Below are 230,686 nucleotides of genomic sequence, written 5' to 3'. Positions count from 1 at the left end.
ATTGCCGATAAATCCCCAAAATAAGTATCGTTATCTTCGTAGATCGCAGAACTGCCACCTAATCTTAATCCTTTGCCTTTAAAAATTTCAGTGTCTTCGTTATTATTGATAAAAAGGCAGAGCATGTCTTTTCCCGCCTTCATATGACAATCGTCAATGGCTTCATCACTGACCGGAATAAATTTGCTTTTAGCATTGGTAGTTCCACTTGATTTTGCAAACCAATGGATCTTTGATGGCCAGAATACGTTCTGTTCACCCTTACGAATTCTTCCTATAAAAGGCTCAATACTTTCATATTGACGAATCGGGACGGTCTTAGCAAAAGACCTGTAGCTTTTAATATCCTCAAAACCGTATTTTTTACCATACAGGGTGTGCTTTGCTTCCGATAATAACTCGTACAAAACCTCATTTTGCACCTCCACCGGATGGTTCAAAAACATATCAACCTGGTACTTTCTTTTTTTTAAAATCCAGGATACTACAGTGTTAAATAATGGAATCTGCATTGCTGTGAAAACACTTTTTTATCTTACCTTTAGCCCTTAAAAATACAATTTTTATTAGTCCAATTCAACAAGATTTAGAAAATTAGAAATTATGGGGAAGGTAGGTATTATCATGGGTAGCGATTCAGATCTGCCTGTCATGCAAGAAGCTATTGACATCTTAAAAAGCTTTGATATTAAAACTGAGGTTGATATTGTTTCTGCGCACCGTACACCGGAAAAATTGTTTGATTATGCTTCAAACGCCCATAACAGAGGAGTCAATGTAATTATTGCGGGTGCCGGTGGTGCTGCTCATCTGCCCGGAATGGTAGCATCCATGAGCCCTTTACCTGTGATAGGAGTTCCCGTTAAATCAAGAAACTCCATCGATGGATGGGATTCCGTCTTATCCATTTTACAGATGCCAGGAGGTGTACCCGTTGCTACGGTTGCCCTTGATGGTGCAAAAAATGCAGGAATTCTGGCTGCCCAGATTCTCGGTGCATCAAATCCAGAGGTTTTGAAAAGTATCATTGCATACAAAGAAAGTTTAAAAGAAAAAGTAATGAAGGCTGCCAAAGGAATCAAGCAGTAATTTTCAGAATATCTTTCCCGGTTTTTAAAATGAGTTCAAATCAGTAAGGCTGTACAGGCCAACTACAATCCGTTAACATGAATAATCCACTTCTTAAAGAATTTACAACAGCCTTTGGTTCAGCTCCATTTACATCCATTCAAAATGATCACTTTGTTCCCGCTTTTAAAAGCCACATTGCAGAGGCCAAACAAACTGTGGATGAAATTATTAATAATACGGAAGTTCCCAGTTTTGACAACACGCTTGTTCCCCTCGAGTTCTCAGGAAATCAGTTAAACAGGGTATCAAGTATTTTTTTCAACCTCAATGCTGCTGAAACCAATGAAGAGATTCAGAAAATTGCACAAGAAGTCTCCCCTTTATTAAGTGAGTTTGCCAACGACATCAGTTTAAATGAGAATCTGTTCAATAGGATCAAACAAGTATATGATAAGAAAGAAACCTTGGATTTGAATCCAGAACAGCAAATGCTTCTGGAGAAAAATTATAAAGCTTTTGTCAGAAATGGTGCCAACCTGAATGAGGAAGACAAAAAGAAGCTGCGGGAGATCGACAAGAAAAAATCGAAATTAGGACTAAAATTCGGTGAGAATGTATTGGCTGAGACCAATAAATTTGAACTTATCATAACCAGGGAAGAGGACCTGTCTGGCCTTCCTGATGGGGTTAGAGAGGCAGCCAAAATGAGAGCCAATGAAAAAAATAAAGAGGGATGGTTATTCACCCTGGATTATCCGAGTTATATCCCGTTTATGACCTATGCCGATAACAGAACGCTAAGAGAGCAGTTATCCATGGCATTCGGTTCGAGAGGATTCCAAAAAAATGAATATAATAATGAGAAAATAGTCAAAGAAATTGTGGCCCTGAGACATGATCGCGCCAGACTTTTGGGTTATGAATCTCATGCCCACTATGTTCTTGAAGAAAGAATGGCCGAAACTCCGAAGAAAGTAAATACGTTTCTTTCCGAATTACTTTCGAAGGCCAAACCTGCCGCAACCAAAGAATTTAAGCTCATCCAGGATTTAGCCCTTGAAGACGGTATAGAAAATCTGGAAAAATGGGATAGCGCCTATTATTCGGAAAAACTGAAAAAACTAAAATTCGATCTGGACGATGAAAAACTAAAGCCTTATTTTAAACTTGAAAATGTAATTGAAGGCGTTTTCAAGATCGCCAACAGGCTTTTTGACCTTAATTTTAAGCCCGTAAGCAATGTAGACACCTATCATAAAGAGGTGAAAACCTATCAGGTAAGCGATTCGAAAGGCGAATTTGTAGCTTTGTTCTATGCAGATTTCTTTCCCAGAAAAGGAAAAAGGAACGGCGCCTGGATGACAAGCTATAAACCTCAATGGAAAAAGGGCGATGACAATTCAAGGCCTCATATTTCAATTGTTTGTAATTTCACCAGGCCAACTGAAACAAAACCTTCTCTTTTGACTTTTAACGAAGTAACTACCCTGTTCCATGAATTTGGGCACGCTTTGCATGGTATGCTGGCCAATACTACCTATCCCAACCTGTCCGGAACAAGTGTATACTGGGATTTTGTGGAATTGCCAAGCCAGATTCTTGAAAACTGGTGTTTTGAAAAAGAAGCGCTGATCATGTTTGCAAGACATTATAAGACCGATGAACCTATTCCAATGGAGCTCGTAAAAAAAATCAAAGATTCTTCAAATTTCCTGGAAGGTATAGCTACACTGAGACAACTGAGTTTTGGGATGCTTGATATGGCTTATCATTCTAAAGATCCGGTTAGGATTAAGGATTTAAAGGAATTCGAGTTAGAGGCCTTCGGTTCCACTCAACTCTATCCTGATGTTAAGGAGAACTGCATGAGCACTGCGTTTTCTCATATTTTTCAGGGGGGTTACTCGGCTGGCTATTACAGTTATAAATGGGCCGAGGTACTGGATGCAGATGCTTTTGAAGCGTTTAAAGAAAAAGGGATTTTTGATAAATCAGTTGCTGCTAAATTCAAAGAAAATATTTTGAGTAAAGGAGGTACAGAAAAGCCCATGGTCCTGTACAAACGTTTCAGAGGCAAGGAACCTTCTCCTGATGCCCTTTTAAAACGTGCCGGACTTCTGAAGATTAAATAGCCTTTCTCTTAAGAATCTTACGACCTGGCTTTAAATGATTCTGTGAATCCTTTCTTATATAAGGTTAAATCGCTTATTTTTGCAAGCACAAAAAAACGAATTAAGTTTATGAAATCATTTGATGTTACTGTTATCGGTTCGGGACCAGGTGGATACGTTGCGGCTATACGATGCGCCCAATTAGGATTAAAAACTGCGCTTGTTGAAAAGTATAGTACTTTAGGCGGCACCTGCCTGAATGTAGGTTGTATTCCCAGTAAAGCCTTGCTGGATTCGTCACATCATTACGAAGATGCGGTAAAACACTTTGAAACACATGGAATTGAAATTCCAGGAGAAGTAAAAGTGAATCTTGAAAAAATGATTGCCCGAAAGGATGCCGTGGTATCTCAAACTACCGGAGGTATTGATTTTCTTATGAAAAAGAACAAAATTGAAGTCTTCCATGGTCTGGGAAGCTTCAAGGATGCAACACATATAAATGTGACTAAAGATGATGGAAGTATCGAAGAGATTAGCTCTAAGAATACCATTATTGCCACAGGAAGTAAGCCTTCAAACTTACCTTTCATTACTATAGACAAAGAAAGAGTCATCACCTCAACAGAGGCCCTTAAACTCAAAGAAATTCCAAAGCATCTGATCGTAATTGGAGGAGGTGTTATTGGACTTGAGCTGGGGCAAGTTTATAAAAGACTTGGGGCCGAAGTGACTGTGGTGGAATATATGGACAGAATCATTCCAACTATGGACGCAGGTCTTTCCAAGGAGTTGACCAAGGTTTTGAAGAAATCCAAATTCAAAATCAATGTATCTCACAAGGTAAAAGCTGTAAACCGTAAGGGTGATGAAATTTCAGTCCTGGCTGATGACAAAAAAGGAAATGAAGTGGAGATCAAGGGAGATTATTGTTTGGTCTCCGTCGGAAGGAGGCCGTTTACAGAAGGCCTTAATCTTGAAGCCGCCGGAGTCAATATCAATGAAAGAGGACAGGTAGAGGTAAATGACCACTTACAGACCAATGTGAAGAACATTTATGCTATTGGTGATGTTGTCCGAGGAGCCATGCTGGCACATAAGGCGGAGGAAGAGGGTACCATGGCTGCTGAAATTATTGCGGGCCAGAAACCACATATAGACTACAATTTGATTCCCGGTGTTGTTTACACCTGGCCGGAAGTGGCCTCAGTGGGTCAAACCGAAGAGCAGCTAAAGGAATCCGGGATAAAATACAAGACAGGAAGTTTTCCGATGCGTGCCTTGGGACGTTCAAGGGCAAGTATGGATATAGATGGACTTGTGAAGGTCCTGGCAGACGAGAAAACAGATGAAATCCTGGGAGTTCATATGGTTGGAGCCAGAGCGGCAGATATGATCGCTGAGGCCGTTGTTGCTATGGAATACAGAGCCTCCAGTGAGGATGTGGCAAGAATGAGTCATGCGCATCCAACCTTTACCGAGGCAATCAAAGAAGCGTGCCTTGCGGTTGAAAACAGGGCCCTGCACAGTTAAAATATAGTTTAGTCTAAACGGGTTTTCCCCTAAAGCAATTGCTTTAACCATGATTTAGAAAAATGCAATGAAAAAATTCTTATTCCTGCTGTTGCTGTTTCCAGCGTTGTCAGCGGCTCAAAACAAATACAGCCTTAGTGGAACCGTTAAGGATAAGAGCAGTGGTGAATCACTTTTTGGTGCTACAGTTTTTATTGAAGGCACCTCAATTGGAACCACAACAAACGAATACGGGTTTTACTCGATCTCGGCTCCAGAAGGTTCCCATACACTTATTATTTCTTATTTGGGATTTGATAACATAAAAAAAGATGTTCTGCTGGACAAAGATCAGAACCTGAATATTGAGCTTTCTGAAAGTTCCAGTCAACTAAACGAAGTTGTCTTACAGACCGAAGATTCTGAAGATATTAACCTGAGAAAGCCTCAAATGAGTGTCTCAAAACTCAAGGTGGGAACCATCAAACAAATGCCAGCGGTTTTGGGAGAGGTGGATATTATCAAATCACTACAACTTCTTCCCGGGGTAACCAATAATGGTGAGGGATCAAGTGGCTTTAACGTAAGAGGTGGTTCCGTGGATCAGAACCTGGTACTACTGGATGAAACCATCATCTACAACACATCCCATTTATTAGGGTTCTTTTCCATATTCAACTCCGATGCCATCAAGGATATTAAATTGTACAAGGGAAATATTCCTTCAAAGTTTGGCGGACGAGCCTCATCGGTTCTCGATGTAAGACAAAAGGATGGAAATAACAAAAATTTTGCACTGACCGGAGGTATTGGTACCGTCTCAACCAGATTGGCTGTTGAGGGCCCTATAGTAAAAGATCGCAGCTCTTTCCTTGTGGCAGGGAGAGGTTCATATGCGCATTTATTTCTCAAACTGGACGAGGATCTGAAGGACAACAGTGCTTATTTTTACGATCTTAATCTAAAGACCAATTTTGAGATCAATGAAAATAACCAGCTTTTTTTGTCCGGATATTTTGGCAGGGATGTTTTTGAATTCAATGAGAATTTTAAAAATTCTTACGGGAACTCCTCGGGAAACTTAAGATGGAACCATGTCTTTAATGACAAGATATTTTCCAATTTATCACTTAATTACAGCAAATATGACTACGATCTTGAGATTAGCGCATTTGAATTTGACTGGCTCTCGGAAATCGACAATATAAATCTAAAATACGCGCTAAGTTATTACCTCAATAATGACATAAAACTCGATTTCGGACTCAATGGCATTCATTATTTGTTCAATCCGGGAATCATCAGCCCAACAACGGAGACATCCGGGGTAAATTATCTAAAACTGGATCAGAAAAGGGCCTTTGAAGGGGGCCTGTATATTGGAGCAGAGCATCAGGTCTCTTCAAAATTATCCATCCAGTACGGCCTCCGTTATTCCAATTTTGCAAGAATGGGAGGACAGGCAATTGTTCAGTATGAAAATGATCAACCGGTGGTTTATGATGAGGAACTTGAGATCTACAAAAGAGGAACCCCCGCGGATGCCATTGATTATGACAAAGGTGAAGTTATCAGAGGTTTCGGCAATCTTGAACCCAGGCTTGCCTTTGCTTATGAACTGGGAGAGCATTCTTCCATTAAAGCAGGATATTCCAGAGTTGCTCAGTACATTCACCTTATTTCGAATACGACCTCTGTTACTCCTCTTGATGTCTGGGCACCCAGCGGGCCATATATTGAACCACAACTGTCGAATCAATATGCGGTTGGCTATTTTCGAAAATTGAAAAACAGCGGACTTTCTTTGGAGGTTGAAGCCTACTACAAGGACATTGCCAACAGAATTGACTATATAGATGGTTCGGACCTCATTGGTAACAATACCATTGAAACAGAAATTCTGAATGGAGAATCAAAGGCCTATGGGCTTGAATTCCTGATGAGGAAAACAAAAGGAGATTTTACGGGGTGGCTGGCATATACCTGGTCAAAGTCAGAACAGAGAACTCCTGGAGGAACAGCAGGAGGCCCAGGTATAAATGAAGGTGAATGGTATTATACACCTTATGACCGAACCCATGATATATCCATGACAGGGACCTACAGATTGAATAAAAAATGGAGGTTTAGCGCAAACCTGATCTATCAAACGGGCCGACCGGTCACCTACCCTAACGGTCAGTATGAATATGAGGGACAATCTATAGCGAGTTATTCGGATCGTAATTCAGACAGGCTTCCTGCTTATCACAGGTTAGATCTTTCGGCTATACTTGTTCCGGGAAAACCTGGAAAAAAATGGAAAGGGGAATGGGTATTCAGTATTTACAACGTATATAACAGAAGAAATGCAGCCTCAATTACTTTTTCTCAAAACAGGGAAACAGGAATCAATGAAGCAACGCGAATAGCGATTTTTGGGATCGTGCCATCAGTAACCTATAATTTTAAATTTTAAGAAAGATGAAAAATTATATCTACATACTCGTATTTTCTCTCAATTTCATCTTTTATTCCTGTACAGACGTAATTGACGTGGACGTACCTGATGCACCTCCACGCCTGGTTGTAGAGGCCTCAATGGACTGGATCAAAGGAACTGACGGAAACGAGCAAACGATCAAATTAAGCACCTCTACACCCTATTTTGAGAATCTTCAGGAATCACCGGTATCCGGTGCCTTGGTCAAAGTCGTAAATGATTCGGATCTGACAGAGTTTATTTTTACCGATCAAAATAACGGTACCTACACAACGAGTAATTTTGTTCCCACCATAGGCCAATCCTACACCCTTGAAATTCAGTACGACAATGAAATCTATCGCGCCACGGAAACCATGACAGCGGTAACCGATATTACCGAAGTATTTCAGTCAAGGGAAAATGGTTTCGACAAAAATGCTTTGGAGGTAAATATCGAGTGGAATGATCCTGCTGACATTGAAAATTTCTACTTGACGAAATTTAAACGAAGAGGAGATCTTTTGCAAACCTTGTTCGATTTAAAGGATGAATTTACCGATGGTAACAGAATGACCATCTTTTATGAAAAATTAAAGGATGACGACTCTGGTGAAACAGAATTCCAGCCGGGAGATGTAGTCGATATTTATCTGCATGGAATCTCAGAGCAGTATTATAATTATATAAAGTTACTCATTCAACAGTCAGGTGGGCCGGGAGGGCCTTTTAGTACCACTCCGGCTGAAATAAAAGGAAACTGTATCAATATAAGTAACCCTGACAATTATGCTTTTGGATACTTTCGACTTACTGAAGTAGATAAAAAAGTTTATATTTTTGAATGAGTTCGGCTATTATTAAGCGTATATTGTGCAAGTGAAAAGAATTTCGAAAATTTTTCCTCTCGAAAATTCGGGTGACTTTAAAAAAAAGGCGCTTCTGTGGGCTCAGAAATTTAATGAAGTTATTCTGCTCGAAGGAAATACCTCCTCGCAAATCACAATTCAACCTTACAGTGAATATGATGCCATTTTAGTGGTAGGTGCGAATTTAAGCTTATCCTCGAGTTTTGAAAATGCATTTGAAAAACTGAAGTCTTTCCAAAACGAGAATAAAGATTACCTTTTTGGTCACCTGAGTTATGATTTAAAAAATGACATTGAAGAACTTTCATCTTCTCATGAAGATCGGGTTGGGTTTAAAGACCTTTACTTTTTCCAGCCCTTGAGGCTCCTGATCTGGAAAAACAATGAGGTCGAATTTTTATATCTGGAGGAAGTTGGAGATAAAATTAATTCCGATTTTAAAGAAATTGAAAATTACTTGGTGGAATACGAATTACCAAGGGAAAGGCCTTTTATACACAGTAAGATCTCTAGAGAGTCCTATTACGAAAGCGTTGGAAATATTCTTGATCATATTCACAGAGGTGACATTTATGAAGTAAATTTTTGTCAGGAATTCTATGCCTCGCAAACGGATATCGAACCCGTATCCGTTTTCGAAAAATTAAACAGCATCTCTTTGGCGCCTTTTGCCTGTTTTGTAAAACAAGATGATAAGTATCTACTTTGCTCGTCACCTGAGCGATTCGTAAAAAAAACGGGGAATAAAATTATTGCTCAGCCCATCAAGGGAACAGCAAGAAGAACAAGTTCTCCGTCTGAAGACAAAAAACTGGCAAGAGAACTTTCTCAAGATCCTAAAGAACGGGCGGAGAATATAATGATTGTTGATTTGATCCGAAACGACCTTTCAAGAGGAGCTCAAAAAGGGAGTGTAAAAGTAGAAGAACTGTGCAAGGTATATTCATTCCAACAGGTTCACCAGTTGATATCAACCGTAACAGCATTAGCCGAAAATAATTTGCATCCGGTGGATATTATAAAGAATTTGTTCCCCATGGGCAGCATGACCGGTGCACCAAAAATATCTGCAATGAAGATCATTGAAGAGGAAGAAGCCTCAAAAAGAGGGCTTTATTCCGGAGCCGTTGGATTTTTCGATCCTCAGGGAAATTTTGACTTTAACGTGGTGATCCGAAGTATTCTTTACAATGCATCAAAAAGGTATGTCTCATTCAGTGTGGGAAGCGCCATTACCTCAAAGTCAGTTATTGAAAAAGAATTTGAGGAGTGTCTGCTAAAGGCAAAGGCATTAAGAGAAGCCTTAGGAGCCTAAAACGTTCCACTCCCCTCCTATCAGGTCAATCTATTTGTGATGGGCATTGGCCTTTATCATCTTCTTCCTGATTCTGTCAAGGCCCAGATTTCCAATACTTCCAATATGGGAATGAGATACTTTTTTCAAAGGTTGAAACTCACCTTTATTCACTTTTGCTCCAACAATTTTATACGCGTCTCTAAACGGAATACCTTCCTGGACCAGCTGATTCACTTCTTCAACCGTAAACAGATAATCATAAATCCTGTCATCCACCGCCTCTTTGTTCACCTGAATATTTTTCAATGAAAATGTAAACATCTCCAAACAGGATTTTAAGGTTTGTATTCCAGGTAATAGCCCCTCTTTAAGCAACTGAAGGTCACGGTGGTAACCACTTGGAAGATTATTAATGATCAGGGTAAGTTCATAAGGCAGGCTCTGAATCTTATTACATTTTCCTCTAATAAGTTCAAAAACATCAGGATTCTTTTTATGAGGCATGATACTCGATCCTGTTGTCAATTCATCCGGAAAAGAAACAAATCCAAAATTCTGACTCATGTATAAACAGATATCCATGGCAAATTTAGAAAGGGTTCCTGCCAGAGAACTCATTGCAAAAGCAACATTTCTTTCCGTTTTTCCCCTGCTCATCTGGGCCGCAACGGAATTTACCTTTAACTCACCAAACTCCATAGCCTCCGTGGTAAAGTCCCTGTCTATGGGAAAAGAGCTTCCATAACCGGCAGCCGATCCTAAAGGATTCTGATCAACAACTCTATACGCTGCATTGATCATATAGACATCATCTATAAGGCTCTCTGCATAGGCGGAAAACCACATTCCGAACGATGAAGGCATGGCTACCTGAAAATGGGTATAACCTGGTAAGAGAATCTCCTTGTACTTATCCGACAGCTCCAGTAAAAGTTCAAAAAACTCGTTCACCAAAGCTTTGATTTCTTTAATCTCATCCCTGAGGTACAAATGAACATCCACGAGAACCTGGTCATTTCGCGATCTGGCCGTATGAATTTTTTTGCCTGTGTCTCCGAGTTTCTGGGTGAGCAGGAACTCAACTTTTGAATGGACATCCTCAAAACTGTCTTCAATTTCAAATTCTCCTTTATTGATTTGATCGTGGATACGTTCAAGTTCCTTTTGCACCGATTCTATCTCGGCATCCGTCAACAAACCTATTTTATGCAACATTTTAGCATGAGCCAAAGAGCCTTTGACATCATATTTTGCCAAAACCAGATCCAGCTCCCGGTCGTTTCCAACGGTAAACAAATCAATCTTTTTATCGGTGCTAAATCCTTTATCCCAAAGTTTCATATTTTTTGTTTTTGGTTATTCGTTGATTATAATATTTGTTCCAACAACTTTATATACAGTTCAATTCCCTGATATATTTCTTCTTCGTATATAAATTCATCTGCCTTATGAGACCTCAAGGAATCGCCCGGCCCAAGCTTCAAAGAAGGGCATTTCAAATTTGCCTGATCGGATAAGGTAGGAGAACCATAAATCTGTTTTCCCATTTTTATTCCTGCCTGAACGATTTCGTGATTTTCAGGTATGGAAGATGAATTCAAATTGAGTGACCTTTCTTTTACTTCCACAGAAACATGGTCCTTCACAATACTCAGGACCTCTTCATTTGAATAATGGTCATTGACCCTGATATCGACAACAAAGTGACAGGTAGCAGGGACCACATTATGCTGGCTCCCCGCATTTATCTGAGTCACGGTCATTTTAGTATCCTTTAGGGTTTCTGAAATTTTGGGAAATGTATAGGATTCAAACCAGTTAATGGCTCGCATCGCTTTGTTGATGGCGTGATCTCCTCTAATATGGGCCGCATGCCCGGCTTCTCCGTGAGCATAACAATCTAAAACCAGAAGGCCTTTTTCTGCAATGGCAAGGTCCAGTAAAGTAGGTTCTCCTACAATAGCGAAATCGATTTCCGGGATTAAAGGAATCATGGATCTTATGCCATTTTCCCCTGAATTCTCCTCCTCGGCTGATGCCAGTAATACCAGATTATACTTTAGATCTTTTTTCTGATAGAAATATATGAATGCCGAAATCAACGATACCAAACAACCTCCCGCGTCATTGGAACCCAGGCCAAATAATTTTCCGTCCTCAATCGATGCCTTATAAGGATCTCTTGTATATCCCTTGTTTGGCTTTACCGTATCATGATGTGAATTTAAAAGGATCGATGGTTTTGAAGCGTCGAAACACTGATTCAGGGACCAGATATTATTACCATTCCTATTAAAAGAAATTGATTTTCGCTCCAAAAATCTCTCCAAGATCAATGCTGTTTTATCCTCTTCGCCGGACAAAGAAGGCGTATTGATCAGGTCGATCAATAATCCAACTGCCTCCTTTCCCAATTCATTTTTCATAACTTCAAAGTTGTATGCTTGATTTCTTTATTTCTAATTAAATCGGGCTTTCCTATTCTTACCTTATCAACTCCCTGCCCGAGGGCCTCGTAACAATTTTTGAGCTTAGGAAGCATTCCGTCAGCAATGACGCCATTCTCCACCAGCCTTGTATAGGACTGCCTGTTGATTTCCTCGATTATGGAATCCTCATCTTCGACATCTCTTAACACCCCTGACTTTTCAAAGCAATATATTAAATCTACCTTGAATATACCCGACATCGCCTTGGCAATTTCCGATGCAATGGTATCTGCATTTGTGTTGAGCAATTGCCCATTTTGATCATGCGTAATAGCTGAAAAAACCGGGCTCAACCCAGCATCCAAAAAAGAGGATATCATTGTGGCATCCACCTCATCGATATCACCGGCAAAACCAAAATCGATTTCTTTTACAATTCTTTTATGCGCCTTTATCACATTTGCGTCAGCACCGCTTAATCCAAGTGCATTACAATTAAAGGCCTGAAGTCTTGCGACAATATTTTTGTTTAACAAACCCGCATAGACCATGGTAACCACCTCCAGGTTCGCGGCATCGGTAATTCTTCTTCCACCTGTCATTTTAGGAGATAGGCCCAGGGAATCAGCCATTTCTGTGGCTTTTTTACCTCCGCCATGGACCAGAATTTTCATCCCTTCAAGATTTGAAAAGTCCCGAAGAAAAGACATCAGCTGATCAGGATCGTTTATCACATTTCCGCCGATTTTTACAATGGTTAATTCCTTTGCCATGCTGTTTTGTTTTCGAATTTAAGTGTTTTCCAAAATCTTCTTTAAAACAATCTGTGCCGCATACGTTCTGTTATCAGCTTGCTGAATAACCAGCGATTGTTCACTATCCAGTACACCATCAGTCACTACGACATTTCTCCTTACCGGTAAACAGTGCATGAACCTGGCCTTATTGGTCAATGCCATTTTTTCTTCATCAATAGTCCAGGAAGTATCCTTTGAGATAACTTGACCGTAATCTCTGAATGAACTCCAGTTCTTTGTATATATATAATCTGCCTCCTCAAAGGCTTTATTCTGATCGTATTCAACATTAGTTTCCCTAACAATTTCCGGGTCAAGTTCATAGCCTTCCGGATGCGTAATTACAAATTCCACGTCCTGCCTTTGCATCATTTCGATAAAAGAATTGGCAACCGCGTGAGGAAGGGCTTTAGGATGAGGAGCCCAGGATAAAACTACCTTAGGTTTTTTATTCTTTATCCTTGTTCTGTCCTCCTCAAGGGTTATGGCATCCGCCAAAGCCTGTAAAGGATGCCCTACCGAACTCTCCATATTAACAACGGGAACCGAAGCGTACTTCACAAAACCGTTCAACACCACTTCTGCCCGGTCAAGCTCTTTGTCTACCAGCCCGGCAAAAGCCCTTATGGCAATTATATCACAAAATTGAGATATAACCTGCGCTGCTTCTTTGACATGCTCTGATTTTCCCTGATCCATGACGATGCCATCACCATATTCAAGGGCCCAGCCTTCTTTATCAAAGTTCATAACCATACAATTCATACCCAATTGCTGCGCTGCCTTCTGAGTGCTTAATCTTGTTCTTAAACTGGGATTAAAGAACAACAGTCCAATTGTTTTATCAGATCCAAGCTGCTTGTATTTAAGAGGATACCGTTTTAGGTTTCTGGCTTCCTCAACCCAGTTTTCCAGTGAATCTATGTCCTTTATTGATAAGTAATTCATTTTATCTGGTTTAAAATTTTCGTGAACGGGATCTTCTCATTGAAGGCATTGATCATAAAATTATCGCCAATTCCATTGAGAATCCAGGTTTCTATATCATTATCTTTTAAAATTTCTGCCGCCTCTATCTTTGAGAGCATCCCTCCGGTTCCATGAGAGCTTTTTCCATCGGATATTTCATTTCTCAGAGAAGAGAGGTCCTCAACTTTTAAAATGGTTTTCTTGTTGTTTAGACCCATGCTTTCTTTGGTATAAATACCATCTGTATTGGTAGCTATTATAACCAGATCTGCCTTTATTAATGCTGCTGTCAAGGCCGCCAGTTTATCATTGTCTCCAAATTGGATCTCATCAGTAGCTACCGTATCATTTTCGTTAATTATGGGGATATAATTATTTTCCAATAATACATTTAGAGTATTTACAATATTCTCTCTGGATTTTTCCCTTTCAAAATCAGCGTATGACAAAAGGCACTGGGAAGTAAGCAAGCCAAGTTCACGGAAATTTTCCTGAAAAATCCTCATCAGGTGTGGCTGACCGATTGCTGCCAGGGCCTGTTTTACATTAATTTCCATACCGCTTGACTCCAACTTTACAAATTGCTTTGCCACGGCTATGGCACCAGAACTCACAATAATGAATTCATATCTGTCCTGCAATTCAGAAATCTGTCTGCCAATATCTTCAATTTTTCCTCTGGAGATCTGCGAAGTTTCCTTAGTCAGGGTATTTGTTCCAATCTTTAAAAGAACCCTTGTTTTACCTGATTTGCCCATTGCCGTATACATACCATTTATTGGTCACCAAATGCTGAAGGCCTATAGGGCCCCTTTGATGAAGTTTATCCGTACTTATTGCTAATTCTCCGCCTAAACCAAATTGAAACCCATCTGTAAACCTGGTGGAGGCATTATGATAAACAGCAGCAGCATCTACTGCCTCGAGAAAGAAATCAGCCTCATTTTTATTTTCAGTGACAATCGAAGCTGAATGTCCCCCTCCGTATTTGTTTATCATTCTTACTGCTTCCTGAGCTGAACTTACTTCTCCCAAAACTATCTTGTAATCAAGAAATTCCTCGTACCATATTAGCTCGTCAGTTATTGTTTTGACACCTTCAAAATCATTGAATCCTTTTCCACCCATAATTTCCACATCAAAGTCTTTTAATTTCCTGATCAGCTCTTTGACAAACCCATCATAATCAGGAAAATTTTTATCAATAAGCACCTTATCTAAAGCGTTACATGCTGAAATCTTAGCTGTTTTGGCATTAATGATTATTTCCAATGCTTTTTCAGTATCCGCTTCCTTGTCAACAAAGACAAAATTATTGCCCCTGCCACTGACGATAACAGGACAAGTGGCATTGTCTTTTACAAATTCAATCAAACGTTCTCCTCCTCTTGGAATGATTAGGTCAATCTTTTGATCAGGATTCTTTAAAAAAGTTCTTGTCTGTTTTCGATCATAATTTAAATAGGTCACCCAATCTTTACTTATACCATTTTTGTCAAGGGCTTTATGCCATAAATTCACAATCGCCAAATTTGAATTTAAAGCTTCCTTACCTCCTTTGAGAAGAATTTTATTACCTGATTTAAAAGCAATACCGCCAGCTTCAATGGTTACATCCGGTCTTGATTCATAAATGATCATCACTGTTCCAAAGGAGGCAGTTTTGTTGTAGACATCGAGTCCGCTCTCATGCTTAAAATGAAATCGTTCAACGCCTATCGGATCTTCCTGCTGCGCCAGTTGCTGTAAAGACAGTATCATCCCGTCTATTTTCTCTTGATCTACTTTTAAACGATCGTACATTGCCAGGTCATTCTGATCAAATCCGGACATGTCAAGAGCGTTAGCCTCAAGAATATCTTTTTGTTCTTTGCGAACAAGTTCTGCCATGGTGAACAAAACGCTGTTCCTTTGCTCTGTGGTTAATATCGATTCCATACTTCTGTCTTTAACTGGATTCATGATTCAGCATTTTTGTCAATACATTTTTCAGGGCCTCAATAAAAAGGTCAATTTCTTTCTTACCCACTGACAAAGGGGGCAAGATTCTCAGAAGATTAGGATCTGATGACCCGCCGGTAAATATACCTTCTTCATAAATCAGGGATTTCCTCAGTTCAGCTACGGGAAAATCAAAGGAAGCACCAAGCATAAGTCCTTTTCCCTTAACCGCTTTTACAGGGCCAATTTCCTTTATTCTCTCCAGAAAATACTTTGATATACTTTTGACATTATCCATTAAGCCCTCATCAGAAATTACTTCGAGAACGGCTAAACATGCCGCGCATGCCAAATGATTACCTCCAAACGTCGTTCCCAGTAAACCGTAAGAAGCCTTTATTTTATTAGAAATCAGAATTCCTCCAATCGGAAATCCATTTCCCATTCCTTTCGCCATACTGATAATATCCGGTTGTATTCCATGATGCTGAAATGAAAAGAATTTACCACTTCTTCCAAAACCAGATTGAATTTCATCCAAGATCAATACAGCGTGGTATTGTCTGCATAAACTCTCTAAAGCCTGAAAGAATTCTTTTGACCCTTGATTAAGCCCTCCAACTCCCTGAATCCCTTCAATGATAACCGCTGCTGTGTCACCCTTTTTCAATTCGGTTTCCAGGGCGCCCACATCGTTTAAAGGAAGAAAAACTACTTCCTGTTGTTTGTTTAAAGGAGCGTTGATCTTTATATTGTCCGTTGCCGCAACCGCAGCCGACGTCCTTCCATGAAATGCCTTATGAAAGGCGACGATCTTCTTTTTACCTGTTTCAAAAGAAGCCATTTTCAGCGCATTTTCATTTGCCTCTGCTCCAGAATTACAGAGAAATAAATTATAATCCGGACAACCGGATATTTCTCCCAGCTTTCCTGCCAGTTCTTCCTGCAAGGGATTCTTTATGGAGTTACTATAGAATCCCATTTTACTCAATTGCTCACTCAACCTTTTTACGTATTGTTCATGACTATGACCTATTGAGATCACCCCGTGCCCTCCGTAAAGATCCAGATAGCTTTTCCCGTTATCGTCAATCACATAACAGCCCCTGGCCCTGACTGGGGTTACGTTATAGAGTGGATATACATCAAATAATTCCATGTGGTATCGTTTAAATCTGGTTTATTTTTTCATAGGAGGTGACCAGCCCCTTGATGATAGAGGAACTCAGCCCCTGATGCTCCATCTCATTTAGTCCTTCTATGGTACAACCGCTTGGGGTGGTTACCTTGTCTATTTCCTGCTCAGGATGACTTTGAGAATCAATAAGCAGACTGGCAGCTCCAAGACAGGTTTGCATAGAAAGCTTTTGGGCTTCTTCACTGTGAAATCCTAGTTGAACGGCACCCTGAGTTGTAGCTCGGATCAATCGCATCCAAAATGCGATGCCGCTTGCACATATTACTGTAGCTGCCTGCATTAAACTTTCCTCAATGCACATGGTTTCTCCCAAGGCATTGAATATGCTTTTTGCCTTATGGACATTAGCCTGAGCCACCTCATTTGCGCTGATACAGGTCATCGATTGTCCTACTGAAATCGCTGTATTGGGCATACATCTGATAACCGGTACCCCCTGTGGTAACAAAGCCTCTATGTCACTGATTTTTCTTCCGGTAGCCACAGAAATGATGATGTGTTTTTTAGGGTCTATTAAATCTCGAATTTCTTTTAGAACCTCCATCAATTGAGTGGGTTGAACCGCCAGAATAATCACATCAGAATACTTTACGGCACGTCTGTTGTCAGTGGTTGTTTTTATCAGTGATACTTTATCAAAATGATTCAGTGAAGAAGTATTTCTTTTGGTCAGATACAGCGATTTGCATCCTATTTCCTTTTTTTGGCCAAGGATTCCAACTGCTATGGAATAACCTAGATTTCCTACTCCGATGATCGCTATTTTCATAGTTCTTTAGATTAAAAAAAGTTAGCTTTAAGTGACAGACCCAAATCTTCTTCAAGCCCGAACATGATATTCATATTTTGAATTGCCTGACCCGATGCGCCTTTAAGCAAATTATCAATAGCGCTGGTTATCAATATTTTATCCTTGTGCTTTTTTAAATGGATCAGGCACTTATTTGTGTTAACCACTTGCTTCAGAAATATTTCCGATGATGACACATGAGTAAAAGAGGCATCCTTATAATAGCTTTCGAAAAGGGAATTGGCCTCTTCTATACTTCCACTGAAATCCGTGTATGCCGTGGCAAAAATACCTCTGCTAAAGTTCCCTCTGTTAGGAATGAAAATCACCTCTTCTTCAAAGCCTTCCTGCAGTATTCCCAGAGTCTGATTGATCTCACCTAAATGTTGATGATCAAATGCCTTATAATGAGAAAAATTATTATCGCGCCAGGTAAAATGAGTTGTTTTGGACAAGGAAACTCCTGCCCCGGTAGCTCCTGTCACGGCATTTACATGAATGTCGTCATTCAACAAATTATTCGCTGCCAGAGGTAAAAGAGCAAGCTGAATGGCTGTAGCAAAACATCCGGGATTAGCCAGGCAGGAAGCTTCCTGAATCTCCTTATTAAAAACCTCTGGAAGTCCGTAGACAAACTTTTTCCCTTTAAATTGACTGTCACCTGTAAGCCTGAAATCATTACTCAGATCAATGATTTTTGTATGATCGGAAAAATCTTGATTTTCTAAAAACGCCTTGGAGTTCCCATGCCCCAGACATAAGAACAAAACGTTAATTTCAGGATTGATCTCCTGGCTGAACTTCATCTCGGTTTCACCGATAAGATCTGAGTGAATATGATATATTTTATTTCCGGAATTAGAGGTGCTGTAAACAAAATCCAGCTCCATCCCCGGATGATTCAGAATCAATCTGATCAGTTCTCCTGCCGTATATCCCGCACCTCCAATTATGCCTGCTTTGATCATCGTTTATGAATTGACATGATTAAATATTTTTCCCTGATTTGCCGTAATTTTGATAAATCCTTTGGCGTCATCAGCCGTCCATCCTTCATTTGTCTCTCCGTAACTGGCAAAAGAAGAATTCATTAGGTCATGATCAGAAGATATTCCATTCAAAGTAAACCTGTAAGGATGAAGGGTTACGAACACATCTCCGCTTACATTCTTTTGCGTATCCGTTAGAAAAGATTCAAAATTTCTCATCACCTCGTCCAAATACTGCCCTTCATGAAGTAGCATGCCATACCAGTTGCCCAATTGCTCTTTATGATGCTGTTGCCATTTTGTCAAAGTATGTTTTTCAAGTAAGTGATGTGCTTTGATGATCAGCAATGGTGCTGCAGCCTCAAAACCAACCCTTCCTTTAATACCTATTATTGTATCTCCCACATGAATATCTCTTCCGATGGCGTAGGCAGAAGCCAGTTTTTCCAAAGTCTCAATGGCTTCAATATGTCCATAAGATTGATCGTTGATCGCCACAAGTTCTCCTTTTTTAAAAGTCAGCTTCAGATCGGTCGGATCATTTTTTTTCAATTGGCTCGGATAGGCTTCTTCCGGTAGGCCAGAATGAGAGCTTAACGTTTCTTCTCCCCCTACGCTTGTACCCCACAATCCCCTGTTGATCGAATATTTTGCCTTCTCCCATGGCAGGTCAACTCCATTTTCCTTCAAAAATTCAATCTCTTCTTGCCTTGAAAGTTTATTGTCCCTTATCGGAGTAATAATTTCAATATCCGGAGCAAGTGTTTGAAAGATCATATCAAACCTGACCTGGTCATTTCCCGCACCTGTACTTCCATGAGCTATATAAGAAGCACCTATTTTTTTTGCGTAGTTGACTATTTCAATCGCCTGAATGATCCTTTCGGCACTAACGGAAAGCGGATAGGTATTATTCTTTAAAACGTTTCCATAAATGAGGTACTTGACAACTTTATCATAAAAAGTGCTCACGGCATCTATTGAAGTATAGGTTGAAGCCCCTAACTGAACCGCCTTTTCTCCAATGGAGGTGATCTCTTCTTTTTCAAATCCACCTGTATTAACACTGACCGCGTGTACTTCATAACCCTGAACCTTTGAAAGGTATTTTGCGCAATATGAGGTGTCTAACCCTCCACTATATGCTAAAACTAATTTCTTCATTATGTATAATTTTTTTATCCGGTAAATGACCTGGACCTAATATTTTATTAATCTGTTTTTTTATTCTTTTCTTTCTTTTTTAAGAACAGGCTTTGCTTGATCCTTTTCAACCTGCTTAAACTTTTAGAATTATAAGGATGCTCTTTTTTGACCTTTTTCTTTCCGTCATATAACATACCGGTGCAAAGACACATCTTTTGGTTGGTACGTTGTAAAACATCATAGTTTCTGCAAGTCTGACAGCCCTTCCAAAATTCAGGATCATCCGTTAATTCAGAAAACGTGACGGGTTTATAACCCAGGTCATAGTTTATCTTCATGACCGCTAATCCGGTTGTAATACCAAATATTTTCGAATCGGGAAATTTCTCCTGCGAGTATTTAAAAACTTTGGTCTTAATCTTTTTTGCCAGGCCCTGATTTCTAAAATCAGGATGTACAATTAATCCTGAATGAACTACGAAATTCTTTCCCCCAAAGGTTTCTATATAACAAAAACCGGCAAACTTTTCACCTTCAAGTGCAATGACAGCATTGCCGTTTTTTATTTTCTCTTCAATATACTCGGGCGTTCTTTTAGCAATACCAGTTCCTCTTTGATTTGCAGAGTTATCAATGGTTTTACTGATGATTTGAGCGTATTTTGTATGTTTCTGTGATGCAATTACAATTTCCATCCTGATGACTTAAATAAATTTCGAAAAAAATGAGCGATAAACAGAGATGGACTCACCTATCTCCTAATACAAGAATATACCCTTACGGGCGGCGATTAAGGGGAAATGGAAAAACAAAGTTCTTTAAAACTGATACTTTAAAGATGAATGTTGAAATAAAAAACCTGAAAAAATGCATTGTGTAATTATTGAAATGTGAACTGAAATTTTTAATACCATTAGATTGAACGCGGGCGGCGTGCGGGACGGCGGCGTTCAAATCGTGTAGAAGAATATGGTCTTTTCGTATTCACACTGCAATATTACAATTAAATTTCAAACAGAAAAAGAATTAATTCAATATTTTTCAATCAAATGAACGAATCTTTGACAATCAATCACTAATCAAGTTGTTTTTTAATTGTTTCCCTTACAAAATTGACTATTTCTTTAACTTCCGAAACATCCATATTCAGAATGGATGCGATCTCATGATAACTTAACTTTCCAAGAACATACAGATCCACAATATTCGAAGTATGCACCGGTAGCTTATAATATACTTTTCTCAAATTACTCCTGTCATGAAATTCGGGATGGCTTTCAACATTATCCAATCCTAAAAATGCTCTTACTCCCTCCTCCGCATCGTCATATGGAAGTTCATTTGATTTCAAATCGTCCTGATGATAGGAAATATCATCCAACTCTTCATTCATAATCAGATCATTTCCTCCATCCGTCGTAAAATTTTCTTCAAGCTGTTTTAATTCCTGCTCCAGAATATACTTGGTGCTTATTGCATCTTTATGCCATTCTTCCGTTTGAAATAATCCCTGATACCTGTCATTGAGCATCTGAAACATACTCAGTCGAAGTTCTTCGATATGATTCTCCATGTGCAGTCCTTTTTCATAGGTTTCCAAAACAACCTCATCAATGATTTCATTTGATTTGTACATGTTTCTTGGAAAGATCCCCAATATTTCGCCCACTCTAATCCGTTGCTTCGCATATGGATGTAAAAGATGAACAATGGTAAGGGTCTTTTTTTCGGGATTTCCTGATGAATTATTGTTTACTGAAGTCATAAGCCAAGGCATTTAGTAGTCCTCTTAAAGTTACAAAATATGTAGGAATTTAACTCTGATTTTAATCTAAAAAAATGATTCTGAGAAGCTTCAATTAATTTTAAATTAGATTCAAAATCAGAGGTAAAATAGGATTCTATTGACATCCAAAAAATATTAAAACCTGTAAATCAGTTATTTACCGCGCAAGTTTTTATCAGTTTTCAACAATTTTGCAATTTCAATCCAGGGCTTAATTATTTTTGAGTAAATACACCTTCATCATGCTGTCAAAAGGATTTGAATTTCAAATAGCCAACCATACCTTAAAAGGCCAATCTTATGAGGCGGATGATGCCAAAGGTGTAATAGTAATTGTTCATGGGATGGGTGAATACGGGAAACGATACGAAAGAACAGTGGTTCCATGGTTGATCAAAGAATCCTATACCGTCTTTTCATATGATCAATTTGGACATGGGACTTCTGAAGGTAAAAAAGGAGATAATCCCGGGTTCAGCTATTTGTTAGAAGCTTTGGATAAGGTTTTGGAAAAAGCTCAAAAAACATATCCTTCCCTTCCTGTCTTCCTGTACGGGCATAGCATGGGTGGTAACGTAGTGATCAATTACACCTTGCGAAAAAGGCATAACTTAAAAGGATCTATTGCAACCAGCCCTTTTTTACAACTGGCTTTTGATCCACCAAAATGGAAGCTGAGCTTTGGAAAAATAATGGACCGGATCTTTCCTTCACTCACCATGCCGAATGATCTGGAACTGGACGCACTTTCAAAAGACCCCAAAGAAATTGAGGCTTATGAAAAAGATCCATTGGTACATGACAAAGTCAGTACAAGATATTCACTTCGATTAATGGAAACGGGTTCATGGGCCATAGAAAATGCCACCGGTTTAACTGTACCTATGCTTATCGTCCATGGAACTTCTGATCGAATCACATCCTGCAAGGCATCTCAAACCTTTGCCTATAACTCAAATGGAAAGGCGGTATTTTACCCCATAAAAGGCGGATATCATGAACTTCACCACGACAAAGAGAAAAATCAGCTTTTTGAGAGAATAAGGGAATGGCTTAAAGAACAAACACAAACCTAATTAATTGCGCTATGAAAAAATTACAATTCTTTACCTTTTTTCTATTACCATGTCTACTGATTGGCCAAAACAGCATCCCAAAAAACCAATGGGATCTGAGTAAAAATTCAGGCTTAAAATCGAAACTAGATCTATGGATGGATGTGACAAACCTCCAAACATTGGATTTAATCTCAAATTCTATGGAACCCGATATTTTTCTGTTAGACCACAGAGAGATCCCAAAACCCGAAGAAATTGATACGTTCTCTTCCATGACTTTAAAAGAACAACTTTCCGTTCTTAATAAAACAACTCCTTTCAAGGTTTACCATAGTGCTACCCTGGAAAGATTCATAAGAGTATACCTTAAAGACCGACGTGAATATCTTAACCGACTTATCGAAAAATCTGCTTATTATTTTCCATTATTTGAACAATATCTTGACCGTTATGATCTTCCACTTGAACTCAAATACCTGGCAATTGTTGAATCAGCCTTGAATCCGGTTGCAGTTTCCGCATCAGGTGCCAAGGGGCTTTGGCAGTTCATGTATGGAACAGGGAACGAGTATGGACTGTATATTGATTCGTTTGTGGATGAACGCTTTGATCCGATAAAATCTACAAGGGCTGCCTGTTCTTATCTGAAGTCTCTTTACGACACCTTTGGTGACTGGGATCTTGCCCTCGCAGCCTATAATTCAGGGCCGGGTAATGTTAAAAAAGCAATAAAAAGGGCTGGTGGCACAAAGAATTATTGGGAATTAAGGCATTTTCTACCCAAAGAAACCAGTAGTTATGTTCCCGCATTTTATGCAACAATGTACCTCTTTACACATGCCGATTTTCACAATTTAAAACCCCAATCAAAAGAAACTGTATACCAACATACTGATACCGTTCAGATCAAGGGTTCTCTAAATTTTGAGATGATAAAAAAATTTGCAGGGATCCCTATCCAAACTTTAAGATCTTCTAATCCTTCTTACAAAAAAGACATTATCCCGGATATTCCGGGCCATACAATGTATCTCACCTTACCCGTCAAATACCTGCAACAATTTTTGGAGGCAGAAAAGGACATCTACTTAGCTCATTCAGGTGTTGAAATGAATCCAAAACCAGGGGAATCCATTGCCATAACCCAGATGAACAGTTATATCGTTCAGCCAGGCGACAATTTAAACCGTATTGCAATAAAACATAATATCAGTCTTGAAAAACTAAAAACCTGGAACGGACTCGATAGTAATTTTTTAATTTCCGGCCAGAGGCTTGTTGTTACAGATAAGAAAAAGAGTACAGAGCCGGGAGTGAATAAAAAGAAAAATATAAATAATACCAATTACCAGATTTATAGAGTAGGGTTTGGGGATACACTGTTTAAAATTTCCAGAAAATTTGGGAATATATCTATTTCAGAGCTTAGAACTTTGAATGGTCTGGAAAATGTAAATTATTTAAAACCAGGAACCGAATTAAAAATAAGAACCAAAGATGCAGCACCTCAAATTGATCATGGAAACAAATCTTAAGATTTTCCCAAATCCTTCATGATACCTGAAAAAAAATTGGTGAAATAAAATTTTGTCCTATTTTTACCGTTTTTATAGCGAGCCCACTGACAATAACAATGTTCTGATGAAAATGACGCGATTCTATCTTATTTTGACCTTTTGCTTTTTTACTGTTCCGTTCTTTGGACAGGAAACAGATGATTCTTTATCTTCTTCAAACCTGGAATCTGCAACTGATATGAAAGAGGATGTTGCAAGCAATATCAGAGAGCTCGATGCAACTGATTCAATTCATGGGTTATCAGAGCTGGCGGTTCTCAATGCAATTGACACGATAAAAATCGACACTACACTTATTGAAGGCAGGGTGGTGGCATTAATCGATCATGCCGAAGCTACAGATTTTGATAAAAAATGGCTTGAATCATGGAGAAACAACGTGATAGACAGCAGCCTGATCATCAAACCTGAGGACACGGCAGGAAAAGTAGTTATTGAAAATTTTACAACCGAACAATTAAAAGAAAGGATCGCCTACCTGGATAGCCAGACACCTTTTAATTTTGAATACAATCCGTCACTTGAAAAAATAATTAAACATTATTTAAAAAACAGGCAGGAAACCCTTGCCAATTTAATGGGTAAAGCCAAATATTATTTCCCCATGTTTGAAGAACATCTGGCGAAATACAATATCCCAATGGAATTAAAATATCTGGCAATCGTTGAATCTGCTTTAAGAGCGAATGCAACTTCAAGAGTTGGTGCCAAGGGATTGTGGCAATTTATGTACGGAACAGGAAGAGAGTACGATTTGAAGGTCAGTTCTTATGTAGATGAGCGATGTGACCCTATTAAAGCAACCGAAGCCGCATGTAAGTACCTGACAAAACTTCACGGTATTTTCAATGACTGGGATCTTGCACTTGCTGCTTACAACTCGGGCCCTGGAAATGTAAACAAGGCGATACGCAGGTCCGGAGGTCAAAAGAACTATTGGAACATTCGTCATTATTTACCAAGAGAAACCGCGGGTTATTTGCCGGCATTTTACGCTACCTATTATATTTTTGAATATGCAGAAGAACATCAGTTATATGCAAAAAATGAGGTCCTTCATACTTTTGAAACTGACACGGTGGTGGTAAAAAGGCAAATTACTTTTGACCAGGTGAACAAGGTACTTGGAACAGATATGGAACTGCTAACATTTCTTAACCCACAGTACAAGTTAAAAATAATTCCGGTTATAAAAGATCGTGATTACACGCTTACACTTCCTAAATTTGCAACGGGCAGTTTTGTCTCTAACGAGGCTGAGATTTATGCTTATGCGGAGCAGGAAGATGCAAAACGAGAAAAACCTTTACCCAAATATTTTGAAGCCAATGACCGAATAAGGTACCGCGTCAGAAGCGGAGATTACCTGGGTAAGATCGCAAACCGGTATGGGGTTTCAGTAAGCAGTATTAAGAGATGGAACGGTCTTAAAAGTGATAACCTTAGAGTTGGTCAACGTCTTACAATATATCCTAGGAGGCCTGTCGCTTCGGTAAATACTACTTCTTCGACAAAAAAGGTATCTTCTCAAAAGACCCCACCTAAGGGTGAATATTCAACCTATGTGGTACAAAAAGGAGATTCACTTTGGCTGATCTCTCAAAAATATCCGAAAGTTTCTGTCGCTCAATTGAAAGAATGGAACAATATTTGGAGTAGCAAAAGTCTGAAACCAGGAACCAAGCTCAAAATTTATTAAATCTTGTTTTGATTGCCGGTTCTCTCAAAAAAACCTGAAAATGTTAAAAAGAATTACCCTGTTTCTATTGATACTGGGCGTAATGATCTCCTGTGAGAAAAGTGACAAAGTTACTCTTGTCTCATCAACAGGCAGAATCAATCACGTTCTCATTGTCATGAACAATGAAGACTGGGATGGAAAAATTGGTGATGAACTAAAAAAGATCATTGGGCAGCCCGTCCTGGGATTACCTCAGGAAGAAAATCAGTTCTCCATCAATCAGGTAGATCCGGTTACTTTTAACAGTCTTTTCAAGAGAAACAGAAACATCTTGTTTGTAGGACTTGACAAGGAAGAAAATTTCTATACCAATCATGATGTTTATGCCAGTCCTCAGACAACTTTGACCATATTAGGGAAAGATAAGGAAGAACTAATCCAAAACATCCGATCTCATGAAGATGATATCATCGGTATATTCAAGAAAAACGATCTTGCTCTTTATCAAAAAAAAGTTACTAAAGATTTCCATAATCCTGAGGAAATAGAAACGCTGAATGCTTTGGGAATCAGAATGAAGATCCCCTTTGAATATAAACAGGTAGAGGACTCCGGGCAATTTCTTTGGTACAGAAATACCTTTGAAAGAGGATTGCTCAACATAATTGCCTATGAAATTCCTTTTATTGAGGAGTCGTTTTCTGAGGAATCACTTGTTTCCTTCAGGGATTCAATAGGTAAAAACTATATACCCGGCCAGTTTGAAAACACCTATATGAGAACTGAACCACAATTTAAACCCGTAACAGAAACCGTTGAATTCAACAATTTTAAATCACTTGAATCGAGGGGTCTCTGGTTTGTAGAAGGTGATTATATGGGAGGCCCATTTATCAGTTACACGATCGAAGACGAGGAAAATGACCGGCTTATTGTGGTAGAAGGGTTCAGCTATTCTCCTGGTTCGAAAAAAAGAGATGTGGTTTTTGAACTCGAGGCCATATTAAAAACCATTGAGCTTAAATAATCCGTAATCGGCCCTCCTCAATACTGTACTTATTGGTCAAGTAACAGATTGCTTGATGTAAACGTTTTAAGTGAACCATCAGAATCACTATAGATTAAAAAGACTTTCAAATCCTTGTGTTTATCAATAAAAACCAGGGTTTTCTCATATCCCATGGCCATAAAGGAAGTTGCGTATGCATCCACATCTGCGCAATCAATTTCTCCGATTACAGTGGCACTCAGGAGATTGCTTTTGGTTGGGAATCCTGTTTTGGTATCTATTGTATGTGCATACTTTTCCCCACTAATTGAATCAACCTTAAACTTTCTATAATTACCCGAGGTAGCAATGGATTCATTATCCAGGCTTACTATGGTCTGAAAGGACCTGGTACCATCAAAATTGGGTTTTTCAATGGCTACCCTCCATATCGTACCCCTGCTATTCACACCTCTGGCCCTAATCTCTCCGCCAATCTCAACGAGATAATTAGATATTTCCTTCCCTTCCAGAAATTTGCCTATTACATCTACTCCATAGCCTTTGGCATTTGCATTAAAATCCAAAAAAGTCTCTGGATGTTCTTTAACCACTTTTCCATTGAGAATCCTGACTTTCTCAAAGCCTACATATTGCATCAGACTGTCAATTGTTGACTGATTCATTTCCTTTATCTGTTTCCCCGGGCCAAATCCCCATGCATTTACCAAGGTGCCAACAGTAGGGTCAAAAAAGCCGTTTGTTTCCTTATAAATTATGGATGATTTTTCAAATACTTCCCTGAACATTTCATCGATGACTACTGAAGTATCCCCCCTGTTGATTTTGGAGATATCGGAATTTGGAATATAGGTGGATAATGATTTATTCACCCTGTGAATAATACTGTCAATTGATTTTTCAGAAATGAGTCCTTCCTGCCCTTCAAAGGTGATATGAAAAGTTGTTCCAAAGGCAATTCCCTCGAACTTCTGGTAGCTTGTCTGCTTCTGCTTATTGCAGGATACTGCAAACAAAATAAGAAGAAATAAAACCGTGTATTTCATATCAAAAATTATGGATTATTTAACAGTCAAAGATAAGTTTTATCTTAGTTTTGCGCTTAGCTTTTTTTTAGTAAAATATGTTAAACGAAGCAAAATATTTAATAGTTTTGTTTGTAAATTAAATTCTATTCAAATTATGAAAAAAATATTTATTGGAACCCTTTTTCTGTCGGTTCTGTTAACATCTTGTGTGTCGAACAAAAAGTACGCTGATCTGGAGACTCAGCACAATAAAACAAAACAGGACCTGGTTGATACCAAAGCCGAATTACAGGCCTGTCTGGTTGATAAGGATCACTTAATGGAAAAAAACAAATCTTTGGAAGCAGATAAAGCCCGATCTATCCAGCAAGTGGAGAATTTGACCGTTCTTACACAATCTTCTTCTGATAATATCAAAGAGGTTATTGCCCAATTAAGTGAGAAAGATAAATACATTAACGGCGTTAGAGATGCAATGACCAAAAAGGATTCAATAAACCTTGCACTTGCATTTCAGTTAAAGAAAGATTTAGCTAAAGGAATTCAGGATGAAGATATTCAGATTGAAGTGGAAAAAACTGTTGTCTATATTTCTATTGCTGATAAAATGTTGTTTAAAAGCGGAAGTTCAACCGTTTCTGACCGAGCCAAAGAGGTATTGGGTAAAGTGGCTACTGTAGTAAATAGTAAGCCTGAAATGGAAGTTCAGGTTGAAGGCTACACAGATAATGTGCCAATCAATACAGACTGTATGAAAGATAACTGGGATCTTAGTGTTGCCAGGGCAACTTCGGTTGTTAGAGTACTTCAGAATGATTTTTCTGTTGACTCAGGGCGTTTAATCGCGGCTGGTAGAAGTGAGTATGTTCCATTGGCATCCAATGATACTGCTGAAGGGAGATCTATAAACAGAAGAACGAGAATTGTAATTCTTCCAAAACTAGAAGAGTTCTTTGATATTCTAGAGCAAAAACCTGAATAGTTTTTAACTTATTAGAAATTAAAAGAAACCCACCAGCAGGTGGGTTTTTTTTGTTTTGAATACTAGGGGAGGGTTGTCAGCTAGATCAGGCGAACAAGATGAACCAAACAAGATGAAGAGAAAGAGCTTTTGGATACCCAGGAGAAAACTTCTTTGTTCCTGTTTCACCCGAATCCAGGGAACTGTAATCAATCATATGAAAACAAATTAAAGCTCTGAGTTCTTAAACTAAATTACTTCGAAAAATATCCTGGTTTAACTCTATTAAGTTTAGAAAAGTTCATGATATAATTCCAAATGGAAAACATTCAAACACAAAAAAATCCCGCCGGTCGGCGGGATTTTCATATCGTTTTAAAGGCCAAGGCTTAACCTCCAAAGTCGTCAAACCTGATATTCTCATCAGCCATTCCGAAGTCTTCACCCATTTTTTGAACCGCCTGGTTCATCATTGGTGGACCACAGAAATAAAGTTCAAGATCCTCTGGTGCCTCATGTTTTGATAAATACTGATCGATTACAGCCTGATGTACAAATCCTAAGAAACCGTCTCCTTCCTTATCGTCGATATCCTTCATTACCTTCCAGTCATCCTCTTCGGTTGGTTCAGAAAGGACAATATAGAATCTAAAGTTAGGGAATTCCTTTTCCAGATCTCTGAAGTGATCAATGTAGAACAGTTCTCTTTTCGACCTACCACCATACCAATAAGTTACTTTTCTTCCTGTCTGAAGCGTTTTGAACAAGTGATATAAGTGCGATCTCATTGGAGCCATACCAGCACCACCACCAACGTAAAGCATTTCAGCTTCTGATTCGTTGATAAAGAATTCACCGTATGGTCCCGATACAATTACTTTATCTCCTGGTTTCTTACTAAAGATATAAGAAGAAGCAACACCAGGATTCACATTCATCCAGCTATTCTTAGCCCTGTCCCATGGGGGAGTAGCAATACGAACATTTAACATGATATTTCTGCCTTCAGCAGGATACGAAGCCATGGAATAGGCTCTTTCAACATTCTCTCCGTTTTTCATTTTCAACGGCCAGAGGTCAAACTTATCCCACTCCAGTTTAAACTTCTCGGCATCATCCGGATGTTCCTTTGGATGTGCAGTAATATCAATATCCTTAAAATCTACTTCTGTTGAAGGAATTTCAATTTGAATATATCCTCCCGGTTTATAATCCATGTCCTCAGGAAGTTCTACAACGAATTCCTTGATAAAGGAAGCTACGTTATAGTTTGATACTACTTTAGCCTCAAATTTCTTAATTCCAAAAATCTCTTCCGGAATTTCAATTTCCATGTCTTCCTTCACTTTTACCTGACACCCTAATCTGGCACCAGCGGCTAATTCCTTTCTTGTAAAATTGGGAACTTCAGTGGGCAAAGCCTGTCCGCCACCTTTTAAAACATGACACTCACATTGAAGGCAGGTTCCCCCTCCTCCACATGCAGATGGTAAAAATATTTTTTGTTCACTTAAAGTCGTCAGCAAGGTACTCCCCGTTTCAACTTCAACCTCTTTTTGTCCGTTTATCAATAGTTTAACCTTACCAGAAGGAAGCAATTTAGCTTTGGCTACAAGCAAGACAGTTACTAAGATAAGTATTAACACTAATGAAAATACGATACTCGCTGCAATTGGACTCATTCTCTATATTATCTTAATGATTTATAATTTAATTCCTGAAAAACTCATGAAAGCGATAGCCATTAACCCTGTAATGATAAATGTAATTCCCAATCCTTTTAGAGGTTTCGGAACATTCGAATACATGATCTTTTCTCTAATAGAAGCTATCGACAAAATAGCTAAAAACCAACCAATCCCTGAACCAAAACCATATACAGCCGATTCAGTTACTGTAGTGAAATTCTTTTGCTGCATAAATAAAGATCCTCCCAAAATCGCACAGTTAACTGCGATCAGAGGAAGAAAAATCCCCAATGCACTATATAGGGCAGGTGCAAATCGTTCTACAATCATCTCTACCAATTGTACCATAGAAGCAATCACCGCAATGAACATGATAAAGCTCAAAAAGCTCAGATCAATTGATGCGTACTCAGGTCCAAGCCAAACCAAGGCCCCATCCCTTAAAATATAAGTGTCCAGCAAATAGTTAACAGGCACCGTTATGGTTAATACAAAAATTACGGCGGCTCCGAGACCAACTGCGGTTTTTACTGTTTTCGATACCGCCAGATAAGAGCACATACCGAAAAAATAAGCAAACACCATATTGTCGATGAAAATACTTCTTACAAATAAACTTCCTAATGCTTCCATATTATTTTGTTTCAGATTTAGCGTTGACTAATCCTTAATTTTATTCTTCAATTAATTTTCTATTTCTTGAACGTTGTAACCAGATCAAAACTCCTACCGTTACCAGGGCCATAGGAGACAACAACATAAAACCGTTATTTTCATACCCAAGTCCGTAAAGCCCGGTTGATTCTGCCACAGTCTTCGCTTTGTGACCCAGAACTTCATATCCCATTAACTTTCCTGATCCCAAAAGTTCTCTAAAGAAAGCAACGATGATCAGGATCACTCCATAACCCAATGCATTTCCAACTCCATCCAGAATAGACCTCCAGGCACCGTTTCCAAGGGCAAATGCTTCAAAACGTCCCATGATAATACAGTTGGTTATAATCAGTCCTACGAAAACAGATAACTGCTTGCTCACGTCATATGCATATGCCTTAAGCACCTGATCTACGAGGATCACCAAAAATGCAACGACCAATAATTGAACAATAATTCGAATTCTATTCGGGATCAGGTTCCTTAAAAGTGAAATGATCAGGTTACCAAAAACCATCACAAAAAGCACCGCGATCGACATTACGATAGCCGTCTTAAGCTGCACGGTAATTGCCAAAGCCGAACAAATACCTAAAACCTGAACCGTGATCGGGTTATCATCGTTTAGGGGATCAATTAATAACCTTCTGTTCTTAGCAGATAATAATCCTTCTTTATCTCCAGCCATAATTAATTATTTTTAAAATATGGTATATAATTTTTTAATCGTTCTTCAACCATGTTATTTACTCCATCAGTTGTAATGGTACCACCTGAAATCGCATCCACTCCATGCGGGTCAGCAGGGTCAGCACCTCCCTTCTGAGCTCTCACAGAAACGAAGTTGTCGGATTCATCAAAAATGGTTTTTCCAATATATTGGTCCTCATACCATGACTGATTGATCTCAGCTCCAAGCCCGGGAGTTTCACCGGCATGGTCAAAAGAAGCTCCAATGATTGTATTCTTATCACTATCAAGAGCCATATAACCCCAGATCTCTTTCCATAAACCAGCACCAAACAAAGGGATTACATAGTATTTCTTCCCTTCTTTTTCCGCGATGTAAATTGGATAAGCCTGATCTTCATGAGGCTTCTTGATCTCTTTCATCAAATCAATGCTAAATGCATTGATATCCTGATTTACCGTTCCATCCACATTTAAAGCCAGTTCCTCTTTTACGAACTCTTCAAATTTGGCTCCCGCCTCCGATCTGCCCACATTAACACCAATGGTTGAAAGTATGCTCTGCATTTTTTCAAGGCGAACATTTTCTGCCTGCAATGGTTTCAAAGAAGTTGCTGTAAAGGCTAAGGCCGCCGCAACAACAATCACCATGATAATGGCAAAAATAAATGTGTATAAATTGCTATTTCTATCCATAATTAAGCGCTAACTTTTTGTAATCTCTTTTTTCTTCTTTTTACGTTGCTCTCAACAACATAATGATCTATAGTCGGTGCGAAAACATTCAACAACAGAATCGCCATCATCATTCCTTCCGGCAAAGTAGGATTTACCACCCTGATCAGAATTGCAAAGATTCCTATTAAGAATCCATATATCCATTTACCTTTGGTTGTCTGAGCCGCTGAAACCGGATCAGTCGCCATAAATACCAGACCAAATGCAAATCCTCCGGCAATCAGATGTTGCCACCAAGGGAAATTCAACAACTCGTTCGTTTCACTTCCGATCGCATTGAATAAGAGTCCCATGAGCGATGCTCCTATTAAACAGGAAAGCATAATTCTCCAGCTCGCTATTCCTGCGAACAATAGCAATGCTGCACCAATAAGAATCATCAAAACGGAAGTTTCTCCAACAGATCCCGGAATATAACCCATAAACATATCGAAAGTACTGTATTGAACTTCTGTACCTGCAGCTAGAGAACCCAATACCGTTTCACCTGAAACTCCATCAGCAACCGAATCTGCAACCCAAACCGTATTACCCGACATAAAGGGAGCGTAGGAAAATAAGGCAAAAGCCCGAGCAACAAGAGCCGGGTTCAAAATATTCATTCCGGTTCCGCCAAAAGCTTCCTTTCCAACTATTACAGCAAATATTACAGAAATTGCAAGCATCCATAAAGGAAAGTCAATGGGCATTATCATCGGAATCAAAAGTCCCGTTACCAAATAGCCCTCATTTACGTCATGTCCTCTGAACACTGCATAGGCAAATTCTATACCCAAACCTACCCCGTAAGAAACAATAATCATCGGCAGGAATCGAATCGCACCAAAAATAAAATAGTCCATAAAAGCATGTCCGTCACCCATATTCATGTAACCAACATTCCACATCCCAAAGATCAAAGCTGGTAACAAGGCGATTACAACAGTAATCATGACACGTTTTAAATCAACCCCGTCCCTGATATGAGCCCCATGCTTTGTTGTATGATTCGGAACAAACAAAAAAGTATCTATCCCGTTAAATGCCGGAGCGTATTTTTCAAATTTCCCCCCTTTGTCAAAATGAGGTTTAAACTTGTCTAATTGTTTTCTAAAAAAATTCATTTAGCCTACTTCTTTTATCATTAAATCTAATCCTTCACGAATAATCTGCTGTGCTTCGATCTTTGAAGTGCTCACAAAATCGATCAACGCAAAATCTTCAGGGGCAACCTCATAAATACCGAGGTTTTCCATCTTTTCAATATCCTGAATCATGGTTGCCTTTAATAACTGCATTGGATATATATCCATTGGTAACACTCTTTCCATTTCTCCTGTCACTACAAATGCTCTTTCCTCACCATTTAAATTGGTATCAAGATCGTATTCTTTATTTGGAGACAACCAGGAAAAGAATGTTCTGCTCATACTGAATTTATGGTTTCCAATAAACGGAACCCAACCAAAGAATTCATAGTGATCACCTTCAGGGATCACACTGATCTGGTTATCATAAAAACCTATCGAATCATCAGGAGAAACTGCTATACCTGTCAACGGGTTTCCACTGATAATCCTGCTTTTTCCTGATTTCAGTTTTCCAGCAACCAAGTCAGCAATTTGAGCTCCCTGAGTGATCTCATAATACTGAGGCCCTTCAACCTGGCTTCCTGCCAATGCAATTGTTCTTTTGGCATCATATTTTCCTGAAAGGAACATACTTCCGATAGAAGCAATATCCTGAGGATCTACAACCCACACCCTGTCACCTGCATTTATAGGATCCAGCCTGGCTATTTGAACACCAACATTTCCTGCGGGGTGCTTGCCACTTACCTTGTTGACCACTGCATTATTTACCTGGCCCAAAAAGGAATCCGAAGCACCGACAGAGAGGTGAACCTTACCTTCTGTTAATTTACTTAAAGCATCAATACCTGCCTGAAACTCCTTTTCCTTACCATCCAGAATCACTTCATAGGAAGCTGCAAGAGGTGCAGTGGCATATGCTGAAATAAAGATGGACTTTGGTGTGTCATTAGGATCTGCAATAACATCATAAGGGCGTTGCCTGATCATTGGCCAGCAACCGCTTTCAAGCAGGGCTTCCTTGACCTGAGGAGCTGCCAGCTTCGTCGGTGTTTTTGATCCAAAATCTACAAATGTGTCTTTTTGATCTGCACTTATTTTTATCGACAACAACCTTCTTTTTGCTCCCCTTACGATTTCCTTTATCGTACCACTCACAGGAGATACAAATTTGATCTGATCATTGTTCTTTGCGTAAAAAACTGGATCACCAACTTTTACCTTATCGCCTTCTTTGACTGATAATTTAGGTTGTAAACCGTGAAAATCTGATGGATTGATAGCAAAAATTTTAGAGCGATTTGCCGTAGATACATCTTTTGCGGCTACTCCTTTGAGTTTAATGGATAAACCCTTTTTAAATTTAATGTCTGTAGACATACTTTGCTTAATTAAATTTATTTTCCAATCTTGCCCATTCGGCCTCTAAAAATGGAAAAATCAATTGTTTCTTAATCGAGTGCAAATTTAATAATTAATATTTTATAGATTAGCATTTAATAAACATTTATTTAGAATCGAAAATCTCGGATTTTTTTGTTCAACTTTCGTATCAAGATTGAATTTAATCTTTATACAACTCACTGAAAGACAAATGCCTGAATCAATACTTATTCGACTAGTGCTTTTTTTTACAACCGCCGGATTTATCAGTTTGCCGCAACTCCAGGCCCAGCGCAACAACATCATCCCTCCTCCGTCGCATATCAAAACGATTGAATTCAAGCCATTAGATCCTGATTCTTACGCTCCCGTGGTGAAGCTGGGAGAAAAGCTGAAACTGAGTTTTGACGATATCAACGCAGATCAAAGAATCTATTCCTACAAAATAGAACATTGTGATTACAACTGGCAGATCTCTAACCTGTCCTCTACTGAATATATGACGGGTTATGCATCAGACAGAATTCGAAATTATCAGAATTCTTTTAACACTCTGCAATATTATACTCATTACGAATTGGAAATTCCCAATGAGAACAACAGGATCAAATTAAGTGGTAATTATCTTGTTACTATTCTTGATGATTACGGTAATGTCCTTTTTACCCGAAGGTTCATCATGTACCAGCCAAAAGTAAATGTGGCCGTTACGGCCCATCGCAGCACGGATCCTTCAAAAATCAACGAAAAACACAGTATTCAGTTTGTAATAAACCATCCAAATCTTGTATTGAATGATCCTTCCCGAGAGATCAAAGTAGATGTTTACCAAAACAATGACTGGAATTCTGTTATCAAAGAGATAAAACCAAAAAATGTCCTGGGAACCAAACTATGGTACAATTATATAGATGGCATCTCCTACTGGGCAGGCAATGAATACCTTTATTTTGACACCAAAGAAATTCGAAATGCAACGAACAATATCTTTAAAACAAGACTTGACAACATCTTCAACACCTATCTCTATGCCACGGAATCCAGAGGCCATTTACCCTATTCCTTTTATCCTGACGTCAATGGAAATTTTGTTTTGAGGACCCTTGATGCAGAGGATGTATCTCTTGAAGGAGATTATTCATTGGTGCATTTTTCTCTTAAGTATGATCGAAATTTCGATCAGGATGACATCTACATTTATGGCAACTTCAATGACTGGCAGATCACACCTGAGAATAAAATGGAATTCAACGAGTCGTCAGGAATGTATGAAGCCACCATGATGATGAAACAGGGATTCTACAATTATACCTATGTTGCCGTAAATAGCGACTTCAGGATCAATCCTTACAAGGTAGAAGGATCCTACTATCAGACTGAAAATGAATATACGGTCATCGTTTACTACCGAAAATTTGGTGATCGTTACGATCAGGTAATTGGCCTGGGCTCCACTAATTCCAGAATACTGCAAAATTAAAACGCCTGTATTTATTTTTAGAAATCGTCCGATTCAGCCATCTGATTTATTAGCGGATGAGTTTTCGTTTTACTATTTTTTTTCGCACCTTTAGAGTATCGAATGATCATCAAGATTTATTGAAATAATTCCGTAATGAGAAAATTTATTAGTGTTATAGTTATCATTTTTATCATGGGTAATTCATATGCCCAGAACCTGGTCAGTTTACCCTTTGAAAAACCTGAAAATGTGGAATGGTCAGGTGGTGAAAAGAACTATTTTTCAGAAATATGGGGGACTCAGGTGAATACAAATGTTTCTGCTCCAAGTTTGGAGATCTACAGGCCAAACCCTGAAAACAGTACAGGAACTGCTGTCATTATTGCCCCCGGGGGAGGACTTTATGCCCTCAGCATAACAAGTGAAGGTACAGAAGTGGCTCAATGGCTGCAAAAAAAGGGAGTCACCGCTTTGGTCCTTAGATACAGACTTGTCCCTACCGCTGAAGATGGTGTTGCTGAAATATCCGAACTGGCCGAAAAGAACCCTTCAAAAATTGGAGAAGAAGTAGGAAAGGTCATTCCTTATTCTGTTTCAGATGGTCTTAAGGCGATTGAATATGCCCGGACAAATGCCAAAGAACTGGGAATTGATCCAAAAAAAATAGGCTTCATGGGCTTTTCAGCCGGAGGGGCTGTGACGATGGGAGTGGCTTATTCATACGTCAAATCAAATCGTCCTGATTTTCTGGTTCCTGTATACCCATGGACCGACGCAATGCCCGTACAAAAACCTCAGCCGGATTCTCCCCCAATGCTGATTATTTGCGCCTCCGATGACGGACTTGGGCTCGCGACCGGATCAATCGACCTCTACAATTCCTGGTATAAGGAAAAAATTACCGTGGGCCTTCATATGTACGCAAAAGGAGGTCATGGATTTGGAATGCGAAAAAACAATCTTCCTTCGGACAAATGGATCGAACGATTTTATGAATGGTCCGTATCCGAAGGGATAACCGTTCCTGTAAATTAAGACTATTTTATAAACTTTCACATCATCTAAAGAGTTAAATATGGCTTTATCAAAAGAAATCGCCAGACAGATCAGGGAAATGCATTTTGGAAGTAACTGGACTGGGTCTTCTCTAAAAGATCAGCTTCAGGATCTTGATTGGAAAAAAGCCACCATTTCTTTTGATTCTTTAAATTCAATTGCCTTATTGATTTTCCATTCCAACTACTACATCGATAAAACCCTTTATGCTCTCAAATACGGAAAACTGGAGGCTCATGATAAGTTTAGCTTTGACCTTCCAACTATTAATTCCGACAGGGAATGGCAAGACTTTTTGTCAAAAGTCTGGGGAGATGCAGAAGAATTCGCTGCTTACATTGAAAAAATGCCGGACGAAAAATTATGGGAAATCATGATCGAAGAAAAATACGGCACCTATTATCGTAATTTTTTAGGAATAATAGAACATTTCCACTATCATCTGGGTCAGATCACCCTTCTCAAAAAACTCATAAAAAATGAGTGACTAAAATGATCCTTTTGAACACCCTTTAAGCTGGCCTTCTCAATGACAAAATAGCCCTAAATCCCTATTCTCATATCATTGATGAAAATTTAACAAAATCCTTCTATAATTTCGAATAATCTTCTATTGGATCCGCTTTCAATTGAAAATTTGGATCATTTTCAAATCTTTATTTGCAAATTTTGAAACATGTTAAAGGGTTTTAACAGCTAATGATATTCGTCATGTTTTGAAGCCTTTCTTATCAATAATTTTGCCATGTAATTCAAATATGATTAACAAAAACCAAAAAAATGAAGATCAGTCACATAGAACACATCGGAATTGCAGTAAAAAGTATTGAAGAATCCAAAAAGTACTATGAAGAAGTATTAGGGCTTGAATGTTACGCCATTGAAGAGGTAACAGATCAAAAAGTAAAAACTGCATTTTTCAAAGTTGGAGATACAAAAATCGAACTTCTTGAAAGCACATCACCCGACGGGCCCATAGGTAAATTCATTGAAAAGAAAGGTGAGGGAATGCATCATATAGCCTTTGCTGTTCCTGATACGAATGAGGCGCTGAACGCTCTTTCAAAAAAAGAGGTTCAACTGGTTGATAAAACGGCAAGAGCAGGGGCTGAGGGATTAAATATTGGTTTTCTTCATCCTAGGTCAACTCATGGAGTATTGACAGAACTATGTTCCAAATAACAGATGTACAATCACTTTGAGTATTAGAATCAGAGACCAGCTAAAAAAAACACCATGGTTAATCAAACAAAAATTAACGAACTCATTGAAAAAAGAGTAAAGGCCAAACTAGGAGGTGGAGAAAAAAGAATCGAATCACAACATGCCAAGGGAAAATTGACCGCCCGTGAAAGAATTGACCTTTTACTTGACGACGACAGTTTTGAAGAATTTGACATGTTTGTCACCCATAGAACCAAATCCTTTGGACTTGACAAACAAAAGTTTTTATCTGACGGGGTTATCACAGGTCATGGAACCATAGACGGAAGAATCGTTTATGTATTTTCGCAGGATTTTACAGTTTTCGGCGGTTCATTGTCAGAAACCTATGCGCTTAAGATCTGTAAAATCATGGATATGGCCATGAAAATAGGAGCCCCTGTCATTGGATTAAACGACAGTGGAGGAGCCAGGATTCAGGAAGGAGTTCGATCTCTGGCAGGATATGCTGAGATATTCCAGCGAAACATTATGGCATCGGGCGTAATTCCCCAAATCTCTTCTATTTTAGGGCCATGTGCCGGTGGTGCGGTTTACTCACCTGCCCTTACAGACTTCACTATCATGACCGATCAAACAAGTTACATGTTTGTTACCGGCCCAAAAGTTGTTGAAACAGTAACTGGTGAGGTGGTTTCTACCGAAGAACTGGGTGGGGCACATATTCATTCCACCAAATCAGGAGTTTCTCACTTTCTCGCTGAAAATGATGAGGAAAACATTCTTCTTCTCAGAAAACTGATGAGTTATCTTCCATCTAACAACCTTGAGGACCCTCCAATTATAAAGTGTACAGATCCGATTGACCGACTTGAAGATGTTTTAAATGAATTTATCCCTGAAAACCCTAATCAGCCTTACGATATGGTCAACGTTATATCAACCATAACTGACAGGGGAGAATTTATGGAAGTTCACCGTAATTACGCGCGAAATATAGTTGTAGGTTTTGCAAGATTTAATGGTCGACCGGTAGGTATTGTTGCCAATCAGCCCAAGTACTATGCAGGTGTTCTCGATATTGAAGCCTCTCGAAAAGCAGCTCGGTTTGTGCGTTTTTGTGATGCCTTCAACATTCCGCTTGTAACACTGGTTGACGTTCCGGGGTTCCTGCCGGGTACAGGACAGGAATACGGTGGAATTATTCTTCACGGTGCAAAATTGCTGTTTGCCTATGGAGAGGCAACCGTTCCAAAAGTAACCATAACACTTCGTAAATCTTACGGTGGAGCGCATGACGTTATGAGCTGTAAGCAGCTTAGAGGTGACATAAACTACGCCTGGCCTACAGCAGAAATAGCGGTGATGGGTGCCAAAGGGGCCGTAGAGGTACTCGAAGGAAGAAACATCAATAAGATTGATGATGCCGAAGAAAAACGTGAATACATCTCTCAAAAAGAGGATGAATACACCAAAAAGTTTGCAAACCCTTATGAAGCAGCTAAATATGGTTTTATAGACGATGTGATAGAACCCAGAAACACGAGATTTAGAATAGTCAGAGCCCTGGAGTTACTGGCAAATAAAAAAGAGGTAAATCCTCCTAAAAAACATTCAAATCTACCCTTGTAATGATACTATCGATTCTATTAATGACAAAATTAAGTGAAGGCTATCTTATACTTTTCTCAGGACTGGTTATTGTCTTTTCAGCTTTATTGACTCTTTCTCTCTTTTTCAAATTCGGACTTCCGGTCATGTTATATATCTATAAAATTATAACCAAAGGACCCGATAAAAAGATCAAAGATATCCCAATTGCAAGTGATGACAAATTTACCGGTGAAGAAGCTGCCGTTATTGCTGCCGCTATTCATATGTATCTTAATGAACAACATGATTTTGAAAACCCCATACTCACAATAAAAAAGGCTGAAAAGTCTTATTCTCCCTGGAGTTCAAAAATATATGGGATCCATCATAAACTTTAACCACGGATCAAAATTGACTTAAACTCATAGAAAAATTAAAAAAATGAAATCATTCAAATTTAAAGTCCACGATAATAACTACAAGGTAAAACTTCTGTCACACGAAGGAAATACGATTGAACTTGAAGTAAACGGGACAAAATATGATGTCAAACTCAGGGAAGAGGTCAAAACAACAAAAACCCCGACCCTTGTGCGTTCGGCGTCAAAAAGACCTGTGGAACCTTTAAAAGTTAACCCTTCATCAAAACGAACTAAAATCGTTGCTCCTATTCCGGGAGTAATTATGGCGGTAGACGTCAAGGTGGGTGACACTGTTAAAGTTGGGGACCGACTTATTCAGCTGGAAGCTATGAAAATGGAAAACAATATCACTTCTGAAAAATCAGGAAAAATAATCGCCTTACATGTAAGTGTCGGTCAAAAAGTTCTGCAAAATGAAGTAATGATCGAACTGGAATAAAAAAAACACTATGAAAAGATTATTAACCATTTTTGGAGCCATTGCATTGTTGTTACTGTTGCAGTCAGTTATGAGTGTAGGCAGTTTTGCTGAACCTCTTGACTTTGCTTCGCTAGATACAATTACTCAAAATGCCGACAGCGACTACAACGATTCTGTATCAGGAGCGTTTAAAGGACTAAAACGGTTCTACAGCTTTACAGGATTTGCTAACGCAACCTCAGGAAATTTTATCATGATTCTAATTGGAATCATTTTTATTTACCTGGGAATTAAATATGATTATGAACCTCTTTTACTCATTCCGATTGGAGCCGGTGTAATTATTGGAAATGTTCCTTTTGTTGCAGGAAACCAGACTGGTATCTACGAAAGTGGTTCCGTGTTAAACTACTTGTATTTTGGAGTTGTCAAAGGAATTTATCCTCCATTGATCTTCCTTGGAATAGGAGCCATGACAGATTTTTCTTCCCTGATTGCCAACCCTAAACTTATGCTTTTGGGTGCCGCAGCTCAAATAGGCGTGTTTGCCACTTTTCTGGGTGCGCTTTACCTGGGTTTCAACTTGCCTGAAGCGGGTGCCATAGGAATTATTGGAGGAGCTGATGGTCCAACGGCGATCTTCCTTTCTTCAAAACTTGCCAATGGGGTAAATATCCTGGCAGATGGAACAACTGTAAAAAACCTGATTGGCCCCATTGCCATAGCGGCATATTCCTATATGGCCCTGGTGCCAGTGATTCAACCCCCTTTGATGCGATTGCTTATTTCAAAGAAAGACAGAAAGATAAAAATGAAACCCCCAAGGGCGGTTTCGCAAAAAGAAAAAATGATTTTTCCTGTTGTTGCTCTTTTATTGACCACATTTATTTCACCTAGTGCTTTGCCTCTGTTGGGAATGCTGTTCTTTGGTAATTTACTTAAAGAATCAGGCAGGACAGAAAGGCTTGCGGATACGGCAAGAACAAAATTAATTGACATCGTGACTATATTGCTTGGAGTTACTGTTGGGGCCTCAACGCAGGCGGATATTTTTATCACTAAGGATTCCCTGCTCATATTCGGGTTGGGAGCGGTTTCCTTTGTCATTGCAACCATGGGTGGCTTGCTTTTTGCGAAATTCATGAACAGGTTCTTAAAGGGCGACAACAAAATAAACCCTTTGATCGGGGCGGCAGGAGTATCCGCTGTGCCGGACAGTGCGCGAGTTGTTCACGCTGAAGCCTTGAAATCGGATCCGCATAATTATATTCTAATGCATGCCATGGCACCCAATGTATCAGGAGTGATCGGCTCCGCCATTGCAGCCGGTATTATCCTGAGCTTTTTATCATAACTAAAATGAACTAATTATTAAAAAAACGAATAAAAATAAATACGATGAAAATACCTAACATAATGACAGCGCATGAAGCTGTGCAGTTGATCAAATCCGGAGACAGAGTATTAATTCAGGGTGCAGCAGCCACTCCACAGATATTGGTTAAAGCTATGGTAGCCAGAGGAAAGGAGTTAAAAAATGTTGAAGTGGTTCATCTGCATACAGAAGGAGAGTGTGGATATACCGCACCTGAATTAAAAGAAAGCTTTCATACAAATGCTTTCTTTATAGGTGGGAACATACGAAAAATGATTGGTGTAACAGCAGATTATATTCCTATTTTCTTAAGTGATATTCCCAGTTTGTTTAGACAGGGATATATGAATCTGGATGTCGTTATGGTCAATGTTTCCAGACCAGACAAGCATGGGTTCTGTTCATTGGGGGTATCGGTTGATATTGTTGTTTCGGCAATTGAAATGGGTAAAACTGTAATTGCCCAGATCAACAAAAATATGCCAAGAACCTTTGGTGACGGAATCGTTCACCTCAATAATTTTGACGCCTGCGTTATGGTTGATGAAGAAATACAGGAAATGAAATTTGTCGACCCAACAGAAGCGGAAAAAAGAATTGGAAAAAATATTGCTGAGATTATTGATGACGGGTCGACACTTCAAATGGGAATCGGTGGTATTCCAAATGCCGTTCTTACTTATCTGGACAATCATAAAGACCTTGGGGTTCATACAGAAATGTTTTCTGAAGGAATTGTAGATCTTGTGGAAAAAGGTATCGTAACAGGAGCCAAGAAAAAGGTTAATCCATATAAAATTGTTTCAGGTTTTGCCATGGGTACCAGAAGGCTATATGACTTTATGGATGACAATGCAGAAATTGAAATGAGGGATATCGCCTATGTCAATGACACTGCCATAATACGACAAAACCCTAAAGTAACTGCGATCAATTCAGCCATAGAAATTGATATTACAGGGCAGGTATGCGCCGATTCTATTGGACTGAGAATGTTCTCTGGAGTTGGAGGCCAAATGGATTTTATGAGAGGTGCTGCCCTGTCACCAGGTGGTAAGCCAATTATCGCCATAACTTCAACGACCGGAAAAGGGGTCTCAAAAATCGTTTCCTCGTTAAAACCAGGTGCCGGAGTTGTGACAACAAGAGCACATGCCAGATTCGTTGCAACAGAGTATGGTGTGGCTGAACTTTTTGGTAAAAATTTAAGACAAAGAGCGGAAGCCTTAAGAGATGTGGCACACCCTGATCATCGTGAGGAATTGAACAAAGCCATTCATGAAAGATTTGGTGGCACGCTCGTCAGCATTTAATCATTATTTTTATAGTGCTAATTTATAAATCAATGTAGAAATTAAATATAGGTTATGAACAACGATAGCAAAGACAAGATGCTGTTTCAGGAATTCATTCCTCCAACAAAGCAAGACTGGATCGACAAGGCGAAAGTTGATCTGAAAGGAGCTGATTTTGACAAAAGGCTCGTTTGGAAAAATCTGAACGGAATCAACATTCAGCCTTTTTACAACCTGGATGATCAGAAAGTTTTACTGAACAATACAGGTGTCAATAGTGAAGAAGTAGTCAATTTCCGGCGAATCGATGCGAAAGATGAGAGAATTGCCAATCAATTAGCGATCAAGGCAATTGAAGAAGGAATGAACGGTCTTGTTTTTGAAATACATGGCACTGTTTCTCCTGCCAACCTTCTCAAAGACATTGCCCTTGACAAAGTAGCAGTTTCATTTGACATAACGGGTACAGCCGGATCATTTGTTGCTGCTTTTAAAAAGCATATCCAATCCCTTTCATTGGAAGCAGAAAAAATTAGGGGTTATATCAACTTGAACGTTTATGAAAACTACCTTTCAAAAGGCATTTTGGAGGAAGCGGTTTATGCTGAGATCGCTTCATTGATAGAAACTTTTGAAGAATACCCAAATGTTAAGGGTATTGCTCTTAATTGTACCATTTATCAGAATTCAGGTTCAAATCAGGTTCAGGAAATAGCTTATACGCTTAATTCCATTGTGTCCCTGATAGAAAAATTAACTGACAGAGGTATTACTGAAAAACAGATTTTTGACAATCTGTACGTGATTCTGGGGGTTAGTTCAGAGTACTTTATTGAGATTGCAAAATTCAGAGTTTTTAACAGTTTACTCGCAAACATTGCGTCAAAATATGGTGTTAAGGAGATAAAATCTGAGATTTCAGCAAGAACCTCAATATGGTCCAAGTCTGTTACCGATGCCAATACCAATATGTTGAGAAGCACTACAGAAGCCATGTCTGCCCTGCTGGGTAATGTCAATGGCATTGAATTGGATCCATATGATCATGAATTCAAAGCGAGCAATGACTTCTCGAGCAGAATAGCCGGGAATATTGCCACGATTCTTAAGGAAGAATCTTATTTTGGTAAAGTAGCTAACCCAGTGGATGGTTCCTATTATATTGAGGAAGTAAGTCTTAAGCTGGCTGAAAACGCACTGAATTTATTTAAATCCATAGAAGAAAAAGGCGGATTCATCGCAAATATCGAAAATGAAACCATTCAGAACCAGATTGCAGAAATCAGATTGAATAAAATCAAACTTCTGTCACAGCGAAGGGTTGCCATGGTAGGTGTGAACAAGTATCCAAATCTTATGGAAACCATTTCTGAAGAGACTTTAAGTTCTGAGCTAGTTGCGGCCGATTCCAAATTACTGATTCCGCAAAGAGCCGGTCTTCAAATTGAGAAGATCAGATACAATACGGAGCGATTTGTTTCTGAAAAAGGGTTTAGGCCTGTTGTTGAAATTGCGAGTTACGGACAATTGATCATGAGAAAAGCAAGAGCTGCTTTTGCTTTTGATTATATGGGAGTTTCTGGTTTTGATATTTTGGAAGAAAAAAGTTTTAAAGATCATCAGGACGCAGCTGCCAAAACCTCAGTTTCCAACTCTGACATTGTCGTAATATGTAGTTCAGATCCGGATTATGAATCAACGGGATTGGAATTTATCAAATCCTTCCGAGCCAAGAATCCAAATAAAATTTTACTTCTGGCCGGATATCCTAAAGATATTCAGGAATCAATGCTGGAAGAAGGATTAGACGGATTCATCCATATGAAGGCTGACATTTACAAGACACTTACAGAGATTCAGCAAAAGATTTCACGAACAATTAAACCTTTGGAGATATGAGACCAGATTTTTCTGATTTGACAATCAATACAGATATTGAAGTAAAAGAAAATGTTTCTGAAAAGGAAACTCCATGGATGACTCCGGAAGGAATTCCTGTGAAGAAAAATTTTAGTAAAAAAGACATAATCAACGCCGAGCATTTGAATTTTACTGCCGGGCTTCCTCCTTTTACAAGAGGCCCCTACAGTACGATGTATGTTTCAAGACCCTGGACCGTAAGGCAATATGCAGGGTTTTCAACTGCTGAAGAATCAAACGCGTTCTACAGGAGAAATCTTGCTGCGGGTCAAAAAGGGCTTTCCGTTGCTTTTGACCTGGCTACTCACAGGGGCTACGATTCCGATCATCCACGAGTGACGGGAGATGTTGGAAAAGCAGGTGTAGCTATTGATTCTGTCCTTGATATGGAAATTTTGTTCGACCAGATTCCTTTGGATAAAATGTCGGTTTCCATGACCATGAATGGGGCAGTTATCCCAATCATGGCGTTTTATATTGCAGCCGCTAAAAAACAAGGAGTAAGCCTTGACAAACTGAGCGGTACAATTCAAAACGATATACTGAAGGAGTTTATGGTGCGAAATACATATATCTATCCCCCTCTTCCATCAATGAAGATCATTGGTGATATTTTTGAGTATACCACCAAAAACATGCCTAAATTCAATTCAATTTCCATCAGTGGCTACCATATGCAAGAAGCGGGAGCCACCGCAGACATTGAACTAGCCTACACTTTGGCTGATGGCCTGGAGTATATAAGAACAGGATTGAAATCGGGTTTAAAAATCGATGAATTTGCACCAAGGTTGTCATTTTTCTGGGCGGTTGGTATGAATCATTTTATGGAAATTGCTAAAATGAGGGCGGCCAGAATGCTATGGGCGAAGATCATTAAGCAATTTAATCCTAAGAATCCTAAATCAATGGCATTGCGCACGCATAGCCAGACTTCAGGCTGGAGTTTGAGTGAGCAGGATCCCTTCAATAACGTGGCAAGAACATGTATTGAGGCAATGGCAGCAGGTCTAGGAGGAACACAATCCCTCCATACTAATGCGCTGGATGAGGCCATAGCCCTTCCCACTGATTTTTCGGCACGTATCGCACGAAACACACAGATCTTTATTCAGGAAGAAACTCAGATCACCAAATCAGTTGACCCATGGGCAGGTTCCTTTTATGTGGAATACCTGACGCAGGAAATTGCCAAAAAAGCCTGGAAACTCATTGAAGAGATTGAAGAACTTGGCGGAATGGCCAAAGCTATCGAAACCGGTGTCCCAAAAATGAGGATAGAGGAAGCTTCAGCCAGAAAACAGGCAAGACTGGATTCAGGTCAGGATATTCTTGTTGGTGTCAATAAATACCAGACTAAGGAAGCCTCAGATATTGAAATTCTGGAAGTTGATAATACGGCAGTAAGAGAATCGCAAATTGAAAGATTAAAGAAGTTAAGAGCTCAAAGAGATCAGGCAGTTGTAAGTAAAAAACTCAAAGCCATTGAAAAATGTGCTGAATCAGGTCAGGGCAACCTTTTGGAACTTGCCGTTGATGCTGCTGAGAATTTTGCCACCTTGGGTGAGATTTCAGATGCTATGGAGACTCATTTTGGCAGACATAAAGCTGATACCAAATTGATCAGCGGGGTCTACAGAAAAGAGGTAAGTGATGACAGTACCTTCGCGAAAGCTCAACAATTAGCCGATGAATTTGCTGAACTGGAAGGCCGACGGCCAAGGGTAATGATCGCAAAAATGGGTCAGGACGGACATGACAGAGGTGCAAAAGTTGTTGCCTCCAGTTTTGCCGATCTTGGCTTTGATGTGGATATGGGTCCCTTGTTCCAGACTCCTGAAGAAGTAGCACGCCAGGCCATTGAAAATGATGTTCATTTTGTAGGCGCTTCAAGTTTAGCCGCGGGTCATAAGACCTTGATTCCTCAATTAATTGAGGAACTGGATAAACTAGGCCGATCAGATATCATGGTTTTTGCGGGTGGGGTAATACCTGCGCAGGATTATGATTATTTGTTCGAAAGAAAAGTGGTTGCTGTTTTCGGACCCGGGACCGTTATTGCCGAATCTGCGATCAAGATCATGGAAATGTATCTTTCAAATGAATAGTCTTTTGTAAAAACGGAAGATAAAAAAGGGTCATGATCATGACCCTTTTTTATTGTACTTACAGCGTCTTTTTAAACTCCCCTATTACTATTTCTGCAGCTTTAACAGGTGAGACCTTTGATGAGATTATATCTTTTTCCAGTTTCGTCAAGGATTTTTTAACCTGATCCGAATTGTAAAACAGATTTTTCAATTCTTCATGGATATTGTTGTACATCCACTGGATCTGCTGTTCCTTTCGATTGGATTTAAAGTATCCGTTTTCTGTAACCAGCTTTTTAAATTCAAGTACTTTATCCCAAACTTCAGCTATCCCAATGTTCTTTAAGGCTGATGCCGTTGAAACCACCGGCGTCCAGCCCGATTCGGATTGTGGAAATATGTGAAGGGCATTCTCATATTGCCGTCTGGCCATCTGGCTTTTCTTCACATTATCACCGTCCGCCTTGTTGATAACGAGCATGTCTGCCATCTCCATAATACCTTTTTTAATACCTTGTAATTCATCTCCTGCACCCGAAAGCATAAGCAATAAAAAGAAATCGGTCATCCCATGAACGGCAGTTTCCGACTGCCCTACGCCAACAGTTTCTATAAGTATAACGTCATAACCTGCAGCCTCACACAAAAGCATGGTCTCTCCGGTTTTATTTGCCACTCCTCCCAAGGTGTCACCTGAGGCAGAAGGCCTGATATAGGCTTCTTCCATGTTTGCCAGTTCCTCCATCCTGGTTTTGTCTCCAAGTATACTTCCTTTGGAGCGTTGACTGCTTGGATCTATTGAAAGAATGGCAACTTTATGGCCCAGGGTTATCAAATACTTACCAAAGGACTCAATAAAAGTACTCTTACCTACTCCGGGGACTCCTGTTATTCCAATTCGGATGGAATTTCCTGAACTCGGCAAAATGGATTGAATGATGTCCTTAGCTAAGACCTTATCGCTGGCCAGATTACTTTCAACAATGGTAATCGCCCTTGATAAAAGTACCCGGTCTCCTTCTAATACTCCTCTGACGTATTCTTTTGCATCAAGTCTTTTCCTAGGTCTGTAGTTTCCCATAATTCTTTAATATCAAGCAGCTAAATGGTAAAATGATGCTTATATCTTTATCTTCTGTCACCAAAAATTCTGAGTAAAAACAGGAACAGATTAATAAAGTCAAGGTACAGGGAAAGCGCTCCCATAATGGCTGATTTCTCCATGCCTTCCTCATTTACAAAACCTCTGCTTCCAATTTGCTTTAATTTTTGGGTATCATAGGCCACTAATCCCACAAAAATGGCTACTCCCAGATAACTGATGATCCAGTACATCATTTCATTCTGTAAAAACAAGTTAACAATCGAGGCGATAATGATACCGATCAAGGCCATAAAGGCCATATTGCCTATGCTTGTTAGATCCCTTTTGGTAGTATAGCCATAGACACTCATGGCTGCAAATGTCCCTGCGGTAATGTAAAAGGTGGTTGCAATAGAGCTGGAGGTATAGGCCATAAAGATCACGGACATGGTCAATCCATTGAGAACCGAATAAACGAGGAATGCGCCGATGGCCATGTTCTGGCTCATCGAATTGATTGCTAGGCTCAGATAAACCACAAGGGCCAATTCACCAATGATCAATCCAAAAAATAAGAGACGAGAACCTACAATAGCGTTAAACAGCTGAGGGCTGCTGGCGGTGTAATAAGCTATTAACCCTGTTATAAATAGTGCGAGTGCCATCCAGTTATAAACCCTTGTTATAAATACAGCCTGATAACTTTTAATTCCCAGTTGATCCTTTGGCTTTGATATTTGATTTTCCATTCTTAACTTTAATTTTTTAACGATTTCAAAGATATTAAAAAGCCATTAGTAATATTGTATTCTTTTTCATATTTTGCCTCTATGACAAGGTCCTTAAATCACTCCGTTTTCACAAGATGTTACTTCTTGATTCTCTTTAGTTTCTGTATTGTTTCGGCAGATGCCCAGATCAGAAACGCGCCGCTGACAAAAATTGATGCGGAAAAGGCATACCAGAATTATCAGCAGTATTGTGCACTATGTCATGGAAAGGAACGGGAAGGGAACGCAGCTGACTTTGCTCCTTCTTTAAGGTCTAACTCACTGATGTCAACAATGCCCTTAAATTTTTTGGCCAGCTCCATTGGGTTTGGACGCCCGAATACTGCTATGGCGGCTTATTTAAGTGATTCTGGTGGCCCTTTGACCATGAAGGATATCTTCACTCTTGCCATTTGGCTCAAACACGAATCAGGTGCCCAGACAATTTCATTGCCTTTGAAACCCATTGATGGTGACCCGGTTACGGGATCTTCTGTTTACCAGCAAAATTGCACTGAATGTCATGGTGAAAAAGCAGAAGGAATTACTGCTCCGGCTTTGGCAAACCCGGCTTTTTTAGCTTTTGCCACTGATGAATATATTAAGTACGCCATCGTAAATGGAAGGGATGATACCGAGATGAGTCCTTTTAAAGAAACTCTTTCAGACAGGCAAATAAATGATTTGACGGCATATATACGAAGCCTGACTTCGGGATGGAGCCCGGAACCAAAAGAACTATCTCCATATCCCAAACCAGGAGAATATGTAACCAACCCGAATGGAAAACACCCTGATTTCAAACTAATAAAGAACAGATACGTTCCTATGGCTCAAGTGGCACAGGCCATAAAAGAAGGTAAAAGAATGGTCCTGCTGGATACCCGAACGACCTCAGAATGGCACAATGCACATATTCCCGGAGCCATCCCCATTCCTTATTATATAACCGAAGACAAGGTGGACGAAGGACTTCCAAATGATGAAACATGGATCATAGCCTATTGCGCATGTCCTCATGCTGCTTCCGATAAAATAATCAACATGCTCCGAAAAAAAGGTTTTAAAAATACGGCAGTAATCGACGAAGGATTTTTCAACTGGATCAACGCAGGCCATCCCATTATTGGCGGAAAACCGGAATAAGCCTTTAAAAATCTTTCTTCTTTAATTTGGCACGAATTCTCCATACCGGAAATAATACCCAGAGCATCATGATGCCCAAAGACAAAAAGAGTCCCAGATTTGTCCCAAAAAATTTCTTAAAAACAGCTCCCGTATAACCCAGTAAAGCTGATATATCGAGCTTTAGCAAGATCAATATTCTCGACAGGTCAATTGGGTTGAACATGGTTGTGAACAATGCAAAATTATCAAGTGGGTACTCATTGAAAATTACGAGTGAAATAAGAAAGATCCCGTCGTAAATAACAGCGAGGAAAAGCCACATCAAAATGGCATAACCAAATCCTTTGATCCTGTTCTCATTGGATAAGGCAATATTAAATGCCAGTGCAACGAAAATAAAATTAAGCAAAGATCCAACCACCAAAAGCAAACCAAACTCGAATATAGCCGTTGACCTGAAAAGTCCGTACAATAAAAAAGGAATACCCAGCCCAAGAATCAAACTCAGGGTCAAAGAAATTGAAATACCCAAATATTGACCAGTGAAAATAGTACTTCTTTTTATAGGTTGTGCCAGCAACAATTCAGTAAACTCTTTGGAATTATAGTAGTACATAACCCCAAAAATGGTCCCGATCAAAGGCGTTAAAACAATGATGATGTTCATAAGGGTAATTACCGCTTTATCAACATCATTGTTTAAAAATAATAAAACAAACCCAAGAGCCAGGTAAAAGGCAAAATATACGTAACTCCATCGGCTGCGCATCAGGTCATAGAAACTGTATTTTAATATCTTTATCATAGGTCCTTGGAAATCAGTTTGGCAATTGCGTGTTCAAGGTCTTTCTGGTTGGTTTTTTGTTTTAATTCACTGGAACTTCCTTTAAAATAGATTTCACCATCCAACAGAAATACAATCTCATCAGCAATTTCTTCAACAAAACTCATGATATGGGTTGTAATCAAAATCGTCCTTCCTTTTGATTTTTCTTCACGAATTATTTCCTTCAAATGAATAAGCGAAATTGGATCCAGTCCGGTGGTTGGTTCATCGAGAATGATCAGATCACTTTCAAACATAAAGGTTAGTAAAATGTTTACTTTTTGTTTTGTTCCCCCCGAGAGATTACCGAGCTTTTTATCCAGAAACGCTTCAAGGCCAAAACGTTTTATCAGATCTTTATCACTGGCCTCTTTCGGCCTTAAGTTCTTGACCATATTGATCAATTCCCTAACATTTAGATTTGACGGGAAATTTGCTATCTGAGGAAGGTAATTAATATCATTTCTGTATTTCCAGCCACCCAAAACAGACTGATCATCAATTTTAATTTCACCCTTGTCAGGAATTACCATTCCTAATACGCTTTTGATCAAAGTTGTTTTACCCGAACCATTGGGGCCAAGTACAGCAAAGATACCACCCTTGTCTATATGAAGGTCCAGGCCATCGAGAACGGTCAGTTTTCCAAATTTTTTATTCAAATTAGAGATTTCAATCATTGATCCGGTTCATTAAAGGGTTGTTGTCAATAAGGTTATCAGGCGTAAAAACCGGAGAAACTTTTTCAGAAAAATTGATCATATCCACAAACATGCTTCTCAAAAGAATAATGGTCTCCGGGGTATTGTGCACGATATAAGAAAACAGCTTTACCGGCCTGTAGGGGACATCTCCCACCCCGTTTCCGTCAAGATCATAACCCGCGTATTCGCTCCAGTAATTATTCTCGAACCTGTTTGTATTGATCTTGCTGTTATAACTGAGGTCAAGCGCATTGTTCAAGAAATTGTTTTTAGAAAAGACATTTTCGTAACAGGCTCCAATAACGGTAACGGCCCAACCATTTCTGGTAAATGTATTGTTGGTATAATTTATTCGCGTGGAACCATCCACACTAATACCAATGGTATTCTGTTCGAAAACGTTTCGCTCGATCTCGGCGTCGTAAATTTCCTTTAAGAGCAAGCCATATGAAGCCGTACCCCAATTGTGCTCAAAACGATTATCATGCATCTTTATAAATTTCGAAAACATAATGGCAACTCCTGCTCCATTATCTCTAAAAACATTTTCAAAATAGGCATTATCATTTGAAAACATAAAATGCAGCCCATAACGGAGGTTGCCGTAACTATTGTTCCCAAAAACCTCGCTATCCTTAACAAATTCAAAATAGATTCCGTCTCTAAGTCCGGTAAGCATATTATCGCTTACCTTCATTTTGGAACAATGCCATAAGTGAATTCCATTCCCGGAATTTGCCTGTGATACGGATTCGGAGCGAACAAAATTATTTTCAACTTTTCCACGTTTTGATTTTTCAATCAATATTCCGAAAAAAACATTGTCAAATTCATTGTGATCAATTACAAAATCTTCTGATTTCGACACTAAAATGGCAGCAAAATCTTTGGTGTAACTTTTGCCAACGTTAATGATCCGCAACCCTTTGACGGAAAAATTGTCAGCCGAAATGCTGAAAATAGTTTCCTTGAATTCTCCGTCCACCACGGGCATGTCAACACCTCTAATGTGAAGAGATTTCTTAATTTCAAGCCCATGCTCTTTATAAACACCGGACTGAACAATAATTTCATCTCCTTCTTCAGCCTTCTCAATCGCTTCTTTGATTGTGCTCACCTCACAGGATTTGCAAACCTCAATCTGATTTCCATAGGAAGAAAGAAAACAAAAAAATCCAGTAATTAAGATCAGACTTTTCCTCATTTATTCAGCGTCAAATTTATGGAGTAATTCTTCCCAGCTATAAACCTTTCCACCGCTTTCATTTTGAGTGGTCCGGGCTGCCTCCCTGGATGCAAAACCTGAAAGATTCGCTCCCATAGGACTTTTGATGGTTTCACTAATAAGATAGCTTGCTCCGCCGGCTTCAACCATGTTGCCCGGGTTTTGGAAATCCGCTACGAGGAGAATGCCGATACCTTCCTGTCCATTTTCTGCAATATCATTGACCATGCACTCTATGGCATCGAACTTGAACTGTTTCCCTTTTTTCGTTACATATTGAGAGGCGTGTTTTTGATCAACGATGGTCATTTTGCAAAACGAGCATGCATCGGTTCCATAGTGAATCTGCTCCGGTGCAATATCACAGGAAAAAAACAACCATAAAATTCCAGCAAAAGCAGTACAGAATACTTTTTTCATGATTTTTTTAGTTAATTAGGTCAATTCCTGACCAAGTTAAGAATTTTTGCTTTGGAACAATCCTACAACTTCAAAGCCTGTTTCACTTGTTCTCGCCGGCCTCGTTTTTCCCTGTAAAGAACGCTCCCAAAGTCATGAACATTCCTACAAGCATCATATACGCTCCCGCTCTTGGATAGGAATGAGCAACAAAATTGAGAATGTTCTTCGTCCCCAAAAGAGGTGGTTGAAATCCCATTGGACTACCATCCGGATTCTTAAAACTCATGATTGCCTTTGGGTCGAGATTATGCCCGTAGTCATATTCCCATAAATAGAAATCATAAATCCCGGCAGCTCCCAAAAGAAACATCAAAACGAACCAGGCCAAATACCATTTATAGTTTCCAAAAAAACCGATCAAAACCCCTAATACTACCATTGTTCCTATCACGATAGGAAAAATTGTAAATTCAGGAATTGTTTCCGGTATATATTTCATCCCCACATAATGATTCATCAAATTGATATTCTTGATATCAAATTCATGAACATCCGTAAACTTATTGATATGCATATTCATTCCCAAAGGAATTGGATACTGAGGCGCTTCCAAAGTAATATTCCAGAGAGGAAACACAAACAGGCCTAACAAAAGTAAGGGACCTACGATCATTAATAATTTGGATTTTTTCATTGTTCTTAGTTCTAAATAATGTTTATTCAGCGATATTTCCAGTTATGAAGCCTGCCAATTCGGATTCTTGATGAAGATTAAAACGAAAACGGGCAGTTCTCAATTACTCCTGCCCGCTTTCTACAATAATTAACTTAACCTCAATTTTTATATTATTCGATATCAACAGGATCTCCGTCTAAAGTAAACGAAATAGGTACATTTGACCCTTTTGGAGAAACTCTGATATAACCTTGCATTTCCTGATGTAAGGCAGAACAGAAATCCGTACAGTAAAATGGCCATACTCCTTCTTGTTTAGCTTCCCAAACAAATGACTCAGTCTGACCCGGCATAATCAACAACTCAGAGGTGTTGGCTCCGATCATTGAAATTCCATGAGGAACATCATAATCTTGTTCAAGATTTGTTACGTGAAAATATACCTTATCTCCTACCTGAATTCCTTCAATATTATCAGGAGCAAAGTGCGAACGGATCATGGTCATGTAAATATGAACCTCATTTCCGTTTCTGACCACCTTGGTCTCAGCTTCACTTTTAACGGCATGCTTATGTTCGTTTTCGTCAAGCCTAAAGAACTCTTTGGAATTCTTAGCCACAATATCGGCTGCAATACCTGCGGCATAGTGAGGTTCACCCACGGTTGGAAAATCAAGCAGAAGTTCCATTTTCTCTCCCGAAATATCATATAATTGGGCAGATTGTGTCACCTCAGGCCCCGTAGGAAGGTATCTGTCTTTTGTGATCTTGTTCATGGCAACAACATAATCACCAAAAGGTTTTCTCGAATTTCCTCCAGGAATCATCAGGTGTCCTACTGAATAGAAGGTTTTCTTTCTGTCAAGAACCTCCCATGTTCCTAATTTCCACTTTACAACCTCAGATGAAATAAAGAAGGTTGTATACGCATTTCCCTTACCGTCAAACTCAGTGTGAAGAGGACCTAATCCAGGGTTTTTTACGGCACCCGCCAAGGTAGATTCATAAGATAAAATAGGAATACCATATGCGTCTCCATCAAAATCTTTATTCTCAATAGCCTTGATCATTTTACTGAAAGAGTGCACGGTCAATTCAGCAGCAAGCTTACCACTCCCCACGATGTATTCACCCGAAGGATCAACGTCACAACCATGAGGAGATTTTGGAGTTGGCATAAAAAATATTGCTCCGGGAACCTCGGTTGGGTCAACAACAAGAACTTCTTTTTTCATGGTAGAAGTAGCTGTATGTGTTTTGTCATCATATACATTATGGGCATAATTGGCAGGAACTTTTTTACCACCACCATTGTTCACATATTCCTCAATTTTCTTCCAGTTAATCGCAGCAATAAAGTCTTTATCATTTTGAGAAGCGTTAACTTCCAGTAAGGAATTTGCTTCTTCCGTATTATAGGTAGAGAAGAAGAACCATCCGTGAGAATCACCACGACCCGGGTGAGAAAGATCATAATCAAAACCTGGCATCATGATCTGAAACTTCAGGTCCATTCTACCATCTTCAGGAGCTACTGAAATAAAGGAAAGTGCCCCTTTAAAGTTGCCTTTATATTCAGAAATCGGCATATCTCTTTGAGGAAAAGGTACCGAGAATCTCGTACCCGCCACAACGTATTCTGTATTTTCGGTAACAAAGGATGAACTGTGGTTCCCTGCTGAATTCGGCACCTCAATGATTTCGGTAGTTTCAAAAGTTGTCAAATCAATTTTAGCAATCCTTGGCGTATTATTCCCGTTGATAAATACCCATCTTCCGTCAAGCTCACCTGCTGTTTGCGATATGTCCGGATGGTGAGAATCATCCCAGGGAATAAAACCATGAGAAGTGTTTAGCATAGGTTTGGTCTCTTCATTGAACCCCCAAGCTTTTTCAGCATCTACTGAAAATACTGGAATTACTTTGAACAGGCGTCCTGAAGGAAGACCGTAAACAGATAATTGTCCACTGAATCCACCAGAAATAAATGCATAATAGTCATCGTGTTCTCCCGGTGCCACATAAACTTTCTCAGCCGCATTGGTAGAGAGTGCTCCCTGGCTGGAAGATTTTCCTGAATTTACATCACCGCATGACACTAACCATGTGGTTAATACTGTAAGCGTGATGAAGTATTTAAATATAGTTTTCATATTTGTAAATTAAGATTAAAGTCTGGTTAATTTTTTGTTCTGAAATATTCCAATAAAGCACGTGCCTCTTCCTCAGTTATATTCTGATTCGCCATTGGAGCCCCATTAGCTTCAGCCAGTAATTGCTTTGCTATTGGATCTTTGGCAATCATTTCTTCAGGATTTAAGGTCATGTTCATGATCCATTCCGGAGTTCTTCTCTGAGTTACACCTTTTAAAGCTGGCCCAACAAATTTCTTGCTTATTTTATGGCAGGCTGTGCATTTTGCCTTGAACACGGCTTCCCCTTCGGTTACCATAGCCTGGTCAATTTCGCCAAGCGTCACGCTGCTAATTGGGCCTATTCCTTTGTTTGACATCGGATCAGCATCAGTGACGGCTTCCGTTTTTTTCTCGTCTAATGATCCTGCGGGAGCATCTTTTTTAGGCTTCTCGCCTCCGCAACTAGCCAAGGCAAGAGCCGTGACTAATACAAATACTAGTTTCAATTTCATTTCTTAGTTTTAAAAATATTTATTCAGCTGGTACTAAAACGTCATCAACAACATGAATCCAGCCATTACTCACTTGAACAGTTTTCAATACTTCGGTCCCTCCAACAAAGATTTTACCATCTTTATTTTCAACAACCAGGTATTTTCCTGAAGCCATATACAATTTTCTTTCCTTCCTGGCCTCCTTTTTTAATTGATTGATCGGATAATTGGCGGGTGCTACATGATTTGTGAGAATGTAAGCAAGCTTTGCCTTGTTCTCCGGTTGCACCAATGATTCCACAGTTCCCTCCGGAAGCTTGTCAAAAGCTGAATTTAAAGGAGCAAAAATCGTAAGTGGCCCTACATTAACCACTGCATCTTCTACTCCTGCGGCCTCAATGGCTGCGACAAGTGTACTGAAATCATCCAGAGATTTGGCTACCTGAAGGGCATTAGCATCAGAATCTCCATCCTTAACGGCCGCCTGGCCGGAAAGAGCTTTTGTTTCGGTCACCGCATCGTCGCTTCCCTGTTGCTCAGTTGTTGCTTTCTTACATGAAGAAAAGGAAAACATTAATAAAAGTGCCAATAAAGTTATGTGAGTTTTCATTCTGTAAATAATTAAGTTAGTTTTCTTGTAAATTTGTCTTGGAGTCACAAAATTATGTAACAAACGTTACTAAAAAGATGATATTTATCATATAAAGGACTTATTTATCTTTTATATTTGTAGTATGCTTAGCAATCAGAGTCAATACGCTATCAGAGGAGTTGTTTTTTTAGCCATAAACGCCTCAGAAAAAAGGAAATACGGATCAAAAGAAATCGGTGAACACATCAATGTTCCCGTACCGTTTCTAGCAAAAATTTTCCAAAATCTTTCAAAGGAAGGACTGATTACCTCTTCCAAAGGCCCAAAGGGAGGGTTTTATTTGAAAAAAAATCAATTAAAAGGAAACCTGATGTCCATTATAGAATGCATAGACGGGCCAGACAATTTCAACTCGTGTTTAATTGGGCTCCCTCAATGCAGTGATTCCAATCCCTGTACGATTCACAATCTGGCAGCACCTTTAAGAAACGAAATGTTGAATGGTTTACGAAATAGGAGTATTGCTGATTTTGCAAATGATACAAAAAAAGGCAAGTCACATATTTTTTAAAATTATTCTTATCTTTGTACGGTCACTCAGGGCATTGAAAAGCTATGGTTCAACAAGTTACAAAAGGAATAAAAATTTCAATAACCTCAAATTTTGAAGGCAACCGCTATCAGAGTTCCAAGGTTTATTATGCCTTTAGTTATAGCATCACCATTGAAAACCAAAGTTCAGACACTGTTCAGCTTCTAAGTCGAAAATGGAATATTTTTGATTCTTTAAATAATACTGAAGTAGTTGAAGGCGAAGGTGTTGTAGGTAAAAAACCAATTTTAAAGCCAAAAGAATCTTATACTTATTCCTCGCATTGTTTTTTAGTTTCTCCTATTGGTTCGATGAACGGACATTACCGTATGATCAATTTCTCGACCTCAGAAAAGTTTAGAGTAAGTATACCAACTTTCCAGTTGATGCTTCCTGCTACATTTAATTAATTTCCTTACTTTTATTTTTTCTTGAAACTGTCTTTTCATGAAATCAATTACCAGATTTACCAAAAACCTGCGTGGGAATGAATGTTTGAATTGCGGAACACGCCTAACTACTGATGACAACTTTTGCAGTAGATGTGGTCAGGTCAATGATACAAAACGGCTCAGCGTTAAACAATATTTTTCAGAGTACTTATCCGGTTTTCTAAATTTTGATAACCGTTTTTTAAAAACTGTAATACCTCTTGTATTTAAACCCGGCTTTGTGACAAAAGAATACGTAGATGGAAAACGCATGAAATATGTCAACCCATTTCAACTCTACCTCCATATCTCAATTTTATTTTTTCTGGTTATTGGTGTTTTTGGAACCATAGACAAATTCAAACCAACTGCTGAAAACCAACCTGAAATTCTCGGAGATTTTGATCAGGATGAGTTAAGTACAAACCTGGATAGTATAAAAACGGAAACCCTTGAGGAGTTAAAAAAGAACAATGTGCCTGTTGATTCCACTACCCTCTCTTTGATAAATATGGGAGTAGAACAGATTGGTAAATCAAAAGACTCCAGTAAATTAAAAGCAACAGCACTCAAAGCTAGAAGGGAAAAATCAATGTACACCTTTATAGACTCTATCATGTCTGATGCTCAGACAATGGAGACTTTTGAAAATGATTCGATTTCTTCGAAAGAAAAAGATTCTTCAATGAATAAAATACTTTTTGCCATCGATAGAAAAGCAAAACTTCTTATGGCGGACGATGAGGATGAGGATGTGATGGTCAAGTCCTGGATCCAGGTAAGTGAAGGCTGGGCGGCGTTATCAAAAAAAGGAGAACTCAAAAAAAAGGGAATCAAAAGAATGGATAGCCTGTTTGCAGCCAGGAGCATTGACTACAAGACACCACTATCCTTGATTCGAAAGTCGAATGAAAACCCGAAGAATCAAGGGGCTGGCAAACTTTTTAGCAAGATCAAAACATTAATGGAACATCAAAAAGAAAATCCAAAAGAATCGGCTCTGAAAGCTATTGAAAATCTTGGTTATGAAAAGAGTTACTGGAATGTATTTCTATATTCCAAATCAACCGATTGGAATGAGGCAGTTGAGGATCCGGAAAATTATGGTGCCCAGTTTTTAGATCGTATTCTTTCCAGGGTTTCAGTGGCATTATTTTTATTACTTCCGATTTTTACGCTGATTGTTTCCTTAATCTATATCCGGAGAAAATATAACTACACCGAAAACCTGGTGTTCGTTTTTCATGCCCAGACTGTATTCTTCTTGCTTTTGCTCCTCTTTCTGATTGTAAACAGGTTCGCCAATTCAAATCTGGTTATTTTTATTTTTACACTTACCTTTATGCTGCATCTTTACAAATCCATGAGACAGTTCTATCAGCAGGGAAGATTCAAAACTATAGTCAAATACTTCATTTTAAACTCCGCATTTATGATCATGTCAATTATAGGAGGTATCATAATTTCCTTTCTTGCCTTTCTCATCTGATCGTTCAGGAAAGTAGTTCATCAAAGATTTTCCTTTTGTGGTAAAAACCTGTGTTAAACTTACCGTGCCAACATTATCTCGTTTCATAAAAACATCAGATTCCGGCTTTCCGTTACCCGCGTTTCTGTGAAATTCTAAAATAGACGAAGGAGATCGATCGTTATTTACCAGCCATTCTTCAAACCAGTCTTTTCTCATGGTCCTTACATCCTTATCGTAAAGGGTTGACGAGGACCATATCGATTCTTTCCATTGATACTCTTTCAGGTGTCTTTGTAAGCCGTCCCAAACAAACTCAAAGAGCTTATGTTTTTTTCCCCACAAAACTACAACAAGTGTAAAAGGTTCTATATTGTTCAGATCGATTTCCAAGCAGCTCTTTTCAAAATCTTCGGCCGCTAAAAGATCCAGGACGATCAGGCCCCGGCTTTTTCTGTAGGGCTCCCTTCTCTCATGGTTCTGAAATCCTCCATTCAAAAGGCAAATCAGTCTGTTATCTCTGCTGGTCCCAATCCAGGTTCCTCCTGCTTTTCCGTCTCTTGGGAAATGTAACGAAACATTATTCCTTAGAACTGTTGAAGGAAAATCAGCTCTTGCTCTTCTGAATCCAACATCTCTGCTTGAAGTCAATACAAAATCAGTTTCTGACAATGGAAGAAAAGTAACAGTACACATAAATAATGCGGATTAATCAATAATGGCTTTCATCTTTTACAAAGTTAACATTTAGGCAATACAGCAGTCTTAAAATCTTACATAATTCGTACCTTTGCCATCACTAAAAACGGATTTAGTCCATTATAAAATTAAAACATATGTCAAACGGATTTTTTAAAGTGCCAAAAGCTGTTAATGAGCCGGTTAACTCTTATGCTCCTGGCACACAAGAACACAAAGACTTAATAGCCACTTACAATAAAATGTTTAATGAAAAGGTAGATATTCCTTTTTATATTGGCAGTGAAGAATACAGAACAGGAAAAACAATAGATATTCATCCTCCTCACGACCATCAGCATTGTGTTGGGCAATACCATACAGCGGATAAACATCATATTGAATTAGCAGTTGAAGAAGCGGCGAAGGCGAGAATCAAATGGGCCAAAACAAGTTGGCAGGACAGAGCTGCGATCTTTTTGAAAGCTGCAGAACTTCTTGCCGGTCCATTCCGATATAAAATGAATGCGGCTACAATGATTGCGCAGTCAAAAAATGTCATGCAGGCAGAAATTGACTCGGCCTGTGAACTGATCGACTTTTTGCGATTCAATGTGGAGTTTATGACTGAAATTTACAGTAACCAGCCTGAATCGGCTCCGGGTATATGGAACAGAATGGAATACAGGCCTCTTGAAGGATTTGTTTATGCCATTACCCCTTTCAACTTTACAGCAATTGCAGGTAACCTTCCGGCAGCACCGGCCATGATGGGTAATGTTGTTATCTGGAAACCGGCAAGATCTCAGGTATATTCTGCCAATGTAATTATGGAACTGTTTAAGGAAGCAGGTCTTCCTGATGGAGTCATCAACATGGTAACCGGTAATTCAAGTACCATTACAGATGTATTGTTGAACCATAAAGATTTTGCAGGTGTACACTTTACAGGTTCAACCCCGGTATTTGATGATTTCTGGAAGACCATTGGGGAGAATGTTAAGCATTATCGTTCATACCCAAGAATTGTGGGTGAAACAGGCGGTAAAGATTTTATCTGGGCGCATCCTTCAGCCAATGCTCAGGAAGTGGCGACTGCCATTTCAAGAGGCGCCTTTGAATACCAAGGTCAAAAATGTTCTGCGGCATCAAGAGCTTATTTACCTAAAAGCCTGTGGAATGATATCCGTGAATCCGTAATTAAGGATGTTAATTCCTTCAAAATGGGGTCACCGGCAGATACGGGTAACTTTATTAATGCTGTCATTGACGACCGAGCATTTAAAAAATTATCAGGTTATTTGGATCAGGCAAAAAAAGACAGTGATGCTGAAATTATTGTGGGAAGCGGATATGACGGATCAAAGGGATACTTTATCGAGCCTACAGTTATCGTTACGACAAACCCTCAATACGAAACCATGTGTACCGAGCTGTTTGGACCTATCATCACCGTTTATGTTTATGAGGATGCTCAATGGGAGGAAGTACTTGATTTGGTAGATCAAACTGGAGAATATGCCTTGACAGGTGCGATTTTCAGCAAAGACCGTTATGTGATCGAGACAGCCACAAGCAAGTTGGAAAACGCAGCCGGTAACTTTTACATCAATGACAAGCCAACGGGTGCCGTTGTGGGTCAGCAACCTTTTGGTGGAGCCAGAGGGTCAGGGACCAATGATAAAGCAGGATCTGTTTGGAATCTATTAAGGTGGGTATCCAACAGAACATTGAAGGAAACGTTTGTACCTCCAACAAATTACAGATACCCCTTCCTGGGAGAATAAATGTAATTTAACCGATTATAGGGCCCGAAAGCTGAACTGTTTTCGGGCTTTTTTATACACCTTGCATCTTGTCGGCATCCGGTAAAAATCCAACCAGTTTCTGCGGATCATGTATCAAAACCGGAATATGCTGACAACAGATAAAGAAACTCGACTCCTTGTAATAAAACTGAGTTACAGGGATTTCCTCAGGCCCTTTATTGCAAACCAGACATTTTTTTTGATTTTCCATGTTCTAAACTTTTATCTGACAAAAATAGAACCTGGTCAAACCTTAAACTATGACTTTCATTAGGTATTTAAAATCGTTCGATAAGATTAAAATGCTGAATTCACAGGGGCATTAAACTACCAATCCCTTTAAAATCTCCACAAATCTGTATACATCGTTAAAATTATTGTACACTGGAGCAGGGGCGATTCTAATCACATCAGGCTCCCTCCAGTCGGCAATAACTCCTTTTTCGCTTATTGCTTTGAAAAGTGATTTATCACTGTTCAGTACTCTTATAGAAAGCTGTGCGCCCCTTGCTTCGGGGTCCCTTGGAGTGATAACTTGAATCCGATCACTTTTGAGTTCGTCAATCAAAAATTCAAGATAACCTGTTAATTTTTTTGATTTCTCAACTAACTTATCCATCCCCACCTGATCAAAAATTTCAAGAGAAGCTTTTAGTGCTGCCATTGAAAGCACAGTTTCATTACTCATTTGCCATCCTTCAGCACCTTCAATAGGATCAAAAGTATCATCCATTAAAAACCTGGTTTCCTTTTTGTTTCCCCACCAGCCGGTGAATCGCGGAAGATCCTTATTACTCACATGTTTTGAATGAACAAAACAACCTGCAATCCCTCCAGGGCCTGAATTCATATATTTATACGTGCACCAAACGGCAAAATCTACTCCCCAGTCATGAAGTGACAATTTTAAATTACCAGCCCCGTGGGCAAGATCAAAACCTACCTGGCAACCCATATGATGACCCGCTTTCGTTATCGCTTTCATGTCATAGGCCTGGCCAGTATAATAATTGAGCCCACTCAACATTATCAGGGCAATTTCATTTCCTTCACGAATAATTAAATCGGTGATGTCTTCAGTCCTTAGGACGTCTTCTCCTTCTCTTGGTTCTATTTCTATAAGGGTTTCATCCGGGTCATACCCATGAAACTCCAATTGAGATTTAACTGCATACTGATCCGATGGAAATGCATTCTTTTCGATTACTATTTTTCTTCTTTTTCCTTCAGGTCTGTAAAATGTGACCATCATCAAGTGGAGGTTAACCGTTAAACTGTTCATGGCAACCACTTCTTCCTTTTTCGCACCAACAATTGAGGCCATCTTCTTCCCGAGGTCCTCATGGTATGTAGCAAAGGGGTTCTCTCCCTCAAAATGCCCCTTAACTCCAAGATGTTTCCAGTCATCAAGTACAGCCTTGATGTAGGATTCTGCTGTTTTAGGTTGTAAACCGAGTGAATTTCCACATAAATAGATGGTCTCCTTTCCATCATCGTGTTTTGGAAAATAAAATTGATGCCTGTAATCCGCCAAGGGGTCCTCCTGATCCATTCTCAATGCAAATTCTATGTTATTCTGGTATTTCATTTTCATCGTTTTAATCGTTTCAATCTTTTTCATCATCTGTCAAATTCTCAATCGGAAAAATAAGTGGCCTGCTGGGTGAAGCGTCTGAAACAAAAGATGCTATTTGCAAATTCAAAAGATAATTTCCATCTTTTACTTCATCGGGAACATATATCATTTCAGTAATCGTCTTATTCAGAAAACTGGCCCTGGATGCATTATGACCACCTTCTTTCATATTCCAATAAATATGATGGGCTGATAACATTCCTTCATCATTAGACCTGTCAATCGAAGGAAGATCTACCAACAAATGATCTACACCCAGTTCTGAAATAAAATTCATGGCATCAATGGAAAAAAAAGGGGGTCTGCTCCCGGAATAGGATCGATTCATTTTTGATTTATTATTGGGCAAGGTTCTTATTATCAATCCTTTTACAAACTCTTTTGAAATCCCAGACAAGCTCTGCCTCAGCAATAACTCTGTGATTAAAAGATCTCCCTCTTCTTTATCGGGAACATAGCGTTCAATTGAGTTTAAGCCTAATTCAGGATTTATGGTAATTAAAGTTGCCGGAATCAAGCTGTCTCTTAGCTGTTTTTGAACTGAATATCTTTGATCTGTAATATGTCCGATACATTCTGTATGTGTTCCGTTGCAATGAGGAATCAAACGAACTTCATCAAAATTGCAGGATCCCCCTTTACGAGTGTCACCGATGACAGATCCATACTCAAAAGCCTGTGAGGTTGCCTGAGGAACTCCGAAGGCATTAGGCTGCTCTCCATTGAATTTCATGGGTATGGACAAGTCTTCAAAATGATTTGAATCAAATCGAAAGGTTTTGCCATCTATTTTGAATTCCAGGTTCATGAGCTGTTATTTTTCACTTCCCTTTGAAAAATTAAAATCCAGTTTACGCTTAAGTTCATCAGGCAAATCAGGGAGAAAAGATCTTGGAATAAGCAAAGTTGACACATTATGTAAATCATAAAAGATCCTGTGGCTGTCTGCCGTGGTCTTTAAGTAATCATACCCTGAAGAGCCTCCCGTTCCAATTTTCTGACCCAAAGTTCTGAGTACCATCTGTGCGTGTCTGTTTCGCCAGGTTGTCAATAGCTCATCCATATCTATAAGTTTCTGAAGAAACATAAAAGGTTGCCTCAATAGTGGCTCATCACGGTATAAATTGATCAGCAAGGCACTTATTGTTGCCCTGTATGAAAGTTTAAGGCTTCCTTGCTTTAATTTCTCCTCGTGTTTATCTCTGTCAAAGATGGAGCTGAAATAGGTATTTGTCTCTCCCAGCATTCTAACTCGTAAATTCTTCTCATGCTCAGAAATATAATCGGCCTTTTTAATCGCCTCCTCTTCTCGTTTCAGCATTTTCTTTACAGAATTCTTATATTCCTGAAGAAAGTCAAATCTTTCAAATTGAAGAAAAGGAGTACGTTCCAGCCATTTTTCAACCAATTCAAGCATGGAGTCACGGACTTCCAGATTATTGAGCACTTCTTGTTCCTCGTCGGAAAAAACTCCTGAATACGCGCATTGGGTATAAGAAACCCGACTTTCTCGTTTCAACCCTAAGGAAACTTCCAGCTGCCTGAACTGAAAGCTTTGAAACCCTGAAGCGGGAAGCAAGTAATTTCTAAAATCCAAAAAATCCAAAGGTGTCATCGTTTCGATGATATCAATCTGATCCACCAGAATCTTTTGAATCTTTACGATTCTGTCAAGTCTTGAAATGGCAACTCCTATTTGTGACTCTTCAACCGTTCCGTCACTGAACATTTCCATTACAGAATTCAAATCATGAAGAATCTCTTTAAACCAAAGTTCATATACCTGATGAACGATAATAAAGAGCATTTCGTCATGTGCGGGTTTCTTAAATTCCTCGCTCCTGAGCCGCTGTGCTTTGAGAATTTTCTGCAACTGAAGATATTGATCGTAGTGTACTGAGGAGAGTTCTTTATCCATGGAACAAAAAGATATGATTACGAATATTCTAATTTTATCGCTAATTTAAGGAAAGAAAATCATCAATCCTTAATTATTTATGTCATCAATTTTGAATTCCTGAATATTACAAGCCTTTCAAATCTCCAAATTTTGAAATTACCAAGGTGATTTTTTCCTGTCCGAAATGCTATCTTTTCTTTGTAATTTGATTGCCGTTAAAAGGAAAAACTTCAAAATATTAAATCATGAAAAAACTAGTCAATTACTTGCTTCAAGGACTGCTTTACATTGCGCCCCTTGGAATTACCGCATATCTCATCTATGCTTCCTTCAATTTTGTGGACGGTTTATCTCAAAAATTACTAAATCGATTCTTTGACTTTGAAATTCCAGGACTTGGACTTTTATCTTTGATGGTTTTCTTGGTTTTTATAGGATTTCTGGGAAGGACCATCATCGCTCAACCCCTCAAAAAGATTTTTAAGCAAATTATTGATAAGGTTCCATTGCTCAATTTTATCTATTCAGCACTGAATGATCTTTTTTCTGCGTTTGTCGGTAAGGAAAAAAAATTCAACCAACCTGTTCTGGTGAAGGTTAACCTGAATTCAGATCTCGAAAAACTGGGCTTCGTAACCGAAGAAGACCTCGAAGTCATAAAAGCAGAAGGAAAGGTTGCCGTTTACTTTCCTCATTCCTATAACTTTTCAGGAGAATTGTTCGTGGTTCCAAGAGATCAGATAACACACCTCAATATAAACTCAAGTGAATTGATGAGATTTATAGTTTCTGCCGGATTAACAGGGTGGGAGAAACATGATTAAAGTCTGTATTTGATCGGGATATGGACCACTTTTTTGGTTTCAAAAAAGGGGTCATCAAAAAAGTCGATCAAATCAAAAAGCCTGGCATTAGGGAAATTTTTAAGCTCTTCGGTAAGATCCCCTCCTTTCAGGTAAAGGATTCCGTTTCTTAATTCGTGGTTGTTCTTCCTTGCAATTTTCTTCCTTACCCATTTCATAAATTCATCCATTCTCGTGACGGCCCGACTTACTATAAAATCAAACTCTCCTTTCACCTTCTCAGCTCTTCCGTGAATTGCAGTTACATTTTCCAAACCAATTTCATGAGCAACTTCTTCCACCACTCTAATCTTCTTGCCGATGGAATCTACAAGAACAAAATCAGTTTCCGGAAACATTATAGCAAGAGGAATTCCCGGAAATCCACCTCCTGTTCCTACATCAAGAACTCGAGACGAAGGCAAAAACCTCTGTACCTTGGCTATTCCCAAAGAATGTAAAACATGTCGCAAATACAAGGAATCAATATCCTTCCGGGATATCACATTGATCTTGGCATTCCAATCTTTATAAAGATTGCCGAGTTTTGAAAATTGTTCCAGCTGTTTATCAGTTAAATCCGGAAAACTTTGAACAATTTGATCCATAATAGGTTTTTGACAAAAATACGATTAATCTCCTTTGATATTTATTCAACGAATACCTGACTGTTGAAATATTCACAACATTACAATTTTTAGTCTAAATATTTGACAAGAATATGGCTTCTTTTTAACAATATTTAACCAAAAAACAATTAGCTTTGCAAACTGAATTCTGTTACATTGACAAAACTTAAAGGAACCATATGCAAGGGATAAAATTTGTTACCAGAGATAAGACCAATTTCATTAAAACTCTAAACAAAAGAGTTAATAATTACTTTAAGGAAAACAACATAAAGAAAACCGGTAACTGGAAACTGTACAGTAAAGCCATTGTGATGTTTACCCTTTTTATTGCTCCTATGGTGATATTACTTACTGTGAAGCTTCCAATCTGGGCAATGATTCTGATGACTGTCATGATAGGAGTTGGAATGGCAGGTGTAGGCATGAACATCATGCATGACGCAAATCATGAATCTTTCTCGAGTAAAAAATGGGTAAACAGAATCATGGGAAGCAGCATTTATGTTCTGGCCGGAAACGTTTACAACTGGAAAGTTCAGCACAATGTTCTGCATCATACTTATACAAACATACAGGGTCTCGATGAAGATATAGATGCCGGAAGGATCATTCGTTTCTCAAAACACGCAAAATGGTTTAAAATTCACAAATTCCAGAAATATTATTCGATTTTCTTATATGGATTGTTGACCATTAACTGGGCGGTTACAACGGACTTTAAACAAATGCACAGTTATTTGAAGCGTAAACTGTCTTATGGTAAATTTCCGAATCCGGCAAAAGAATGGTCTATATTGGTTGTTACAAAATTATTGTATTACAGTCTTTGGATCGTGTTGCCGATTATGGTAATTGATGTACCATGGTGGCAGGTGCTAATTGGTTTCTTTATCATGCACTACACCGCAGGAATGATTCTTAGTGTGGTTTTCCAGCTGGCGCATGTGATGCCAAATACGGATATGCCTAAGCCAAATGAAAACGGAGTGATGGAGCATACCTGGGCCATTCACCAGCTTTATACCACATCAAATTTTGCCATCAACAACAAACTTGTCAATTTCTTTACCGGCGGATTAAACCACCAGGTAGAACATCATATATTCCCGCACATTTCTCATATTCACTACAAAAAGATCTCAGAAATCGTAAAAAAAACGACTAGAGAATTTAATCTCCCCTATAACGAATACAAGACAATGATCGGAGCCTTTATAGATCATTTTAAACAGCTCGATACGTTGGGAAAACATCCGGAATTCGCATAAATCATAAATCATAAAGTTTTAAAATGTCACAACTATTATCCGACAGAATCAACAGTTTACCCGTGTCGCAAACTTTGGCTATGGCTGCCAAGGGAAGGGAATTAAGAGAACAAGGAAAAGACATCATCAGCCTTAGTCTTGGAGAGCCTGATTTCAATACACCAGATTTCATCAAAGAGGCCGCAATCCAGGCAATTAATGACAATTATAATTCCTACAGCCCGGTGAATGGGTATGCGGACCTGAGGGAGTCAATTTGCAGAAAATTCAAAAGGGATAACAACCTGGATTACAATATCAATCAGGTCGTCGTTTCAACCGGAGCAAAACAGTCAATTGCAAATGTCGCTATGGTTTTACTTAATCCGGGAGATGAAGTGATACTTCCTGCTCCTTACTGGGTGAGCTATTCAGCAATAAGTATTCTTGCTGAAGCTAAATATGTTGAAATTCCTACATCGATTGATACGGATTTTAAGATTACGCCAGAGCAACTTGAGGCTGCAATTACTCCAAAGACTAAAATGATCTTCTTTAACTCACCCAATAACCCCAGTGGTACAGTTTATACTGAAGAAGAGTACAGGGCCCTTGCCAAAGTTCTTGAAAAGCATCCCCAAATTTATGTTTTGTCTGACGAGATCTATGAACATATTAATTACGGTACTCCAAACTTTAGTTTTGCAGCCATTGAAAGTATGTATGACAGAACCATTACTGTAAACGGTGTTGCCAAAGCATTTGCGATGACAGGCTGGCGTATCGGGTACATAGGTGCTCCCGAGTGGATTGCAAAAGCCTGTAATAAAATGCAGGGACAAATTACTTCAGGAGCAAACTGTATTGCTCAACGTGCTACGATTACTGCCCTTGACGAACCCGTTTCCAGAATTCAGTATATGGTTGATGAGTTCAAGATAAGAAGGGATTTAATTCTCGGTTTACTTGGTGAGATCAAAGGAATTAAGACGAATGTTGCGCAAGGAGCATTTTACGTGTTCCCGGATGTCTCTTACTATTTTGGAAAAACCATTGCAGGAACTAAAGTAGAAAACTCATCAGATTTCGCGATGCTGTTACTTGAAAAAGCGAATGTGGCTACCGTTACAGGAGAGGCCTTTGGTGCCCCAAATTGTATCCGCATAAGTTACGCTGCATCTCAGGAAGAGTTAAAAGAAGCTGTTCGCAGAATTGCCGAACTTTTAGCTTAAGAAATCCTCTTTGAATGAGTTTCAGTTTTGAGTTCCCTACGAGATGGGCAGATTTTGACCCAAATAATCACATGCGGCACAGCGCTTATAACGACTATGCTGCTGAAGCCAGAGTCCGTTTATTCAGAGCAAACGGACTCTCGCTTCAAGAAATGAACAGGTTGAACATAGGGCCCGTTCTTTTTCAGGAACGTACCAACTTTCTAAAGGAAATCGGAATTGGACAGACCATAAGAGTGGAGGTATTATTAAAGGGATGTTCTGAATTAGGCGAACGATTTAAGTTTCTTCACAGGATCTATAGGGAAGATGGCATTTTATCGGCTGAAATAGAAATTTATGCCGCATGGCTCGATCTTAAAAGAAGAAAACTTACGCTCCCTCCGGTTGAAATACTGAAAGTACTCGATTCGTTGACAAAAACTCCAGATTTTGAGCCTATCAAAATTTCAAAGGGTTTCAAGTAGAATAAAACGGGGAAGTAATTATTAATCTTCAATCTCGATATTATTGAGACTAAAAAATGCCCCTTTGTTCTCTTTTCTCTCCATAGATTGACTAACAATGAGATAGGCAACAGCATTCAGGTTTCTCAATTCGCAAATTTGGGGAGATAATTTTGATTTTTCATATGCCTTTTCTGTATCCTGATATAAATAATTCAAATGATCTATAGCCTTTTCCAAACGCTCATTTGACCTTACAATAGCAACCAGGTCCGTCATGATATTCTGTATGGTTTTTCTGTTGTGTGAAATCAATACATTCTCTTTGGGTACCATGGTGCCTTCTTCATTCCATTCAGGAATCTTCGGAATCAACTCCGATCCCAGCTGAGACCTGTTTTTAATGATTTCTTCCGCAATATTATTGGCATATACCAGTGCTTCGAGCAGGGAATTTGAGGCAAGCCGGTTGGCCCCGTGAAGTCCAGTTCTGGAACATTCTCCGCATGCAAATAAGTTTCTTATCGAACTTTGGCCTGTCTTGTCTACCTCAATACCACCCATTAGATAATGTGCCGCAGGCACCACAGGTATCCACTGACTTTCCGGATTAATTCCTAGACTCTGACACTTCTCAAAAATATTTGGAAAGTGTTTTTTAAATTCGGGCATATCTAAATGTGTACAATCCAAATAGACGTGAGGGTCTCCGGTAAAAATCAGTTCAGAATTAATAGCTCTGGATACGATATCTCGAGGAGCAAGTTCTGCTCTTTCATCAACATCCAGCATAAAACGATTTCCCGCCTTATTCCTCAAATAGGCACCAAACCCTCTCACAGCCTCAGAAATCAAAAAAGATGGGCTTTGGCCTGGCTGATAAAGTGAGGTCGGATGAAACTGAACAAACTCCATCTCTGAGATCTTCGCCTTTGCCCTGTAAGCCATTGCGATACCATCCCCTGTTGCGATCACCGGATTAGTCGTTGCGGCATAAACCTGACCAATTCCTCCAGTTGCCAATACAACCGAACTGGCCAGATAGGTGTCAATTTTATTCGTTTTTTGATCCAGTATATAAGCTCCGTAACAAGAAATATCTTCCTCTGGAATCTTGCCTTCAATATGGTGGTCAGTAATCAGATCAATGGCAAAATGATAGGGCAATACCTGAATGTTATTCAACTTTTCCACCTGTTCAAGGAGTGTCTTTTCCACCTCCCAGCCGGTAATATCCTTATAATGAAGAATTCTGTTTGCCGAATGTCCTCCTTCCTTTCCCAGGTCGATTTCCCCTTCCTTATTCTGGTCAAAATCCGTACCCCATTCAATGAGCTGTCTCATACATTCAGGAGCTTCCTCAACAACCATTCTGACAACATCAAGATCACTCATGAAATCTCCTGCAACCATGGTGTCTTTGATATGATCTTCAAATGAATCCAGTTTGTCCCATACCGCTGCAATACCTCCCTGTGCATATTTGGTATTCGACTCACTTTCTTCAGCTTTCGTGGCAACAATAACCGTCTTATCCGGCATCTCAGCTGCTGATTTAATCGCAATGGACAATCCAGCCACACCGGAACCCAAGATTAAAATATCCGAATTAATAATACTCATTTTAACGGGACGAAATATCTAACATTCTTTGAATTGGTACCAGCGCTTTTTTCTGGATCTCCTCGGGCACATGAATTTCCGGAAGTTCATATTCCATGCACAAATACAGTTTTTTCATATTGTTCATTTTCATGTAAGGACATTCACTGCAGGCGCAGGTATTATCCTCAACCGCAGGCGCAGGATATAATTTTTTATCCGGAACTTCCTTTTGCATTTCATGAAGGATTCCAGCTTCAGTAGCTACAATAAATTCTTTTGAGGGATCTGTTTTTGCATAGTTTATCAATCCTGATGTTGAGCCAATATATGCGGCAGTCTTCAATATATGTTCCTCTGACTCCGGGTGAGCAATGATCTTGGCCTTGGGATGCTCCTGATGGGTGCTTAGAAGTTTGTCAATGGAAAATGCTTCATGAACGATACAGGCTCCTTCCCACAAGAGCATATTCCTGCCCGTAACTTTATTGATATAGGCTCCCAGATTTTTGTCCGGAGCAAAAATAATCGGCTGGTCCTCCGGAATTGAATCAACTATTTTTTTGGCATTCGAGGAGGTACAGCAAATATCACTAATCGCCTTAACAGCGGCTGAAGTGTTCACATAAGTCACCACAAGATGGTCCGTATGCTTCTTTTTAAATGCTGCCAGATCTTTCGCTTCACAGGCCTCTGAAAGGGAACAGCCTGCATTGAGATCAGGTAGCACTACCTTCTTGTCAGGATTAAGAATTTTGGCTGTTTCTGCCATAAAATGAACTCCTGCAAAAACAATCAAATCTGCATCGGCTTCAGCTGCTTTATAAGAAAGCTGCAGGCTGTCACCAACAAAATCCGCAATATCCTGAATCGCAGGTTCCTGATAATAGTGTGCCAGAATAACTGCGTTCTTGTCTTTCTTCAATCTCTTTATCTCTGCTGCGTAATCAATATCATCACCAACAGATATATCCAAAAACCCTCTTTCCTTTAATTTCTTTTTTGCTTCCTGCAATTCCATACCGATTCGTTAAGTTAAAGCAAAATTACTACTTTTTAGCTAAACAACTCTTCAAATTGGTCCATAGAATCAATTGCAATTCAGATAAAAATTTCACAGGCTAACTTTGATTGAAGATAAGTCTATTATGAAAATTTTATCCTTCTAAGATTTGCCCATAAACTCTTGTTCTTGCCGCTCTAATCTAAATTTAGTATCTTACACTAAATTCCATTTGCTTTAATAGAAGCAAATTATTGAAATTATTACCTGGCATAACAAATCAAAATCTTCCATTAATAAGAATTGAAATCATAATGAAATCCCCTGCCAAAATCCTGATTGTTGAAGATGAGATGATCATAGGTGCAAATATTTCGTTGCAGCTTTCCAAACTGGGTTATGATGTTACAGGAATCGTCTCGCGCGGGGAAGAAGCAATAACTCATTTGAAGCAGAATAATCCGGATATCGTATTAATGGATATTCAGTTAAAAGGAACTATGGATGGAATTGAAACTGCGACCAAAATGCAGACCGAGATCGATATACCTATTATATATCTGACTGCGAACGCAGATGATGAACATTTTGAAAGAGCGAAATCAACACATCCCCATGCTTTTATTTCAAAACCGTTTAAAAAACTAGATCTTCAGCATGCTATTGAACTGACCCTTGAGCGGCTGAACAACAAGGATAACATAACGAAGCCCATATCTTCCGGAAGCTCTCCTTTTATTCTCAGCGACAGTATCTTTATACGAAGAAATGAGCGAATGATAAAGATACTGATCAAGGATATTTATTATTTTGAGGCCGACCGAAATTATTGTAAAATCTATGCGAAAAAGAAAGAGTGTCTCTTGGTGATGACCTTAAAAGAAATCAATGACAAATTGCCTCCTGAACATTTTTTGAGAATACACCGGTCTTTCATTATCAATTTATCCCATGTTGATGAAGTAGCAGGAACTCATGTTGTCATTGGCAAAAAAGCAATTCCATTAAGTAAAACTATGAGAAGTGAATTGATGAATCGACTTCAGACGTTTTAGATTTAAAACCTTAATCCAAGGCAAATTCCATTCTTACCCTTGTACCATTTCCACTCATAGTCATGATAGAACCATCAAGCTGAAGAATAAGTAATTCGATTAACTCAGTTCCAAACCCCCTTCCGTTTTTATCCTCCTGGTCAAACTCAACCAATCCGATACCGTTATCTTCAATTTCAAGAAGAATTCGATCATCAGAGATACGTTTGCAAACCAGATTTATAAAACCCTTTCCATCCTCAGGGAAGGCATGTTTATAGGCATTGGTCAATAGTTCGTTAGCGATTAAACCCATGGGAATGGCTGAATCCACATCAAGCTCCATATCTTCCAGATCATAGTTATAAGCAATTCTGCCTTCCGCACCGAATGAGTCAGAAATATGTTTACTTAAATCGATAAGATATTCCCTCATTCCGATAGAAGTCAGGTTTTCACCCTGATATAGATTCTGATGAATCATGCTCATGGAATAAACCCTGTTACGACTTTCTTCAATGGCCTGAATAATCTTAGGGTCCTTTATTTTTTCAGCCTGAAGATCCAGTAAACTGGAAACAATACCCAGATTATTCTTAACCCGATGGTGAATTTCCTTTAGAAGGGACTCCTTTTCCTCATTTTGTTTTTCGAGCAATTTATTCTTCTTTTTGTTGTTGCCGTAAGTAACATATAAAACAAGCAACAGAACAAGTAAAAGTCCGGCAATAATAGAAATAAGGGTCTGTGACGAACTTTGCCTTTTTATTCTTTCCTCCATACCTCGTATCGTACTATCCTTTTCTTCTATATTCGTTTCTGTACTGGCCAAAATCATACGCTGCTGACTGTTTTCCAGGAATACTTCTTTTTTTAAAGAATCGTAAATGGCCAAATTGAAATGTGCCTCCTTATATTTATGGCTCTTTGCATAGGCTTTGCTTAATCTTTCATAAACCTGATATAAATAGAACTTGTCTCCAAACTCCTCCGTAGCCACCTGAAGTGACTGGTTCAACGTTTCAATAGCCTCACTGTACCTACCCTGATAAAGTCTCAACCTGCCTATGGCCAGCCAACTGCGCATCAATAAAAAATCATTATCAATTAAATTTGCATATCTAACAGCTTCCTCTCCTGCTTTTTCAGCTTCCTGATATCTATTGGTTTCCGTATATAAATCAACCAGGGAAATATAAATATCGCTCAGATTGTTATAAAATCCATAACGTTCGCCAATTGATATAGCGTGTTTAAAGTGAATAAGGGCCTCTTCATGTCTCTCCAGACTCATTAGATTATTTCCCAAAACATATAAGGTGAAATCATAATCCATGTCATTAAGGTTACGCTCCTCAAATAAACGTATTGAAGTAAGGGCATAGGTCAATCCAATTTGATAATCCCCATATTTCCAGTAAAGATTGCTCAAGTCACTATAAGATTGGGCAATTGCTTTTTTATCGTTGAGTTCATAACCAAGATTTCTCACTTTTAAGGCATACTCGGCGGCCCTGTCAATTTTGGATAATCTTTCATAAACATATCCCAATTGAGTGAACAAATGGGGAAGATCCGGTTTCTTTACTTTTGAAAGAGCCTCGATCAGGACCTGCTCGGCTGATTCCAGTTCTTCCATTCTAAGTAGAGCAGCTCCTTCCGAAATTTGAAATCTTCCTTCCCACAGGAAATCATTTTTTTTTCTTGCAAGTTCTACTCCATAACGGGAGAGCTCCAGTGATTTGGCGAGATCTCTGGTATGCCAGTAATAAGCCAGATCATTCAGGGCAGCAAATTTCAAGCTATCTTGCTGTAACCTGTCATAATTTTGTTCCAAATCATCAAGATAAGAGAATCCGAAATTATCAGTATCAACAAAGACTCTTTTATAAGGATCGGAGGATTCAGGATCTATAAAATCCTGTGCCATAACGGATTTACCAAGGCAAATCAAAACAATAACCATTAATTTAAATGTAAAAAACCGTTGGTTCATGTCTAGGAATTTAATCTCAAATTCTCCCAATTAACAAGATGTTATAAATCCATGATACTGTTTTCTAAATTTGGAGAAAAGAAACTCTTTGTTGTAGAAAGTTACAAATTTTTATCAAAGTCGCTCGATAAAAAAAACAGATGCTTCGAACAAGAATACTACTCATTAGTCCTACATCACTTTTATTTAGACCAAAACCAATCTAATTTTATCTAAACTTAGATTCATACTTTCTTCAAAAAATACTCATATGCCAAAATCGATCAGCATACTGTTTTTATTTTTGATGTTTGGCTGTTGCACAGATCTCAAGGAAAAAGAAAAAATGGAAAAAGAAAATCTAAGGAGGGCAGAATCTTATGTTGAAATAATTTGGAACAACAAGGATGTTGACAGTCTGAATAAGTTTTTCTCCTCAAATTTTGTGCGCAATGTTAATAATATTGATATGGCTTCAGACAACTCAGAACTCGCAGCCAATATTCATAATTTGTTCATTGCTTTTCCGGACCTTCATTTGACCATTGATCATATCAAGGCCTCAGAAGAAATGGTCTTGATTGATTTTAACATTAAAGGAACTAATACTGGTCCCTACGGAGACTTAGGAGTTACAGGAAAAAAAGTGGATGTCAATGGTTTGTCCCGAATTGATTTCGATGAAAACGGAAAAATCATCCATGAAACCATTTATTACAATGAACTATCGCTGCTTCAGCAACTTGGATACGAACTTAATGAACCAAAAATTGATTAAAACTCTAAATATTAACCTAAAACCAAAAAAATGAAACAATTTAAACTTTCAGTTCTCACAGCTATAATGATCTGTATGCCTTTGTTGTTATCTTCTCAGGAAACAAAAAACTATCAGGCTTATTGGATTCATGAAGACCGAGTAAAACCTGGAATGACCGATGAATATGAACAAATTTCCAAGGATCTGGTTGCTGCTTGTAAAGAACATAAGGTAACAGAAACAAAATGGCTTGCCATGTCTCTGAATGACAATTCTTATCTGTATGTGACCCCGGTTGATAAAATGGCAGACCTTGATATTGATGGATTTGCCTCCTTGTCAGAAAAAATGGGAAAAGACAAAGTATCGGCCCTTTTTGAGCGATACAATGCTACCTATGACGAACACGGTGACTACATTGTTTTCCTCAACAAAGAGCTTTCATACATGCCTGGTGGTGTAAGCCAGACTGTAGAAGGACAAAATTACCGCACCTTATATTACAATTACGTGACTCCCGAAAACGACAAAGGATTTGTAGAATCTCTGAAAAAGATAAAGGGCGCATTTGAAAAGCACAATTCAAAAATGCATTATCGTGTTTACAAAACAGGATTTGGAGTTATGGGAACTTACTACATGATTGCCATTGCTGCTGAAAATGAAGCAGGTGGTGCACAATTGGGCGATGAAAACTGGGAAATCATGAAAGATGATTTCGGCCCTCTGTTAAAAGAATTGAGTAAACATACCTGGAAGACAGATCAGAAGAGAGGATGGATGCGCGCTGATCTGGCATACTGGCCAGCAGACTAAACCAAAGTATTGTAAAGGATTGAATTTTCGGTTTAACCTTTAGTTAACTGCAGGTACATCTATTTTGAATATTTCATAAAGGGGAAAGGGTTCAGAATAGATGTCCTGCTCTTTTTGATATGACCTGATGAGTTAATTCAGATTCAATAATTTTTAAATATTAATATCTTCGTTGTAATTCAAAACCTCTTTGTAATCCATTCTTCTTTATGATTAAAAAACTTAAATCCTCCAGAATTGAATCCATTGATATTCTGAGAGGGCTGGTGATGGTACTTATGGCTCTCGACCATGTTCGAGATTATTTTCATCTTGGTGCGATCGTGTCGGACCCTTTGGATCTGGAAACGACTACTCCCCTTTTATTTCTAACTCGTTATATAACACACTTCTGTGCACCGGTATTTGTTTTTCTCACCGGAACCTCCGCAAGTCTATACGGACAAAGCAGAAGTAAAAAACAATTATCCAGGTTTCTGTTCACCAGAGGGCTTTGGTTGATTTTTGTAGAAATTGTAATCATGAATTTTTTATGGTGGTTTGACCCTGAATACAGCTTTATCAACCTTCAGGTAATCTGGGCCATTGGTTTGTGCATGATTTTTTTATCAGTACTGATCTATTTGCCTTATAAATGGCTTCTGATCTTGGCTCTTGTCATCGTTTTTGGGCATAATTCTTTAGATTCCATCAGTACTTCGGGATATAGCTTTACCTCGATTCTATGGTATATTTTTCATCAACAGCAGTTTCTTCCCGTGGGAGAGAGCAGGATGATCGGGTTCTTTTACCCCGTTCTTCCCTGGATAGGAGTAATGGCACTGGGCTATAATTTTGGGTTCCTGTATCGAAAAGGATTTGACCCTGTGATAAGGAAAAGGTATCTGATATTCCTTGGGATATCTACAATTACCTTATTTCTTCTCATTCGATTTATCAATGTTTACGGCGACCCTGAACCATGGCATAAACAAAAGAACTTTTTGTTTACGTGGTTCTCATTTATGAACGTCAATAAATATCCTCCGTCTTTGCTGTATATTCTAATAACAATCGGACCCACTTTTTTGGTGTTATCTCTCATCGAAAACTTAAAATCTAAAATAACAGACGTTCTGGTTGTATTTGGAAGGGTACCTTTTTTTTACTACGTATTGCATGTGTTTTTGATACATACTGCCGCCTTATTGACTTTGATTGCCTTAGGAAAAGACTGGAAACTAATGATTTTTGATCAGGCATCGTTTACAACGAATAAAATGGTGAATTATGGTTATTCACTAGGTGTTGTATATTTGGTTTGGGTATTGATTGTTGGTATACTTTATCCGTTGTGTCATAAATATATGAGATATAAACTGGGAAATCCTAAGAAGTGGTGGCTGAGCTACCTGTAAAATAAATACAATTATGAGAAATTTACTATTGATTCTCTTTCTGATCATGGTCTCGTGTTCAGAAAATAAACGAAACACGGCAAAAGATTATTTAGGAGTTGTAAACATTGAAGTAACAGGCAATGAAGCGGCTCTTGTTCATTTTGAAAAAGGATTGTTATTGCTTCACAGTTTTGAGTACAGTGATTCCAGGGAAGCTTTCCTCAAGGCACAACAAGAGGACTCCAATATGCTCATGGCTTATTGGGGCGAAGCAATGACTTATAATCATCCTCTTTGGACCGAACAGGATTTTGAAAATGGAAAAGCGGCACTTGAAAAATTAAGCCTGGTCGCAAAAAATGTTCAAGTGAATGAACTGGAAAAGGACCTAATCAAAAGTGTACACATTCTCTATGAATCCGACTCCCTAAAAACACAAAGAGATGATAATTATGCCAATTTTATGTCAGATTTATTCAAAAAATATCCTGACAATCATGAAATAGCCGCTTTTTATGCCCTGTCATTACTTGGGTCTGTTTCTGACGGGAGAGATGAATCGATCTATGGTCAAGGTGCAAAAATTGTCAGTGGAATCCTGAAAGAGAATCCAAATCATCCTGGGGCACTCCATTATCTGATACATTCATATGATGATCCGGGCCATGCACATCTTGCTCTTTCTGCGGCTGATTCTTATTCAATAGTGGCCCCTGATGCGAGTCATGCACTGCATATGCCCTCGCATATCTATGTGGCTTTAGGGATGTGGGACAAAGTTGTCAGCAGTAATGAAAATTCATATCAGGCCAGCCTGAATAGAATGAAAAAAAAGAATCTGGCCCCCAGGGGGCGTGGACTACATGCATTTCATTGGCTTGAATATGGCTATCTGCAGCAAAACAGAGTTGAAGAAGCAAGAAAAATGGTTCTGGAACTCGAAGGTTATGTAGAAGAAAACCCAAGTAAATACTACAGGTCACATCTTGTATTTTTAAAAGGAACCTACTTGGTGGAAAGTGAAGACTGGAACAGCGAGGTTTCAAAAATTCCAGTGAATATTTCCGATCTCAATGTGTCAACCAGATCACAATATAATTTTATTGAAGGAATGGCCGCTTTCAAAAAAAAGGATTCCAATTCCCTTGAGAAGGCTATCTCAGCCATTAAAAAAGATTTGGACAAAGAACGCTATCTTGTGACCTACAAAGACGCTCCATTTTGTTCCGGCGCAAACAGATATGAGACTTCTCCTTCAATGCTTCTGGAAACTGAGATCATGCTCCATCAACTTTTGGCCTTTCAGTCCTGGATGAAGGATGACACAGAAATGACCGAATTCTACCTGAAAAAATCGATCGAAATTGAAAAGGACCTGAGCTATAGTTACGGGCCCCCGGTTATTCAGAAACCAACAACTGAATTATATGCCGACTGGCTGTTTTCTCAATCAAGAACTGACGAAGCCCTGGATCAGTATAATGCAACTTTCACGCGAGCCCCTAAAAGGCTAAAAGCGGTAAATGGTATTGAACGATGTACTGAGAAGCTCGTAAAAAATACTTAAATCAAATGGTGCATAAAATCCACAAGGTTGGGGATGCATAATTTATTTATATTTACCATTGACTGTTAACTTATTTTAATTGAGTAATACAAAAGAGGGTCATTGTTAAAACAAAGTCTAATTACAAGTCGTATCATTTTATGGACAGAAGAAGAGCTCTTATGAATTTGGGAATCATCTCCGGAGGGTTGGTTCTTTTGCCTTCCTGTGAGTTTTCAAAAGAAAAGGCAACGATTGCATTGAACAATCTTAAAATTAGTGCTTCACAGGAAAACTTACTTAAGGATATCACATCATCCATAATTCCAAACGGAGAGATTCCTGGAGCCCTTGAGCTTAAAGTTGATGAATTTGTTTGGGTCATGCTTGACGATTGTTTTTCAAAAGAAGGACAGGAGGAATTTTTAAAGGGCCTAAATTCTTTTAACGATGCAGTTACCACGAAAAGTGGTTCTTTTTTTAATAAGCTGACGGAAAAAGAACGGTCATCCATTATGCAATCACTGGAAGAAAGCGCTCCGGTTGATGAAAATGATAAGGTTGGTCCATTTTTAAAAACTTTAAAGCAACTGTGTATTTTTGGATTCATGCAATCCGAATTCATTATGACTGAAGTAATGCCTTATTCACTGGTACCCGGTAAATACGGAGTCTGCGAAACCATCGACCCCAAAAAAAGAATAAACGTTAATGGCTAATATAAATCTAGACAACGAAAAAGAAAACAGCTACGATGTAATCGTCATTGGATCCGGAATGAGCGGAGGATGGGCGGCAAAAGAGTTCGCGGAGAAAGGATTGAAGACTTTGGTGATCGAGCGGGGAAAAGAAGTAAAACACAATGTGAATTATCCGACCACAAATCTAAATCCCTGGGAGTTTAAACACAGGGGTGTCATTACTCAGAAAACGAGAGATGAAAACCCCATTGCAAGCAGGTGTTATGTTTTCAATGAAGATGCTGAACACTTTGTTTCAAAGGACAAGGAACATCCATATATACAGGAAAAACCTTTTGACTGGATCAAAGGGTATCAAACAGGTGGGAAATCGCTCTTATGGGCCCGGCAGACACAGCGCTGGAGTCAATATGATTTTGACGGCCCAAGGCGAGATGGATTTGCAGTTGAGTGGCCCATAGGTTACAAGGATCTGGCTCCCTGGTACAGTTATGTGGAAAAGTTTGTGGGAATTGCGGGTAATTACGATGGTTTGGACATCTTGCCTGACGGGGAGTTCTTGCCCGGAATGGGGCTTAATTGTATTGAAGAGCATTTTAAATCCTCGGTTGAAAAGAATTACTCAGACAGATATGTCATCAGTGGCAGATGTGCCCATATTACGGAACAAAGGGACATTTTTGCAAAGCAGGGCAGAGCTACTTGTCAGTACCGAAATTTGTGTCAGCGCGGTTGTCCGTTTGGGGGGTATTTCAGCAGCAATTCAAGTACCCTGCCATGGGCCATGAAAACAGGAAATCTCACCATGATCCATAATTCTGTGGTTCATTCCATTCTTTATGATGATCAAAAAGAAAAGGCAAAGGGTGTTAGGGTCATCGATTCCTCAACTAAGGAAGACAAAGAGTATTATGCTTCCATTATTTTCGTTAATGCAGGAGCTTTGAACACGAATCTGATTTTATTGAATTCAACCTCAGGTCGTTTCCCTCAGGGATTAGGTAATGATAATGGGCTTATGGGAAAATTCATCGCTTTTCACAATTACAGAGCCACCATTTACGCTGAGTATGATGGATATTCTGACAAGCACACTACCGGAAGAGAACCCACTACCTCCTATTTACCCAGGTTTAGAAATGTCAAGAAGCAAGAAACAGATTTCTTAAGAGGTTATGCAGCCGGTTTTAGTGCTCGCCGACAAATTATTACCGATTACAACGGCTTTGGAGAAGAATTAAAAGAAAACCTTCTGAATCCAAAATACGGGGTTTGGCAAATGCGTTCCCATATGATGGGAGAAACAATTCCAAAAGAAACGAATCACGTAAAACTGGATGTTACAAAAACAGACGACTGGGGAATTCCATTACTGAGAATCGATGTGGATTACGATGAGAATGATGAAAAAATGGTAAAGGATTATCATGAACAGTTCACTGAAATGTTTGAAATGGCCGGATTCTCTAATATCAAAACCCAGGATTCTAAACAAGCTCCGGGCCTTGATATTCATGAAATGGGAGGTGTAAGAATGGGTAAAGATCCAAAAACTTCATTATTGAACAAATGGAACCAGTTGCATGCATGTAAAAATGTTTATGTGACGGACGGGGCCTGTATGACCTCAACTTCAACCCAGAATCCATCCCTGACCTACATGGCACTTACGGCCAGGGCATGTGACCATGCAATTAAGGAAAGTAAGGCTTAATACGCATTGATATGAAGAGAGTTTATGAGAAAAATCAGAATAGTTACACTTGTTGCAACTGAATTCAATATTCATTAGTTTTGCTGAAAACAAACTCTATGAAAAAAATATTTTTGGTTGTAAGCTTGTTGCTCACTTATATTGCATATGGTCAGAAACAGGAATTAAAACTTGGCGCGGACGTATGGCCTTTGTTTACAAATGTTGAAAATGAAAAATCAATTTTAACCGACCTGGTAAGCGAAGCTTTATCGAGATCGGAGATTAGTTCAACTTTTGAGATTGATGAATTTTCTCAGGTTTTGAGTAAAATAGATAATGGAGAATATGATGGGAGCCCGGGACTCTGGATCAGTGAGGCAAGAAAAGAAAAATACCTTTTTTCCAAACCTTATTTGTACAACCAGCTTATTTTAGTTGGACGCAGGGGCAGTGATGTGAGTGCAAAATCTTTTTCTGATCTCGAAGGAAAAAGAATAGGTGTTGTCAGTAATTACGAATACGGTGATTTTGATAACAGTGAAAATCTTGAGATAATACCAGACCTGAGCAATCAAAAGAATCTTGAAAATCTTCTTTCAGAGAAGATCGATTATATGCTTGTTGACGCCCTTCTCATTCAATATATGTTAAAGCATCAGTTGAATGATGTCACAAAGTATCTGGCAATCGGTCAGTCTCCATTAATGGTAAAATCTCTTCATCTGGCTCTTGGGAAAAATGTTAAAAATGCGCAGGAAATCCTTGACGATTTTGATAAAACGATTGAAGCTATGACTACAGATAAAAGTTTCAACAGGATTTTGGAATTAAATTGGGTAAGAGCGGATGTGGACGGAGACGGTAAAACGGAATTGGTCCTGGGCAGTAATATGGCAGGATCTTCGGCACCAAAAAACATTTATGGGTTAATGATGGATAACAGTTATAAACAGAATAACGAACCTCAACGATATTATGTAGACGGCAAACTTTATGAAGACTGGGATAAGGTCCCTAAAAGTTATAAACTTGATTTAGTGGAAGACAATACCCCTAGTGAAAAAGATACTTATATTCGCTTGGATTTTTAAGAAGTAAATCAATCTGATCTAAACCTGCCACCCTTTTGGGTTGGCAGGTTTTTTTTTGCTAAATTAGAGGAAGCTGGCAAAATAACCTTAACCAAAGACCCCATGGAATTAAAAGATGTAATGAAAGAATTGGAATCCTATGCTGACCCGCGAACCAAAAATACGCATATGATTCATGGAGGCAAGGAACCTATTTTTGGGGTCAAAGTCGGAGATCTCAAGAAAATATTGAAAAAAACAAGAAAAAATCATGAATTATCACTGGCCTTATATGAGACAGGAAATTCAGATGCCATGTATTTGGCAGGACTGATGGCCGACGAAAAGCAAATCACAAAGGAGCAGTTAAATAGATGGGTAGAAAGCGCCTATTGGTATTTTTTAAGTGAATACGCGGTGGCCTGGGTAGCAGCAGAAAGTCAACATGGTTTTGATCTGGGGCTGGAATGGATCAGGTCAGACAAAGAGTCTGTTGCCTCAGCCGGCTGGTCTACATTATCAAATTTCGCAAGTATTAATACTGAACTTGATCTTGATACATATTCCTCCTTACTGGATGAAGTTAACAAAACAATCCATAAAGCAAAAAACAGGGTAAAATACACCATGAATGGATTTGTTATAGCCGTTGGAAGTTATGTGCCTGAACTTTCAGAAAAAGCCAAAAGAGTGGCCCAAAATATTGGAAAAGTAGACGTTTATATGGGCGAGACCTCTTGTAAAGTTCCCTTGGCGACAGAATATATAGCGAAGGTAGAAAACAGAGGTACAGTAGGTAAAAAAAGAAAACAGGCAAGGTGTTAAGTCATGTATCATGGGTTTTAAAGTTATAATTACAGGTACCACCGGAATGGTGGGTAAAGGGGTATTGCTCGAGTGTATAGATCACGAAAAAATTGAACAGGTCCTAATCGTAAACCGAAGTACTGCCGGTATACATCATAAAAAAGTTAGAGAAGTCCTGATTACGGATTTTTTTGATCTTTCCAGCCTCAGGGACCATTGGAAAGAATACGATGCCTGTTTTTTCTGCCTGGGAATTACTTCCCTTGGGCAATCAGAGGAAACCTATTCAAAAATAACTTACGACTTAACCATAAATTTTGCTCAAAATTTATACAACAAAAATGATAATGCAATTTTTTGTTACGTAAGCGGAGCAGGCACAGACAGCACGGAAAAAGGAAATTCCATGTGGGCAAGGGTGAAGGGAAGAACAGAGAACAGATTGCTAAACATGGGTTTTAAAAGTGCTTATATGTTCCGTCCGGGATATATACAACCTTTAAGGGGTATTAAATCAAAAACTCAGTGGTATGCGCTTTTATATTTGATCTTTAAACCCATTTATTTGCTCTTAAAACATTTTCCTTCAACGGCAACAAATACAACCAATATGGGTTTGGCCATGATCAATACCCTTTCCGGAAATTACCAAAAGAAAATTCTTGAAAATAAAGACATTAATGAACTTGCACAAAAAAATATTGAAAACCCAAATTAGATATCTTTCCTTTTTACTCCTTTTTATAATGGTTTCCATGACACATGTTACTCATTCACAAACCCTTCCTGTTATTATCGATACGGATGCCAATAATGAAATCGATGATCAGCATGCAATTGCCTATGTCTTGTTGAACAAGGAAGTATTTGATGTAAAAGGAATCACTGTGAATGCAACTTACAATGGGGGAAATATTGATCAACATTTTGAGGAGGCACACAGGGTTGCTAAATTATGTGGTGCAGGCGGTAAAATTCCTGTATTAAAAGGAGCGGATCAAAACTTTGAAAAGATCAGTCCCAAATTAAACACACCTGATCATGACGGAAATAAGGCAGTGGACTTTATTATATCCGAGGCGAATAAAATTCAGGATCAAAAACTAGTCTTACTTGCCATTGGAAAACTTACCAATGTGGCACTAGCCTTGAAAAAAGACCCGGGTATTATGAGCAAAATTCGTCTGGTCTGGCTGGGTTCTAATTACCCTCAGCCTGGAGAATACAATTTGGAAAATGATATTGGATCAATGAACTACATCTTAAACTCAAAAGTACTTTTTGAGATGGTAACGGTCAGATACGGAGAAAGTACAGGAACAGACGCTGTCAAGCTAACCAAAAATGACGCAAGAAAAAATATCGCAGGCAGAGGTCCTCGTTATCCAGAAGGGATTACAGGAAGGCACGGAGGCACATTTTACACCTTTGGAGATTATGCCATGGATCTTTTTGAGCACATTGATTATTACGGGAACCCTCCCTCAAGATCACTGTTTGACATGGCTGCTGCTGCCATAATCAAGAATCCTGAATGGGGTCACTCATATGAAGAAAAAGGGCTATATATGGAAAAAGAAGTATGGAAGAAAAATGAAAGCAATCAGCGCGTGATTACCATATGGGAAAATTTCGATAAAGAAAATATACTACTGGACTTTTACAATACCCTGAACAAGCGAAACCAATAAATAAAGGCCTCAAATGAGGCCTTCTATCTATTTTTTTCTTTCATCAAATTGCCCTGCTATTTTTTCAGCATATTTTGGTGCTACCTCCGAAGCCGATTTTGGATCGGTAATGTTTACTGATATCACAGCGACCATTTGATCTCCCTTTCTGTCAAGGTCAAAAACCACCGTTTCAAGTTTATAAATATCAGATTGGTATGTTCGAGAGGAAGCAGGCATATAGGCCCCTCCATAACCATAAGGGGAATAGTAAGATCCGTAATACCCTCCAAAATAAGGATAATATCCACCTGCATAACCTCCGGTAGTGGTTGTATTGATCTCTGTCTTCATATCTTTGATCACCGTAAGAACAATCCCATTGATTCCTTCATTTCTGAATTTACGCTCAAGTTCATCGATCTGATCGGGAGTCATTTGCATATTGAGGTTTAGATCAGGATACTTCTTATAACTCTCAACGGCATCTACTCCCCTTGATTTCAGCTGTTTTACGATTTCCTGTTCAAATCTTTGCCGTCCTACAACGTCATCAACCCGAGCCATGACCACAAAATCGTCAGATTTTGAATCTGCAATATCAGGAGCTTTCCATGAATCGGTAACCGATACAGATGGACCACAACTAATCAAGACCATAATCAGACTAAAGAAAGCTATCCGGTATGTTATTTTTTTCATGTCTTTATTATTTAAATTAATCAATGTTTTAAACAAAAATACGAATTAATATACGCTTTTAAATCATAAGACTTTCTTAAAATCCATTCTCAAATTCAATCTTATTCAAACTGAGCAAAAACTTTATCAGCATATTTTGGCGCTACTTCAGCAGCCGATTTAGGATCTGTAATATCAACTGTTACAGCCGCAATGAGTTGTTTATTACGTTCTCGTTCCAGATCATAAACCACTGATTCCAAATGGTAGGTTTCAGAAGTATAGGTTCTTTGCGACACCGGAACATAAGCCCCGGAATATCCATAAGGAGAATATATTGACCCAAAATAATCTCCAAAATATCCATATCCGTCATAGTATCCGGGATAATAACCAACGCCTACCCCAACCCCTGAGGTTGAAGTTCGAGTTTCTTTGGAAGCATCCTTGATAACGGTAAGTACTATTCCGTTAAACCCTTCATTCTGAATGCCAGCAACCCATTTATCGATTTCCTCATCCGTCAACTGAATCAGAATGTTTAACGAGGGATACTGCTTATAACTTTCTACAGCTTTTATGCCTCCTGCTCTGAGTCGGGTTGAGATCTCCTGTTCAAATCGTTGCCTCCCCACCTGATCATCTACCCTGGCGATGACAAGATATTGTTCCTCTCTGGCCTCATCAATATCATCAGCCTGCCAGGCATCCGTTACTTTTACTGAGGTCCCGCATCCCCAAAGGATCAAAATCGAACAGAGAACTATAAATCCATTTATTTTTTTCATGTAATTTAAATTTGGTTGATTTAATGATTTGTAAATTTACATCTATTATCTCAAAATAATTTTCAAAAGCATACATTTGTCTCGTAAGATTTGATCAAAGGTTTTATGATTATAAAATATAAGATGGTTTCATCCTCGGTGATTTCAGGCAAACTACTGCTTTTGGTATCACTTTTTTTGTTGCCTTGTCTTGTTTGGTCACAGTTTTCTTCGAATATATCCAGAAATGAAGAAAAGAGAAATTTAGTCAGTTTATCAGGTAGCTATGGGGAATTTATTGAAAGAGATGCCTGGTTTTACGGATTCAACGGAGAGTTTAGCAGAAGACTGCAGAACATACCCATTGGTTTTGCAGGCAGCCTCATGTGGGACCAGGAAAAAGATGTAAAGAAAGATAAGATAGTCAGCACTTTTACGGCTGCCATTACCGGATCCTATTTAATAAGTGATCGCTGGTCGGTAGGAACAGGTCTTGGTAAAGGGTTTATGGATACGAACAATCCGGAAAAAAAATACAAATGGGCTGACGGAGACTGGTCAACGGCTCTGTTTTTCGGATATCAGATTCCTCTCAATCTAAAGAGTTCTTTGGGAATATCAGCCTCTTATGAGTATAATATGAGTGCAAATGAGACTTCTTTAAGTATCGATATTTCCTATGGTTTGAGTCTGTAAAGCCACCAATTAAAGAAGTTCAAGTCAATAGTCACTTTTAGAATCCTAACCTGGTAGTGCCTCTTTTGATCAATGTTGTCTCGATCACCGTTGTTGTATAATCCAGCTTGCTATTGTTTAACCTGTCCAGCAATTTTGTTGTAGCTACCCTGCCTATTTCTTTTCCATGCTGACTCATGGTTGTCAGGGGAGGATTACTGTTCATGGACAATAATCCATTTGTAAATCCAATGATCGATATGTCTTCAGGAATCCTTAGACCATGCCGGGATGCAATATTTACAGCAGATATTCCAGTTAATTCATTGGCCGCAATAATACCATCTACCTTTTCTGTAGACAGAATTCTATTTAAATCTGCTGAAAAATCTTTGTATTCCTCAATAGACAGTACTTTTTCCTCAAGATTACCATGTTCACGCAGCGCAAAAGCATAGCCCCTGTATCTGTTTTTTCCAATCGTAGTCGTACTTATCGGAGATATGAAAAGTATGTTACGTGCTCCAGCTTTAAGTAATTCCTTTGTTGCAAAATAAGTAGATTCAAAATCATTGATAATGACCTTGTCACATTCAATCCTGTCATCTACACGATCAAATAGTGTAACAGGGATTCCATTTGACATGATCTCATTTACATGATCAATCTGTCCCAGTTCCTGCGTTTCCTTGCTCAAAGACATCAATATGCCGTCAACATTTCCCTGAGAGAGCATTTCCAGTGTAGCTTTTTCCTTTTCAAAAGACTCGTTGGAAAAACAAGTAAGAATATTATAGCCTTTTTTACTGGCCTCTTTTTCTATTCCCCTTAAAACGCGAATAAAAAAAGGAGCCCTCATGTCCGGAATAACCACACCGATAATTTTAGTCCTCCTGGTTTTTAAACCCTGGGCCAGTAAATTAGGTGAATAATTGTACTTTATTGCCGCTGTTTTGACCTTCTTCTTGGTAGCCTCACTTATCTCATAGCTATCGTTTAAGGCTTTTGAAACTGTTGAAACAGAGACTTTTAAAATACTGGCTAACTCCTTAAGGGTTATTTTCTTATTCTTCATTCTATGGCTGCATCTTTATCTTGAATTCAGTGCCCGAAAGTTAACAAAAAAACCATTGACACGAACTTTACAAGCTTTTTATACGATCATCCTTTTAAAATCCTAAAATTATCCATAAAAAAAGCCCTTCGATCAGAAGGGCTTTTTTGTGCGGGCGGAGGGACTCGAACCCACACACCTTGCGGCACTAGATCCTAAGTCTAGCGTGTCTACCAATTTCACCACGCCCGCGAAAATTGGATTGCAAATATAATCATTTTTGCAAATTAGCAAACAATGTTTAAGAAATTTGTTCCCTCTTTTTAAAAAGTATCTTTTATCCAGTTATATGGAGCTCTCTTAACCCACAAACCTCTCGTAAAATCAGGGAAATCCTGGGGCTCACCATTGTTCGCAATAGATTGTTCAGATAGCGGGGTAATCGAACTCCAGGCCGCAGCATCATATACATCCATAGGAGGCGCAATTTGTCGTTTAACAGACTCCACAAAGGCATTTATGACAAAGAAATCCATCCCACCGTGACCAGCTCCGGTCGCATGCTCTCCGTATTTCACCCAAAGCGGGTGATCGTATTTTTTTAACCATTCATCTGCATCATCCCAGGTATGCGGCTTTGATACTCCTTCGATATATATTCTATTACCGTCAACTTCCCAAAGACCCTGTGTTCCCTGTACCCTGAAACCTAAGGAATAAGGTCTTGGCAAACTCGTATCATGGGTTACTATAATCGTTTCACCGTTAGATGTTTCTATGGTTGAAGTAATCACATCTCCCATTTTAAAATTCAGTTTCGCATTTGGGTGGTCCTTACCTCCGTGCTCCACGATATAGTTATGTAAACCCCTGCTTTTTGTGGCATGAGAAGTCATTGACAAAAAACGGTTACCTCGGTTTATGTTGGTCATCGCGGCTATTGGACCCACCCCATGGGTGGGATATACATCGGCATTTCGCAGCAGAGAATGCTGAGTTCTCCATCTTGCCTCGCTGATTCCTTTTTCTCCAAATTCAACACCTTTACCATAAGCTGTCTTTCCATCATTCAGTTTTACAAAACGAAGGTCATGCTGATATCCGCATCTAAAATGCATCAATTCACCAAAAACATTTTGCCTTACCATATTAAGTACTGCCAAAATATCTCTTCTGTAGTTCACATTTTCCAGAATCATTAGATGTGTACCGGTCTGCTCGTGAATATTCACCAGGTCCCAGCATTCTTCCATCGTATTGGCGGCGGAGACCTCAAGGCCAACATATTTACCTGCAAGCATGGCATCTTTTGCCATACGGGCATGCCAGAGCCATGGAGTCGAAATGATCACGGCGTCCAAGGATTCCAGTTCCAGAAGATTTTTATAATCCAATTCATTTTTGCCAAAAACTTCAGGCTTTTTCTTGCCGCTTTTCTCTATCGTATCCAGATTGAGCGAAATCCTGTTTTCGTCAATATCGCAAATTGCGGTCACCTCAACATCGTCTCTTAACAATAAATTGTTGAGATGGTTAGTCCCTCTTAAACCCACACCGATCAAACCAATATTGACCTTACTTTCACTTTTCGAATTAGCAAAACCAATGTGAGGGAAAACCGAAATTCCCGCACTTGCCAGTGATGTATTTTGAATAAATTTTCTCCTTGAACTCATCAATTAATTTGTAGTTAAATTTCTATTTGATTTCCTTTCATGAAAATATAAAGACTTCTTTTGTCTATATTTGTTTGCATCTAAAATTAGTGAAAAATGTCAGGGGTAAAAAAATACATTGATCAAAATAAAGACCGGTTTATTGAAGAATTGCTTCATTTGCTAAGAATACCATCGGTAAGTGCCGATAAATCCTATGAAAAAGATGTATTGGATACTGCCCAGGCCGTTCATGATTATCTGCAAAAAGCAGGTTGCAACAAGGTGGAAATCTGTAAAACTCCTGGTTACCCTATCGTATTTGGAGAACATATAATTGATGAGAATCTCCCCACGGTCTTGGTTTACGGTCATTACGATGTTCAGCCCCCTGATCCGATTGATCTCTGGGAATCACCTCCTTTTGAACCGGTGATCAAGTCTACTGACCTCCATCCTGATGGAGCAATATTTGCTAGAGGTGCATGTGACGATAAGGGACAAATGTTTATGCACTTGAAGGCCTTTGAGATCATGATGAAACTGAATTCGCTTCCCTGCAATGTCAAATTCATGATAGAAGGAGAAGAAGAAGTGGGCTCAGAAAGCCTGGACTGGTTCGTGAAAAGAAATCAGGACAAATTAAAAAATGATGTTATTCTAATATCTGATACCGGAATGATCAGCAACTCCCAACCCTCGATAACAACGGGATTGAGAGGATTGAGTTATGTTGAAGTTGAAGTGACCGGCCCTAATCGCGATCTTCATTCAGGGCTCTACGGAGGTGCGGTGGCTAATCCGATTAACGTCTTATCAAAAATGATCGCATCACTTCACGATGAAAATAATCACATCACCATTCCCGGTTTTTATGATAAGGTCATCGAGGCAACCGAAGAAGAACGGAATGAAATGGCAAAAGCTCCGTTTTCACTTGAAAACTATAAAAAGGCTCTCGATATTGATGAAGTATACGGTGAAAAAGGATATACTACCAATGAAAGAAATTCCATCAGGCCCACGCTTGATGTAAATGGAATCTGGGGAGGCTATACCGGAGAAGGCGCCAAAACCGTGATTGCAAGTAAAGCTTATGCCAAGATTTCCATGCGACTAGTACCGGATCAGGATCCTGATGAAATTACTGAATTGTTCAAAAATCATTTTGAGAAAATTGCTCCAAAAGCTGTGAAAGTCAAAGTAAATCCCCACCATGGGGGTCATGCCTATGTTACTCCAATTGATAATATTGGTTACCAGGCAGCAAACAAAGCTTATACTGATACTTTTGGGGTTCCGGCAATTCCTCAGAGATCAGGGGGAAGTATTCCTATTGTCGCATTATTTGAAAAAGAGTTGAAGAGCAAAACGATTCTGATGGGATTTGGATTGGATAGTGATGCTATTCATTCACCTAACGAACACTACGGGGTTTTCAATTACCTCAAAGGAATAGAAACCATCCCTTTGTTTTACAAGTATTATGTAGATTTATTTAAAATGAATCCTTCTTAAAATACGCTCTGGATTCCTTTCTCTTGAAAATTTTAACAAAACTTTATCATAACAAAGACAATATCTGAGCAACATATAGAAGGATTGTTACGTTGTCATTAACTAAACCCTCCTCTATTATGGTAAAAGAATTCTTCTGGATGTGCTCGGGCGCAGACACAGATCTACTTCAGGAAAGTCCAAAATCTGAGCAAATCAAATATGCCGGAATTGGCGGAACCGTATTTTTTACAGCGGTCATGGCGTTCATTTCAAGTGGATATGCCCTGTATACTGTATTTGACAATGTTTACCTGTCAGTTGTTTTTGGCTTGATCTGGGGCCTGTTAATTTTCAATCTAGATCGTTTTATAGTATCTACCATTAAAAAGCGTGACAATTTCTGGCAGGAATTATTGCAGGCTTCACCAAGAATCATACTTGCCATAATAATAGCCATTGTAATCTCAAAACCGCTGGAGCTTAAAATCTTTGAAAAAGAAATCGATCAGGTATTGCTTGAGCAAAAGAATGAAATGACCTTAGCGAATCAGGTTCAGATTTCAGAGCAATTTACGCCTGAAATTGAACGTATTGAAAATGAGATCAAAGACATCGAGGAAAAAGTATATAACAAAGAGAAAGAGGTAAACGAACTATATGACACTTATATTTCTGAAGCTGAAGGCACAAAAGGCACGATGAAGTTAGGTAAAGGGCCTGTCTATAAAGAAAAAAGAGAAAAGCACGATGCTCAGTTAAAAGAATTACAAACCCTGAAGGAATCAAGTGCTGAAAAGATAGAAGCCAAAGAAAATACACTAAAGGAACTTCGTGAGAAGCAAAAGGCTCAGGTTATGAACAGCCAGCCTATAATTGACGGTTTTGACGGCCTTATGGCCAGAATTAACGCCTTAAACAAGCTTCCGGCCTTGCCATCTATGTTCATTCTCTTGCTGTTTATGGCCATTGAAACTGCTCCTGTGTTTGCAAAGGTTATGGCGCCTAAAGGAGCCTATGACCTAAAATTTGAAGAACAGGAAGACACGTTAAAAGTATGGGTCACCCAACAGAAGAACCAGCGAGCAGCAGTTATGCAAACCGACAGTACACTTAATGAAAAAGTTTATTATGATGTGGCCGAAGATGATGAAATTTATGAATACAAGCGCAGTAAAGCCAAGGATATTCTAAAACTGCAGTCAGATTCTTTTTACAAGAAACAAAAAGATGTTTTAGGTTAAAAACATTATTTACTGAATACAAATAAACTTATCTTTAGGCCTTTAAAAATGACATGGCCATTCTAAGTACAAATCGATTACTTATTGAAAAAGTAAACCTGGAAGATGCTCCTTCTTTGATCAAATTGATGAATGACAAGGACTGGATCAGGAATATCGGGGACAGAAACATCAGGACGCTTGAAGCGGCACATGAACATATTAAAGAGCGCTTTTTTAAAAGTTATGATGAATCTGACTTTGGATTTTATGCGGTCAGACTTAAAAGTAACAAAGCTTTTATTGGAGTCGCGGGCCTGATTCACAGGGAAGGGCTTGAACACGTTGATATTGGCTATGGTTTTTTACCTGAATACAGGGGGAAAGGCTATGCTTTTGAGGCGGCAAAATCCATTTTTGACTATGGGATGAATGAGTTGAAAATTGAAAAGATACTAGCTATTGTAAACCCGGATAATAAGGCCTCCATACATCTTCTTGAAAAATTAGGATTACGTTATGAAAAAATGGTAAGATTACCTGATGAAGAAAAAGATATCATGCTTTTTTCCTGAATAATAGAATTAGTAGCAAAACATTTCAAATTCTTTGGTTAAACCATCTCTTTATGCAAAGGTCAAATACAATAAATTCAATCACAATTATATAGGAATAATGAAAAAATTTACGAATAGGAGTATACACAGGGACTTTGCCTACTTTTATGTTGGATTACTGATTGCCTTTTCATTTTCAGGAATCATATTGAATCACAGGCAGGACTGGTATCCGATGGATTATACCTACGAATCGCTTGAGGTGAGTATCCCCGTACCGGAAACCATATCAAATCTTGATGAAGAGTATCTTAAAAAAGCTGTTTTAGACTGGGATAAACAAGTTGAATTTGATAGTTACAGACTAAGAGGTAATGATCTAAGAATCTACTTTAAGAACAATGTTGTTGCAGATATTGATGCGAGTAACGGAAAAGGAATACTCGAGTATAAAAAACGCACCCCATTTCTTGGCCATACCATGTACCTGCATAAGACAACAAATAAATTCTGGATCTGGTACTCAGATATTTTTGGGGCGGCAATGATCTTAATTGCAGTAACCGGTATTTTAATTCCATCAGGGAAGAACGGTTTTAAAAAAAGGGGTTGGAAACTGGCACTCGCTGGCCTGATATTTCCACTTGTCTTTTTGTTTCTCCTTTCTTAAAGTTGAATTTACCAGTAGTACTTTATTACGCTATGAACATATTATTTTACCTAATTTAGAGGTAACATAGGATTAGTTTGAAGTTATATTTATTTTTATTCAAAAAAATAAATGGGTTCTACGCCTTTTATATCAAACGATTTTATTGAGTCTCATACAGATTTTGGTGAACTCATTGAAACTTTAAGATCCGGATTTGGAGAAAATCAGGTTGAGACACCCATGAGGCATCATCACGATTACGCAAACCCAAAGGAGAATATTGATTCAACCCTGCTACTTATGCCATCATGGGAGGCGGGTATAGATTTAGGCGTAAAAATAGTATCCGTAAACCCAAATAACGGCAACTATGGGCTTCCTTCAATTCAAGGGACCTATCTTTATCTCAATGCGCATAACGGAAGCCTAAATGCAATTTTTGATGCCAAGGCTCTGACTGCCAAAAGAACGGCAGCAGCCTCAGCCCTTGCGGCTTCTTATCTTGCCCACCCCAAAGCGTCAACCCTCTTAATGCTTGGTACGGGCGTATTATCTTCCAATCTGATCAAAGCTCATGCCACTGTAAGTCCATTGAAAAAAGTTTATATCTGGGGAAGAAGTTATGACAAAGCCCTTAAAATTGCCCGTTTATTTGAACAGGAAGATATCGAGGTCATTCCTGTAAAGGACTATGATTCCTATATCCATGAAAGTGATATTATTTCCACCGCCACATTATCAGCTGATCCCTTGATAGATGGGACTAAACTTCGAAACGGACAGCATCTTGATTTGGTTGGAGCCTATAAAAAAGATATGAGAGAGGCTGATGATGCTTGTGTTTTAAGGTCGAGCATTTTTTTAGACACCTTTCAAGGTGGCCTGAAAGAATCAGGTGATATAGCAATTCCTTTACACAAGGGATTGCTCAAAAAAGAGGATATCAAAGCTGATTTATTCGGTTTGTGCGGCGATCGTCATCCGGGGCGGGAAAATTCAGATGAGATCACCCTTTTTAAATCGGTTGGGCATGCTTCTGAAGATTTATTTGGAGCCAGATATTACTTTGAACAGTATAAAAAAGACAGATCAAAGCGATGAAAACTTTCGATAGAATTCAACAAAAGAAAAGCTATGATCCCCCAAGGGAATGGCTTAAAATCAAGACCATTGACATGCATACAGGAGGTGAACCTCTTAGGGTGATCACCGAAGGTTTTCCTGAACTCAAAGGGAATTCCGTTCTTGAATACAGAAGATACTGCAAGGAAAACCTTGACCATTTAAGAACGGCACTCATGTTTGAACCAAGAGGGCATGCGGACATGTACGGTTGTATTTTAACTCCTCCCAACGATGATGAGGGAGATTTCGGGGTGATATTCTTGCACAACGAAGGATATTCGACGATGTGTGGCCATGCCATCATCGCACTGACCACCTTAAGTATTGAATTGAACTGGATCGATGCGAAAGACGGAGAGAATGAGGTAAAAATTGATGCTCCCTGCGGACGTATCATGTCATATGCTCATGTTCAAAACGGCAAAGTAAAAGGGGTTAGGTTTCTTTGTGTCCCAAGTTTTGTTGCCGGCCTGAATCGGTCAGTTGAAATACAGGGAATTGGAACCGTTACCTATGACCTTGCCTATGGAGGTGCATTTTACGCCTATGTGGACTTAGATAAGAACAATTTTGATTTCGACCTTTCAAAAGCTTCTTATCAGGAGCTCATAAAAACCGGAATGCAAATAAAAAAGGCAGTAATGGAAAGTGATGAATCGATAGTTCATCCCTTTGAAGAAGCCCTGGGCTTCCTCTACGGAACTATTTTTACAGGAAGGTCAGATCACGAGAATATCGATAGCAGGAATGTTTGCATATTTGCCGATGGAGAGGTGGATCGATGCCCCACAGGATCGGGAGTATCGGGTAGAATGGCCATACATTATCTGAGAAATGAAATACAGATCGGAGAAAAAATGAGCATTGAGAGCATCACCGATTCCGTTTTTAAAGGGTCTGTGGTGGAAGAAATTGATTTTGGGCCATTTAATGCTGTTGTGCCGCAAGTTGAAGGTACGGCGCATATTACAGGAATGCATACCTTTGTTATAGATCCTGATGACGCAATGAAATACGGATTCATACTTCGTTAACACATGAAGAATTCAGCTTACAATGACCTGCTGATAAGTACTCAAGAAGCACAAAAAGTACTTTTGGACCTTTATGGAATTCAGGGAAAAGCCCAAAGGCTTCCCGGGGAATACGATATGAATTTTAGAATATCCTCAAAGGGAGGTCCCCGATATATCCTGAAGATTTCAAGGCCTGATGCAGATTTGGATTCGCTCTATTTTCAGCAGCAATTATTGGATCATCTAAAACAATGCCATAAGGATTTAGTAGCTCCCGAAACATTTACTGACCTCTCTGGAAATTCAATCTCGTTTTATTCCGATCACAACAAAAATCAAAGAGCAGTCAGGTTGCTGAGCTGGATTCCGGGAAGGATTTACAGCGAAGTTCATCCCAAAAGGTCAAACTTAAGGCAAAGTCTTGGACTGTACTGTGGAAGGCTTACGTCGGCGCTTGAAGATTTTGAACACCCCAGTGCCCACAGAACCTTTGAGTGGGACCTTTCCAATTCACTGTGGACAACTGACCATATTGAGATCTTCGAGTCAAAGGAACAAATCATCATAGAATACTTTCAAAAAAGGTTTAAGTCATTTCAAAAAGAATACAAAAAGCTCCCAAAATCTGTAATTCACAATGATGCCAACGATTTCAATATCCTTGTCGATGAAAATTTAAAAGATCCTGAACTAACAGCTGTTATAGATTATGGAGACGCCATTCATTCTCAGACGATCAATGACCTTGCCGTGTGCTGCGCTTACGGAATAATGAACCTGACGGATCCCCTTTCAGGGGCCATTGAGATTGTTAAAGGATATCATCAGGGAAGGGCTCTTCAGGAAAAAGAATTATCGTTTCTTTATGATTGCATTGCCATGCGGCTCGTCATCACCCTGACAAAGTCTCGAATAAACCAAATCAAGGAACCCGATAATGAATACCTCCAGATTAGTTCCAGGCCGGCCTGGGAGCTTTTACTTCTGTGGAAGGAAATCAGTCCTGAATTTGCCCATTACAGTTTTAGACAAGCTTGCGGATTTACCGCGCATCCCAATGAAAACAAATTTAAAAAGTGGTCATTGGGCAACAAATCTGAACTTCGAAATTTATTCCCTACAGTACCCGCTGATGACTGTTATGATATCGATTTAAGCGTCTCGAGCACATGGTTAGGGCACTTAAGCGACTTTAGTGATTTCGACTATTTTGATTACAAAATCAACAAGCTTCAAAAGCAGCATCCAAAAAAGATAATTGCAGGGGGATACCTGGAGCCAAGGCTTGTGTACACCACTGAAGCCTATCAAAAAAAAGGCAATGACCGGAATGAAAGCAGAACAATCCATCTAGGAATTGATTTTTGGCTTGGGCCCGGAACTCCGGTTCACACACTTTTTGACGGGGAGGTGGTTGTTGCTGTAAATGATTCAGGAGACAAGGAATACGGAGGGCTGGTTATCCTAAAACACCTTGCTGAAGATTTTGAGTTTTACAGTCTTTATGGCCATCTGTCGGTAAAAAGTGCAACCTCCTTAAAACCGGGAGAGATTCTAAAATCCGGGGATCAGGTAGGCACTCTTGGAAACTATCCTGAAAACGGAAACTGGCCCCCTCATTTACATTTCGAAATCATGTTGTCTCTGCTCAATTTTAGGTCTGATTTTCCTGGTGTGGCATATGATAGTGAAATCCTTACCTGGAAAAGTATTTGTCCTGATCCCAATCTTTTGTTCCAACTCGAATCTCTTGGTCCGTACCAAAGTGAAAACAAGCAGGACCTGATAAAATTCAGGCAGAAATTTCTTGGTAAAGGAATGAGCCTGTCCTATGAGGAACCACTTCATATCGTCAGGGGAATGGGCCCTTACCTCATCGATCAAAAAGGAGTCATGTATCTTGATACAGTAAACAATGTTGCCCATACAGGACATGAGCATCCGGTTGTGGTAAAAGCCGGCCAGGAACAGATGTCTTTATTGAACACCAATACGCGGTATTTACACAAGAACATCATCAAGGCTACGGAAACCCTGTTATCAACCTTCCCTCCTGAGTTGTCGGTTGTCCATTTTGTTAATTCAGGCAGTGAGGCAAATGAACTGGCGCTTAGAATGGCAAAAACCGTAACCGGGCAAAATGATATCATCGCCTCTGAAATGGGATATCACGGAAATACAAATGCCTGTATCGAAATCAGCTCTTACAAGTTTGATGGAAAAGGTGGTGCAGGTTGTCCTGAGCATACTCATATTTTTCCTATTCCGGATAAATTCAGGGGTAAATACAGAGGAGAAAATACAGGAAAGAAATATGCCCTGGAAATAAAAAGGGTCATATCAAAATTAAGTGCTGAGGGCAAATCTCCTGCTGCGTTTATCATTGAACCCATAATAAGTTGCGGGGGACAGATAGAATTACCCGTTGACTTCTTAAAACATACCTATGAATCCATTCGAAAAGCGGGTGGAGTATGTATATCCGATGAAGTTCAGGTGGGTTGCGGCCGGGTTGGCTCATCTTTTTGGGGCTTTGAATTGTATGATGTTGTCCCGGATATCGTAACCATCGGCAAACCGCTCGGCAACGGCCATCCGGTAGCAGCGGTGGTTTGTACCAGGGAAGTTGCCGATAAATTTGCAAACGGGATGGAGTATTTTAATACCTTTGGCGGAAATCCTGTATCCTGCGCTATAGCCAATGCCGTAGTTCAACTGGTGAAAAATGAGAATCTTCAAAAGAATGCTTTGCGAACAGGGAATTATCTCAAAGAAGAATTAAAACAATTAAGCCTGTCTTATCCTATTCTAAAAGATATTCGGGGACAGGGCCTTTTTTTGGGTATTGAGCTCACTGATAAAAACCTGAAACCTCTTCCGGACAAAACAAAGTATCTGGCAAATCGTATGAAGGACAAAGGTATCCTGATGAGTATAGACGGTCCAGATCACAACGTCCTTAAGATTAAACCCCCAATGGTATTTTCATTGGAAAATTCGAAAAGCCTTTTAAAGGCATTATCAGAAGTCCTGGACGAAGATTATATGAAAATTTAAAATTTTATTTATGAAAAAAATAGTTCTTTTATTGACAGTAGTACTCCTAAGTTCCTTTTCCGAAATTGAAACTAAAGACGATAAAACTGAGATCAGAAAAGTAATGGCTGATCAACAGGAAGCTTGGAACAATTATGACCTTGAGGGCTTCATGCAGGGTTACTGGAAATCCGAAGAGTTGAAATTTTACGGAAGTAACGGGGTAACTTATGGCTGGAACAATACCCTGGCAAGGTATAAAAAAGCCTATCCTTCCAAGGAATATTCGGGAACTTTAAAATTTGTGATCAATGACATTTCAAAAATTTCAAGAGATGCTTATTATGTTATGGGTGAATACCATCTCGAACGATCTGTTGGAAATGCCGATGGGATCTTTATGATCATTTTTAAAAAAATCAAAGGAGAATGGAAGATCATTTCAGATACTTCCTGCTAAACGGATCGTGATAAATATCCTGAGTGCAAAATGAAATTAAACGAATCCAATTATATCACAAGAAAAGCAACTCTGGAGGACCTGCCAAGCCTTCTCAAATTTGAACAGGAACTGATCCAAACGGAAAGGCCCATGGATAAAACGATAAGGGAAGGAAATATCTCTTATTACAGCATAGAATCTTTTATAAAGTCTGAGGAGATTGAAGTAATTGTGGCTGAATTCCAAGGTGAAATAATAGCTTCGGGTTATGCAAAAATTATAGAAGACAGACATTATTTAAAGCACAGGTTCCAGGGTTATCTAGGATTTATGTTTGTCAAAGAATTGCACCGTGGCAAAGGAGTCAATAAGCAAATTGTTGATAGCTTGATACTATGGTGTAAAGCAAAAGGTGTCTATGAAATCCGGCTGGATGTGTACGATAAGAATCCCCAGGCCATAAAAGCCTATGAAAAAGCAGGATTTGAAAAACATCTAATAACCATGAGGCTAGATGCCAGAAATCATTGATCTTTTTCCATTAATCGCTCAATATCTTCAATTTCAATCGGCATTTCCTCAGTGAGGTTAATATTACCGTTGATGGTGATCAGGTAGTCATTTTCCAATCGGCAGCCAATTCCTTCTTCAGCAATATATATCCCTGGCTCACAGGTAAGAACCATCCCTCGCTCCAAAGGTCTGGAATATAAGCCCACATCATGTACGTCCAGTCCAATGTGATGTGCTGTTCCATGCATAAAATATTTCTTATACAACGGGTTATCAGGATCCTGATTATCAATATCTTCCTGAGACAATAATCCAAGACCTATCAATTCGGTTTCCACCAATGAAGCCATTTGCTCTTCATAATCTTTTGGAACAACTCCCGGCTTTAACAATGCTGACCCCTTTTTAAGACACCTTAAAACGGCTGAATAAACTTCCCTCTGTCGTTTAGAAAACTTTCCGTTTACCGGAAAACAACGCGTCGTATCCGAATTATAATTACCGTAACAAACACCAAAGTCCATCAAAATCATATCCCCTTCCTTGCAGAAGTCATCATTATTATTATAATGCAGGGCACAGGCATTTGATCCTGAGGCAACAATTGGCTTAAAAGCATGACGTTGAGCTCCTTCTTTTATAAGCTTATAACTTAATTCAGCCTCCAATGCATACTCCTTAATTCCAGGCTCGACTTTTTGCAACACTCTTTTAAACCCTTGAATACTAATCGCTGCTGCCTTCTTTATCATATCCACCTCTTCTTTTGACTTGATCTGCCTCAAAGACCTTGTAATTTTTGCAGCCCGGAAATAATCATGCAGTGGATACTTTCTTTTACACCACTTAATCAATCTGTCCTGTCTGGTTTCAACATCTTTGGTCACCCTTTTGATATGTTCGTTATGACCTAGATAAAAATTGTCGGCTTCAAAGGCCATCAATTGAAGGATTTTTTCAAAATTATCAACCCATTCAACCCTGGAAATTCCCGAAATATCCTTAGCCTGCTCCGCTGAAAGTTTCTCTCCCTCCCATATTTTAATGTGTTCGTTGGTTTCCTTTATGAATAATATCTCCTTGTTCTCTTCCTTGTAGGCATCCGGATAAAGCAACAGGAGCGTTTCCTCCTGATCAATTCCTGACAAGTAAAAAAGATCATTGTTTTGCGCAAAACCCATGCTGTCATCCGCATTTGTGACCTGAATATCATTAGAAGCGAGAAGTGCAATAGAATTTGGAAGCATCTCTTTTGAAAATTCTTTCCTGTTCTTTTTAAATACTGTCGATGGAAGGTTTTGATATCTCATACTTAGGTTAAAATTTTCTGGCAGGGTTATAGGGTTCTAAATTTATCGAGGGTTTTTGATTTGATATTATTTCCGAAATTAATTTACCGGTCCCTGTTGCCATGGTCCAGCCCATCATGGCATGTCCTGTGGCCAGTATTAGATTCCGGCAATCCCCGGCCCGTCCGATAAAAGGAAGTCCGTCAGGAGAGAGTGGCCTCAATCCGGAAGAAGCCTCCTTAAGTGCTTTTTGATCAATAACTAATCCTTTATAATAGCTAGCTGCGGCATCAGCTATTGCTTTTACGCGTACCTGGTTCACATCATCATTAATCCTTGCGATCTCCATGGTCCCTGCAAATCTTGTAAATCCGTTCATCGGAGTAACGGCCGCCTTCGATTCTACCAGGATGGCCGGCAACCTGATTCCTGTTTTTTCATTCACATCTATCCTGTATCCTTTACCTGCCTGTAGTAGGATTTTTACCCCTGCCTTTTCAGCAATTTTTGAGGTCCATGAACCAGCTGCAAGTATAAACTCTTCTGCCTCATATCTCGATCGAGAAGTTACCGCTGCAGTTATCCTGTTATTTTTAAGTTCCAGGTCAAGAACCTCTTCCTTATTATGAATATTCACTCCTTTTGAGATCAGGTAGTCTTTTAGATTCTTCATGAATTCTGAAGGAGTAGAATGCGCATCACATTGAAAGTATGTGGCCCCGATCACATCGAGATCTACATCAGGTTCAAGATTTTTCAATTCTTCCTTGTTGACTACCTGAGCGGCCAGATTCACATCATTAGCCAACTTAACTATTTTGGCTTCCTCTTCGAGCATTTTTTCAGTTTTGCACAACATAAGAAGCCCCTTGTTCTCAAAATGAAAATCAAATTCAGGATCTTTTCTGATTGATTCATACAATTCATGGCTAAACACTGAGATATCCCTGATGGCCGGGATCGCTTTTTTGACATGCGAATCTGTACAGCTTTTGTTAAAAGCCCATGCCCATCTTAAAAAATCAGCATCAAATCTCGGTTTTACATAGAAAGGACTTGAAGGATCAAACATCCATTGAATCCCTTTTTTTACAACACCAGGTGCAGATAAAGGAATAATATGACTGGGTGAAATATATCCGGCATTGACGTATGAGGCCCCTGAATCCATATTAGATTGATCCAGTACAGTTACTTCATGTCCCTCTTTAAAGAGAAAATATGCCGTGCATAAACCTATTACCCCTCCCCCTATTACCACACATTTTTTCATAACGATCTTAAATCTTTACTCAATTATCAAATTACCTGAAATCCATAGGCATAAGGATCATCCTCATCATCTATTATGATGGTATTATATCCATATACTTTCGCCCATCCCTGGATGCTTGGAACGATGGCTGATCTTCCGTTAAGCTCTGTTTCTTCCTCTATCCTACCCGTAAATGTGGATCCAATATAACTCTCGTGTATATAATCCTCTCCTTTCTTCAACAATCCTTTGGCATGCAGTTGAGCCATTCTTGCCGACGTACCCGTACCGCATGGTGATCGGTCAATCGCTTTATCCCCATAGAATACAGCGTTTCTACCGGAGGAAGTCTTATGGATGGTATCTCCCGTCCATAACATATGGCTGACCCCATTTATCGAATCATTCTCAGGATGGACAAAATAATCAGGATAAAGCTCGTTGATTCTTTTTCTTACAACCTGAGAATATTGTATTATCTGAGACGCTTTAAAATCCTGAACACCTGAATAATTCTTTTGAGGATCAACAATTGCATAAAAATTACCCCCATAACCTACGTCAAATAGCAGCTCTCCCAGTTCCGGACAGTCCACGGTCAGGTTTTCTGCAGCCAGGTAACTTTTTACGTTCGTTAGTTTTACCCACTCTACTTTGCCATTATTTTCCTGATAGCTTATGTTTACAAGGCCGGCAGGAGATTCCATTCGAATTCGTCCCGGGGTCTTTGGTTTGATCAATCCTTCTTCAATTCCTATGGTAATGGTTCCAATGGTTCCGTGGCCGCACATAGGCAGACATCCCGAAGTTTCAACAAATAAAATTGAAAAGTCGTTCTCAGGATCATGTGGCGGATAAAGTATACTTCCGCTCATCATGTCATGACCACGAGGTTCGTACATTAATCCTTTCCTGATCCAGTCAAAATCCTTCATAAAATGGAGCCTCTTCTCATTCATGGTATTTCCCTTTAAATCAGGAATACCAGTGGTGATCAATCTTACCGGATTTCCACAGGTATGGCCATCTATACATTTAAATATGGTTTTCGCCATTATTTTTATATCTCAAAAAGTTGGTACATGCTGTTGCATATATCATTTAACAACTTAACACAAAATACGAGTCCTTAATTTAAAAAGGCTCTGAACTCAGTTGATTGTTTACCAGCCTTACAATACCGAGTGGGTTCTCATTTTTCAAGGCATCTGGCAACAAATGATTAGGCCAGTCCTGATAACTGAATGGCCTGACCCATCTTTTTATCGAGTTGATGCCTACAGCCGTAAAACGACTGTCAGTGGATGCAGGATAAGGGCCACCGTGTACCATTGACGGACATACCTCAACTCCTGTAGGCACTCCGTTAAAAATAATTCTGCCCACTCTGTTCTTAAGAGCCTGAACAATGCCATCATAGTCGTTGGCTTCTGTTCCCTCTGCGATCAATGTTCCTGTTAGCTGACCTTCAAGCCTGTAGATAATCTCTTCAAGCTCCTTTTTACTTTCACACTGTACAACCATAGTAAAAGGCCCGAATACTTCCTGATGCAGGAGAGGATTTTCAAGAAAAGTTTTTCCCTCCACTGTGGTCACCGCCTGGCGCGCCTCATTATCTGCAATGGTATCATCGTATTGAGCTACCAATGAAAGACCCTCCTGAGTAAGTGCTTTTTGCTTATTGCTTTCATAGGCCCCTATAATATTCGGGTGAAGCATACACCCAGGTTCGATGGCTGTAATCTCTTTGGCCAATTCTGAAATAAAATTGTCCAGTGAGCTACCTTTTATACCAAAAAGAAGTCCCGGATTCGTGCAAAACTGACCTGTTCCCAGAGTTACAGAACCAGCATATGTTTTCGCAAGGCTTGTACCTCTTTGATCAAGTGCCTTGGGTAAAAAGACCACTGGGTTAACACTGCCCATCTCCGCAAATACCGGTATGGGCTCCTCTCTATTGGCAGCAAGATCATAGAGGGCTCTTCCTCCTCTTATACTTCCTGTAAACCCAACAGCCTTTACTTTAGGATGCCGGACCAACTGAACCCCTACCTCTATTCCGCTGCTGTTCAGGTTTGAAAAAACTCCCTCTGGCATTCCCGTTCTTTGAGCCGCTTTGATAATGGCAGAAGCTATTAATTCTCCTGTTCCCGCATGCATAGGGTGTGACTTCACGATCACAGGACAGCCTGCTGCCAAGGCAGCCGCCGTATCCCCTCCTGCCGTTGAATAAGCCAGAGGGAAATTACTTGCTCCAAATACTACAACAGGTCCAAGAGGGATCATCATCTTTCTCAGGTCAGGTTTTGGGACAGGACTTCGGTCAGGAATAGCTGTATCAATATGAGCTTCAACCCAATCTCCTTTTTTAACCAGATCGGCAAATGTCCTTAATTGAAAAATCGTTCTGCCTCTTTCCCCCATTGCTCTTCCAGCCGGAAGTCCTGATTCTGAACAATAGGTTTCAATCAATTCATCACCAAGGGATTCAATTTCATCTGCTATGGCATTTAGAAACTCGCTCTTGGATGAACCGGATACCAACTGATAACTGCTGAAGGCATCCCAGGCCAGGTCCACTGCTCTATTAATTTCCTCACCAGAGGCTTCATAAAAATCATGTTTATTTTCCTGGTTGCTGACAGGATTGAAGGTTTTGAACAACTTATCGCCTTTATCATATAACTGCCAGCCAATGTGATTTTTCCCTGTTATCATTAAGTTTTTATTTTTTAATTTATTCAATTTGTTACAGATTCTTATAATCCGGTAGTAAGGGCCTGTTTTTGATCGCCTCATCAATTATTCCCAGAACTTTTTTTCTTTCCTCTCCTGCCAGTGGCAATCTTGGCTCCCTGACATTCTCTGTACCTATTCGGGTAGCTACTTCCGCCAGTTTGATATTCTGTACTAATTTAGTGTTTATATCCAATTCCAACAACGGTAAAAACCATCTGTATATGGCTATGGCTTCTTCAGTTCTACCCGATCTGGCCAATTCATAAATCGCAACCGTTTCAGCCGGAAACGCACAAACCAGACCGGCAACCCAGCCATCAGCCCCAATCAAAAGGCTTTCCAAAGCCAAGGTATCAACCCCACATAAAATGGCCAGCCTGTCTCCAAACCGGTTTCTGATTCTGCTGATATTCGAAATATCTCTTGTTGATTCCTTAACAGCCTGAATATTAGGACAGTCTTTTAAAAGTTCCTCAAACATGTCCAAGGTTACCTCGATCCCGTAATCAACTGGATTATTGTAAATCATAATCGGCAAGGTAGTACTCTGGGCAACCTTTTTAAAATAGGTTACTGTTTCTCTGTCATCTGCTTTGTAACGCATTGGAGGTAACATCATCAATCCACTAGCTCCGTCCTCTTCAGCCATTCTTGCCAGTTCAATGGCAGCCTTGGTGGACTGCTCTGCAATGTTGATGATAACCGGAACACTTCCTTTTACAAATGCTACTGTTTCTCTTACCAGAGTCCTTTTTTCAAGTTCGCTCAGTGTGCTTGCTTCTCCCAAAGTTCCGCCAAGAATGATTCCATGAACTCCTGCGTCGAGTTGAGCCTGGATATTTATTTTAAAATTATCCAGATCCAGTTCATCCTGATCCGTAAATTTCGTGGTTACAGCAGGCATAACCCCTTTCCATTGTATAGTCATAATTGAAATTGTTTTTATGCAAAATTATAGGAAGAAGTGTTTCGTTTTTTCATTTAAATTAACAAGATATAGTACTATATTACCTCTATTTTATTATTATTCTCTATTTTTGAATAATATATGCCTAAAATAGAATGAAAGTATTTCCTTTTAAGATTCCTAAACCTGAACATTCTACCCTGATTGTTCAGAATGACAAAGTAGATATGCTCTATAACAAACTGCATCAGCACAGGGAGATACAGATTAGTTATGTGGTAAGGGGTGAAGGGAACTGTATCATTGGGGATTTTGTTGGGGAGTTCAAAAAAAATGATGTTTTCATCATTGGTGAAAATGTTCCTCATGTCTTCAATAACGACCCTTCCGATGAAGGGGTTCATGTGATCTCCTTATTTTTTACCCAGTCTAGTTTTGGTCAACATTTTTTTGAGTTTCCGGAATTCAAAAGATTCAACACTATTTTTCATCGGGCTTCGCTTGGTATAAAAATTAAACCTGCGACTGATCAACTTGGAGTCCTTTTTTTTAAAATCCCTTCGAAATCGAAATTTGAAAAATTCATCGATTTTATGAATATACTTCAATTGATTTCGAAAGAAAAACTTGTAACCTTATCCTCTGAAATTCACAACAAATCCTATGGCGAGGAGGAAGGTAAAAGAATGAGAGATATCTTTGAATTTACTCTATCCAAATACGATGAAAACATCTCACTTGAACAGGTGGCGGAAATTGCAAACATGACCCCAAACGCTTTTTGCCGCTATTTCAAACAGCGGACAAATAAAACCTATATTAATTTCCTTCTCGACATCAGAATTGAAAACGCCTGTAAACTTTTAGCTAAAAAGTCAGACCTGAGCATCGCTGAAATATCTTATCGCTGCGGGTTTAATAATCTGACTAATTTCAACCGAAAATTCAAATCGATAAAAAATATGACACCGTCCGAATTTAGGAAAAAGGTCAAATGAAAAATCTGTAAAAAAAATTCGCCAAACAGCACTGCTATTCGGCGAAAATTAACTTAACAAAAACAAATTACTTATATAAGTCAGATTTTAAATGTTAAAACATGATAGATTGTTACATTGAACGAACCTGAGTTATTTACCTCTAAAATTAAATCTTCCGCGGCTCCAATAAAACACTTTAAGGACGAAACTATTGATTTTCTTTTCGAATGGACCATTCTATTTACCGAAGAATCTTTACTGTTGATTAAATATTATTTTTTTATCAAGATTCGTTAAAAAATTCCTCTCTTATTTTTTTCGAAAGTCCGCTAACTACCAGTTCATAAGAATGATCTATCAAATCACGAAACAAATTATCCGAAAATGAACCATCAACCGTAACAGTATTCCAATGTACCTTGCTCATATGATAGCCTTCATTGATGCTATCATACTCTTCTCTTAATTTCAGGGCTCTATCAGGATCACATTTCAAATTGACCTTAAACTCGGGACTGTCAAGCCCGGTTAAAGCAAACATTTTTCCGCATACTTTGAAGACAAGCGTTGTTTCATCAAATGGAAATTCTTCTGATACCATATGCTTTGAAAGACAATACATTCTGAATTCTTCTACATTCATAATTCAATTTCAATAATAAATCAAACAAACACCAGGGCCAATTTTATCTGATCGTAACTAATTTCACCCTTCAGGATTTCAAATATAGGTTTTAAACTAATCCTTTCTTCCGCACCTGCTCCCTTTAGCAATTGCCTTCTTGCTTTTTTAACTTTAGTCAAAACACTTCTTTCCGGCTTGAATCGATTCAGGTTTGTTTGCGGATACATTTCCGAAATCCTGATCAGATGGGTCGAAATGGTACCGATGGTCAGATTCCTTTCTATCATGATATCCTGCAAGGAATACCCCTTATCTATGAGTTGTTTTGTTATCAGATAGGTAGATTTTTTAACTATTTTCTTTCCTTTTTCCAATCGGTCCAAATTCTCCTTAATTTCATCTTTATTAAGAACTCCTCCATTTTGTTTAACAAAGTTCCTGGCCTCTTTTTCCAAATTATCCGCATCCAAATTCAATTCCAGTTCTCTGGATAATTCCTGAAACCTTTGATCAGCTCGTAATGCAAGCCTATCTACCTCCAGGGCCGTTCCGTTAAATCCCCTCAATTCCAGCCCATCCATGCTCTTCACTCTTGACAAGGCCACATAACCTTGCCCTTTTTCAAAGGTTTTGTTCAGATCCATAACTGCACTGTCCAGGGTCATTCCCTGACTCTTGTGGACCGTAATGGCCCAGGCCAGCCTAAGAGGCACTTGTACATAGCTAACCAACAGTTTCCCTCCTTCATCTTCAATTCGCCAATCCTCCGGAACTGCTGTAATTTCATAACCGTTGTTTAATCGAATTACCGGATATCCATCATCATCATAACGCAGAACCGTCCCAATCGTTCCGTTCAGATAGCCTTTCTCATAATTATTTTTGACGAACATTACCTTTGAATCTTTCTTCAATTCCAGCACTTCAGGAGCCATGATCGATTTTTTAATGGTTTCGGCAAGCTTTAGATTTCCTTTCACTTTTGCCCGGAAAATCTTTTTCCTTCCCCGAAGTCCCTGAAGGTGTGTAGAATTAATTCTGTCAACATCTATGTTGTGCGTATAAAGGGTTGTGGGCTCCTTTTCTTCTATTGGCCTTGTACAATCCTGAAGCAAGGCTATAGAATTTTCAGTTACTGTACCCGTTCTTATTTCATTCAGAACATCATTCAATTTACTGTCCGTTTGCCTGAACTGTTCTGTCAGATAGCAGATTGACAAATCCGCACCCAACCAGGACTGAGACATAAAACAAAACTTATCCCTGTTCGTTTCCCCTGTCGTACCTATTGGTGGAAGCTGAAAAAAATCACCACAAAGAACCAGCTGCAGGCCTCCAAATGACTTATCCGTTTGTCTAAAATACTGAAGTACTTCATTTACCAGATTGAATTGCTTTAAATGAAGCATTGAAATCTCATCAATAATGAGCACTTTGGTCTTGTCAATATGCTTTTTAAGATACTTTTTTTCCTTTAAGGCTTTCAGGTTTCGCTGGCTCAGGCTATCCTTGATTCCAATACCTGACCAGGCATGAATCGTGGTCCCCTGGAGATGTGTTGCCGCAATTCCAGTAGAAGCCGTAACGGATACCGGAATTTTTCGAGCTTTCAGGTATTGAATATATTTATTGAGAACATACGTTTTCCCGGTACCTGCAGAACCTGTTAAAAAAACATTTCTACCGGATTTCAATATCGCTAAGGCCTGATCTTGATTCACTTATTCTTAAATTCACGGATCAATTTTCCTGTTCCAGTTTATTCACTAACTTTTCCTGTATTGCAATTCCCTTATTATTCTTTGCAAGTAACAGATCCTGATAGTCCAGGTTCCAACCAATGGTTTCCACAATATTCTGTATAAGAAGAACAGCCTCAAGAGCTTCGCTTTTTGCTGTGTCATACAAACCACTCTCAGGTATTTTTAACAATACGTATTCTTTAGCCTGAGAATTAACTTCGGTCAAATCCGTAGAATCAAATTTATTGAACAAGCCATCTTTTTTATCATAGTACTTGAGATCGGTTTCCAGACTCAGGACCTGAGGATCAGGAAAATCGGTTAACCTGATCACCTTTTTTTCATTATTGGCTTCCATTTTGATCTTAGAGAGATCAAAGCCCACATGAGCTTTGGCATTAATCAACAGAATCGCTTTTTTCTTACTGGAAACCATGCTCATAAATCTTTCCTTGGTATTCTCGTAATGGTATATTTCTGCAAACTCTCCTTCAACAGTGATGAGTTTCCAAACCTTTCTGATCTTTTCCATGAGAATGGCCGATTGCGCATTTGTAATATCTTTTCTTTTCTGAATTTTGATATATTTTAATACCCAGTAGGTGATTATTGCTCCAAGAAAAAGTCCGAGTAAAGCTTCCATATTATCGAATAGGCTTTAAAAATACTAAATAAATCATACTTTGATCAAAAACATATCCGAAGCAATTCCATCGGCTAAAAAATATTTGTCAGGCCTTAAAATCAGGTGATCCTCTTCAATGTAAAGACTACCTGCAAGAAGGTGTTTTTTGGCTTGCTTCATCAGCGCTTCTTTATAAGTTTCACCAAAATCTGACATTATATCCCGAATTGAAATTCCCCAGATCGTCCTGATTCCGGTCATGATCCTTTCATTAATCCTGTCCTCAACTGTCAGATGTTCAATTTCACTGGGCAACCTGTCTTTTTCAAGGGACTTTATATACCTGGCGTTGTTGGTAATATTCCAGCTTCTTCGGCTACCGTCAAAAGAATGGGCAGACGGTCCTATACCCAGATAATTTACCCCTTTCCAATAGGAGGCATTATGTCTGGAGAAATAACCTTTCTTTCCAAAATTTGAAATTTCATATTGTATATAATCTTTGGATTTTGTGTGTTCCTGAAGAATTTTAAAATGTCTTTCTGCCAAGGCATCAGAAGGGGCTTTATATTTTCCCGTTCGAATAAAATGATCCAATGCCGTTTTGGGTTCAACGGTAAGCGCATAACTCGAAATGTGCCCAACTTTAAAATCAAAAGTACATTGTAGATTTTCAGCCCATCGTTCTTCACTAAGCCCGGGTAATCCATAGATCAGGTCCATGCTTATATTATCAAACCATTTTGAAGCCTGTTCCATAGATCTCAGCGCCTGTTTACTATTATGGGCCCTGTTCATATAGCTCAGGTCCTCATCAGAAAAGGACTGAACCCCAATACTCAACCGGTTCACAGGTGATCGGCTCAGATCTTCTATCTTCTGTTTAGACAGATCATCCGGATTAGCCTCAAGAGTGATCTCCGGATCCTTGGTTACCTGAAAATGAGTTCTGATTAGATTTAAGATGTCCTCTATTTCCGCAGGATTAAGCAAGGAAGGCGTACCTCCTCCAAAATAAATGGTTTCTACGTAATCACTGATCTCTTTTTTTCGTAATACCAGCTCCTTTTTAATGGCTGACAACATCGAATCCTTGTTCTTGAGTGAGGTTGAAAAATGGAAATCACAATAGTAACATGCCTGTTTGCAAAAAGGTATATGTATATAGATACCGGCCATAAGTCTAAGAATAAATCCAGGCGTAAGATACAAAGTAAGAGCTACACTCCTAACTAAATGAATCTCGAGTGCGTTTAGGCGGGGTAAGTTTATATTGGATCGATGAAAAATGCAATAAATTTAAATCTGTTTTTAACAATGAGGATGCTATCAAAACACCATTTAAACACATGAATAAGTTCAGGTTACAGGTTTTTTTCAATACTTCTATATTCTAATACAAGCCTAATTTTTCCTGTTTTCTTATCGGCTTCCCGCATTTCTTTGCGGTCAATAGAGACATCGCTGCCCACAAAATTAAGTGGAATCCTGATACGGTCCATTTCAAATAAAACGTCCAATTTGGTTGGAAGTATAGCCTGTTTATCCGGGTATGTGAGCCTCATTGTATAAACACCGTCTTTTTTCGTGTTGATTTCGGCCCAGGTGATACGTTGATTCTGGGTATCTATATGCAAATTGGCCACACTAAAATCTGCCTTATTATCTGATGGTAAAATAGAAATTGCCAATAGCGATGTTGACTGTCCTTCTACTTCACCTCTGTCCACTACCATAAATGGATATTCAAACAACTCACTAAACGACAAATCTAATCCGCGTTTGGGAATTAGGACAAAATCTTCAGATTCGATGACCAAATCTTCACCCTTTTTAAAAACTGCCAGTGCTTCCTTATCTGGCATTTTAATGAATGAAATATCCACATGTAACTTTATATCTGCTTGAAAGGCATGGATACTATCCAGTCTAGATTTAACGAAAAGCACCTGTTCTTCAGCTGTTTGAGAAAAGCCATAAGCAGCATATAAGAACAGTAAAAGTATTCCATGTAGTTTCATCCTATGTCTTTTTTCTGAAATAAAAATAGCCCCACAATCATTGTCACTAAAATATAAAGTACCATTAAGACCGAATTGATAATAATCGTGTCCCATTCAATGTCGTAGTTAAAAAAATATTGCCAGGTATTGTTCAATTTAAAAAAGGCGATCTGGTTCCATACATCATTGGCTAAATCTATTTTCAACAATAATGTAGAAACGATCAAAAACAACGCAGCCACAATCCAAGTTTTAAAACTTTCTTTCAGCAACACGGCTAGGGTTAAACTTACCACAGAAAAGAATACCAAAGAAAGGGTCCCGAACAAAAAAGCATACACCAATCTATAGAGAGCATCATCGTGTTCAAAAAAAGTCAGTCCGTTGGTATAGATCACTAAGTCTCCTTTTCCAAAAATTCCGTAGGACAATATAAAGGACGTTATGGCCAGTAGTAGCACTAAAAAAATGGTAAATAAACTGGCAACGATATACTTCGCAAATAGATATTTCCACTTCACAACAGGTTGCATAAGCACCGTTTGTAACGTTTTTTCCTGATATTCTGTTGTAAGCATGCCAGATACAATTATCATGCAGAGCAAGGGTACATGAAACCAAAAGGAGTTGAGTATAAAGTATATGATCAAGTTCCCGTTAAGCAGCTTGCCTTGAAAGTAGAATGTATCCTTCAAATTGGCCAACACGATATCAATAATTCCTGTACCTTGATAATAAGCACTTAAAAGCACAACCGCTTCAATAAAAAAGAGAGCCAAAATTGCATAATATGTCCGGCTTTGACGAAACAATTTATAGGTTTCAATATAAAGTAGTCGCATCATTTCTCCTTCGGATTAAATAGTTGCTGCAAGTCAAGTACAGGCCTGCAAGAAGTGATTGCTATTTTCTGCTGTGATAATTTAAATATGACTTCAGAGATTTCGGTAGCCGATGCCGAAATAGTCATGCAGTCTCCATTCGAAACCGTATCATAATCATTTAAAAAAGATGCTTTTTTAATTTCGCTTCCGCATAAGGTATAACTTTTGGTACAGGCAGAAAGGATCGTGCTCGTCTCACCGGTTTGAATAATTTCCCCATTATGAATTATTGATAACTTCATACAAACCGTACTTAAAACATCAATAATATGAGAAGAGATTAATATAGACATTTTAGTTTGTTGTCTAAGGTCAAAAATGAGCTGTTTTAAGGCTTCTATACCCAGAGGATCCAAACCTGAAAAAGGCTCATCCAACAACAAACAAGAAGGGTTATTAAGAAGGGCAACAGCAATACCCAAGCGCTGTTTCATTCCCATAGAAAAATTACGAACCGGATCCGTTCTATTTAAAGGTAAACCAACTTGTTCCAGGGAAGCTTCTATAGCGATTTTTGAGAAGTCTGCCCCTTGCATTTTTGCAAATAATCGCAAGTTTTCATGTGCATTTAAGTAGGGATAAAGTGCTGGCTTTTCGACAATCCCTCCGATCTTTTTTGCACCGTCGCCGGCAATTTCAACCTCACCACTATCGGGAGAAACTAATCCGAGTAAAATTTTGAACAAGGTAGTTTTACCGGCTCCATTGGCACCAACCAAACCCAAAATTTCTCCCTTTTCACACGAAATACTAACGTTATGAAGGGCCCTAACTTTACCATACTTTTTATACAGTCGTTCACAGTAAATCATACGATTTGCGATTTGGCGATAGCCCGGTAATCAAATTTCGGTTTGTAGTAATCTTCTAGAAAAGTACGGGACCAAAACATTTTTTTGAACAGAAATAAGGGCTCCTTAACCATAAAATAAGGTATGTAATGATACCATTTTACACCAAAATCACGATAACATTGTTGCACCTGATCCTTTATCCCCAATTCTTCTGCAGCTGTTTCTGCAGCCATACGCTGGCATTTGGAACCTACATAAATGAGCGAAATTTTCTTTTTAAAACCATGAATAAAAAATTGATCCTTTATACGTTTATAATTCTGGTAACGCGACCAGCCATCCATGATAACTAAATAGATGTGAACAAACGAAAACAGAAAAAATAAGGTCCAAAACACAATCCAAAACACTGATCCAGAACGAATTGATTTCATGAGCTGCACACCATAGATCCATGATTCTATTATAAATAGTATCAGTGAAGCATACAATAACCTACCTACTCTTAAATAGGAAACGATTGGGCTAGGCTGTATGGGTAAAATTGTCTTATTCAAGCAAACAAATATATAATTTCATGAATAAAAATTAAAAAAAATGGCAATGCCAATAGTCCCATAACGTTTAAGAATGCTCCTGTCTTCATATAGCGCTGACAGCATTGATAACTAATGCAATTATTGGAGGGTCGTTCAAGTGCTGAGGGGGACTTTAGCATGTTCAAATATAAAAAAAAACTAAATATTCCAGTCTAAAAGTGCTTTTGAATCATTGCATACGGACCAAGTTAAAACGATCGCGACACATATGTATCAACTGATCCGTTTTTCGTTTTGCTTCACGAAGGAGCCCCAACCGGAATAGCTTTTCCCGGTTTGCTGTTTCCCCTCATTATAAAAATGACAAACTGCTGCCGCCAGCCCGTCAGTAGCATCCAGATTTTTAGGAAGCTCCTTCAATCCCAGGGTGCTTTGCAACATTTTTGCTACTTGTTCCTTAGAGGCGTTTCCGTTACCGGTTATCGCCATTTTGATCTTTTTAGGGGAATATTCAGTAATTGAAACTTCCCTTGACAATCCAGCAGCCATAGCTACACCCTGCGCGCGCCCTAACTTCAACATGGATTGTACATTTTTACCAAAAAAAGGAGCCTCAATCGCAATTTCGTCCGGATGATAGGTGTCTATGAGTTCAATCGTCCGCTCAAAAATAAGTTTCAATTTAGAATAATGATCACTGTATTTTTTAAGCATTAATTCGTTAAGTTGCATAAAATGCATTCTCTTATCGATTACCTTGATAAGTCCGTACCCCATAACCGTAGTACCCGGATCAATCCCTAAGATTATTCTTTCTTTTGGCAACGTGAATTGTTTTGATAATTCAATTTAAATATCAGAATGATATTTTGTTTCTTTGTGTAAATGTACAATTTCTTGCAAAAATACTTTTCAAGTTTACTCTTTATCATAAAACTCCTGATACTTTCAGGAGCGTATTACATTATTTCTCAACGACTTTTTAATGAGAAAAATTTTAATGGCAGCTTGTGGACCGATCAACTTGATTCTATGGGGTCTGCAGGGTTAGTGTTTATGCTGGTCATTGTTTTTTTAAGTCTGGTCAACTGGACACTGGAGGTCATTAAATGGAAAACTTTGATAAAAAGCCTGCGAAATATTTCTTTTTCAGAATCGCTTGAACAAAGCCTCGGTTCCCTTACAGCCTCTCTGATAACTCCAAACAGAATAGGAGAGTACGGAGCCAAAGCAATTTATTACACAAGAAAACAACGACCTCAAATTATGCTGCGTAACTTTATTGGAAACGCCAGTCAGATGACAGTAACGGTAGTCTTTGGCATATTCAGCCTTATTTTTTTACAAGACTATTTGCCGGAGGATGGTTTTCGCTATACGGAATACTTTATTTTAATCACTTCGATTCTGGTTTTACTAAGTTGTGTATTTTATTGGTTTTTGTTACGAACAGATCATAATTCCTGGTTAAAAAAGGTAAAAAATTTTTTCAGGATTCGCGTTCAGGAATATCAGAAGGCACTGACCTTTTCAGTTTTCCGCTATCTTGTTTTTTCGCATCAGTTTTATTTATTGCTTATTTTTTTCGGGGTAGATATTTCCTATTCAGTAGCACTTCCTACAATCTTTTTAATGTATTTTATCGCTTCAGCAATCCCGGGATTTGTCCTTTTTGACTGGCTGGTAAAAGGTTCGGTTGCCGTTACTCTTTTTGGATATCTAGGCGTGAGTGAAATTGTCATCTTATGCATTACCACAACAATGTGGATTTTGAATTTTGCCTTCCCGGCAATGATCGGAAGTGTTTACGTGATCCGGTTCAATCCACGATTTCTTACGTCGTGTGAAAGTAAAATTATAAAATGATTTATGCGGGTTTTGTCATAGCTGTTATTTACGGAATACTTATTTTGTATTTGAGTCAGGGGATTGACCGCCTTCCTATATTCGAAATGAAAACTCAAACTTATTTCCAAGGATTTTCCATCATTGTTCCTTTTAGAAATGAGTCCAAAAACCTTATAACCCTTCTCAAAAGTTTAAAAGATTTAAAATACCCCAGTGAAAGATATGAAATTATTATGGTCAATGATGATTCAAATGATCATTCGGTTTCACTGATCCAGGAATTTACAGCCTCAAATCCAGATCTAAAACTTATAATATTAGACCAAAAAGGACTATCAAGGTCTCCCAAAAAAGAGGCCATTAAAAAAGGTATTGAGGCTTCTTCTTTTGAATGGATAATTACTACAGATGCAGACTGTACGGTTCCACCTAAATGGCTTAATGCTTTAAATCAGCTGATCAATACCAATGACCCAAAGATGATCGTGGCTCCGGTTACTTATGGCCATGACACAGGTTTCCTTCATCATTTTCAGGTACTGGATTTTCTCAGCCTGCAGGGAACCACAATGGGAAGTTTTGGACAGGCTCAAAAAGAATTCCTAAAACCTTTTTTGTGCAACGGGGCCAATTTATGTTACCATAAAGAAGCGTTCAAATCCGTTGAGGGATTTAAAGGAAATGACCATATTGCCAGTGGCGATGATGTATTCCTCATGGAAAAAATTCAGGAAATATTCCCGGGTCAGGTTCATTTTTTAAAATCTTCAGAAGCCGTGGTAGAAACTACGAGCCAGAATACGTGGAAAGCCTTGATTTCTCAAAGATCTCGATGGGCTTCTAAAACGAGTGCCTATAAATCAATCAAAGTAAAGATGATTGGCCTTCTTGTACTCGCCTATAACCTCCTGCTCATCTTTCTGTTTTTTTTCGGTTTTGCGGGAATGGTCCCATGGGGAAGTATTGGATTGTTATTTCTCATAAAATTCAATCTGGATTTTCTCCTGATCTATAAAACCTCAAAGTTTTTCAAACAAACCGATGTCATGAGATCCTATTTTTTTTCATCGCTGATTCACCCTTTTTATACCGTCTTGGTAAGTCTGCTTTCACTCAATAAAAACTATCGATGGAAAGAGCGATCCTTTCGTTAAATTTATCGCCTGGGTGTTATTACAATAGGCAGTTTAAACATCGAATTTACAGGAATACCTCTTTTCAGGGAAGGCTGAACGGTTGAGGGCAGCGCTGCAAAGCTTTGGAATAGCAAACTGTCAATCTGTGGAAGATTATTTTCCAAGGCTTCGGACTTATGGATTTCCACGATCGAAATTTTACCTTCAGTATCTACAAGAACCTCTACGGTAAGGGTGTCCCGGGACTTTATTGCGGTTTCTATAATTTCTTCTCCCATGATCCTCTGAAGCCTCCTCAACAATTCCATTTCAAAACAAAGATTCTGTTTTTCACTACTGTCACAATTATTGCAATCCAGAAATAATGGGTAAACATCTACTTCATTGTAATCGATAACTGTGTCGAGAAGAACGGCATTTTTTAGAGCCATTTTTTTAGGCGATATAAAATCACAGGAATACGATACCAAAATAATGGATATGATTATAATCAGCCTAGAAAACATTGTATTCGCTTATACCTTGTGAATGTACAAATATTTTCGAAACTCCTGCCGTATTGTACAAAACTTGAAGAAATTGTTAATACTAATTTCTGAAAGAAAAAATAACTTACATTCGTGTATGGATTTATTCTTGGTCATTTTAGGGTTATTGCTCTTGATTCTGGGTATATTAGGATCGGTACTTCCTGTTCTTCCTGGTCCGATCACAGGCTGGTTTGGATTGCTTTCCCTATTTCTGACCTCAGCGGTCCCAATGAACTATTATATTCTTGGAATTACTTTTTTCGTAGCCCTTTTAATATTTGTTCTGGATTATATAATCCCCGGGATAGGTGCCAGAAAATTCGGGGGTTCTAAAAATGGTTCAACAGGGGCAACTCTTGGACTTGTTATAGGTCTGATCCTTCCGATTCCGCTTGGATTCGTAATTGGAGCCTTTGTAGGTGCCCTTATCGGGGAACTGATACATGATCCAACAGACCTAAAAAGAGCTTTGAGGTCGGCATTTGGTTCCTTTGTGGGCTTTCTTGCCTCAACTACCATGAAGCTTTTCGCAAGTTTGATTTTCCTTGTTTTCTTCCTCTATGAATTATCCGAATACTGGTCAGAATTAATGCCCTTTTAATACATATTTTTCAGTTTTTAAATCGTAAATTTGATTGAATCAAAGGGATACTGATCCGATCGATCTCTTTTAAAACCTAAACTCAGTTTTTAAATGACCTTCCCGTTTTTTGCAGGACTGTTAGCCTCAATTCTTCATGTCATCATGGGGCCGGACCACGTGGCGGCTGTTATGCCATTTGTAATAGAGTCTAAACGAAAAGCCTGGAAAATTGGCTTATTCTGGGGCCTGGGGCATATTTTTGGCATGTTGTTGATAGGCTCTTTGTTCCTGTTTTTTAAAGAACTCATTCCTGTTGAAGAGATTTCTTCTTATAGCGAACAATTGGTGGGACTGGTGCTCATCCTTATTGGGGTGTGGGCATTCTATAAAATTTTGAAACCTAATCCTGAACACAGTCATCTACATGTTCATACTGAAGACCAACCCTTCATTCACAAACATGAACATGATCACAGCCATAACCCCAATCATGAACACAGCCATAAACACAAAGATTCGAAAATAGAAAAACGAGGTAATCTCGCGTCATTCTGGATCGGAGTTTTGCACGGGCTGGCCGGAGTTGCTCATTTTATACTATTCCTTCCGGTTCTCGGATTTAAGGATAATTTTGATGCGGGATTATATATAACAGGTTTTATTGCGGGGATACTTGTGGCAATGATAATCTTTTCCTTAATTCTTTCCAAAGTGATGGATTTTGCAAGAAATGAACACAATCAAAATCTTTATAAAGGAATCCGTTTAGCCGGAGGTATATTTGCTTTCGTGGTTGGAATCTATTGGATACTTGGACATTAAATCTCCTTGTCTTATTGATCTGTTTTGTGTACATGATAGAATAGCTGGCCAAAGGCGATATTCTCGTCATTGGGTGACAGGTCCCTGTTGAGATACAATTCCATATCCACAGGTAAAAGATCAATGAGCATATCTACCAGAGTTGTATTCTGAAACACACCACCGCTACAGGCAATTTTTTTTATTTGATTAAAATCAGCGACTTTAATAATCAATTCAGCCAAAGTGAAAAGAAAATTTGATATGATAACTTTTCTGTCTTCACCGTTGCAATAATCCATATAAATTCCGTTCCAGATTTCCTGTGTTGGTATGGTATGTCCCCTTACTGAATTAAAATAAGATTTTAGATTTTCCAACTGATAGCCGTCAATTACATTTTCAAGCAAAATGGCACCTTCACCCTCGTAAGTGTTTATATCACACAGGTCTAAAAGAGAAGCCACCGCGTCAAAAAGTCTGCCCACTGAAGAGGTTTTAAGAGTATTGCTTTGTTTTAATTTTTCGTAGATTTTCAATTCCTGTCCCGGGAATTTAGTTCGCAAAAAGTCTGCCTTCCTGTCCTCATTCAAGGAAAAAAGAGACAACCTGGGTTCTTTAGACATTTTATCACCTGCCAACCAGTTAAAATATTGAAAATGATGCAGTCTGTTCATTTCTCCATATGTATAGGAGAAAAATTCCCCGCCCCAAATATGTCCATCATCTCCATAACCCGTTCCGTCCCATATAACACCTAAAATATCGTCTTCTGTTAGCATGAGATCATATTCCGCCAGTACAGATGCAAAATGAGCCTTGTGATGCTGAATCTCAAATTTTGGGACCCTGAGCTTCTCACTGAGTTCAGTGCCAAACTGGGTGCTGAGATACGAAGGGTGTTTGTCGCACAGGAGCTGATCGGGATCTTCTTTAAAAATTCTTCTGAAAACGCCTACGGTTTCAATAAATCGCCTGTAAACTTCGTAATGATCCAAATTTCCCAGATATTGACTCAGGTATAAATAATCATTTGGGACAAAGGCAATGGTGCTTTTTAAATGAGCTCCCAAGGCCATTGTTTTCAATTGATATTTCTTCTCAAAGTTTAAGTAATTTGGTGCAAAGCCTCTTGCCCTTCTAAAGATTATCTTCTGATGGTTTTTAAAACTAAATTTAATCACTGAATCATCCTGAGGATTTGAAATTTCAAGATTATGATGTAAAAAATAATCCGCAACTCCTGAGATCAATTCTCTTGCCGTTTCCATAGTACTGATTACCGGGCTTCCATGGATGTTTCCACTGGTTGCCACGAGAGGTGAATTCATTTCTTTTCCAAGCAAATGAAGCAGTCCTGAATAGGGTAGCATCACACCCATCTGGTGTAATCCAGGGGCTACTTCTTCAAGAGCAAGTTCTCCCTTATAGCCTTTACTGGAGACAATGACAATAGGCCGTTCAACACTTTGCAATGATTCCTCCTGAACCTTGCTAATCTGCAACTCCTTATGGAGCAACTCTATGGAAGGATAAAGAATTGCAAAAGGTTTCTTTGGTCGCCTCTTTAACTGCCTTAATCGGATAATCACCTCTTTATTCGTTGCGTCACAGCACAACAGAAAACCTCCGGTATTTTTCACCGCAAGAATCTTTCCTTGTTTTATAAGGCCTGAAATTTTCCGAAATATATTCTTTTTTTCAACAAGGATCTTGTTTCCCTTATTATCTTCAAGGCTCAATTCGATGCCACATTGGGAGCAAGAGTTGGTTTGTGAGTGAAACCTTCTGTTTGAGGGATCTGAATATTCAGTTTTACACGCATGGCACATATCAAAATTAGATACTGTGGTATGAGCTCGTTCAAACGGAAATGTATTGGTGACGGCCCATCTTGGCCCGCAGTTTACGCAAGTGATGAAAGGATATTCAATCCTCCGGTTCTTATGATCATTTATTTCGTCTAAACATTCTGGGCAAATGCCAAAATCCGGAGTCAAGGCCAGATTTAACTTCTTTTTTGTCGCAGAAGGTATAATTGTAAAACCATCAAACAATTGGGGTTCTGCCTGTTGAAGGGTATGGTTTTTAATTTTTGCAACAGGAGGTGGATTTTTGATCAGTTCAGTATAAAATTCATGAATCTTTTTTTTGTCTCCTGTAATCAAAATAATGACTCCATTTTCGTTATTGGAAACGGTACCGGATAAACCCATGGAAAGTGCCAGTTTATTGACAAAGGGTCGAAATCCGACTCCCTGTACCCTTCCGGTACAAATTATTTCAAAAGTAGAAAGCATGTTTGAACCCTGTAATATGTTTCACACTAAATTATGATTTTTAGTGTAAATGTCCTCTGCAAGTTCCATAATTAGCTCAATGGCCTTAGGAATAGCTTCGGCAACTTTATGAGACAGATCGATCGTCATAGGTTTCATCTCATCGATACTTATTGTGATAAGATGTAGAGTCGGTTTTTTATCCAGCAAATATAGGGCCTCAACCATATCTTTTAAGCCCACATCGTGAACACTTAAGGTTGAGGGAAAATCAGAGGCAAATCTGGGCCTGATCAGGGTGACAGTTCCTTGTCTTTTCCCATCCATGGTTGCATCAACAAAGATTATATGTCCATAAGCCTCGATACAACTTAAAAGCAAAAAACCCCCTGTACCACCATCCAGAATATCCATATATGAAGGTAATTCCAAAGAATTTATTTGCTGAATCAATTGAACACCGACCCCTTCATCGCCCATCAGATAATTCCCAATACCAAGCACAAGAATACTTTGAGATTTGTCCTTTTCAAAAAAATATGCATCACTGCTGATGGCTAAAGTATCTCCCCTTTTGTTTCTCACTTCCTAAAACTTTTTCTTTAAGCTTGCCCAACGTCCAGCCTTGAGTCTAATATCACACACACTTCAGGCTGCTCTCCGCGGGCAAGCTTAATTCCAAATTAACACAACTAAATTTTGATGACCCTTTAAACAGATATCTAAATATGATCATCATCTTCTAAACGTTCCTTTCTTACAAATTTATAACCACTGATCATTGCGGAAGACTCCCCTCTGCCTTCAAGCCAGTCATGATAAAACACCAGATATACGTGAATCAGTGTAAAAACAATAAACAGCCAGGTTGATATATGATGTACAAATCTGGTTGTCATCTCATCACCAAGGAAAGCCGGAACCCATGAAAATAATTTGGGTAGCCACCAGGTTGATGTTGGAGCATACAAACCGAATCCTGTAAAAATCTGAATCAATGCCAGAAGAAACAGAATGATATAAGAGATTGCTGCCAGAGAATTATGTCCAACACTGATGTTCTTCAGGACCTCTTTTTCTTCGTTTTGAAGAAGTACATCTATTTTTAGTACATGTTTTATATTGTCTCTTTGCTTTTTCGTCAGTGGGACGAATGCCCTCCAATTGGAGTAATAATTACCTTTAAATGCCCAATAAATCCTGGCTATCGCATTTAACAAAAAGACATATGCCGTTGTGAAATGAATCATTCTGACGGTTCCAAACCAATAGGAATCAACTGCCTCTGCGGTAGACATCAAAGCCGGCGGATCGGCAATAATAAATCCTGTGATGGCCAATACCGTTATACAGAGGGCATTTAACCAATGGAAAATCCTCACGGGAAGCTCCCACACCAGTACTCTTTTAAAATCATATGTTCTTCTTATAATGGAGTCCATCTTTTTAATTTTAAATTAAACGTCACAACTTCCGACATTTGTTACCCTTGATATATGGTTTCCTTTTTCATCATAAAGATGAACGGCGCAGGCAAGACAAGGATCAAAACTATGAACGGTTCGTATGATCTCCAACGGAAGTTCCGGATCCGCAACAGGAGTATCCAGTAAGGCCGATTCATAGGCCGATCGCTGTCCCTTTGGATCTCTTGGCGATGCGTTCCATGTAGTTGGGACCACCTGCTGATAGTTTTCAGTTTTGCCATCTTTTATTCTGATCCAGTGGGCCAACCCTCCACGAGGTGCTTCCGTAAAGCCAACTCCCTTTGCTTCAGCAGGCCATTTTGAAGGATCCCATAATTCAGTACTTGCCATTCGGGAATCTCCGTTTTTAATATTTAGAAGCAACTGATCATAAAACTCCAGGGTCCAGTTGGCCACAAGCTTCGACTCGATTCCCCGAGCTGCTGTTCTTCCCAGGGTTGAGAATAAGGCCTCAACAGGAACATCCAGGTGGGTTAAAGCCCCATTGACAGCCTCTTGAATTTCCTTGTTACCTCTTGCATATCCCACAAGAAGTCTTGACAGCGGTCCAACCTCCATAGGTTTGCCTTGCCATCTTGGAGTCTTTACAAAGCTGTATTTTTGCTCCACATCAAGATGTTCATACGGAGGCTCAGGGCCCGAGTATTTTATATTTGTTTCTCCATCCCACGGATGCCTGCCTTTCTCTGCTCCTTCAGCGTAATTGTCGTACCAGGAATTATTGACAAATTCTTCAATATCGCCATTTCGATGATCTACATCGTGCACTTTGGAAAGATCTCTTCCCAGAATAACTCCCTGAGGAAACTTGAAATTAGACGGGTCTCCGTATCCATTAACCGGAAAATCCCCGTAAGACAGATAATTTCCAACCCCTTTGCCTATGCCTCCCCAATCTTTATAAAAGGAAGCTATAGCCAGTAAATCAGGAATGTATACCTGTTCAATAAAATCTTTTCCTTGTTTGAGTAACTTTCCTACATGGGCCAGTCGTTCTGCATTAAGCCCGCCCGTGCTGTTTTCATTGATAGCACAGGCCATTCCTCCTACCAGATAATTCGGATGAGGATTTTTTCCACCCAGTATAGTATGTACTTTCACGATTTCCTTCTGCCATTCAAGCGCCTCAAGATAATGAGCCACGCCCAAAAGATTAACGGCAGCAGGAAGCTTCATCTGAGGATGCCCCCAGTATCCATTTGCGAAGATCCCAAGTTGTCCGCTATCCACAAATTTTTGGATTCGCTTTTGGACGTCACTGAAATACCCTGGAGAACTTTTGGGCCAGTTCGAAATACTCTGGGCTATTTTTGAGGTTTCAGCCGGATCGGCACTTAAGGCATTTACGACATCCACCCAGTCAAGCGCGTGTAAATGATAAAAGTGTACGGCATGGTCATGCATATACAATGCTCCTTCCATGATATTTCGAACCATTTCCGCATTCGGAGGAATTGCAATTCCCAATGCGTCTTCAACAGCGCGCACGGAACTAATGGCATGCACTGTAGTACACACTCCGCAAGTTCTTTGCACAAAGGCCCAAACATCTCTTGGATCTCTCCCTTTTACGATATTCTCAAGTCCGCGAACCATGGTACTCGAACTGTAAGCGTCAACTATTTTACCATCTTTGATCTCCGCCTCTATTCTTAAATGTCCTTCAATCCTGGTAACAGGATCCACAACTATTCTGTTTGCCATGTTCAATTAGTTTTCTTCCTTTTTTTCGTTCTTTTTAAGTTTTTCCTCATTAATTCGGCCTCTGGTATATCGGCCTTTAAGCTCGTTATACTTAGACACGTTTGCGGCAATTGAGTGAGCCGTTAATCCCGCTGCGACCACCCCGGTGGCAATTTTTCCTATTTTGTCGGCAGAGCTTTCAATTCCGAATCCGGGCACATTGGTCATTCTTTTGTAGAATGGTCCGTTGTCCCAGAAATTAGCTTCACTGCAACCGATGCATCCATGTCCTGATTCAATTGGGAAACTGACCCCATTATTCCATTTCATACTCGCACAGGCATTGTATGTGGATGGACCTCTACATCCCAGTTTATACAGGCAATAGCCTTCTTTTGCATGAATATCATCAAAAGATTCTGCAAATAGTCCAGCATCAAAATACGGTCTTCTGTAACAGGTATCGTGAACTCTTTTGCCATAAAATGCTTTTGGTCTGCCAATCCTGTCGAGTTCAGGAAGCCTGTCAAAAGTGACATAGTGAACGATAAGGGCGGCCATGGCCTCTCCGATTGGCGGGCAACCCGGCATCTGAACTATAGGTTTGTTCTTGATTATTTTGTGAATTGGAGTGGCTCCAGTAGGGTTTGGCTTGGCCCCCTGTACACAACCATTGGTTGCGCAACTTCCCCAGGCAATGATCGCCTTTGCTCCTTCGGCTGATTCCATTAAATGGTCATGGGCGGTTTTTCCTGCAATCGTACAATAAACCCCGTTAGACCCCATGGGTACCGATCCTTCCACACAAAGAATATATTCTCCATGAAATTTTTTCATGGTGTCATGCTTTGCAGCTTCTGCCTGATGGCCCGATGCGGCCATAAGCGTCTCTGTATAATCAAGTGAGACATTGTCAAGAATGATATCTGCAACTATCGGATGATCCGATCTTATAAATGACTCGCTGCAACAGGTGCATTCCTGATAGTGTTCCCAGATGATCGGAAGTCGGTATTTTGTTTCCAAAGCGTTAGCTACCTGACCCATAAGAGAGTTCTCCAAACCCATATAGGCGGATATAAAAGCCGCAAATTTCATAAAATCACGACGGTTATATCCTTTTCTTATTGCGCTTTCATAATAGGTCTCTCTGACCCCATTTTTATTCGCCATATCCGTATTAATTAAGAGTAAAATCTTTGTGAAAAGAAAATTAAGCTAAACTTAATATTTTTAATCGTCTGATTACATGATATTTATCATGATTTTTTAAAATTATTAGACTAAATTTATAGGTTAATCTTTTAGTTCCGAATATCATGCATGAGCTGTCCATAGTCATGGGAATTCTTAAAATTGCGGAAACGGAAACCAAAAAAGCCGGAGGGGTTCATGTTGACTCCATTGAGCTGGAAATAGGAACCCTATCAGGTGTAGAGATGGCTGCTTTGGATTTTGCCTGGCAAGAAGTGATTCGAGATACCATTCTTGAAAATGCTGAAAAACATGTTACTGTCATTCCTGGAAAAGCTCAATGTATGGAATGTGATACCTTCTTTGAACTGGAAAATGTTTATGATCCCTGTCCTGAATGCAATAACTATATGAAAGGTATTATTCAAGGCAGGGAGTTAAGGGTAAAGGCCCTTGAGGTCAGTTGATCTCGACTTTTTTTTAAATTATAAACCCTGATTTTTATCATAGAATTAATGGGCTGAAATACTTATTTTTTTTCTTCACATTTTTACGATTATGGCTACTCCTAAAACCCCTTTGCCAAAATCCTCTTTGATGGGTATTCTGTGGGATATTCAAAAAAAAAGACGGTTCATCTCTTCAGATGATATGACAAAAATCGCCAAAGAATTTAAAATTTCACGTACTGAATTAGAAGGCATTATCACTTTTTATCATTTTTTCCATCGCACTCATGCGGGGAATTTTACTATTTACCTGAACAACAGTATCATTTCTAAACAATCCGATTTTTCTGCGGTCAAAAAGGCCTTTGAAAAAGAACTCGGAATTTCTTTTGGCGAAACTACTGAAGATAAAATGTTTGGACTATTTGAAACCTCCTGTATAGGACTTAGTGATCAGGAAACTTCGGCTCTGATCAATTTCCAGCCTTTTACAAATCTTACTCCGTTAAAGGTCAAAAAGATAATAGACCAGTTAAAATTGGGAACTAACCCTTCAGAAATCTGTTCGGTTCCGAAGAATAATATAAGATATGTTCCTGAAAAGGACAAGGTCGTATTTATGAAACCTTATGTGCCGGGAGAGGCTTTGCGCAAACTAAAAAAAATTTCTCCTGACCAGTTGATTGAAATTGTAAAAAAATCCAAATTGGCAGGAAGAGGAGGGGCCTTTTTCCCTACCGGAATGAAATGGGAATTCTGTAAAAAGAATGTTGCTGACCAAAAATATATCGTTTGTAACGCAGACGAAGGCGAACCGGGAACTTTCAAAGACAGGGTACTCATGAACAAACTTCCGGGGCTTATGATTGAAGGCATGTCAATGGCGGCCTACGCAGTTGGGGCCACCAAGGGATATATCTATTTGCGTGCCGAATATTTTTATTTAAAAGATAAAATTGAAGCAGAGATTGAAAAATTCAGAAAAAGAAATTTTCTCGGAGATACCATTATGGGAATACCCGGATTTGATTTTGATGTCGAAATTCATATGGGAGCAGGTGCCTATGTATGTGGTGAGGAAACTGCGTTGATCAGTTCCATTGAAGGAAGACGTGGTGAACCATCGACTAAGGAGTATTTCCCGGTGGAAAAGGGTTTATATGACAAACCAACCATTATCAATAATGTGGAAACCCTTTGCGCTGTTCCAAGAATCGTTAACATGTCACTTGATAAATATCTAAAAATCGGAACGGATGCAACGAAAGGAACAAAATTACTCAGCGTTTCTGGTGATTGCGGAAAACCCGGGATTTATGAAATTGAATGGGGAATGAAGTTAAAGCAGTTTTTAAAACTCATTGAAGCAGAGGATCCCTATATGATACTCTTCAATGGTTATGCCGGTGAATGCTTGTCTTCAGCTGACTTTGACCGTGAGATATCAGGTGAGAATCTACTTGCCGAACATGTTCAATTCCAGTGGGATGACCCAATTCAATACGCTCGAAAAATGAGTGCTATCGGACTAAGAAGCGGTGGTTCTTTTATGGTTTTTAACAAAGACCGGGATCTCATTCCTGTCTTTGAAAATATTTCTGATTTCTTCGTTGCCGAATCCTGTGGAATTTGTGCACCTTGCAGAACGGGTAACTTTTTACTCACAAAAAAGCTGCAGAAAATAGCACTATGCCACGCTGAAGAAACTGATCTTGAAGAGATCAAACAATGGAGTACCATCATCAAACAGTCAAGCCGTTGCGGTCTTGGGAAAACCTCAACAAACTGTCTGCTAACAGGGCTGTTGAAATTTCCAAATGAATTTAAAAAATGTTTGTTGGCTCAAAGTGATTTTAATAAATCCTTTGAATCGGAAAATGTTGTAAGTGATTACGATACTATCATTAACGAAATTGAACAGGTCCATGAATAAAAAAGTCAATATTAATATCGATGGTAAAGAATACCAGGTATTAGAGAATAAAAAACTTGTCGATGCAGCGAAGGAAAATGGAATCTATATACCTACGCTGTGTCATTTCAGAGAAATAGAACCTTCCCTTGGTACCTGCAGGATCTGTACGGTTATGGTCAATGGGAAGTTCACCACGAGCTGTACAACAAAAGTAAAAGAAGGGATGCAGGTTGAGATCAATACCCCTGAACTTATCGATACCCGAAAGGCAATTATTGAAATGTTGTTCGCTGAAGGAAATCATTTCTGCCCTTCTTGCGAAAAAAGTGGTAATTGCGATTTACAGAACCTTGCCTATGATATGGGAATTACCGTTTCTCGTTTCCCTCATGTATTTAGCAATAAGCATGTGGATTTTAATCCCAAAAGAATGATCATGGAATCCAACAGGTGTATTCTCTGCAGGCGTTGCGTTGAAGAGATCAGTACTTCGGACGGAATGGACATTTTTTCATTTGTAAATCGAGGTGTCAACACAAGGGTTCATATTGATTACCAGCAGGAAGATAAGCTCTCAGAAGCAGAGGCCTTACATGCTATGAATATATGCCCTGTTGGAGCAATTCTCGTGAAAGGTATGATCTATAAAGAGCCTTTTGGAGAAAGAAAATATGACATTCTGGGAAAAACAAAGCAAACCTCCTCAGGTGATTTATGTGCCATTAAGAAGGAAGATGAAAAATTTATAGTGGCAACAACCTCTTTGGCAGGCTGCTTTGGTTGTCATATGTCCTTGCTTGATATTGATACGGAACTCATCGATATGCTGGAAATCGTTGAATTCAATAAATCGCCTCTTACAGATATCAAAAAATTTAGTAAACGCTGTCATGTAGGATTGATCGAGGGAGGTGTTGCCAATTCCGAGAACATTAAAGTTTTAAAGGAATTTAGGAAAAAATGTGACATCCTCATCGCTTTTGGTGAGTGTGCGATCATGGGAGGAATCCCTGCGATGCGAAATTTCTTTCCTCTCAAAGAATGTCTTGAAGAAGCCTATATTCACGGAATTACCAGTGAAATAGGCGCTAATACTATTCCAAATCATGAGGATATTCCTAAAATTCTGAATAATGTTTATCCTACCAATGAAGTTGTCAAAATTGACTACTTCATTCCAGGATGTCCCCCAAACGCCAATCACATCTGGAAGGCAGTAAAAAGCATACTGTTGGGTAAAGAATTCCCTGTTATGCATGAAGAGTTTAAATACGATTAAAAGCCAATATCATGAGTCAAAAAATAGTCATAGATCCGGTAACAAGAGTTGAAGGGCACGGGAAAGTAACCATTCACCTCGACGAAAATAATAAGGTAAAAGATTCATTTTTTCATATTGTTGAATTCAGAGGTTTTGAGAAATTCATTCAAGGCCATCCCTACTGGGAAGCTCCGGTTATGGTGCAGCGATTATGTGGAATATGTCCTGTAAGTCACCATCTGGCTGCCGCAAAAGCCATAGATCAAATTGTGGGACTGGAACCGGAAGATCTTTCTGTTCCGGCGCAAAAAATAAGAAAGCTTTTACACTATGGACAAATTTTTCAGTCACATGCGCTTCATTTTTTCTATCTCGCTTCTCCTGATCTTCTTTTTGGAGTGGATGCCAAACCAAAGATGAGAAATGTAGTTTCTGTGGCCATGGAATATCCGGAGCTTGCTAAAAAAGGAATTCTTATGAGAAAGTTTGGCCAGGAAATCATTGAAATGATAGCCGGAAAAAGAATTCATGGGATCTCTACAACTCCTGGAGGAGTGCACAAAAAAATAAGTGCCCAGGAACGTGACTATTTTCTGAGTGGAAAAGAGATTCCTTCTGTTGATGCAATGATCGAATGGTCAAAAGAGATATTGGAGTTCATTAAAGTCTATTATTCAAAAAATCAGGAATGGTTCCATCAGTTTGCTAACTTTCCTTCCGGTCATCTGGGTCTTGTAAATAAAGATACGGGCTATCTGGATCTGTATGACGGTTATCTCAGAGCTATTGATGACGAAGGCAAGATCACCCTGAAAGATATACCCTCCAGTGAATATCAAAACTATTTCTATGAAGGGGTTGAAAAATGGTCTTATCTGAAGTTCCCGTATTTAAAACATATGGGAAAAGAAAACGGATGGAATCGTGTTGGCCCTCTGGCAAGATTGAATGTTTGTGAAGGAATTGACACGCCAAATGCTGCATTTGAAAGACTATCCTACTTGAATGCCACAATGGGTAAAACCAATAACAGTTCAATGTTTTCACATTGGGCAAGACTTATAGAATTGCTTCATTGTGCTGAAATGATGAAAGAACTTTTGGAAGACGATGATATTTTGAGTAATGATCTGACGCGTAGAGGTGAGCGAAGAAATGAGGGGATTGGTATTATTGAGGCTCCAAGAGGCACCTTGATTCATCACTATCAGGTGGACGAGAAGGACAGAATAACCCGATGCAACCTCATCGTTTCAACAACACATAATAACGAAGCCATGAACCAGGCGGTAAAATGGGTTGCCAATAACGTGATAGACAGTAAACAAAAGATCACTGAAGACATGCTGAATCAGGTTGAAGTAGCGATAAGGGCCTATGACCCTTGTTTGAGTTGCGCAACTCATGCCATGGGTAAAATGCCTTTGGAAATTAGTCTTTACGATCATTTGGGAAATCTTACGGATGTTAAAAGAAAAAACTAAAGATCTGCTGATCATAGGTATAGGAAATTCCGGCCGTTCCGATGACGGACTCGGCTGGAATCTAATTGGTTATATCGAAAAATCATTCCCGGAAGTAGATTGTCTGTACAGATATCAACTCCAGATTGAAGATGCTTCTATAATCTCCTCTTACGATTCGGTGATATTTATCGACGCAACTCAGGAAGCAACTGATAAGGGTTACTATTTTAGACCTTGTAAACCTAATGAAGGGTTTGGACTTACATCGCATGCACTGGACCCATCAACAGTTCTCTGGCTTGAGAACAACTTATTCAAGAGGAATCCTAATTCTTATATTTTGGGAATTCAGGGATACAAATGGGATCTCTCTCAGAGTCTGAGTGAAAATGGTTTGATCAATCTAAACCGGGCGAAGGAGTTTATCAAAATGCAGCTAAGCATGATTCAAAATAATAGGCATGATAGAAGTCATATCTGTTAAACTCTGCTTTTAGTATATTTGGAAAACTTAAATCTTTTATTCTATGTGTGGAACCTGTGGATGCGGAAGTCCTGAAGGACATTTTTCCATCGAAAAACCCCGACATGATCCTGGAGGTCATCAACATGTGCATCATGATCACGATCATGGGCATGGACATATGCATCATGATCATCAACAGGAACATCATCAGCATGATCATCACCACAAACATCATGGACATTACCACGAACATGAACATGGACATCACCACGAACATGAACATGGACGTCCTCATGAACATCATACAAGCCGTAAAACAGTAATCGAGGTTCAGCAAAATATACTGCAGCAAAATGATCTGATGGCTGCCAGGAACAGAGGATATTTTGAGGCCAAAAACATATATGCCATCAATCTGGTTAGTTCTCCAGGTTCTGGTAAAACGAGTATTCTTGAAAAAACACTTCAAGATCTTAAAGAAATAATGCGTTTTTCTGTTATAGAGGGTGATCAGCAAACTATGCAGGATGCCAATAGAATAGATGCCCTGAAGGTACCCGTAATACAAATTAATACAGGAAAAGGATGTCACTTAGAAAGTGATATGATTTACAACGCGGTTAAAAAACTCGACCCTGTGGAAAATTCTGTGCTGATGATCGAAAATGTCGGAAACCTGGTTTGTCCGTCAATGTTCGATCTGGGTGAAAATAAAAGAATTGTAATCATCAGCGTCACCGAAGGGGAAGACAAACCGCTTAAATATCCGGACATGTTCCATGGCTCAGACATTTGCCTTATTAATAAAACAGACTTACTGCCCTACCTTGATTTTGATCTGGAAAAACTGAAATCATACGCGTTAAAAGTAAATCCCGGATTAAAGTTCTTTGAAGTTTCAGCAACAACTGGCGAGGGTATGGAATCGTGGTATGACTGGATGCATCAAGAAATTAAAGTTTTTGAAAATTAATCTGTTAAATTAGTAGTTCTATGTGCCTTTCCATTCCTGGCAAACTGATAAAAATTACGGAACAACTCGATGATATTTTCCGAGTTGGAAAGGTCTCCTTTGACGGTATTATCAAGGAAGTAAGCCTGACGCTGGTGCCTGAGGCAAAAGTAGGTGATTATGTGATGGTTCATGTAGGTGCCGCCATAAGTATCGTCAATGAAGAAGAGGCAAAAAAAACTTTTGAATTACTCAAACAGCTTGGGGAGCTACACGAGCTTGACGACTCAGATTCCACATAAAAAAAGCTCCTTTCGGAGCTTTTTTTAGATTATTCTTCTGAAGTAGGCTTAACCTTTTTTTCAACAGGAGCATCAGGATGACCCTCTGCCACCCAGTTTGTATAGAGCTGAAACATCAAAGCCAAAATTACCGGCCCTATAAAAAGGCCGAGAATTCCCTGTAACATCATTCCTCCTAAAGCCCCTATCAGTATTACGAGCATTGGAGTTTCAAGTCCTTTACCCAGTAAGATAGGTTTTAGGAAACTGTCAGACATGGAAACTATGATAGAATAGATCGTGAATATAATGGCAGGCGTTGAATCCGCATAAGAAAATACAATAGCTATCGCAGGTATCATTGCAATCAACGGAGGCAATTGGATTATGGCAAATATCAAAACCAACATGGCAAACAGAGACGCTGCCGGAAGATCAATAACTATAAATCCTATATATGCCAATGCGGCCTGAATAATTGCCACGAGAAGAATCCCTTTGACAACAGATCTTATTGTACTAACGCACATTGTCATTATTTCTTCTCCTTTACCTGCAACCAGCCTGTTTATAAAATTAACCCCAGACTGATATCCCGAGTCGGCCGAAGACATAAAAACAGCAGCAATGATCAAGGCAAAAAGCCCTAAGGCCACGGATCCCATCAAGCCCGCGAAACTGCTGAAAAACCAGCTTAAAGAACTTGATATCTGATCTTTATACTTCACGATAAAATTTTCGAGATCATGAGAAGCCGTAGCCCAGACACTGTAAATATCTTTCCCAATTACAGGCCATTCTTTAATGGATTCTGCCGGAGGCGGAACTTTTAAGGTTCCGGCTTCAAAGCTTTGATAAAACTCTTGTCCTGAATCGATTATGGAAGATGTAAGGCCAATTGTTGGCAAAACAATCAATGCAATTAGAATAATCGTAAAAAGTGAGGTTATCAAACCTTTCTTTTTTCCCTTGGTTAGTTTTAAAAGTTTCTGATAAAAGGGATAAAGGGCCACGGCTACTATTATGGACCAAACGATCAAGGTAACAAATGGCCTCACGATTAAAAAGCTCCATACCAGTAGTAATGAGATCAGTACTATTTTGATATAAATATCAAAGGGTTTTCTAGAATCTGTATTTTTCATTATCAAGGATTTTAAATTAGTTTACTGTTTGTTCATTTTCGGGAGCATACCAGCCTCCGCCCAGGGCTTCATAGAGTTTAATAACCGAAGTGAGCTCATTTTTAAAAGCTTCCGAAGCCCTTAACTCAGCATTGAATTGAGAGGTTTGAAGATTCAAAACTTCAAGATAACTTGTCAATCCTCCGTCATAGCGTACCCAGGAAAGTTGTGATGCCTTTGTGGCCATTTGCATTTGTTCATTCCTCAGATCGTATTCTCTCCCATACGTTTCAACGGCTATCATGGCATCCTCCACCTCCTGCAGCGCAGTTAAGTAAGTGGCTTCATAATTCAGCAACAACTGCTTGGTCCGTGCTTCTTCTACTTCTACATTTCTTTGCAATCTTCCGGCATTGAATATCGGGCCCAATAACTGTGCTCCCAGATCAGCAAATAAAAATGAAGGATTTACCAATTGTGCCCCCATGTCCAGGCTTAGGGTTAATGAGGGATATTTTAGGGCTTCTGCGACACCAATTCTCAGAGTTTGAGCATGAAGGTTTCGTTCAGCCTGCAAAATATCAGGTCTTCTGTCTAGTAGCTCTGATGGTAGCCCCACAGGAATTTCAGGTATAGAAATCTGATCAAAAAGCGAATTACCTCTCGGAATCGATTTTGGTGGAGTCCCAAGTAAAATACTTATAGCATTTTCGATCTGTCCCCTTGAACGGTCAAAGATCTCAATAGCGGTTTTTGCTTCACTCAATTGAATCTTTGATTGGGAAAGATCAACTTCACTGATAAACCCCCCATTAAATCGCGCCTGCATGACGTCGAGGTTTTCCTGGAAATTTTCAGCCGTTTTCTGAGAAATGATTATTCGGTTATCGATATCTCGTAAAGATACATAAGCAGAAGCCACAGCGGAAACGATGCTGATATTTAACGCTTTATAGGCCTCTTCTGAGGCTAAATAATTCTGGAGTGCAATTTTGTTCATCGATTTGATCTTTTGCCAAAGATCGACAGTGTACGAGACGTTGACACCTCCTCCTGCCGCATTATTCCAACCCGAAACTTCTGAATTAGTCCCACTTGAACCGTAGGCATTGTAACCTATGAACGGGTAATAATCCGCTTTTGCGATGTCAATTTGCAGTTCGGCTTCCTGAATTCTTGAAATGGCGATCTGTATGTTTATATTATTTACCAAAGCCGTGTCGATAAGATCCACAAGGACACTGTCATTAAATAACCTCCACCAGGGAATATTTGAAATACTGCTGTCCTTTGGAAAATCCAGTTGAAATGATTCGGGAGATTCAACCGGTTGTCTTTCGTAGTCTCTACCTACTTTACATCCTTCCACCAAAAAGAACACTAAGCCTGTAAAACCGATTATCAGCATATATTTTATCAGATTCTTCATGCCGTTTCCTTCTTTTTAGATTCCAAAATTCTGTTGAGAATATTGAAGGCGATCACCACATAGATCACCGCTATCGATATTTGAATAACCCTGCTCCAAACCTTACTTCCGGCTTCTGCATCAGATGATGTAACCGATCCAAGGATCAATAAGAAAGTTGAAAATCCACTCCCAAAAATAGCTGCGTACTTACTGTCTGAAAAAAGCCTGCTTCCAAAAAACATCCCTATCACAAAGACCAATAGAATCATAAATGTAAAATTGGGTACAATGACCAGTAATTTATATCCAAGTATCCCAAACAGTCCCCCTAGAATGTTGGCTACGATCATCACTAATCCCACCTTGGGATTTGCAAGTGCGGGGCTAATAGATAAGATCGCAATAAAAGTAAGAATCAATACACTTGAAGATAACTTAAACATATAAAACAAAAGAAGTACCGGTAATAAGATGACAATAATACTGATGGCATAATTATAGCGTTCTCTATCGGTTTTTTTCCTGGCCTCTTCCTTTTTCTTTTCAAAGGGAATATCCGCCTCGCATAACGGAAAAACCATAAAAATGATCTGTGATAATAACACCGCCATAAAAGCATTAAAAACCAGTCTGGAAGCCACATAACTACCTATTGCCGCAGTATCTATGGAAACAAATGGAATGATTACCATACTGATAAGCGAGAACAATTTTACCATCATCGGTATTTTATCTGTGTAATACAACCAAAGCAGCGACAACAAAAGCAAAGGCATAAACACCATGGCATATTCTAAAAACAATTCAGAAAAAATAACCGCCGTACCGGTAATCAAAGTTAAAATGAGCAAAAACCCTCCTCCCTGCTTAAAACTGAGGGGTTTCGCTCCGGGAGCGAGATATCCCAAAGAAAGTACCGAGGTTAAATAAGCCAGGTCATAATTCATCAGTGAGGTAACCCCGAGAATAAAACAGGAGCCCAGAACATACCTTATTACTGGTATCATTGAGGCCCAGTCAATTGCAAACAGCGATATTTTCCTGGTCCTACCTGACATATGATAAAAAAGAAATAAGCCTTAATCTAAATCCTGCAATTGAGTTAAGTAAAAAATTGTCTCCTGTGTAGACAACCACATCCACCTGTCCGCCCAATCTATACAGATCCCTTACTTCAGGGTCGTCGCAGCTAATAATGACAGGAAACCGCTGAGGATCCTGCAACCATCCTTTTTTTTCAGAAACGGATGGCAATCCTCCTTTGTTTGTCTGGTCAGTGGCAACGCCAAAACCAATACTCCGTACCCGGCCTTTAAAAATTGTTCCGGGGGCAATATCAAGTGAGAACTCAACCTCATCTTCAAGGTTCATTTTTGAAAGGTTATTTTCCTTTAAATTGGCCTGAATCCAAACATCAGAACTTGAAATCAAAGTAGTTATCGGCTGTCCTGCATTTGCATAATACCCCAAGTCAACATCAAAACTTTCAATTACTCCATCTGTGGGAGCCATGACGGTTGAAAATTCCAGGTCGAGTTGAGCTTTTTCAAGTTTTTGAACCGCTCTCCTGATTTTTGGATTGTCAGGACCCGAAACACCTAAAGATTGTTTGGCCCTTTCCAGACTTGCTTCTGCCGAAGCCACCTGTTCTGTAGCCTGAAGCAGGGCAGTTTCAGCCTGATCTTTGTCTGCCTCTGAAAGTGCTCCTTCATTCTCACGCATCACCTTTTGGACCCTGTCCCAGTTTCTTTGTGCCCTGTCCAACTGAGCCTTGGCAACACCGAGTTTCCCGGCTGAAGACTTTACTGAAGCTCCGCTTGCGGCAACGGATTGCGTTGTATTATCTATTTCGGCCTCGGCCATGTCAATCGCAATTTCAAAAGGTCGTTTGTCCAATTGAAACAATACATCGCCTGCCTTTACTCTTGAATGCAGTTTGATATTAATTTCAGTTACAAAACCCGAAACCCTGGGGCTCACCGGAGTTATCAGCCCCTGTATTCGGGCCTGGTCCGTATATGGTGTATGACGGTCCGCACTGACATACCATATAAAAAACACTCCCGTAATGATTAGAACTATAAAGCTTACTTTTTTTATAGATTTTTTTTCCTTTCCCATAACATAACTATAACTGGTTATACCAATTTCTTTAATCTAATTCGTTATTCTTTGGTAACTTTTTTCTTTTTAATTTTTATTCCGTGTCCAAGCATCTGCTGGAAAATCGCAAACATAAAAGCTGTTGACCATCCGATCAGGGTTATTCCATTAATAGCTTCAAGACCTGCCAGAATTCTGTTGGAGGACCCAATGGTAATTTCTCCATATCCAAGGGTTGTAAATGTCACTAATGAAAAATACATGGATTTCTCAAAAGTCTCAAATTCTGTTACTTCGGGTAAAAGGAGATACGTTAAGGCCCAAATAGCAGTTTGAATAAGGTGAAGAAATATTAAGAAAAATGATGATGAGATCAGCAGTAATGTCCACCTGTTCTTGTGCTTTGTAAAAGATTCCAAACCACCTCTTTTTTTTACTCTGCTTATCCAGAATACGGTACCATAACCCTGTATAATCACTGTTAATGCTACAACGAACAGCCCGATGAAAATATTGAAAAGCATGATAAAGAATTAGGTTTGGCTTTCTAAAAATAAAATTTTTATTTTGATTTTCAATCGAAGAAAACTATAAATATTCCTCTAAGAAGTAAAGAGCCATAAATAAATTAGAGTGTGCAGGCTCCGTAGTTTCGCAAAATCTGATTAACTTCGCATTTCACTAAAAAAATCAAGATGTCAGTCAAAAATATACGTAAAGAAGTCATGCGAACCCTGGAAAAAAATGTTGATTCCTTTTTGGATGACTATTTAATTCCGCCTGAAAAGATCTGGCAACCTTCAGATTTTTTACCCAATCCTCAGTCGGATTCGTTTATGGAAGAAGTCCGGGAGATAAGAGAAATATCTAAAGATTTAGGGAATGATTTCTGGATTACCCTGGTAGGTGATATGATCACTGAGGAAGCCCTGCCAACCTATGAATCTTGGCTGATGGATCTTGACGGAGTAAGTCAGCATGAAGAAGACGGTGACAATGGATGGGCAAAATGGGTAAGAATGTGGACGGCAGAGGAAAACCGTCATGGTGACGTGCTTAACAAATACATTTATTTATCTGGTAGAGTTAATATGCGTGAGGTTGAAATCACTACACAACATTTGATCGCTGATGGTTTTGACATTGGTACGGCCAGAGATCCTTACAAGAATTTTGTTTACACTTCCTTTCAGGAACTTGCCACTTATGTTTCTCATAATAATGTGGCTAAACTTGCCAGAAAGGCAGGAATGAAAAATCTGGGAAAGATGTGTAAGATCATTGCTGGCGATGAGATGAGGCACCACAAGGCTTATACAGAATTTATTCGACAGATTTTTACGGTTGACCCCAGTGAGATGATGATGGCCTACTTTGACATGATGAAACTAAAGATAACGATGCCCGCGATGCACCTTCGGGAATCATTTGGGGCACAGGGCAACTTATTTGAGAAGTTTTCAGAAGTAGCTCAAAGAGCAGGCGTTTACACCAGTTTTGATTATGTCGATATCCTTAGGAAATTAAACCAGGCCTGGAACATAGACAAAATCACAGGATTAAGTGCGGATGCTGAAAAAGCCCGAAACTACTTGATGAAGCTCCCTGAAAGAATGGAAAGAATTGCTGAGAGAATTGTTGTTCCGGATACAAACCATCAGTTTAAATGGATGAATCCACTGGTGTAACAGATTTTACTAGGTAGCGGTTTGGTTTAGAATCAATCCCTCCGGGGTAATTTTTATCTTTTTGTTTTTATAGAGATGGCCCACGGCTCGTTTAAATGCTTTTTTACTTATTCCCAGATGTTCCCTTATTTCGGCCGGGTCACTTTTATCTGTTAATGGAAGAAAATCTCCGGATATTTTGATCGAATTGTACAATTTCTGGGCAATAGGGTCTATACTTTGTTTATATCCCATAGGCTCAAGAGTAATATCAATTTTACCATCATCCCTGACCTGTTTGACATATCCCTTTATCGCACTCCCTATTTTTACCTCTTTATGAATATCAGAATTAAAGATCAAACCAAAATAAAGGTTATTTACAACAGCATTTACACCAAGCTGACTTTTACGATAAGGAAAGATCTCCACCTCCTGGCCCTTTTCCACGTCTATTTCATCAAAAAACACGAAATCTTCAATTCGCTGGGATCCTCTTATAGCCCCCGAATCTTCATCCTCATAAACAAAAAACACGTATGATTCTCCCACAACCAGCGTATCCATTTGCTCCTCGGCCGGGACAAAAAGATCTTTTTCAAGACCCCAGTCAAGGTAAGCCCCGTTACTGGTAATCTTAGTCACTTTCATGAAGGCAAAGTTGTCAACTTCCACTTTTGGTAACTTACTACTTACCACCCTCACCCGATCTTTATAAATAAAAACCTCAGCAAATGATCCTATTTCATAATCTGTCTCAACTCCGGTAAAGGGAAGAAGAACCTGATTCCTCTTATCATCTTCAAGAATATATCCCCTTGGGTCTTTATCAACAATTTCAAGCTTATGAATCTTACCGTTCTCCATGGGTGCAAATGTATCTCTTTTTTATTTAAGACTACCTTGAGGCTGTACTATGAATTCGAAATTATTATGAATATATTTACCTGCCGTTTTAAGTCGCCATGAAATCTATGAATCTAAGGTCCCGTATTTTAGTAATCTGCCTGTTTTGCGTTTTAATGATGAGTGCACAAGCATCCGTCTCGTATGAAATCAGTTTTGAAAATGCCGTCCATCATCAGGCGGATATTAAAATTTATTTTCAAAATGTGAAAAAGGATACTCTCTCGATAAGGATGAGTCGAAGTTCTCCTGGCCGTTATGCCGTTCATGAATTTGCAAAAAATGTATTTGACCTGGTTGCTCTTGATCATAATGGAACAGAGCTAAAAGTGCACAGGCCAAACCCCTATCAATGGGATATTACGGGTCATAATGGAATTGTCAATGTCAGTTATAAGCTTTTTGCCAACCATGGAGATGGAACCTATTCACAAGTTGATGAAACTCACGCTCACCTCAACATACCGGCAACTTTTCTGTATGCCCCTGCTCATGCATCGGAAAAAATTGAATTGAAAATCAATCCCCGAATTGATCTGAACTGGAAGGTAGCAACCCAACTCGAACGCATCGATGAAAAAAATTACAGGGCTCCTAACCTCCAATATTTTATGGATAGCCCAATTGAAATCAGTGATCATCAGGTTCGTAGTTTTCCAATAAAATCGAATGACAGGGAATATAACATTCGGTTCGTTTTACATCAAACTGAGAGTTATGATGGATTTGAGGATTACATGAAAAATGTTGAAAAAATTGTAAGATCAGAATTGGAAATATTTGGAGAACTTCCTGATTTTGAATTTGGTAATTATACGTTTCTTGCCTGTTATGCACCTAATGTTCACGGAGACGGTATGGAGCACAGAAATTCAACCATTTTAACAGATTTAAAGGCCTTGTCAGAGGGTGGAGATCAGGAAAATATAGGAACAGTGGCCCATGAGTTTTTTCACGCTTGGAATGTTGAAAGGTTGCGCCCTTCTTCCCTGGAACCTTTTGATTTCACAGAAGCGAACATGTCAGGTGAATTGTGGTTTGCAGAAGGGTTTACAAGTTATTACACGGGGCTGGTTCTCTGCAGATCCGGAATTTTAAGTCGAGAAGCATATATTCAAGGACTCTCATCATTACTTAATAAAGTCTGGAATTCTCCTGGCAGAAATCACTATTCTCCGGTGGAAATGAGCTATCAGGCGCCTTTTGTTGATGCGGCCAGCTCAATTGATCAGGTAAACTGGGAAAATCTATTTATATCCTATTACTCATATGGAAATGCTTTGGGACTGGCTCTCGATTTGAGCCTTAGGCAGCTCAATCCTGAAAAATCTCTCGATGGTTATATGCAACTTGCGTGGAATAATTTTGGAAGGCAGGAAATCCCATATACCCTGAAGGATCTAAAGAAATCTTTATCAGATTACAGTAACGAGAAATTCGCAGATGATTTTTTTAATGCCTACATTTTTGGTAGTAAGATGCCAGATTATAAAAGCTTACTCAATTCTGTTGGGGTCAGCCTGAGTCAGCCTTTCCTTCATTTACCCTCTTTTGGCGGTACCGTTCAGGTTATTGACAATAAGTGGCTAATCGATTCATACCCGCTTGAAAAGGGCTCATTTTATAACGCAGGATTGTCAAAAGGAGATCGAATTGTATCAATTGACGGAAAACTGACCAATAACAAACTAGATCCTAAAACTTTATTAAACGCGTACAAACCCGGTGATAAGGTGAAAATTGTATTTAACCGTTACGGGGAACAAAAAGAGACTTATTTAGTATTTCTGAACAATTCGGATTATGTGACAAGTTTGATCCCAAATGCAGAAAGAAACGAGCAGAAAAATCAAAACAGGTGGCTTAACAATAATTAGACAAACTAGTTTAAAAAATGAATATCCCCCAAATTAACCTTCCGAGAATTGTTGTTATTGGTTGCGGTTTTGCAGGATTAAAATTCTGTAAAAAAATTGACAGTAACCAATATCAGGTTGTTCTCATAGATAAGAACAATTATCATACTTTTCAACCACTTTTGTACCAGGTTGCCAGTAGCGGCCTGGAACCCGATTCCGTGGTATATCCAATCCGTAAAATTTTCAAAGGGAAGAAAAATTTTTATTTCAGACTTGCCTCAACCAAAAAAATAGACACCGAAAATAAAAATGTAATAACGGACATTGGTGAAATAAACTATGATTTTTTGATCATTGCTACAGGGGCCACCTCCAATTATTTTGGTATGCCGGATATTGAAAAATTCGCCATGCCTATGAAAAATGTTATTGAAGCGCTCAACCTTCGAAGCCTGATTATCCAGAACTTTGAAGAAGCATTGAACACAAATGATTTAAAGGAAAGGGAGCGATTGATGAATTTTCTAGTGGTTGGCGCGGGACCTACCGGTATTGAAGTGGCAGGTTCACTTGCTGAGCTCAAGGCCCATGTGCTTCCTAATGACTATCCGGACCTTGATATCAGAAGGATGCAGATCAATATCATTGAAGCGGATGACAGGGTACTGGCAAGTATGAGCAATGAAGCCTCGGAAAATGCCACCCGGTATTTACAAAAAAGAGGAATTAACATCTGGCTTCGATCCAGCGTTAAAAGTTTCGACGGTAAGGTTGCTGCAACAACTGATAAATCTTTTGAGGCCCGAACCCTGATTTGGGCTGCCGGAATAAAAGGCCACTATCCGGCGGGAATAAATAAAAAACTTATTGCTCGAGGCAACAGGATTTTGGTCGATGAAAAAAATCTTTTAAAGGGTTCGAATACTATATACGCCATTGGAGACGTGGCTTGCATGAAATCAGAAGAAAATCCAAACGGTCACGCTATGCTCGCTTCAGTAGCGGAACAGCAGGGACGACATCTGGCAAGAAACTTTAACCGTAAATCGAAAAAAAAGGAGGAAAAACCTTTCGTCTACAACGACAAAGGAACGATGGCAACCATAGGCAGAAACAATGCGGTTGTTGATTTAAGGAATTTTAAGCTTAGCGGAATTTTGGGCTGGTATATTTGGATGGCTGTGCATTTAATGTTGCTCGTTGATTTTAGAAACAAGATGGTCGTTTTTATGAATTGGGCCTGGAGTTATCTCAATTATGATAAGGGCACAAGAGTAATCATCAGAAAATTCGCTAAAATGAAGAAGGACTAATTTCACAACAACTTGCGAAAACAAAGAATTTGCACTAATTTTCAGGAAGGTGCAACAAAAAAGTGTATGACAGATCTGATCAAAAAATTCACCGATACAAGAAACAGGACGAACACCCTTTGTGAACATCTTCAACCAGAGGATTTCAATTTGCAGGGTGCCGAATTTGCCAGCCCTCCAAAATGGCACCTTGCCCATACAACATGGTTTTTTGAAGAAATGATTCTAAAGAGATACGCGGAGGATTACGAAGTGTTCAATCCATATTTCAGTATGCTATTTAACAGTTATTACAATAATGTCGGAGAACGAATTGAAAGGAAAAATCGCGGACTCTTAAGCAGGCCGGGAATTGGAGAAGTGTTGGCATACCGAGATTATGTTGATGACAGATTACGAATGCTGTTAAAAACAACCAACGAACAATCCGTAATGGAACTCACGGAATTGGGGATACAACACGAGGAACAGCATCAGGAATTACTGCAAACTGACATAAAATATTCTCTTTTTAAAAACCCTTTTAACAGAATAAACAGAACGGAAAAAATAAGTGATATAATGTATTCAGAGCATTCATCCGGTTCATGGATCGAGATGAAAGAAGGGATTTATCAAATCGGATTTCAGGGAAATGGATTTTGCTTTGACAATGAACTCGGAAGGCATAAGGTTTTTTTAGAAGCTTTTCAAATTCAAAAAGAACTTGTCACCAATGGAGAATATCTGGAATTTATAGAGGACGGCGGCTATGAAAATTTCAATCTATGGCTCGATGACGGCTGGGCATGGGTCAAAAATAAAATGATCAAAGCTCCTTTATACTGGAGAAAACAAGATTCAGAATGGGTCCATTTTTCAAGCATCGGGGAGAAAAGTATTTCCCCTGAAGAATCTGTTAATCACGTTTCTTTTTACGAGGCAATGGCATTTGCAACCTGGAAAGGATACAGACTTCCTACTGAGTTTGAGTGGGAAGCAGCAGCTGAAATGATTAATTGGGGGCAACGCTGGGAATGGACGAATTCGGCCTATTTGCCCTATCCCGGATTTACTATTGCAGAAGGTGCCGTTGGGGAATACAATGGTAAATTTATGTCGAATCAAATGGTTCTGAGAGGTTCATCCGCAGTAACTACTCCCGGGCATTCGAGAAAATCATACAGAAATTTTTTTCAACCGGACCTCAGTTGGCAGTATTCAGGAATAAGACTTGCAAAATAATGATCGAACAATTCAAAAAAGATGTGGTTGAAGGTCTTGGCCAAAAACCAAAAAGTATTCCTTCAAAATACTTTTATGATGCCCTGGGAGATGCTCTCTTTATTAAAATTATGAATATGCCCGAATACTACCCAACCAGGGCGGAACTCGAAATATTCAAAGAAAAAAGTGTGGAGATAATCAAAGCTTTGTCCATGAAAAAAGATGTTTTCTTCGAGCTTATTGAACTGGGGGCCGGAGACGGTACGAAAACAAAATATCTTTTACAAAGCCTGTTGCAGGAAGGCTATGATTTCAGCTATCTTCCGATTGATATCTCCGCTACGGCACTAAACGATCTGGAAGCCAAACTGGGGTGTGAATTTCCTCAACTCGATGTCCGCAAAAAACACGGAGACTATTTCAATGTTTTAGAAACATTAAAAACAAACAACCATCCAAAAGTGATTCTTTTTCTTGGTTCCAATATAGGAAACCTTACTGATGAAAATTCAACCAAATTCATTTACCAGATTGGGGCCAATCTAAAACCTTATGACAAATTAATATTGGGTGTTGACCTCATTAAATCAGAGGATCTTGTAAGGCCGGCCTATGATGATCCACATGGAATCACAAAAGAGTTCAATCTAAATCTTTTAAGAAGGATAAATAAGGAACTTGGAGGGCATTTTGATATTTCTGCTTTCGATCATGCACCGGAGTATTACATGCATGAAGGGATAGCTCGCAGTTATCTTGTGAGCAACAGGGCTCAGGAAATAAGGATAGAGAGTTTGGACAGGAGTTTTTCTTTTGAAAAAGGAGAAAGAATTCAAACCGAAATCTCGAGAAAATACGACGATAAGATCATGAAGAAGATCTTAAATGAAACCGATTTTAAAATTGTTGCCAAACTGACAGATAAGAACCGGTATTTTGCTGATTATGTTTTGAGTCGTTCATAGCGGAAAGTATGATTATCATTAAAAAGAAGCATTGCTGATATCTACAAAGCCAGGATTAGATTGATTTGTTTACTATTGAGTGAGATTGATTTTTATTAATAACTATATTTGATATAACAAATCTGTATTATGTCAGAAAAAACAAAAATGTTGTCCGGGGAACTTTACAATCCTAATGATCGGGAATTAGTCGAAGAAAGACATCAGGCACGCCTTCTTTTTCAAAAAATCAACCAGCTCAATGAAGACAGTAAAAAAAAGCGAAATTCATTATTGAAAGAGTTACTCCCAAATAGTGGTAAAGGACTCTGGGTTGAGCCCCCATTCTATTGTGACTACGGATATAACATACACACAGGAAAAAATGTGTTTTTTAATTTTAATTGTGTTGTTCTTGATGTTATGAAGGTGGAATTCGGAGATCAGGTACTTGTTGGCCCTGATGTTCAGATCTACACAGCTACCCACCCGCTCGATGTTAAAACAAGAAATTCCTGGCTGGAATATGCTAAACCTGTATCAATAGGAAACAACGTATGGATAGGTGGTGGTGCCATAATTTATCCCGGGGTAACCATTGAGGATGGAGCCGTTATTGCCGGGGGCGCTGTTGTGACCAAATCCGTACCCGCAAATGTGGTTGTAGGAGGCAACCCGGCTGTGATCATCAAAGAGATTATCAATTAAACATTATTTATCTTGGAGATCAATTCAATTTCAAATAAAATAGTAAGATTCAGGTGGATCATTATTACTGCGGTTCTTCTTTGCACGGTATTCTTTTCTTATCAAATTACCCGTTTAACTATTGATGCCGATGTTTTAAGTTCCCTGCCTGATGATGACCGACACGCTGTTATGCTGAAAAAAATAGGTGAAAATTTTGGCGGAAACAGAATGGGAATCGTTATTCTGGAAACGGATAACATCTACAAAACTTCGGTTATAGAGCACATACGGCAATTAACAGACAGCATAGGCAAAATAGAAGGAATTTCATCAGTCTCTAGTTTAAGCAATATCATCAATATAAAAGGCGGTGAGTCAGGCATAGAAATCGGGAGACTTGTAGACGAATATGAATTGCCCCGGAGTGAGGAAGAATTTAAGTTATTAAGAGAAAATATAGCTGCCAATGAAATGTACAAAGGCTCTATTGTTTCAGAAGATGAAACTTCTAGCCTTGTTGTTTTTACCCTTGATGATAGAGCAGATGTCAATATTGTGGCCCGAGCCGTTCTGGATAAGGCTGAATCACTCGATCTCCCTGAAAAACTCTATTATATAGGGTCTCCAATGCTTATAACATACATTGCGGAACTCATGAGAAAGGATCTTACCTTGCTGCTCCCAATCGCAATAATATTGATTGCGGTGATTCTTTTTTTGAGTTTTAGATCGGCAAAAGGAGTTGTACTTCCTTTACTGTCAGCCCTTATCGCCATTATATGGGCACTCGGTTCTATGTCCTTGCTTGGCTTTTCGATGTCAATGATCTCCAATAATATCCCTATCATACTTTTAGCCATTGGTAGCGCTTATACCATACATGTAGTAAACCGAGTAAATCAGCTGCAGTCTTCAGGAGTTGAAAAGAATATCGTTAAGGCCTTAAATTATGTGATGATTCCTGTGGTATTGGCTGCGATTACCACGGCCATAGGCTTTGTATCTTTCATATTTGGCGCCTATCTCGAGATGATTGTTGATTTCGGGATTTTTACGGCTCTGGGTACATTTATTGCCTGTATTATGGCGATCTTTTTTGTCCCATCCATGCTCGCTGTATTGCCACAATCATCCAGAAAAAAAAATGTCGAAAATGGCAAAATCGATTTCTTCGAGAAATGGTTTCTCAATCCACTTACCGATTTATTATTTGGATATCCAAAAACTGTACTTGGGATATGGATCCTTCTTATTCTGGTCAGTCTCAGTGGTGTTGCTTTTATCAATCGAAGTGTTGATATACAAGAGTATTTTAAAGAAGGAAACCCTACAAGAGAGGCCGAAAGAATTATGGTTGAAAAATTTGGTGGCACCAAGCCTGTATTTGTCCATTTCAAAGGGAATATGCAGAGTCCTGAAGTTTTGAAAACCATGATGAAAACCAGTGCCTATATGGAGGCCAGTCCTGATATCTACACCTCCATGTCGGTGGCAAAATTAATTGCCGAGATCAATCTGGCCATTACAGGCGAGCGAGATGTTCCTGAGGACCAGGCAATGATAGAACAGATGTGGTTTCTGCTTGACGGCAACGAGGTCATGAACCGTTTTGTAAATGAAGACCTGACAGAGGGAATCATCATTTCCAAATTCAAATCACCGGATAACGATTCAAAAATTGTATTCTCAAAATACATGGCTGCTTTTATAGAAGAAAATTCCAATACTGAATGTGAAATTCAAATAACAGGGATGCCATTTGTAGATATCACCATGGATCAGAGCCTTATCAACAGCCAGATGGGAAGTATTTCAATTGCTATAATTTTTGTAATTATTATCGTGGGACTTATGCTAAGGTCATTTTTTAACGGACTTTATGCATCTCTACCCATAATAGCCGCAATAACGATTCTTTTCGGGGTAATGGGTCTTACCGGGATATCACTCAATATAGCAACGGTTTTGGTAGCGAGTGTGGCTCTGGGAATAGGTATTGATTATTCAATTCACATTATATCACACTTTAATGAACTATTTAAAAGTACCGGGAAATTAGAAAATGCCATACATGAGTCTTTAAAAATAAGCGGCAAAGCCATCATTATTAACGTGATTTCAGTTTCAGCCGGATTTCTGGTCCTCGTTTTTTCCGAAATGGTACCTCTCCAGTATTTTGGTATCCTTATTGCCATAAGTATGGTAAGTTCAAGTCTTGGAGCCATCACCTTACTTCCGGCATTGCTCATTACAATTCATAAAAAATCAACTTCAAAGAAATCATGAAAAAAATATCGTTAACGCTGCTCAGTTTAACCATTTTGTTTATGGCTAATGCGTCTTTTGGCCAAAGTGCCGCTTCTTTGTTAAAAGGTATGGATGAACTTATGTCTGCTCCGAAAGACAAGGAAGCAAATGTAAAAATGATCCTTACTGACAGGTCTGGAAAACAAAAAATAAGAGAGGCCATAATGAAGCAAAAAGGCCAATACAAAAAACTTTATAAATACACTGCACCTGAAAAGCAGGTTGGCATAGCGACGCTTTCTTTGCCCGATGATATCATCTGGCTTTATATGCCTGCTTTTAACAAGGCCGTTAAAGTGACTCTCTTAAGTAAAAGTCAGGCTTTTACGGGAACTGATTTTTCCTATGAGGATATGAGTGGAAACTCGTATAGCGAAAGATTTACTCCCCGAATACTTGAATCCTCAGACGATTCAATTTACCAGCTGGAGCTCATGCCAAAATCCATGAAATCAAGATATTCAAAGATCATAGCCTATCTGGATAAGACAAATTTATATCCTCTGAAAATGGAATATTTTGACAAAGAAAAAAATTACTTTAAATACGCAACTTACAAATACAAAAAGCAGGGAAAATACTGGTATGCTGAAGAAGTAATAATGAAAAACATCAAAAAAGAACATTCCACGGAGATCATTCTTACTAAAATCAAATTTGATCAAGGTCTTGAAGACAGTGAATTTACGGTTGAGAATTTAAAACCGGCTAAATAAGACTTTTCAATTCTTTAAAATCTCAAAATCTTTATCCTGGTACTTTTCAAGCGTAATTGCTTCCCTCAGTCCCTGAAGGGTAAAAAAAGGAGAATCTGAAACAAACATATTAGCCATCCAGGCCTTTATTGAGCCTCCCGGATCAACCTGCATCTGAAAGGTCACCTGGATCAGATTATCATTTTGTTCCCGAATCTTCCAATACCCGTAACCATCCATTCTCACATAGGAATCGTTGAGGGACATGACACCCTCAGGCATTTCTATTTTTACCAGGAGTTCCTTCTTTTTTGGGTCCCAGCTTATGATATTCTTATAAACCCCATCCCGGTTCTTATAAGGCCAGGGTGCCTTCGCAACTGCGTAATAAGTTTGAATATATTCATCCGGACGATCGAGCAACCTCGATTCTTTGATATTATATCCCCAATCAGGCAAACCTTCAATATCGTAGATAACCGCTAAAAAGTCATTGACTGTAGCCTTAATCTCAGTTACTGCCTTGAATTCTTTAAAGGAAGATATCGTGTTTGTTCGTGTATATACTTGAATCTCTTTTTTATCCTTGACAAGATCCCAGTTTTCCTGTCCGTTTGAAACGTCGAAAATCAGGAGACAAAGAAATAATGTGATATATAACGACAATCTACTCATCCCTAACAATTTCAATATGTTCAGGGGTGTCATAATCCCACTCCTTCATTGTAAATCCCCATTCAGACTTGATCTTCTCCATCAAATCTTCGTTGATATAATGCTTATTCTTTTTGTAGTTCTTCTTACTGCTTAAATACTCCTCAATATAAGGTTTTGCCCTGTCATATCCGTTCAGGTTTAACCCATTGTAAATAGATTTTATGCATGACATGGGCTCTGATTCCAGTTTGTCGAAGCGGAGCTCGATCAGGTTACCAACCGGAATCAGCTTTTTATGTTCCAAATAATCCTTCATAAGCAATCTGTACAAGGTGATAATATGTTCATCCAAATCCGACGAGGAAATCGTTTGCAACTGTAAATGGGGTAACATTTTATCGAAAAAGTTTCTGGTTGAAAGATAAACTTCAATGGGGTTTCTATGAATATGAATAAATCTTGCATTGGGATACATTTCCAAAATTTCAACGATTCGGCCCGTATTTGGAGGGTTCTTTGAAAGAAAAATTTTCCCGCCGGTTTCCTTGAGAGCCTTGTTAACAAGAAGTCTGTAGTCATTCTTCCAGGAATTCACTTTAAATGAATCAATATTTTTGAAACGAATAAAATGATTGTAGAATTTTAAAATTGATCTGGGGAACATCCAGAAATAATAAAAACATACCGGTATTTTATCTCCCAGGGCGAATTCCTCTTCCTGAGGAAGATGCGTCCCAAGGGTTACATTGTCTCCTTTTCTTACCCCGGGAATCAGTATTTTGGCGAATCCTTCAAACAGAAAACGGCCCATACGATTAAAAAGAGTATCGGGAAAAACACTTTGAAAAGTATTCACATATCCCATTTGATGGTCCTGACAAAGAATATTGTGCAAATGCGTGGTACCACTTCTCCAATGTCCAATAATAAATATTGGAGCATGATCGGGAGTTTCCTTTCTGTATTTATTATTGATAAATAACTTTTCATAAACCCTGAAAGGAAGATTGATCAGATTAATCAAAAGGGTTATGAGCAAGCGTCCCAAATATTTCAAAGAGATTCTGTGATTTCCAAAAAGATAGGTTAAAACTCCAAAGGAATAACCAACTGCAGGCGGTAATAAGAAACCTTTTTTTGGACTTTCTCCCATACACGTTTTTCAAATAAATAATGGAATTTGATTGCTTAAGATAAATTTCGCTTTAGAGTTTTCATAGCTGGATGATCACGACTTTTAAATAAAATCACCAATAATCTGCCTACTTCTTGACAAGTTTCTTCGTAATGTGAAATTGATTTGAATGAATCTTAATCATGTAGATCCCTGAGTTTAATCGATAAAGATCCATTCTGTTAAAATTCTTATTTTCATCCATTATCAGATCTCCCAACAAACTAAAAATCTGTACTCTGGTAATAGGCTGAGTTGATCGAATGGTCAAATATCTTTCCACAGGATTAGGATACATGCTGACCTCTTGATTGAGCACGAAGTTATCGATGGCTTGAGATGTATTTTTTACAGTATCTTCCTGGGCATAAATGGCCCCGACACCTGCAATAAATAAAAGAAAAAAAAGAATAACGTATTTTTTCATCATAGACCGATCGATTCCTAATCAAAAACAAAATTACTAATAATGTAATCATTTATCAAAAATCGCGCCCAATACTTATCAACCAAAAAAAAGAGCCCAATGGGCTCTTCAATTTTGGTATTTATAATCTTATTTATATTAATCGCATACGTTCAAATCGTTCGCATTATCTGATGATCGATTCAAAATAAATTTCTCTTCCTCAACCATCTCTCCATCTTCATAGGAATCAAGTTCAACCCTTAAAATATCTCCTGAGACCGTCATTGTTAAAATTCCGTAGTCTCCAGTTTCTTCCCCAATCCTTATTTCAATTTTGTTTTCCCTATTCTCTAAAACTTCAGGTGATCCTTCATTGGAAATTTTCTCATATAGGTAACATTCATTGATTACGTCATAAAGCCAAATTTCGAAAGGATTCGATTCAGAATTATTTATTTGAGCGTATATGGTTAGACCCATATCCTGATCACCAAACTTCCAAAAACTGCCTCCATGGGCCTCAAGGAATGATTTTTCATCTTCGTTATCGTCACTACAGGCATGTAATGAAACGGCCATGACTGCGATAAGCAGCAGAGCCTTAAATTTTAGGATTTGATTTTTCATAGCTTATTGATAGATTTATTTCTACATATTAACGTATGAACCTCGAATAAATTGTTTCAATTGCATTCAAAATGATCTTTCATGACTTCTTGTCATACCTTTAGGGTTTGGCTCGATATTAGAAATAGCCATAAACTATGAGCAAAAATAAAGTTTCCTTCGCCTGGGCCTTTAAAGAATTTATCTGGCCACGTAAAAACATAGTTCTTTTGGGACTAATCTTAATCATACTAAAAAGTCTTGCGGGACTGGTTTTGCCTTATGCCACCAAAAACCTGATTGATGATATTATTCCTTCTCAGGATATGAGATCTCTAAAAATACTGCTTGTTGTGGTTGTATTATCTATCGTGGTGCAAGCGGTAAGTTCCTTTTCATTGACTCGTTTACTGAGTGTCGAGGCACAGCATCTGATTTCTCTCCTGAGGGCCAAGGTGCAAAAAAAACTCCTTACACTTCCTATTCGCTTTTTCGACAATAATAAATCAGGAGCACTGGTATCCAGAGTAATGACCGATGTTGAAGGAGTCCGCAACCTGGTTGGAACAGGATTGGTACAACTGATAGGGGGATCTCTTACCTCGATTATTTCCCTTGTAATCCTGATTAAGATAAATGCCACAATGACCTTGTTTGTACTTCTTCCCGTGGCCCTTTTTGCTGTCATTGCCTTAAAAGCCTTTGGGTATATACGGCCAATTTTCAGAGCCCGGGGTAAAATAAATGCAGAAGTAACCGGAAGACTGACCGAAACTCTTAATGGAATAAGAGTAATCAAGGGGTTTAATGCAGAGGCTCAAGAGTTAAGGACTTTTGAAAACGGTGTGGAAAGATTGTTTTTGAATGTTAAAAAAAGTTTGACTGCCACCGCAATGATGACAAGTTCCTCAGCCCTTTTACTGGGCTTGGCTTCCGCCGGGATCATGGGGATAGGTGGTTATTTTATAATGAATGGAGACATGACCTACGGGGAGTTCGTATCCTTCACTCTCTTTTTGGGCTTTATGATTGCTCCGATAGTTCAAATGAGCAATATCGGAAGTCAGTTGACCGAGGCAATGGCCGGCTTAGACAGGACACAGGAATTGATGAATATGAAAGAAGAAGATGATCCTGAGGAACGAACTTTACTTATCGATAAGGTAATTGGAGAAATCAACTTCAAAAATGTTTCCTTTAGTTATGATAAGGGCAAGGAAGTCCTGCATGATATAAACTTCTCGGCTCCGGCCGGTAGTGTTACAGCACTGGTTGGATCTTCTGGCTCCGGAAAATCTACTATTGCCGGACTGGCTGCCACATTTTTAAATCCTGATAAAGGTGTAGTGAGTCTGGATGGCACAGACCTGTCCAAGGTAAATTTGAGCAGCTACAGGTCTAATTTGGGTGTGGTACTGCAGGATGATTTTCTCTATGAAGGAACCATAAGGGAAAATATCTTATTCCCCAGACCAGACGCCAGTGAACAAGAGTTACTGGAAGCTGTAAACGGAGCTTATGTCAATGAGTTCACCGACAGGTTTAAGGATGGATTGGATACCGTTATTGGAGAAAGGGGAGTGAAACTTTCAGGAGGACAGAGGCAAAGAATCTCGATTGCAAGGGCCCTTCTAGCTGATCCAAAGATTATTATCCTGGATGAAGCAACCTCAAATCTGGATACTGAAAGTGAAACATTTATTCAAAAAAGTTTGCAATCACTGATGCAGGACAGAACCACTTTTGTAATAGCACACAGGCTCAGTACCATCCAAAAGGCGGATCAAATTTTAGTTATAGAGGAAGGAAGAATCGTAGAACAGGGCAAGCATAAAAGTTTACTTGAGCAAAAAGGAAGGTACTTTGAACTTTTTACCTATCAAAGCCGTATATAACTACAGTATTAGCTTTAAATTTTCTTTAGAATCTCGACTTACTTTTACCTGAAACCTAAACTTAACAAAAGTGAAAGAAATGATCAGTAAACACGTAACAACCAATGATATGGTAAAAACGTTTTTGAATGTAATAGAGGAAAGAGTCAAAAGAGCAAATAGAAAAAAGCTCTGGCAGAAACCAGAGCCTTCTAAATAGAATTGATTTCTATTTAATCCAACTTACACCATACCTTCCTCTTTCATTTATGTTACAATTTTCCTTTCGGCAGTGCAGTTATTTATAAGTTAAATAGAATGGAGTATCAATCCTGCTAAATTTTAGGGCATAACTACCGTATCGATTGCATGAATAATTCCATTGCTGGCATCAACATCAGTCATTATAATTGTTGACATGTTGCCCTGGGCATCTTTTAACATTACTTTCCCATCTTTTAAATGAGCTGTTAATTTTTCTCCATTTACAGTGGGAATTTCAAACATTCCTCCGTTTTCTTTGATCGCCTTTAAAACGTCTGCAGCTTTAAATTCCCCAGCTACTACATGATATGTTAGTACAGCTGTCAAAGCCTCCCTGTTTTCTTCTTTTAACAAACTTTCCACGGTTCCTTCTGGAAGCTTGGCAAATGCATCATTAGTTGGAGCGAAAACTGTAAAGGGTCCTTCGGAGTTCAATGTACCTACCAAATCAGCCGCTTTTACCGCAGCCACAAGTGTGCTGAAATTTTCATTGCCAACGGCAACATCAACTATAGTTTTTGCAGGCTCTTTATTACTTTCTGATTTGATTGGATCAGTATTGTTTGCATTAAGGCTTACTGATGTGAAAAAAATGAATAAAAATGATAGTGTTGATAGTAAATTAGTAGTTTTCATGGTATATAAGTTTTTTAAATTTACTCAAAGATAAATCGCCGTTAAGAGTCCAAAAAATATATTTGTCTAATTTTTTGTTAAATTTCTTAAACAAAAGTAATGTGTTTAGCTAACTCAATAGAATGCTCTCTTTTCATTAAACAAAAATCATTAACCGAATTATTTTTAACAATTCCAAGTTTCAAAATCAGGTATTTAAAATCCAAAATTGAAACTCATTTCCATTATAGGTCAGAATTTTTATGAAACCTGTATTTATTTCAAGTAAAATTTTTCTCCTTATAAAACCTGTATATCAATATGTATCGGTAAACAACTTCTGTCATGACCAGATCAGTATACCATATGTATATCATAAACCATCTTTGAAGAATGTTAACAATATTTTAACTTAATCATTGGTTTTCAGACATGTGATGTCGTAATTCTTTCAAAGTAACACATGTAAATTCGTACTGTAATTAAAAACCAAGAACAATGAAAAATTCAATTTTACAAGCAGTACTTGCTGTAGGAATATTAAAATTCACAGATATCAATGAAGGCTTTCTTTGCAAAATAGAAGCGAGCAAAATTAAGAACGAGGTAGAGAATGCGATAGCCAACCTAAAAAAAGGAGTAATTGATCAATTTGAATTCCAAAAGATAATTTTTAGGAATCAACAAAAATTAGACGACGTGCTAGTGGAGTACGCTTAACTCCTCAGCTAAAAAAAATATTATTTTTTCATAATTATAATTAGGTTTCAGATTAGGTTTGACCGATATGATTACTCATATCGGTTTTTTTATGCTTAGCGAAAAGTTTGGAAGAAAAATTGGATATTGTTATCAGAAGGAGTTAAATTTCCTCTTCAAAATTTTTATTGACATGAAAAGAATTGCACTGATCACAGGAGCCACTTCCGGAATTGGAGAAGCAACAGCAAAATTATTCGCAAAAAATAAGATCAACCTGATTCTATGCGGGAGGCGTAAGGAGAGACTAAATGCCTTGATGTCGGAACTGAGCCCCATGGTTAAAGTCAGAATCTTATCTTTTGATGTTGGCGACAATATTCAGGTAAACAAGAAGTTAAACGGCCTGGAAGAAGAATGGAAGAATATAGACATTCTGGTAAATAATGCTGGTGGGGCACATGGACTGGAACAATTCATTGACGGTAGTATTGAGGACTGGGAAAAAATGATCGATTATAACGTCAAAGGACTGCTCTATGTGTCCAAAGTTGTAATTCCCTGGATGGTGAAGCGCAAAAAAGGTCAGATCATTAACATCAGTTCCATTGCCGGAAAGCAGACCTATTCAAATGGAATGGTTTATTGTGCCAGTAAATCAGGTGTAGAAGCCATTAGCAAAGGAATGAGATTAGAACTGGTTCCTCATGGAATAAGAGTCAGCAATATAGCCCCAGGGGCGGTTGACACAGAGTTTTCGATGGTTCGTTTTAAAGGAGATAAAGAGAAAGCGGATAAGGTCTATAAGAATTTCCAGCCCCTGATTGCCCAAGATATAGCAGATTGTATCTTGTATTGCGTTAATGTTCCTCCTCATGTTCAAATTGCGGACATGACCATCTTCCCGGCAGCCCAAAGTGATGCAACCACAATCTCTCGAACAATTTAAACCTTTATGGAACATGAAGATTTTCAGAATTTGACTCAGTAGTGATCCGGATCATTAGAATTCATGACCCCAATCATTTACAGCACAAGTAAAATGCATTAACTTACATCAGTTCTTTAGCAGCCGCCTCTTAATAGCATTTTGTTTCATTTAAATACAGTAGTCATGAAAAATATACTTCTTACAATAGACTTCGATAACAATGAAATTGTACTTATTGATAAAGCCATCGAAATAGCAGCCGCATTTGATGCTAAAATCTGGTTGTTGCACGTGGTTTCTCCGGAACCTGATTTTGTCGGGCTTGAAGTAGGGCCACAATATATCAGAGACACAAGGGCAGAAGAGTTAAAACGAGAACGAAGGTTATTATCGGATTACACAGATGTTATCAAATTGGAAAATGTGAGTTGTGAAGGAATCTTAATTCAGGGTGCCACCATTGAAATGATCTTAAAAGAAGCTGAAAAATTGAAAACTGATCTGATCATTATTGGCCGCCATGAACACAACCTTATGTATAAAGCGTTTTTTGGTTCTGTAGCCTCCGGAGTGATCAAAAAATCCAAAATACCTGTAATGATTGTTCCCGTTGAATAATAAGATTTTTTAGAAGGATCCCTAATGAATTTAGTATTTTATCATTTTTCTGGCAGTAGATTTTCCCCCATAACCTGACAGTTCTACAATAAAAACTCCTCCAAATTTAACAGGGTCGAGCCTAAATTTACTATACGATGATTTAGGGAAGCGCTTGATCAACAGCCTTCCCAAGGTATCGTATATTTTTATTTGATCTATCGGATCATTGGCTTCAACAATGAGATGTTCGTTCTGAATGTAAATCTTAATCTCTTCTTCGATCTCATCATCTAAACTTAAAATAGCTCGGTTAAATACGATACTGAATCTGTGCATATACGTTCCTGTTCCTTCGTAATTGAAATAATAAGGAGAAACAGTTAAATCATGTATCGTACTATTTTCATTATCAAAAAGAAAAATTTGCCGGTCTCTGAACAGGCCCTGCCTATGATCGATCTCAATTTTCATTTCCTGGTCTTCAATCTCCGAATCAAAGCCAATTTTGATCACTTTTTCTTCGTTAAAAGGTGCTAGACCTTGAATTGCCAGTTTATTATTATCAAGAACGGAATAAAAATCAATAGTCTGATTTCCGCTTAAATAGAATGCGTCATAACCAGCATCCAATTCATCAGTTGCCTTTTCAGAAAAGGAAATCAAAATCTGTTTGAAAGAATTATCAGAACTTTTCAAATTGAGCCAAAACCTGTTTTTTTCCTGAGTACCATTTTTTCCGGTTCTTTTGAAAAACTGACTATTTGCACTGTGAATTATCATGGATGGGTCAAAAACTGCTTTATCGGACTTAAGTGATCTCACAAAAAACCCCTGACCCGATCCAATATTCTTCCCCACTCCATCAGGAATGCTGCCACTTAGATTATAGGTTAAATAATCATTCTGATTGTAAGCTCCATTAACTAAATCTGTGGAATGATTCCAAAAATAAGCAGCCCCATCAATTACATCTCTATTTTTGTCTAAGAACAATTCGATATCAATAGCTGAAGGATATGGATTCCCTATCAGATTAAAATCATTCTGGCCAATTGTATCCGAATGAAAGTCAAGTACTCTGGTTTCAATCTCTCCATAATTGGGTTTCCCTTTAAAAACTACCTCGTGAATTTGATCACTACCCTCTTTACCTTCAGCGGCATATCCCTTTCCGATCTCCATAGGTCCACTACTCAAGTTTACCCAAACGTCCCAATATGTTTTCGAATCGGGATCATTTTCCAAATGCTTTGTCTGATCAAAATAGAATATCCTGTTTTTATCAACCCCCTTAAAAACATCTTCAATCCTCGCTCCATTAACAGGAGAAGACCAATATGTTATCGCCTCAGAACTGTTTCTTAAAGCCGACTTTTCAACCTTCTCAATTTCACCAGTGACATTCGCTAAATTTTTTTTAAGGATCAAAGACTCCGTATCACCAATAATTAATGACCCTTTTGTGGCTATTTTCAAATCTCCGTAAACGATGACATTACTGTTGCTCTCATCCGTATTATCTTCAAAATGAAATATTGCATCTTCACTTATATTTAAATCATAGGCGTGAAAATCACCTGTTCCACCCAGGCTAAGGCTTCCATTAATTTCAACATTTCTCGACCTGTCCGGTTCAAGATTGTCCCAGGATTCACCATTCCATGCCGTAGACCCTTTAACATGGGTTCCCAATGCAATATTTTTATTCTTATCTGCCAGACTAACCTCAGTGAGCGAATCCAATTCTATCCAGTTATTTATGTCAAAATCTTCCTCTGGAAATTCATTGGAATTCCCTCCCCGAATAAAAACTTTGTTTTGACCCCATTTCGAGTTTGGGGCCATAGTTCCCAAAAGGTCCCTTCTGTTATTGTAATTTAGATTTCCCGGGGTGGAGCTAATAAAAATAAGATCATCTCCGTCAAAATCACAAACAGCACTGACAATCGGATCATCAACCCCTAAGTGAGTTATTTCAGGAACCAGAGCTCCTTCATTTTTAAAAAGCAGAACTTCATTGGTTTCCATGGCGGGAATGGCCTGTATGGCCATCGGTTTTCCCGGAGCTTCCGGATCAAATGTGGCACCGTCATATAAGTGTAAATAATAACTTGAATCGTATATATAGGTCCCTGAAATATTCTTTAATTCGATCCATTTGCTTTCACTGTTAGCGTCGTGATAATATTGAGAAATCATAATTTCATCAACAGGATCTTTTTCCTGATAATTCAAATTTTCCTTTCTCGCAATTACCAGGGTGACATCCTGGTTAAAATTCACCGAATTACCCAAGGCATCGGTCTGATTCGCTTCATTCGAAGATTTAGGATGTTGAATGGACATGAATATATACTTATGATCGGGCGTGAAAGTCAGGCCAGTCGGTTCACTTCCCAGGGGAGTCCTTGCAAAAATTTTTACTTTGGGATTGTTTTGCGAATGACCATATTCAACTACCCATATATGGTTATCTCCGCCATCCTGTGCAACCCATAAATTACCAAGATCATCAAAAACCAGGTTATCATTTCCTTTTCCCCATTCAACACCATCATAAATGCTGTTTCCTCCCACGTAAATTTCAAAATCCTTAATCCCGGCATCTGAGTCCTTGAATCTGTATACCACTCCTTTTAGATTAATGTCCCCTATTGACTCTCTTTTTACCGCAAAATAGATCAGGCTGTCCTTTGGGCTTATTTCCACATCCTCAATTCCACCAAAAGGGGTGGCATCCAAAGCCTTGCATTGAGCAAGTGTTGAGTTTTGATCCTCCTGGGTATCATTGGCCAATTTCACCCATGCATGATTCGTCATTTTGTCGCCTTTGTATACATACAAATCCCCGTCACTCAGGTCTTTAGGATTGGATGCAATAAATTTGAACAGATAACCATCTCCTCCATTTGCAGGATCGTTTCCAATATATGCCGCATCCGCACCTTGATAAACGGTTCTCAGATCAGCTCTTATCACTGCATTCTCATGTTTAAAGTTCCCCATGGCCCATAGCTTATCCTTATCCTCTCTTCCTCCTTTTTGATTGATGATTTTTTTAGTTGCGGGATCGATCTCCACAGCCCAGCCAAAATCATCATAACCATCATTGTTCAGATCTCTTGAGGTAATCAAGGGGTACCTGGAACTTGCCTGCAGTTCAATACTTGTGTATTCTTCACAAGATATAATCGTATTCCAGGGAGTAACGGTTCCCGAACAATTCGCCGCAGTGGCAAATTCAAAAGAATCATAAGAAAAATCAACCAGCTCAGAACTGTCAACATTCCATTGCCCCAAATTGTCATCAAACTCTATGTCAAGAATGGTTACAGCTCCGGGAGCAATTTCAGAATTTATAGAAAGATATCCGAACCTGCTGCTGCCCTCCCTTGGAACAAATCCGGCAAAATCCAGATTAGGGCCTGACCAATTATCAGGAATAACACCTCCAGCATCTAAGAAATCCTGAGTGTCAAAAAGAATTTGAAACGTATGCGTTGAAGGTAAATGGAACTGGCTATTCTGCAAGGCTCCATCAAGTGAATCGAAGTTACTGATATGCTGACCATACCCAAAAAGGGTAAGGGAAAAATACAGGATGAGGGGAACCAGATTTTTCATAGCCAAAACGGGTTTTCCAACTGAAGTATGGTTTACTTTTGATTTTCAGTATTTTATAAAATTACAACAATTATTCCAAATCCTTAAATGATGCCCTTCTATCTTCCTTTTCGTCCTGATAAAATCTCAATCTTTAATGAACTTTAAACTTTCTGACCTGTTCTCATTGGAAAGTTTTAAAATATAGATTCCATGAGAGAGTTGGGAAATATCTAAGCTCTTATTATCGACCAGGACATGATCAAAAATTTTTTCACCAAGTACGTTGAAAATTTCAATTCTTCCAGGAATAAATTGCTTATCGACATTCAGGAAATCCTGAGCCGGATTTGGAAATACTCTATTTGAAACCGTATTGTAATCCTCAACATTGAGAGTCTCAGCTATCAAGGAATAAAGCGCTGCGTCACCCAGTTGATTCTTTTCTGCGCTAATAAAATGTTGTGACGCGTTAGAATAGGTAATTGCCTCAACTTGGAAGGACTCAATTAAAGGAATATTAAGATCATTTTTTTCAATGGACCCATTGGAAAAGATCCCGTTTGAAAAGCCGGATAATTCAATTAAAAAGGCCCTAATGCCGGTATAACCCGTCAAAAGGACTTTATTTGACTCAGAATTGTATGTACCTCCTGTTATAAGTCCTGAAGCATCAAATTCATCGATTCTCTGAATTTCGTAAGTTCCCGGAACTTTTGGAAGCTGGTAGATATTTGTTCTCTGGTCAGCCCAGTTTTTTGTAAAAATAAACAAGTCCGACCCAAAAGATATCAAAGCCTCAGCATCAAAATTTGTATTGTTCGGAGCACTTTCAAAATCAATCTGATCTGCATATGAAAATTCAATGACATCCGCATTGACCAATTCTGAATTTAAATAATCCGACTTTGAAATCTTATAAACCTTAAGATTCTTTCGGTTTCCATTGTTGTTACCAAAATCTCCAATATAAATGAATTCGTCATCATGACTAATATCCTCCCAGTCGACATTGGTTGCATTTCCAATCTCAACTGTCCGAAGCACATTTCCGTTTTCTGAACTAATTTCATATAAGGCATTCATTCCTCCTGAATCATTATGGGTAATTATCCTGTCGTCAAAGAAGATGAGCCCCGAGGTTTCGGAAACATCATCGCTTAAATAGGTTAAACGGGAAAAGTCCTGCGAAAATCCTGAAAAGGTAAAAATAAAAAATAAGTAGGGTAAAGCTTTTATCATAAAGAGGGGATATATTTCAATTTATTCTTGCCTAAAGTTAATCAAATTTAAATAACAAATCTAAATAGAGGCTTCTATACTAAGTCGGTAAATCAGACGTTATATTATTCTATTGCTATATATTTATTATCCTTTGGATACTGAATCAAAAAAAGAATTTTGCTATTTATGAAAAAGGTAAAGTACAAGGATTTGCTCATCCATTCTTTAGAGCTAAAAGTTTTTCTTCTTGAACTGGAAACTCAACTTTCAAAATTAAAAATTGACTTCCACAAAAACAAAGAGGAACTGAACTGACGAATAAGACCGATCATCTGCTTGTGCGGCATCTTTTTGAGCGTATTTTTATAACATGTTTACTTTAACTCTTAGAATACACTAAGACATAAACAACTTGCTATGTTTCAAATTCATTCCCCCAGCAGAGAAGAAATCAAGAGTTTCTTGAAAAAAATCGAAACCCGTATTCGTCGAAACGAATTAAAAGAAAAAACGATCCATAAATTTGAGTCAAGACTATAGATATATTGTTCAAAATCTGAAAGGCAATTGTTTAATCCTGATCTTGATGAAAATTTGAAAAAAAAGCAGTGTTAGAAACATATCGCTTATTTTTCCCCTGAGTACCAGTTGCCTGCAGGCAACTGGTCTAACTTTTATCTTACTTCAAACATTAGGTGCCCGAGACGGGTATCAGTCTTGCTGAAAGGTCAGGCTGTTCCATTTCAGGATCAAGTGGAAACATGGGCCTGATGATTCTCTTATATCCCAGTCTACTAAGATCCTGATCTACACCTCCGGGCGTTAATGCCATCACCCAGTCTGCCCTCATATTATACAATTCGGGAACCAGGTACCCTATTTTAACCACAAGGATATCCGCTTTTCGAGGATCAAGGTTCAATTCCGTAAAATCACTTTCATGATGATAAGGTTTTCTTTTTTTTGTAACAATGACATTGACATTCCCCACCTTAACAACTACTTCTACTTCGGCATCTTTGTCACCTTTCTTGATCGCCGTAACCGTTCCTTTCAGTTTTACCGGAGGAGCAAAACGATCATCCACTGATGCACCTGCATAACCTTCAATTACCTCACCCAATCCTGCTTCCATTGCTAATTCAACCAGTTCCGGTCCGGGTATTGAAGCATAAATAAGTGTCTTACCTTGTTCCCCCTGAAATTCCTTTCGTTTAAATATCTCATGAAGTGTCCAGGTAACGTCGCCTGCACCTCCCGCAGTAGGGTTATCACCCATATCACTTATAATAAAAGGAGTCTCGGAACTCGCCAGCGCCCTATTAAGGCTTTCCTCAAGGGTAGCCACAGGAGCCACAAATACAAATTCATTTCTGACATCCCAAAAACTTTGTGCTAATTCTTCCGCACTCTCAGAAACAGCCTCTTTATCATCTCCGGTTACCATGACCACAGCGTGGTTCCGTGGTTCATCTGCCCACGCATAACCAATCCAGATCGCTGCGTCAATCACACCTTCTTTTTTTGTTACAGGGTCAACTTTAGCATATAAACTTTTGCCAGGCTCAATCCTGGTACTAGTCTTTTCTCCTGGCAATAAAATCGGAACCGGTATCCATGCTTTAAATTTTGGTTTCCCCAATCCCTTCTCCAGACGTTCGAGTAAATTATCCAGTGCTCTTTTCTTTGATTCGAGAGCATCTTCGTGAGGAGCCATTCTATAGCATGTTATTAAGTCACTTTCTTCCGCAAGTTTTTTGGATACATTTCCATGAAGGTCCATTGAGGTAGAAATAATGGTTTTATCTCCAACTACCTCCCTGACTCTTGAAATCATATCTCCTTCAGGATCATCCATCCCTTCCACACTCATCGCCCCGTGAATATCAAAAAAAAGACCATCATAAGGAAGGTTCTCTCTCAGCATTTCAACCGTCTTTCCCATGAGGGACTCATAGGCTTCGCGAGTCACCGTTCCTCCAGGTAAGGCATGGCCCTTAAGGGTTGGAAACCAAATGGCTCTTTTCCTGTTTATGGAATCTTCAGACATAAACGGATAATAATCAAAAACATCTTCCCCCGATTTTGCATGAAATGCATCTTCGTGCGTTAAAGCAGGAGAAAAAGTACTCGATTCAATGGCAAGCCCGGCAATGGCAATTCGAGGAAGCTCTGATCCGGCATCCAAGACATCCTTTTTTCCGGCTGGCTCACAGGAACAGAAAGCAATTAGTAAAAAAATTATACTCATGCGTGCGATATAGTTCATAATGTTTTAAAGTTTTCCAGGTTAATTTAACAACGATCCATGGAGGATTCACGAAATGATTGCTACAGAATATTGATCTATTATAATTGATCAATAAAAATAGGACAATTTCTGTTGTTTCGACGAACTATTTTAAAGTTCTTCATCAACCAAAATCTGAAAGAATTAAAAATCCCCGATCTTTTTCAGGTCGGGGATTCAGGTCTATACTTTATGTTCAAAACTTAAACTAAACACAAGACGATTTGAGATTTTTTAATTGACGCGTTTCACCTCTTCTATGTCCAATCCTTTTAAAACATTTTCCATTTTTTTCAGATCCAGCTCTTTAGCGTAATCAGCCGGAATTACTGCAATACGAAAAATCAAATTATCCGTATCAATCGGATCCAATCTGCCAAAATCCGCAGTACCGTCCAAAAATAAACGAACGTCAAATAAGGTATGATCAAAGGTATACAAGAGGATTCCGCTATCCCTGAAGATTGTTTGGGGTAATGGTTCCCAAATATCTGTTCCTTCAAAAACCCCCATCAATCTGTAAACCATAACGACATCACTTTCAAAGACTTCAATTTCAGACGGAATTTCAACAAAATACTCAAAATTGGTAACCACGTTCAGGTCGGCTTCCACTTCAAATACCTGCCCAAGTAAGCCTCCACCACCTTCACCCGGAGGGCCAATCGGACCTGGTGGTCCCGGTGGGCCTGGAGGTCCCACCGGACCTTCACAAGAGGCTAAAAAAATAAGTGTAAAAAATAAAATGTATAATTTTCTCATAATTTATGTTTTCAATTTTAAAGACAATTATCGGGCCAAAATTGATGAGGATCCCATTTTTAACCCCTCGTTAAAACAATTATCCGAAAATTTTGACTTATGCAATCTTATCATTCAAAAGAAAAACCCTGGAAAAACCAGGGCTTGTTCTATTTAAGGATATTCCTCTTTAATAATTAGTCGATTTTAGGTAATCCAGACTTTTCTGTACACTAACCAGAGGGGTGAAATTATATTTTTCCACTTCCACGATACCATACTTTAGACCAGACTCCTTTTTATGTTTGAATATTTCGGTAAAATCCATTTTACCACTTTCACCTAATTCCTTTTCATCTTTTATATGCCACAACATAAATCTTCCGGGATATCTTTTAAAATAATCCAGTGCATCTTTTCCCCCTTTATTGATCCAATAAAGATCTAACTGAAACATCACTTTGTCAGGATCACTTAATTCGAGCATGTGATCATAGAGAGGCTTCCCATCAAATTCTGTAGTAAACTCCTTATTGTGATTATGGTACCCAAAATAGATTCCTTTGGCCCGGCACTTCTCTCCAACCGCATTGAAATATTCAACATATTTTTTTAATCCGTCCAGGCTCTCATAACCTTCTCTGCTCATCCAGGGTTGAACGATCCATTTTACACCAGCAGTAGCATGTGCCTCAATAGCCTGGTCCCACCATGTCATGGTTTCTTCCCATTTTTCTTTTGTTGGAAGATTCTGACCCGTGTGTGAGCCCAAGAATTGCAATCCGTTATCTTCGCATAATTTCTTGAACTCCAAAGGTTCCATACCATAAAATTTTCCGTCCCTGTAACCCGCGGCTTCAACAAATTTAAATCCCATCTGTCCAACTTTCTCCACGGTCCCTTTGGCATCTTTATTCATATCCTGTCTAACTGAATACAACTGAAGACCTATAAAATCATCTTTTGGAAGAGGGTCTATCGTTGTAAATCCCTGAATAATCAGAGCCAAAATTCCAATAAAAAACAATCCTTTGAAGGCTTTCTTTTTAAACTCCATAATGTAAATTTTTAAATTCTAATAAAAATAGTTCGATAATGATCAGATAGGGATCCCAGGTAAAATACTATGATCAGGAATCTGACTAGATGACCTTTACAAATTTACCAATTATGAGAAATTAGAAGCATATCTGCATAACAAAATAACCCTTAAAAAAAGTCCAAATCGCGAATGAAAATCTATAGATCCTTTTTAGATGAGATATTGGTTTTAGTTTCCGGTAACTCCTTTAAATAAACGTCCTGTTGCGGGAACGGAATCTCGATGCCGTGTTCTTCGAAAAGATTGTAAATGGCTATGGACACATCACTTTTCGCCTTCAATCCTACTTCATAATGTACCCAGAACCTCAATCTGAAATTTAATGAACTGTCGCCAAAATCACTAAATAAAGCCTGAGGAGCGGGATCCTTCAATGCATCTTCACTGCTCTTGACTGCTTCCTTTAATATCTCAAGGATCTTATTGGGATCAGACCCATATTTTGTTCCAATCAATATTTCAACTCTTTTGATGCTATCGGATAAGGTCCAGTTGATCAGATCATTGGCGATAAGGTTGTTATTCGGAACCACTACTTCTGCGCCATCAAAGGTAATAACACTGGATGACCGCACTCCGATCCTGTCAACCGTGCCAAGAAGATTATTCACCTCAACTGTGTCTCCTACATGAATAGGCCTTTCAAATACCAGAATCAGTCCGGATACGAAATTCGAAATAACGGTTTGCAGCCCAAAGCCAATACCTAGTCCCAAAGCTCCGGCCATTAGATTAAACTTACTCAAATCAATACCAAGAGAAGAGAGGGCAAAAACAATTCCAAAAGCAATGATCAGATACCTGACCACTAAAGAAATTGCCGCAGGAACACCTTTCGGGAGTTTTATCAGTTTCAAGGATACATTACCACTGTCAAACAAGAATGATACAACACTTGTAGTCAAAAAAGAGATTGATAATATAAATATGAATTGAACAATGTCTCCCAGCGTGAATGTAATATTTCCAATTTGATAGGGGTCAGAAAAAATGTCCGTAAAAAAGGCTTGAAGGGGATCGAGTAAATCGATCATTGTCAGGAAAAACAGGAACCACATAATGAATGCAATCACACGAATCACCTGTAAAGCTTTTATTTCCAGCCTGAACTTCTTATCAAAATCGATCTCTTGCCTCGTACTGAAATTCCAATGGATTATTCCAACCACCAGACCTCCTAATATCATTAGGATACCATAAAAGATCAATGTAAACACCCCACTTTGGGTACTCACCTTAAGCGTAAGATCCGTTAAATTAGTATACCCCAGTATATTGGAAACCACGGAAACAAAAAGAAGGAAATAAACCAGCGGTGTCAGCCTGATCAGCAACAATCCAAAATTCCCGATTTTCATTTTTCGGGTTTTCATATAAGGACGCGTAAACGCAATAAGAACACCCACTACCAACAAGGCCTCAAACAAAAGGTAGATCCTGTATTGGGCGGAAGAAAACCACATATAGGTTTTCGCCGTGTCCAAAACATAAAAGATGATCACAAAATAAATAATGTTCTTAAACCTCTTGTACATATATGGCTGAACCAGTGGAATAGAAACAACGAGAATCAGTAATATCAAAATATTTCCCAGAAGCATCGGAGTGTTTACAAAGTATAATTTAGCAATAACAAGTGTAGAGAAAACAATGCTTACCACGGTTCGGTTAAATATAACATCCTTGGCGTTTTGAAGATCCCCGTCCTCTTCATTAAATTCATAATCTTGAAATGCCTTTTTCAAATAAAGTATCAGTCCAATCAAAACTGCGATACTGATAATAAACAGGTAAATGCTGTTCTCATTGGATTTAACAAACTTCGTTATTCCGATCAAATTTTCTGTGATAGACTCCACTTCATCTTTTTCGCCCTGATTTTTTTCAGGACTCTTGAATGACGACTTCCATAAAGGTTCATGTCTGAGATAGAACAAATTATAGATCTCGGAATTCTTCAGGGTATTGAGATCATCAATGACCTCATTCACAATTAATTTTTGATCATTTATTTTTGACTCAAGCACCAAATACTGATTGTTCTCCTTGGTGATTGCGCGATTTATCTTTTTATACTCGTTCCAGATACCCTTTACGCTGTTCAAAACCTCAGGCGGAACTTTTTCTTTAACTGCATTTTCATAGGTAAGTTTCCAGGTCTCTTCGTTAAATGTAGTGAGTTCCTGCACGATTACATTTCTATCCTCACGCTCATTGATAATCGATTCCCATCCACTTAAATGATCGTGATAACCTCTCCACTTCTTAATAAGGTTATTTATTTTCTGCCGATTCGGATTTGCTGAAACGAAATGATCTTTCCTTTTTTTCTGAGCCTTTAAGAAAGCCGCGTATTCCGGAAACAAGGAGTCAATTCTTTTGACAGATCGAGCCATTGTCGTTTTTCGGGAAGTCGCTTTTATATTTGCTGAGGCCGACTCAACTTTCTGAATGATTTCAGTAACTTTAATAGGTTTCGGAATGGCCTTGCCAGTGGAGTCCACAGCAACGTCAGAAACAATCTGTCCCGTTCCCAAAAACGGATGCAAAACAAGAACAAAAATTACGATGGATTTCAAAAACAATTTCATTCTTTTCAAAATTTTTTATTAAACAAGTTTGAAAACTATGTTAGTTGTCATCTCCCAGTATAGCTTCTTGTAGGGAAAAAATTGTCAATTCACCTTCATTCATCAAATAACTGCTCACCTCTTCAAACTGGCCGCGTGAGCTGGCCTGAAATTTTTCTCGCCTTTTTTTGAACACAAGGTTGGCCTTAAGAAACTTGTTCATAGACTCATTATAGGCCTCAAGAGCATCTTCATCAATCTCTTTAAAACTAACACAATCATAAAAAAGATCTTCCCGATGGTACATTTCCTTTTTCATGTCAATTACCTCGTATCTTATTGTATACCCTTCCTCATTCACCATAACGGACACCCTTTTGCCAAAATCGGCTTCCAGCACCTCAGCCATTCCGGATCTTTTAGGGTAAAGTTCTCTCCCGATATTTTTATAAAGTACCGCTGATATTCCATTTGCAGATAAAGTACCTTTGTTTTTATCTATAGCCTCAATTTGAAATGTTTCAGCGTTTTCTTCAATACCAAACCACTGCTCTGCCTTTGACAATATCAATGAGGTTTCAAGATTGTTTTTATCGTATGTTTTTTCGATTGACTTCTCTCCTATAACACTTTGCTGGCTCAAACAGGGTATTGAGAACAGGAGAGAAAAAAAAGTCAAAATCCGAATTGTTTTCATTTTGTTAATCATCTAAAATTCAAAAAATGATCTCTTGGATCTACCTTTTAAATTTCCCAATTTTAGGGATTTCAAACTTAGTTGGAGATAAAAAGTTGTAAACAAGTTATAAAAAGCAACTAATAGAGAAAAAGACAGGTTTTTTATTCAGAATTTTTGTGCAAGTACAGAAGAGCCAAAATAGCAATTAACAATCCAAAGAACTCCCGGGTCCCCTCAATGTAAGGCTTTGTGTAAACCATTTCTCCAAATAATTCTGATTTTTCCTCGCTAATGAGCCAATCGTAGAAGAATTCCAAATGAAACACTGCAATAATCGAGATGACTGCTATCAGGATCTTCAAAACCCATACGGGAACCTTAATTAAACTGGATAGCCCAAACAGTATTGCAACCGACCCGTAAATTAGAACCCAGATATAAGGATCCGGATCATTGAACTGGACATAAGTAAAGAATGAAAATATAAGAAGAAAAAACCAGTTGATCCACTTTAGGGGTTTTGAATTATTTTTAGACATAAAAAAGTTTTTATGGTATACGATTCAAATCATCATATCAGAATTACTTAATTTTTTCCAATTTCTACGAGGCCTTACCACTACCTCCAAATAAGATCCCTGCTCCCAGCACAAATCCAAAATCATACCAGCCTCCATTATTATTTACCGCATACAAGGCTACACTATCCATGAACAGGGAAGCCACAAAAGAAAACGGAGCAATGATACCGTGCCAGAGCCCGCCGAAAAAACCATAGGAATCAGCCTCTATACATTCCTTTACCGGCAAAGACTCGGCACAACTTGTAAGAAAAAACACTAAAACTGCCAGTATTGGAATAAGCTTAAATCTAGAATTCAATTTTTTCATAATAAAAGAATTTTGAACCATAAATTTAGTCATCCCTTTTGATAACTCAAGGTTCAATTCCTGTTTTTTCATAAATGCTTTGATAAGTAAAACAATGGTTTTGGACATTGTTTTTACATTTTCGTCCTAAATGATTTATTAATTAAAGAAGTAAGCTCTATTTTCATGACCAACCTTTAAACCCTTTATGATGAAAATTACAAAAACCTTATTATCGTGCGCCGTATTAATTCTGGTTATGTGCCATATGGGATTTGCACAGGATGAAATCAATTTGACCCTTAGATGCGATATTCAGGCGCTTCAGAGTGGAACAGAGGAGCACCAAGCCTGCCGGTTCGTTGGTCAGGATCCCGATGTTGACACCAGAGAGTATACGGTTTATGCCAATGTTGGCGATACCATTTTTTGGAACGGTGAATCCAGTGATGGATCTGGTGCTGTCGATATTCAAAAGATCAAATATTCAGGAGGGACCAATGTGTTTGACAAAGATGAACTGGACGGAACCACTACTGTCACGGGAATCATCAAAAAAAATACAAGAAACAAACCCGATTACAAATACACCATTTCCTTCAAAATAGATGGTAAGGGAAAAATGTATTCTATAGATCCGAAACTTAAAGTCGGAGATTAAACTTAATGATCATCCTATTCGAGCGAATCTTATCAATATTGACATTAACTACGCATAAAAGAAACTGGACAAAACGAAAAATATACGTGTTCATCTTCTTTATATTGGTTTTCCCCTTCGAAAGTTACGGTCAAAAAACAATGAATATTGACAGTTTGGAACAGGCTTTTAAAAACGAGCAGGTTCCTAACAATGAGTTATTCGAATTTCTTCGAATAATATCCTTTAATCATCCTGACCCGGACGAAGCACTCTTCTATAGTACAGAGTTAATTCAAATCGCACAGAAATCAGATTCAACCTATTACTTATATCTTGGTCATCTACTTAAAGGAAATGCCTTAAATTCAAAAGGAAATCAGAGTGAAGCCCTGGAGAGTTATTATGAATCGGCAAAATTAGCCGAGAAAATCAATCCTTATAATGATTTTTACCAGGGAGATGTGAACACGGCGATCGCAGGAGTTTATTCCGCCATGGGAAATCATTCAAATTCTGTACGTTTCTATAAAAAAGCCATTTCAATTCACATGAAAAACGACAGCCTTAGAAGTTTAGCAAAAGCTCTCGAAAATCTCGGTGATGAATACTTAACGGTTTCTAAACCTGATTCGGCACTAATCATGTTTGAACAGTCCGGACCACTTTTTAAAAAACTTGGATACCTGCCTGGTATAGCGATGAATATAGGAAACAAAGGAGTCGCCTATATTTACCTCGGCCAAAATGAACTAGCTGAAGCCGAGATTAACCATGCAATGAATATGTTTGAAAAAATGGAGAATTATTATGCCATCTCCAATTTCCTGTCCTATTTATCCGATCTTTACTCTAGTCAGGGCGACCTGGACCTTGCCGTCAAATATTCAAAAAGAAGCCTGGCAATTTCTGAAAAATATGGTTTAAAAGGGGAAATAAGCAAGGCTAATTTACAACTCTCCAGTTTATACGAAAAATCAGGTGATCCGGAAACCTCCCTCTTTTATTACAAAAATCATATCGCTTATAAAGACAGTGTGAATAACATTGCCACTGTTCAGCAAATGGCAGATATCAGAACAGATTATGAGGTCTCCCAAAAACAGCTGGAAGTTGACTTGCTTCAACAAAAACAAAGAATTCAAAAAATCGTTTTGTATTTGATTATTGGCGCCCTTGTATTGATTGTCGGACTGGCCTTCGGGCTTTTCAGAAGGTATAAATTTATTGAAAAAACCAAATCCCTAATTGAGATAGAAAGAAACAGATCAGATAAGTTACTGCTGAATATTCTTCCGGAACAGACCGCCAGGGAACTTAAGGAGTATGGCAAAGTAAAAGCCAAAAAATTTGAATCAGTCTCTGTCTTATTTACTGATTTTAAAGGGTTCACCGAATTGTCTGAAGACCTGAGCCCCGAGGATCTGGTAAAAAGTGTCGATTATTATTATCAGAAATTTGATGAAATCATCAAAGAAAACGGCCTTGAAAAAATCAAAACCATTGGTGATTCTTATATGGCAGCTGCCGGGTTACCCTTTCCACAAAAAGATCATGCCCATAAGCTTCTTTCCGCGGCAATACAAATAGATGCTTTTGTAAGAGAAACCAAATTGAATGGCCCGGATGACATTAAAAAGTTTGACATCCGCATAGGGATCAATAGCGGACCGGTGGTAGCGGGGGTAGTAGGGAGTGACAAATTTGCCTATGATATCTGGGGAGATACGGTCAACATTGCTTCGAGAATGGAATCCTCTTCAATACCCGGTAAAATCAATATTTCAGAAAGCACTTATAAGCTCGTTAAGGATGATTTTGACTGCGAATACAGGGGGGAAATTCAAGCCAAAAACAAAGGTAAACTGAAAATGTATTTCGTCAGAGGGCTAAAAACATGATATTTCAATTAATTCAATTTATTGATCCTAATCAATTTCTTTATTGATTCAGGTCATTTGAAAACTGATGATAATAAATTAGTTTGCATTTCTTGAAACAAATAAAATATTATGTACACTGAAATACAATCCTATAGAATTTTTATAGATTCAGGCTCCCATAAAATGAGAAGCTTTACCACCATTAATTTATACGATACAGAGGATAATGTAATTGGAGTTCTGCAATTTCATGAAAATGAGATCAAACCCTATGAATCAAAAGACTTGGAGCATGTTCATTTGCAATATCCCATGTCAAAATTCCAAATCATTGTTGATATTTTGAGAAATGAAAAACCTATTTTCATTGGGTACTGGAAAAATCAATATGGTAAATATGGCAGGTTATGTACCGGAAAAGAGCCCGTTGGCGAAGGAGAGATTGAATCTCATTTAATTGCACCATAGACAGAATCCAATATAACTTCATGCTACTTTCTACAAAATCAACCTTTGATAAAAAAATAATACGTCTCGCATGTGCATAATCGTATTTGGTCCAAAATCAATTGTTTATGCCTGTTTTTCGTATTAGCTTAGTTTAAACCAAAATAAATTAAAAATCAAACCCATGAAAAATTATTTACTCGTTTTATTCGCATTTTTATTGTTAGCTGGATGTGATCAGGGGAAAAAACAACAAAATCTTCTTTTACAAAAAACGCAGGAACTGGATTCAGTCTTGAATGTTATGGAAATTTTTAGCCCAGACTTAACTCCTAGAGATGTTACCATTGAGGTTAAATTAATAAAGCAACTTCCAAAAGAATATTTATTAGATACCATAAACATTAACGATTATATACAATTGGTTGAGGGAAATTCAGGTTCTATCATTGGCCAGCCACAAAATTTTACGGTGACCGTATTCGCCGGTAAAAAAGTAAAATGGAAAGGAAAAAAACTTCCTGGTGTAAGTGGACAAAAACCTAGAATCGAAGCTATCACAATGAAAGATGATGTACCAGATAATGTTGATCTTATTGCGAACGGGACAAGAATTGATGGAGATAATGATATGGAGTTTGATGTTAAACAGAACATGAATTTGGGTGACAAAGAACGTTACAAAATCATAATTTCATTCGGTCAAGGTAACAAAAAACAAACCACTACCATCGACCCTGTTCTTAATTACCATCCATAAAAGCCAAGAGATCATAAATGTCACAAAAAAGAGACATAATCAGGGCCCATATATCATCTTTTAGTAAAAAGATGATATATGGTTTTTTTATTTCTCTAAGTACATGTCTATTCGGTCAAGATCAATCACTAGCTGATAGTCTAGAAACAATTTATGTCAACGGAGATTTTGAAGAAGAAAAGAGGCTTGAAATACTCGAGAATCTTGCCATTAAGCACCATGACCTCAAGGCTAAACTAAAGTATTCAGACGAACTTTTGAATCTAGCCAAAGAGATGGACTCGAGCCAATATTTATTTACTGTCTATTTAGAAAAAGGAAATGCTTATAGTGCCTTAGGAGAATATCCGGAGGCCATTGATAATTATTTAAAAGGAAGTGACATTGCAATTCGAGATAATGATTCTATTCAGTTGGCCATGATTTATGGGTCAGTTGGAAACATATATTTACGAATGAGCGAATTTAGAACAAGTGTTCCCTATCAACAAAAAGCCATAACCATCTTAAGAAATAATTTAGACGAAAAAAAAGATACAATAAAGTTAGCAACCTCCATTGAGAATTTAGGTCTTGACTATTTTTATCTAAATAGACCCGATTCGGCAATGATCTACTTCAAGGAGTCTGGTGAGCTGTTCAAAAGTGTTCATGATTCGATCAGTCTGGCATATAACCAATTGAACAAAGGTCTGGTATATGCGCAGAATAAAGATTACGAAAATGCCGAAAAAAACATCAATAATGCCTTTCCGATTATTGAAAAAAAAGGACATTTTGATGTTATGTGCCAAACATTAATCGAAATCTCAGAAATTTATCTCGTTAAAAAAGAAATGGAAAGAGCCTCCGAATCTGCTTATAAGAGCCTTGAACTGGCCATGGATCACAATCTGAAATCTGAAATAAGCCGAGCAAATCTTCAACTTTCCAAAATCTATGAACAGACTGGAAGAGACAAACAGGCCATGCTTTTCTATAAGAATTATATAATCTACCGAGACAGTGTTACCAATCTAGCCTCTTTTCAGGAAATTGCCAATATGCGAACTGATTTTGAGGTTGCTCAAAAGCAGACCGAAATTGATTTAAAACAATCCGAAGTTGAACTTTTAAATCAACAAAAATCAAATCTGAGAATTCTGGCCTTTAGTATGATTGCGCTCTTAGGATTAACCGGCTTCTATTTTAGAAACATTCGAAAGGCGAAGAGAAGATCCGACGATCTGCTACTGAATATCCTTCCAAGTTCAACAGCACGGGAACTTAAAGAAAACGGTAAGGTGAAAGCCAAAAAATTCGATGAAGTAACGGTTATGTTTACAGATTTTCAGGCCTTTACCAAATATTCTGAAAACCTATCACCTGAGATTTTGGTGAAATCCGTTGATTTTTTCTTTTCTAAATTTGATAAAATTATCGATAAATATGAATTGGAAAAAATTAAAACCATTGGAGATGCCTATATGTGTGCGGGCGGACTGACCCATACTTCAGATGAAGAAGTGATCAAGGTCATTCAAGCCGCATTTGAGATCAAAAAGTTTGTTGAAAAGATGAGACATTCCTCAGATGACAGTATTGCTCACTTCAACATTCGAATTGGAATTAATACCGGTCCGGTTGTGGCTGGTGTGGTAGGGACAAAGAAATTTGCTTATGATATATGGGGTGATACTGTTAACATAGCATCCCGAATGGAATCAAATTCTAAAGCCGGAAAAATTAATATTTCTGAAAATACCTATCTGCTGATTAAAGATCATTATGATTGCGAATATCGAGGTGAAATAGATGTTAAGAACAAGGGGATGATGAAAATGTATTTTGTCAAAGGAGCAAAAAAAATCCCCCATAATCCTGTTAAAGATAAAAGTTTCGAAGTTTTGTGTTAACTTTAGGAGCAATTACTGATTAAACTTTATGAGATGAGACAGGATCCTAACAATTATTGGGAGCAACTCGAACGCCTGGAAAAACTGATTCGCGCCTCCGAATTAAAAGCGGGGATTATCTTTTCTTTCCACAGTCTTATCATTGGACTTTTTATTGACCGAATTGAACAGTTTCAGCCTGTGATTGAAACAAGCAAGGTGTTTGTGGTACTTTCTTTTTTATGGATTGGCTGCGTACTGGTATCCATTTATTATTGTTTTAAATGTTTCAAACCTCAGCTTGAATTGAAGTATGACAAGAATGTATTTTTCTTTCGCGATGCTGTATATGGTTTTGGGGATGCTAAAGAATATACCAAGAAACTGATGGAGGTGTGTAATAGCGAACATGAAATGTTTGAACAGTTAAGTCAACAGATTCATATTGAGAGTAAAATAATTGACCAAAAGTTCATCTGCGTTCAAAAATCGATCAAGTTTTTCGGATTGAGCTTTATATTCGTTATCATGGCCCTTGCTTTTTGGCTAGTTACCGTATAAGAGAATTTAATTGCAATGAAAGGATATTACAAGCTTCGAAAACAGATTCTGAAAATCCTGGAAAATAAACTGTCCAAGGATCTTCATTACCATGGCGTCCATCATACTTTGGATGCTTTGGAAACCAGCGATAAATACTTAAGGCATATCAAGATTGACCCTGAGGATGCCAAATTATTGCGATTAGGTATTTTATTCCATGACATTGGTTTTACGGAAACAACTGTCGATCATGAAAAAAAAGGTGCTGAAATAGCTCAAAAGATTCTAAAAGAATACAATTTTGATCAAAAATCGATCAATACGATTACCAATTTGATTTTGGCTACAGAAATCCCTCAACATCCTCAAACTTTATTGGAGCAAATTATTTGCGATGTAGATCTTGATTATTTGGGAAGGCCTGATTTTTATAAGATCAGTGACTCTCTTTTTGAAGAGCTCAAGGTATTGGTAGGCCTTAAGGACAAGAATGAATGGAACAAAATTCAGATTCGATTTTTAGAAAAGCATCAATATCATACGGAGTTTGCCATTAAAAACAGGCAACCAGAGAAAGAAAAAAGAATAGCAGAATTAAAAAATATGATTGTTGAAAAAAATATTTGACTTTTTATGTTAACCTTTATCACTTTAAAGCATAAAAGTTATACCCCCTCATATTTTGACTTAACGCTTGTTTAAAAAACCCTTGTTTCATACAGGGGTTTTTTCTTTGGCTTCAATCGTTAATGCGTCAAGATAAAGTTTAAAATTCTTCTCCTGAACATTCAGTTTCTTTCTTATTCGATACCTTCCGGTTTCAACACCTCTCACAGAAATATTTAAAAGTGGAGCTATTTCTTTGTTTGTTAAATCCATTTTCACAAAGGCGCAAAGTCTTAATTCTCTCTTGGTCAGTTTTGGATTAATTTCAAGTAGTTTATTAAAGAAATCTACATGAACTCTTTCAAAATTAACATCAAAAACTTCCATATACTCCTCTCCAATCCTATGCTGACGGATCTTTGATAAAATTCCAAGGATAGTTTTTCGGTGCACCGTATTCTTCAATCTTTGACCAAATTCCTTTAAATCTTCATAAATATCAACTATAATCTCCTTTTTCTTTACCAGAAGCATCGTATAATTGGCAAGTTCTTTCTGTTGTGCAATAAGATCTTCTTCCAGCTTGTTCTTTGCTAATTCAATTTCCTGACTTACCTGCTTTAGTTTTAATTGTTCTATTTCCAGTTCAAGCAGTCTTTTGGATCTTTCTGATAATTCTTTCTCTTTCTGAACCTGTTTCCGCATTTTTTTTTGCCCTATATGGAAGGTGGTGATTAATGTTAATGCCAGAATCACAAACACTGATAATCGAAACAGGTTGGTTTGGTACCAGGATTTAGGAACTTCAAAAACTGAGGACGCTTCATTTCCAAATTCTCCATTCATATTCCGTGACCTTACCTTAAATTTATAGGATCCCGGACCGAGATAGGTGTATTCCTTAAAATTATTTTCAGTCCAATCCGACCATTCGGAATCTATGCCATTTAATTTATATTGATACTCCCGCTTAACAGATAAAGGCATACCCGGCGAGGCAAATTCGAATCTTAAAACATCTATTTTCCCTGGAATCAGACTTGTCGTGTCAATCTTTTCACCGATCCATTTCTTATCGTCTCCTGAATAATAACTCACCTTAGTCAATACAGTTTCATAAACTTTATCATCAACCTTAGAATCAATTTTATAGAGATATAGGCCATCATTTGCTCCTATAAGGATCTTGTCGTTTTCCATCGGTAAATAAGATTCCATACTTCTGTTTAGTTTTCCTTTCAGATTCAGGAACAGACTTGTCTGAAGAACCGGTTCGGATGTATCATGAGTAAAAAATCCAAATTGATCATCCTGAACAAACCAGGTTCTGGCCTCATCTTTTTCGATACTTGTTGTATTATATTTACTACTTAAAATATTATTCAAAGGCTCGTAAGGCTCGAAATTCTGTCCTTTCTCATTAAATTGAAAAATCCCTGTATTCGTTGTAAAAATTATCTGGTTATCATAACGAGTCACATTGATGTTATAAGGAGAATCCAGCCCATTTTTATCCGTAAAATGTTCCAAAGCATATACACGATCAAGATTATCTTCTAGTTTTAGTTTAAAGACGCCCTTAAATCCGTGGCACACCCAAAACGTGGTCGCATCATCTCCTTGTAAGATATCCCTGCTCGACTCATCAAATCCTTGAACCTTCGAGGTAACCGTCCATTGGCCATCAACAAAGTTCAGCAGATATAATCCATTGTAGCTGGAAGCAAGAAGAATATTCGGCCTGTGATCCACCTTGATTACCTTCCAAAAAGAATCTTGACCAAAAATGAGATCTAACTTATTTCCCAGTAACCTGTACAAGCCGTTATGACCACTGACAATTATTTTCTGATCAATTTTATCGATAGACCAAACTTGTCCGTCCAGTCCGGATATTTTTGAGAATTTCAATTTACCAAATGTATTTAAAGGAGATCTAAACTCCGAAAAAAATACTCCAGAGCTGGTTCCGAGATAGATATTTCCATGGTCTATCAAGATATCATATACTGAAGATCTGTCGAACAGTTGAATATCGGGAAGATCAAACTCAAGGGCTGAAAGTCCGTTATTTTTTAAGATCCAAAAGGTGTTGTCGGCAACAAAAAAATCCACATAGGTTGCACTCGAAACTTCAGAAAACGCCTTGTGGTTTCTTATCAGATCACCCTCCTGAGTCAAGACCAGAATTTCAGACTGATCCGTACCAAGAATATAATTTTTGCCAAATTTTATTGCTGTGGTGAGCTCTTCATAATCATTTTGAAAAATGGAGGCCCACGTGGAAATCGAACCATTTGCGGCATCAACAGAATAAATTCTACCCGCCTTAGTAGCGATATAAAAATGATTCGACTCTGAAGATGGAAGAAATGATGTTATTCCGTTGAAATCCTTGTTTTCGGTATCCAGAAACTCCACCAACCCCTGTTTTTCGCCGTCAAACTTCATGAGTCCGTGGTCATAGTCCATGGCATAAAATTGACCATTAATCACTCCTGAATAGACAAAGAAATTTTTAGGCTTAATATGAGTTATACCATTTGACGATAAAAGTATCAACTCTCCAAAAGATCTAAAAACAATATAGTCTTTGAACGAATGGGCTTGCCATATGTAATCAAAACTGTATTCTGAAAGGCTAAACTTTTCCTTCAAAGAATAGAATCGATAGATTCCGTAATTATCCCTCCTTACAATACCTAACTCATTAAACCCTCCTGCATAGATTTCACCATCCATTGCTTTTACAAGACATGTTGCCTGTGAGTTATTAGGAAGAGATACCTTATGCCATCGTTCTCCATCGAAGACCAGAACCCCGTCATTGTTACCGAAATAAAGAATCCCCTCATCATCTTCCTCCATCGCATAAAATTGTTCACTGGACTTAAAATCGGATATTTTAAATTCCGTTAAACCTGGGTTAAAATGCAACTCAGAAACCTCGTTTTCATGATCCTGAGAATATAACTGGATTACAAAAATAAAAAGCAGGAAACACAGGATAAATCTGGTAACTATATGAACATTTTCCGATCTAAAGAATCCTAAAAAGCGCATAGTAAATCATTTCTTCGAGAAATTAAATGTAATCAATTTAAGTTAAAAAATATGAATTTTATTAATCTGTTTATCAGTATTTTACGGCAAATGATGTATTGCTGACGTAAATACTTCAACCTATGGTGTAACTTTAGTGTAGGTAATTTTTAGGTCGCCTTAAAGTAGGAGGATAAATTTGAGAAGTAAACAAATATACTATACCTATGAAAATAAAACTACTTCTACTTATAATTTTGTTTTCCGGGGCTCTTTCCTGGGGTCAAAATCTAAAAACCCAAGACAAAAAAATAGTCGATTCCAACGGCAATGAGGTGATCCTCAAAGGGGCCGGCCTTGGAGGGTGGATGCTCATGGAGGGCTACATGATGCAGTCTTCAGATGTGGCAGACACACAGCACGAATTCAGAGAAAGGCTTGAAGCGTTAATGGGACAGCAAAAGACCGATGAATTCTTCGATGCCTGGCTGGAAAACCATGTAACAAAAAAAGACATTGATTCCCTGGCCAAATGGGGTTTTAACAGCGTTAGACTCCCTATGCACTACAATCTATTTACACTTCCTATCGAAAAGGAGCCTGTATCTGGTGAAAATACATGGCTCGATAAGGGATTTACCTTGGTTGACGAACTATTGGACTGGTGCGAGGCCAATCAAATGTATCTCATCCTGGATCTACATGCAGCACCTGGAGGACAGGGTGCGAATGCTGCTATTTCAGATTATGATCCTGACAAGCCTTCTTTATGGGAAAGTGAAGAGAACCAAAATAAAACTGTCGCACTCTGGGGAAAGCTCGCTGAAAGGTATAAGGACGAACCATGGATGGGAGGATATGATCTTTTAAATGAAGTCAACTGGAATCTTCCGGGAGGCACTCAGCTTCGTGCGCTTTACGAGGAAATTACCACAGAAATCAGAAAAGTTGATACAAATCATATCATTTTTATTGAAGGGAACTGGTTTGCCAATGATTTTACCGGTTTGACTCCGGCATGGGATGACAATATGGTCTACAGTTTTCACAAGTACTGGTCCATAAATGATCAGGCTTCCATCCAATGGGTTCTTGATCTTAGAGAGTCAGAAAATGTTCCTTTATGGATGGGTGAAGCAGGTGAAAACTCTAACACCTGGTTCCAGGAAGCCATTTCCCTTTTTGAGAAAAATGATATTGGCTGGTCCTGGTGGCCGATGAAGAGAATTGAAACTATTGTAAGCCCTTACAGCATTCCTTTTACCCAGGGTTATAAAGATATTCTGGAATACTGGAGAGGAAATGAAGCCAAGCCTACTGAAGCCGAAGCATTTTCGATCATGATGGAGCTTGCTCTTAAAACGAACAGTAGTTCTTGCGAATACCACAAAGATGTGCTTGATGCCCAGTTCAGACAGATCTTGACGGATGAAACCAAACCTTTTAGCAAACAAACGATTCCTGGTACAATCCATATGTCTGAGTATGATATGGGTAAAAACAATTTTGCTTACTATGATATTGACGCTGCGAATTACCAGTTGTCAACCAATAGTTTTCAGGCCTGGAATTCGGGGTGGACCTATCGAAACGATGGGGTCGATATTGAACAAAATGAAGATGACCTAAACAGTAATGGCTATCATGTAGGATTTACAAATAAGGGTGAATGGATCAATTATACGGTTGAAATAGAGGAAACAGGCCTTTATAAAATGGAGGCACGAATTGCAGGTCAAAATGACGGTGGAGAGTTCCACCTTGCATTAAACAATGAAGCGATTACCTCAACACAAACAACATCTTCATCCGGAGGATGGACAACGTTTGAAACTCAAACCGTAACTGATATTGCCTTAGAAAAAGGAGTACATACGATCACTTTTCATATAGACGGAGCAACCTCTTTTAACATAAGTAGTATGACTTTTTCAAAAACAGGAAACCTTGATGACCTCGATGCTGTGGTGCTAAACGGAGAACTTGGCTTAAACGAATCCACTGTTGAATTAACGGCAAATCAAGGCTTGGACGAAGCAACAATAAATGGTTCATTAGATGACTTTACGCTTTTCGTGAACGACCAGGAAGTCCAATTGACATCTGTTGCTCTTGCCGAGGGAAAAAAACGTACTCTGGTATTGGAAATCAACGGAAAACTACTTTCTTCGGATGAGGTAAAACTAAGCTATAAAGGAACCTCCGTCAAAACTACTTCTGGGAAAAGCTTAAATACTTTTGAAGACCTTATTCTAAAGAATAACCTTCAGGAACGATTTGTAATTCCAGGAAAAATTGAAGCTGAAGATTATTCATCAATGAGCGGACTTCAAACGGAAGACACAAGTGACGAGGGAGGAGGAAAGAATCTTGGATACACCGATCCAGGCGATTATGCTGATTACCTGATCAATGTTACAGAATCAGCCAAATTTACTTTTATTGCCAGGGCAGCCAGTCAATCTGCAGGAGGAAAAATAGGCATCTATTTTGTGAATGAAGATGACAGCGAAACCGAATTATTTACACTGGATCTGCCCGTTACCGGAGGGTGGCAAAACTGGCAAAATGTATTTAGTACCATCGATCTTTCAGAGGGTCATTATACCTTAAGAATGAAAGTTTTAACTGGTGGGTTCAATCTGAATTACATGGAAATAAAAGCACTTGATACGGATCAGGACGGGATTGATGATACTGAAGATGAATGCCCTGACAGTGATCCCGGTGTTGAAGTTAATGAAAAGGGGTGTGAAGTTTTTAAAATTGGATATGACAACTTTGCCATAAGGGTAGAAAGCGAGACTTGTCGTGGAAACAACAATGGTCGTATCAGTGTTACAGCAGAAAAGTCATTTCAATACACCGCTACCCTATCAGGGGCCTCTGAATCCTCAAATAATTTTACCAGTGAAACTGAATTTAACGATTTAGAGGCAGGCTCCTATGAAATCTGCTTTACTTCATCTGAAGATGAGAACTTTATCCAGTGCTTCAATGTGGAGGTAACCCAGCCAGAGGACCTCAGCGTAACCTCCAGCTTAAACGAGGAAAACTCGGTGTTGACTTTAAAGTTATCCGGGTCAAAAAACTACCTCATCACATTGAACGGAACCGAGTATACCACTTCTGATGATTCTTTCAATCTTGTTCTTGAAGATTCAGAAAATCACCTTGTTGTGAAAACTGATCTGGACTGCCAGGGAGAATACAAGGAACTGATCAGTTTCAATACTGCTCCATACTTATACCCCAATCCTGTGCGGGATTACTTTTATGTTTCTGCAGGGAATTTGTCTTCTTCAAATATGGAAATTCAAATTTTTGATGTTACCGGAAAACTTGTTGAAAAGATGACAAGACGAAATAAAAAAGGATCAATTCAGGTGGATGCATCAAGACTTTCAAATGGAGTGTTCTTTGTTAAAATTATTCATGAAAATCAAACATTTAACTATAAAATTTTAAAATAATGAGACGATTCTTATATCTATTTATCGGATTGACAATTCTTTACGCTGGGTTTAGTTGTGGGGACGATGACGATATTGAACCTGTAAGCCCTGGTAAGGCCAGTTTAAATGCCCCGGAAAACAATAAAGATTGTAATGAGGGAACCATTGTATCAGACACTGAAACCGAGGTAACCTTTAAATGGGCTGCCTCTGCAAACTCTGATTCCTATACTCTTGAAGTTACAAATATTGATTCGGGATCTAAAAAATCGGTCAACAGTAACAACACAGAAGCCAAAGTGACTCTTTTAAGGGCTACTTCATATTCCTGGTTCGTGATTTCAAAAAGCAGTAGTTCTTCACTTACAACAAAAAGCGATACCTGGACTTTTTACAATGCGGGTCCTCCGGAAGCCAATCACGTACCTAACCCCGCCACACTTGTAGGGCCTGAATCTGGCAAGGAGGTGAATGAGGGAACCGTTAAACTGGAATGGGCAGGAAGCGACGATGACAATGATATTGCTTCTTATGAAGTTTATATGGACAATTCAAACCCTCCTACAACATTGGTAGGAAGCCCTACTTCAAGTTCACTTGACGTCAGTGTTACTAAAGACCTGACTTACTACTGGCAGGTCGTTACCATTGACGCCATAGGAAATAAATCCACTTCTGAAGTATTTAACTTTTCAGTAGTGGAAGGAGATCCTGTTGAACCATCAGCGAATCTTGTGGCTGACGGCGAAATGAACGATACCGGAGACTGGTCTTATTATCAAATCTGGACCAATAATGACAATAATGTGGAACATGATTTTGTTGATGGTGAATATAAATTCATTGGTGCGGAAGGAACCGCATTTTCAAACGCCATCATTTGGCAGGAGATTGAAGTAGAGGCCGGGAAAACCTATCAATTTAAGATGAATGCCAGAAGTGAGGGAACCTCAGGTTCCTGGATCGAAGTTTATTTTGATAAAACTCCGATCACCGATGGCATGGCCGATTATGGCCCTGACGGGATGGATCTTTACATCAAAAGTTTCGGTGGTGACGTAGAGGGTTGCGGTAATGATGCATTTGATGGAGATGTATTTGAGATTATCAAAGATGGTTGCGTCTTACCCGATGGGTCTCAATTTGATTCGAATGGAAACATAACTTTCCTGGAAAGCGATCTTACAGCAAATGGAACCATTTATCTTGGAATCAAGGCAGGAAACTGGGAAGGTAATTTTGGTACCGGAGTGTATATCGACAATTTAGAGCTTAAAGAGGTTCAATAAACCTGCTCAATGTCCAAATTTATATTTGAATTAAAAAAAGCCGCATGAATCATGCGGCTTTTTTTAATCATCAATGGCCTGTCCCACAACTTGTCTGAATTTCCATCCTGAATTATCTTCTTTGACATCCATGGTCTGCTTCATAAGGATTCCTATAACTTCTTCTTCAGGATCAGCCCAGTACATGGTATTGAAATATCCTCCCCACCAAAAGGAACCCATGCTGCCCTCGCCTCCTTTATCTTGTCCTTTTTGACCATTTACACCAAAAGCGAGACCGTGGAAATTACCTGAATCTCCCCAAAGATCTCCAATTTGATTGGCCATCATAAACTGAACCGTTGTCCTGCTCAACAATCGTATTCCATTAAGCTCTCCCTGGTTCAGATACATTTGTAAAAACGTTGCATAGTCTTTTGCCGTACTGGACAATCCCGCGCCCCCGGAAAAGAAAGCCTTGGCTCCAGTGATGGGGTAATTAGGATCATAGACATCTGATGCAGGATAGGTTTCCCACTGGCCATCTTTTAAGGTCTGCAAGGTAACCAGTCTTTTGTGCTTTGATTTCGGTAAATAGAACCAGGTGTCTTCCATGTCAAGTGGTTCAAAAATCCTGGTTTTGAAAAACTCATCCAATGGCATTCCCGAAATAATTTCTATAAAATAACCCAATACATCAATTCCTTCACTGTATGTAAATTTTTCTCCCGGATTGTGATGTAAGGGTAATTTAGCCAATTTACGAATGTTCTCTCCAATGGTAACGTTATCAGTTGTAAACCCATCGATGATCCCTGCCTTGGTGTAGATCTTTTTAAAACGTTCATCTCCGTCAATAAAACCATATCCAATACCCGAAGTGTGCGTAATCAGATGTCTGATGGAAATTTCCTTATTGGCTTTTGTTGCAACGAACGAAGAATCCTTTTCGATCAAGGAATCCAGAACCATAGGGTCTTTAAACTCGGGAATATACTTTGAAATAGGATCATCCAATCTAAACTTTCCCTCTTCCCAAAGCATCATCACAGCTGTTGAGGTTATGGCTTTTGTTTGAGAAGCAATTCTAAAGATATCGTCTTTTTTTAATGTCCTTTTGGCCTCTCTATCGGCCATGCCAAAAGCTTTGTAATACACTATTTTACCTTTTCTGGCTACCAGGGCTACTGCTCCGGGAATCTCTTTTTTCTCTATCGATTCCATCACCGCGTCGTCAATAAAGGATAATCGCTCCTCAGACATCCCAACAGTTTCAGGGTTCGCCTCTGATAGCGGTGGAGAATTTTTAATTGATTTGGTTTGACTTAGTGCGGTGAAAGTGGCAAAGAGGGAGAGTACAATAAGAAATTGTTTCATGGTGGCTTGTTGATTCTGATTACTGATAAACTAAAATTGTTACTAAAAATACATAAAAATTCAACAATTAGCTATATGTCAGGTTTATAACGATAATACCATAATTAGTCCTGATCCTTTTGCTCGATATCACTTAAATGATGTTCCAGTGCAGTTACCGATATCTGTATTTCCCTGATAAGAAGACCAAGTGAAACAATTAAAAGAATGAGTGCCAAACCAAAGATCCAGATGGCAATAACATGTTGCTCAACATAAATCAAAAACATCGTCAGTACACAGAGAAGCAAACTGCTTATGCCAAAAATCTGCATTGAACGGGTCAGATAGAGTCGTTTACGCAAATTCTCAATTTGCTGCATAAACACCTTCTTTTTATCCTTTTTATACTTGTCATGCAAATTTCTTACGACTGCTGCGTAAGCCAAAAAGCGATTCGTATATGCCAGCATGATCAAAGAAATAGCTGAAAATAATAAGGCCGGGGTTGTAAGTGTAAGTTGTTCCATTTCTCAAATATAACTCAATCAGTCCAAAAATTATGGTTTTACGAGAATCAGCCTTCCTTAATTTTCTTAAATAATCGTTAAAAGAGCACCTGTTCTGATACTTTAACAAAACGCTAACAATGAGAGGCTTACAAAGCCCATATTTTAGTGTCATTCAATTTTAATCATAAATAACATGAACTATCATTACAAAAATTTACGTGTGATTGCATTTGCATTCACTTTTTTCTTGGGTGCCTTCATAAGTAAGGGCCAGATCAATTTACCTCGTGGAAGTCAAAAGCCACTGTTTCTCAAACAGTTGGGACTTCTGATGTAACAATTAATTACTCAAGGCCAAGTGTTAAAGGGCGAGAAGTTTGGGGTAAACTGGTACCTTATGGAATGACGAACCCGGGTTTTGGAACCGCCAGCGAGGCTCCCTGGAGAGCAGGAGCTGATGAGAATACTACCATTTCATTCTCTCATGATGCCAAAATTGAAGGCAAAGAGATTCCAGCAGGAACTTATGGACTCCACATTATTGTAAAAGATGGAGACAACGCCACAATTATTTTTTCTAAAGATATTAGTTCATGGGGAAGTTTTTTCTATGACGAGAATAATGACGCCCTTCGGGTTGATGTAACAACAAAGGAAGTACCCCATAAAGAGTTGCTAACATTTGAATTTGTCCAGCTTACACCAACAAGTACTACTGCAGCACTGGTTTGGGAAAAGAAAGAGTTTCCTTTTACCATCTCATTTGATGTAACTGATATTGTCTTGTCTGATTTCAGGGAGAAAAGCAAAGGACAATTAGGTTTCAGTCGCCAGAACTGGGAACAGGCGGCTCGTTTTTCAGCGAATAATTACGGAGATCTTGAGGAAGCTTTAGGATGGGTAGATGGAGCCATCTCTGGAAACTTTTACAGTCAGAAAACATTCAACAACCTGGCCCTTAAGGCCCAGATCCTGAGAAAAATGGGAAATACCGATGAATATGCCGCCTTGATGGAGGAAGCAGCTCAGATGGCCAATATGAATCAGCTGAACACATTGGGATATCAGATGCTTAATGCCCAAGATTATGAAAGTGCCCTTAAATTCTTTAAATTAAATGTAAAGAACAATCCGGAAAATGCCAATGTTCACGATAGTTTAGGTGAATGTTATAAAATAATGGGCGACAAGAAAAATGCCGTCAAATACTTGAAGAAATCTCTAGCACTGGATCCTCCTGCCAATGTCAGGGCTAATTCTGAAAAGCTTTTGGCCGAACTGGAAGCCATGTAAATTTAATGAGCTATTAAAAAAGCCCGGATTAACCGGGCTTTTTTTGAAATTTCTATTATCTGCTTGTCTGGGTCATGTTATCAGCAACAACAATGATATAATCAGCAATCGTATTTTTTTCTTCCTCAGAAAACTTCTCCCATTCAGCATGGGTTACCGTCGATATCGATGCAATATTCAAACCTGGCTGAATCTTATTAATCCACCAGATTATACCCTGATCATAATTCGAATGATAAGAACCCTGAAAATGCAGCAGCAGGTTACCAGAATTATAGTTCTTTAACGAAAAATGCGCCATGGTTGCATCTTTTGATGCCTGTGCTGTTTGAATGTTCAGCATATTCGGAGGAACATGGCTCCCCATCATCTCTGCCATTTCAGCATAGGCCTTCACATTAGGGTCAAAATATTTCTCCAGATCCGGACCGATCATCTTACGTGCTTCAGGGCTCAGTTCGCGCAAGACGTCTATACCTTTTTTATTGATCATTGAAGCATAGCGCCTAGGAATATTAGTAGCAATAAACCGAAGTCCATTGTCCTTGGCAAAATTAACCAAGGGTTTATAGTCCGTTTTGTAATTTCCCCACATCTGCGTTACTTCAGGAATCATTTTCTCCTCACCATAAAAGCCCTGTAAATACTCATTCAAAACCAGCTGATTTCCGTTTTCAAACATTTCCGCACCCAAAAACAGATCCTTCCCTCGAAGTTCAAATAAACTCTGTGCAACTTCAAGTTGAAGCCAGTGGGAAATCGGATTGGTATGATACTCTCCAAAAAATACCATATCCCTTCCTTGGAGGTCTTTAATCATTTTTTTATACCTGACCTCTTTGCCTTTGTTACTATACAATTTATAGGCTGACTTATCTTGAGCCGATATAGAAGTTATTAAAAAAAGAAATAGGATAAAACTTGCCTTTATTTGTTTCATTGAAATGTTTTTTGGAGCAATTTACATATTATTCATTGAAATTTTATTCTGAAACCAAATCCTAATTATTGAGATGTTCCACTCGGAAAGAGTCAGCTTTTTATGATATACATCATTGATTTACAAAGAATAAAGCCTTATATTTGAGAATAACAATTCTAAACACAATAACAATATGGATGAAATTACTCTTAGTAACAGTACTAAAATACTGAGATTTCTTCAACAATTCAGAATGGATTTTAACGAATACAGCATTTGGAACTATTCAAGAAAAAAATTCCATTTTAATGAATCGAACAGGCCTTTAATTACTGAAAGCATGGACTTTCTTCAGGAACAAGGATGTATTGAACGGGTAAGAAGGCCCGGTTATTTCAGACTCACCGAGAAAGGAAAAAACTTCATTAGCTGGGAGCTCGAAAAGATTCAAGTAACAAAGAAAGAAGAAACTCCGGAACCAAAAAGCTGGAGACAATGGTTTGGACTGGGCTCCCTTCAAGGAGATCGCGCTTAAATCTTAGTAACAAGTAAAATTGATCAAAATAGACTAATATTGATCCTTTTTTTATAAAGGATTGGCATTAAAGGTATCTCCTTGTGCCAGGTCCCCCGTTTCATAACCTTTTCTAAACCATCTCACCCTTTGGGCAGAAGTACCATGAGTAAATGAATCGGGCACTACTCTACCGGAAGACTGTTTTTGCAATCTGTCATCTCCTATGGCGAAAGCAGCATTCAAAGCATCTTCCAGATCTCCCTCCTCCATCATTCGGGTCATCTGTTCGGAATGATGCGCCCATACGCCAGCTAAAAAATCAGCCTGCAGTTCCAAGCGCACCGAATATTGATTGTATTCCTTTTCGCTCAATCGTCCCCTTAAAGCATGTACTTTATCAGTTGTTCCCATAAGTTTTTGAATATGATGTCCAACCTCATGGGCAATGACATAGGCCTGGGCAAAATCACCGGGAGCATTTAGCTTCTGCTCCATATCATCAAAAAAGCTAAGATCCAGGTACAATTTCTCATCACCGGGACAATAAAACGGCCCCGTTGCGCTGGAAGCCATTCCACAGGCCGAGGAAACCGAACCTGAAAAAAGAACCAAAGTAGGTTCTCTGTAATTCTGAAAAAGGCCGTTCCAAACATCCTCAGTATTGGCTAAAATAACGGCTGAAAACTCAGCCAATTCATTTTCTTTGGCGCTTCCGATATAAGGTGCAGCTGATTGGGTTTGCTGTGGCCCTCCGGACAAGAAGTTCCCAAGTAAACTTAGGGGGTTGTTGCCTGTTGCAAAAGATATTAGAAGAAATAACCCTACTATTACCAGTCCGGTTTTTGAAAACAAAAGCCTGATCAAAGGCCCAAGCATCATGGGATTAAATCCTCTTCCTCCATGTCCTGACCTGCCTCGCCTGTCCTCAACGTTGGAACTTCTCCTTCTACCCTTCCATTTCATCCTCTAAAGTTTTGATTTTTAGAATAAGCCTTTAGGCTATTCCCCTTGCAGTTCATAGTGACACTAATTTAAGCAATATTAAGGGAATAGATAAAACAGCTGTTCAACGACCTTTTATTTCTTTTTTTTAGCATTTTTTTCTTTTTTCCCCTTTTTCTCCAGCCCTAGTACCTTTTGAACCGATTTTCCCGGAACAATGTGCATCATTCCATCCATTACACCTAACCACATATAATTAAATGGGCCTCTGTAAGGATTTCTTTCAGTATAGTATGAGGCCTGAAGGTATTTCCCTTCATCAGGAATGTTGTGATGTCGAATTGCTGAATTTGCAATGGCGGAAACCAATGGTTTATTCTTTAACTGATGTTCTTTGTTCTCTTTGAGTAAATTTAATTTAAGGTCACGATAATCAAAAAACATTTTATTCTCTGATGTTTTGTCCGAGGCGTTCATTTCAAAGTAAATCCGATCAGAATTTCCTGAAACTATTTCAACGCCTGCAAGGGTTCTTGTAGTTTGATTCATATTGACCAAATCCATTTTTCCTATCCGAACCTCCGCGTAAAAAGCCTCTTTGTTGTAGGGGACCTTAAGATTGAAGCTAACTGGGGCAATTCCATTGAGGCTCGCATCAAAAGTAGCTTTAAAGTTCTTGTAAGAGTCTTGCAACTCATCAATTGTTGTCAGGTTGGTAACAAATCCGTTGATGCTTTCAAATCTTACAGTACCTGCTTCTGTTTTGTTCTTTCCAAGTTCTGAATACCAGACCTCGGCATTCTTCAGTACAATACTATCAACTTTCAATTCAAAAGGAATCGCATCTACCATTCCCTTGAACATTGGTTTAATCACATCAGAAGGCCGCACCATGTTTTTATCCCGATAGTCTTTAAAAACAAGATCCTCAAGGACTATTTTCTTTGCAAGGATATCAAGCTCACTGTAGAAACTGCTCGATGCCTCAAGTTGTTCAAAAGCTATTTCCCTCAACATAACTTCCATGAGATCTTTTTGCTTTCCAATTTTCTTACTGACCATCTTCCAATCCTCAGTATACGCCATGTTAAGGTTTTCTATTCGAAACCTCTTATCTCTCATGCGGTATTCCATTCTCCCGGTACTAACCTTAGTATACGCATTGATATCCCAGTAAAGACTGTCTATAGATGCCTGAAAACTTCCCAGTTCAAAGGGGATGAGGTTCTTCCATTGCAGCGAATCTGTTTTCAATTCATTGGCAACAAGGTTCAAATTACTTAATTCCCCTACAATGCTTTTATCATGGGGTTCCAATAGAACGATGCCTCCGTTTTTTATTTCAAATCTCCTTAATTTTCCCCTTGACAAAATGTCCCCGAACAATTCCTGCAGCCCCTTTCCACTTGATTTCTTAACGGTGTCATTACTTAATTTTATATTGAATACAGGCTTCTGAAAAATGATCTGGCCAATATTTAGTTTACGACCGGCAAACAAATCGATCCAAACCAATCCATCGAGCTTTGCATATTCAACAGAGCCTCTGATTACGGTCCCACTGTCAATGCGAACAGGAACAATTTTCATTTCTTCAAGAGTAACCCCCTTGAATAAAACATGAAGATCCATATTTGCATATTCAATATTATAAGCCCTATCCGGATTCCTGTTGATAAGAACTTCCAGCCTGTATTCTACCCACCATTCAACTCCTTTATAAAGAACTACAAGGACTAAAATGACAATTAAAAAAATTCGGTTATACTTTTTCAAAACATAAGAATCAAAACCCCTCAGAAATTCCGAGAGATTTTTCAATTAATAAAACCTTGATTGAGTCTGTTTAGTTTACGGTAAGGACACGTTCATAAATAATCCTTCTCTCAAAACCATTTGGCATCAGCTCATCCATTTTTGTTTTATCTATTACGTCGTTCCAAGCCGCTGCATTTGGAGAATTATCCGATGTTTCTGTAAATCGCAGATAATCCAGCGCATCATTGAGTTTATTAAATCCGTCCACTGTGAAAACCGAGAATCGATCAAGATTTCCAACGGGATAAATTACTGATGACATCCCCCAATAGGTCATTGCGTTCATAATATTTTCAATGCTCGCCTGATGAAGAGGTTTCCAAAGCGATCTGTTTTCCTGAATAAATGCCGTCAAATCTGTGGGTTTACCGTAATTGACCAAGGCGAACTTATAGTTTCCGTCAATATAATCTTCTCTTTGAACAAAATAGTCAAAGGTTGTAGTTGTAAAGGACATGGTTTCAACATCTTCAGGTTTTACCTCACCCAGGGCGTCCATATTATCTGACCAGACTTTATTCAAATCCATATTATCCAGACTCTCAAAAGTGTTTACAATAACATAATTCGGAGTTCTGTCAGATGCATTCGTGATTCCTACTTTTCGCCAGAGAGACCAGGAGGACATTTGTCCTTTTTTTATCGCTGCCTGAGCGACTTTGGACCAATGCTTGGTTTCCCGCTCTACAAATTTATCCTCATGCTCAGCAGGTACATGACGGTATTGCAAATAACTAATCTGAGCACTCAGGGAGGTGGCAAAACATATGGCCATTAAAAATATGCTAAGTTTTTTCATGATTTTGGATTGATTAGGTTAATAAATTCTCTTAAAGTTACGAAAAATTTAAATTTGTTCGATATCCTCATCACAGGCAGCCAAAATCCGTTCTAATTGTATCTGAAAAAATTATTTTCGAATGATTATTGATACTTAGAATGCAATTGAGAATTAATCGATTAAAGAAAAGACGTCCAGCCCCTTCATCCATTCACCTTTATCAATGTCCATTACAGATCCTGGTGAAAGCAGGTTCCTCTCTTAAAGGGATTCAGCGGTTGGTAAAATAGGCATCTTTAAGCTGCCTCCAAGTAACAAGTTTTATATCTTCCTTTTTTAGAAGATCCTTACAGCTTTCACTGGTGAAAAAATCATAGTCCTTTTGTCGCCAGGCATTTCCCCAGTCGGGATGCTCAATGGTCATCCCCTTTAGCTCAGCATCATCATAAGCCGTATGGATCAAAAATGTGGACAGTCCCGGTTTCAAATTTTTAATGGCCTCCGTATAGTACTCAACTGTTCCTTTTTCATATTGTTCTGGCATTATGGTCAAAATTTCTTCCAAAACAATCCTGACATCATATTTTTCCAAAAGATCGGCCGGAAACATTTTGCTTGCAAGGACCGGCAATTTATATTCCTTTCCCATCTTTAAATAAACCTCCATCAATTCCTGGGTCTGAACCAAACATCCCATATGTGTATCAAGGTGAGTCGGAATCAATCCCATGGCATAAGCCCTGTGAATCTGCGATCGCAATTCAGTTTCAACTTCTTCAATATTCATATCCGACTTGCACTCATTATGAAAATATCCGTGATCATCTATTAAACTAGGAACCTTATCTCTGGAAGTCACAGGCCCCCATTTATAATTCTTCCATTCTGATGACAATACCAGGTGCAGCCCAAAATCATGTGTTTCAGCATTTTCTTTTGCATAATTGGCAGCTTCCAGGACCCAGGGGGTTGGCATCATAACACTGGCAGAATTCACTGATCCCTCCTCAATGGCTTTAATCGAAGCCCTGTTTTCAGAATGAGCTACTCCAAGATCATCCGCATGAATGATAAGCAATCTGGCATCAGCTTCATAACCCAGTTTTGTCGCTATGTTTTCCTGCGCAACAGAAGAGACGGATACAATGAAGAAAAACAGGGGAAATATCAACCTTTTATATTTCTTAGATATTACTACTGAAAAAAAGGTGTTTGTTTTGTGCATGGTTTGGCTTTTTTATCTTAAAGAACTTCAAATTAAAAAAATAAAATTCTTTACACATCGCAAGCTAAATATACAGTAAAATCCGGAAACCTTTCCCTCGAATTTAATTTTTGGTAGTGCAAAATTAGGTTTTGAAAAATAATTCATAGTACTCGGACAGTTTTAATACCCATTCGTCAATATTCAACATTGGATTTGATCAGGTTCAGTTAAATTTGACAAGAATCATTAGTGAACCTTAATGTTTAGGCTCCTTTTAGTTCATTTTTTTACCATTAACTTAAAACCAAACAACAATGAAAAAATTAGTAACATGTTTATTGCTCTTTACAGCTTTTGCAATCAACGCACAGCAATCTTACTGGACAAGCTACAGTTTTATTGTAGAGCCAGAGAACGAAGCAACCGTTTTTAAACTTATTGATGATTATTTCAAAGAGCATAAAACAGAAGGCGTAACCGTTTCTTTGTATGCCAACCATTTCCATGACTCTGAAAATAATGCAACTCATATGATCGTTTTTCACGGATCATTGGATGCCCTTGGCGGGATGTACGCCACTGACGGAGGTGATGCCTGGGATTTACTCGGTGCCCGGCTTGATCATCATATCGAGGATGGCGCAGGAGCCAGAATGGGGACCGTAAAAACTGCCTATGGAGATACTGAAGGAGATTATACGGTTCAAAGGTATTATTTAATCGATGTGGAAGATAGCCAGGCCTTTGAAACAGCCCTTAATAAATTTCATGATGACCATAAAGCCACGGGAAGAGTCATTATGATGGGTGGATTTGCCTCCGGTGTTTCTCCACACGGCGAAAATCACTGGGCCGTTGTGGGTTATAAAGACTTTAAAAGCGCCATGGCAGGTGCCAATGCAGGTCTAACCGATGACCAGAAGGCTGCGCGCCAGGCCGGATGGAAAACATTTCAGGAAACCAATGGTGGTTCCAGTTTAGTCCGCTCAGGCCTTCGGGTTCGAATAGGACAGTGGTAATTCCCGTTAACTATTAGAAATAGATAAAAAGCCTTTCAAATTGGAAGGCTTTTTATTTGGTAAATCAATCAACAGGTTCGGACATAATTTAAGTAGCTTCGTCCTAAGCCTTTTTGTTCTAATTCATAACGAAATTATCTTTGATAAAATTTAATTTGATTCATTCTAATAAAAAATACTACCATGAAAAATATTTTGATAACAGGTTGCAGTACAGGATTTGGATTTTTAGCGGCTCAACATTTCGCAGATAAAGGATTTAATGTTTATGCCAGCATGAGAAATGTCAACGGAAAAAATGCTGAAGCAGCAGCGAAATTAAAAAATTACCAATCCTCTCAAAACAACCCTATCCATGTCATTGATCTGGATGTTTCTTCTGATGAAAGTGTGAGATCAGCCACTTCTGACCTTCCTGTTATTGACGTTCTTATCAATAATGCAGGCCTTGGCTATGGTGGACCTCTTGAAGCTTTCACTTCAAAGCAATGTCTCGACCAGTTGGATGTCAATATCGTAGGAACCCTAAGAGTGGCAAAGGCGGTACTCCCTGGAATGCGTAGTCAGAATTCGGGCCTGATCATTCAGGTAAGTTCAATCGCCGGAAGAGGTGCCTTCCCGGGCTTTGGTGTCTATCACGCGAGCAAATGGGGATTAGAAGGCCTAAGTGAATCCATGCGCTATGAACTGGCACCATTGGGCATTGATGTGGTACTTGTAGAACCCGGACCATTTGCGACTAACTTTTTCGGAAACGTGATACCTCCATCCAATGAAGAGATCGCAGCCTCTTATCAGCACGTGAACGATTTTCTTGAAGGATTTGGACAGCAGGTTGAAGCAGCTGTTGAAAATCCTGAGGCCCCAACTGATCCAATGATCGTTGTAGATATCTTTGATAAACTGATCGAAACCCCGGCAGGACAAAGGCCGTTGAGAACCATTGCAGGCCTTGACTTTGGATTTCAGAAATTAAATGATACCGTGGATCCGCTTCGAAAGGCTTCACTGGAATCTATGGGACTGGCGGAAATGGATGGGCCTATGCTATCAGCAACGGATTCCTGAAATACGAAGTGTTAGAAGTGTCTATTGATCAACCCGAATAAATCGAAATTCTGTCATCGGAAATTGTGCATTTGCTTTTGTATATCTCAATTCAGATTTAAATTCATTGTCATCAAGCGGATGAATAATCCAGAACTATTTTAAAGCACCTCATTTTCAATTTTCTTATGAGAAATCGGAAAAATCATAAATCATTGCGTTTCATGCAATGATCCTGATCATTATGATATATGATCTGAATCAAGAAAAAGTATTTCGGCGCTGAAATAGCGAAGTCAATCTGATCAAAATGAAATCAGAATCTTTCCTCTCCCTTTAATCTGACAATGTAGGCATCTTCATACCCTTCATTTATTAAGGATTTTAAGTGCTCAAGAGCTTCTTCATGCGAATTAAAAATACCCGAATAATATCGTTGATACCCATCTGGATAAATATGATCAAATAAATTATATACCTGATGAAACTTTTCTTTTCTGGCTTTTCCCTGAAAGGCTCCGATCTGAACGGTAAAAATTTTTCTATTACCTCCAAAATCATAGGGTACAAATTCTTTATTGTCGGTCACCGCCTCTGATTCATATATAGTATTATCAGTGGTATTATCTTCTGCAAGGATGGTTTGATTCTGGGGTACAGGGTTCACACCCATGTTCATAACATTTTCTATCTGATCAGCCTCTTCTGGGGTAATGGCCATAAATGCACTGGCATAGGCATCAACTCCAGCGTCTTTTGCCACATCCAATCGTACTGGTCTAGACATCTCATTGTCTAAAATCTTACTTGCGTAAACATTCAGCTCTCCATTTTCGGAATCAATATCCGATGAAAAATACAGCACATTTTGAGAATCAATTTCAGGAAAAATTTCACGTTCAACACTATTGACCGCGGGACCCAAATTTACTGGCTCTCCGTAAGTTCCATCATCATTAAGGTCCACCCTAAAAATATCGGTCCTTCCCAAAGATTCGGGTCTGTCAGACACAAAGTATAAAACCGTATCGTCATTATTCAAGGCCGGCTGTCCGGTTGAAAATCTATTACCGTTGATAGGTAGCATTTCAAGATTTTGCCATGTACCATCCTCGTTGACACTAGCTTTAAATAACTGAAGATGAACAGATTTCTTTGTTTTTACACTCTGATCATTTTCACTCTTTACTTTCTTGATTTTACGATTTACACTAAAGAATACGGTTTTTCTGTCCCTCGTAAAGGTTACCATTCCTTCATTTAAATCAAACTCATTTTCATCGAACAGTTTTGCATTTGCCACCCTCCAGTTGATGTTAACATTCCTGCCTTCTTTATTAAGATTTCTGATTTTCAAATCGCTTTCCCTGCTAAAGAAATCATCGTTATCTGCATAGGCAAAGTTAAGGATATCATTTTCCAGGTTGTTTACAACCTGCTTTTCCTGAGCATACATTCCAAACGGAATGCATAGCATTATAATCATTAGTGCATTTTTCATTGATCCTTTTGTTAGTGTTAAAATTGCCCTGCTAAAGGGTAAAAAGTGGCTCCGAAAATACGAATTTGATTTTTCTCATCCAAAATGTAATTCATTAGTTGTCAATATTTTTATTAACTGATCATATTTATTTAGCCACCTTTTATCGAATACCAAATGATTAAGTCTATGTAGATTATGGAAAATTATGTCTCCAGGCAAATGATCATTAATTTAATCATTTCATTGACCGTGGTCAATAGTTTTGTTGACCACGGTAAATGCCCAGGGTCTTTATTTATCCTAATTTTATAAGGAGGAAATTTCTGCGTTTTAAATCTTATACCTGAAGGATGCTGCAACAGAACAAAAAGAAATCACAAAAGCCCTTAAATGAGAAGGGGCCTTTTAATCGACAGAACCGAAGAAAGCCCATGTTTTGGTTCTATACCTTACTGTTCATGATACTAGCCACTTTACTGCTTACCAGGTACGGATATGGGCCAAGGGAAATAAGCTGGCTCGAATTTGAACAAGAGATGTTGACTCAAAATGATGTTGAAAAAATTGAGGTGATCAATCAGTCTGTGGCTAACATTTATATCAAACAAGATAGATTGTCAAATTCAAAATATGAGGAACTAAAGAATAAATTCACTAAGTCCAGTTCCGGTCCACACTATATCATACAGATTGGATCAATTGAAAGTTTTGAGGAAAAACTTGAAAAGGCGCAAGCCAATACTGTTTCAGAAGACAAGGTCCCTATCAGGTATGTGAATCAGATTGACTGGACCAATATTCTTTACTGGATCATACCCTTTGCGCTCATTTTTTTCTTCTGGATGATCCTTCTGGGCAGAATGGCATCCAAGGGAAGAACCGGTACTTTGTTCAATTTTACAAAAACAACGGCCAAGATTACAACTAAGGAAACAAAAAGCAAAATTACTTTTGACGATGTAGCTGGATTAAAAGAGGCCAAGACCGAGATCATGGAAATTGTAGACTTTCTTAAAAACCCTGAACACTATACCAAGTTAGGTGCAAAGATCCCCAGGGGTGTTATGTTGGTGGGCCCTCCCGGAACAGGGAAAACTTTACTGGCCAAGGCGGTAGCGGGTGAAGCAAAGGTTCCATTCTTTTTCCTCTCAGGGTCTGAATTTGTTGAAATGTTTGTTGGTGTCGGGGCATCTCGGGTCAGGGATCTCTTTAAAAAGGCCAAAGAAAATACACCCAGTATTATTTTTATAGACGAAATTGATGCTGTTGGACGTTCTCGCAACAGGGGAAATTTTTTCCAGTCGAATGATGAAAGAGAAAATACCCTGAATCAGCTTCTGGCCGAACTTGACGGCTTTGGTGTCAATACCGGAGTTATAGTGCTGGCTGCCACCAACAGAGCAGACATCCTCGACAAGGCCCTGTTAAGGCCTGGCAGATTTGACAGGCATATCTACTTGGAACTCCCCTCAAAAGAGGAGAGAATTGAGATCTTTAAAGTTCATATAAGGCCTTTGAAAAAGGCAAAGGACATCAATATTGATGAAATGGCGGCACTTTGTCCCGGATTTTCGGGCGCTGATATTGCCAATATCTGTAATGAGGCAGCCCTGATCGCGGCAAGAAAAAAACGTAATCAGGTGCATCAGGAAGATTTTTTGATGGCACGTGACAGGATCGTTGGAGGATTGGAAAGAAAAAATAAAATTACATCTTCAAAGGAAAAAGAAATTATTGCCTATCATGAGGCAGGACATGCAGTTGCCAGCTGGCATTTACGTCATGTTGATTCCTTGATGAAAGTTTCCATAATTCCTCGTGGAAAGTCTCTGGGATCTGCCTGGTACCTTCCTGAAGAAAGACAAATTGTTACCAGGAGCCAGTTTATTGATCAAATTTGTGCCTCACTCGGAGGTAGGGTAGCTGAAGAAATCGTTTTTGGCGATGTTTCCTCCGGAGCACTTGACGACCTGGAAAAAGTTACCAAACAGGCCTATAGCATGGTGGCCTATTTTGGACTGGATGAAGAAATAGGGCCAATAAGTTTTTATGACTCCACAGGAAAAAGCGAGCAACAATTGGTAAAGCCATACAGCGAAGACATGGCCCAAAAAATTGATAAAGAGGTACAAAATCTGATAACTTCTTGTTACGAAAGAACAAAAAAGCTCCTTCTGGATCATCAAGATGAACTCGAAGTACTGACTCAGCTTTTGATCACTAAAGAAGTGGTTGAAAAAGACGAATTAGAAAGAATCATGGGAAAACGACAGAGATCCTCTAATCAAAAAGAGGAACAGCCTCATTAGAAATAAATATAAAACGAATTAATTATGAAAAAAGAACTGATTTTTAACACCGACCTGCATTTTGAGCATGAAAACTGGAACAGAGAATTACTTTTTTGGGAAGACGAATTGGTTTCCTTTCAAAACAGACTTGATGAACTTGTAGTAAGATGGACTGACAAGGGGGTTTTGGCTGAGGTTGAAAAATTTCAAAACCATATTATAGTTCATAGAGAAGCCATTTTTTCCATTAAGAATCAAATAGAATTACACGAGACCAATATGGCTGATCATTACAAAAAGAATGAAGATGTCCTCAACAAAGATCTCGTGTCCAAACATGAATTATTGAGATATAAAATCGAGATTCAAAGAAATCTTTTTAATGAATTCAAAGGGAATTTTTTCAGGTTTCTTACAATGTACCTCTAAATGATTTTTTTAACGATCAGGATCTGGCAAGTTCAATTAGATTCTGTTTCCTTTCCTGATCGTTATGATACATCTTAGATTACATTTTCCTTATCTTTAGGTTTCAATTGAAACCCATTATGATCATGCGCCTATATGAACAGGAAAATTAAACTATGATACATGGCTTTTATGCTCACTCAAAAATCCGGAGAACTTCTTCTTTCTGTTAAAAATGAAAAACCTGTGTCGGGGATTCTTGATGAACTGGAAAATATCTCATGGAAGCGTTTGGAGGAGCAGCTAACGAATGACAATCTAAAACTGGTATTCTGGATCAATATTTACAATAGTTTCTACCAAATTCTAAGCAAGTCATATCATCTATCTGCACCAAAAATATACACATCTAAAATAATACCTGTTGCAGGATATAAATTTAGCCTTGACAACATTGAACACGGAATCGTCAGAAAGTTCAGATATAAATACTCTTTAGGCTATTTCCCAAATATCTTCACCTCCTCAACAATAAAAAATCTAGCTGTGGATTCGGTTGATTTTCGTATCCATTTTGCCCTGAACTGTGGTGCTAAAAGTTGCCCGCCTATTCGATTTTATTCCGAAAAAGATTTGGATCAGCAACTCGATCTTGCGACGAGGTCCTTTCTGGAATCCGAAACAAAAATCAATAGTGAAAAAAGACAAGTTAAAATAACGCGTCTCTTTTTATGGTTTCACAAAGATTTTGGAGGCAATAAAGGAATTAGGAAGATCTTGAAAGCATACCTTCACAAGGATTTTAATGGATATAAATTAAGGTTCGACCAATATTCCTGGGATATTCATTTAAATAATTATTCTGAAGGATCATTTCCGAAATAAACAGAGAAAGACAAATCTTATTCTAACCTCAGTCAGAAGATCCAATCATTTATACCTATTTTTGACCGAATTAAAATCTAATTTATGATCCGGTCAAAGAAATTCTATTTCCTGTTTTTCCTATTTGTTACGTCTCTTACCTTTTCGCAGCTCAAACCTTCAGATACAACAAGAATCCTTTTTATAGGAAATAGTTATACGTATTACCATAGTGCTCCCGAACTGGTTAAGCAACTTGCTATGGAAAAATTTCCTGATCGAACGATTCAAATTAAACTGATTAGCCAGGGAGGCATGACGCTCAAGCGTCACTGGGAATCCGGAGTAGCTCAAAAAGCGATCAGATCCGGTTCCTGGAATTATGTAGTTCTGCAGGAGCAAAGCAAACTGGGAATGCCCGTTATCATAGATAATGAAATCTATTTTGGCCAAACCGATCTCTTTTTTGAATATGCAAAAAAATTTGATCGGGAAATAAAAAAATCAGGAGCACAAACTGTGTTTTTTATGACCTGGTCAGTTAAGAATCGACCTGAGGAGCAAGAACTTTTGACCTATGCCTACTCCTCCATTGCCAAAGAGCTACAGGCCGAAATTGCTCCCGTAGGTTTAGTGTGGGATATGGTTCGCAATCGGAAAGAATTCGATCTTTATGCAAGGGATGGTTCACACCCTTCTCCTCACGGATCTTATTTAGCAGCTACCACAATATTTTCAACGCTTTTCAACGAAAATCCAATAGGGCTATCAGGGAAAATTTCAGGACAGCAATTATCAAGCTCAGGAAATCCCTCCTTAAACACAAATTTATTGGTAGATATTCCAGAAGATGATGCGAATCAAATTCAAATAGAAAGCTGGAATCTGTTGAAACAAGCAAGGGAAAACAAAGACTTTTATGATCTAAAAGAACCCGAATCACGTTTTAAGATCCCGGTGCTTCCTGAAGGTGAGAACATCATCAAAAAAGACATTACCGGTAGATGGTATGGTACATCGACCTATGGATCCGATGACCTGGGAATGATATTAGATATTGAGGAAAAAGATAATAACCTTATTGCAAAGCTCTCCATCTTTAGTCCGAATGAAAAAGAAAGTATGATCGTAAGGGACACGGAAATCAAGTCAAATCAATTGTATTTCACTATGGTTGACAACGCAAGAAATTTGAGCTCTCAGGTAAAGTTTACCAAGACAGAATACGGACTCCGGGGCCTGTCTAAATCCGTTGGAACCAATTTTACTTTATACTCCCACTGGAACCTGTCAAAAGAAACAATCCACAAAGGGTTAGATTTAACGGCCTTGGAAAAGCTGTTTAAGCAATTTGAAGCAGAAACTGAAACACTAGGTTATGCACGGGCTGCTATTAATCATTATCAAAGGTACAATGAACTTTATAAAGAGAATTATTTGCCAGAAGAATCCTATTTGAACCGTAAAGGGTATAATTTACTAAGAGATGGTGAAGTAAACAAAGCGCTGGGAATCTTTGAACTCGCCGTACTACTTTACCCTGACTCTGTAAATCCCTATGACAGTTACGCAGAAGCATTGTCTATAGCCGGCAAAAAAGAGGAAGCTGTTAAAATATTATCTGAAGGATATGAACTTGCCAAAAGAACCAAAGATTCTAACCTTTCTTTAATTGAAGCCAATTTGATGAAATTGAAAGAAGGCAAACCATTGAATCAACAGGCTGATCCACCACCTCCACCACCTCCTCCTTCTCCTTCTCATGAACCTAGATCAAAGTCCGGATAAATCGTTAATAACTATCTTAATAACTAATAAGTGTCGGATAATCAGTTCACTAAAAAAATTATTATGTTGGGAGATATTAATCCGAATTCAAATTCTGCTTTGATTTCTTAAAAAATAGATCGATGAAAAAATTAATGATTATGATGCTGGCAGCTGTTCCATTCGGAATGATTGCCCAGGGAGTACAGGGAGTTGATGAAAGTGCGAATGACATTTTTAACAGCTCTTATGCCGAATTAGAAATTGCTACAAATGACAACCCGTTCAAGGAAAAAGGCTCACCCGATTTAAACATGTACGAGGATAATTCTTCCGAGTATGAAACTTATGAAGTAAATGATCTGTTACTTGCTGACCCTAACTTTGATATTCAGGAAGACATGATTGCTTATACAAAAGACCTGAAAACGGTTTACTTTAGTGCCCATAAAAAACTGAAAGCCAAAAAAGGGAATACGTCTGATGTGAAGATCAAAAAGTCGGTACAGCTCAAGCTGTTCAAAGCCAATGTGAAAGAAAATGGGGAATGGGAAAATCTTGAAATGCTTCCTGTGAATGGCAAACGAAATTCAACGGGATATCCTTCACTGAACAATGATGACACCAAACTGTATTTTGTGGCTGACGGTCCACAGTCTACCGGAAAAACTGACATTTTTGTTGTCGATCTGCTTGAGGACGGGACTTATGGAAATGCTGAAAACATGGGTTCAAAAATAAATTCAGAAGAACGCGAGATGCAGCCCTTGCTTGACGAAAGCAATGTCCTTTATTTTACATCAGATATTGATACCGATGGAGAAGAATTAGATGTCTTCGCCTCAGTTGTAAATGAAGATGAGCCCTCAACCCCTATCAAACTAAATGTTTCAGCTACAGGCTCAAAAGAAGATTATATGGCTGCGTTTAAAGCGGTTGAAGAAGAGGCAATCAGGCTCGCAGAGGAAGAAGCAAACCTGAGAGATCTTGAAATTCTTCTTGAGGCAGAGAACTTAGCTGAAATTGCTCAGGTTGAGGAAGACTTCAAGAATACCTTAAGCGGTAAGGCCTATAACTTTGGAAGTGATCAAGTAGTCTATACGGTTCAGATTGGTGCCTTTCTGCAAGAAGTAAAAACAGGAACCTACAAGAAATCGGCAGGCCTTTTCAATCATCGTTATGACGACGGCTACAACCGGTTTTATTCCGGTGTCTTTAATACCTATGAAGAAGCTCTAGACCATCTAAAGCAGATGAGAAAAGATCGCTATGAGGATGCCTTTGTACTCGGCCTGGAAGGGACAAGGAGATTCTTACCAAAATAAGGGATCGTTAAGTGAACCTTTTTTAACCGGGTTCTTTAACGCATATTCTTTAACAAAATTCACAAAAACAACCTCTGAATAGTTTATAATATTGAGAGGTTGTTTTCATTAGGCCTTACTCTTCAATCCACCCCATAATCGTATTGGCAACAAACCTCGGCTCAGGAGGTAAAGCGTAAATATCCTTTTCATAATTTTTGTTATAAGGTGAAATATTCATAACCTCTCCGTCGACGACCAAGGTACTGCTGCCGCCAGGATCAAATCCCATGGCTTTATCCATTCCGTATTTTAAAAGAATATCAGCCATATCAAAGTGAGTCGCCCCTACAGATTCTCTTATTCTGCCATTTACCATAAGAACCATGAGTTTTCCTTCTCGGGTGATACCCACTGCTATTTTGGGCCCTCGCATATCTGTGAAATCCAATCTCGCAGCCTGTGTCCTGATTGAATTCGAAGTTTTCCAGCCTTCGTCTTCCATATCCAAAACCTCCCTTCCGCCATTAATTAGCATAGGCCCTGCTTCTATGGCATACAAAATTTCGCTCCACCGAAAAGGATGGTTTTCGGGCTCCATTAGATCCATGTGTAATGCTTTCCCTTCTTCAAAAAAATCCTCAGAAAAAAGTTTGGAAGGAACAGAAAGGGTCATTCCAACCGGTATCACTTGAACATCTTCGTTTTCTTTAGTCTTTATAACCTCCTTTACAATATTGCCGGCTACCCTGATTATTACATTACCTCTTCCTCGAATCTTTTCCTCAGGATATGACAAATCATAGTAAGAAGGTTCTGCTGTAGCGTGTTTATTATAGTTTGCTGAAGGAAACACAAGTTCATCGTCCTGACCAATTAACTTAAATCCAGCTTTACTGTTCACCTTTCGAATATCTACTTCGCCATTTTTATAAATGATAAAAGCCGGCTTATTAAAAAGTGGAGGGCAGAACACCTTATTGTCCATAATAAGAAGGCCCAAGGGAGAACCGATATAAGTTTCGGGCAAGCCCAGTTTACCCACCAGTTCCGGATTTAAAATATAACCTCCGTTCCAGGCCAATTCTATTTTATGGGAATTATTGCTCCTCTTTTTGTATTCCCTGATCAGTGCCGGGACATTTTTTGGTTTTTTTTCGGCTATATGAGCCGCAAACTTCCAGTTGTACTCTTTTGTGTGAACTTCGGCAAGAACCCCACTCCATGGCAATCCATCTTTATATACGCCACCTGCGTATGAGGATTTTACCCTTTCGGTCTTGTGGCCTTCTTTTAACCCTTGCTTTAACTGAAACAAAAGCTGAGCCAAGGGAGTTCCGTTTTCAATCGCATCGACAGTAATCCTCTTCATGAGATCCTTTTCGCCTATCTTGTCTTTTAGTTCATTGAAGAGGTCGCTCTTCAGCAGGGTTTCAAAATCTTTGGCCGTTTGAACAGGAGTGGGATAAGCTAGGGTTGTTCGGACCCCCGCCGGCACAAACTGAATAAAGCCACTGTTTTTCGGAATGCCCATGATTTTAGCAGTCATTTCATGTATCACCTTACCGATATGAAAATGATCAATTTCTATGATGTCGGTCATCATGGCAGCGTGCTCTCCATTGGTAATAATAAATCCACCTGATTCTTTGATCTGACGCAAAATCCTTATTGCATTTGCTCCCATCTGAGGAAAATGTACCCCTTCAGACCATTGCTTGGTCTCAACAATCTGAACCACACCAGTTTTGTACAATAAGCCTAATTCAGGCTCTGTGCCACTCTCTAAGTACTCTTTTATATTTGCGCTTGAAAACCACTTGGTAATTCTAGGCTCATGAATGAAAATATAGACCTTTTCAAGGTTCTTACCTCTCTCCTCCAGAAGGTCTGAAGTCAGTTCCTCCTGTATACTAAGTTTAAGCTGCGCTCTAATGGGTTGCAAGACAAAATACTCTAACTCGTGTTTGATATACCGACCGGGAAAATAGCCTTTAGGCACATTATTCTTCAGTTTGCTGGTGAGCATTTTCCTGTCGTCAATTCCCAAGAAATCACTATTGGTCAGTTGAAACAAAGCCAACTCCCAATCCGCAAAAAACTGAGGTGCCAAAGTGAGGTCGCTAAGATTTTTTGGCTTAAAGACATCATGGTAAATCATATTGACCAAACCGGTTATTTCCTGAAAGGTAAAAGCCTGATACGCAAATGATTTTTTATTTCTATGTCGATAAGAAAGTGCATGATCATGCCTAATGGATAACTCGCCATCAACGTATTTAAAAATATCATCAATGGCATTGTAGAAATTATGAATAAGGTCTAAATCAGTATGAACAAGGTCAGGAATGTCATTCTCCATCATTCTGGCATATGTCATCACCATTCCTTTTGTAAGCTGTTCTTCAACCCTGAAAAAACTGGGATCAATCAAGGATTTTAAATATAGCATAAATGACAATCGTCCGTATCCCGGTAAATAATGCCTGGTTGATCTGTTAAGGATCGCATCCAGATCGTCGTTTGAGAAATTCACGAGCTCCCTGTAAGCTTTGATCAAATGAACGATCCGGGGATCTACCTCCTCCGAAATGGAGTCCAATTGTAAATGAAGCCTTTTTAATATATATACGATATTATTTTCCAGGGACTCAAGGCTAAATCGCTTGTTGATGACATTTCTGTTATGCGTTACGTCAATCATCCTGTTCTGCGGATAAAAGACATGGTCGGATATTCTTTCCACCAGGCGCTTTGGAATTTTAGAACCTTTAAACTCGAGTACGTTCAAACGCATTGACTCATCCAAATGACGGCCTATGACCTCGTCATATACCTCTCGAGGCTCGTATTGCCGGCAAAAAATAGGTGTACCACAAGCCGCGGCTTCTATGATAGGCAGTCCCCTTCCCTCAGTTTGACTCGGTAACAGGATCAAGGAAGCTACATCGTATAGCTGCTCAATGTCCAGTGGCTTTTTATACTTTTTTTTGAATTCGTTTTTATCAAACTCACTGAACAAAAACCCAAGCAGCACCTTAGATCTGAATTCTTTGGGAAGGTCTTTAAGAAAGTTTTTAAAATCCTTTTTTAGATCCTGATAATAATCCTGCTGGCCATGAGGAATGGGCCCCGAAACAATCAATGAGAGCGTTAATTGCGGGTTTGTGATAAACTTCTCACAGAATGAATCATAAGAAAAGAGGCGCTTAATAAGCTTGAAATTCAATTCTATGGACTTACGGCTGATAACACGAGTAGGTTGAAGAAAGACTATATTATTGTTGACAAAATCAAATTCCTTTATGGTTTTATAACCGAGCAAAATCGGTTTTAAGGAGCGTTCACTTTTGGTATGCCTTGCTGCAGTATGTACTGTAATCGTATCTTTTTTATTAGCAAAAATACTGGACACCTGCATAAAGGCCTTAATGATGTCACGTTTGCTCATCCGGTGCATTTTGGTATCCACTGCAGTTCCTATTAATGCGACGTTTGCCGGATTATGGCCATTGATATCAATCAGGTGATTTTGTTGAATTTTATTGATATTCACGTTCATCCAGGAACGACTTTCCCAGGGGTAAATCATTTCGATAAGAGAGAAAAATTCGCCAACATGTGCATTGTGAAAAAAGAAATCTCTGGGCCCTTTTTTTAATCCCTTGCTTTTAATATCAACTTCCCGGTTGCCTCCTTCCCAGTAAAAATCATGATTGTTATTGATTACCGGAAGGCCAAGATATTCCGAAATCAGCACGGTCGCCAGTGCCAAAGAAACATTGCCCGGATTGGAGCATACATTGATCAGGTAGAGCAAGGATATATTGTTTTCTTCAATATAACTCCCCAATGCTTCAACCAGGACCAACACTTCCTTCCAAAACTTTCCGATCAACTCATTATAGGCCACACTTCCGCGTTCCATTTTTACTTTAAAAAAGTCCCTGTAAAGTGGCCAGGCATCGAAGGCCTCCATTTGTGGTATCACCTTTTGAAAAGCATCCTTGGGTATGAGTTCATCGGCTTCCTCCTTAATTTCTCCGGCGATATAATGAATAGGTATATTGGGATAAATGCTTTTAAAGGATTTGGCATATTTTTCTGTTTCAACCGTGATTCCGTCTATGGTAAAATAGAATGTCAGGAAAGCAAGCCCCCCATTCTCGAGATATTGATTGAATTCTCCCGCATCTCCAGTAAAAGCTGTCTTAAATTTTCTTTCCTTGAATCTGTCCAGAAAAAGGCCGAGATCAAACCATGTATTTATTTTTTCCTGATGTAATTCCTGTAATACTTCACTAATTTTCAAATTTCCTTTTTCAATCATGCTTGGATATTAAAACGTAAACAGCTTATCTAATTTTTGCTCCAGTACCTCATAGGAGAAATACTTCTTACCTACTTCAAAATTGTATTCACCAATTTCCTTACAGCGCACCGGGTCATAAATTATCTCCGCCATTTGACGAACTTTTTCACGGGTTAAATTGCTGTCCTCTATCATAACCGTATCAAACCCTTTATTGCCTATGTCCTGCATATAAACAGGTTTATAGTTATTGACAAAAATGGGTTTTTTAGCAAGGACAGATTCTACAAAGGCATTTCCAAAGCCTTCATACGTGCTAAAATAGGTACAGGCTCTGCCATGAGCATAAACATCTGATAAATCCTTGTGATCCAGCACCTTGTGAGCGGCAAAAATGATTTGTCTGGACAGGTTAAGATCATGAATCTGATCTATCAACTCGTTGTAGTATTCTTTATTTTCATCATCGTTGTTATTTCCGGTGATGACTAATTTAAGCTTCTTGTCATTGAGCTGGTCAATTAACGAAATGGCTGTTTCAATTCCTTTGCGTCGCACAATACGCGTAACCTGAAGCAAGGCAATCTCATCTTCTTTAACCCCCACATCCCGGAGGAAAAATTGATTCTCAGGAGTCGGAACACCGTAAACACGGTTAAAATCCATTACATTGGGTACCAGAAGGGCATCAATGTCAAACCTCTTTCTAAATGTTTCCACTCCAAATGTGTTGATCACGGCATGTTTCACATCGGGCAGCAAAAGCGGAAAGTTGTCATCTACATATTGATTAATTTCTCCATGAACAGACAAATATCGCTCTCCGCGTTCCCAATGAAAATCATGATCATGCGTCACTATGGGCAGGCCGGTGGTTTTTATGAGCTTCTTTATAGCTACACCCATGGATAACTGGCAGGGAAGAGCTGAGGCGTTTTCCGAGAGAATAACTTCAATTTTTTTGTTCCTGACCCATTGTAACAGGGTTTTTTCAATTATGTCTGACCAATTCTCTACATGATCCAGTAAGGGATCGGGATCATTGTCCGGTTCAAAAAATGCCTTACGTTGTTCCCATTCGGCTTCAGCAGAAAAAAATGACAAGGCTGGAAACAAGGTATGATGCTCATAATCCATTTCCCAGGATTCAAATTCACCTGAAATAATAAATACCTCATGACCCAATTTTTTCAAGATGTCGATCCATTTCTCCGTTTCTAAGGCGACACCATCCACACCTCCAATTCTGCCAATTATAATTCCTATTCTCATACTGTTAATTAAGGGTTCGAATTCAATAAAGATACATTTTTATGGCATGTTTGAGGCATTTTCGGCTAATCTGATGACCGAATTATCAGCTCAAAAATTTTGCCTATATCAAATTGGGATTTTGAAAATCTGAACCTAAAATTTTGACAAAATGATAAGCTCGATTTTCACTTTTTTCTCCGAATTCCATTTCTAAGATCTCAAACAGACCGCCTGAGGTGAGACTAAAATCCTGTCAAGTCAAAGCCCTGACCAGGTTGCCTGAAGTTCTCCTTTTGCCGCTTGGACATCTACTATAATCCCAGTCAGATGAGCCATACCTGATATCTCATCCAGTTCATTGGGACCATCTGCAGCAAGTATATTCACATTGACCCCTTTGGTTTTACTGGCATGTTGTAAGCCTATTGCATGCTGATGACCCCAGCCGTGAGGTACGGCAATCGTTTTGGGCATTAAGGTCGGTAAACTTTTTACGGCCAGTCGGATTGAATCCGTTTCAGAACAAATATCAACAAGATCCAATTCTTTTAAATTAAGTTCTTGCAGGTCTGAGGGATGCAAATAGGCATAATTTGTATCCCTTCCTTTCGAAGTCATTCGCTCAATATTATGGGTCCAGCTGTTATGGGTTGTAACCGCTCTTTTGGTAATCAATTTAAAGCGATTCAGGTTTGATTTTTCTCTTTGAAAGTCCGACTCCAGTTTCTTGGCCTGTGCAAGCAAAGGGTCAGGTGCCAATACTAATTTTTTGTCAGCAGTCATTACTCTGTCCGAAACAAAACTTCCCGGTATGTGCTTCTTTCTTAAAATCCCATTTTTACTTTTCTGAATTTTCTTGAAGGAGGATTGTCTTGTAAGCCTTAATAGTCCATTTAGTATAGCCTCCTGAGGTAAGCTTGGTAAACTCTTTTTGTTTTTCCTCGTGTAATATTTTTGTATCCCTGTAAAAAAAGACTGTGCCATTTTCGAGCCAAACAACGGCATTCCGCATGCCCTTGCCAGATTCAAATAGATGGAACTTTCATCCATTTGTTCGGCTTCAGGCGCTGTTACCGCTTTGGTTGCCTGCAGGTAAGGTTTTTGCTGAAGGCCTAACATCAGTGGAAAAATAAAGGGAAGGTCGGGTCGTTGTAAAGGGTCCGTGCATGGTAAAACATAGTGGGCCTCTGAGCTCGTCTCATTTTGGTAAATATCAAGTGTAACCAGAAGTTCTAATTGCTGAAAGGCTGATTTCAACTTATTGGAATTCGGCATGGTAATCAGCGGATTTCCCCCAGTGACAAAAAGGGCCTTCAATTGCCCTTTGCCTGGTGTGAGAATTTCATCCGCCATCAAGCCTCCAGGAAAAGCGTCATTCACAGAGGTCATTCCACCTACCCTCGATTTATCCTCACGCATAAGGATTCCATTTTTTACACCAAACTTTAAGAAATCCATCACGCCTTTGCCAACAAGAGTACCTCCTTTTTTATCTAAGTTTCCCGAAATAGCATTAATGACTTCCTGAAGCCAGTAAGACAGAGATCCGTTTCCTCCCATGTTCACCCCTGTGGAACAGTAAAGCGCAGCTCCATCTGCCTCAATGTACTCCCGAACCATATTCCTGAGATCCGCTGCCTCTATTCCGGTAACCTCCTCTGTTCTTTCCGGAGGCCAATCCTCTGCCAAATCAGTAACAGCACCTACGCCGGTGGTATATTTATGAATGAACTCCTCATCGGTCCCATTCTGCTTTATCAATTCATGAAGAAAAGAAAGATAGAAAAACACATCCGTAGAGGGACGAATAAAAAAATGCTCTCCTGCTATCTTTGCTGTTTCAGTTTTTCTGGGGTCAATAATGTAGAGTTTAGCTCCTCTTCTTTCCAGGTTCTTTAGCTTTTTACCTGGATTGGGTACCTGCAGAAAAGACCACTTTGACACAATTGGATTAGCTCCAACGATAATAAGACAGTTGGTATTGTCGAGGTCCGGAAATGGCAAGGTAAAGGGAAACCCGTAAATTAATTTTGAAACGGCAAATTTGTTGGAACAGTCCTGAGTTGATGAGCTGTACATACTTTTCGAACCAATTCCCGTCATAAAACCCTGGGCAAAAACCGGGTGTAAAGCGCTAAATCCCGCAGCGGTACCCACATACATACCGATAGAATCTGCTCCGTCTTCCTTACGTAATTGTTTTACCTTTTCACCAATTTCCTTTAAAGCCTGTGGCCAGGTGATTCGAACATAGGAACCGTCACTCGCTCTTTTTAGCGGATACTTTAAACGATCCGGTGACTGGTACATTTCATGCTGATAAAGGCCTTTTACACAAGAGAAGCCCTCTGTGGCAATATGATTCTCATTAGGCTTGATGCCAATGACCTTATTATCCCGGGTCTTTATCGCCAAACCACACAAGGACTCACATATACGACAAAATGTATAATGGGTCTCTATTTCTTCTCTTTTAAATGAACTGTTTGACCTCAAAATTATTCCGAAATTTTAATTTTCTTAAAAATACGAAAATTCGAATTAGCTTAAGTCCGAATATAAAAGCCATATTCTACAATCAACTCGCTTCAAAATGCCAAGTTTCTTTTCCAATCTTCAGCAATTCCATCAAATACTTATAAATTTTTCTTAAAATTTCTTTTAAACAGGACATTTTGATGAATCCTTACAAGGAAGAACTTATTTTAGAGAAAATTTAATAGTTCCTAACATGATTTGGCTCAAATATTTTATCCTATTCTCTGTGATCCTCGGAATTTTTGTCTGTATATCCTTAATATATAAGATGAAATCAGGCAAAAAAACAGCAAGCCTTTTATTTTCACTAATGATTTTCTCTCTGAGTTGTTACATTGCTTTAGAGACTCAGAGCATTTTTCTGGTTTCAATTCCTAAACTTCATTTATTGTCTTCTATCTTTCTATTACTGATTCCAAATTTGTTTTTGTTATTCATTCATAAAATTCGAAAACTAGAAATCAGCACCTTGAACCTGAATTTTTTATTATCAGTTCCTGTTGTTCTGTACCTTATACTTACGATCCCTTATTTCACCTTGGAAAATTCTTTACTTGTTGAACTGCTTTATCAAGGAGAAGCAAAAAGGCTTTATTTGGGCAATCTTTTAATTTCAGTTTTTGGGGCCATGAGCTTATTGAAATGCTTCAGGGCCCTTCGACTTGAACCATCGGCTAAAAACCCTAGAACCGATCTTGAGACTAACTTGGTGCTTGCTATTTTCCTTTCCGTTTTTGCTATGAACGTATTTGTTGAAATGAAACATTTAACCGGATTCAATTTGGGAACATTCCCATCAATACATACTGTTCTGATATTTATATTACTTTTCTCCATGATGCTAATCACTTTTTTTGTACTGGTCAAACCAGAGCTTTTTAATGATTTAAGTCAACATACTTCAAAAGTAGCACTACAATCCAGATCAATCGATGGCACAGACCAAAAATATGATGGTGCTATTTTATTACAGAAACTGAACGAATTACAGCCTTATTTGAACCCAGAACTGACGCTTGAAGAACTGGCCAACACTCTATCGATGAAAAAATCTGAAGTATCAAACACCATTAATAAAGGACTAGGGTCGAATTTCTTTGAGCTGATAAATTCGCATCGACTGGAGGCCTTTAAAAAAATTGCGACCTCAAAAGATTCCCGTAAACTAAGTATCAGCGGGATGGCATACCATTCAGGATTTAACAATCGTGCAACTTTTTACAAGTACTTTAAGGCTACCATGGGTATGACACCATCAGAGTACATCAAATCAAAGCAGAATGTCAAAAAGTTGTCTGAATGAACCAGACAGACAAATGGATTAGATTATTTTATTAAGTTGCCAAAAAAATACATATCCATGACTTTTAAATATTCTGTTACGATAGCTATTTTCATGTTCTTCTTTTTGGGAATGTCTCAGAAATCCGTCTTGCATCCGAATCTCTCCTATGGGGACCACCAACCTGGTTTTAAAGTGATTCTTACCACGGACTACTCTCGAAGTTTTTCAGCATCAAAAAACTTGGAAAACAACAACAAACAGAAACAGTTCAGGCCGATGCAGATTTGTGTATGGTATCCGGCCCTTAAAGATAAGTCTAAGGGCCAAATGACCTTTAAAGATTATTTTCTCTTAAAAACTTCCGAAACAGGTGAAATCGTTGTAACAAAGAAAGTGGTTGATCAAATGATTACAGATTTTGTGAATTCTGATGGAATAGACCGGGCACGCCTTGAGGCTGAGTTCGATGCTGAAATGAAAGCCCTCAAGGAAGGAGTTTCAGCTCCCGGTGAGTTCCCTGTTATCGTTTACGGACCCAGCTGGTGGTCTAATGCGTTTGAAAATGCAACTATGTTTGAGTTTTTAGCCAGTCATGGATATATTGTTGTATCAACCCCGAGTATGGGTCCGGTAAGCAGAGAAATGCCATTGACAAGGGACGGAATAGAGTGTCAGGCCAGAGATATGGAATTCTCTTTAGGAAAGATCATCGAAACCGGCCTTTCCAACACGTCACAAATAGCAACGATGGGATTCAGTCTTGGCGGTTTGTCAAATGTAATCTCTGCAGCCAGAAACAAAAACATCAAGGCATGGATCGGTCTTGACCCAAGTATCCATGAGGCATATGAACTCTTTGAGGCTTCCCCGTATACTCAGTATGAAAAATTTACCATCCCCATGCTATTTGTAAATTCGGTAGGGTATATGAATGAACTTCCGTTTTATGATCGACTTTTCTACAGTGATGCATACCTCGTCAATCTCCCGAAACTAAAACATACTGACATGGCTTCGTTCTTTATTAAACTCGGAATGGGATTAGATGGAAGTGACGACTCTCGATTAAAAACACAGAATCTGGGCTACGAATTGATCTGTCAATATATACTTACTTTTCTCGATGGAGTATTCAAAGAGGATCTGAAACCTGAATTATTGAGCTCCAGACTCCAATCCATTTCTTCCGACAAGAATTTTGCAGGTGTAAAAAGTAAAATGAGCCTTCCTAAAACCGACGAACTTTTTGAAGCATATTCCAGCGAGCGTTCAGACGATATATTGGTCTTCCTCAACAAAACTAACAGCGGTGGTTCCGGACAATACCCTGAAGGTGAAATGCATCATTTGATCCACCTTTATGCTGAATCCGGGTTCTCCAAAGAATCCGTTGAAATTATGAAATGGCTTCTTGATAATTTTCCGCAATCCAACTACCATCGAGTAACTGAATTCATCTCTGTTCAAGAACTAACCAAAATGATGCATAAGGTTTTTTCGCTTAACAATGAGTGCAATTTTACTTATGATGAATTAAATCACGCGGGGCATATCCTAAGCATGGGGAAGAATCCGGAGGCAGGAATTCCATATTTTGAGCTCAATATGAAACTTCGACCCGATAATTATAAAGCGGCTTTTAATATGGGGGTAGGGTATTTCCGGGTCTCTGAATTTGAACGTGCATCAGAATATTTTGAAAAGTGCCTGGTTCTGGAACCTGATAAAAGGTATCAAGATCTTGCAAATAATTTTCTTCGAGATCTGGAAGCTGTTTCCAAGAATTGACAATTTCATAATCTTTACTCTGATTTTTACAATTCTTTCTTTCAAATCCAGAATATTGACCACAATCAATCTTTGTATTGTCCAAAATCATTGAATCATAGTTCTTTAAATATTAAATTGAGATTCGTAATTCCACTTCAGCATTGAATTGGAAGGAAATCTAAAATATTTAAGTCATGGTTAAAATTCTGGTTCCCGTAGATTTTTCCTCTACTTCGTCAAACGCATTGTTATATGCCATCCAACTTTTTGGTGAAACTTCTTTGGAAATAACACTGGTACATGCCTTTAGTTCAAATCCAACGACAATGTCAATGAAAAATATTGACGCCGTGATCGCTAAAGATTCTAAACAAAATATGGACAGGCTCGTTGATAAGATCAGTAAAGATCATCCTGGTGTTTCTTTTAAAATCAATATCCTCCACGATCATGCCGTATCAGGAATTACTTCTTTGGGCAATAGCGGAGAATATGATTTTATCGTCATGGGTACCAAGGGAGCAAGCGGCCTTAAAGAGGTCTTTTTAGGAAGTGTTGCAGGAGGTGTTATTTCCAAAACTTCTGCCCCGGTTCTCGTGGTTCCTGATGGCTATAGTTTCCATCATTTGGATGAGATTGTTCTGGCACTCAGCAATACACCTATATCTGAATCGAAATTGGTTGACCCGGTTCGTACCCTGGCCAAATTACAACAGAGCAAAATCAAGGTACTGCATGTATCCGAAGAGAAAACTGATTCCATCGAAAACAGCCTTGCCCTCATTAAAGACCTGAATCCTTCTATAGAATATACCTTTGGAACAGGCGATACCAATAAGGATATCCACGATTATATTGTAAAGAACGACTCAGCACTTTTCTGTCTGATACGAGGCCATCATAAAGGATTTTTAAACAGGATCTTCCAGGAAAGTGTTACATTAAAGCAAACCTTTGAGAGCCCAGTTCCCCTACTCATTTTACATGATCCGGATTAAAATGTTAAGGAGCAACCTGCCAGTCTATATCAAACCTTTCTTTTAGGTAAGGAGCCAGTGGGCCCAACCCAATTTCGGCCCTGCGTTGATCTACAAGTTCAGGTTCTTCTATGGGATGCGGTTCACGTTTTAGGTTTTCCAACTTGATTTGTGTCCCGTACAATTGTTTTTTCCCTTCTTCAACAAGCAACCGATCGCGCATTTTGGCATACCTTAAAGGCTGTGCCTCTCCATTTTTAAAAGCCTCTTCGAGCATAGGAAAATATTTTGCCCGGGCCTCATAGGTACTATGATTTATAATGAGTGCGGCTCCCGCGGCTGCATACTCTGTAACTTCCGACGCGGTTGGCCATCCATACTTATCAAGCAACTCAAAGAGTCTTTTTTGATTTTCCTGCATATTCCTCTCCTCCAGGGCAAGTACAGGAAATATGGCAGGCGTAGAAAAATAGCCGCCATTCTGAAGATATTTTCTTCTTTCAATATTCCCAGCATACATAAACCCCTGATCTTTTATGATCATCCTGAAGAGCTCCTTCGCAAAGGGCTTGTTTTGAATAGGTCCATTTTTGGCTTCATATTTTTTAATCTGATCGTCCTCTATTTTTTCCCACCGGGGATCATCAATCAAGCTTAAAAAATGTGGTTCATATAGAGGCTTTAATGATGAATCATTTCTGATGGCATGGTTTAAAAAATAAAACGAGGTGTCTCTCATTTTTGAGGTCCATAAAAGAGCACTTGTCATGGCTATCTTATAAGAAACTTCTTCTGATCCTGTTTGCATAAAGGTTTCTCCATATTTCATCAAGGCCGGCATAAGAAGTCCCTGGTCCTTTAAACTATCCGCCTCTTTTAACGTACCTTGCCCATAGGTGGAATGAAAAAGCACTATTGACAAACAAAAAGTAATTAATTTTTTCATGATTCTTGATTTTAAATTTATGGCAAGGATACAAACCATTCCTTAATCAAAAATTATAAGTCGATGAAATACAAGTTTTGTAATGGATTTAACCAGTTTTGTGGGAAATCAAGTTTTACGGTTCATCTTAGCTGCTAGGAGCTAATCAGTAATCAGAACGGCGAAACTTCTTTTTGGCACAATCAAAGATCCGATACAACGATCATCCTCTCTTAAAAGATTCAGCCGGCTGTTAGTTTCAGGTCTGTAAAAAAAGGTAGTAAACGGTTCAATTTTACTTTTTGTTTGATCGGAAACATAAACCGCCCGATCTGAATTGTTCTTGATAAAAATGCTTGTTTTATCATATGATTTCTTTTCCTGAATTACCTGAATAATTTCATTTTCTTCAAAATCCTCCTTCCTTAGATCCAAACAAGGAGAAAGCAATAAAGTGTCCAGGGGTTCAACCAATCGGTTGTAAACGGCGATGTTGTCAAAATCGGGTCCTGATTTCATTCTTTCGAGAGAATTAATTACCACAGTAGCATTGTAAATAAATGTATGTGCATTTCGAACAAACATATCCTGTGAATACCTCGTTGACATTATCGCTTCGTTTTTATAGGTAGAGTCAGTCAAATAAAAATTAATCTTTTCTTCAGTACTTTTTGTAAAATATGACTTTTCTTTTCCCCACCTTTCCAGTATCCTGAAGGTAAAGTCTATCATATACTCATTAAATTTTTCAAAACTGCCATTGATTGCAGAATAAGTTTCGTTGATGTAAGGCAACAAATGAGTATATCGGTCAGGAATGACATCCAGATTAAGACTTAGCAGATTGTAGCCGTTTTGATTTAGGGTGAAAGACTTGTAATAATAAAGTAAATAGAATAAATGCTGATCATTAAGATACATTTGTCTTGTTACCTGATCCTCTTTTATAAGTTGAATTAAAGAGTCCTCATGGTTGTAATAATCTATAAGATCATGCATTAATTTAATATCCGCAATCAGGTTTTCTTCAATTTCATCAAAAATGATCTCGATCTTTTTATCATTCACATCAGATATATTACGATTATTTACTTGAAGTGCGATCAGAATACCAATAACAACCAGCAATATTTCACCTATGGCATATAAGATATATTTACTTAATCTTTGTTCTTGAATGAGCCTTTTTCTTATGGTTTTGAAGAAACTAATCATACTGCGTCAATTAGCTGTTTTACCTCTTAAAGTTAAGCATAATAATATTGATTATCAACCAAATAACTAAAGAAGTGGAGCCTCAAAAAACAATCTTAAGGAGAAGTAATTTTCCAGGAATTTTTAAAGTTCTCCTTTGTTTTCCAAGCTTTTAACCTCAGCTCTCACTTGTCTTTTCCAAATCAGTTCTTTATTGATCATAGCCTTAAACTCTTCATTGTCCCGAATACCATCAAACAGGGGGTCAAACTGGATCAAATCTATTTTTTTCTCCCATCGATGCGACTGATCAAATCTTCTTAAATTTTTCAAAGCTTCTTTTTTATTTCCAAGAAAGGCATGGATGCCTGCATTTTCATAAAATATTTCATAACCAACCTGAAAATTGACCAAAAGCTTTTCATTTCGTTTAAGTTGATCCTTCATAATTTTCATTCCATCATCCCTCCTGCCGGTTTCCATCAACACTTGACCGTATCTGTGCCAGTCTTTAACCCCTGAGGAATTATGAGCCCCTTCTTCTTTTACAAGTTCGGCCCATTTGTTGTAATAGACCAAGGAATTCTTATAATCCTTTAATAGAAGATAATAAAACCCAAGAGCTCCAAATTTAATCTGAGAATCTTTTTCAGATTCCATTATAAATTCAATAGCCTCAGGAATCTGGTCATGAATTACAAAATACCATGCCTTTTCATAATTCACTCCTGAACCTAACTCCATCGCCTTATTCAAATAGTAAAGCTCTTTTTCTCGATAATCAATTTGTCTGTAACACAATGCGTACATCTCAAAGGTTCTTTGTAATTCTCTTACCGATCTGTCCAGTTTCTCCAGGGTTTTCAATAATTTCAATGCAGTTACTATGTCCAGATGGTGTAGCCTTGTCAACCAGGACATCTGTCTCAAGGCGCCAACATGATTTGGATTCAATTTCAGAGCCATTTTCAGATCCTCTTCTGCTTTGGCAATTTCAAATAGAAAATCATCATAAAATTTTCCCCTCATGCTGTAGGCATCCGCCGAGGACGGGTCTAATTCAATCGCTTTATTACACAAAAAAAGTATGCTATCAACCAGATATTCATTGTTATAGAATTCATATTGGTGTTTTTCCTTTAAAATTCTGGCCCTTTCTACATAGGCAAGGGCAAAGGTTGAGTCCAGATCCAGAGCGTTCTGAAACAATCGATCAGCATTATTGAAGTCCTCCTGCCGAGCACTGAGCAAATAATTATTAAAATACTCTTTGCCTTGAAGATAATAATCATAAGCCGTTAAATCCGTGGTTGGTTCATATTCAATACTCTTTAGAACTTCTGGTGAAATTGTAGCTTTCAATTTCTGCGCGATACTTGTAGTCACTTCAGCCAAAACCGAAAAAATATCTTCCATTTCACGGTCATATTTCTCCGACCATAAATTTTGATCTTCAGGAGCATAGATCAGACGCGCCCTTATAATGGATCGATCACCAATGCGCAAAACACTTCCTTCAAGAATATAATTTACACCTAACTCATCAGCTATTTCAGTTACTGAAGGTGAATTCTCCCTGTATTGTTCAACCGAAGTTCGGGAAACAACACTCAGCTCCGGAACTTTAGAAAGATTCTCTCGAACCCCTTCCATGATCCCATCGCAGAAATAAACATTGTCTTTGTCAGGGCTGTCATTTTTAAAAGGTAAAACCGCTATAGATTTTTCGCTCAACCGAATTGAGGACTTCTCTGTATATGCTTCTGCATCTGTTTCAGGATTCTTGAAATAAGTAATTGCGGCCAGCAACATCAGGGTAAGAATAATAATTATATTTAGGCGCTTATTTGTTTGTTCGGTAATTGAATGCTCTATTGCTACTTTTTTCGTCTTCTTAAGGCCTTCTGGAGTTAGTTCATATACCCATGAGAAAATAATCCACACTGGCAATCCGGCAATTAGTACAAACATGAAGATCTTAATGACCCATTGGGGTGCGCCGAAACTTGGAAAAACGACTGAAATTATTTGTAATAATACCCATGCCACCGTAATATAAGCGATGGTCGCCTTGATGACATTTCTCCGTTTAAGTTCATCAAAAAATTTCATATGAACTATTTAATTATTAAAGATAATACATATTTATAAACTTTTGAAATACAGCAATTCCGATGAAATCAAGCTCGGATTTAAGGATCTTAAACCAGTACAACCATTTCTTTTGACACGGCAAATCGCAACGTAATACCATTTTCTCTATATTTAAACTTGAAAATCCGGATGCCATGCGATTTGATAAAGAATAAGAGTGTGAAAAAAATTCTCATTTTACATATGCGGCCCGAAAATGAAACTTGTGAAAGTGAGTTTGAATCAATTTTAAGGGTTGGTAAAATCAACAGAGAATTTGTTGATCGAATTCGAGCGGAACAAGTTGAAAATCATCAAATTCATCTCGATAATTACAGCGCTATCATAGCCGGTGGCAGTCCTTTTGACGTTTCCTGCCCGGAAGAAAAAAAGACTGCCACTCAGCGAAATATTGAATCCTTTTTTAACAGTTTATTTGATCAGTTAATTACAATGGATTTCCCCTTTCTGGGAATCTGCTCGGGTAACGGATTGTTAGGAAACTACTACGGCACCACGATTTCAACGAAATACTCCGAGCCCATTGGCAGTATAAATGTTACCCTCTCCGAAGAAGGGGAAAAAGATCCTTTACTTATCGGGTTACCTAAGCGGTTTCTTGCGCTGGCGGGACACAAGGAAGCCTGTGATGAGGTACCCTCAAATGCCGTTTTATTAGCTTCCTCACCAGCTTGCCCCGTCCAAATGTTTCGTATTAAGAAAAATATCTATGCAGCACAATTTCACCCTGAAGCTGATGAAGATGAATTCATTTTAAGAATAAAAATCTATAAGAATCACGGTTATTTCCATCCTGAACAGGCCGATGAACTGATCTCGAATCTTAAGAACGTTCAAACTCCCGTCCCCAAAGAAATTTTGAGACGATTCGTTTCCAGATATCAATAGTCCTAACTTTTATTTCATTCCATACTTGAAGGTTCTTTCCTGTTCTTTACATATTTATCCAACCATTGATCCTGTTCCCATAAAACGTGAAGTATACTTTCCTTTGCCCTGTAGCCGTGACTTTCTTTGGGTAAAATGACAAGACGTGCGGTTGCTCCTAATCCTTTTAAGGCATTGAAATACCTTTCGCTCTGCATCGGATAAGTACCCGAATTATTGTCCGCCTCTCCGTGAACCAGTAAAATAGGTTCATTTACCTTTTCGGCATGCATAAACGGTGACATGGTATAATAAACATCAGGGGCTTCCCAGTAGTTTCTTTCCTCTCTTTGAAATCCAAATGGAGTCAGCGTTCGGTTGTAAGCTCCGCTTCGGGCTATCCCCGCCGCAAACAAGTCAGAATGAGCAAGAAGATTAGCAACCATAAATGCCCCGTAACTGTGTCCGCCAACGGCAACCCTGTTTCTATCAATAAATCCCAAGGCATCCACAGCGTCTATGGCCGCTTTGGCGTTAGCCACCAACTGCGACCTGAAGGTATCATTGGGTTCCTCCTCGCCTTCTCCAATAATTGGAAATGATGCATCATCTAAAACCGCATACCCTTGAGTGATCCAGTAAATCATGGACCCATAAGAAGGATACGTGAATTTATTCTGATTCTTGATATTTTGTCCTGCACTGGACCTGTCTTTGAATTCTTCCGGATATGCCCAGATTAGCAGGGGTAACTTTTCCTTCTGTTCCATGTCATATCCAACAGGAAGGTATAAAGTTCCCGAGAGTTCGAGTCCGTCATCTCTCTTATATTTAATGACTTCCTTATAACCTCCCGTTATGCTCTTAAAAGGGTTCTCATTAAAAGTGAGCTGAGTCAGTTTATTCTTCTTTAAACTTCTGAAAAAGAAATTCGGATAGGCCGAGGGTGACTCTATTCTAACCACCAACTGTTTGGTCTTAGGGTCGAATTCCTGAAGAGATTCAACCTTGTCGTCCATTTCAGATACATATAACCTTTTGGTGTCGCCTGAATTTAGATCCATCTGATCTAAAAATGGAAACTGCCCCTTTTCGGTGTAACCATCCCCTAACAAATAAGCGGATCCATTTGAAAGAGCCAAAACCTCGCTTCCCATATCATTCCTTTTCATTACGAAATCGCCCGGATCGCTATACTGGTCCTGATAGTTTCGATCAAATATTTTTTTTGGTTGCTTGGTGTTATCTGAAGGATCAAAAACATAGGTTTTCATGTTACGTGTATTCCACCAGTAATCATAGGCTATGGCTATATCATCATTTCCCCAAAACAAGTTATAAAATCTGTTTTCCGTCTTTAAAACACTTTGACCTTCACCCTTGAAAGGGGCGTCAAGTTGGAAAACCTCATCCCTATGGTCTGTGGCAACCTCAGGATCGCCTTTATCTAAAGCTTTAACATAAACAAGGGTAGAAGGTTTATCGTTTCTCCACCCAAATTCCCTTTTTCCTTCTCTAACCGCCATAAATCCCTTTGGTAAATCCTCTATCAGCGGCACTTTCGATACAACCTCAATCAGATTTCCCTCCTTATCATATATGGACGTATTGGATGGAAATCTTCTGTAAGGAACCAAATACGAAAAAGGTTTATCTATACTTGTAACCATGACATAATTACCATCGGGAGAAAATGAAATCCGGTGATACATGCTACTCTTGCTCCATTTATTCTTCGATCCGTCCAGGCCGATTTTATACAATTCAGATAAGGCCAGTTGCTCAAAATTATACTCATCATTTTTATTTTTAAGCAAGTCCTGATAGGTCCTGTTCTGGGCCTTCTTCCCTTCATTAACAGAAATAGTGGGTCCTGTTGGCACGACCGTCCTGGTATCAATTAACCCGCTTCTTTCGGCTGATATCATTTTCACAAGCAAAGAATTCCCGTCCTCGAACCAATTAAGAACATAGCCCATATTTGCATTAATGCTGGCATCGGTAAGCTTCTTGATACTTGCCGTTTCCAAGTCAAGAACCCATAACTCAACCCCTTCTTTCACCGTATTAGTCATCGCCATTTTTGTCTGATCTGGCGACCAGCTAAAGTTTGACAGTTTCGCATTAGCGGGAAGTCCTGAAACCTGCGTCTGTTGGCTTTCTTTTTTTGTTAAGTCCTTCACCTGGATATTATTATAATAAGTGGTTCGACTACCAATATTCGTTTTAGGGTCTATTCGCAGCCCGGCTAACCTTAATTCATTCTTAGATAGGTCTTCAATTGATTTGTATTGGTCCCTGTAAATCAATAACATGTAATCCTTATCCTCATTGAGAAGAACCCATGGGGCCCTTTGAATATCAACAAGTTCTATTATTTCTTGAGGAGGTTTCTGATAATCTAAATTCTGTTGGCCAAATGCAAAGCCATTGATCAAACAAGCAAGAATGAAGAATACTTTTTTCATAACGCGGAAATTGTTTTTTGAAGTTAAGTGATACGAATTTAGTGATAATTGATTTATACTTTAAAATTTGGTTTAAGATATATTAGATGATGAAACTGTGCTTGAAAAATACTTCAATGATTTCAATTTTCAGCATCAAATCACATCAATTTACCTATATTTAGATTTCAGTCACTCTAAGCAAAATAACGCTGTCAAAAATGAAAAGATAAACACCATACCGGGAGGAATATAAAACCAATTAGGAAAATGACACTTGATTTAGAATTTGTAAGAAAACAGTTTCCCGCCTTTAGTGAACCTTCACTGCAAGGGTGGGCTTTTTTTGAAAATGCAGGAGGATCCTACCCCTGCAAACAAGTCATTAAAAGACTCACAGATTTTTATATGAAGAATAAGGTGCAGGTCAATTATCCTTATCCAGCCTCCATTATGGCAGGCAGGTTGATGGATGCTTCTTACAAAAGGATGGCGGATTATTTGAATGTTGATCCAACAGAAGTTCATTTTGGTCCTTCCACTACGCAGAATATTTATGTGCTGGCCAATGCTATGCGCCCGATGTGGGAAAATGGTGATGAAATCATTGTTTCTTGTCAGGATCACGAAGCCAATGCAGGCGCCTGGAGAAGACTGGCAGATCGCGGTATGATAATAAAAGAATGGCACGTTGATCGTGATACCGGATTGTTAAGCCTTGAAGAGCTGGATTCCTTGATTTCGAAGCGAACAAAAATGGTGGCTTTTCCTCATTGTTCGAATGTAATTGGACATATTAACCCTGTAAAAGCTATTAGTCAAAGAGCACATGATTATGGAGCACTTTCTGTAGTTGACGGAGTTGGTTATGCCCCTCATGGATTCCCTGACCTTAAAGAACTGGGAGCAGATATTTATCTATTTTCCTTATACAAGACATTTGGTCCTCATTTGGGCTTGATGTATGTTGACAAAGAATTGATTGGTAAAATGGAAAACCAAAGTCATTTTTTTAAGGAAGGTATTACGCGAAGCATGCTAACCCCTGCAGGCCCGGATCATGCCCAAATTGCTGCCGCAAGTGGAATACTGGATTATTTTGACTTGGTTTATGAACATCATTTTAAGGAACAGGCCGGTCCTGCTGAAAGAAATAGAGCAGTCAATAGCTTATTTCAAAACCATGAGACCAAACTTCTGGGGCCATTACTTGATTTCCTGAAAAGCCGTGATGATGTCCAGATCGTAGGGCCCGATACTTCAAAAGAAAGAGCCCCAATCGTTTCTATTATTCCACGAAAGAAAAATATTAAAAAGGTATATGCCACTTTAACAGAACACAAGTTGATGTTGGGTATGGGTAATTTTTATGCGGTCCGGCCTTTGGATGACATGAAAATCCCAAGACAACCGGGTGTGATCCGAATTTCCTTTCTTCATTATACAAGCATGGAAGACATTGATCAACTTATTGAGGGGTTAAAAGTTGCCTTATAGTTGGAGCAAAAACACATAACAATCGATCCCGAAATAATTGGAAAGTACATAAAATTGGATCATGATCATATACCTTTGGCTAATGATTCCCTAAATCAAAAAAATCTTCGGAAACTTTTCTAAGACTTTCGGACATTTAAACTATTCATTCGTCCTTTTTACGTTAAAAACTTAACAAATAAACCCTAAATTCAAGTAATCAGAAGTCCTTATTGGAATTTAAAAATCCTTTTGTACGACTCAAATAAGCTTGTTGGTGACCTTTCCCTTTTGTTTAACCCTCAAACCAGACCCTCATGAAAACAAAAAAACAAAGTATTTTAACATTTATCTTTAAGCTTGCTATGGCAATGCTCATTGTAACGGCCTTTTCCTGTAGCCCAGACTCTATTTTGACTGAAGAAAGCCCTGAGGCCAACAAATCTAAGAATGCAATTAAGGCAAAAGAAATAGCCCGAGGTGCTCATATACGCGGGACGAACGGAATAAACTTTGGTCCTGACGATGTCCTCTATATTGCCAGTTTCTATGGTCAGGAAATTGTTGCCATGAATAATCAAAATGGAAAAATACTCAATAGATTTGGAGTAAACGGTTATGACGTGGAAGGTCCGGATGACCTTGTATTTCATCCCGATGGTGAATCCATATACTTTACGGATATCCTGACCGGATTCGTTAAACGAATGGATTTGAATGGTAATGTAATAGACAAAAGTTATCTTGCAGATGGAGTTAATCCAATCACCTTCACGGATGACGGTAGTCAAAGACTCTTTGTTGCTTTGGACTTTCAAGGTGACGGACTTTATGAACTGGATCCTGACGATCTTAGTACTTTTCGGGAGATAATAATCCCAAGTGCGACAAATCCTTTTCCACTGGGCTTTTTCAATGCCTTTGACTTTGGCCCCGATGGACTCTTATATGGGCCTTCATTTTTACGTAAAGAGGTTATTAGAGTAAATGTAGGTGAATGGGGAGATGCCACCTCATCCGACCCTTTTACAGATGGAATAGCTGAAGTTGTGAATGATGATGAGGATTGGGAATATCCCGTAGCTGCAAAATTCGGGCCTGATGGATTCCTCACTGTATTGGATCAAAACGGTAAAGTTTGGAAGGTAGATCATAACACTGGAGACAAAACTCTGTTTACTACATTACAACCTGGTCTTGATAATCTGGCTTTTGATTCTGAAGGCAACCTCTATATCTCCAATGCCGATTTTGGCTGGATCATACAAATTCTTCCAAGTGGCCAGGCTCGCACCATCAGCGGAGGAGGCATGATTGGGCCCCAAGGCGTTGCTGTTTTATCTGGAAAAAATAACAAGGATGCCATTTTTGTCGGCGACTTATTTAGAATGCGAAATTTCAATGGCCGTACCGGTAAAGAAGAAGAGGTTTTCAAAGGGTATTTAGTGCCAGAGACTGATAAACTGACCATGCCATTTTCTGTTCAGCCGGATGGAAATAATCTCGTGGTTACTTCTTGGTTCAGCGGATTGGTTCAATCCTGGAGCCCGAAAACAAATGATGTCAGTGAAGAGTATCAAATGGTATTTCCTATTGACGCTGCAAGGGTGAATGGTGAAATTGCAGTTTCAGATCTCGGACTTGGCGGCGTGGTTTGGGCAAATAGCAAAAACCCTATACTTCCCATAGACGGCTCATCTGTATTTGCACCAGGTGGTTTGGCAACTGACGGGGTAAAATTATGGGTAGCTGACTGGGGATCCGGTATTGTATGGGAGATCAATTTTAATGGCAATACACCAAATACACCTGAACCAGTTGCAACCAATCTTAAATTTCCAGAAGGTCTGGCGTTTGAAAAAGAAGGTAGTCTGGTTGTCGTTGAAACTGGGACTTCCAGTCTGTTACGCATCGACTTGGAAAAAGATCCGGGTGATAATGTAACAACCATTGTGGATGGCCTCGAACTGAGTGGACCTTCTCTACCTAATAGTATTCCAACCTGGTGGTTTGACGGCGTAGCTGTAGGTCCTTCGGGTGACATTTATGTTACTGGTGGGGGAGCCAATGTACTTTATCGTATTTCTAAAGAGTAAGGTTGATTCAATTTTTTGTGAATTTAAGATTCGTATTAGGTAAAACCTACAGCCTTATCTTAATAAAACGATTCCAGAGTTTTTAATTCTGGAATCGTTTTATTTTACACAACCTTATTTTTGATATGTGTCTGCCCGGCTGCTTCTCATTTCATAATCCAATGCCAACCGCATTTTTAGCTATATTTAAGGGCTAATAACACCAATTAATGATTTTCGTCTTCAGAAAATTCTAAAATAATGCCTGAATCGCTTCTTAAAATTTTAGATCTATTCTTTTTTGGATTTCATTCAATTCTGATCCTTTTCAATGTTTTTGGGTGGATGGTCCCTCGATGGCGTTTTGCGAACTTGATTACTCTTTGCCTTACTGCTTTTTCATGGTTCATCCTGGGAATATGGTTTGGCTGGGGTTATTGTATTTGCACAGACTGGCACTGGCAAGTAAGAGAAATGCTGGGATATGATAATCGGAGTTCTTCCTACATTCATTTTCTTATACTCAAACTAACCCATATTAATTTCCCTGAAAATTTGATTGATTACGGAACTGCTATACTATTTTTTACTTCATTTAGTATCAGCATCTATTTGAATATTCAAAAATTCAAAAGAAGTAAAAAAAACAGATAAAATATCCCTTTATCTTTATTGAAATTCACCTCATCTGTCACTACATTTGTTAAGGCTATCAAACTTCACAATTATGAGGAATACAACTAAAGATACCATTTCAATTTTTGTTGTATCCGGAGGTAAAGGTGTAACCGGGCATACGATTGTCCAGACCCTGATTATTCAATATCCGGAAAACAAGTTAAAAGTTAAACTGATTCCTGATGTCCGCACAGAAGAAAAGGTCTTAGAGATTATTAAAAGAGTTAAGAAAGCCAATGGGATACTTACCCACACCATGGTTAATTCTGATATGAGATCCTTTTTGATCGAAGAATGTGAAAAGCAAGAGGTAAAACAAGCGGATCTAATGGGTGGCCTAGCTAATATCATAGAAAGGGATTATGGACTGAAATCTGTAAATACGCCAGGTCTTTATCATAAAATTAATGCCCAATACTATAAGAGAATTGAGGCAATGGAATATACACTCCATCATGATGACGGACTTAATTCCCAGGATCTCAGTAAAGCAGATATTGTAGTTACCGGAGTGTCAAGATGCGGAAAAACACCCTTAAGTGTATACATGTCCATGTTTGGATGGAAGGTGGCCAATGTGCCGCTTATAAAAGGAATCGACCCACCTAAAGAATTATTTGAAATTGATAAGAACAGGGTTTTTGGTTTAAACATCAATCTAAACCATTTAGTCATACAGCGACAAAAAAGATGGAAAGGCATGGGTAATTTATCAACGATGAACTACACGGATACGAAAACAGTTGGCCAGGAACTGCAGTATGCCAAATTTCTTTTTAAAAGAGGTGGATTTACACAAATAAATATTTCCAACAAAGCCATTGAATCCACAGCAAATGAAATAATTGGCCTCATTATAGACCGATTTGGCGAAGAAAATCAGTTTATCGACGACTAGACATAAAATTATTCAGATATCATAATTAGTTATCGCCTTCTTCCTGAGTAGGTCATGGCTTCCCCTTTCCCAAATCCATAGCTCAGACCCAGGGTTACAAAACGCCCTCTAAGACTGTTGCTGTAGACATAAAAATCATCACCAGAAGTCATTATTTCCCGGTTTCTTGAAGCGAAAATATCACGTATACTAAAATTCAGGACCAGTTTTCCTTTGGAAATTTTCTTTCTTAAACCTAGATCCGCAAAAGTCACACTGGATATCTCGCTTTGAATGTTTTGAAAGGAGGATCTGTGATTACCGATAATTTCAAGTTCGAACTGGGCCGGTAATTTAA

The 230,686-nt window shown here is 38.7% G+C and carries 203 protein-coding genes and 1 tRNA gene (2 of these 204 cut by a window edge); 103 read left to right on the top strand and 101 right to left on the bottom strand.

Going from position 1 to position 230,686, the window contains the following annotated elements; translation table 11 throughout:
- Window positions 1-512, bottom strand: partial view of a GH3 auxin-responsive promoter family protein gene (locus LCM02_RS13550; protein ID WP_224931172.1) — the 5' end (the start) only. 1,000 nt of this gene lie to the left of the window's left edge; only the first 512 of its 1,512 coding nucleotides appear in the window; the start codon lies at window positions 510-512; its stop codon lies off the left edge, out of view.
- Between the two features lie 91 nt (window positions 513-603).
- Between LCM02_RS13550 and purE the strand changes: the two genes are divergently transcribed.
- From purE to LCM02_RS13520, 6 genes are all read left to right on the top strand, one after another.
- On the top strand, window positions 604-1,089 hold the full coding sequence (gene purE / locus LCM02_RS13545) for a 5-(carboxyamino)imidazole ribonucleotide mutase (RefSeq protein ID WP_224931170.1): 486 nt from the start codon (window positions 604-606) through the stop codon (window positions 1,087-1,089).
- Window positions 1,090-1,166: 77 nt separating this feature from the next.
- Window positions 1,167-3,203, top strand: coding sequence for a M3 family metallopeptidase (locus LCM02_RS13540; protein ID WP_224931168.1), 2,037 nt, complete (start codon window positions 1,167-1,169; stop codon window positions 3,201-3,203).
- 108 nt (window positions 3,204-3,311) lie between these two features.
- Window positions 3,312-4,715, top strand: a complete 1,404-nt coding sequence (gene lpdA / locus LCM02_RS13535) for a dihydrolipoyl dehydrogenase (protein WP_224931165.1) — start codon at window positions 3,312-3,314, stop codon at window positions 4,713-4,715.
- 67 nt (window positions 4,716-4,782) lie between these two features.
- Window positions 4,783-7,152: a TonB-dependent receptor gene (locus LCM02_RS13530; protein WP_224931163.1), complete on the top strand. Its 2,370-nt coding sequence runs from the start codon at window positions 4,783-4,785 to the stop codon at window positions 7,150-7,152.
- A gap of 5 nt (window positions 7,153-7,157) precedes the next feature.
- The gene (locus LCM02_RS13525) at window positions 7,158-8,003 is read left to right on the top strand and encodes a DUF4249 domain-containing protein (protein WP_224931161.1); all 846 of its coding nucleotides are present in this window, start codon (window positions 7,158-7,160) and stop codon (window positions 8,001-8,003) included.
- Between the two features lie 31 nt (window positions 8,004-8,034).
- On the top strand, window positions 8,035-9,339 hold the full coding sequence (locus LCM02_RS13520; RefSeq protein WP_224931159.1) for an anthranilate synthase component I family protein: 1,305 nt from the start codon (window positions 8,035-8,037) through the stop codon (window positions 9,337-9,339).
- Window positions 9,340-9,369: 30 nt separating this feature from the next.
- On the opposite strand, the gene argH is transcribed toward LCM02_RS13520, so the two are convergent.
- From argH to LCM02_RS13460, 12 genes are all read right to left on the bottom strand, one after another.
- Complete coding sequence (gene argH, locus LCM02_RS13515) at window positions 9,370-10,662, bottom strand: argininosuccinate lyase (RefSeq protein WP_224931157.1); 1,293 nt, start codon at window positions 10,660-10,662, stop codon at window positions 9,370-9,372.
- A 26-nt stretch (window positions 10,663-10,688) separates the two neighbouring features.
- Window positions 10,689-11,747: a M20 family metallo-hydrolase gene (locus LCM02_RS13510; protein ID WP_224931155.1), complete on the bottom strand. Its 1,059-nt coding sequence runs from the start codon at window positions 11,745-11,747 to the stop codon at window positions 10,689-10,691.
- Entirely contained in the window at window positions 11,744-12,523 is a 780-nt protein-coding gene (argB, locus tag LCM02_RS13505) for an acetylglutamate kinase (protein ID WP_224931152.1), read from the bottom strand. Before argB ends, LCM02_RS13510 begins: the two co-directional genes overlap by 4 nt.
- A gap of 18 nt (window positions 12,524-12,541) precedes the next feature.
- Window positions 12,542-13,495 carry an N-acetylornithine carbamoyltransferase gene (locus LCM02_RS13500; RefSeq protein ID WP_224931150.1) on the bottom strand — a complete coding sequence of 318 codons (954 nt, stop codon included), beginning with the start codon at window positions 13,493-13,495 and terminating at the stop codon, window positions 12,542-12,544.
- Window positions 13,492-14,286, bottom strand: coding sequence for a glutamate 5-kinase (gene proB, locus LCM02_RS13495; RefSeq protein WP_224931147.1), 795 nt, complete (start codon window positions 14,284-14,286; stop codon window positions 13,492-13,494). Before proB ends, LCM02_RS13500 begins: the two co-directional genes overlap by 4 nt.
- The gene (locus LCM02_RS13490; protein ID WP_224931469.1) at window positions 14,258-15,454 is read right to left on the bottom strand and encodes a glutamate-5-semialdehyde dehydrogenase; all 1,197 of its coding nucleotides are present in this window, start codon (window positions 15,452-15,454) and stop codon (window positions 14,258-14,260) included. The genes proB and LCM02_RS13490 overlap by 29 nt, the downstream gene beginning before the upstream one ends.
- Window positions 15,455-15,464: 10 nt before the next feature.
- Window positions 15,465-16,616, bottom strand: a complete 1,152-nt coding sequence (locus LCM02_RS13485; protein ID WP_224931145.1) for an aspartate aminotransferase family protein — start codon at window positions 16,614-16,616, stop codon at window positions 15,465-15,467.
- Window positions 16,617-16,626: 10 nt separating this feature from the next.
- Window positions 16,627-17,424 carry a pyrroline-5-carboxylate reductase gene (gene proC, locus LCM02_RS13480; protein ID WP_224931142.1) on the bottom strand — a complete coding sequence of 266 codons (798 nt, stop codon included), beginning with the start codon at window positions 17,422-17,424 and terminating at the stop codon, window positions 16,627-16,629.
- An 11-nt stretch (window positions 17,425-17,435) separates the two neighbouring features.
- Window positions 17,436-18,413 (bottom strand): N-acetyl-gamma-glutamyl-phosphate reductase, encoded by a 978-nt coding sequence (gene argC / locus LCM02_RS13475; protein WP_224931140.1) that lies wholly within the window; start codon window positions 18,411-18,413, stop codon window positions 17,436-17,438.
- Window positions 18,414-18,416: 3 nt separating this feature from the next.
- Window positions 18,417-19,598 carry an argininosuccinate synthase gene (argG, locus tag LCM02_RS13470; RefSeq protein ID WP_224931138.1) on the bottom strand — a complete coding sequence of 394 codons (1,182 nt, stop codon included), beginning with the start codon at window positions 19,596-19,598 and terminating at the stop codon, window positions 18,417-18,419.
- Window positions 19,599-19,645: 47 nt separating this feature from the next.
- Window positions 19,646-20,275 (bottom strand): GNAT family N-acetyltransferase, encoded by a 630-nt coding sequence (locus tag LCM02_RS13465; RefSeq protein WP_224931135.1) that lies wholly within the window; start codon window positions 20,273-20,275, stop codon window positions 19,646-19,648.
- A gap of 380 nt (window positions 20,276-20,655) precedes the next feature.
- The gene (locus LCM02_RS13460; protein ID WP_224931133.1) at window positions 20,656-21,345 is read right to left on the bottom strand and encodes a sigma-70 RNA polymerase sigma factor region 4 domain-containing protein; all 690 of its coding nucleotides are present in this window, start codon (window positions 21,343-21,345) and stop codon (window positions 20,656-20,658) included.
- Between the two features lie 263 nt (window positions 21,346-21,608).
- On the opposite strand from LCM02_RS13460, the gene LCM02_RS13455 reads away from it, so the two are divergent.
- The 4 genes from LCM02_RS13455 (at window position 21,609) to LCM02_RS13440 (ending at window position 26,709) form a co-directional block, all read left to right on the top strand.
- Window positions 21,609-22,442 carry an alpha/beta hydrolase gene (locus LCM02_RS13455; protein WP_224931131.1) on the top strand — a complete coding sequence of 278 codons (834 nt, stop codon included), beginning with the start codon at window positions 21,609-21,611 and terminating at the stop codon, window positions 22,440-22,442.
- Between the two features lie 182 nt (window positions 22,443-22,624).
- Window positions 22,625-23,959: a lytic transglycosylase domain-containing protein gene (locus LCM02_RS13450; protein ID WP_224931129.1), complete on the top strand. Its 1,335-nt coding sequence runs from the start codon at window positions 22,625-22,627 to the stop codon at window positions 23,957-23,959.
- Window positions 23,960-24,071: 112 nt separating this feature from the next.
- Window positions 24,072-25,700 carry a lytic transglycosylase domain-containing protein gene (locus LCM02_RS13445; protein WP_224931127.1) on the top strand — a complete coding sequence of 543 codons (1,629 nt, stop codon included), beginning with the start codon at window positions 24,072-24,074 and terminating at the stop codon, window positions 25,698-25,700.
- A 40-nt stretch (window positions 25,701-25,740) separates the two neighbouring features.
- Window positions 25,741-26,709 carry a DUF4837 family protein gene (locus tag LCM02_RS13440; RefSeq protein WP_224931126.1) on the top strand — a complete coding sequence of 323 codons (969 nt, stop codon included), beginning with the start codon at window positions 25,741-25,743 and terminating at the stop codon, window positions 26,707-26,709.
- A 29-nt stretch (window positions 26,710-26,738) separates the two neighbouring features.
- On the opposite strand, the gene LCM02_RS13435 is transcribed toward LCM02_RS13440, so the two are convergent.
- Window positions 26,739-27,737: an FAD:protein FMN transferase gene (locus tag LCM02_RS13435; RefSeq protein WP_224931125.1), complete on the bottom strand. Its 999-nt coding sequence runs from the start codon at window positions 27,735-27,737 to the stop codon at window positions 26,739-26,741.
- Window positions 27,738-27,873: 136 nt separating this feature from the next.
- Between LCM02_RS13435 and LCM02_RS13430 the strand changes: the two genes are divergently transcribed.
- On the top strand, window positions 27,874-28,701 hold the full coding sequence (locus LCM02_RS13430) for an OmpA/MotB family protein (RefSeq protein WP_224931124.1): 828 nt from the start codon (window positions 27,874-27,876) through the stop codon (window positions 28,699-28,701).
- A gap of 368 nt (window positions 28,702-29,069) precedes the next feature.
- Here LCM02_RS13430 and nqrF read toward each other — a convergent pair whose 3' ends face one another.
- From nqrF to LCM02_RS13400, 6 genes are read right to left on the bottom strand one after another with little or no spacing between them, the layout of a single operon-like run.
- Window positions 29,070-30,362, bottom strand: coding sequence for an NADH:ubiquinone reductase (Na(+)-transporting) subunit F (gene nqrF / locus LCM02_RS13425; protein ID WP_224931123.1), 1,293 nt, complete (start codon window positions 30,360-30,362; stop codon window positions 29,070-29,072).
- Between the two features lie 21 nt (window positions 30,363-30,383).
- A complete protein-coding gene (gene nqrE, locus LCM02_RS13420) occupies window positions 30,384-31,001 on the bottom strand; it encodes an NADH:ubiquinone reductase (Na(+)-transporting) subunit E (protein WP_224931121.1) in 618 nt (205 codons plus the stop codon).
- Between the two features lie 40 nt (window positions 31,002-31,041).
- Window positions 31,042-31,713 (bottom strand): NADH:ubiquinone reductase (Na(+)-transporting) subunit D, encoded by a 672-nt coding sequence (locus LCM02_RS13415; protein ID WP_224931118.1) that lies wholly within the window; start codon window positions 31,711-31,713, stop codon window positions 31,042-31,044.
- 2 nt (window positions 31,714-31,715) lie between these two features.
- Complete coding sequence (gene nqrC, locus LCM02_RS13410) at window positions 31,716-32,411, bottom strand: NADH:ubiquinone reductase (Na(+)-transporting) subunit C (RefSeq protein ID WP_224931116.1); 696 nt, start codon at window positions 32,409-32,411, stop codon at window positions 31,716-31,718.
- A gap of 2 nt (window positions 32,412-32,413) precedes the next feature.
- On the bottom strand, window positions 32,414-33,556 hold the full coding sequence (locus LCM02_RS13405) for an NADH:ubiquinone reductase (Na(+)-transporting) subunit B (RefSeq protein ID WP_224931113.1): 1,143 nt from the start codon (window positions 33,554-33,556) through the stop codon (window positions 32,414-32,416).
- Entirely contained in the window at window positions 33,557-34,903 is a 1,347-nt protein-coding gene (locus tag LCM02_RS13400; protein ID WP_224931109.1) for a Na(+)-translocating NADH-quinone reductase subunit A, read from the bottom strand.
- Window positions 34,904-35,117: 214 nt separating this feature from the next.
- On the opposite strand from LCM02_RS13400, the gene LCM02_RS13395 reads away from it, so the two are divergent.
- The 11 genes from LCM02_RS13395 (at window position 35,118) to scpA (ending at window position 47,722) form a co-directional block, all read left to right on the top strand.
- Window positions 35,118-36,386 (top strand): type IX secretion system plug protein, encoded by a 1,269-nt coding sequence (locus tag LCM02_RS13395; protein WP_224931105.1) that lies wholly within the window; start codon window positions 35,118-35,120, stop codon window positions 36,384-36,386.
- Window positions 36,387-36,521: 135 nt separating this feature from the next.
- Window positions 36,522-37,403, top strand: a complete 882-nt coding sequence (locus LCM02_RS13390; RefSeq protein ID WP_224931102.1) for an alpha/beta hydrolase — start codon at window positions 36,522-36,524, stop codon at window positions 37,401-37,403.
- 40 nt (window positions 37,404-37,443) lie between these two features.
- A complete protein-coding gene (locus tag LCM02_RS13385) occupies window positions 37,444-37,911 on the top strand; it encodes a DUF1572 domain-containing protein (protein ID WP_224931099.1) in 468 nt (155 codons plus the stop codon).
- 293 nt (window positions 37,912-38,204) lie between these two features.
- The gene (mce, locus tag LCM02_RS13380) at window positions 38,205-38,606 is read left to right on the top strand and encodes a methylmalonyl-CoA epimerase (protein WP_224931096.1); all 402 of its coding nucleotides are present in this window, start codon (window positions 38,205-38,207) and stop codon (window positions 38,604-38,606) included.
- Window positions 38,607-38,660: 54 nt separating this feature from the next.
- Window positions 38,661-40,220 carry an acyl-CoA carboxylase subunit beta gene (locus tag LCM02_RS13375; RefSeq protein ID WP_224931093.1) on the top strand — a complete coding sequence of 520 codons (1,560 nt, stop codon included), beginning with the start codon at window positions 38,661-38,663 and terminating at the stop codon, window positions 40,218-40,220.
- Complete coding sequence (locus LCM02_RS13370) at window positions 40,220-40,579, top strand: OadG family transporter subunit (RefSeq protein WP_224931090.1); 360 nt, start codon at window positions 40,220-40,222, stop codon at window positions 40,577-40,579. Before LCM02_RS13375 ends, LCM02_RS13370 begins: the two co-directional genes overlap by 1 nt.
- Before the next feature lie 43 nt (window positions 40,580-40,622).
- Window positions 40,623-41,042, top strand: coding sequence for a biotin/lipoyl-containing protein (locus tag LCM02_RS13365; protein ID WP_224931087.1), 420 nt, complete (start codon window positions 40,623-40,625; stop codon window positions 41,040-41,042).
- Between the two features lie 10 nt (window positions 41,043-41,052).
- Window positions 41,053-42,378, top strand: coding sequence for a sodium ion-translocating decarboxylase subunit beta (locus tag LCM02_RS13360; RefSeq protein WP_224931085.1), 1,326 nt, complete (start codon window positions 41,053-41,055; stop codon window positions 42,376-42,378).
- Between the two features lie 44 nt (window positions 42,379-42,422).
- A complete protein-coding gene (locus tag LCM02_RS13355; RefSeq protein WP_224931082.1) occupies window positions 42,423-43,712 on the top strand; it encodes an acetyl-CoA hydrolase/transferase family protein in 1,290 nt (429 codons plus the stop codon).
- A gap of 54 nt (window positions 43,713-43,766) precedes the next feature.
- Window positions 43,767-45,593: a methylmalonyl-CoA mutase family protein gene (locus tag LCM02_RS13350; protein WP_224931080.1), complete on the top strand. Its 1,827-nt coding sequence runs from the start codon at window positions 43,767-43,769 to the stop codon at window positions 45,591-45,593.
- Window positions 45,590-47,722, top strand: a complete 2,133-nt coding sequence (gene scpA, locus LCM02_RS13345) for a methylmalonyl-CoA mutase (protein WP_224931076.1) — start codon at window positions 45,590-45,592, stop codon at window positions 47,720-47,722. Before LCM02_RS13350 ends, scpA begins: the two co-directional genes overlap by 4 nt.
- A 58-nt stretch (window positions 47,723-47,780) precedes the next feature.
- On the opposite strand, the gene meaB is transcribed toward scpA, so the two are convergent.
- Window positions 47,781-48,785, bottom strand: coding sequence for a methylmalonyl Co-A mutase-associated GTPase MeaB (meaB, locus tag LCM02_RS13340; protein WP_224931073.1), 1,005 nt, complete (start codon window positions 48,783-48,785; stop codon window positions 47,781-47,783).
- A gap of 47 nt (window positions 48,786-48,832) precedes the next feature.
- A complete protein-coding gene (locus LCM02_RS13335; protein ID WP_224931070.1) occupies window positions 48,833-49,537 on the bottom strand; it encodes a Bax inhibitor-1/YccA family protein in 705 nt (234 codons plus the stop codon).
- An 81-nt stretch (window positions 49,538-49,618) separates the two neighbouring features.
- Between LCM02_RS13335 and LCM02_RS13330 the strand changes: the two genes are divergently transcribed.
- On the top strand, window positions 49,619-50,704 hold the full coding sequence (locus LCM02_RS13330; protein ID WP_224931067.1) for a c-type cytochrome: 1,086 nt from the start codon (window positions 49,619-49,621) through the stop codon (window positions 50,702-50,704).
- A 4-nt stretch (window positions 50,705-50,708) separates the two neighbouring features.
- On the opposite strand, the gene LCM02_RS13325 is transcribed toward LCM02_RS13330, so the two are convergent.
- From LCM02_RS13325 to LCM02_RS13290, 8 genes are all read right to left on the bottom strand, one after another.
- The gene (locus LCM02_RS13325) at window positions 50,709-51,491 is read right to left on the bottom strand and encodes an ABC transporter permease (protein ID WP_224931064.1); all 783 of its coding nucleotides are present in this window, start codon (window positions 51,489-51,491) and stop codon (window positions 50,709-50,711) included.
- Window positions 51,488-52,192 carry an ABC transporter ATP-binding protein gene (locus LCM02_RS13320; protein ID WP_224931061.1) on the bottom strand — a complete coding sequence of 235 codons (705 nt, stop codon included), beginning with the start codon at window positions 52,190-52,192 and terminating at the stop codon, window positions 51,488-51,490. Before LCM02_RS13320 ends, LCM02_RS13325 begins: the two co-directional genes overlap by 4 nt.
- Window positions 52,185-53,333, bottom strand: coding sequence for a nitrous oxide reductase family maturation protein NosD (nosD, locus tag LCM02_RS13315; RefSeq protein WP_224931058.1), 1,149 nt, complete (start codon window positions 53,331-53,333; stop codon window positions 52,185-52,187). Before nosD ends, LCM02_RS13320 begins: the two co-directional genes overlap by 8 nt.
- An 87-nt stretch (window positions 53,334-53,420) precedes the next feature.
- Window positions 53,421-53,861 (bottom strand): nitrous oxide reductase accessory protein NosL, encoded by a 441-nt coding sequence (locus tag LCM02_RS13310; RefSeq protein ID WP_224931055.1) that lies wholly within the window; start codon window positions 53,859-53,861, stop codon window positions 53,421-53,423.
- Window positions 53,862-53,943: 82 nt separating this feature from the next.
- Window positions 53,944-54,537, bottom strand: a complete 594-nt coding sequence (locus LCM02_RS13305) for a hypothetical protein (RefSeq protein ID WP_224931052.1) — start codon at window positions 54,535-54,537, stop codon at window positions 53,944-53,946.
- Window positions 54,538-54,689: 152 nt separating this feature from the next.
- Window positions 54,690-56,672 carry a Sec-dependent nitrous-oxide reductase gene (gene nosZ, locus LCM02_RS13300; RefSeq protein WP_224931047.1) on the bottom strand — a complete coding sequence of 661 codons (1,983 nt, stop codon included), beginning with the start codon at window positions 56,670-56,672 and terminating at the stop codon, window positions 54,690-54,692.
- Window positions 56,673-56,698: 26 nt separating this feature from the next.
- Window positions 56,699-57,166 carry a c-type cytochrome gene (locus tag LCM02_RS13295; RefSeq protein WP_224931045.1) on the bottom strand — a complete coding sequence of 156 codons (468 nt, stop codon included), beginning with the start codon at window positions 57,164-57,166 and terminating at the stop codon, window positions 56,699-56,701.
- A gap of 19 nt (window positions 57,167-57,185) precedes the next feature.
- Complete coding sequence (locus LCM02_RS13290; RefSeq protein WP_224931042.1) at window positions 57,186-57,758, bottom strand: fasciclin domain-containing protein; 573 nt, start codon at window positions 57,756-57,758, stop codon at window positions 57,186-57,188.
- A 124-nt stretch (window positions 57,759-57,882) separates the two neighbouring features.
- Here LCM02_RS13290 and LCM02_RS13285 point away from each other — a divergent pair, with 124 nt between their 5' ends.
- From LCM02_RS13285 to LCM02_RS13275, 3 genes are read left to right on the top strand one after another with little or no spacing between them, the layout of a single operon-like run.
- Window positions 57,883-58,311: an RrF2 family transcriptional regulator gene (locus tag LCM02_RS13285; protein WP_224931041.1), complete on the top strand. Its 429-nt coding sequence runs from the start codon at window positions 57,883-57,885 to the stop codon at window positions 58,309-58,311.
- A 44-nt stretch (window positions 58,312-58,355) separates the two neighbouring features.
- Window positions 58,356-58,742, top strand: coding sequence for a Co2+/Mg2+ efflux protein ApaG (gene apaG, locus LCM02_RS13280; RefSeq protein WP_224931037.1), 387 nt, complete (start codon window positions 58,356-58,358; stop codon window positions 58,740-58,742).
- A 37-nt stretch (window positions 58,743-58,779) separates the two neighbouring features.
- Window positions 58,780-60,252, top strand: coding sequence for a DUF3667 domain-containing protein (locus LCM02_RS13275; protein WP_224931034.1), 1,473 nt, complete (start codon window positions 58,780-58,782; stop codon window positions 60,250-60,252).
- Here the strand turns inward: LCM02_RS13275 and LCM02_RS13270 are convergent.
- A complete protein-coding gene (locus LCM02_RS13270) occupies window positions 60,205-60,927 on the bottom strand; it encodes an NRDE family protein (RefSeq protein ID WP_224931029.1) in 723 nt (240 codons plus the stop codon). The genes LCM02_RS13275 and LCM02_RS13270 overlap by 48 nt on opposite strands.
- Before the next feature lie 140 nt (window positions 60,928-61,067).
- Between LCM02_RS13270 and pruA the strand changes: the two genes are divergently transcribed.
- The gene (pruA, locus tag LCM02_RS13265; protein ID WP_224931024.1) at window positions 61,068-62,696 is read left to right on the top strand and encodes an L-glutamate gamma-semialdehyde dehydrogenase; all 1,629 of its coding nucleotides are present in this window, start codon (window positions 61,068-61,070) and stop codon (window positions 62,694-62,696) included.
- 52 nt (window positions 62,697-62,748) lie between these two features.
- Here the strand turns inward: pruA and LCM02_RS13260 are convergent, their stop codons facing one another.
- The 4 genes from LCM02_RS13260 to LCM02_RS13245 all read right to left on the bottom strand — a co-directional run bounded on the left by LCM02_RS13260 (window position 62,749) and on the right by LCM02_RS13245 (window position 66,271).
- The gene (locus LCM02_RS13260; protein WP_224931021.1) at window positions 62,749-62,928 is read right to left on the bottom strand and encodes a hypothetical protein; all 180 of its coding nucleotides are present in this window, start codon (window positions 62,926-62,928) and stop codon (window positions 62,749-62,751) included.
- A 111-nt stretch (window positions 62,929-63,039) separates the two neighbouring features.
- The gene (kynU, locus tag LCM02_RS13255) at window positions 63,040-64,305 is read right to left on the bottom strand and encodes a kynureninase (RefSeq protein ID WP_224931018.1); all 1,266 of its coding nucleotides are present in this window, start codon (window positions 64,303-64,305) and stop codon (window positions 63,040-63,042) included.
- Window positions 64,306-64,324: 19 nt separating this feature from the next.
- Window positions 64,325-65,161, bottom strand: coding sequence for a cyclase family protein (locus tag LCM02_RS13250; RefSeq protein WP_224931015.1), 837 nt, complete (start codon window positions 65,159-65,161; stop codon window positions 64,325-64,327).
- 6 nt (window positions 65,162-65,167) lie between these two features.
- The gene (locus LCM02_RS13245) at window positions 65,168-66,271 is read right to left on the bottom strand and encodes a tryptophan 2,3-dioxygenase family protein (RefSeq protein WP_224931012.1); all 1,104 of its coding nucleotides are present in this window, start codon (window positions 66,269-66,271) and stop codon (window positions 65,168-65,170) included.
- 227 nt (window positions 66,272-66,498) lie between these two features.
- Here LCM02_RS13245 and LCM02_RS13240 point away from each other — a divergent pair, with 227 nt between their 5' ends.
- Window positions 66,499-67,077, top strand: a complete 579-nt coding sequence (locus LCM02_RS13240) for a DUF502 domain-containing protein (RefSeq protein WP_224931010.1) — start codon at window positions 66,499-66,501, stop codon at window positions 67,075-67,077.
- Here the strand turns inward: LCM02_RS13240 and rsmG are convergent.
- The gene (rsmG, locus tag LCM02_RS13235) at window positions 67,074-67,703 is read right to left on the bottom strand and encodes a 16S rRNA (guanine(527)-N(7))-methyltransferase RsmG (RefSeq protein WP_224931008.1); all 630 of its coding nucleotides are present in this window, start codon (window positions 67,701-67,703) and stop codon (window positions 67,074-67,076) included. The genes LCM02_RS13240 and rsmG overlap by 4 nt on opposite strands.
- A gap of 200 nt (window positions 67,704-67,903) precedes the next feature.
- Here rsmG and LCM02_RS13230 point away from each other — a divergent pair, with 200 nt between their 5' ends.
- The 3 genes from LCM02_RS13230 to LCM02_RS13220 are packed head-to-tail and all read left to right on the top strand — an operon-like array spanning window position 67,904 to window position 70,673.
- On the top strand, window positions 67,904-68,995 hold the full coding sequence (locus LCM02_RS13230) for a fatty acid desaturase family protein (RefSeq protein ID WP_224931006.1): 1,092 nt from the start codon (window positions 67,904-67,906) through the stop codon (window positions 68,993-68,995).
- A 23-nt stretch (window positions 68,996-69,018) separates the two neighbouring features.
- Window positions 69,019-70,206 (top strand): pyridoxal phosphate-dependent aminotransferase, encoded by a 1,188-nt coding sequence (locus tag LCM02_RS13225; RefSeq protein ID WP_224931004.1) that lies wholly within the window; start codon window positions 69,019-69,021, stop codon window positions 70,204-70,206.
- A gap of 14 nt (window positions 70,207-70,220) precedes the next feature.
- The gene (locus tag LCM02_RS13220; protein WP_224931002.1) at window positions 70,221-70,673 is read left to right on the top strand and encodes an acyl-CoA thioesterase; all 453 of its coding nucleotides are present in this window, start codon (window positions 70,221-70,223) and stop codon (window positions 70,671-70,673) included.
- Between the two features lie 21 nt (window positions 70,674-70,694).
- Here the strand turns inward: LCM02_RS13220 and nadB are convergent, their stop codons facing one another.
- A complete protein-coding gene (gene nadB, locus LCM02_RS13215) occupies window positions 70,695-72,275 on the bottom strand; it encodes an L-aspartate oxidase (RefSeq protein ID WP_224931000.1) in 1,581 nt (526 codons plus the stop codon).
- Between the two features lies 1 nt (window position 72,276).
- Entirely contained in the window at window positions 72,277-73,275 is a 999-nt protein-coding gene (nadA, locus tag LCM02_RS13210) for a quinolinate synthase NadA (protein ID WP_262902526.1), read from the bottom strand.
- 296 nt (window positions 73,276-73,571) lie between these two features.
- Between nadA and LCM02_RS13205 the strand changes: the two genes are divergently transcribed.
- Window positions 73,572-74,312, top strand: coding sequence for a LytR/AlgR family response regulator transcription factor (locus LCM02_RS13205; RefSeq protein ID WP_224930998.1), 741 nt, complete (start codon window positions 73,572-73,574; stop codon window positions 74,310-74,312).
- Between the two features lie 10 nt (window positions 74,313-74,322).
- Here the strand turns inward: LCM02_RS13205 and LCM02_RS13200 are convergent, their stop codons facing one another.
- Window positions 74,323-76,287, bottom strand: coding sequence for a histidine kinase dimerization/phosphoacceptor domain -containing protein (locus LCM02_RS13200; protein ID WP_224930995.1), 1,965 nt, complete (start codon window positions 76,285-76,287; stop codon window positions 74,323-74,325).
- Window positions 76,288-76,537: 250 nt separating this feature from the next.
- Between LCM02_RS13200 and LCM02_RS13195 the strand changes: the two genes are divergently transcribed.
- The 10 genes from LCM02_RS13195 to LCM02_RS13150 all read left to right on the top strand — a co-directional run bounded on the left by LCM02_RS13195 (window position 76,538) and on the right by LCM02_RS13150 (window position 86,732).
- Window positions 76,538-77,044 carry an ester cyclase gene (locus LCM02_RS13195; RefSeq protein ID WP_224930992.1) on the top strand — a complete coding sequence of 169 codons (507 nt, stop codon included), beginning with the start codon at window positions 76,538-76,540 and terminating at the stop codon, window positions 77,042-77,044.
- Window positions 77,045-77,074: 30 nt separating this feature from the next.
- The gene (locus LCM02_RS13190; protein WP_224930989.1) at window positions 77,075-77,842 is read left to right on the top strand and encodes a hypothetical protein; all 768 of its coding nucleotides are present in this window, start codon (window positions 77,075-77,077) and stop codon (window positions 77,840-77,842) included.
- 209 nt (window positions 77,843-78,051) lie between these two features.
- Complete coding sequence (locus LCM02_RS13185; protein ID WP_224930986.1) at window positions 78,052-79,239, top strand: DUF1624 domain-containing protein; 1,188 nt, start codon at window positions 78,052-78,054, stop codon at window positions 79,237-79,239.
- 13 nt (window positions 79,240-79,252) lie between these two features.
- Window positions 79,253-80,788, top strand: a complete 1,536-nt coding sequence (locus LCM02_RS13180) for a hypothetical protein (protein WP_224930983.1) — start codon at window positions 79,253-79,255, stop codon at window positions 80,786-80,788.
- Between the two features lie 140 nt (window positions 80,789-80,928).
- Entirely contained in the window at window positions 80,929-81,486 is a 558-nt protein-coding gene (locus tag LCM02_RS13175; RefSeq protein ID WP_224930980.1) for a gluconate 2-dehydrogenase subunit 3 family protein, read from the top strand.
- Entirely contained in the window at window positions 81,479-83,182 is a 1,704-nt protein-coding gene (locus tag LCM02_RS13170) for a GMC oxidoreductase (protein WP_224930977.1), read from the top strand. The genes LCM02_RS13175 and LCM02_RS13170 overlap by 8 nt, the downstream gene beginning before the upstream one ends.
- A gap of 98 nt (window positions 83,183-83,280) precedes the next feature.
- Window positions 83,281-84,255: a substrate-binding periplasmic protein gene (locus LCM02_RS13165; RefSeq protein WP_224930974.1), complete on the top strand. Its 975-nt coding sequence runs from the start codon at window positions 83,281-83,283 to the stop codon at window positions 84,253-84,255.
- Window positions 84,256-84,357: 102 nt separating this feature from the next.
- The gene (locus LCM02_RS13160; RefSeq protein WP_224930971.1) at window positions 84,358-85,059 is read left to right on the top strand and encodes a DNA alkylation repair protein; all 702 of its coding nucleotides are present in this window, start codon (window positions 84,358-84,360) and stop codon (window positions 85,057-85,059) included.
- A 10-nt stretch (window positions 85,060-85,069) separates the two neighbouring features.
- The gene (locus LCM02_RS13155; protein ID WP_224930966.1) at window positions 85,070-85,759 is read left to right on the top strand and encodes a Rossmann-fold NAD(P)-binding domain-containing protein; all 690 of its coding nucleotides are present in this window, start codon (window positions 85,070-85,072) and stop codon (window positions 85,757-85,759) included.
- Between the two features lie 37 nt (window positions 85,760-85,796).
- Window positions 85,797-86,732: a nucleoside hydrolase gene (locus LCM02_RS13150; RefSeq protein ID WP_224930963.1), complete on the top strand. Its 936-nt coding sequence runs from the start codon at window positions 85,797-85,799 to the stop codon at window positions 86,730-86,732.
- Window positions 86,733-86,759: 27 nt separating this feature from the next.
- On the opposite strand, the gene LCM02_RS13145 is transcribed toward LCM02_RS13150, so the two are convergent.
- Together LCM02_RS13145 and LCM02_RS13140 are read right to left on the bottom strand one after the other, a co-directional pair.
- The gene (locus LCM02_RS13145; protein WP_224930960.1) at window positions 86,760-87,413 is read right to left on the bottom strand and encodes a hypothetical protein; all 654 of its coding nucleotides are present in this window, start codon (window positions 87,411-87,413) and stop codon (window positions 86,760-86,762) included.
- 101 nt (window positions 87,414-87,514) lie between these two features.
- Window positions 87,515-88,180, bottom strand: a complete 666-nt coding sequence (locus LCM02_RS13140; protein ID WP_224930957.1) for a hypothetical protein — start codon at window positions 88,178-88,180, stop codon at window positions 87,515-87,517.
- A gap of 105 nt (window positions 88,181-88,285) precedes the next feature.
- Here LCM02_RS13140 and LCM02_RS13135 point away from each other — a divergent pair, with 105 nt between their 5' ends.
- On the top strand, window positions 88,286-88,855 hold the full coding sequence (locus tag LCM02_RS13135; RefSeq protein ID WP_224930954.1) for a hypothetical protein: 570 nt from the start codon (window positions 88,286-88,288) through the stop codon (window positions 88,853-88,855).
- A 37-nt stretch (window positions 88,856-88,892) separates the two neighbouring features.
- Here the strand turns inward: LCM02_RS13135 and LCM02_RS13130 are convergent, their stop codons facing one another.
- From LCM02_RS13130 to LCM02_RS13120, 3 genes are all read right to left on the bottom strand, one after another.
- Window positions 88,893-89,909 (bottom strand): LacI family DNA-binding transcriptional regulator, encoded by a 1,017-nt coding sequence (locus tag LCM02_RS13130; RefSeq protein ID WP_224930950.1) that lies wholly within the window; start codon window positions 89,907-89,909, stop codon window positions 88,893-88,895.
- Window positions 89,910-90,058: 149 nt separating this feature from the next.
- Window positions 90,059-90,140: transfer RNA gene (locus LCM02_RS13125), tRNA-Leu, on the bottom strand.
- A gap of 71 nt (window positions 90,141-90,211) precedes the next feature.
- Window positions 90,212-91,564: a Gfo/Idh/MocA family protein gene (locus LCM02_RS13120; protein WP_224930944.1), complete on the bottom strand. Its 1,353-nt coding sequence runs from the start codon at window positions 91,562-91,564 to the stop codon at window positions 90,212-90,214.
- 96 nt (window positions 91,565-91,660) lie between these two features.
- On the opposite strand from LCM02_RS13120, the gene LCM02_RS13115 reads away from it, so the two are divergent.
- The 9 genes from LCM02_RS13115 (at window position 91,661) to LCM02_RS13075 (ending at window position 101,622) form a co-directional block, all read left to right on the top strand.
- On the top strand, window positions 91,661-93,061 hold the full coding sequence (locus tag LCM02_RS13115) for a dipeptidase (RefSeq protein ID WP_224930942.1): 1,401 nt from the start codon (window positions 91,661-91,663) through the stop codon (window positions 93,059-93,061).
- A gap of 119 nt (window positions 93,062-93,180) precedes the next feature.
- Window positions 93,181-94,284 carry a DUF4407 domain-containing protein gene (locus LCM02_RS13110; RefSeq protein WP_224930938.1) on the top strand — a complete coding sequence of 368 codons (1,104 nt, stop codon included), beginning with the start codon at window positions 93,181-93,183 and terminating at the stop codon, window positions 94,282-94,284.
- A gap of 53 nt (window positions 94,285-94,337) precedes the next feature.
- Window positions 94,338-94,838: a GNAT family N-acetyltransferase gene (locus tag LCM02_RS13105; protein WP_224930936.1), complete on the top strand. Its 501-nt coding sequence runs from the start codon at window positions 94,338-94,340 to the stop codon at window positions 94,836-94,838.
- A 100-nt stretch (window positions 94,839-94,938) separates the two neighbouring features.
- Window positions 94,939-95,490: a PepSY-associated TM helix domain-containing protein gene (locus tag LCM02_RS13100; protein ID WP_224930933.1), complete on the top strand. Its 552-nt coding sequence runs from the start codon at window positions 94,939-94,941 to the stop codon at window positions 95,488-95,490.
- A 111-nt stretch (window positions 95,491-95,601) separates the two neighbouring features.
- On the top strand, window positions 95,602-96,573 hold the full coding sequence (locus LCM02_RS13095) for an ornithine cyclodeaminase family protein (RefSeq protein ID WP_224930930.1): 972 nt from the start codon (window positions 95,602-95,604) through the stop codon (window positions 96,571-96,573).
- Window positions 96,570-97,631: a proline racemase family protein gene (locus LCM02_RS13090; RefSeq protein WP_224930927.1), complete on the top strand. Its 1,062-nt coding sequence runs from the start codon at window positions 96,570-96,572 to the stop codon at window positions 97,629-97,631. Before LCM02_RS13095 ends, LCM02_RS13090 begins: the two co-directional genes overlap by 4 nt.
- A 3-nt stretch (window positions 97,632-97,634) precedes the next feature.
- A complete protein-coding gene (locus LCM02_RS13085; RefSeq protein ID WP_224930923.1) occupies window positions 97,635-100,670 on the top strand; it encodes an aminotransferase class III-fold pyridoxal phosphate-dependent enzyme in 3,036 nt (1,011 codons plus the stop codon).
- Window positions 100,671-100,680: 10 nt separating this feature from the next.
- Complete coding sequence (locus LCM02_RS13080; protein WP_224930920.1) at window positions 100,681-101,109, top strand: YybH family protein; 429 nt, start codon at window positions 100,681-100,683, stop codon at window positions 101,107-101,109.
- A gap of 30 nt (window positions 101,110-101,139) precedes the next feature.
- Window positions 101,140-101,622, top strand: a complete 483-nt coding sequence (locus LCM02_RS13075) for a GNAT family N-acetyltransferase (protein ID WP_224930915.1) — start codon at window positions 101,140-101,142, stop codon at window positions 101,620-101,622.
- Here LCM02_RS13075 and LCM02_RS13070 read toward each other — a convergent pair.
- The 5 genes from LCM02_RS13070 to LCM02_RS13050 all read right to left on the bottom strand — a co-directional run bounded on the left by LCM02_RS13070 (window position 101,616) and on the right by LCM02_RS13050 (window position 107,815).
- A complete protein-coding gene (locus tag LCM02_RS13070) occupies window positions 101,616-102,914 on the bottom strand; it encodes an aminopeptidase P N-terminal domain-containing protein (protein WP_224930911.1) in 1,299 nt (432 codons plus the stop codon). The two genes, LCM02_RS13075 and LCM02_RS13070, sit on opposite strands and share 7 nt — an antisense overlap.
- Window positions 102,915-102,921: 7 nt before the next feature.
- Entirely contained in the window at window positions 102,922-104,166 is a 1,245-nt protein-coding gene (locus tag LCM02_RS13065) for an NAD(P)/FAD-dependent oxidoreductase (protein WP_224930907.1), read from the bottom strand.
- 26 nt (window positions 104,167-104,192) lie between these two features.
- Window positions 104,193-105,203, bottom strand: a complete 1,011-nt coding sequence (locus LCM02_RS13060) for a 4-hydroxyproline epimerase (protein ID WP_224930903.1) — start codon at window positions 105,201-105,203, stop codon at window positions 104,193-104,195.
- A 79-nt stretch (window positions 105,204-105,282) separates the two neighbouring features.
- The gene (locus tag LCM02_RS13055; RefSeq protein WP_224930900.1) at window positions 105,283-106,866 is read right to left on the bottom strand and encodes an aldehyde dehydrogenase (NADP(+)); all 1,584 of its coding nucleotides are present in this window, start codon (window positions 106,864-106,866) and stop codon (window positions 105,283-105,285) included.
- A 31-nt stretch (window positions 106,867-106,897) separates the two neighbouring features.
- Window positions 106,898-107,815 (bottom strand): dihydrodipicolinate synthase family protein, encoded by a 918-nt coding sequence (locus LCM02_RS13050; RefSeq protein ID WP_224930897.1) that lies wholly within the window; start codon window positions 107,813-107,815, stop codon window positions 106,898-106,900.
- 134 nt (window positions 107,816-107,949) lie between these two features.
- Between LCM02_RS13050 and LCM02_RS13045 the strand changes: the two genes are divergently transcribed.
- Window positions 107,950-108,792 carry an AraC family transcriptional regulator gene (locus LCM02_RS13045; RefSeq protein ID WP_224930892.1) on the top strand — a complete coding sequence of 281 codons (843 nt, stop codon included), beginning with the start codon at window positions 107,950-107,952 and terminating at the stop codon, window positions 108,790-108,792.
- A 265-nt stretch (window positions 108,793-109,057) separates the two neighbouring features.
- On the opposite strand, the gene LCM02_RS13040 is transcribed toward LCM02_RS13045, so the two are convergent.
- The 9 genes from LCM02_RS13040 to ruvC form a co-directional block, all read right to left on the bottom strand.
- Complete coding sequence (locus tag LCM02_RS13040) at window positions 109,058-109,417, bottom strand: MmcQ/YjbR family DNA-binding protein (RefSeq protein WP_224930889.1); 360 nt, start codon at window positions 109,415-109,417, stop codon at window positions 109,058-109,060.
- A 20-nt stretch (window positions 109,418-109,437) separates the two neighbouring features.
- Window positions 109,438-111,120 (bottom strand): AAA family ATPase, encoded by a 1,683-nt coding sequence (locus tag LCM02_RS15960; RefSeq protein ID WP_224930886.1) that lies wholly within the window; start codon window positions 111,118-111,120, stop codon window positions 109,438-109,440.
- A 19-nt stretch (window positions 111,121-111,139) separates the two neighbouring features.
- On the bottom strand, window positions 111,140-111,784 hold the full coding sequence (locus tag LCM02_RS13030; RefSeq protein WP_224930883.1) for a DUF4230 domain-containing protein: 645 nt from the start codon (window positions 111,782-111,784) through the stop codon (window positions 111,140-111,142).
- 33 nt (window positions 111,785-111,817) lie between these two features.
- Window positions 111,818-112,945, bottom strand: coding sequence for a radical SAM family heme chaperone HemW (hemW, locus tag LCM02_RS13025; RefSeq protein ID WP_224930880.1), 1,128 nt, complete (start codon window positions 112,943-112,945; stop codon window positions 111,818-111,820).
- A 185-nt stretch (window positions 112,946-113,130) separates the two neighbouring features.
- Window positions 113,131-113,787 carry a hypothetical protein gene (locus LCM02_RS13020; RefSeq protein ID WP_224930877.1) on the bottom strand — a complete coding sequence of 219 codons (657 nt, stop codon included), beginning with the start codon at window positions 113,785-113,787 and terminating at the stop codon, window positions 113,131-113,133.
- The gene (locus LCM02_RS13015; RefSeq protein WP_224930874.1) at window positions 113,784-114,614 is read right to left on the bottom strand and encodes an ABC transporter permease; all 831 of its coding nucleotides are present in this window, start codon (window positions 114,612-114,614) and stop codon (window positions 113,784-113,786) included. Before LCM02_RS13015 ends, LCM02_RS13020 begins: the two co-directional genes overlap by 4 nt.
- A complete protein-coding gene (locus LCM02_RS13010) occupies window positions 114,611-115,465 on the bottom strand; it encodes an ABC transporter ATP-binding protein (RefSeq protein ID WP_224930871.1) in 855 nt (284 codons plus the stop codon). The genes LCM02_RS13015 and LCM02_RS13010 overlap by 4 nt, the downstream gene beginning before the upstream one ends.
- A complete protein-coding gene (locus LCM02_RS13005) occupies window positions 115,462-116,004 on the bottom strand; it encodes a hypothetical protein (protein ID WP_224930869.1) in 543 nt (180 codons plus the stop codon). The genes LCM02_RS13010 and LCM02_RS13005 overlap by 4 nt, the downstream gene beginning before the upstream one ends.
- 255 nt (window positions 116,005-116,259) lie before the next feature.
- Complete coding sequence (gene ruvC / locus LCM02_RS13000; RefSeq protein WP_224930864.1) at window positions 116,260-116,811, bottom strand: crossover junction endodeoxyribonuclease RuvC; 552 nt, start codon at window positions 116,809-116,811, stop codon at window positions 116,260-116,262.
- Window positions 116,812-116,883: 72 nt separating this feature from the next.
- Here ruvC and LCM02_RS12995 point away from each other — a divergent pair, with 72 nt between their 5' ends.
- Together LCM02_RS12995 and LCM02_RS12990 are read left to right on the top strand one after the other, a co-directional pair.
- Window positions 116,884-117,852 carry a lysylphosphatidylglycerol synthase domain-containing protein gene (locus LCM02_RS12995; protein WP_224930861.1) on the top strand — a complete coding sequence of 323 codons (969 nt, stop codon included), beginning with the start codon at window positions 116,884-116,886 and terminating at the stop codon, window positions 117,850-117,852.
- Window positions 117,849-118,988: a glycosyltransferase family 2 protein gene (locus LCM02_RS12990; RefSeq protein ID WP_224930858.1), complete on the top strand. Its 1,140-nt coding sequence runs from the start codon at window positions 117,849-117,851 to the stop codon at window positions 118,986-118,988. The genes LCM02_RS12995 and LCM02_RS12990 overlap by 4 nt, the downstream gene beginning before the upstream one ends.
- Window positions 118,989-118,990: 2 nt before the next feature.
- On the opposite strand, the gene LCM02_RS12985 is transcribed toward LCM02_RS12990, so the two are convergent.
- Complete coding sequence (locus LCM02_RS12985) at window positions 118,991-119,401, bottom strand: hypothetical protein (protein ID WP_224930855.1); 411 nt, start codon at window positions 119,399-119,401, stop codon at window positions 118,991-118,993.
- Window positions 119,402-119,594: 193 nt separating this feature from the next.
- Here LCM02_RS12985 and LCM02_RS12980 point away from each other — a divergent pair, with 193 nt between their 5' ends.
- Complete coding sequence (locus LCM02_RS12980; protein WP_224930850.1) at window positions 119,595-120,101, top strand: DUF456 domain-containing protein; 507 nt, start codon at window positions 119,595-119,597, stop codon at window positions 120,099-120,101.
- Between the two features lie 93 nt (window positions 120,102-120,194).
- On the top strand, window positions 120,195-120,905 hold the full coding sequence (locus tag LCM02_RS12975) for an urease accessory protein UreH domain-containing protein (protein WP_224930846.1): 711 nt from the start codon (window positions 120,195-120,197) through the stop codon (window positions 120,903-120,905).
- A gap of 11 nt (window positions 120,906-120,916) precedes the next feature.
- Here LCM02_RS12975 and hypF read toward each other — a convergent pair whose 3' ends face one another.
- From hypF to LCM02_RS12950, 5 genes are all read right to left on the bottom strand, one after another.
- Window positions 120,917-123,184 (bottom strand): carbamoyltransferase HypF, encoded by a 2,268-nt coding sequence (hypF, locus tag LCM02_RS12970; protein ID WP_224930841.1) that lies wholly within the window; start codon window positions 123,182-123,184, stop codon window positions 120,917-120,919.
- A 21-nt stretch (window positions 123,185-123,205) separates the two neighbouring features.
- Window positions 123,206-123,748, bottom strand: coding sequence for a hydrogenase maturation protease (locus LCM02_RS12965; RefSeq protein WP_224930838.1), 543 nt, complete (start codon window positions 123,746-123,748; stop codon window positions 123,206-123,208).
- 137 nt (window positions 123,749-123,885) lie between these two features.
- Window positions 123,886-124,605 (bottom strand): Ni/Fe-hydrogenase, b-type cytochrome subunit, encoded by a 720-nt coding sequence (gene cybH, locus LCM02_RS12960; protein ID WP_224930835.1) that lies wholly within the window; start codon window positions 124,603-124,605, stop codon window positions 123,886-123,888.
- A gap of 15 nt (window positions 124,606-124,620) precedes the next feature.
- Window positions 124,621-126,354 carry a nickel-dependent hydrogenase large subunit gene (locus LCM02_RS12955; protein ID WP_224930832.1) on the bottom strand — a complete coding sequence of 578 codons (1,734 nt, stop codon included), beginning with the start codon at window positions 126,352-126,354 and terminating at the stop codon, window positions 124,621-124,623.
- Window positions 126,355-126,360: 6 nt separating this feature from the next.
- On the bottom strand, window positions 126,361-127,506 hold the full coding sequence (locus tag LCM02_RS12950; RefSeq protein ID WP_224930828.1) for a hydrogenase small subunit: 1,146 nt from the start codon (window positions 127,504-127,506) through the stop codon (window positions 126,361-126,363).
- Window positions 127,507-127,652: 146 nt separating this feature from the next.
- Between LCM02_RS12950 and LCM02_RS12945 the strand changes: the two genes are divergently transcribed.
- The 7 genes from LCM02_RS12945 (at window position 127,653) to LCM02_RS12915 (ending at window position 134,338) form a co-directional block, all read left to right on the top strand.
- Complete coding sequence (locus tag LCM02_RS12945) at window positions 127,653-127,994, top strand: hydrogenase maturation nickel metallochaperone HypA/HybF (RefSeq protein WP_224930826.1); 342 nt, start codon at window positions 127,653-127,655, stop codon at window positions 127,992-127,994.
- A gap of 91 nt (window positions 127,995-128,085) precedes the next feature.
- Window positions 128,086-129,909 carry an NAD(P)H-dependent oxidoreductase subunit E gene (locus LCM02_RS12940; protein ID WP_224930822.1) on the top strand — a complete coding sequence of 608 codons (1,824 nt, stop codon included), beginning with the start codon at window positions 128,086-128,088 and terminating at the stop codon, window positions 129,907-129,909.
- A complete protein-coding gene (locus LCM02_RS12935) occupies window positions 129,902-131,170 on the top strand; it encodes an NADH-quinone oxidoreductase subunit B family protein (RefSeq protein ID WP_224930818.1) in 1,269 nt (422 codons plus the stop codon). The genes LCM02_RS12940 and LCM02_RS12935 overlap by 8 nt, the downstream gene beginning before the upstream one ends.
- Window positions 131,171-131,181: 11 nt before the next feature.
- Complete coding sequence (locus LCM02_RS12930; RefSeq protein WP_224930814.1) at window positions 131,182-132,636, top strand: Ni/Fe hydrogenase subunit alpha; 1,455 nt, start codon at window positions 131,182-131,184, stop codon at window positions 132,634-132,636.
- The gene (locus LCM02_RS12925) at window positions 132,617-133,102 is read left to right on the top strand and encodes a hydrogenase maturation protease (protein WP_224930810.1); all 486 of its coding nucleotides are present in this window, start codon (window positions 132,617-132,619) and stop codon (window positions 133,100-133,102) included. Before LCM02_RS12930 ends, LCM02_RS12925 begins: the two co-directional genes overlap by 20 nt.
- 43 nt (window positions 133,103-133,145) lie before the next feature.
- Window positions 133,146-134,057, top strand: coding sequence for a hydrogenase nickel incorporation protein HypB (gene hypB, locus LCM02_RS12920; RefSeq protein WP_224930808.1), 912 nt, complete (start codon window positions 133,146-133,148; stop codon window positions 134,055-134,057).
- Window positions 134,058-134,077: 20 nt separating this feature from the next.
- Window positions 134,078-134,338, top strand: a complete 261-nt coding sequence (locus tag LCM02_RS12915) for a HypC/HybG/HupF family hydrogenase formation chaperone (protein WP_224930804.1) — start codon at window positions 134,078-134,080, stop codon at window positions 134,336-134,338.
- Between the two features lie 29 nt (window positions 134,339-134,367).
- On the opposite strand, the gene LCM02_RS12910 is transcribed toward LCM02_RS12915, so the two are convergent.
- The 5 genes from LCM02_RS12910 to LCM02_RS12890 are packed head-to-tail and all read right to left on the bottom strand — an operon-like array spanning window position 134,368 to window position 139,479.
- Window positions 134,368-135,462: an AI-2E family transporter gene (locus LCM02_RS12910; RefSeq protein ID WP_224930801.1), complete on the bottom strand. Its 1,095-nt coding sequence runs from the start codon at window positions 135,460-135,462 to the stop codon at window positions 134,368-134,370.
- A 16-nt stretch (window positions 135,463-135,478) separates the two neighbouring features.
- Window positions 135,479-136,870, bottom strand: coding sequence for an efflux transporter outer membrane subunit (locus tag LCM02_RS12905; RefSeq protein WP_224930798.1), 1,392 nt, complete (start codon window positions 136,868-136,870; stop codon window positions 135,479-135,481).
- A complete protein-coding gene (locus tag LCM02_RS12900; RefSeq protein ID WP_224930795.1) occupies window positions 136,867-137,859 on the bottom strand; it encodes a hypothetical protein in 993 nt (330 codons plus the stop codon). The genes LCM02_RS12905 and LCM02_RS12900 overlap by 4 nt, the downstream gene beginning before the upstream one ends.
- A gap of 40 nt (window positions 137,860-137,899) precedes the next feature.
- Window positions 137,900-138,973 carry an HlyD family secretion protein gene (locus LCM02_RS12895; RefSeq protein ID WP_224930792.1) on the bottom strand — a complete coding sequence of 358 codons (1,074 nt, stop codon included), beginning with the start codon at window positions 138,971-138,973 and terminating at the stop codon, window positions 137,900-137,902.
- Between the two features lie 44 nt (window positions 138,974-139,017).
- Window positions 139,018-139,479, bottom strand: coding sequence for a potassium channel family protein (locus LCM02_RS12890; protein WP_224930789.1), 462 nt, complete (start codon window positions 139,477-139,479; stop codon window positions 139,018-139,020).
- 171 nt (window positions 139,480-139,650) lie between these two features.
- Here LCM02_RS12890 and LCM02_RS12885 point away from each other — a divergent pair, with 171 nt between their 5' ends.
- Window positions 139,651-140,643: an acyl-ACP desaturase gene (locus LCM02_RS12885; RefSeq protein WP_224930786.1), complete on the top strand. Its 993-nt coding sequence runs from the start codon at window positions 139,651-139,653 to the stop codon at window positions 140,641-140,643.
- Window positions 140,644-140,652: 9 nt separating this feature from the next.
- Here the strand turns inward: LCM02_RS12885 and LCM02_RS12880 are convergent, their stop codons facing one another.
- On the bottom strand, window positions 140,653-141,489 hold the full coding sequence (locus LCM02_RS12880; protein WP_224930782.1) for a CvfB family protein: 837 nt from the start codon (window positions 141,487-141,489) through the stop codon (window positions 140,653-140,655).
- 158 nt (window positions 141,490-141,647) lie between these two features.
- Between LCM02_RS12880 and LCM02_RS12875 the strand changes: the two genes are divergently transcribed.
- The 7 genes from LCM02_RS12875 (at window position 141,648) to LCM02_RS12845 (ending at window position 150,563) form a co-directional block, all read left to right on the top strand.
- Window positions 141,648-143,405 (top strand): M61 family metallopeptidase, encoded by a 1,758-nt coding sequence (locus LCM02_RS12875; RefSeq protein ID WP_224930779.1) that lies wholly within the window; start codon window positions 141,648-141,650, stop codon window positions 143,403-143,405.
- Between the two features lie 17 nt (window positions 143,406-143,422).
- The gene (locus tag LCM02_RS12870; RefSeq protein ID WP_224930776.1) at window positions 143,423-144,700 is read left to right on the top strand and encodes an NAD(P)/FAD-dependent oxidoreductase; all 1,278 of its coding nucleotides are present in this window, start codon (window positions 143,423-143,425) and stop codon (window positions 144,698-144,700) included.
- Window positions 144,701-144,766: 66 nt separating this feature from the next.
- Window positions 144,767-145,924, top strand: coding sequence for an ergothioneine biosynthesis protein EgtB (egtB, locus tag LCM02_RS12865; protein WP_224930772.1), 1,158 nt, complete (start codon window positions 144,767-144,769; stop codon window positions 145,922-145,924).
- Entirely contained in the window at window positions 145,924-146,871 is a 948-nt protein-coding gene (locus tag LCM02_RS12860) for an L-histidine N(alpha)-methyltransferase (protein ID WP_224930768.1), read from the top strand. The genes egtB and LCM02_RS12860 overlap by 1 nt, the downstream gene beginning before the upstream one ends.
- A 126-nt stretch (window positions 146,872-146,997) precedes the next feature.
- Window positions 146,998-147,558 (top strand): sugar O-acetyltransferase, encoded by a 561-nt coding sequence (locus LCM02_RS12855; protein ID WP_224931465.1) that lies wholly within the window; start codon window positions 146,998-147,000, stop codon window positions 147,556-147,558.
- Between the two features lie 12 nt (window positions 147,559-147,570).
- Window positions 147,571-149,826, top strand: coding sequence for an efflux RND transporter permease subunit (locus LCM02_RS12850; RefSeq protein ID WP_224930765.1), 2,256 nt, complete (start codon window positions 147,571-147,573; stop codon window positions 149,824-149,826).
- A complete protein-coding gene (locus tag LCM02_RS12845; protein ID WP_224930761.1) occupies window positions 149,823-150,563 on the top strand; it encodes an outer membrane lipoprotein-sorting protein in 741 nt (246 codons plus the stop codon). The genes LCM02_RS12850 and LCM02_RS12845 overlap by 4 nt, the downstream gene beginning before the upstream one ends.
- Window positions 150,564-150,569: 6 nt before the next feature.
- Here the strand turns inward: LCM02_RS12845 and LCM02_RS12840 are convergent, their stop codons facing one another.
- The 4 genes from LCM02_RS12840 to LCM02_RS12825 form a co-directional block, all read right to left on the bottom strand.
- Window positions 150,570-151,217: an START domain-containing protein gene (locus LCM02_RS12840; RefSeq protein ID WP_224930758.1), complete on the bottom strand. Its 648-nt coding sequence runs from the start codon at window positions 151,215-151,217 to the stop codon at window positions 150,570-150,572.
- Window positions 151,210-152,352, bottom strand: a complete 1,143-nt coding sequence (locus LCM02_RS12835; RefSeq protein WP_224930754.1) for a sulfotransferase family protein — start codon at window positions 152,350-152,352, stop codon at window positions 151,210-151,212. The genes LCM02_RS12840 and LCM02_RS12835 overlap by 8 nt, the downstream gene beginning before the upstream one ends.
- A gap of 109 nt (window positions 152,353-152,461) precedes the next feature.
- A complete protein-coding gene (locus LCM02_RS12830; protein ID WP_224930751.1) occupies window positions 152,462-152,800 on the bottom strand; it encodes a T9SS type A sorting domain-containing protein in 339 nt (112 codons plus the stop codon).
- 138 nt (window positions 152,801-152,938) lie between these two features.
- A complete protein-coding gene (locus tag LCM02_RS12825; RefSeq protein ID WP_224930748.1) occupies window positions 152,939-153,409 on the bottom strand; it encodes a hypothetical protein in 471 nt (156 codons plus the stop codon).
- A gap of 137 nt (window positions 153,410-153,546) precedes the next feature.
- Here LCM02_RS12825 and LCM02_RS12820 point away from each other — a divergent pair, with 137 nt between their 5' ends.
- Complete coding sequence (locus tag LCM02_RS12820) at window positions 153,547-155,283, top strand: ABC transporter ATP-binding protein (protein ID WP_224930745.1); 1,737 nt, start codon at window positions 153,547-153,549, stop codon at window positions 155,281-155,283.
- A 321-nt stretch (window positions 155,284-155,604) separates the two neighbouring features.
- On the opposite strand, the gene LCM02_RS12815 is transcribed toward LCM02_RS12820, so the two are convergent.
- Window positions 155,605-156,162: a fasciclin domain-containing protein gene (locus LCM02_RS12815; RefSeq protein WP_224930742.1), complete on the bottom strand. Its 558-nt coding sequence runs from the start codon at window positions 156,160-156,162 to the stop codon at window positions 155,605-155,607.
- 477 nt (window positions 156,163-156,639) lie between these two features.
- On the opposite strand from LCM02_RS12815, the gene LCM02_RS12810 reads away from it, so the two are divergent.
- From LCM02_RS12810 to LCM02_RS12800, 3 genes are all read left to right on the top strand, one after another.
- Entirely contained in the window at window positions 156,640-156,861 is a 222-nt protein-coding gene (locus tag LCM02_RS12810; RefSeq protein ID WP_224930739.1) for a hypothetical protein, read from the top strand.
- Between the two features lie 172 nt (window positions 156,862-157,033).
- Window positions 157,034-157,789 (top strand): SDR family NAD(P)-dependent oxidoreductase, encoded by a 756-nt coding sequence (locus LCM02_RS12805; protein WP_224930736.1) that lies wholly within the window; start codon window positions 157,034-157,036, stop codon window positions 157,787-157,789.
- A 165-nt stretch (window positions 157,790-157,954) separates the two neighbouring features.
- Window positions 157,955-158,389 carry a universal stress protein gene (locus tag LCM02_RS12800; RefSeq protein ID WP_224930731.1) on the top strand — a complete coding sequence of 145 codons (435 nt, stop codon included), beginning with the start codon at window positions 157,955-157,957 and terminating at the stop codon, window positions 158,387-158,389.
- A gap of 30 nt (window positions 158,390-158,419) precedes the next feature.
- Here the strand turns inward: LCM02_RS12800 and LCM02_RS12795 are convergent, their stop codons facing one another.
- Window positions 158,420-161,995, bottom strand: coding sequence for a PhoX family protein (locus LCM02_RS12795; protein ID WP_224930728.1), 3,576 nt, complete (start codon window positions 161,993-161,995; stop codon window positions 158,420-158,422).
- 126 nt (window positions 161,996-162,121) lie between these two features.
- Complete coding sequence (locus tag LCM02_RS12790) at window positions 162,122-163,216, bottom strand: T9SS type A sorting domain-containing protein (RefSeq protein ID WP_224930724.1); 1,095 nt, start codon at window positions 163,214-163,216, stop codon at window positions 162,122-162,124.
- 168 nt (window positions 163,217-163,384) lie between these two features.
- Between LCM02_RS12790 and LCM02_RS15925 the strand changes: the two genes are divergently transcribed.
- A complete protein-coding gene (locus tag LCM02_RS15925) occupies window positions 163,385-163,513 on the top strand; it encodes a hypothetical protein (RefSeq protein ID WP_262902524.1) in 129 nt (42 codons plus the stop codon).
- 376 nt (window positions 163,514-163,889) lie between these two features.
- On the opposite strand, the gene LCM02_RS12785 is transcribed toward LCM02_RS15925, so the two are convergent.
- From LCM02_RS12785 to LCM02_RS12755, 7 genes are all read right to left on the bottom strand, one after another.
- A complete protein-coding gene (locus tag LCM02_RS12785) occupies window positions 163,890-165,449 on the bottom strand; it encodes a M81 family metallopeptidase (protein ID WP_224930720.1) in 1,560 nt (519 codons plus the stop codon).
- Between the two features lie 273 nt (window positions 165,450-165,722).
- Complete coding sequence (locus LCM02_RS12780; protein WP_224930715.1) at window positions 165,723-166,250, bottom strand: collagen-like protein; 528 nt, start codon at window positions 166,248-166,250, stop codon at window positions 165,723-165,725.
- Window positions 166,251-166,419: 169 nt separating this feature from the next.
- On the bottom strand, window positions 166,420-167,286 hold the full coding sequence (locus LCM02_RS12775) for a sugar phosphate isomerase/epimerase family protein (protein ID WP_224930713.1): 867 nt from the start codon (window positions 167,284-167,286) through the stop codon (window positions 166,420-166,422).
- Window positions 167,287-167,468: 182 nt separating this feature from the next.
- Window positions 167,469-169,922, bottom strand: a complete 2,454-nt coding sequence (locus LCM02_RS12770; protein ID WP_224930710.1) for a mechanosensitive ion channel family protein — start codon at window positions 169,920-169,922, stop codon at window positions 167,469-167,471.
- A gap of 40 nt (window positions 169,923-169,962) precedes the next feature.
- The gene (locus LCM02_RS12765; RefSeq protein WP_224930706.1) at window positions 169,963-170,598 is read right to left on the bottom strand and encodes a hypothetical protein; all 636 of its coding nucleotides are present in this window, start codon (window positions 170,596-170,598) and stop codon (window positions 169,963-169,965) included.
- Window positions 170,599-170,741: 143 nt separating this feature from the next.
- Window positions 170,742-171,119 carry a transmembrane 220 family protein gene (locus tag LCM02_RS12760; protein WP_224930701.1) on the bottom strand — a complete coding sequence of 126 codons (378 nt, stop codon included), beginning with the start codon at window positions 171,117-171,119 and terminating at the stop codon, window positions 170,742-170,744.
- Between the two features lie 64 nt (window positions 171,120-171,183).
- The gene (locus LCM02_RS12755) at window positions 171,184-171,471 is read right to left on the bottom strand and encodes a hypothetical protein (protein WP_224930697.1); all 288 of its coding nucleotides are present in this window, start codon (window positions 171,469-171,471) and stop codon (window positions 171,184-171,186) included.
- A 190-nt stretch (window positions 171,472-171,661) separates the two neighbouring features.
- Between LCM02_RS12755 and LCM02_RS12750 the strand changes: the two genes are divergently transcribed.
- From LCM02_RS12750 to LCM02_RS12720, 7 genes are all read left to right on the top strand, one after another.
- Window positions 171,662-172,111, top strand: coding sequence for a hypothetical protein (locus tag LCM02_RS12750; RefSeq protein ID WP_224930694.1), 450 nt, complete (start codon window positions 171,662-171,664; stop codon window positions 172,109-172,111).
- 140 nt (window positions 172,112-172,251) lie between these two features.
- Window positions 172,252-173,991 carry an adenylate/guanylate cyclase domain-containing protein gene (locus LCM02_RS12745; protein WP_224930691.1) on the top strand — a complete coding sequence of 580 codons (1,740 nt, stop codon included), beginning with the start codon at window positions 172,252-172,254 and terminating at the stop codon, window positions 173,989-173,991.
- Window positions 173,992-174,102: 111 nt separating this feature from the next.
- A complete protein-coding gene (locus LCM02_RS12740; protein ID WP_224930688.1) occupies window positions 174,103-174,441 on the top strand; it encodes a hypothetical protein in 339 nt (112 codons plus the stop codon).
- Between the two features lie 163 nt (window positions 174,442-174,604).
- Window positions 174,605-175,180 (top strand): hypothetical protein, encoded by a 576-nt coding sequence (locus tag LCM02_RS12735; RefSeq protein ID WP_224930684.1) that lies wholly within the window; start codon window positions 174,605-174,607, stop codon window positions 175,178-175,180.
- Between the two features lie 17 nt (window positions 175,181-175,197).
- Window positions 175,198-177,075 (top strand): adenylate/guanylate cyclase domain-containing protein, encoded by a 1,878-nt coding sequence (locus LCM02_RS12730; RefSeq protein ID WP_224930680.1) that lies wholly within the window; start codon window positions 175,198-175,200, stop codon window positions 177,073-177,075.
- 33 nt (window positions 177,076-177,108) lie between these two features.
- Window positions 177,109-177,615, top strand: a complete 507-nt coding sequence (locus LCM02_RS12725) for a Pycsar system effector family protein (RefSeq protein WP_224930677.1) — start codon at window positions 177,109-177,111, stop codon at window positions 177,613-177,615.
- Window positions 177,616-177,630: 15 nt separating this feature from the next.
- Complete coding sequence (locus tag LCM02_RS12720; protein WP_224930672.1) at window positions 177,631-178,224, top strand: HD domain-containing protein; 594 nt, start codon at window positions 177,631-177,633, stop codon at window positions 178,222-178,224.
- Between the two features lie 87 nt (window positions 178,225-178,311).
- Here the strand turns inward: LCM02_RS12720 and LCM02_RS12715 are convergent, their stop codons facing one another.
- Window positions 178,312-181,266, bottom strand: coding sequence for a triple tyrosine motif-containing protein (locus tag LCM02_RS12715; protein WP_224930668.1), 2,955 nt, complete (start codon window positions 181,264-181,266; stop codon window positions 178,312-178,314).
- Between the two features lie 206 nt (window positions 181,267-181,472).
- Between LCM02_RS12715 and LCM02_RS12710 the strand changes: the two genes are divergently transcribed.
- Together LCM02_RS12710 and LCM02_RS12705 are read left to right on the top strand one after the other, a co-directional pair.
- Window positions 181,473-184,718 (top strand): carbohydrate-binding protein, encoded by a 3,246-nt coding sequence (locus LCM02_RS12710; protein WP_224930665.1) that lies wholly within the window; start codon window positions 181,473-181,475, stop codon window positions 184,716-184,718.
- Window positions 184,718-185,989 carry a hypothetical protein gene (locus LCM02_RS12705; protein ID WP_224930661.1) on the top strand — a complete coding sequence of 424 codons (1,272 nt, stop codon included), beginning with the start codon at window positions 184,718-184,720 and terminating at the stop codon, window positions 185,987-185,989. The genes LCM02_RS12710 and LCM02_RS12705 overlap by 1 nt, the downstream gene beginning before the upstream one ends.
- A gap of 63 nt (window positions 185,990-186,052) precedes the next feature.
- On the opposite strand, the gene LCM02_RS12700 is transcribed toward LCM02_RS12705, so the two are convergent.
- Window positions 186,053-187,345 carry a serine hydrolase domain-containing protein gene (locus LCM02_RS12700; protein WP_224930657.1) on the bottom strand — a complete coding sequence of 431 codons (1,293 nt, stop codon included), beginning with the start codon at window positions 187,343-187,345 and terminating at the stop codon, window positions 186,053-186,055.
- Window positions 187,346-187,449: 104 nt separating this feature from the next.
- Window positions 187,450-187,854, bottom strand: coding sequence for a DUF2721 domain-containing protein (locus LCM02_RS12695; protein WP_224930654.1), 405 nt, complete (start codon window positions 187,852-187,854; stop codon window positions 187,450-187,452).
- 321 nt (window positions 187,855-188,175) lie between these two features.
- Here LCM02_RS12695 and LCM02_RS12690 point away from each other — a divergent pair, with 321 nt between their 5' ends.
- A complete protein-coding gene (locus LCM02_RS12690; protein WP_224931464.1) occupies window positions 188,176-189,129 on the top strand; it encodes a DUF2911 domain-containing protein in 954 nt (317 codons plus the stop codon).
- A 55-nt stretch (window positions 189,130-189,184) separates the two neighbouring features.
- Here LCM02_RS12690 and LCM02_RS12685 read toward each other — a convergent pair whose 3' ends face one another.
- On the bottom strand, window positions 189,185-190,069 hold the full coding sequence (locus LCM02_RS12685) for a ChaN family lipoprotein (protein WP_224930651.1): 885 nt from the start codon (window positions 190,067-190,069) through the stop codon (window positions 189,185-189,187).
- A 175-nt stretch (window positions 190,070-190,244) separates the two neighbouring features.
- Here LCM02_RS12685 and LCM02_RS12680 point away from each other — a divergent pair, with 175 nt between their 5' ends.
- Window positions 190,245-190,586: a hypothetical protein gene (locus LCM02_RS12680; RefSeq protein ID WP_224930647.1), complete on the top strand. Its 342-nt coding sequence runs from the start codon at window positions 190,245-190,247 to the stop codon at window positions 190,584-190,586.
- A 51-nt stretch (window positions 190,587-190,637) separates the two neighbouring features.
- Here the strand turns inward: LCM02_RS12680 and ypfJ are convergent, their stop codons facing one another.
- The 4 genes from ypfJ to LCM02_RS12660 all read right to left on the bottom strand — a co-directional run bounded on the left by ypfJ (window position 190,638) and on the right by LCM02_RS12660 (window position 195,334).
- On the bottom strand, window positions 190,638-191,531 hold the full coding sequence (ypfJ, locus tag LCM02_RS12675) for a KPN_02809 family neutral zinc metallopeptidase (RefSeq protein WP_224930644.1): 894 nt from the start codon (window positions 191,529-191,531) through the stop codon (window positions 190,638-190,640).
- Window positions 191,532-191,645: 114 nt separating this feature from the next.
- Complete coding sequence (locus LCM02_RS12670) at window positions 191,646-193,286, bottom strand: hypothetical protein (RefSeq protein ID WP_224930641.1); 1,641 nt, start codon at window positions 193,284-193,286, stop codon at window positions 191,646-191,648.
- Between the two features lie 70 nt (window positions 193,287-193,356).
- Window positions 193,357-194,127 (bottom strand): hypothetical protein, encoded by a 771-nt coding sequence (locus LCM02_RS12665; protein WP_224930636.1) that lies wholly within the window; start codon window positions 194,125-194,127, stop codon window positions 193,357-193,359.
- Window positions 194,128-194,380: 253 nt separating this feature from the next.
- Entirely contained in the window at window positions 194,381-195,334 is a 954-nt protein-coding gene (locus tag LCM02_RS12660; RefSeq protein WP_224930632.1) for a polysaccharide deacetylase family protein, read from the bottom strand.
- A gap of 296 nt (window positions 195,335-195,630) precedes the next feature.
- Here LCM02_RS12660 and LCM02_RS12655 point away from each other — a divergent pair, with 296 nt between their 5' ends.
- On the top strand, window positions 195,631-196,335 hold the full coding sequence (locus tag LCM02_RS12655; protein WP_224930628.1) for a hypothetical protein: 705 nt from the start codon (window positions 195,631-195,633) through the stop codon (window positions 196,333-196,335).
- A gap of 183 nt (window positions 196,336-196,518) precedes the next feature.
- Complete coding sequence (locus tag LCM02_RS12650; protein ID WP_224930625.1) at window positions 196,519-197,403, top strand: SDR family oxidoreductase; 885 nt, start codon at window positions 196,519-196,521, stop codon at window positions 197,401-197,403.
- A gap of 295 nt (window positions 197,404-197,698) precedes the next feature.
- On the opposite strand, the gene LCM02_RS12645 is transcribed toward LCM02_RS12650, so the two are convergent.
- Window positions 197,699-198,883, bottom strand: a complete 1,185-nt coding sequence (locus LCM02_RS12645; protein ID WP_224930621.1) for a hypothetical protein — start codon at window positions 198,881-198,883, stop codon at window positions 197,699-197,701.
- A 332-nt stretch (window positions 198,884-199,215) separates the two neighbouring features.
- Here LCM02_RS12645 and ftsH point away from each other — a divergent pair, with 332 nt between their 5' ends.
- The 5 genes from ftsH (at window position 199,216) to LCM02_RS12620 (ending at window position 205,520) form a co-directional block, all read left to right on the top strand.
- Window positions 199,216-201,174: an ATP-dependent zinc metalloprotease FtsH gene (ftsH, locus tag LCM02_RS12640; protein ID WP_224930618.1), complete on the top strand. Its 1,959-nt coding sequence runs from the start codon at window positions 199,216-199,218 to the stop codon at window positions 201,172-201,174.
- A gap of 24 nt (window positions 201,175-201,198) precedes the next feature.
- A complete protein-coding gene (locus LCM02_RS12635; RefSeq protein ID WP_224930615.1) occupies window positions 201,199-201,585 on the top strand; it encodes a hypothetical protein in 387 nt (128 codons plus the stop codon).
- 162 nt (window positions 201,586-201,747) lie between these two features.
- Window positions 201,748-202,449, top strand: coding sequence for a DUF547 domain-containing protein (locus tag LCM02_RS12630; RefSeq protein WP_224930612.1), 702 nt, complete (start codon window positions 201,748-201,750; stop codon window positions 202,447-202,449).
- A gap of 84 nt (window positions 202,450-202,533) precedes the next feature.
- Window positions 202,534-204,216 carry a hypothetical protein gene (locus LCM02_RS12625; protein ID WP_224930609.1) on the top strand — a complete coding sequence of 561 codons (1,683 nt, stop codon included), beginning with the start codon at window positions 202,534-202,536 and terminating at the stop codon, window positions 204,214-204,216.
- A 122-nt stretch (window positions 204,217-204,338) separates the two neighbouring features.
- Complete coding sequence (locus LCM02_RS12620) at window positions 204,339-205,520, top strand: SPOR domain-containing protein (RefSeq protein WP_224930606.1); 1,182 nt, start codon at window positions 204,339-204,341, stop codon at window positions 205,518-205,520.
- Between the two features lie 115 nt (window positions 205,521-205,635).
- Here the strand turns inward: LCM02_RS12620 and LCM02_RS12615 are convergent, their stop codons facing one another.
- The 3 genes from LCM02_RS12615 to LCM02_RS12605 form a co-directional block, all read right to left on the bottom strand.
- Window positions 205,636-209,829, bottom strand: coding sequence for a phosphodiester glycosidase family protein (locus tag LCM02_RS12615; protein WP_224930603.1), 4,194 nt, complete (start codon window positions 209,827-209,829; stop codon window positions 205,636-205,638).
- A 9-nt stretch (window positions 209,830-209,838) separates the two neighbouring features.
- Window positions 209,839-211,083, bottom strand: a complete 1,245-nt coding sequence (locus tag LCM02_RS12610; RefSeq protein WP_224930600.1) for a glycosyltransferase family 4 protein — start codon at window positions 211,081-211,083, stop codon at window positions 209,839-209,841.
- Between the two features lie 240 nt (window positions 211,084-211,323).
- The gene (locus LCM02_RS12605; protein WP_224930597.1) at window positions 211,324-213,561 is read right to left on the bottom strand and encodes a molybdopterin-containing oxidoreductase family protein; all 2,238 of its coding nucleotides are present in this window, start codon (window positions 213,559-213,561) and stop codon (window positions 211,324-211,326) included.
- A 511-nt stretch (window positions 213,562-214,072) separates the two neighbouring features.
- Between LCM02_RS12605 and LCM02_RS12600 the strand changes: the two genes are divergently transcribed.
- The 3 genes from LCM02_RS12600 to LCM02_RS12590 all read left to right on the top strand — a co-directional run bounded on the left by LCM02_RS12600 (window position 214,073) and on the right by LCM02_RS12590 (window position 217,656).
- Window positions 214,073-214,906, top strand: a complete 834-nt coding sequence (locus LCM02_RS12600; protein WP_224930592.1) for a helix-turn-helix domain-containing protein — start codon at window positions 214,073-214,075, stop codon at window positions 214,904-214,906.
- A 57-nt stretch (window positions 214,907-214,963) separates the two neighbouring features.
- Window positions 214,964-216,676 carry a hypothetical protein gene (locus LCM02_RS12595; RefSeq protein ID WP_224930589.1) on the top strand — a complete coding sequence of 571 codons (1,713 nt, stop codon included), beginning with the start codon at window positions 214,964-214,966 and terminating at the stop codon, window positions 216,674-216,676.
- 176 nt (window positions 216,677-216,852) lie between these two features.
- Window positions 216,853-217,656 (top strand): universal stress protein, encoded by an 804-nt coding sequence (locus tag LCM02_RS12590; RefSeq protein WP_224930586.1) that lies wholly within the window; start codon window positions 216,853-216,855, stop codon window positions 217,654-217,656.
- Between the two features lie 4 nt (window positions 217,657-217,660).
- Here the strand turns inward: LCM02_RS12590 and LCM02_RS12585 are convergent, their stop codons facing one another.
- The 3 genes from LCM02_RS12585 to LCM02_RS12575 all read right to left on the bottom strand — a co-directional run bounded on the left by LCM02_RS12585 (window position 217,661) and on the right by LCM02_RS12575 (window position 221,866).
- Window positions 217,661-218,581, bottom strand: coding sequence for a DUF6624 domain-containing protein (locus LCM02_RS12585; RefSeq protein WP_224930583.1), 921 nt, complete (start codon window positions 218,579-218,581; stop codon window positions 217,661-217,663).
- Between the two features lie 141 nt (window positions 218,582-218,722).
- Window positions 218,723-219,775 carry a hypothetical protein gene (locus LCM02_RS12580; RefSeq protein WP_224930579.1) on the bottom strand — a complete coding sequence of 351 codons (1,053 nt, stop codon included), beginning with the start codon at window positions 219,773-219,775 and terminating at the stop codon, window positions 218,723-218,725.
- A gap of 123 nt (window positions 219,776-219,898) precedes the next feature.
- Window positions 219,899-221,866, bottom strand: a complete 1,968-nt coding sequence (locus LCM02_RS12575; protein WP_224930576.1) for a hypothetical protein — start codon at window positions 221,864-221,866, stop codon at window positions 219,899-219,901.
- A gap of 201 nt (window positions 221,867-222,067) precedes the next feature.
- Between LCM02_RS12575 and LCM02_RS12570 the strand changes: the two genes are divergently transcribed.
- On the top strand, window positions 222,068-222,796 hold the full coding sequence (locus LCM02_RS12570; RefSeq protein WP_224930573.1) for a glutamine amidotransferase: 729 nt from the start codon (window positions 222,068-222,070) through the stop codon (window positions 222,794-222,796).
- Between the two features lie 14 nt (window positions 222,797-222,810).
- On the opposite strand, the gene LCM02_RS12565 is transcribed toward LCM02_RS12570, so the two are convergent.
- Window positions 222,811-225,243: a S9 family peptidase gene (locus LCM02_RS12565; RefSeq protein WP_224930570.1), complete on the bottom strand. Its 2,433-nt coding sequence runs from the start codon at window positions 225,241-225,243 to the stop codon at window positions 222,811-222,813.
- A gap of 249 nt (window positions 225,244-225,492) precedes the next feature.
- On the opposite strand from LCM02_RS12565, the gene LCM02_RS12560 reads away from it, so the two are divergent.
- From LCM02_RS12560 to LCM02_RS12545, 4 genes are all read left to right on the top strand, one after another.
- Window positions 225,493-226,719 (top strand): aminotransferase class V-fold PLP-dependent enzyme, encoded by a 1,227-nt coding sequence (locus tag LCM02_RS12560; protein WP_224930566.1) that lies wholly within the window; start codon window positions 225,493-225,495, stop codon window positions 226,717-226,719.
- A 296-nt stretch (window positions 226,720-227,015) separates the two neighbouring features.
- Complete coding sequence (locus LCM02_RS12555) at window positions 227,016-228,794, top strand: NHL repeat-containing protein (protein WP_224930563.1); 1,779 nt, start codon at window positions 227,016-227,018, stop codon at window positions 228,792-228,794.
- A gap of 240 nt (window positions 228,795-229,034) precedes the next feature.
- Window positions 229,035-229,427: a DUF2784 domain-containing protein gene (locus tag LCM02_RS12550; protein WP_224930558.1), complete on the top strand. Its 393-nt coding sequence runs from the start codon at window positions 229,035-229,037 to the stop codon at window positions 229,425-229,427.
- Window positions 229,428-229,500: 73 nt separating this feature from the next.
- On the top strand, window positions 229,501-230,349 hold the full coding sequence (locus LCM02_RS12545; RefSeq protein WP_224930556.1) for a pyruvate, water dikinase regulatory protein: 849 nt from the start codon (window positions 229,501-229,503) through the stop codon (window positions 230,347-230,349).
- Between the two features lie 29 nt (window positions 230,350-230,378).
- On the opposite strand, the gene LCM02_RS12540 is transcribed toward LCM02_RS12545, so the two are convergent.
- A protein-coding gene (locus tag LCM02_RS12540; protein WP_224930553.1) for an outer membrane beta-barrel family protein crosses the window boundary here: on the bottom strand, window positions 230,379-230,686 show its end. The gene runs 2,065 nt beyond the window's last position; only the last 308 of its 2,373 coding nucleotides appear in the window; its start codon lies beyond the right edge, outside the window; its stop codon occupies window positions 230,379-230,381.

This window comes from Lutimonas saemankumensis, from assembly GCF_020171465.1.
Lineage (GTDB): Bacteria > Bacteroidota > Bacteroidia > Flavobacteriales > Flavobacteriaceae > Lutimonas > Lutimonas saemankumensis.
This window is presented reverse-complemented; position numbering and strand designations above follow the sequence as displayed.

Coding starts and splice junctions, on each gene's coding strand:
- purE (WP_224931170.1), top strand. CDS start 604: ATGGGGAAGGTAGGTATTATCATGGGTAGCGATTCAGATCTGCCTGTC.
- LCM02_RS13540 (WP_224931168.1), top strand. CDS start 1,167: ATGAATAATCCACTTCTTAAAGAATTTACAACAGCCTTTGGTTCAGCT.
- lpdA (WP_224931165.1), top strand. CDS start 3,312: ATGAAATCATTTGATGTTACTGTTATCGGTTCGGGACCAGGTGGATAC.
- LCM02_RS13530 (WP_224931163.1), top strand. CDS start 4,783: ATGAAAAAATTCTTATTCCTGCTGTTGCTGTTTCCAGCGTTGTCAGCG.
- LCM02_RS13525 (WP_224931161.1), top strand. CDS start 7,158: ATGAAAAATTATATCTACATACTCGTATTTTCTCTCAATTTCATCTTT.
- argH (WP_224931157.1), bottom strand. CDS start 10,662: ATGAAACTTTGGGATAAAGGATTTAGCACCGATAAAAAGATTGATTTG.
- LCM02_RS13510 (WP_224931155.1), bottom strand. CDS start 11,747: ATGAAAAATGAATTGGGAAAGGAGGCAGTTGGATTATTGATCGACCTG.
- argB (WP_224931152.1), bottom strand. CDS start 12,523: ATGGCAAAGGAATTAACCATTGTAAAAATCGGCGGAAATGTGATAAAC.
- LCM02_RS13500 (WP_224931150.1), bottom strand. CDS start 13,495: ATGAATTACTTATCAATAAAGGACATAGATTCACTGGAAAACTGGGTT.
- proB (WP_224931147.1), bottom strand. CDS start 14,286: ATGTATACGGCAATGGGCAAATCAGGTAAAACAAGGGTTCTTTTAAAG.
- LCM02_RS13490 (WP_224931469.1), bottom strand. CDS start 15,454: ATGGAATCGATATTAACCACAGAGCAAAGGAACAGCGTTTTGTTCACC.
- LCM02_RS13485 (WP_224931145.1), bottom strand. CDS start 16,616: ATGGAATTATTTGATGTATATCCACTCTATAACGTAACCCCAGTCAGG.
- proC (WP_224931142.1), bottom strand. CDS start 17,424: ATGAAAATAGCGATCATCGGAGTAGGAAATCTAGGTTATTCCATAGCA.
- argC (WP_224931140.1), bottom strand. CDS start 18,413: ATGATCAAAGCAGGCATAATTGGAGGTGCGGGATATACGGCAGGAGAA.
- argG (WP_224931138.1), bottom strand. CDS start 19,598: ATGAAGAAATTAGTTTTAGCATATAGTGGAGGGTTAGACACCTCATAT.
- LCM02_RS13465 (WP_224931135.1), bottom strand. CDS start 20,275: ATGGAAATTGTAATTGCATCACAGAAACATACAAAATACGCTCAAATC.
- LCM02_RS13460 (WP_224931133.1), bottom strand. CDS start 21,345: ATGACTTCAGTAAACAATAATTCATCAGGAAATCCCGAAAAAAAGACC.
- LCM02_RS13455 (WP_224931131.1), top strand. CDS start 21,609: ATGCTGTCAAAAGGATTTGAATTTCAAATAGCCAACCATACCTTAAAA.
- LCM02_RS13450 (WP_224931129.1), top strand. CDS start 22,625: ATGGAACCCGATATTTTTCTGTTAGACCACAGAGAGATCCCAAAACCC.
- LCM02_RS13445 (WP_224931127.1), top strand. CDS start 24,072: ATGACGCGATTCTATCTTATTTTGACCTTTTGCTTTTTTACTGTTCCG.
- LCM02_RS13440 (WP_224931126.1), top strand. CDS start 25,741: ATGTTAAAAAGAATTACCCTGTTTCTATTGATACTGGGCGTAATGATC.
- LCM02_RS13435 (WP_224931125.1), bottom strand. CDS start 27,737: ATGAAATACACGGTTTTATTTCTTCTTATTTTGTTTGCAGTATCCTGC.
- LCM02_RS13430 (WP_224931124.1), top strand. CDS start 27,874: ATGAAAAAAATATTTATTGGAACCCTTTTTCTGTCGGTTCTGTTAACA.
- nqrF (WP_224931123.1), bottom strand. CDS start 30,362: ATGAGTCCAATTGCAGCGAGTATCGTATTTTCATTAGTGTTAATACTT.
- nqrE (WP_224931121.1), bottom strand. CDS start 31,001: ATGGAAGCATTAGGAAGTTTATTTGTAAGAAGTATTTTCATCGACAAT.
- LCM02_RS13415 (WP_224931118.1), bottom strand. CDS start 31,713: ATGGCTGGAGATAAAGAAGGATTATTATCTGCTAAGAACAGAAGGTTA.
- nqrC (WP_224931116.1), bottom strand. CDS start 32,411: ATGGATAGAAATAGCAATTTATACACATTTATTTTTGCCATTATCATG.
- LCM02_RS13405 (WP_224931113.1), bottom strand. CDS start 33,556: ATGAATTTTTTTAGAAAACAATTAGACAAGTTTAAACCTCATTTTGAC.
- LCM02_RS13400 (WP_224931109.1), bottom strand. CDS start 34,903: ATGTCTACAGACATTAAATTTAAAAAGGGTTTATCCATTAAACTCAAA.
- LCM02_RS13395 (WP_224931105.1), top strand. CDS start 35,118: ATGCCTGAATCAATACTTATTCGACTAGTGCTTTTTTTTACAACCGCC.
- LCM02_RS13390 (WP_224931102.1), top strand. CDS start 36,522: ATGAGAAAATTTATTAGTGTTATAGTTATCATTTTTATCATGGGTAAT.
- LCM02_RS13385 (WP_224931099.1), top strand. CDS start 37,444: ATGGCTTTATCAAAAGAAATCGCCAGACAGATCAGGGAAATGCATTTT.
- mce (WP_224931096.1), top strand. CDS start 38,205: ATGAAGATCAGTCACATAGAACACATCGGAATTGCAGTAAAAAGTATT.
- LCM02_RS13375 (WP_224931093.1), top strand. CDS start 38,661: ATGGTTAATCAAACAAAAATTAACGAACTCATTGAAAAAAGAGTAAAG.
- LCM02_RS13370 (WP_224931090.1), top strand. CDS start 40,220: ATGATACTATCGATTCTATTAATGACAAAATTAAGTGAAGGCTATCTT.
- LCM02_RS13365 (WP_224931087.1), top strand. CDS start 40,623: ATGAAATCATTCAAATTTAAAGTCCACGATAATAACTACAAGGTAAAA.
- LCM02_RS13360 (WP_224931085.1), top strand. CDS start 41,053: ATGAAAAGATTATTAACCATTTTTGGAGCCATTGCATTGTTGTTACTG.
- LCM02_RS13355 (WP_224931082.1), top strand. CDS start 42,423: ATGAAAATACCTAACATAATGACAGCGCATGAAGCTGTGCAGTTGATC.
- LCM02_RS13350 (WP_224931080.1), top strand. CDS start 43,767: ATGAACAACGATAGCAAAGACAAGATGCTGTTTCAGGAATTCATTCCT.
- scpA (WP_224931076.1), top strand. CDS start 45,590: ATGAGACCAGATTTTTCTGATTTGACAATCAATACAGATATTGAAGTA.
- meaB (WP_224931073.1), bottom strand. CDS start 48,785: ATGGGAAACTACAGACCTAGGAAAAGACTTGATGCAAAAGAATACGTC.
- LCM02_RS13335 (WP_224931070.1), bottom strand. CDS start 49,537: ATGGAAAATCAAATATCAAAGCCAAAGGATCAACTGGGAATTAAAAGT.
- LCM02_RS13330 (WP_224931067.1), top strand. CDS start 49,619: ATGACAAGGTCCTTAAATCACTCCGTTTTCACAAGATGTTACTTCTTG.
- LCM02_RS13325 (WP_224931064.1), bottom strand. CDS start 51,491: ATGATAAAGATATTAAAATACAGTTTCTATGACCTGATGCGCAGCCGA.
- LCM02_RS13320 (WP_224931061.1), bottom strand. CDS start 52,192: ATGATTGAAATCTCTAATTTGAATAAAAAATTTGGAAAACTGACCGTT.
- LCM02_RS13310 (WP_224931055.1), bottom strand. CDS start 53,861: ATGAAAAAAGTATTCTGTACTGCTTTTGCTGGAATTTTATGGTTGTTT.
- LCM02_RS13305 (WP_224931052.1), bottom strand. CDS start 54,537: ATGAAAAAATCCAAATTATTAATGATCGTAGGTCCCTTACTTTTGTTA.
- nosZ (WP_224931047.1), bottom strand. CDS start 56,672: ATGAAAACTATATTTAAATACTTCATCACGCTTACAGTATTAACCACA.
- LCM02_RS13295 (WP_224931045.1), bottom strand. CDS start 57,166: ATGAAATTGAAACTAGTATTTGTATTAGTCACGGCTCTTGCCTTGGCT.
- LCM02_RS13290 (WP_224931042.1), bottom strand. CDS start 57,758: ATGAAAACTCACATAACTTTATTGGCACTTTTATTAATGTTTTCCTTT.
- LCM02_RS13285 (WP_224931041.1), top strand. CDS start 57,883: ATGCTTAGCAATCAGAGTCAATACGCTATCAGAGGAGTTGTTTTTTTA.
- apaG (WP_224931037.1), top strand. CDS start 58,356: ATGGTTCAACAAGTTACAAAAGGAATAAAAATTTCAATAACCTCAAAT.
- LCM02_RS13275 (WP_224931034.1), top strand. CDS start 58,780: ATGAAATCAATTACCAGATTTACCAAAAACCTGCGTGGGAATGAATGT.
- LCM02_RS13270 (WP_224931029.1), bottom strand. CDS start 60,927: ATGTGTACTGTTACTTTTCTTCCATTGTCAGAAACTGATTTTGTATTG.
- pruA (WP_224931024.1), top strand. CDS start 61,068: ATGTCAAACGGATTTTTTAAAGTGCCAAAAGCTGTTAATGAGCCGGTT.
- LCM02_RS13260 (WP_224931021.1), bottom strand. CDS start 62,928: ATGGAAAATCAAAAAAAATGTCTGGTTTGCAATAAAGGGCCTGAGGAA.
- kynU (WP_224931018.1), bottom strand. CDS start 64,305: ATGAAATACCAGAATAACATAGAATTTGCATTGAGAATGGATCAGGAG.
- LCM02_RS13250 (WP_224931015.1), bottom strand. CDS start 65,161: ATGAACCTGGAATTCAAAATAGATGGCAAAACCTTTCGATTTGATTCA.
- LCM02_RS13245 (WP_224931012.1), bottom strand. CDS start 66,271: ATGGATAAAGAACTCTCCTCAGTACACTACGATCAATATCTTCAGTTG.
- LCM02_RS13240 (WP_224931010.1), top strand. CDS start 66,499: ATGAAAAAACTAGTCAATTACTTGCTTCAAGGACTGCTTTACATTGCG.
- rsmG (WP_224931008.1), bottom strand. CDS start 67,703: ATGGATCAAATTGTTCAAAGTTTTCCGGATTTAACTGATAAACAGCTG.
- LCM02_RS13230 (WP_224931006.1), top strand. CDS start 67,904: ATGCAAGGGATAAAATTTGTTACCAGAGATAAGACCAATTTCATTAAA.
- LCM02_RS13225 (WP_224931004.1), top strand. CDS start 69,019: ATGTCACAACTATTATCCGACAGAATCAACAGTTTACCCGTGTCGCAA.
- LCM02_RS13220 (WP_224931002.1), top strand. CDS start 70,221: ATGAGTTTCAGTTTTGAGTTCCCTACGAGATGGGCAGATTTTGACCCA.
- nadB (WP_224931000.1), bottom strand. CDS start 72,275: ATGAGTATTATTAATTCGGATATTTTAATCTTGGGTTCCGGTGTGGCT.
- nadA (WP_262902526.1), bottom strand. CDS start 73,275: ATGGAATTGCAGGAAGCAAAAAAGAAATTAAAGGAAAGAGGGTTTTTG.
- LCM02_RS13205 (WP_224930998.1), top strand. CDS start 73,572: ATGAAATCCCCTGCCAAAATCCTGATTGTTGAAGATGAGATGATCATA.
- LCM02_RS13200 (WP_224930995.1), bottom strand. CDS start 76,287: ATGAACCAACGGTTTTTTACATTTAAATTAATGGTTATTGTTTTGATT.
- LCM02_RS13195 (WP_224930992.1), top strand. CDS start 76,538: ATGCCAAAATCGATCAGCATACTGTTTTTATTTTTGATGTTTGGCTGT.
- LCM02_RS13190 (WP_224930989.1), top strand. CDS start 77,075: ATGAAACAATTTAAACTTTCAGTTCTCACAGCTATAATGATCTGTATG.
- LCM02_RS13185 (WP_224930986.1), top strand. CDS start 78,052: ATGATTAAAAAACTTAAATCCTCCAGAATTGAATCCATTGATATTCTG.
- LCM02_RS13180 (WP_224930983.1), top strand. CDS start 79,253: ATGAGAAATTTACTATTGATTCTCTTTCTGATCATGGTCTCGTGTTCA.
- LCM02_RS13175 (WP_224930980.1), top strand. CDS start 80,929: ATGGACAGAAGAAGAGCTCTTATGAATTTGGGAATCATCTCCGGAGGG.
- LCM02_RS13170 (WP_224930977.1), top strand. CDS start 81,479: ATGGCTAATATAAATCTAGACAACGAAAAAGAAAACAGCTACGATGTA.
- LCM02_RS13165 (WP_224930974.1), top strand. CDS start 83,281: ATGAAAAAAATATTTTTGGTTGTAAGCTTGTTGCTCACTTATATTGCA.
- LCM02_RS13160 (WP_224930971.1), top strand. CDS start 84,358: ATGGAATTAAAAGATGTAATGAAAGAATTGGAATCCTATGCTGACCCG.
- LCM02_RS13155 (WP_224930966.1), top strand. CDS start 85,070: ATGGGTTTTAAAGTTATAATTACAGGTACCACCGGAATGGTGGGTAAA.
- LCM02_RS13150 (WP_224930963.1), top strand. CDS start 85,797: ATGACACATGTTACTCATTCACAAACCCTTCCTGTTATTATCGATACG.
- LCM02_RS13145 (WP_224930960.1), bottom strand. CDS start 87,413: ATGAAAAAAATAACATACCGGATAGCTTTCTTTAGTCTGATTATGGTC.
- LCM02_RS13140 (WP_224930957.1), bottom strand. CDS start 88,180: ATGAAAAAAATAAATGGATTTATAGTTCTCTGTTCGATTTTGATCCTT.
- LCM02_RS13135 (WP_224930954.1), top strand. CDS start 88,286: ATGATTATAAAATATAAGATGGTTTCATCCTCGGTGATTTCAGGCAAA.
- LCM02_RS13130 (WP_224930950.1), bottom strand. CDS start 89,909: ATGAAGAATAAGAAAATAACCCTTAAGGAGTTAGCCAGTATTTTAAAA.
- LCM02_RS13120 (WP_224930944.1), bottom strand. CDS start 91,564: ATGAGTTCAAGGAGAAAATTTATTCAAAATACATCACTGGCAAGTGCG.
- LCM02_RS13115 (WP_224930942.1), top strand. CDS start 91,661: ATGTCAGGGGTAAAAAAATACATTGATCAAAATAAAGACCGGTTTATT.
- LCM02_RS13110 (WP_224930938.1), top strand. CDS start 93,181: ATGGTAAAAGAATTCTTCTGGATGTGCTCGGGCGCAGACACAGATCTA.
- LCM02_RS13105 (WP_224930936.1), top strand. CDS start 94,338: ATGGCCATTCTAAGTACAAATCGATTACTTATTGAAAAAGTAAACCTG.
- LCM02_RS13100 (WP_224930933.1), top strand. CDS start 94,939: ATGAAAAAATTTACGAATAGGAGTATACACAGGGACTTTGCCTACTTT.
- LCM02_RS13095 (WP_224930930.1), top strand. CDS start 95,602: ATGGGTTCTACGCCTTTTATATCAAACGATTTTATTGAGTCTCATACA.
- LCM02_RS13090 (WP_224930927.1), top strand. CDS start 96,570: ATGAAAACTTTCGATAGAATTCAACAAAAGAAAAGCTATGATCCCCCA.
- LCM02_RS13085 (WP_224930923.1), top strand. CDS start 97,635: ATGAAGAATTCAGCTTACAATGACCTGCTGATAAGTACTCAAGAAGCA.
- LCM02_RS13080 (WP_224930920.1), top strand. CDS start 100,681: ATGAAAAAAATAGTTCTTTTATTGACAGTAGTACTCCTAAGTTCCTTT.
- LCM02_RS13075 (WP_224930915.1), top strand. CDS start 101,140: ATGAAATTAAACGAATCCAATTATATCACAAGAAAAGCAACTCTGGAG.
- LCM02_RS13070 (WP_224930911.1), bottom strand. CDS start 102,914: ATGAGATATCAAAACCTTCCATCGACAGTATTTAAAAAGAACAGGAAA.
- LCM02_RS13065 (WP_224930907.1), bottom strand. CDS start 104,166: ATGAAAAAATGTGTGGTAATAGGGGGAGGGGTAATAGGTTTATGCACG.
- LCM02_RS13060 (WP_224930903.1), bottom strand. CDS start 105,203: ATGGCGAAAACCATATTTAAATGTATAGATGGCCATACCTGTGGAAAT.
- LCM02_RS13055 (WP_224930900.1), bottom strand. CDS start 106,866: ATGATAACAGGGAAAAATCACATTGGCTGGCAGTTATATGATAAAGGC.
- LCM02_RS13050 (WP_224930897.1), bottom strand. CDS start 107,815: ATGACTATACAATGGAAAGGGGTTATGCCTGCTGTAACCACGAAATTT.
- LCM02_RS13045 (WP_224930892.1), top strand. CDS start 107,950: ATGAAAGTATTTCCTTTTAAGATTCCTAAACCTGAACATTCTACCCTG.
- LCM02_RS13040 (WP_224930889.1), bottom strand. CDS start 109,417: ATGAATGTAGAAGAATTCAGAATGTATTGTCTTTCAAAGCATATGGTA.
- LCM02_RS13030 (WP_224930883.1), bottom strand. CDS start 111,784: ATGGAAGCTTTACTCGGACTTTTTCTTGGAGCAATAATCACCTACTGG.
- hemW (WP_224930880.1), bottom strand. CDS start 112,945: ATGGCCGGTATCTATATACATATACCTTTTTGCAAACAGGCATGTTAC.
- LCM02_RS13020 (WP_224930877.1), bottom strand. CDS start 113,787: ATGAAACTACATGGAATACTTTTACTGTTCTTATATGCTGCTTATGGC.
- LCM02_RS13015 (WP_224930874.1), bottom strand. CDS start 114,614: ATGATGCGACTACTTTATATTGAAACCTATAAATTGTTTCGTCAAAGC.
- LCM02_RS13010 (WP_224930871.1), bottom strand. CDS start 115,465: ATGATTTACTGTGAACGACTGTATAAAAAGTATGGTAAAGTTAGGGCC.
- LCM02_RS12990 (WP_224930858.1), top strand. CDS start 117,849: ATGATTTATGCGGGTTTTGTCATAGCTGTTATTTACGGAATACTTATT.
- LCM02_RS12985 (WP_224930855.1), bottom strand. CDS start 119,401: ATGGCTCTAAAAAATGCCGTTCTTCTCGACACAGTTATCGATTACAAT.
- LCM02_RS12980 (WP_224930850.1), top strand. CDS start 119,595: ATGGATTTATTCTTGGTCATTTTAGGGTTATTGCTCTTGATTCTGGGT.
- LCM02_RS12975 (WP_224930846.1), top strand. CDS start 120,195: ATGACCTTCCCGTTTTTTGCAGGACTGTTAGCCTCAATTCTTCATGTC.
- hypF (WP_224930841.1), bottom strand. CDS start 123,184: ATGCTTTCTACTTTTGAAATAATTTGTACCGGAAGGGTACAGGGAGTC.
- cybH (WP_224930835.1), bottom strand. CDS start 124,605: ATGGACTCCATTATAAGAAGAACATATGATTTTAAAAGAGTACTGGTG.
- LCM02_RS12955 (WP_224930832.1), bottom strand. CDS start 126,354: ATGGCAAACAGAATAGTTGTGGATCCTGTTACCAGGATTGAAGGACAT.
- LCM02_RS12950 (WP_224930828.1), bottom strand. CDS start 127,506: ATGGCGAATAAAAATGGGGTCAGAGAGACCTATTATGAAAGCGCAATA.
- LCM02_RS12945 (WP_224930826.1), top strand. CDS start 127,653: ATGCATGAGCTGTCCATAGTCATGGGAATTCTTAAAATTGCGGAAACG.
- LCM02_RS12940 (WP_224930822.1), top strand. CDS start 128,086: ATGGCTACTCCTAAAACCCCTTTGCCAAAATCCTCTTTGATGGGTATT.
- LCM02_RS12935 (WP_224930818.1), top strand. CDS start 129,902: ATGAATAAAAAAGTCAATATTAATATCGATGGTAAAGAATACCAGGTA.
- LCM02_RS12930 (WP_224930814.1), top strand. CDS start 131,182: ATGAGTCAAAAAATAGTCATAGATCCGGTAACAAGAGTTGAAGGGCAC.
- LCM02_RS12925 (WP_224930810.1), top strand. CDS start 132,617: ATGTTAAAAGAAAAAACTAAAGATCTGCTGATCATAGGTATAGGAAAT.
- hypB (WP_224930808.1), top strand. CDS start 133,146: ATGTGTGGAACCTGTGGATGCGGAAGTCCTGAAGGACATTTTTCCATC.
- LCM02_RS12915 (WP_224930804.1), top strand. CDS start 134,078: ATGTGCCTTTCCATTCCTGGCAAACTGATAAAAATTACGGAACAACTC.
- LCM02_RS12910 (WP_224930801.1), bottom strand. CDS start 135,462: ATGAAAAATACAGATTCTAGAAAACCCTTTGATATTTATATCAAAATA.
- LCM02_RS12905 (WP_224930798.1), bottom strand. CDS start 136,870: ATGAAGAATCTGATAAAATATATGCTGATAATCGGTTTTACAGGCTTA.
- LCM02_RS12900 (WP_224930795.1), bottom strand. CDS start 137,859: ATGATACCAGTAATAAGGTATGTTCTGGGCTCCTGTTTTATTCTCGGG.
- LCM02_RS12895 (WP_224930792.1), bottom strand. CDS start 138,973: ATGGGAAAGGAAAAAAAATCTATAAAAAAAGTAAGCTTTATAGTTCTA.
- LCM02_RS12890 (WP_224930789.1), bottom strand. CDS start 139,479: ATGCTTTTCAATATTTTCATCGGGCTGTTCGTTGTAGCATTAACAGTG.
- LCM02_RS12885 (WP_224930786.1), top strand. CDS start 139,651: ATGTCAGTCAAAAATATACGTAAAGAAGTCATGCGAACCCTGGAAAAA.
- LCM02_RS12880 (WP_224930782.1), bottom strand. CDS start 141,489: ATGGAGAACGGTAAGATTCATAAGCTTGAAATTGTTGATAAAGACCCA.
- LCM02_RS12875 (WP_224930779.1), top strand. CDS start 141,648: ATGAGTGCACAAGCATCCGTCTCGTATGAAATCAGTTTTGAAAATGCC.
- LCM02_RS12870 (WP_224930776.1), top strand. CDS start 143,423: ATGAATATCCCCCAAATTAACCTTCCGAGAATTGTTGTTATTGGTTGC.
- egtB (WP_224930772.1), top strand. CDS start 144,767: ATGACAGATCTGATCAAAAAATTCACCGATACAAGAAACAGGACGAAC.
- LCM02_RS12860 (WP_224930768.1), top strand. CDS start 145,924: ATGATCGAACAATTCAAAAAAGATGTGGTTGAAGGTCTTGGCCAAAAA.
- LCM02_RS12845 (WP_224930761.1), top strand. CDS start 149,823: ATGAAAAAAATATCGTTAACGCTGCTCAGTTTAACCATTTTGTTTATG.
- LCM02_RS12840 (WP_224930758.1), bottom strand. CDS start 151,217: ATGAGTAGATTGTCGTTATATATCACATTATTTCTTTGTCTCCTGATT.
- LCM02_RS12835 (WP_224930754.1), bottom strand. CDS start 152,352: ATGGGAGAAAGTCCAAAAAAAGGTTTCTTATTACCGCCTGCAGTTGGT.
- LCM02_RS12830 (WP_224930751.1), bottom strand. CDS start 152,800: ATGAAAAAATACGTTATTCTTTTTTTTCTTTTATTTATTGCAGGTGTC.
- LCM02_RS12825 (WP_224930748.1), bottom strand. CDS start 153,409: ATGAAAAATCAAATCCTAAAATTTAAGGCTCTGCTGCTTATCGCAGTC.
- LCM02_RS12820 (WP_224930745.1), top strand. CDS start 153,547: ATGAGCAAAAATAAAGTTTCCTTCGCCTGGGCCTTTAAAGAATTTATC.
- LCM02_RS12815 (WP_224930742.1), bottom strand. CDS start 156,162: ATGAAAACTACTAATTTACTATCAACACTATCATTTTTATTCATTTTT.
- LCM02_RS12810 (WP_224930739.1), top strand. CDS start 156,640: ATGAAAAATTCAATTTTACAAGCAGTACTTGCTGTAGGAATATTAAAA.
- LCM02_RS12805 (WP_224930736.1), top strand. CDS start 157,034: ATGAAAAGAATTGCACTGATCACAGGAGCCACTTCCGGAATTGGAGAA.
- LCM02_RS12800 (WP_224930731.1), top strand. CDS start 157,955: ATGAAAAATATACTTCTTACAATAGACTTCGATAACAATGAAATTGTA.
- LCM02_RS12795 (WP_224930728.1), bottom strand. CDS start 161,995: ATGAAAAATCTGGTTCCCCTCATCCTGTATTTTTCCCTTACCCTTTTT.
- LCM02_RS12790 (WP_224930724.1), bottom strand. CDS start 163,216: ATGATAAAAGCTTTACCCTACTTATTTTTTATTTTTACCTTTTCAGGA.
- LCM02_RS15925 (WP_262902524.1), top strand. CDS start 163,385: ATGAAAAAGGTAAAGTACAAGGATTTGCTCATCCATTCTTTAGAGCTA.
- LCM02_RS12785 (WP_224930720.1), bottom strand. CDS start 165,449: ATGAGTATAATTTTTTTACTAATTGCTTTCTGTTCCTGTGAGCCAGCC.
- LCM02_RS12780 (WP_224930715.1), bottom strand. CDS start 166,250: ATGAGAAAATTATACATTTTATTTTTTACACTTATTTTTTTAGCCTCT.
- LCM02_RS12775 (WP_224930713.1), bottom strand. CDS start 167,286: ATGGAGTTTAAAAAGAAAGCCTTCAAAGGATTGTTTTTTATTGGAATT.
- LCM02_RS12770 (WP_224930710.1), bottom strand. CDS start 169,922: ATGAAATTGTTTTTGAAATCCATCGTAATTTTTGTTCTTGTTTTGCAT.
- LCM02_RS12765 (WP_224930706.1), bottom strand. CDS start 170,598: ATGAAAACAATTCGGATTTTGACTTTTTTTTCTCTCCTGTTCTCAATA.
- LCM02_RS12760 (WP_224930701.1), bottom strand. CDS start 171,119: ATGTCTAAAAATAATTCAAAACCCCTAAAGTGGATCAACTGGTTTTTT.
- LCM02_RS12755 (WP_224930697.1), bottom strand. CDS start 171,471: ATGAAAAAATTGAATTCTAGATTTAAGCTTATTCCAATACTGGCAGTT.
- LCM02_RS12750 (WP_224930694.1), top strand. CDS start 171,662: ATGAAAATTACAAAAACCTTATTATCGTGCGCCGTATTAATTCTGGTT.
- LCM02_RS12745 (WP_224930691.1), top strand. CDS start 172,252: ATGAATATTGACAGTTTGGAACAGGCTTTTAAAAACGAGCAGGTTCCT.
- LCM02_RS12740 (WP_224930688.1), top strand. CDS start 174,103: ATGTACACTGAAATACAATCCTATAGAATTTTTATAGATTCAGGCTCC.
- LCM02_RS12735 (WP_224930684.1), top strand. CDS start 174,605: ATGAAAAATTATTTACTCGTTTTATTCGCATTTTTATTGTTAGCTGGA.
- LCM02_RS12730 (WP_224930680.1), top strand. CDS start 175,198: ATGTCACAAAAAAGAGACATAATCAGGGCCCATATATCATCTTTTAGT.
- LCM02_RS12725 (WP_224930677.1), top strand. CDS start 177,109: ATGAGACAGGATCCTAACAATTATTGGGAGCAACTCGAACGCCTGGAA.
- LCM02_RS12720 (WP_224930672.1), top strand. CDS start 177,631: ATGAAAGGATATTACAAGCTTCGAAAACAGATTCTGAAAATCCTGGAA.
- LCM02_RS12715 (WP_224930668.1), bottom strand. CDS start 181,266: ATGCGCTTTTTAGGATTCTTTAGATCGGAAAATGTTCATATAGTTACC.
- LCM02_RS12710 (WP_224930665.1), top strand. CDS start 181,473: ATGAAAATAAAACTACTTCTACTTATAATTTTGTTTTCCGGGGCTCTT.
- LCM02_RS12705 (WP_224930661.1), top strand. CDS start 184,718: ATGAGACGATTCTTATATCTATTTATCGGATTGACAATTCTTTACGCT.
- LCM02_RS12700 (WP_224930657.1), bottom strand. CDS start 187,345: ATGAAACAATTTCTTATTGTACTCTCCCTCTTTGCCACTTTCACCGCA.
- LCM02_RS12695 (WP_224930654.1), bottom strand. CDS start 187,854: ATGGAACAACTTACACTTACAACCCCGGCCTTATTATTTTCAGCTATT.
- LCM02_RS12685 (WP_224930651.1), bottom strand. CDS start 190,069: ATGAAACAAATAAAGGCAAGTTTTATCCTATTTCTTTTTTTAATAACT.
- LCM02_RS12680 (WP_224930647.1), top strand. CDS start 190,245: ATGGATGAAATTACTCTTAGTAACAGTACTAAAATACTGAGATTTCTT.
- ypfJ (WP_224930644.1), bottom strand. CDS start 191,531: ATGAAATGGAAGGGTAGAAGGAGAAGTTCCAACGTTGAGGACAGGCGA.
- LCM02_RS12665 (WP_224930636.1), bottom strand. CDS start 194,127: ATGAAAAAACTTAGCATATTTTTAATGGCCATATGTTTTGCCACCTCC.
- LCM02_RS12660 (WP_224930632.1), bottom strand. CDS start 195,334: ATGCACAAAACAAACACCTTTTTTTCAGTAGTAATATCTAAGAAATAT.
- LCM02_RS12655 (WP_224930628.1), top strand. CDS start 195,631: ATGAAAAAATTAGTAACATGTTTATTGCTCTTTACAGCTTTTGCAATC.
- LCM02_RS12650 (WP_224930625.1), top strand. CDS start 196,519: ATGAAAAATATTTTGATAACAGGTTGCAGTACAGGATTTGGATTTTTA.
- LCM02_RS12645 (WP_224930621.1), bottom strand. CDS start 198,883: ATGAAAAATGCACTAATGATTATAATGCTATGCATTCCGTTTGGAATG.
- ftsH (WP_224930618.1), top strand. CDS start 199,216: ATGCTGCAACAGAACAAAAAGAAATCACAAAAGCCCTTAAATGAGAAG.
- LCM02_RS12635 (WP_224930615.1), top strand. CDS start 201,199: ATGAAAAAAGAACTGATTTTTAACACCGACCTGCATTTTGAGCATGAA.
- LCM02_RS12630 (WP_224930612.1), top strand. CDS start 201,748: ATGGCTTTTATGCTCACTCAAAAATCCGGAGAACTTCTTCTTTCTGTT.
- LCM02_RS12625 (WP_224930609.1), top strand. CDS start 202,534: ATGATCCGGTCAAAGAAATTCTATTTCCTGTTTTTCCTATTTGTTACG.
- LCM02_RS12620 (WP_224930606.1), top strand. CDS start 204,339: ATGAAAAAATTAATGATTATGATGCTGGCAGCTGTTCCATTCGGAATG.
- LCM02_RS12615 (WP_224930603.1), bottom strand. CDS start 209,829: ATGATTGAAAAAGGAAATTTGAAAATTAGTGAAGTATTACAGGAATTA.
- LCM02_RS12610 (WP_224930600.1), bottom strand. CDS start 211,083: ATGAGAATAGGAATTATAATTGGCAGAATTGGAGGTGTGGATGGTGTC.
- LCM02_RS12595 (WP_224930589.1), top strand. CDS start 214,964: ATGACTTTTAAATATTCTGTTACGATAGCTATTTTCATGTTCTTCTTT.
- LCM02_RS12590 (WP_224930586.1), top strand. CDS start 216,853: ATGGTTAAAATTCTGGTTCCCGTAGATTTTTCCTCTACTTCGTCAAAC.
- LCM02_RS12585 (WP_224930583.1), bottom strand. CDS start 218,581: ATGAAAAAATTAATTACTTTTTGTTTGTCAATAGTGCTTTTTCATTCC.
- LCM02_RS12580 (WP_224930579.1), bottom strand. CDS start 219,775: ATGATTAGTTTCTTCAAAACCATAAGAAAAAGGCTCATTCAAGAACAA.
- LCM02_RS12575 (WP_224930576.1), bottom strand. CDS start 221,866: ATGAAATTTTTTGATGAACTTAAACGGAGAAATGTCATCAAGGCGACC.
- LCM02_RS12565 (WP_224930570.1), bottom strand. CDS start 225,243: ATGAAAAAAGTATTCTTCATTCTTGCTTGTTTGATCAATGGCTTTGCA.
- LCM02_RS12560 (WP_224930566.1), top strand. CDS start 225,493: ATGACACTTGATTTAGAATTTGTAAGAAAACAGTTTCCCGCCTTTAGT.
- LCM02_RS12555 (WP_224930563.1), top strand. CDS start 227,016: ATGAAAACAAAAAAACAAAGTATTTTAACATTTATCTTTAAGCTTGCT.
- LCM02_RS12550 (WP_224930558.1), top strand. CDS start 229,035: ATGCCTGAATCGCTTCTTAAAATTTTAGATCTATTCTTTTTTGGATTT.
- LCM02_RS12545 (WP_224930556.1), top strand. CDS start 229,501: ATGAGGAATACAACTAAAGATACCATTTCAATTTTTGTTGTATCCGGA.